Consider the following 230101-nt stretch of genomic DNA (forward strand, 5'->3'; position numbering starts at 1 on the left):
CCGGGCTCCGTCAGGGGCTGAACGACAGGAACACGAAGGCGGCGAAGATCGAGAGATGGACGCTGCCCTGAAGGAGGGTGGCCCGCCCGGGCACCACCGTCAGGGCGCTCACCACGGCCGTGAGCACGAGCAGCACCATGTGGAGGGGCCCCAGGCCGAGGATGAGGGGCCCGTCCAGCCAGACGGACGCGAGGGCGATCGAGGGGATCGTCAGGCCGATGCTCGCGATGGCGGAGCCGTAGGCCAGGTTCATGCTGGTCTGCATGCGGTCCCGGCTCGCGGCGCGCACGGCGGCGAGGGTCTCGGGAAGCAGCACCATGAGGGCGATGACGACGCCCACGACCGCCTTGGGCAGGCCCGCGTCCGCGACGGCGTCCTCGATGGTGGGCGAGACGAGCTTGGCGTTGCCGACGACGGCGACGAGCGCGACCACGAGCAGGCCCAGGCTGAACCAGGCCTCGCGGGAGGTCGGCGGATCGGCGTGCTCCTCCTCCGTCCCCCGGCCCGCCTGGCCCGGCCGCGGCACGGGCAGGAAGTAGTCGCGGTGCCGGACCGTCTGGACGGCGACGAACACCCCGTAGAGGAGGAGCGAGGAGACCGCGGCGAAGGCCAGCTGGCCGGCGGAGAACTCGGGGCCGGGGTGGGTGGTGGTGAAGGTCGGCAGGACCAGGGTCATGGTCGCCAGCGTGCAGACGATGGCGAGCTCGCCGCCGGAGCCCTCGGCGTTGAAGACGGCGATCCGGTTGCGCAGCGCGCCGACGAGCAGGGAGAGTCCGACGATGCCGTTGCAGGTGATCATGACGGCGGCGAAGACCGTGTCCCGGGCGTAGCTGGTGGCCTTGTCGCCGCCGCCGATCATCAGCATGACGATCAGTCCGACCTCGATGACGGTGACGGCGACGGCGAGCACGAGGGAGCCGTAGGGTTCGCCGACGCGGTGAGCGATGACCTCGGCGTGATGGACGGCCGAGAGGACGGCGGCGAAGAGGCAGAGCACGATGAGCGCCACCGCGAAGCCCGGTAGGTCGCGTCCCCAGCCGAGGGCCAGGCCCACGGCCGCGACGACCGGCCCCCAGGTGGTCCACTGTCGTGTCAGTCCTGCGGTACTCGAACTCATGCCCTGAATCCTGCCATAAGCGGCATGAGCGGCTTTTGCGCGCCGCGTAAGGTGCCCTCATGACAGAGTCTCAAGAAGCCGACAGGGCGCGGAAGGACGTGCCTCCCCCGCACGGTGGCACGGACGAGCGTTCGACGTTGCTGCCCTTCCTCGGTTACCTTCGGGAGGCGGTGGCGGCCAAGGCGGAGGGCGTCGACCCGCGGCTCGCACGGAGGCCGGGGGTGCCGTCGGGAACCAGTCTGCTCGGTCTGGTGAAGCACCTGACGGCGGTGGAGACGCACTGGTTCGTCCGCACCTTCGAGGGCGCGGACGTGCCGATGCCGGACTTCGGCATGGAGGTCGCCGAGGACGTCACCGCGGCCCGGGTCCTCGCCGACTACCGCGAGGCGTGCCGGCGCTCGGACGAGATCGTGGCCGGCTGCCCGGACCTGGAGACCGTCTCGGCCCGCCCGGCCGGGCAGGCGCACGTGCACCGCTCACTGCGCTGGATCCTCGTGCACATGATCGAGGAGACGGCCCGGCACGCCGGCCACGCCGACATCCTGCGCGAGCAGGCGGACGGGGCCGTGGGCCGCTGACCCGGCGCCGGCCCCTCCGCGTCACAGCGGGCGGTCGTGACCCTCCCAGTAGGGCTCGCGCAGGCGGCGCTTGTAGAGCTTGCCGTTGGGGTCGCGGGGCATGTGGGCGATGAAGTCGACGGACTTGGGGCGCTTGTAGCCGGCGAGGTGGGACGCGCAGTGCGCCAGGACGGCGGCGGCGAGTTCGGGGCCCGGGGTATGGCCCTCGGCGGCCTCGACGACGGCCTTGACCTCCTCGCCCCAGTCGGCGTGCGGGATGCCGAAGGCGGCCGCGTCGGCGACGGCGGGGTGGGCGAGCAGGGCGGCCTCGATCTCGGCGGGGTAGATGTTCACCCCGCCGGAGATGATCATGTCGATCTTGCGGTCGCGGAGGAAGAGGTAGCCGTCCTCGTCCAGGACGCCGAGGTCGCCCACCGTGAAGAAGTCGCCGATGCGGCTCGACGCGGTCTTGGCCTCGTCCTTGTGGTAGCGGAAGCCGCCGGTGCTCATCTTCATGTAGACGGTGCCGAGCCGGCCGGGCGGCAGCCGCTCGCCGTCGTCGTCGAACACGGCGAGCTCGCTGATGGGCCAGGCACGCCCGACGGTGCCCGGCTTCTTGAGCCAGTCCTCCGCGGTGGCGAAGGCGCCGCCGCCCTCGCTCGCCGCGTAGTACTCCTCGACGCAGTGCCCCCACCACTCGATCATCGCCCGCTTGACGTGGTCCGGGCAGGGCGCGGCGCCGTGGATGGCGTGGCGCATCGAGGAGACGTCGTAGCCGTTCCGCACCTCCTCGGGAAGGGCGAGGAGACGGTGGAACTGGGTGGGCACCATGTGGGTGTGGGTGCAGCGGTGGGTGTCGATGAGCCGCAGCATCTCCTCGGGCGTCCACTTGTCCATGAGGACGACCGGGTGGCCGATGTGCAGGGCTGCGCCCGCGAACTGGAGCACGGCCGTGTGGTACAGCGGCGAGCAGACCAGGTGGACGTTGCCGTCGAAGGGCTTGATGCCGAAGATGCCGAGGAAGCCGCCGAGGTAGGTCTCCTCGGGGGGCTTGCCGGGCAGGGGGCGGCGGATGCCGCGGGGGCGTCCGGTGGTGCCGGAGGTGTAGTTCATGACCCAGCCGAGGGTGCGGTCCCCGGGCGCGGACGCCGGCTGCCCGTCGAGGAGTTCCGCGTACGGGCGGAAGCCGGGGACGGTACCGACGGCGTAGCGGTGGCTCGGCGCCAGGCCCGCCTCGTCGGCGGCGGCCACGGCGGCCTCGGCGAAGCGTTCGTGCGCGACGAGGACCTTGGCGCCGGAGTCGGCGACGATCCAGGCGATCTCGGGGCCGACCAGGTGGTGGTTGACGGGCACGAGGTAGAACCCGGCCTGGGCGGCGGCGAGATAGGCGGTGAAGAACTCGATGCCGTTGGGGAGCACGACGGCGAAGGCGTCACCGCGTTCCAGGCCGGCCGCGCGCAGGCCGTGGACGAACTGGTTCACGGCCGCGTGGAGGCGGCCGGCGGACCACTGCTCTCCGTCCGGAGCGGTGATCACGGTGCGGTCCGGGTCCGCGGTGGCCTGTGCCCAGAAGCCGTTGGGCCCCTCGGTCATGACACGCTCCTTCCGGCGATGCGATTGATGCGGTCGACGGCCTTCTCGAAGCCGCGGGTCAGCTCGTCGAAGACCTGCTGGACGCTGCGCTCGGAGTTCATCCGACCGACGATCTGGCCGACCGGGGTGCCGAGCAGCGGAGCGACCTCGTACTTCTGGATGCGCGAGACGGCCTCGGCGACGAGCAGCCCCTGCAGCGGCATGGGCAGCGTGCCCGGTCCGGCCGGATCGTCCCAGGCGTCGGTCCACTCGGTGCGCAGCTGGCGGGCGGGCTTGCCGGTCAGGGCGCGGGAGCGGACGGTGTCGCCGGAGCCGGCGGCGAGCAGTTTCTCGGTCAGGGCGCGGGAGTGGAGTTCGGCCTCGGTGGTGGTGAGCCAGAGCGAGCCGAGCCAGACGCCCTGCGCGCCGAGGGCGAGCCCGGCGGCGATCTGCTCCCCGCTGCCGATACCGCCGGCGGCGAGCACGGGCAGCGGGGAGACGGCCTCGACGACCTCGGGGGTGAGGACCATGGAGGCGATCTCTCCGGTGTGGCCGCCGGCCTCGTAGCCCTGGGCGACGACGATGTCGATCCCGGCCTCGGCGTGGTGGCGGGCGTGCCGGGCACCGCCGGCCAGGGCGGCGACGAGGACGCCGTGGTCGTGGGCGCGGGCGACGACGTCGGCGGGCGGCGAGCCGAGGGCGTTGGCCAGCAGTTTGATGGGGTAGTCGAAGGCGACGTCGAGCTGGCCGCGCGCGACCTGCTCCATCCAGCCGGTGATGCGCCAGCCGGAGGCCTCGCCCGCGGCGAGCTCGGGGACGCCGTGCTTGGCGAGGGTGGCGCGGACGAACTCGCGGTGCCCCTCGGGGATCATCGCCTCGACGTCGGCCTCGGACACGCCCTCGACCTTCTTCGCGGGCATGACCACGTCGAGGCCGTAGGGCAGCCCGTCCGTGTGCTCCTGCATCCAGTCGAGATCCCGGGCGAGGTCGTCCGGGGCGGTGTAGCGGACCGCGCCGAGGACGCCGAATCCGCCGGCCCTGGTGAGGGCGGCGGCCACCGCGGGGAAGGGCGTGAAGCCGAAGATGGCGTGCTCGATCCCCAGTTTCCGACTCAGCTCCGTCTTCATGGGCGGCATGGTGCCGCAGCCGGTGTGCCGAGGGAAGAGATTTTCTGATGCAGTGTCAGATTGTTTCCGGACGGGGAGGGCGGTGGGAGAGGGTGGGCATGACGGAGACGACGAGGTTCAGGGGCCGGGGTCCGAGCCGCCGGGCGTTCGGTGGCGGGGTCCTCGCCCTGGGAGGTGCGCTGATGATCGGTACGGTGCCGGGCGCCGCGTCCGCCCCCGACCCGGGGCCCGGCGACGGGCGCCCCGGCGGCGCGCGGCGGACCACGCTACGGCGCGGCTCCGCCGAGCGGGCCGGGCTGCTGCCGGAGCATCTGGACCGGCTCGTCGCCGAGGCGGAGTCCTTCCTGCAGCCGTCCCCCGCGCACCCCTGGTACGCGGGCGCGGTACTGCTGGCGGGGCGCGGCGGCACGGTCGCGCTGCACCGGCCGATCGGCATGGCGGTGCGCTACGCGGCGTACGACGAGAAGACCGACACCGGCGTCGAACTCCCGCCGGAGGAGCGGATCCCGATGCGCGAGGACACCGTCTTCGACCTGGCGTCGGTCTCCAAGCTCTTCACGTCGATCCTGGCGGTGCAGCAGATCGAGCGCGGGACGCTGACACTGGAGGAGCGGGTCACGGCGTATCTGCCGGAGTTCGGCGGCGGCGGGAAGCAGGATGTCACGGTCCGTCAGCTGCTCACGCACACCTCGGGGTTCCGTGCCTGGATCCCGCTCTTCAAGGAGCCGAGCCGGGAGGGGCGGCTGCGGCTGCTGTGGAACGAGGTGCCCGCCGACCCGCCCGGCACGGTCTACCGCTACAGCGACCTCAATCTGATCACGCTGCAGCTGATCCTGGAGGAGATCACCGCACGCCCCCTGGACGAGCTGCTCCGCACCGAGATCACCGCTCCGCTCGGGATGCACCGCACGCGTTTCAACCCCCCGCTCTCCTGGCGGCCCGGCATCGCCGCCACGGAGGACGCCCGCCGGCCCTGGTCCGGCCTCGACCGCGGCATGGTGTGGGGCGAGGTGCACGACGAGAACGCCTACGGCATGGGCGGGGTGGCCGGCCACGCCGGCGTCTTCTCCCGCGCCTGGGACCTCGCCGTCCTCGCCCGCACCCTGCTCAACGGCGGCGCGTACGGGGACGCCCGGATCCTCTCCCCCGCCTCCGTCGCGCTGATGTTCACCGACTTCAACACCGGCTTCCCCGGCGACGAGCACGGCCTCGGCTTCGAGCTCTACCAGCACTGGTACATGGGCGCGATGAGCACCCCGCGCACGGCCGGGCACACCGGCTTCACCGGCACCAGCCTGGTCCTGGACCCGACGACCGACTCCTTCCTGATCGTCCTCGGCAACTCCGTCCATCCCGTACGGAACTGGCGCTCCGGCTCGGCGCCCCGGGTCGCCGCCGCGGACGCCCTCGCCCGCGCCGTCCCGGTACGCCCCGCCCGCGGCCGGCGCGCCTGGTTCTCCGGCATGACGAACGGGACCACCGCCGCGCTCACCCTCCCGGAGGTCCCGGGGGCCGCCCGCTTCGAGTGCGCCCTGTGGTGGGACACCGAACCGGGCGCGGACCAGGCCTTCCTGGAGGCCTCGACGGACGGCGGCGCGCACTGGGCGCCGGTCCCGTTCACCACCGTCGCGCACCGCCCGGGGCCGCCGCGCCCCCAGGAGCACCCGGCGGGCGCGGTCGGCGGCTGGTCGGGCCGGGAGTGGCACGGGCTCTCCGCCGACCTGACCCGGTGGGCACCGGCCCCGGTACGCCTGCGCTGGCGCTACGCCACGGACCGGCGCTACGCCGGCCGCGGGGTGTACGTGGACGCGCTCCGGCTCCTGGACGCGTCGGGCCGCCCGGTGTTCGACGAGGCCCGCCCCGCCGACGGGGCGCGGATCGAGGCGGTGGGCTGGACGGCGTCGGCGGACTGAGTCGCCCCGGGCCGCCCTCGACGACCGGGCGGCCGGCTCCTCGGGCAGCGCGGCGAGATCGTCGAGGTAGTCGTGCGCGCAGCCCGGGCCGCCGTTGTCGACCAGCAGCGGCACCTGTCCGGTGGGCCGCCGCGCGCCGACGACGCGGTACCAGGTGCGGTGGCCGCGGAACGGCACGGTTCCCTCGGTGACGGACATCATCCGCCTCCTCGCCTCGGCGGCACCCCTTCCCTCATGCGCCCGCCGGGACGGCCTCAGCCGCCCGGCTGCGCGGCTTCCCGCAGGGCGTCGAGGACGGGCTGGATCAGCGGGTGGTCCTCGGCTCCGCGGCGGACCGCGGCGAAGACGCGGCGGGTGGGGGCGACGCCGTCGACCGGGCGGACGACGACGCCGGTGAGATCGGTGCCGCGCAGCGCGGAGCGGGGCACCAGGGTCACGCCCGCGCCGGCCGCGGCGAGGGCGACGACGGCGCGGAAGTCGTCGGAGATGTGTTCCATGCTCGGCGCGAATCCCGCGTACTCGCAGGCCAGGACGGTCACGTCGTGGCAGGGGTTGCCGGCGGACTGGCCGATCCAGGAGTCCTTGGCGAGGTCGGCGAGCGCGACCCGCTCCGCCTGGCCGAGGCCGTGGTCCGACGGCAGGACCGCGTCGAAGGGCTCCGCGTAGAGCGGTACGCGGGTGAGCCGGGCGTCGTCCTCGCCGGGCGCGCCCCGGTACTCGACGGCGACCGCCACGTCGACCTGCCGGTCCAGCACCATGAGCAGGCTCTCGTCCCCCTCGGCGTCCCGCACGCGGACCCGGATGCCGGGCGCGCTGCGGGCGAGGGAGCCGATGGCGGGGGCGACGACGAGGCCGATCCCGGTGGCGAAGGCCGCCACGGTGACCGTGCCGGCCTCGCCCGAGCCGTACGCGGCGAGCTCGGCCTCGGCACGCTCCAGCTGGGCCAGGACGGCGTTGGCGTGGCTGAGCAGGATCTCGCCGGCCGGGGTGAGCCGGGCGCCCCGGGCGTTGCGTTCCACCAGACGGTGGCCGGTCTCCTGCTCCAGGGCGGCGAGCTGCTGGGAGACCGCGGAGGGCGTGAGATAGAGCGCGGCGGCAGCCGCCGTCACGGTGCGGTGGTCGGCCACCGCCCGGAGGATGTGCAGCCGCCGCGCTTCGATCATGCCCCTAGTTTCGCAGGGCGGCCCGCGCGTCGACGAACGCGTCCACAGCGCGGTTGACGTCGTCCACGGAGTGGGCCGCCGACAGCTGCACGCGGATGCGCGCCTGGCCCTGCGGGACGACCGGGTACGAGAACCCGATCACGTACACGCCGCGCTCCAGGAGCAGCTCGGCCATGCGGCCGGCCTCGGCGGCGTCGCCGATCATGACCGGGGCGATGGCGTGGTCGCCGGGGAGGATGTCGAAGCCCTCGTCGGTCATCCGGCGGCGGAACAGCTCGGTGTTGGTGGTGAGCCGCTCGCGCAGGTCGCCGGCCGACTCCAGCAGGTCGATGACCTTGAGGGAGGCGGCGGCGATGACGGGGGCGAGGGTGTTCGAGAACAGGTACGGGCGGGAGCGCTGGCGCAGCAGGGCGACGATCTCGGCACGGGCGGCGACGTAGCCGCCGGAGGCACCGCCGAGGGCCTTGCCGAGGGTGCCCGTGATGATGTCGACGCGGTCCATGACGCCGTGCAGCTCGGGGGTGCCACGGCCGCCGGGGCCGACGAAGCCGACGGCGTGCGAGTCGTCGACCATGACCATGGCGTCGTAGCGCTCGGCCAGGTCGCAGATCTCGTCGAGCGGCGCGACGTAGCCGTCCATGGAGAACACGCCGTCGGTGACGATCAGCTTGCGCCGGGCGCCGCCCTCGCCGGCCTCCTTGAGCTGCTGCTCCAGGTCGGCCATGTCGCGGTTGGCGTAGCGGAAGCGGCGGGCCTTGGAGAGGCGGATGCCGTCGATGATGGAGGCGTGGTTGAGGGCGTCGGAGATGACCGCGTCCTCGGGGCCGAGGAGGGTCTCGAAGACGCCGCCGTTGGCGTCGAAGCAGGAGGAGTAGAGGATCGTGTCCTCCTGGCCGAGGAAGTTCGAGAGGCGTGCCTCGAGCTCCTTGTGGACCTCCTGGGTGCCGCAGATGAAGCGGACGGACGCCATGCCGTAGCCCCAGCGGTCGAGGGCCGCGTGGGCTGCGGCGATGACGTCGGGGTGGTCGGCGAGACCGAGGTAGTTGTTGGCGCAGAAGTTCAGCACCTCTCCGGGGCGGCCGCCCGCCGTGACCTCGACGGTCGCGGACTGGGGGGTGCCGATGACCCGCTCCGGCTTGTGGAGGCCGGCCTGCTGGATCTCTTCGAGGGTGGTGCGGATGCCGTCGCGTACGGAATCGAACATGTGGGTGCAGCTCCTGAAGTTCGGACGATCCGGGGGGATCAGGCGGTCCAGTCGAGGATGATCTTGCCGCCCTTGCCGGACGCGGCGTCGTCGAAGGCGGCGTCGAAGTCGCGGTAGTCGTAGCGCCCGGTGATCACCGGGGCGAGGTCGAGGCCGCCCTCCAGGAGCACCGACATCGCGTACCAGGTCTCGAACATCTCGCGGCCGTAGATGCCCTTGATGGTGATCATCGACGTCACGATCTTCGCCCAGTCGACCGAGAAGTCCTCGCTCGGCAGGCCGAGCATGGCGATCTTGCCGCCATTGGTCATGTTGGCGACCATGTCGCGCATCGCCCGCGGGTTGCCGGACATCTCCAGACCGACGTCGAAGCCCTCCTTGAGGCCGAGGGTGCGCTGGCCGTCGGCGATGCTCTGCTCGGCGACGTTCAGGGCGAGCGAGACACCGGTCTTGCGGGCGAGCTCCAGGCGCTCCTCGCTGACGTCGGTGATGACGACGTGGCGGGCGCCGGCGTGCTTGGCGACGGCCGCGGCCATGATGCCGATCGGCCCGGCGCCGGTGACCAGGACGTCCTCGCCGACGAGCGGGAAGGACAGCGCGGTGTGCACGGCGTTGCCGAAGGGGTCGAAGATCGCGGCGACGTCGAGGTCGACCGGGACCCGGTGGACCCACACGTTGGAGGCGGGCAGCACGACGTACTCGGCGAAGGCGCCGTCGCGGCCGACGCCGAGGCCGACGGTGGCGCGGCACAGGTGGCGGCGGCCGGCCAGACAGTTGCGGCACTTGCCGCAGACCAGGTGGCCCTCGCCGCTGACCAGGTCGCCGACCTGGATGTCCGCGACGTCGCGGCCGGTCTCGACGACCTCGCCGACGAACTCGTGGCCGAGCGTCAGCGGGGTCGTGATGGTCTTCTGGGCCCAGCCGTCCCAGGAGCGGATGTGCAGGTCGGTGCCGCAGATACCGGTCCGCTTGACCTTGATCAGGACGTCACCGGGGCCCGCCTCGGGCATGGGCACGTCCATGAGCCACAGTCCGGGCTCCGCCTTGTGCTTGACCAGCGCCTTCAATGTCACGGCTCCCGACGTACGTGTCCTGTGATGTTCCGGGTCCGGGCGCGGTGAAGCGCCCAAGATCCCCGGAACAAAATCTCCCGTACGTCGGGCCCGTGGTCCATCGAGGTTTTCTTAAGCGCGCTCGCAGATCAGCTTCACGCCCCTGGCGGGAGCGCCGTCGGCGTCAACCTGCGGTGCCGTCGAGTACCGACATGGCCGCATTGTGACCGGGTACGCCGCTCACCCCGCCGCCCCGTACGGCGCCCGCACCGCAGAGAAGCACGTTGGGGTGCGCGGTCCCGACGCCCCAGCGGTCTCCCGGGCCTTCGGCGAAGGGGAAGGAGAGGTCGCGGTGGAAGATGTGGCCGCCGGGGAGCCGCAGCTCGCGTTCGAGGTCGAGCGGGGTCTTGGCCTCGATGCAGGGCCGTCCGTCGGCGTCGCGGGCCAGGCAGTCGGCGATCGGCTCGTCGAGCCGGGCGTCGAGCTGGTCGAGGGTGGCCTGGAGAAGCGCGTCGCGGGCGCCGTCGGGGTCGGCCTCGAAGAGCCGGGCGGGAGCGTGCAGACCGAAGAGGGTGAGGGTCTGGTAGCCGCGGGCGGCGGCCTCCGGGCCGAGGATGCTCGGGTCGGTGAGCGTGTGGCAGTAGATCTCGGAGGGCGGGGCGGCGGGCAGCCGGCCCGCCGCGGCCTCGGCGTACGCGGTGGCCAGCTCCCCGTACCCCTCGGCGATGTGGAAGGTGCCGGAGAAGGCCTCGTGCGGGTCGACGGCGCGGTCGCGGAGCCGCGGGAGGCGGGTGAGCACCATGTTGACCTTGAGCTGGGCTCCCTCCGCCGGCGGCGGGGCCGGCTCGCCGAGCAGGGCGGCGAGGGCCTGCGGGGAGGCGTTGACGAGTACGTGCTCCGCCCCGACGACGCCCTCGCCGTCGGCGGTCCGGTAGGCGACCTCGGCACGGTGGCCGTCGGTCTCGATCCGGACGGCCTCGTGGCCGGTGAGGATCGTGGCACCGGCGTCCCGGGCGGCGGTGGCGAGCGCGTCGGTGAGGGCCCCCATGCCGCCTACGGGCACGTCCCAGTCGCCGGTGCCGCCGCCGATGACGTGGTAGAGGAAGCAGCGGTTCTGCAGCAGTGAGGGGTCGTGGGCGTCCGCGAACGTGCCGATGAGGGCGTCGGTGAGGACGACCCCGCGGACCAGGTCGTTGGCGAAGTGCTTCTCGACGGCGACCCCGATGGGCTGCTCGAAGAGCAGGTCCCAGGTCTCCTCGTCGTCGACCCGGGCGCGCAGCGCGTCCCGGCTCGGCAGCGGCTCGGTGAGGGTGGGGAAGATCCGGCGCGCCGCCCTGGCCGTACGCCCGTAGAAGGCCTCCCAGGCCTCGTACTCGCGGTCGGATCCGGTGAGTGCGGCGAAGGAGGCTCGGGTGCGGTCCCGGTCGCCGCCGACGAGCAGTCCGGAGTCGCCGTACGGGGTGTAGGAGGAGACGGACCGTTTCCGCACGGCGAAGCGCAGTCCGAGGTCCCGGACGATCTTGTCGGGGAGGAGCGAGACGAGGTACGAGTAGCGGGAGAGCCGGACGTCGACCCCGGCGAAGGGCCGGGTGGAGACGGCGGCCCCGCCCGTGTGGTCGAGCCGTTCGAGGACGAGGACCCGGCGTCCGGCCCGGGCGAGGTAGGCGGCGGCGACGAGGCCGTTGTGTCCGCCGCCGACGATGACGGCGTCGTACGCGCTCTGGGGTGCGGTCATGTCTCTTGCTAACACCTCGCGGACGCTCCCACCAGGTGCCGTGCGCGCGGGCGTTGTGCGCAACGGTCCGCGGCCTGCCCGCGGCGGCTACGCGTCCGCGGCGAGGCGTTCGCGGCAGTGGGTCTCGTCCGCGCGGGCGGCACGGGTGTCGGGGTGGTCGGCGCCGAGCAGCCGGGTGCGGGCCTCGGTGACCTGGCGGTATTCCGCCAGGGCCTCCTGCCAGCGGCCCAGCCAGCCGAGGGCGATGGCGGTCTCGCGGCGACTGGCCAGGGTGTCGGCGTGGTCGGCGCCCAGGACCCGCGAGCGGGCGGCGCAGACCGCGCGTGCCTCCGTGAGGGCCTCGTCCCAGCGCCCGAGGCGGCCCAGGTTCACACCCAGGCCGTGGCGGGCGCGGAGGGTCTCCTGGTCCTCCGGCCCGCAGGTCCGGGTGCGGGCGTCCACGAGCTCGCGGTAGAGGGCGGCGGCCTCCTCGGCACGCCCGAGGCGGCCCAGGCAGATCCCGGTCTCGTAGCGCGCGGCGAGCGTGTCGGGGTGCTCCGGGCCGAGGACGGTGCGACGCGCCTCGGCGACCTCGCGGTACTGGTCGAGCGCGGCCGTCCAGCGGCCGAGCCGGCCCAGCGCGTGGCCGACCTCGTGGCGGGTGGCCAGGGTGTCGGGATGGTCGCCGCCGAGGAGCCGGGCACGGGCGTCGGCCACCTCGCGCGCGGTGGCGTAGGCCTCCGGGACGCGGCCGATCCGGACGAGGGTGAAGGCCAGGTTGTGGCGGCAGCGCAGGGTGTCCGGGTGCTCGGCGCCCATGGTGCGTTCGCGGGCGGCGAGCACCGTCTCGTACACCGCGTGGGCCTCGGTGTGCCGGCCGAGGCCGCCCAGGACGTAGGCGGTCTCCTGGCGGGCGGCGAGGGTGTCCGGGTGGTCGGGCCCCAGGGCCCTGGCCCGCCCCTCGGCGACGGCGCCGAAGTGGCGCAGGGCGTCGGCGGGCCGGCCCAGGCGGGCCAGGGCGAAGGCGAGTTCGTAGCCGCTGGCGAGGGTGTCGGGGTGGTCGGCGCCGAGGACGTGCGTACGGTCCCGGACGACCGTGCCGAGCAGCTCGGCGGCTTCCTCCCAGCGGCCGAGCCGGCCCAGGCCGAGGCCCGCCCGGTGCCGCCCGGCGAGCACCGCGGTGAGCTCGGCGGCCGTCGTCGGGGCCTGGGCCGCACCGGCGGGACGGGCGGCCCGGGTCCATGCGCCGGTCAGCGCGGTGGCCGGGTCGTGGACCGAGGTGGCCCGCCCGGCGGGGGTCGTCGTGGCGGGGCGGCCGGCGCCCATGGCCCGGGCCCACGCGGGCAGCGCGGGAAGCGCGGCCGGCCCGGGCGGCGGGATGGTCCAGGCGCCGCTCACGCCGAGGCGGCCGGTGGTGAGGCGGTCGCGGAGCTCGGCCGCGTCGGAGGGCCTGCCCTCGGGCGTCTTGGCGAGCAGGTCGAGGACGACGACGTCGAGGTAGTCCGGGAGTTCGGCGCGGTGGCTGCGCAGCGGAGCGGGCTGGGTGTCGCGGTGTCCGATGAGGATGGCCCAGGTGTCGTCCATGTCGAAGGGCGGGACGCCGGTGGCCAGTTCGTAGAGGACGCAGCCGAGGGAGTACAGGTCGCTGCGGTGGTCGATCTCGCCGCCGCCGATCTGCTCCGGGCTCATGTAGTGCGGGGTGCCCATGGCGATGCCGGTGCCGGTGAGCCGGGAGGTGAAGCCGATGTCGGCGCCGAGTCGCGCTATCCCGAAGTCGCAGATCTTCACGGTGCCGTCGACGAGCCGCACGATGTTCGCGGGCTTGAGGTCGCGGTGCACCACGCCCTGGCGGTGCGTGTAGGCGAGGGCGTCGGCGACCTGCTCGGCGATGTCGACGACCTGGGTGACGGGGAGCGGTCGTCTGCGGTTGTCACCGAGGAGCTGGCTCAGATTGCGCCCGTCGAGGAGCTCCATGACGAGGAACAGCACGCCGTCGGACTCGCCGAAGTCGTGCACGACGGTGATGCCGCGGTGCTGGAGCGAAGCGGCGACCCGCGCCTCGCGCCGGAAGCGCTCGCGCAGGACGGCGAGGTTGTCCGGGCTGCGCTGCTGGCCGAGCGGCCGCAGGCACTTGACGGCGACGCGCCGGCCGAGCGACTCGTCGGTCGCCCGCCACACCTCGCCCATGCCGCCGCGGCCGATCACCTCCTGCAGCCGGTACCGGCCCTGGATCAGCCTGGTGTCCGTTTCCGCCATCGCGTGCTGTCGCCCCCGTTTGCCCCGTTGTCGTGCCGCTCCTCCCCCGGCCCGTCCAGTATGGCGGCCGTGGTCCGCAGACTGTACGGCACGGGTCGGGTCTCCGGGCCGAGCCGGTCCATGGCACGCAGGATGTGCCGCGGGGGCAGCCGCCAGCGGAGCCGGTCGGGCACGCGGCGGAGCAAGTCGGCCAGGGCGGTGAGCCGGTACGTGACGCGTTCGGGCGGCGGTGCGGGCCGGCCGTACAGCTCGTGGGCGTACGGGGGCAGGGTGTCGTACGTGAGGGCGCACACGCGCCGCCAGATCACCTCGCGCGCGGGGCGCAGCGCCGGGGCGACCGGGGGGCTGCGCAGGAACGCGTCCACGGCGAGCGCGTCGGCGCCGCCGGCCAGCCTCGGGCGGATCTCCTCGAAGTAGCGGGCGAGCGCGGCGGTGGTGGCGGGCACCTCGTCGGGGTCGAGGCCCACGAGCCGGGCGGAGGTGCGCTGTTCGTCGACGTACCAGTCGGCCTGGGCGTCCGTGAGCGGGATGCCGGAGCGGCGGACCACGTGGAGGTACGAGTCGATCTCCGCGCAGTGCACCCACAGCAGGAGCTCCGGGTCGTCGACGCCGAGCAGCCGGTGGATCTTGCGCACCCGTGCGCCGGCGGCCTCGGCCGCCTCGGTGGTGCCGTAGCTGAGCGTGCCCACGAAGCTCGCCGTCCGCATGAGCCGGCCCCAGGGGTCCCGGCGGAAGTCGCTGTTGATCATGACTCCGCGGACGGCGACGGGGTGCAGCGCCTGGAGGTACAGGGCGCGCACGCCGCCGATCCACATCACGGGGTCGCCGTGGAGGTGCCAGGTCACGGACCCGGGGCCGAAGAGCCCCGGGTCGGCGTCGTGCTTCGTCGCGTCCGACCGCATGGGTTCAGGCTAGGCGTGCCCTCCGGATCGGGCCAGAACCGCGAGCCCGAACAGTCCGGCGGACCCGCCCGGGGCCGGCGTCCCCATGGGTCGAGGGCTCAGCGCCAGATCGTTTGCACGGAGTCGAACTGGACCCAGGTGATCGCGTTCGCGGTGTTGCCGCCGAAGACGCTCACCGAGCCGGCCGGGTTGATCTCCAGTCGGCAGGCGTTGATGCCCTGGCTGTTGTTGCGCGGCACCGCGGCCCGCACGTAGCCGGTCGGGAGGGCGAAGCCGTCCGGCAGCCGGCCGATCCTGGCGTCGCCGGTGAGGTTGCAGGTGACCAGGCCGCGGGCCTGGAGGAAGGCGGTGCCGGCGATGGTGACGAGCCGGACCTCGGGCGCGGCGGCGGCGTTCGGGGTGATGCCGGGCTCCAGGACGAGCGGCGTCCAGGCTCCGGCGTCGACCGCGCCGGGGGCGGCGGCGGCCGGGGTGGCGGCGGCGAGGCCGCCGACGGTGAGGGCGGTGGGCAGGGCGAGGGCCGCGCCGAGGATGCTGCGGCGGTTCTGCGACATGGGTGGTGCGCTCCTTGGGACCGAGAGAGGTGGGGGGTCAGCGCCAGACGGCGCTGACGCTGTCGAGCTGCGCCCAGGCGATGGGGTTGGCGGTGCGTCCGCCGTAGAGCCGGACCGCGCGGTCGGTGCCGACCTCGACGCGGGCGACGGCGGGGCCGCCGAGCGCGTTGTCGCGGGGCACGGTGGCGCGGGCGACGACGCTGGGGGTGAGGGCGTCGGGCAGGGTGCCGAGGACGGTGTCGGCGCCGAAGGGGCCCCGGACCCCGCCGCTCAGCTGCAGGGTCGTGGTGCCGGCGAGGCTGATCAGCCGCGCCCTGGGGGCGTCCTGATCGACGCTCACCCCGGCGGCGAGGGTGATCGGCTGCCAGTCCGTGAGGACCTTCACGCCGTCGGTCTCCGGGGCCGCGGAGAAGGACATGATCGTGCAGGTCCGCGGGCCGGGGTCCTCGCAGGCGAAGCCGAAGTGCAGGTGCGGGACGCCGTCGCGGACGGAGACGGCCATGCCCTCCGCCTCGCGCCACTCCAGGCCGGGGCCGGCCGTGATGTGCCGGTGGTCGAGCAGGGCGCCGGTGGCCCACTCGAAGGCGGCGATGTGGGTGTTGCCGGGCAGCGGGGCGGCGTCGAGGCTCTGGCCCTTGAGCGTGTACAGCACACCGTCGTGGGACGCGTACCCCTGGAAGTCGACGCCGTCGGCGGGCACGTTCGGGGTGAGCCGCTGGAGCGGCTCCCAGACCCCGGCCGCCGCCTTGGCCAGGTCGTACCGCTCGAAGGTCATCACGCCGCCGAGGTTGAACCGGACGACGAGCTCATTGGCGCTGCGGTCGATCGTGGGAGTGATGCCGCGGCACGCCGGGTCGGGCCGGTAGGGCGGGGTGTGCGCCGGGGAGCCGTGGTCGATGGTCGTCCCGGTGCCGAACGGGAAGCTGGTGACGGCGGTGCCGTAGCCCTCGTTCTTGCTGTTGGGCGAGGACGCGGTCTCGGTCCAGAGCCAGATCGTCCCGTCGCGGTTCTCCACGCCCAGGCTGACGCCGTGTCCGAACCCGCGCAGGTACATGTATCCGGTGATCGCGCCGGCCTGGTCGAGCCGGGTCAGGCACAGGTCGCCGTTCGTCTTGCGGGTCGCGTAGTCGACGGCCGCCGGCTCGTCGGGCAGCCGGACGTCGCCCTGCATGATCTGCAGCACGAAGATGTCGCCGGACACCGGGTCGATGCCGAAGCCCTGCATGACCGTGCTGTGGTGGAGCGGACGCCGGTGGAGCAGTTTGCCCACCGGGCCCGCGATGTCTATCTGTCCTTCGATGGTGACGCTCAACGGCGCGGCTCCTCAGACGGATCGGTGACGACTCATGATCGAACCGCGCCAGTCTGCCAAACGCACGCGCTCCGCCGCGGCCCGCGGTGGGCGGACCGCGGCCGTCCGCTATTGCGGCCCGCCGCCGGGACCGGACCAGTACCGGGCGAGGGCCCCCTCCTTGTACGGCGTCGGGCTCACGCTGAGGTCCCCGGCGAAGGGGCGGTCGAGAACGAACACGAGCAGCAGGCTGAAGCCGATGAGGGCGGCGACCGACGAGACGAACAGGAGCTGGATCCGCATCCTGCGCATGCCGTAAAGGAAGGTGAGCGGGATGAGGACGAGCGCGCCACCGAAGGCCAGGACCTGGAGCAGCGGGGGCAGTTGCTGCTCGGCCATGGTCAGGCGCGCCCTGCGCTGGGCGGCGACGTCGTTGAGGTGACCGACGGCCGACTCGTAGAAGACCTCCTCGCGGGTGCTCGTCGGCTCGTAGGTCTGCAGCGCGTCGTAGACGGCCTGCAGCTTGCCGCCGGTGGTCCCGTAGTCGGGCGCTCCGGCGCGCATCCGGGGCCACTGGTCCTCCACCACGGTGTGGACGTAGCCGCTGAGCGCCTCGTCGACGCGGGCGCGGACCGGCGGCGGGAAGGCGGCGGCGTCGCGGGCGATGAGCGCGGCGTCGGTTGCCTCGGTGGCGACGATGGTCTGTGTGCTGTCCAGCTGCGTCCAGAGGGTGACGATGACGAAGGCCAGGATGATCCCGTAGATCGCGCCGAACATCCCCAGCGTCACCCCGACCATGTCGTTGTGCTCGCCCTCGGCCAGCGACGGGTACCTGCGACGGAAGAGCACGCTGCCGAGCACGGCCAGGAGGACCGTTCCGCCGACGGTGACGACGGTGAGCGTGAAGGTGCTGACGTTGTTGAGCAGCCAAAGCAACATGTACCGGCATACTAGGGATCGATCACCCGTCGCCGCCTGTCCGGAGGCCCCCGGGAGGGGCTTGATCACCCGCGCGTGTGAGCGGGGAACCCGCGGTTGCCTCGCTGTTCGGACATGACCCCTTCCGTCCGACACCACCCGGCCCGCGAGGGCCGCATGTAGGGTGACAGTGCAGCTGGTTCGCCCCCGCCATCCAGGCGGGCGCGTCGTAAGAGGGAACCCGGTGGGAATCCGGGACTGCCCCGCAGCGGTGAGCGGGAACGACCGCCGTCACACAGCACTGGACCGCACGGTCCGGGAAGCGACGGCCAGTAGGAGTCCTCCGTCAGGAGGGCGTGCCCGCGAGTCCGAAGACCTGCCCGTTGCCCGCACGCGGACGGCTCCGCGCGCGGAATCCCCGGTGACCTCGAGGGCGGGTCGGAGCGGAACGAGACGGACGACGGCGCCGGGCGCCTCCTCGCCTCCGTCGCGTCCGTCACCCCTTCGCGCCCCCGTCCCGCCGGGATCTCAGGGATGCAGATCGCGAAGGAGATCTCCGTGACCACGAGGACCGCACCCGCGGCGGCACAGGCCACCGTGTACGGCTACCCCCGTCAGGGCCAGGGCCGAGAGCTGAAGAAGGCCGTCGAGGGGTACTGGAAGGGACGGGTCGACGCCACGGCACTCCGGTCCGTCGCCGCCGGGCTGCGCGCCGCGAACGGGCGGCGCCTGGCCGAGGCCGGAATCGATGAAGTCCCCACCGGCGACTTCTCGTTGTACGACCACGTGCTCGACACCACCGTGATGGTGGGCGCGATCCCGGAGCGCCACCGGGAGGCCGTCGCCGCGGACCCGCTCGCCGGCTACTTCGCCATGGCGCGGGGCACACAGGAGGTCGCGCCGCTGGAGATGACGAAGTGGTTCGATACCAACTACCACTATCTCGTACCCGAGTTGGGACCGGGCACGGTGTTCTCGGCGCACTCCGCCCGGCAGGTCGCCGAACTGCGCGAGGCCCTCGCGCTCGGCCTGACCGCCCGGCCGGTCCTGGTCGGGCCCGTCACCTATCTGCTGCTCGCGAAGCCGGCGCCGGGCGTGGCCGCCGGCTTCGACCCGCTGACGCTGCTCGACCGGATCCTTCCCGTCTACGCGGAGGTGCTCGCCGACCTGCGGGCAGCCGGCGCGGAGTGGGTGCAACTGGACGAGCCCGCGCTCGTGCAGGACCGCACGCCGGCCGAGCTGAACGCCGCCGCACGCGCCTACCGGGATCTGGGCGCGCTCACCGACCGGCCGAAGCTCCTCGTCGCCTCCTACTTCGACCGCCTCGGCGACGCCCTGCCCGTCCTCGCCAAGGCGCCCGTCGAAGGACTCGCCCTCGACTTCACCGGCCCCGCCGCCGCCAACCTCGACGACCTGGCCGCAGTCGGCGGCCTCCCCGGCAAGCGTCTGGTCGCCGGCGTCGTCGACGGCCGCAACGTCTGGGTCGCCGACCTGGAGAAGGCCCTCGCCACCCTCGGCACGCTGCTCGGACTCGCCGGCCGCGTGGACGTCGCCGCCTCCTGCTCGCTCCTCCACGTGCCCCTCGACGCGTCCGCCGAGAAGGACGTCGACCCGCAGATCCTGCGCTGGCTCTCCTTCGCCCGGCAGAAGACGGCGGAGGTCGTGACCCTGGCGAAGGGCCTGTCGGCCGGCGCGGCCGCCGTGGCCGGGGAGCTGTCGGCGAACCGCGCCGCCCTCGCCTCCCGCGCGCACTCCCCCCTCACGCGGAACCCCGACGTGCGCGCCCGCGCGGCGGCCGTCACACCGGCCGACGCGCGCCGCTCGGAGGCGTACGCCGAGCGGGCAGCGGCGCAGCGGGCCCGTCTGCGCCTGCCGCTGCTCCCGACCACCACGATCGGCTCCTTCCCGCAGACCGCCGAACTGCGCGGCGCCCGCGCGGACCTGCGGGCCGGCCGGATCGACGCCGACGGCTACGAGGAGCGCATCCGCGCCGAGATCGAGGAGGTGGTCGCCTACCAGGAGGAGGCCGGTCTCGATGTCCTCGTCCACGGCGAACCCGAGCGCAACGACATGGTGCAGTACTTCGCCGAGCGGCTCGACGGCTACCTGGCCACCCGGCACGGCTGGGTCCAGTCGTACGGCACCCGCTACGTACGCCCGCCGATCCTGGCTGGGGACATCTCCCGCCCCGCGCCGATGACGGTCCGCTGGACCTCGTACGCCCAGTCCCTCACGGACCGGCCGGTCAAGGGCATGCTCACCGGGCCCGTCACCATGCTGGCCTGGTCCTTCGTCCGCGACGACCAGCCGCTCGCCGACACCGCCCGGCAGGTGGCGCTCGCCCTGCGCGACGAGGTGACCGACCTGGAGGCCGTGGGCACGTCTGTGATCCAGGTCGACGAGCCCGCGCTGCGCGAGACCCTGCCGTTGCGCGCCGCCGACCGTCCGGGCTATCTGGCCTGGGCGACGGAGGCGTTCCGCCTCAGCACCTGCGGGGTGCGGCCGGACACCCAGATCCACACCCACATGTGCTACGCCGAGTTCGGAGACATCGTCCAGGCCATCGACGACCTCGACGCCGACGTCATCAGCCTGGAGGCGGCCCGCTCCCACATGCAGGTCGCCCGCGAACTCGCCGCCCACGACTACCCGCGCGAAGCCGGACCGGGCGTCTGGGACATCCACTCCCCGCGCGTCCCGAGCCCGGAGGAGGCGGCCGCTTTGCTGCGCGCCGGTCTGCGTGCCATCCCGGCCGAGCGGCTGTGGGTCAACCCGGACTGCGGGCTGAAGACGCGCGGCTGGCCCGAGACCCGGGCCTCCCTGGACCACCTCGTGGCGGCGGCGCGGACGGTGCGCGCCGAGCTGTCCCCGTCCTGATCCCACCACCGCCGGGGGCGGGGCGCCGCGCTCCGCCCCCGGCGGGGGGCGGCCGACCCGGCCCCCGGTAACCGGTCCCGGCCGCCTGTCCGGGCCGCCCCCTTCCCCTCCGTCCGCCGATCCTTGCGGTCCCCGCGAACTTTCCCTTCTCTGCGGCCGCTGCGAAGGCTGCGTCCTCCGGTCTCCCCGATTCCTCGGTCCTCCGGGGCGGTCCCGGCGGCCCGATTCCTCGGTCCTGCGGGGCGGACCCGGCGCCGCCGGTCCCCTCCCCGTCGAGGGCGGCGCTCTCGCTCGTGGACGAGTTCGTCCACCTGCGGCGGCTCGCCACGCGCGGCCCCGTCCCGGCACAGGACGACCGGCCGGCCCTGGAGTTCCGGGAGCGGCTCGCCGAGGAGGCGCGGACGCCGGGCTTCCTGGCGGTGACCGCGCGGGCGGACAGTCTGCTGTGCGGGTTCGGAACGGCGACCCGCACCCCCGTCCCGTATGCCGGCGAACCGCTGTCCGGCGACGGCCGCGCGCAGGAGTGGTTGGCCGGGGCCGTGCGCATAGGGGACCTGGTGGTCGCGCCGGTGGCGCGCGGGCGGGGTGTCGCGACGCGGATCCTGGACACGCTCACGGTGCCGGCCGTCGACGACCGGGTCTGGGTGGCGCCGGATCACCGGGACACCGCGGCCCTGTCCTTCTTCCGGCACCAGGGCCGGCGGCAGACGGTGTTCCCCCGACCGGGCGCGGGACCGACGCGCGCGGTGTTCCTCGCACCCCGTCACCCGGCGCTCGCCGGACTGCCAATGGTGGGTTGCTGAGGCCTGCCTGCGCGGCGAGAGCGGATCCAGCACGGAAGGTGTTGCCTGATCAAGGCCGATCCGGGGAGGTCAAGGTCACAGCTGATCACCCTGCTGCTCCGTTGTGCATCTGGCCTAGCATCCGGGCATGACTGTGCTGCCTGACGACGGCCTTTCCCTGGCCGCCGAGTTCTCCGCAGCGACCCATGCACAGTGGCGGCGCCTCGTGGCGGGCGTGCTGAGCAGGTCGGGCAAGGACATCCCTGACACCGAGGCCGAGGACGCGCTCTCCACCGCGCTGGAGGACGGCCTGCGCGCCCGTCCTCTCTACACGTCCGACGACGACGCGCCCGATCCCGGACTTCCCGGTTTCGCCCCGTTCGTCCGGTCCGGCCGGGCCGAGGGCAACACGGCGGGCGGCTGGGACGTGCGTCAGCGGCACGTGACGGCCGACCCGGAGGCGGTCCTGACCGACCTCGAGAACGGCGTCACGTCGCTGTGGCTGGTCGTCGGGCCGGACGCCGTTCCGGTGGCCGAGCTCGACCGGACCCTCCAGGACGTGTACCTGGACCTGGCCCCGATCGTGCTGGAGGCCGGCGCCGAGACCGCGGCCGCGGCCACCGAACTCCTCGACATCCTCACGCGTCGCGGCATCGCCCCCGAGGTCGTCCGCGGCAACCTCGGCGCCGACCCGCTCGGCACCGAGGCGCGCACCGGTGCGGCGTACGACGGTGACGGCTTCCCCGCCACGGTCGCCCTCGCCCGGCTGTGCGCCGAGGCGTACCCGGGACTGCGCGCCCTCACCGTGGACGCGCTGCCCTACCACGGGGCCGGCGGTTCGGCCGCGCAGGAGCTGGGCGCCTCGCTCGCGACCGGCGTCGCCTATCTGCGCGCGCTCACCGACGGCGGACTCACCGTCGAACAGGCCCTGGGGCAGCTGGAGTTCCGTTACGCGGCGACCGCCGACCAGTTCCTGACGACCGCCAAGTTCCGCGCGGCCCGGCGCCTCTGGGCGCGGATCGCGGAGGCCTGTGGCGCCCCGGCGGCCGGGGCGCAGCTCCAGCACGCGGTGACGTCGCCGGTGATGATGACGGGCCGCGACCCGTGGGTGAACATGCTGCGCACGACCATCGCCACCCTGGCGGCCGGCGTCGGCGGCGCCGAGTCGGTCACGGTCCACCCCTTCGACCACGCACTCGGACTGCCGGACGCCTTCGCGCGCCGGATCGCCCGCAACACGTCGACGATCCTCATCGAGGAGTCGCACCTGTCCCGGGTCATCGACCCGGCCGGCGGCTCCTGGTACGTGGAGTCGCTGACCGACGAACTCGCGCGGGCAGCCTGGGAGTTCTTCCAGGAGATCGAGCAGGCGGGCGGCCAGGCGGCCGCACTGCGCTCGGACCTGCTGCGCGAGCGGATCGCCGCCACCTGGGCGGAGCGCTCCGAGAACCTCGCCAAGCGCCGTGAACCCGTCACGGGCGTCAGCGAGTTCCCGCACCTCGCGGAGAAGCCGGTGGTGCGCGAGCCGGGGCCCGCCGCGCCGGAGGGCGGCCTCCCCCGCGTACGGCGCGACGAGGCGTTCGAGGCGCTGCGCGCCCGCTCCGACGCCCACCTCGCGGCGACCGGCGCACGGCCGCGCGTGTACCTGGCGGCCCTCGGGCCCGCCGCCGCGCACACGGCCCGCCTCACCTTCGCGGCCAACCTGTTCCAGGCCGGCGGCATCGAGCCCGTCACCGAGGGCTCCTTCGAGGACAGCGGGGCCGCCGAGGCCTGCCTGTGCTCCAGTGACGCGCTCTACGAGGAGCAGGCCGAGTCCACCGCCGCCGCGCTGCGCGAGGCCGGGGCCGGCCATGTGTCCCTGGCCGGCCGGGGCACGTACGCCGGTGTCGACAGTCATGTCTTCGCGGGGTGCGACGCCGTCGCCGTGCTCTCCGCCACCCTCGACCGTATGGGAGTGTCCTGATGGGAATCCCCGACTTCACCGGGATCGACCTGGGATCCCCGACCCCGGCGGGCAGCGCCGACGAGTGGCGCGCCGCCGTCAAGGGCGCCGCCGGCGGGGACGACCTGCTGTGGGAGACGCCGGAGGGCATCGCGGTCAAGCCGCTGTACACCGGCCGTGACCTGACGGACGTCGACTTCCTGGGGACGTACCCGGGCATGGCGCCGTACCTGCGCGGCCCGTACCCGACGATGTACGTCAACCAGCCCTGGACGATCCGGCAGTACGCCGGCTTCTCGACGGCCGAGGAGTCGAACGCCTTCTACCGGCGCAACCTGGCGGCCGGCCAGAAGGGCCTTTCGGTCGCCTTCGACCTGCCCACGCACCGCGGCTACGACAGCGACCACCCGCGCGTCACCGGCGACGTCGGCATGGCGGGCGTCGCCATCGACTCGATCTACGACATGCGGCAGCTCTTCGACGGCATCCCGCTGGACAAGATGTCGGTGTCGATGACGATGAACGGCGCGGTGCTGCCCGTCCTCGCGCTGTACATCGTCGCGGCCGAGGAGCAGGGGGTGCCGGCTTCGATGCTCACGGGGACCATCCAGAACGACATCCTCAAGGAGTTCATGGTCCGCAACACCTACATCTACCCGCCGAAGCCGTCGATGCGGATCATCTCCGACATCTTCGCCTTCACCTCGCAGCACATGCCGCGCTACAACTCCATCTCCATCTCGGGCTACCACATCCAGGAGGCCGGGGCGACGGCCGACCTGGAGCTGGCGTACACGCTGGCGGACGGCGTCGAGTACATCCGGGCGGGCCGGGAGGCCGGACTGGACGTGGACGCCTTCGCACCGCGCCTGTCGTTCTTCTGGGCGATCGGCATGAACTTCTTCATGGAGGTCGCCAAGCTGCGCGCGGCGCGCCTGCTCTGGGCCAAGCTGGTCCGGGAGTTCGACCCGAAGAACGCCAAGTCCCTGTCGCTGCGCACCCATTCGCAGACCTCGGGCTGGTCGCTGACCGCGCAGGACGTCTTCAACAACGTCACGCGCACCTGCGTGGAGGCGATGGCGGCCACCCAGGGGCACACCCAGTCGCTGCACACCAACGCGCTCGACGAGGCGCTGGCCCTGCCGACCGACTTCTCGGCCCGCATCGCCCGCAACACTCAGCTCCTCATCCAGCAGGAGTCGGGCACCACCCGGGTCATCGACCCGTGGGGCGGCAGCGCCTACGTGGAGCGTCTCACCTACGACCTGGCGCGCCGGGCCTGGCAACACATCCAGGAGGTCGAGGCGGCCGGCGGCATGGCGCAGGCCATCGACGCGGGCATCCCGAAGCTGCGCGTCGAGGAGGCCGCGGCCCGTACCCAGGCGCGGATCGACTCCGGCCGGCAGCCGGTCATCGGCGTGAACAAGTACCGCGTCGACGGCGACGAGCAGATCGAGGTCCTGAAGGTCGACAACTCCTCGGTGCGCGCCCAGCAGATCGACAAGCTGCGGCGGCTGCGCGAGGAGCGCGACGAGCGGGCCTGCCGGGACGCGCTCGACGACCTCACCCGGGCCGCCGGCGGCGAGGGCAACCTGCTCGAACTGGCCGTCCGCGCCGCCCGCGCGAAGGCGACCGTCGGCGAGATCTCGGACGCCCTGGAGAAGGTGTACGGACGGCACGCCGGCCAGATCCGTACGATCTCCGGCGTGTACCGCAACGAAGCAGGCGAGTCCCCGTCCGTCGACAGCACCCGCGCGCTCGTCGACTCCTTCGAGGAGGCCGAGGGCCGCCGTCCCCGCATCCTGGTCGCCAAGATGGGCCAGGACGGCCACGACCGCGGCCAGAAGGTGATCGCGACCGCCTTCGCCGACCTGGGCTTCGACGTCGACGTCGGCCCGCTCTTCCAGACCCCGGCCGAGGTGGCCCGGCAGGCCGTCGAGGCGGACGTCCACATCGTGGGTGTCTCGTCCCTCGCGGCCGGTCACCTCACGCTCGTCCCGGCGCTGCGGGACGAGCTGGCGGCGGAGGGCCGCGAGGACATCATGATCGTCGTGGGCGGGGTCATCCCGCCCCAGGACGTGCCCACCCTCCTGGAGATGGGAGCCGCGGCCGTCTTCCCGCCGGGCACGGTGATCCCGGACGCGGCGGCGGATCTGGTGCGACGTCTGTCGGCCGGCCTGGGGCACGAACTCTGACCCCCATGGCGATCGACATCGACACGTACGAGAAGGGTGTACGGGACGGGAAGCGCGCGCTCGTGGCGCGCGCCATCACCCTCGTCGAGTCCACCCGGCCCGCCCACCGGGCACTGGCCCAGGAGCTGCTGACCCGGCTGCTGCCGCACAGCGGCCGGGCCCGGCGGATCGGGATCAGCGGGGTCCCCGGGGTGGGCAAGTCCACCTTCATCGACGCCTTCGGCACGATGCTCACCGGCCTCGGGTACCGGGTGGCGGTGCTCGCCGTCGACCCTTCCTCGACGCGCACGGGCGGCTCGATCCTGGGCGACAAGACGCGGATGGAGCGGCTCGCGGTGGACCCCGCGGCCTTCGTCCGCCCCTCCCCCAGCGCGGGCACGCTCGGCGGCGTCGCCAAGGCGACCCGCGAGTCCATGGTGGTGATGGAGGCCGCCGGATACGACGTGATCCTCGTGGAGACGGTCGGGGTCGGGCAGTCGGAGACGGCCGTGGCCGACATGGTCGACAGCTTCCTGCTGCTCACCCTCGCGCGCACCGGCGACCAGCTCCAGGGCATCAAGAAGGGCGTCCTGGAACTCGCCGACGTCGTGGCGGTCAACAAGGCGGACGGGCCCCACGTGACCGACGCGCGCGCCGCCGCCCGTGAACTCGCGGGCGCGCTGCGGCTGATGCACGGTCGCGAGGCGGTCTGGACCCCGCCGGTCCTGAGCTGCAGCGCCCGCGAGTCGACCGGCCTCGACGAGGTGTGGGAGCGCCTGGAGAAGCACCGCTCGCTCCTGGACGCGACCGGCCGGCTCTCCGCCCGGCGCCGGGACCAGCAGGTCGGCTGGGCCTGGGCGATGGTGCGCGACGAGCTCCTCGACCGACTCCACTCGGACCCGGCCGTCCGGGCGCTCACCCCGGAGGTCGAGCGTCAGGTCAGGGACGGGGAACTGACGGCGACGCTGGCGGCGGAGCGCATTCTCGGCGCCTTCGGGAGCCGACAGGACTGAGGCACGCGGGTCCCTGTGCGGCAGGCGGGTCCCTGTGCGGCACGTGGGTCCCCGTGCGGCACGGGGAACCGCGTGCGTGCGTCATGGCCACTGGGCCGTGGGGTGCCCGGCCGGGTCGGTCAGGAGCCCGCTCCGCCCATCAGGCCCGGCCCGTCAGGCATACGCGGCACCCACCCGGCCCGGCCCGTCAGACGTCCGGGCCACTCACCCGGCCGGGCCCATCAGGCATTCGCGGCACCCACCCGGCCGGGCCCGTCAGACGTCCGGGCCACTCACCCGGCCGGGCCCATCAGACCGCCGGGCCACCCCCCGGCCCGGCCCATCAGGCATTCGCGCCACCCACCCGGCCGGGCCCGTCAGGCGTCCGCGCCGCCGCCGAAGCGCGTGCGGAAGGCCTCCAGGTCCTCCTCCGTGATCTTCGCGAAGAGCACCGGCGGCACCGTGAAGGCCGTGCCGGCCGGGACGGCGTCCAGGGCCGCGGCCTGCTCCGCCGTCACCCAGGTCGCCGTGTCGTCGGCCGTCGCGAACGCGCCCCGCATGGCGGCGGCCGCGGACGGGATGAACGGCTCGGAGACGACGGCGTACAGGTGGATGAGGTTCATCGCGGTGCGCAGCGTCAGCGCGGCGCCCTCGGCGTCGGTCTTGATCTCCAGCCAGGGCGCCTTCTCCTCCAGGTAGGAGTTGCCCGCGGACCACAGCGCGCGCAGGGCGGCCGCGGCCTTGCGGAACTGGAGGGCCTCCATCTGCTCCTCGTACTCGCCGAGCAGGCGCGCGATCTCCCGGCCGAGCTTCGCCTCGGCCTCGCCGGCCGGGCGACCGGCCGGGACCTCGTCGCCGAAGCGCTTGCGGGAGAAGGACAGCACACGGTTGACGAAGTTGCCGAGGGTGTCGGCGAGGTCCTTGTTCACCGTGGCGGTGAAGTGCTCCCAGGTGAAGGAGGAGTCGTCGGACTCGGGCGCGTTGGCGAGGAGGAAGTAGCGCCAGTAATCGCCGGGGAGGACCTCGAGGGCCGCGTCGGTGAAGACGCCGCGCTTCTGGGAGGTGGAGAACTTGCCGCCGTAGTACGTGAGCCAGTTGAAGCCCTTGACGAGGTCGACCTTCTTCCACGGCTCGCGCACGCCGAGCTCGGTGGCCGGGAACATCACCGTGTGGAAGGGGACGTTGTCCTTCGCCATGAACTGCGTGTAGCGGACGGTGTCGTCGGCCTCGTACCACCACGACTTCCAGTCGCGGACCTCGCCGTCGGGGGCGGCGTCCGCCCACTCCTTCGTCGCGGCGATGTACTCGATCGGGGCGTCGAACCAGACGTAGAACACCTTGCCCTCGGCGGCCAGCTCCGGCCAGGTGTCGGCCGGGACGGGCACGCCCCAGTCGAGGTCGCGGGTGATGGAGCGGTCGTTGAGTCCCTCGGTGAGCCACTTGCGGGCGATGGAGGTGGACAGGTGCGGCCACTCGGCACCGACGGCCGCGATCCACTCCTCCACCTCGTGCTGGAGCTTGGACTGCAGCAGGAAGAGGTGCTTGGTCTCGCGGACCTCCAGGTCCGTGGAGCCGCTGATCGCCGAGCGCGGGTCGATCAGGTCGGTCGGGTCGAGGACGCGGGTGCAGTTCTCGCACTGGTCGCCGCGGGCCTTGTCGTAACCGCAGTGCGGGCAGGTGCCCTCGACGTAGCGGTCGGGCAGGAAGCGCCCGTCGACCGGCGAGTACACCTGCCGGATCGCCCGCTCCTCGATGAACCCGTTCTCGTTCAGTCTCCGCGCGAAGTGCTGCGTGATCTCGGCGTTCTGCGGCGAGGAGCTGCGCCCGAAGTGGTCGAAGGCGAGCTCGAAGCCGTCGTACACGGCCTTCTGGGCGTCGTGCGCCCGCGCGCAGAACTCGGCGACCGAGAGCCCGGCCTCCTTGGCGGCCAGCTCGGCCGGCGTGCCGTGCTCGTCGGTGGCGCAGATGTAGAGCACGTCGTGACCACGCTGGCGGAGGTACCGGGAGTACACGTCCGCCGGGAGCATCGACCCCACCATGTTGCCCAGGTGCTTGATCCCGTTGATGTAGGGAAGCGCGCTGGTTACCAGGTGTCGAGCCATCCTCGGATGCTCCATTTCGTACGTACGGCGCCGATGCGGGTGCCCCGGCGGTCCCCAGGTCGGGAGGCCGCAACCCCGCGACCCTCCGGGTCGCGGCGACGTCACCGCAGGTGACGGAGGGTGTTGCGGGCCGTCGGCATGGTATCGAAGGCGGGCCCTGCGCTTCGCGGGGATTTCACCTGGTGGAGCGGGGAGGCGGGCGGGGCGACGGGGCCGGCGGGAGGGATGCCCGGCGGCGCGGGAGGCGGGCGGGGCGATTGGGCTGGCGCTAGGGAGGCCGGGCGGCGGACGGGGTGGGCGTGGGGCCGCCGCGCCGGGGGCGGAGCCGCGCGGGGTGGCCTCGGCGTCACCCGACCGGGGGCGCACCGCCGGGGGGTGGCCTCGGGGCCGCCACCGGGGTCGTGCGTCAGGTGGGCAGCTCCCGGGTCGCGTAGTAGGCCTGCAGCGCGGCCTCGCTGCCGGAGCCGAGGGCGGTCATGATCCGCTGGAACCGGGCGGACCGCAGGTCGCCGGCCACGATGACGCGGGGGTGCTGGGCGCCCGGCGGGCAGTAGCCGTCCGCGCTCCGGACCAGGTCGCCGGGCGGGGCCGTCGGCGCGTTGCCGATGCTCAGGTATGCGACGTCCGCCGTGACGGCCCGGCGTTCGCCGCGCGGCCCCACCGCTTCGGCGGTCACGGCCGCGGCCCCGTCCGCACGTCGCAGCGTCAGGTGCTCCACGGGGAGCAACGTGACGCGGGAGTCGTCGCGGATCTCCTCGGTCTTGTACGCGTCGCCGGCCGGATGCGCCACGAGCAGCCGGGTCACGAGGGCCGGGTGGGCGCGCAGAAAGGTGCCGATGGGGCGGTCGCCGCCCAGGACGAGGAGGGTACGGCCTTCGGCGTCGCCCGCGTCCGCCTGCCAGAGCGGGGGGAGAGCGAGGCCACTCGGGGCGGTGATCCAGGGCACGTCGTCGGGCTGGAGCGGGCCGACGCCGGTGGCGACGACGGCGTACGGGGCGGTGAGGCGGGCGCCGGTGTCGAGGGTGACGGTGACGTGGCCGTCGCTGGTTCGGGGGCCGGGCGCGGGGGGTGCGTCGGCGCCGAGTCCGGTGGCCGGCGCGTCGGTGACGCGGAGTTCGGTGACGCGGCGGCCGAGTTCGATGCGGCACAGGCCGGTGCTCGTGAGCTCCGCGGTCACGGCGTCGGCGAACTCGGGTCCGCTCGTGTATCCGCCGAGCACGTTGTTCAGGGTGGGGATGCGGTAGAGGTTGCGGCACAGGGCGTCCGGCTCGATCAGGATGGAGCGCATGCCGACGCCGGCGGCCATGCGGGCGGCGGCGCAGCCGGCCGGGCCTCCGCCGATGACGAGCAGGTCGGTGTGGGACGGGGTGGCTGGCATGGAGCCATTCCAGCATCACCGGGCCTTGTGAGGGCAGTGGGTCCTCCTGCTCTCCCTTCTCCGCCCCATCCCCCTCTCTCCCGCTCCCCCCTCCCTGCCTCTCCCCCTACCTCTCCCTCTCCCCGCTCGATGGTCGCTTTCCGCCGCCACGCGGGAACCCGACGCCCGGTCCGTCCGACTCCTTCACCGCACAGGCAGCACAGGGAGCAGAGGCTGACCGGCAGCGGCAGCGGCGGCGAGAGGCGGACGATGGGCGGGCTCGACATACGCATGCGCGGAGTCGTCTGTCGACACGGCCGCACCGAGGCGGTCGCCGGCGTCGATCTGGAGATCGCCGCCGGAGAGCGGGTCGCCCTCACCGGGACGAACGGTTCGGGGAAGACCACGCTGCTCCGGGCCGTGCTCGGGTTGCACCGCACGTCCGGGGGTGCCGTCGAGGTCGGCGGACGGGTGGCCCGTTCGGCTGCCGAGTGGGCGTGGCGCCGCGGGTCCTGCGCGTGGATTCCGCAGCGGCCGGCCGCCGGACGGTTCCCGCTGCGCGGCGGTGAGCTCCTGGCGAGCAGCGGCGCCCCGGCGGAGGCGGCGGAAGCCGCGGAACGCCTCGGGGTGGGCGTGCTGGCCGACCGCCCCGTGGACTCGCTGTCGGGTGGACAGTTGCAGCGGATGTACCTGGCGCGGGCCATCGGCTGCGTCGCGGCCGGGGCGCAGGTCCTGCTGGCCGACGAACCGACCGCCGCGCTCGACTTCGACGGCCAGGCGGAGGCGGCCGACGTCCTGACCGCGCTGCCGGTCACGCTCGTCGTCGTCACGCATGACCGGGCGCTCGCCGAACGCTGCGACCGGGTACTGGAGATGGCCGCCGGCCGGCTGCGGGAGGTGCGGTGAACGCGCTCGCGGCCGCCGATCTCGGCGCGATGCTCCAGCTCGTGCCCGTGCAGCGGGCGGGTCTCGCGCTGCTCCTCGCGGCGATCGCGCTGCCGGTGGTCGGCGTCGTCATCGTCGGACTCGACATCATGCCGGTGCGGTTCGCGATGATGCACGTGGCGCTGTTCGGCATCGCCGTCGGGCTCCTCACCGGGCTCGACCCGATGCTGTGCGCGCTGGTGGCGTGCGCGCTGTCCGGGGCCGGGGTGGCTCCGCTCGCCCGTACCCCCGCCGGACTGTCCGGGGCCATGGGCCTGCTGATGAGCCTGGCGATCGCCGCGGCCCTGCTGCTCCTGGCCGTGTCCGGCGTCAACGCGTCCGGGGCGTTCGCGCTGTTGTGGGGGTCCATCCTCTCGGTCGGCACCGCCGACATCGTCGTTCTCGGCGTCCTCGCCGTGGCCGTGCCGTTCCTGTTCCTGTGGCGGCGCCGGGACCTGGCCCTGCTCCTGTACGACCGGGAGCTCGCCCAGTGTTCGGGCGTCCCCGTACGGCTCCTGACCACGGCGCTGCTCGTTCTCGTCGCGGTCGCGGTCGCCGGGGCCATCAAGCTGACGGGGGCGCTGCTCGTCGACGCCCTCACCCTGCTGCCGGCCCTCGCCGCGCGGCGTCTCGGCCGCTCGCTGTGGTCGATCACCCTGTGGGCGGTCGGCATCGGTCTCGCGGTCGACGTCACGGGCTTCCTGACGGCCCTGTGGCTGGACTGGCCGCCCGGCCCGGTCCTCGTCCTGACGGCGGGGGCGGTCGTCCTCGTCGCGCACCTCGTTCCCGAACGGAGAACCACCTCATGGCGCGCACCCGCGTCCGTATCGCCGCCCGTATCACTTCCCTCGTCGCACTGAGCGCGAGCCTCCCGCTCCTCGCCGCGTGCGGCGGCGAGGACACCTCTGCGTCCGGCGACGCCCCCGGCAGCGCGGGGCGCAAGCCGGTGGTGGTCGTGACGACCACCTGGGAGGGCGCCTTCGCCGAGGCCGCCGGGGCCGAGGACATCACGGTGATCGTGCCACGCTCCGTCCACCATGCCCCCGACTACGACCCCAAGCCCTCGGACCTCGCCGCCGTCGCGAAGGCGGACTTCGTGCTGTACGCGCCGTTCGAGCCGTACGCGGCCAAGATCAAGGAGGCGGCCGGGTCCCGGGCGAAGCTGGTGGAGGTGAACCTCGACAACGATCCGGCCAAGGCCGGCGCCGAAGTCGCCCGGCTCGGTACCCTGTTCGGCACCAAGGAGGCCGCCGCCCGCTGGAAGACCCGGCTCGACGGCGAGGTCACACGGCTCAACGGCGAGCTCAGGGCGGCCTGGCCGGGCGGCAGGAGCCCCGTCGTCGTCACCCAGGTCTTCACGGGCTGGGCCGCGGGACTCGCGGGCGCCACCACGGTCGGCACGTACGGGCCCGAGCCTGTCACCCCGGCCCAACTCGCCTCGCTGTCCGCGAAGAAGCCGACCCTGGTCCTCGACAACGCCCATATGTCCACGGGCACGGTGCTGCCCGACTCGGGGGCACGGCAGGTCGAGATCGCCAACTATCCGGGCGAGGACCTGGACCTGCTCACGGTGTACCGCGACGCCGCCACCGAACTGAAGAAGGCCATGGGCGGCGGGACGGCTTGAGGCGTCGGGCGGGGCATCGGCGGGGGCGTCGGGGGAGCCCCCGGGGGCCTGCAATCCGCAGACCCCTAGGGAACCCCGCCCCCTGACGTCCCCGCGGGGGCAACCCCCCTGTGCTGGGCTCCCGTCAAAAAGCCGGACCCCGGATCACGCCGGGGCCGGTGCGGGCGTGAGCGGGCGGGTGTCCGTGAGTCTGCGGCGGAGGGCCGCGCGGTCCGGTTTGCCTGCGGCGGTCAGGGGCAGCTCGGTCACGAGCAGGACGTGCTCCGGGTGCTTGTACCGACCGACGCCGCGTGCGGTGAGGAAGTCGCCGAGCTCGTCCCGGGTCGGGCTCAGCCCGCCCCGCGCGACGACGCAGGCGGCGAGGCGCTCGCCCATCAGCGGGTCCGGGACGCCCACGCAGACGACATCACGGACCGAGGGGTGCATGGCGAGTTCGCGTTCCACCTCGGCCGGGCTGATGTTGGCGCCGCCGCGGATCACCACGTCCTTGAGTCGGCCCACGACGTGCAGGACGCCCTCGTCGTCGAGGTAGCCGAGGTCGCCGGTGCGGACCCAGCCCTCGGGGGTGCGGTAGCGGGCGTCGAGTTCGGGCGAGGCCACATAGCGGAGTGGGGTCATGGGTCCGCGCGAGACGATCTCGCCGATGTGCCCGTCGGGGAGCGGTGCGTGGCTGTCGGGGTCGGCGATGCGGATCTCGGCGACGCGGGGGTCGGGCCGGCCGACGACGACACCGGTGCCGTGGGTGGGAGGCACGGTGTGTCCGAGTCCGGTGTGGCAGTTGACGCCGTCGGCCGACCCGTAGAGGTTGACGACGGAGCAGCCGAAGGCGTCGGCGGCCGCCGTGGCCGTGGCGGTGTCGAGGGGGGCGCCGCCGAGGACGAGCGCGGTCGGGGCCGGCAGCGGGTCGCCGGCCTGCTGCGGGTCCGCCGCGCCGGTCGGCGCGCCCTCCATGGCCTCCAGCATCATGCGGATCATGGTGGGCACGCCCAGGACGTGGCTCGGGGCGTGGGCGCGTACGGCGGCCAGCGCGGCCTCGGGCGTGAAGTGGTCGATGAGGACGAGGGTGCCGCCGTGCCGGGCGAGGGTGACGGGCGTTCCGTTCGAGCCGAAGGCCGATCCGAGCGGGACGAGGAAGAGACAGCGGGGCGGGGCCGCGTCGGGGATGAGGGAGGCGAGGAAGTTGCCGCGTCCGCCGGCCAGGGCGTTGTGGGAGTAGGCCACCATCTTCGGCTCCGCCTCCGATCCGGAGGAGACGAGAATGCGTGCGGCGCTGTCGGGGTCGGGGCGGGCAGGGGTGAATCCGACGGGATCGGCGCGCAGCAGCGCCTTAAGCGGAATCGTTCCTTCGGGCGGGGTCCCGGGGCCGGCCGCGATCACGTGCCGCAGGGTCGGCAACGCGGGCACCAGGGCGGCGAGGTCCGCCGCGTGCGGGCGTCCCCGGTGCTCGGTGGCGGCGACGACCGCGACGGCCTCCGCCCGGCGCAGCAGACACTCGGCCTCCGATGCGCCCCGCCCGACCGGGAACGGTAGAGCCACCGCGCCCAGGGCGGCGAGCGCCAGGTCCGTCGCGACGGCGTCCCGGTCGTTGGGCAGTTGGACGGCGACGACGTCCCCGACCTCGATGCCGAGCCCGCGCAGACCTTCGGCGAGGCGTCTGACCTTGCGGTCGAGCGCCGTGTAACAGAGCTTGCCCTTGGCGTCGAGGACGGCGGTCCGGTGCGGGTCGGCGATCTGCCGGGCCCGGAAGAGGCTGTAGAGGTCGAGGTCCGGGCAGGTGCCGTCCACCGCCCATGAACGGCGCAGACGTGCGGGCAGGAGGTCGGTCAGGGTCACGGTCACGCGAAGCTCCAGGGGTCGGGAACGGCGAGGGCACCGTGCGCGTCCCGGCCGATCTGGCCGGACAGGCGCGGGTCGTGGCGGAGACCGGGCAGGTCCGTGGTGACGGCGGTCGCCGTCAGACCCTGGGAGCGCAGTCGGTGCAGCGCCTCCTCGGTGCACAGGCCCCGCAGGTCGTGGGCGGCCGCCGCCGCGGCGGAGGCGTCGCTGGGCGCGATCCAGCCGTCGGCCGTCCGCAGCGGGTGCCGGAAGCCGGCGGCCGGCCGCGGGTCGAGCCCCTGGCGGACCCGCCGCAGCGCAGGGGCGAGGAGGGTGTCGGCGGCGCCGAGCAGCGAGGAGTCGACACGTACGCCGCGGCCACCGGTGCGCTCCCGCAGGAGCAGTCCGGCGAGGACGGCCTCGGTGCCGTGGAGGCCGCCGAGCACGTCGAGCAGCGTCATGAGGGAGGGCACGGGCGGCTCGCCCGCGGGGTGCACCGCCTCGCCCACGCCGGTACGGGCCTGCACCATGAAGTCCGTGCCCATGGGGGCGTCGGCGATACGGTCGGCCCAGCCCCCGGTGTAGGCGTAGACGAGGGAGCGGTTGGCGGCGGCCAGGTGCTCGGCGTCGAGTTCCAGTGCGGCCGCCTTGCCCGGGGCCCAGTTGTGCAGGAACACGTCGGCCTCGGCGGCGAGTTCGCGCAGTCTGCGGCGGTCGGCGGCTGCCTTGATGTCGATCTCGACCGCCTCTTTGCCCCGGTTGAGGGCGAGCCAGCGCGCGGAGACCCCGGAGCAGGCCGGCGGCATGCCGCGCAGGGGGTCGCCGCCCGGTGGTTCGACCCGGATGACCCGGGCGCCGAGGCGGCCGAGCAGGTGGGCGGCGAGCGGCGCCTGGATGCGGCGACCTGCTTCGAGGACGGTGATGCCCTCCAGCGGGCGGTCGCCGCCGGGCCCTCCCCCCGGGGTGCTGGTCGGCGTGCCGGGGGGCGTGGCCGTTGGCGAGTTGGTGGGGGTGCCGCCGCGCCGCAGCGGCCGTAGGGACCAGGGGTCCGCACCGCCTGCGTCCTCGCGGGCGCGCTCCGCGAGCGTGCGCAGTCGGCACACCTCGGCACCGGCGGCTTCGGCGGCCTGCCCGATCCGCCCCATGGGGTGCGTGCGGGTCGCCCGGTGCAGTTCCGGCGGGAGCGGGGCGCAGGCGGTGGCGTAGCGGAACTGGAACGGGCGCCAGCCGGCCCGGATCGCCTCGGCCGGTGCGTCGAGGGCGCGCCAGAAGGCGGCCCATGCGCCAGGATCGAGCGTCTCCAGCTCGAACACGACGTCGTCCGCCGAGAGGAAGGGCGGTCCTCCGGGGGCGAGTTCGACGGCCTCGGGCTCGTCGGCGCCGGCGGCCGCCAGGTACTGCGAGACGGTGAGCAGGCCCGCCCGGTCCACCGCCGTGGTCACGTGGCGGGCCCCGCCGCCGCGTGCCCGGCCGACGAGGGCGGCGAGCAGGCCCTGGGCGGTGAGCACGCCGGTGGCGCAGGCCAGATAGTCGATGCCGAGGCCGCGCGGGGCTCCATGACGGCGCCCGTGGACACCCATCACGCCGGTGACCGCCTGGGCGGTGGCCTCGTCCTCGACGCCGGTACCGGCCGCGCCCCAGACGATCCGGCCCGTGAGGCGCGCGAGACCGGCACCTTCGAGCACGATCTCCCCGGCGTCCGCGCCCGAGTTCCTGCCGGAGGATGTGCCCGCCCCGGCGTCTCCGCCGCGGGGCCGGGCGCCGAGGCGGCGCAGGTGGTCGGCGACCACGTCGGTCAGTACCGGGGGGCCGGCCAGGTCGCAGCTCAGCCCGTCGAGCGGGCGGCGGACCTCGGCGGGTGAGCCGTCGCTGCGGCGGGTGTCGTCGCCGGGGCGCGTGCCGTGCCTGGTCGCTGGTGACGCCATGCCTCTCCTCTCCTGGCGCGGCGGTGGCCGACGCGCGGGGTGTCACGGTGACGGGAACCGACGGGCCGGTGCGCCCGACCACTTCCTCGGGCAGGCAGTCGGACGCGTGTTCTGCCGAGTTCCCGGGACGGAGGAAAAACGGTGACGGATCCTGACGTAACGGATGTGGATCTGCTGCGGAAGCGGGTGTCCGCGTTCGTACGCGAGCACGTCTTCCCGTGCGAGCCACGGCTCGACGCGGGCGGACCGGAGGCCCGGAAGCTGCGGACGCGCCTGCGCGCGGAAGCCCGCGAGGCCGGCCTGTGGGCGCTGCCGTTGCCGGTCGAACTCGGCGGTGGTGGACTGCCGTTACCTGCTTACGCCTCACTCGCGGAGGCCGAGGGCGCCAGCGATCACGGCCCGGCGGCGCTCGGATCGGCGTCCCTCCTGGACGTGACGATGCTGTCCCGGCACGGCACCGGGCAGATCCGCTCCGCGTACCTCCCCCGCCTGGTGAGCGGGGACCTCCACACCTGCTACGCCATGACGGAGCCGGACGCCCCCGGCACCGAGCCCTGGCTCGCCGCCACCCGGGCGGAACGGCGGTCCGGCGGCGGGTGGCGCGTCACGGGCCGCAAGTGGTTCGTGTCGAACGCGGCGGACGCGGACCTGGTGACCGTGCTCGCCCGCACCGGCGGGACGCCCGGGGAACGAACCGGCCTGTCCCTCCTTCTCGTGCCCACCGACTCCCCCGGCTTCCGGGTCGTCCGCGAGCTGCCGGTGCTGGGCACGACCGGGCAGTACGAGATCGCGTTCGACCAGGTCGACGTCGCCGAGGACCATCTCGTCGGCGAGCCCGGCCGTGCCCTGACGATGGCGGGCGAGCGCCTCCAACTGGGCCGCACCCTGCGGGCGTTGCGCTGGCTCGGCCAGGCCCAGCGGGCCTTCGACCTCATGTGCGGGCGCGCAACCGCCCGGCAGGGCGCGCGGGGACCGCTGGCGGACCGGCAACTCGTGCAACAGCACGTCTTCGAGGGGCTGTTGGCCCTGCGCACGACACGTCCGCTCGTGTACGAGGCGATGGCCCTGGTCGCGGAGGGGCGCGATGCCCACGTGGAGGTGGGCCTGGCGAAGACGGCGGCCGCGCGCACCCTGCAAGAGGTCGCCGATCGGGCCGTACAGGTCTTCGGAGCCGCCGGTCTCGGCCCGGACACCCCGCTGCCCGCCTTGTTCCGCACGGGCCGGACGGCGCGGATCCTCGACGGACCGGACGAGCAGCACGTCTCCTCGGTCGCCCGCCGGGTGCTGCGGGAACGGCAGGACGGGTCGGCCGTCACACCCGGGTGAGATCGACCCCGCCGAGGAGTGCCGACAGGGCGAGGGCCAGGAAGAAGGTCCCCCAGACGAGTTCGTGCCGGACGCCAGTGCCGCGGTCGGCGTCGTAGCAGCCGTCCAGCAGCATCCCGGCCGGCCGCGGGCCGTCGGGGCGGGTGAGGTGGGTGGGCGACGTGAGGCGGCGCAGAATCGCCTCGGCACGCGCTTCGCACACGGCCGCGCGCGGGGCCTCGACCGATCGGGCGAGCTTCAGGAGGGCCACAGCCGTGATGGCGGCCGCGGAGGTGTCCAGGGGCCCGTCCGGCCGACCCGTGTCGGCGGGCGGAACGAGCGGGCCGGTGAGGAACCCACAGCGATCGAGGAGCAGTTCCACCGCGTCAGCGGCCCAGTCCGCCCCTCCCGCACGGGCATGCGCGGGCCGGGAGCGGGACGTCACTTCCGTCATCGCGTCGGCGGCGGCCAGGAGCAGCCACGCCTCCCCCCGGCTCCAGCCCGGCGCCGGTTCGGCGTCGGGCTCCCAGCCCCGTACCGCGTCCCAGCTCCAGGCCGGGCAGGGGCGCGAGGCTCCCGCTCGGGGCAGGCACAGGTCGAGATGGCGCCGCAGGTGCGCGGCGGCCGCCGCCTCCCCCGCCGGTCCGGCGCGGGCCAGCAGCGGTACGAGGCCGGGAACGCCGTCGGCACGCGCCCGGAGCCGCGCGCCCCCGAACGCCGCGCCCCACGGGACCACGCCGAGCGCCGGATCCCAGGAGGCGAGTGCGGCCTCGGCCGCCCGGCGGCGTAGCTCGTCGGCCGCCGGATCCCCGGTGGCCAGGGCCGTGCCGTACCAGAGGATGAGGCCGCGCGTCGCGGTGTCGGCCTCGGCCCACGGCGCGAGCCGGGCGGTGACGGCGGACGCCGAAGCACGGTCCTCGGCGCGGCCCGTGCGGCGGGCGCGCAACCACAGCAGCCCGGCCCAGAAGCCACCGGCCCACGAGCCGCGCCCGGTGGTCGTCCACCGTCCGTCGGCCGGATCCGCGTGGAGCGGGAAGCGGTCGCCGACCTGTCCGGCGGTCCGCCCGACGCGTCGCAGCAGCAGCTCGAACGCTTCCTCCGCCCACGCTCGGTCGGGCGTCATGCCGCGGCCCCCGCGCCCGTACGCCGGTCCCGCCGCGCCCAGACCCAGGCCACCGCCCCCGCGACGCCGAACTCCACCGCGACCAGCAGCCAGCCGTGGTCGTAGCGGCCGCTCTCGGCCAGCAGTCCGAACAGCGGTGGACCCACGGCGAATCCGGCGAAGAAGCCAGCGGCGACCAGCGCCGAGTCCTGACCGGCACGGCCGGGCGCGGAACGCTGGAGCACGAGCACCATCGAGACGGCGTTGCCGGACACGGCGAACACCCCCACCGCCACCGCCGCCACCCACACCAGCGGCTCGACGCGGACGGCGAGCGCGAGGAGCAGGGCCGCCGCGACGGCACCGCCCGCCAGCAGGCCCGGGAACCACGGCGCCCGGCCGGGCGTGGCGGCCCGGGACCAGCCGACGCGGCCGGCGATCCCCGCGACGCCGAGGACCGCGACCAGCGCGCCCGCCACCGCGGGCCCCATACCGAGGCGCTGGACGCCGAAGAGGGCCAGATAGGTGTTGACGGAGGCGATCCCGGCCCCCAGGAAGAGCGAGAAGGCCGCGAGCCAGGGCACGAGGCCGCCTGCCCGGTCCGCCCGTGTGCGCGGTGCCCGGATGTCCTTGGTCCGCGCGTCGGCGTTCGGCGGCACCGCGGGCGGGGCGTCGGCCGGCAGCGCCCGCCATGCCCATGCGGCGGCGAGCAGCGCCGTGCCGGCCGCCACCCACACCGCGCCCCGCCAGCCGAGCAGGCCCGCCGCGCTCGCCAGCGGCAACCCGGCTGCGAAAGCCCCCAGTTGGACCCCGGACTGTTTGGCACCGGTGACCGCGCCCCGCCTCGGTGCCGCGACCGCCGCCAGGATCGCCTTGTTCGTCGCCGGGTTGGCGAGTGCCTGGGGGAGGCCGCCCAGTGCGACCGCCACGAGGAGCAGGGCGGGGCCGGGGGCCGCGCCGATCAGGCCGAGCGCCAGCGCGGAGAGCGCGAGCAGCCCCACGAGCGCCCGCCGCGGCCCGAACCGGTCGACGATCCGGCCGCCGAGGGGCGACAGGACCGCCGCCGTCCCGAACCCCACCGTGGTGGTCAGGCCCAACAGTGTCTCCGAGACCCCGAGCCGGTCGACGAGCCGCGGACCGAGCGCCCCGATCAGGAAGAGCTGCATCATCGAGAAGGCCATGGCGGTCGTGAGCAGCGCGGTGAGCCCGCGTGGCACGCCCCGGCCGGCCTCGGTCTGCGACGTGGGCGTCGTCCGGTGGACGGTCCTCACCTGATGTCCCCTCTCCCGGCACCGCCCGGGCCGTCCGTCGGCGCGTGGGAGTAGTCGTGCCACGGGAGCCGGAAGTTCCCGGGGTTCCCCACCCTCCCGGGAGTCCCAGGGTTCCCCACGTTCCCGAGGTCGGCCCAGGGAACTGCTCGCGCACGAGGCGCTCTTGTGGGACGGGCCGCCGTCACGTAGTCATGACCCGAGAGGTCGAGGGGGCGACCTCGGGACAGCCGTACCCGCCCCCGTGCCTCCGGAGAGGGGTGCAAGGATGGGCGCGCCATGACGCCAGGCCGATGTTCGCGAGGAGGGCGGGCCGCGATGTTCGCGGCCGTCTGTGTGCTGCTCGCGGCCACCGGTCACATCCTGATGTCGGGACAGGCCGTTCCGGGCGGGACGCTGGTCCTCGCGTCAGCGGGCACGGGCGGCGCCGCCTGGCTCCTCGCGGGCCGGGAACGTGGGCTGCTCGCCGTCACGACGGCGGCCGTCGCCGTCCAGAGTGCGCTGCACGCGGTGTTCACCTGGTCCCAGCCGCCCGCCCCTGCCTCCGCGATGCCCGCCGTGCCCGCGACGCCGATGATGCCCGGCATGCCGTCCATGACCAGCCTGCCGGGGGGCGACAGCCACCTGACGGCGGATCACGCACACCTCGCCCACATGGCGATGGGACACGTCGATCTCGTACCTCCCTCCCCGCACGACATGACAGAGATGTCCTCGACCTTGGGCATGCTGTCGGCGCACCTGCTCGCCGCGCTCCTGAGCGGTCTGTGGCTCGCTCAGGGCGAGCGGGCCGCCTTCCGCCTCCTGCGCGCCCGACCTCTCCCCCTCTTCCGGCCGCTGCTCCTGCTGCTCGCCGCCTCCGTCGTCGTCACCGGACCGCCCACCCGGCGGCTCCTCCTGCCCGCGCGCGCCGCTGACGAACCCGCTCCACCGCTGCTCCTCCTCGCCCATTCGGTCATCTCCAGGGGTCCCCCACCGGCACTCGCTGTCCTCTGACAGCCGGCTCCCCGGGTCCGACGGCACAGGCCGTCCGCCCGGGCATCGGCCACGCCCTGCCGGCGGGCCGTACCCCTCACCGGCGCCGCCGTTCGCGCGCCGCCGGGTTCCCTTTGCCTCCTAAGGACTTGTGGCGATGACTCCTGCCCACGGCACCCTCCACCAGGGACCGACGAGACCGTCCTCCCGTTCCCCGTACGCACCCGACGCCGAGACCGACGCGGCGACGACCCTGCTCGCACTGGCGGCCCGGGACGGCGATCCGGCCAAGGCCGACCTCTTCGTGCGCGCCCTGCACCGTGACGTGCGGCGGTACGTGGCGTACCTCAGCGCCGACCGCCAGGCGGCCGACGACCTCACCCAGGAGGTCTTCCTGCGCGCGCTCGCCGCGCTGCCCCGCTTCCAGGGGCGTTCCTCGGCCCGCACGTGGCTGCTGTCCATAGCCCGCCGGACCGTCGTCGACAGCCTCCGCCACGCGGCTGCCCGTCCCCGGCTGTCCGACCGCGACGACTGGCAGGCGGAGGCGGAACACACCCAGCCCCGGGGGCTGCCCGGCTTCGAGGACGGCATCGCCCTCGCCGAACTCCTGGCCGCGATCCCCGCCGAGCGGAGGGACGCCTTCGTCCTCACCCAGCTGATCGGCCTGCCCTACGCCGAGGCCGCGGAGACCATCGGCTGCCCGGTCGGCACGGTCCGCTCTCGCGTCGCCCGGGCCCGCGCCTCGCTCATCGCCCTCCTCCGGGGCGAGGAGGACACCGCCCCCGCCCCGGCCACGGGCAGGACCACGGCACCGCGCGGTCGGTTCACGCGAGCCCCGGCCCTCGCCTGACCGAAGCGCGCACGGGAGGCGGACGGACGGGACCGGAAGGGGCCGGCACGCACCGCGCCGGCCCCCCGGGATCCGCCCGGAGGGGAGACGCCGAACGAAACATCCACTTTCCTATGGTTCGTCCAGGGAGGCTCTTCGTCCTGCCGGTCCGGGCACGTAGGGTCCGGTGCAGCACAGAAGGCGCCCGGGGCGGGCGGGAGCTCCTTGCCCGGCCCGGACCCGGTGAAGGAGTGGCGGCATGTCGATGGTCGGAGGGCTGCGCAAGATGGCGCGGCTGGCACGGCGGGTGCGCCGGGTGGATCTGAGTCATCCGGCGCGTTCCCCGCTCGGCACCACCGTCGTGAACTGCGTCGCCTACCGCGACGGCCGGCGCCTCCGGGCCGCGGACGGTATCGAGGAGTCCCTGCGACAGGTCCGCAAGTACGGCGACGGCTTCGTCTGGATCGGTCTGCACGAACCGTCGGAGGAGGAGTTCGAGGGCGTGGCCGAACTCTTCGGGCTCCACCCGCTGGCCGTGGAGGACGCCGTCCACGCCCATCAGCGGCCCAAGCTCGAGAGGTACGACGACGTCCTGTTCACGGTGTTCAAGACGGTCACGTACGTCGAGCACGAGCGCCTCACCGCCACCAGCGAGGTCGTCGACACGGGCGAACTCATGGTCTTCACCGGCCCCGACTTCGTGGTCACCGTGCGGCACGGCCGGCACGGCTCCCTCGGGCCGCTGCGGGAGGCACTGGAGGCCGACGTGGAGCAGCTGGCGAAGGGCCCTTCCGCCGTGCTGCACGCGATCGCCGACCACGTCGTCGACGACTGTCTCGCGGTCGTCGACGCCGTGCAGGCGGACATCGAGCAGGTCGAGACCGACGTGTTCGCGCCGCGCGGTGCCGAGTCCGCCGACGCCGGCCGCATCTACCAGCTCAAGCGCGAACTCCTCGAACTGAAAAGGGCCGTGGTACCGCTCGCCCGCCCTGTCGCGACGCTCGCCACCGAGCCGTGCCCCTCGGTCGACCCCGCGATACAGCCGTACTTCCGCGACGTCGCCGACCATCTCGCCCGCGCCGGCGAGCAGATCAGCGCCTTCGACGGACTCGTCGACTCCATCCTGCAGGCGCACCTGGCCCAGGTGACCGTGGCCCAGAACGAGGACATGCGCAAGATCACGGCGTGGGCCGCCATCATCGCCGTGCCCACCATGGTCTGCGGCGTGTACGGCATGAACTTCGAGCACATGCCCGAGCTGCGCTGGGCCTACGGTTACCCCTTCGCCCTCGGCGTCATCGCGGTGGCCTGCTTCTTCATTTATCGCGGCTTCAAGCGCAACGGCTGGCTGTGACCTCCCTGCCGGCCCGGGCTCGGACCTCCTGGACGTGGGCTCTGACGTCGGCCCCGGCCTCACGCCCCGACTCCAGCCTCGGCCCGGCCTCGCCCCCGCCTCCGGCCCCGGCCTCGACCCCGGCCCCGGCGTCGCTCGGGAATCGGGTCTCCGCCGCGGCCTCGCTCTAGGCTCCGACCTCCGTCTCCGCCGCGACCGCGGTCTCGCTCTCGGCCGCGGCCGCGAGTATCAGCTGGAGGCGGGCCGCGTAGGCCCGCGGGTGGCTGGTGTTGCCGTTGTGACCACCGGGCAGGAACTGGCACTCGCTGCCCGTCAGTTCCGCGAGCGCCTTGGCACAGCGGTAGTCGAAGACCGTCCGGGGTGTCGTGAGACCGGCGGCCGGCACGACCCGGGTGCCGGCCGGGCCGAGTGACGCGATCCGCCCGGGGTCGAGGGTGTCGTCCAGGATCGTGGCGAAGTCGTGCCGGATGAAGCGGTCGAAGTTGGCGATGCGCCCCGCGTCGAGCGGCTGGGGCGTCAGGCCCCGTTCGGCGTCCTTGCCCGACGGGTCGATGCCGACGGAACGCGCGATCTCCGGCAGCGCGGCCCGCAGCCCCTCCGCCTTGTAGAGCTCCACGATCTCGTTCAACTCGCGCTCGTGAGCGCGGCGTTCCGCGTCCGGAAGGAGGCGGGGGGCGACCGGCTCGTGGGCGACCAGGGTGCGGATCAGGCCCGGATGCCGCAGCGCCGCGTGCAGGCCGACGACGGCCCCGAAGCTGCAACCGAGCATGAGGGCGGGCTCGTCGGTGACGGCGGCCAGGATGTGCCGGACGTCGTCGGCGTGCTCGGCGAGCGTCGCGGTGCGCTGCGGTTCGTCGAGACGGCTGCGGGACAGGCCGCGCCGGTCGTAGGTGACGACGGTGTACGCCTCGGCGAGGTACGGCACCAGGTCGACGGTGCGGTCGGCATCGCCCTCGCCGCTCTGCGAGAGAAGCAGGACGGGACCGATCCCCTGGACCTGGTAGTGCAGGACGGCACCCGGGACCTTCAGGGTCGTGGACAGCGGCGTCGCGTATCGCGTCGTGGACATGGTGCTCCCCCTCGTCGAGGCTGACGGGCCCTCCGTCGCGCCTTCTTCATCCACCATAACCCATCAAGTTCGATACATCTAGATGGATTCATCTTTCTCGATAGATCCAATTCGATGTACGCTGCACGTGTGAACGGAGTCCAGCTGTTTCTGCTGGGGCGCACGCTGATGAAGATCGGCGAGGACGCCCTCCCCGAGCCGCCCGCCGGCGCCGACCGGCACGCCGGCAGCGCCCGCCTGGTGCTGATCGTCGCCAGCGACATCGCCGCGCACCCCGACAGCGCCATCAGCGAGATCGTCGCCCGCACCGGTCTGCCGCAGAGCCAGGTGTCCGCGGCCGTCGCCCGCCTGAAGGAAGCCGGGTCGGTGGTGACCGCCCCGGACCCCGCCGACCGGCGGCGCGTGCTGGTCCGGCCGGCCGGCGAAGTGTCCGACCGCGTGGCCCAGGTGCGGGCCACCGGCATCGAGTCGGCCCTCATGGCCGCCCTCGGCACCGACGCGCCACGGCACCTGCCCGAGATCCAGGCGGCCCTGGACCTGCTCGCCCGCCACTTCCTGGACGCCGGCCCACAGGAGGGTGCCGACGGGCAGGAACACCAAGACCCCGCCCCGCACGAGCCTTCCGCGCACGCGTGAGATGGCCCGGGTCCGCGTGACGTGGCCTCGGTCCGGTTGAGGTGGCCCGGGTCCAGGTGAGGTGGGCCCGGGTCCGCGTGTCGTGGCCCCGATCCGGGTGAGGTGGCCCGAGTCCGCGTGACGTGGCCCCGATCCGGGTGAGGTGGCCCGAGTCCGCATGCCGTGACCCCGTCCGCGTGCCGTGACCCCGGTCCGGTTGAGGTGGCCCGAGTTCGCGTGAAGTGGCCCCGGTCTGCAGGGGCGCGAATGATGGTGGGCACGGAGGTGACCCGTCATGACGGCGAGCATCGTGGTGGGCCTGGACGGCACGGAGCAGGCGAACGCGGCGGCGGAGTGGGCGGCGGACGAGGCCGCGCTGCGGGGCACGCGCGTCCACCTGGTGCACGTACAGGAGCCGTCGCCGGAGGTCCTCCTGCCGCTCGTGCCTCGGGAGCACCCCGAGGCGTGGGCGGAGGAACTCCTCGCGCGCACGGCGGCCGCACTGCGCGAACGCCGCCCCGGCCTCGGGGTCACCACCCGGCTGCTGCCCTCGCAGCCGGTGCCGAGCCTCGTCGCCGCGGCCGAGGACGCCGAGCTGCTGGTCCTCGGCTCTCGCGCCATGAGCGGCGTGGCCGGCTATCTCGTCGGCTCGGTCGGGATGACCGTCGCCGGCCGGACCGAGTGCCCCGTCGTCCTCGTCCGGTCCCTCGGCACGCCAGACCCCCAGGGCACGGTGGCGGTCGGAGTCGACCTGCGGGAGCCCGTCGACGACATCCTGGACTTCGCCTTCGCGGAGGCGGTCAGGCGGCGGGCCCCGCTGGAAGCGGTCTACGCCCAGCAACTGCCGCTCTACGCACGCATCGGTCCCTCCGTCACGCCCGACTTCCGCGTCACCGTGGCCCCGGAGATCCAGCGTTCGCTCGACGACCTCCTCGCATCGTGGCGCGGGGCCTTTCCCGACGTCAGCACCACCGGACGTGTGGCCATCGGCTCGGCCGCACTGGAGCTGGTGCAGACCTCCGAGGGCGCTGCCCTCCTGGTCGTGGGCCGGCGCAGCCGGCGTTCGACGCTCGGCTCCCACCTCGGCAGCGTGGCCCACGCCGTCCTGCACCACAGCCGCGCGCCCGTCGCCCTGGTCCCCCACGACTGAACCACCGCCGCCCCCCGCCGGTGCCGAGAGCGGGGTCCCCCGCCCCACCGTCCTCACCCCCGCTGCCGCCCCACCGTCCTCACCGGTCGCCGTACCGCCCCGGCCGGCCGTACAGCCCCGGCCGGCCGGCCCGCGACACCGTTCCCCCACCCGGCAGGCAGCGCCCCGCCGGGACTCCCCCGCAGACCGCCTGCACGTCCCGTCCCCGTGCGGGACCCGGGCGCGCCGCGCATGCTCGAAGCATGTCCCAGGTCACGACCACCGACTTGTACGAGGTCACGATGGCGCTCTCGTACCTGCGGGAGGACATGCGGGCCCCGGCCACCTTCAGCCTCTTCGTCCGCGACCTCCCGCCGGGCCGCGGGTTCCTCGTCGCCGCCGGGCTCGAAGCGGCGCTGGACTACCTCGGCCGCTTCCGCGTGGGCCGATCCGACGTCCAGGACTTCGCCGCGGCCCTCCGGCGGCCCGTCGAGGATCTCGAACCGCTGCACGGCCTGTCCTTCGACGGCGAGGTCCGCGCCGTGCCCGAGGGGCGGCTGGTACTGGCCGGCGAGCCGCTCCTGGAGGTCACCGCCCCCCTGCCGCAGGCGCAGCTCGTGGAGACGTACCTCCTGGCGCTCCTCTGCCACCAGACGGCGGTCGCGTCCAAGGCCGCGCGCTGCGTGGTCGCCGCCGCCGGGCGGCCGCTGATCGACTTCTCGTTGCGCCGTGCCCACGGGCCCGAGGCCGGTCTTCAGGCGGCGCGCCTCGGCGCTCTCGTCGGCTTCGCCGGCACCAGCAACATCGCGGCCGCCCGCCGGTACGGCATCGCGGCCGCGGGCACGATGGCGCACTCGTACGTCGAGAGCTTCCCTTCGGAGGAGGCCGCGTTCCGGGCCTTCGCGCGCACCCATCCGGGTCCGGTGACCTTCCTCGTCGACACCTACGACACCGAGCGCGGCGTCGCGACCGCCGCGCGCGTCCTCGCCGATCTCGGGCTCGGCCCCGAGTGCGCGGTCCGCCTGGACAGCGGCGATCTCGGCGCCCTCGCCCGCCGGGCCCGCACCACTCTGGACGCGGCGGGGCCCGCAGGCGTACGGATCATCGCGAGCGGCGGCCTGGACGAGTACGAGGTCGACCGGCTGGTACGGGACGGGGCGCCGATCGACGCCTACGCCGTGGGGTCGAAGGTCGGCACGGCCGCCGACGCCCCGTACCTCGACATGGCGTACAAGCTCGTCGAGTACGACGGGCGGCCCGTCATGAAGCTCTCGTCGGCGAAGGTGACGGCCCCGGGGCGCAAACAGGTCTTCCGGGGACCCGGGCTGCACGACGTCGTCGGACTCGCGAACGAGCCGCCTCCCGAGGGCACGGAGCCCCTGCTGAACACCGTGATGCGCGGCGGGCTGCGCACGGGTCCGCCCGACACCCTGGCCGCGGCCCGCGCCCGCTTCGAGACCGATCTGGCCGCGCTTCCCGAGGAGGCCCGGCGCATCGAGGATCCGGTGGCGCCGGTGCCGGCCGCGTCGACGCGGCTCACGACCCTGACCACCGTCGTACGCCATCGGATCGAGGCACGGACGGGGGCCGGGCGGTGGACGTCGTAACGACCTGGTTCCCGACCTTCGTCGGTGCCGCCCTGGTCCTGTTCATCCTCCGCGACGTCTTCCACACCCTCTGGCATCCCACCCGCCACGGCGGGCTCAGCAGGCTGGTCATGAGGTCCGCGTGGCGGTTCTCGGGCCTCCGTAGGGTGCCGTGGCGGCCGGCCGGGCTCTCGGGTCCGGTGGGCATGATGGGCGTCGTGGCCTTCTGGTCGCTGACCATGGCCGTCGGATGGGCCCTCGTCTACTGGCCGCACATGCCCGAAGACTTCTCGTACGCCTCCGGGCTCACCCCCGCCGAGCACGCGGGCCCCGGCGACGCCCTCTACTACTCCCTGGTCACCCTCGCCACGCTCGGCCTGGGCGACATCGCGCCGACCTCCGGCTGGTTGCGGGTGCTCGCCCCCATGGAGGCCCTGATCGGCTTCGCCCTCCTCTCCGCGACCGTCGCCTGGATGCTCGGGATCTACCCGGCCCTGGCCCGCCGCCGGGCCCTCGCCCTGCGCCTGTCCCACGTGCGCCGCAGCAGGGCCGGCGCCCAGGCGTTCGACTCCGCCGGGGGCGCCGCGCTCCTCGATTCCCTGGCCTCGGGCATCGCCACGATCACGGTGGACTTCCTGCAGTACGCGGAGTCGTACTACTTCTTCGACGGCGACGAGAACACGTCCCTGCCCCGGCAGCTCGGCCACGCCGCCGAGCTGGCGGACCGGGCGGCCCAGGCCGCCCACCCGGACGTCCGGCTCTCCGCGACGGTGCTGCACACGGCGCTCGAGGACCTGGCCACCGTGCTCGACGAACGCTTCCTGCGCACCGGCGGGCCACCCCGGCAGGTCTTCGCCGCCTACGCCACCGATCACGGGCGCCCTTGAGGACCCGGAAAGCCCCCGTGGGGCAGCCCCTCGTGGGGCAGTCCCTCGTGGGTCAACCCTCGTGAGGACGCGGTGGCCGGTCACGAGGGCATGGCAGCCGCCCGTGAGGACGCGGCGACCGGTCGCGAGGGGCTGGCGACCGGTCGCGAGGGCCCGGCGGATGGGCGTGAGGGGCTGGCGGATGGGCGTGAGTGCCTGGCGGACGGGCGTGAGGGGCTGGCGGATGGGCGCGAGGGCCTGCCTGCTGCTCGTGAGGACCAGGCGGGAAATCCGGGTCATCCTGAGAGAGGGGAGTCGGGGCCGACGTCGACCGACCCGGCGAGGAAGTGACGCCCATGGACACGCAGCCCGCCGTCTACCCGCCCGTGGTGGTGGTGACCGCCCGACTCGACAGCCCACTGTCCCGTTGGCTCTGGCTGATCAAGTGGATCCTGGTCATCCCGCACTGGATCGTGTTGCTCTTCCTCTGGATCGCGTTCTTCGTCGTGACCGTGATCGCCTTCTTCGCCATCCTGTTCACGGAACGCTTCCCACGGGCCCTGTTCGACTTCAACCTCGGCGTGCTCCGCTGGTCGTGGCGCGTGTCGTACTACGCGTACGGCGCACTCGGCACCGACCGCTACCCGCCCTTCAGCCTGGGGCCCGAGCCCGACTACCCGGCCCGGCTCGACATCGTCTACCCGGAGCGGCTCTCCCGCTCCCTGGTCCTGGTCAAGTGGTGGCTGCTCGCCATCCCCCAGTACCTCGTGATCGCCTTCTTCACCGGCGGCATGCGCGCGCACTGGCCGGGGGGCGGCCTGATCGCGCTGCTCACCCTCATCGCGGGCTTCGCCGTCGCGTTCGCCGACCGCTATCCGCGCGACCTGTTCGCCCTGATCGTCGGCCTGAACCGCTGGGTCGTCCGCGTCGCGGCCTACGCGACCCTCATGACGGACGCCTACCCGCCCTTCCGTCTCGACCAGGGCGGCGAGGACCCGGCCCGGCCCGGTCCCCTCCGGTGACGGCGTCCCTCACGGCTCACGGTCCCTCGTCCGAGTCCGTGTCGGGCCCCTCGTGCGTCGCGTTCCTGGCCACGAAGGCGGGCGGCACGATCTCGACCGGGCAGTGCGCGTGGTGGATGAGGGCGTGGGCGACGCGCCCCAGCGAGGGCCCGATGCCCAGGGGACGGCGGCCGCGGCCCATGACGATCAGGTCGGTGTGACTGCTGGCGTCTATCAGGATGCCGGGAGTGCTCGTGCCCGTCTCCACGTGGTGCCCGACGATCAGGTCGGGATAGATCTCGCGCACCCGGTCGGCGAGCTCCTTCGCGCCTCGCACCCGGCGCCGCGCGACCACGTCCAAATCGTCGAGCATGGTCGTTATGCTCCCGACGTGGGTGAGCACGTTCCACACGCTGACGAGACGCAGCGCGGCCTTACGGGCCTGCGCCTCGGCCGCCGCGACGAGCAGCCACTCCAGGTCGGCGCTGTTGTGCACGGCCGCGGTCACCGAACCCGTCTCCGGGCGCTCGGCCTCCCCGCGGACGACGATCACGGGCACGTCGGCCCGGGCCGCCACTCCCAGGCCGACAGAGCCGAGCATGAGGGTGGCGAAACCGCCGAGCCCCCGGTGTCCCACCACGATCGTGCCCCGGTGCCCGGCGGCCGCCCGCAGGCCGGCGATCGGCTCCCGCCGGCTGAGTTCCCTGGTGACGGTGAGATCCGGGAAGCGCTCGCGGACCGCCTCCGCCGTCTCCGCGAGCAGGTCGCGGCCCGCTTCGCGTACGGCCTGGATCGTGTCGGCGTCGGCGAAAAGGGCCCGGCGGTCGGTGTCCCCTCCGTGCACCAGGTGCAACGACCTCCCCCGGCGGTCCGCCTCGGCGGCTGCCCACAGCGCGGCCGTCCGCGCGGAGGGCGATCCGTCGACCCCCACGGCGACGGCGCCGAGCTCCGGCCGGGCGGGGATCTCTCTGTCCATGGCTCCTCCTCGGCGCTGCGAAACCGGGGGCGACGGGGCGGTTGCCCGGGAAGAGCACCCCTCACACGCCTCCACCACGATGGCGATCGGCCGTGACGCTCCCTACAAGGAAATTGTCGCCCTGACGGACCGGTAGCGAGTGGGTGTGGTGCTCGGGCCTCGCGCTGCGCGGATCACGGGCCGCCGGGGCCGTGGAAGGCGTCGCCGGGGTACCGACGCAGCCCGGCACCCGTCGTCCCGACGCCCCGGACGCCGCCGCTTGACGGACAATCCTTGTAGGGGCGGGCACGAACCCACCGGGCACGAACCCACCGAGCACAGGGGTCGCCATGACCGATCTTCCGGCAGCCGAGGGGCCCACGCGGGTCTTCCTCGTGGACGACCACGAGGTCGTCCGCAGGGGGCTGCGTGATCTGATCGACGACGAGCCCGACATGGAGGTGGTCGGGGAGGCGGCGACGGCGGACCAGGCGCTGGCCCGGGGGCCCGCGCTGCGGCCGGACGTGGCCGTGCTCGACGTACGGCTGCCCGACGGGGACGGGATCTCGGTGTGCCGGGAGCTGCGCTCGCGGATGCCGGGGCTCGCGTGTCTGATGCTGACGTCGTTCGACGACGAGGACGCCCTGATCGACGCGATCATGGCGGGGGCCGCCGGTTATGTACTCAAACAGATCAAGGGCTCCGACCTGGTGTCGGCGGTACGGACCGTCGCCACGGGGCAGTCGATGCTCGATCCGGCCACCACCGCACGGCTGATGCACTCGTTGCGGGACCCCGAGGCGGCCAGGCCGCCGGAGGACGAGCGGCTCGCGGGACTGTCCGAGCGCGAGCGCTCCGTGCTCGACCTGATCGGCGAGGGGCTCACCAACCGCCAGATCGCCAAGCAGCTGTACCTGTCGGAGAAGACGGTCAAGAACCACATCTCGCGGCTGCTCGGGAAGCTGGGCGTGGAACGGCGGGTCCAGGCTGCCGTCATCGCCGCGCAGGCCCACGAGCACGAGGCCGGGGAGAGGTAGTCCGCTGTCCGACGGTCGGCAGGGGCTCACCGGTGGGGTCGGGAGGGACTCGGCGGTCGGCACGGGCTCACCGGTGGGGTCGGGAGGGACTCGGCGGTCGGCACGGGCTCACCAGTGGGGACGCGAGGGACTCGGCGGTCGGCACGGGCTCACCAGTGGGGACGCGAGGGACTCGGCGGTCGGCACGGGCTCCCCTGTGGGGTCGGGAGGGACTCGGCGGGGTGAGGCTGGGAGGGGACTCGGCGGTCGCCGCACGGACCTCGCCCCACGTCGGGCGGACCTCGCCAGGCGTTGGACGGAAGGCGTCGGACGGAGCCCGCCTCTCGTCGGACGCGCCCGGCCGCAGGCGTACGGACCTCACCGCGGGTCCGGCGGAAGCGGGACCCGCCATTCGAGCACTGTCCCACCCGATGCTCCCGGCGCTCCGGGAGTCCTCGACCCGCCCGGCGCTCCACGCGCCCCGGGAGTCCTCGACCCGCCCGGCGCTCCACGCGCCCCGGGAGTCCTCGACCCGCCCGGCGCTCCCGGCCGTGCGCGCACCGACAGCTCGCCGTCCAGTCGTTCGGCCCGCTCGGCCAGGTTGCGCAGACCGCTGCGGGGCACGCCCGCCGGGATGCCGACGCCGTCGTCGCCCACCGTCACCGCCAGAGCGCCGTCCTCGACGACGACCGCCACCTCCACGTGGCGGGCCCGGGCATGACGGGCCACGTTGGTGAGGGCCTCGCCGACGACAGCGATCACCTCGTCGGCCACCTCGGCCGGCACATCGGTGTCGAGCAGGCCCTCCATGCGCAGGGCAGGGGCGAATCCGAGTGTCGACGCCGCCTCGTCCACAGCTTTGACGATGCGGTTCCTGAGCTTCGGGGCCGCTCCGGGGGACTCGTGTTCCCGGAGCCCGAAGATGCTCGACCGAATGATCTTGATGGTGGCGTCGAGGTCGTCGATCGCCCGGGTCAGCCGTTCCGTCGCCTCCGGGTGTTCGACGAAGCGGCGCGCGCTCTGCAGGGTGATGCCGGTGGCGAACAGCCGCTGGATGGCCAGATCGTGCAGGTCACGGGCGATCCGGTCGCGGTCCTCCAGAAGGCTCACCTGCTCGGCGTCGCGACGCCGGTCGGCCAGTTCCAGGGCGAGGGCCGCCTGGCCGGCGAATCCCGGGAGGGCGGCGATCTCGGCTCCCGCGAAGGGCGGTCGGCCCCGGCGGCGGGCGAGGATCAGGACACCGCTCAGCCTCTCCTTCGTGCCGACCGCGACGGCCACAGCCGGCCCGAAGCCCTTCCACCGCTCGGGCTGGACGGTGACCCGCTGGTCGTGCTCCACGTCCGCCACCGCGACCAGGCCGTCCTGGAGCAGGGCGGCCGCGGCGAGGGTTCCCTCGATGCTCGACAGGACCACGCCCTGGTGGGCGTCGGCCCCCTCGCCGCGGGCCAGCGAGCCCCTGAGCTCGTCGCCCGGGCCGACCAGGTAGAAGACGCCCATGTCGGCACCGGCGATGTCCACGGACTGTTCGAGCATCCCGTCGAGGACCTCGGACTCCTCCGCCCCGGAGAGGAGGGCGCGGGTGAAGTCGTAGCTCGCAGCCAGCCAGCGCTGCCGGAGCCGCCCCTCCTCGTACAGGCGGGCGTTCTCGATGGCGATGCCGGCCGCGATCGCGAGGGTCGTCACCACGGCTTCGTCCTCGGCCTCGAAGTCGGCGCCGCCGCGCTTCTCGGTGAGGTAGAGGTTGCCGAACACCTCGTCGTGGACACGGATCGGCACGCCGAGGAACGAGTGCATCGGCGGGTGGTGGGGCGGGAAGCCGTACGAGGCGGGGTGCTCCGACAGCTCGGTGAGGCGCAAGGGGTGCGGGTTGCGGATCAGCTCGCCGAGGATGCCGTGTCCGGAGGGCAGGGCGCCGATCCGGCCCCGCAGTTCGTCGTCGATCCCCACGGGGACGAACTCGGAGAGCGTCCTGTCGTCGCCGATGACGCCGAGGGCCCCGTACTCCGCGTCCACCAGGGTGACCGCGGCCTCCACGATGCCCCGCAGCACCTGCGGCAGGTCGAGTTCCCGGCCGACCGCCATGACGGCTTCGAGGAGCCCGTTGAGCCGGTCCCTCGTGCCCCGGACCTCGTCGATGCGCGCCTGGAGCTCGTCCAGCAGCTCGTCCAGCCGCAGCCGCGGAAGTCGTGAGTCCACGGACCCGGAGTCCTGCAGGCCCTCCCGCCCCTCCCGCCCCTCCCGGCCCTCCTGACTCGCACGGTCGTCCCGCTCCTCACGGTCGTCCCGCGCCTCCCCGTCCATCGCACCCTCCGCCGGCAAGTCGACGGCGGCCGCTGGAAGATCCCGCCGTCAGGTGGGCGCGGATCCCGCCGTCACGTCGGGCGCGCGGACGGCATCCGCCACGCCCGCTTTCACGGTAGTCCGGATGCCTCCGCCGCACCCGCCGAGCCGCTCCGACCGAGGGGCACCGCCGTTCGGGGCGCCGGTCAGGACGTACTGCCGTGGCCGGCTCCCTGCCGCGGGATGAGCTGCACCGGGCAGTGGGCGTGCTGGAGCAGACCGAGGGTGGTCCTGCCGAGCGTCGGTCCGAGGTACCCGGGGGCGCGCCGCCCGCCGGTGACCAGGAGGTCGGCGTGGCGCGACGCCTCGACGAGCGCACCGGCGACGCTGTGGTCCTTCTCGCCCTCGGCGTCCAGGGCGAGTTCCGGGAACTCCTCCCGGAGGCGTTCGGTGACCTCGGACAGCGCGCGCACGTGCGCGTGGGCGGCCTCCTCGGGTCCGCCCGGCAGCAGTGCCCTGACGCCGCCGGCCGGGATGGTGCCCCACACGTGCAGAAGCCGCAGGGGCACCTTGCGCAGCATCGCCTCGCGGGCCGCGGCGCGGGCGCAGCCGAGGTCGTCGGCGTCCCGGACGGCCGCGAGCACGGCGCCGGCCTCGGCGGGCTCGGCGGCCTCGCGCACGACGACGACCGGGGTGGTGGCACCGGCCGCGAGTTCGAGGCCGACCGATCCGAGCAGCAGCGAGGAGAATCCGCCGAGCCCCCGGTGTCCCACGACGATCGTGCCGCTCAGGGCGGCGGCGGCGCGCAGGGCGCGGGGGGCCGTTCCGGTGTCGAGTTCCGTGACGACGGTCAGTTCGGGGTGGAGTGCCGCGACGGTGGCGGCCGCCGTGTCCAGGAGCTCCAGGCCCGCCCGCTGGATCCGGTCGCCCTCCGCCTCGGAGAGGTACAGGGCGGAGGTGTCCGTCGCGTGGACGACGCAGAGACCGCTGCCCCGCAGTACCGCCTCCCGCGCGGCCCACGTCAGCGCCGCACGGGCGGAGGGGGATCCGTCCACGCCGACGACGACCCTGCCCAGGCCGGTGCGGTTCCTGGTCGTGTCCATGGCTCCTCCTCACGCGTCCCCGGGACTGGTCTCGGTCCCGTTCCCGCACTGGTCCCACCGTGGCATCCGGCGTCCGCCCGGCCGGAGGGCCGCAGAGGCCAAGCGTGGACCCTGTCGGTCCGTGCGAAGGGGACCGTTCGGCCCTCCCGGGCCGCCGGCGGGCGTTGGACCGTGGTGGAACGGAAAGCAGGCCCAGCAGGCCCCACGTTCGGGACGCGCGCAGAGGAGGTGTGGCGATGAGGCACCTGAAGGTCGCCGACCTGATGACCGACGACGTCGTCTCCGCCGTCTCCTCGACGGGGTTCAGGGAGGTCGCGAAGCTGCTCGCGGAGCACGACATCAGCGGACTGCCCGTCGTCGACGAGGACGACCGCGTGGTCGGAGTCGTCTCCGCGAGCGATCTGCTGGCCCGCCGTGAGCCGACCGTTCAGGACCTGATGTCCGCCCCTGCCGTGACCGTCCACGCCGAGGAGACCGCCGGGGACACGGCGCGGCTGATGGTCCGCCGGGGCGTGGAGCGCCTTCCGGTCGTGGACGAGGAGGAGCGTCTGGTGGGGATCGTGACCCGGCGCGACCTGCTGCGGGTCTTCCTCCGCCCCGACGCGGAGATACGCAGACGCATCTGCGAGGAGATCGTGGCGGACGCCCTGGGCATGCCCGAGGACGCGGTGGAGGTGCACGTCCTGGACGGTGTGGTGACGGTCGGGGGGCGGGTCCGTCGCCGCAGCCGGGCCAGGATGCTCGTCGGCCTCGCCGCCCGCGTGGACGGCGTTGTCGCGGTCGTGGACCGCCTGTCCTTCCAGGAGGACGACACCCGCCTCACGCTTCCCGCCCGCACCGCTCACGCGCCCTTGTGACGACCCCCGCGGTCACGCTCCGGAAGGGAGAAGGCACCGTGTCCGACACCGCTCCGACCCGCACGCTGGTGACGTCGCTCGTCGAGGACGCCGTCACCGCCCCGTCGATGCACAACGCGCAGCCGTGGAGGTTCGTGCACCGGACGGACACCGGCACCGTCGAGCTGTGCGGCGACCCCGCGCGGGCCCTGCCGCACGAGGACCCGGATCACCGCGCCCTCCATCTGGGCTGCGGGGCAGCCCTGTTCGGCCTGCGGGTGGCCGCCGCGCACCGGGGCCGGCACGCCGCGGTCCGTCTGCTGCCCGACCCCGGCGACCCCTGGCACCTGGCCGACGTCCGGCTTCCCCCGGCCGTCGGCACGTACGACGACGAGCTGGCGGTGCTGCACCCGGCGCTCCGGGAGCGGCACACCAGCCGCTTCCCGTTCACCGACGAGCGGGTCCCGGCGGAGATCCTCGACGGGCTGCGTTCCGCCGCGTTCCTGGAGGACTGCCGACTGGTCGTACCCGGTGCCTGGCACGCGGACACGGTGCTGGACCTGGTGCACGACTCGGAGCGGCTCGAGTCCGCCGACGCGTCCGTGCGCGAGGAGATCGACGCCTGGATCCGTACCGGGGCGGCCGACGAGGGTCCCGGGACCGAGGGGATCCCCTCGTACGCCTTCGGACCGCGCCAGTACGACGTCACCGCCCCGGTCCGGGACTTCGCCTCCCACCGACCGGTGCCCGGCCGTGTCTCGGCCCGCTTCGAGAGGAGCCCCCAGTTCGTGCTGCTCGGCACGGTCGGCGACACTCCGGCGGAGTGGCTGAAGGCCGGCCAGGCGCTGCAGCGGGTCCTGCTCCGTGCCACCCTCGACGGGCTCTCCACCTCGCTGATCTCCCAGCCGCTGGAATGGCCGGAGCTCCGCTCCGTGGCCCGGGACCCCGGGTCGACGACGGGCTACGTGCACATGGTGGTCCGACTGGGGTACGGGCCCCGCGGCAGGGCCACGCCCCGCCGGCCCGTCGCCGAGGTGCTCACCTTCGTCTGACCGCCGGGCACCGCGCCGCACGGTGAAGGCGGAGGCCCTCGGCCGTGGGATCGCAGGGGCCCACAGCGGTCGGGAGGGCCGCGAGCCCTGCACAGCCGTGACCCGGAAGGGTCGGCTCACAGGCGGAACCAGCGCTCCCGCCCCGGTGCGACGGTGTACGTCCGGTCCCCCGGGAGGACCACGGTGAGGGGGTCCTGGGAGCCGGGCGAGGCCGGGACACGGACGGCGAGCCGTCCGGGCAGCACCCGCACCCGCACGCCTCGATGGGCGCCGAAGCAGAGGGTGAAGCGGAAGCGCGGGATCTCGGCCAGCGGCACCGGGGCCACCCGGAGCCCTTCCGGTCCGGCCTCCAGGCCGGTGATCCCGCGTTCGACGAGGTCGATCGTGCCCGCCATCGCGCCGAGGTGGATGCCCTCGCCGGTCGTCCCGCCCTGGATGTCGGCCACGTCGGCGAGCAGCGCCTCCGCGCAGTAGCGCCAGGCGTCGGCCCCCTTCTGCCGGGCGAGCACCCAGCCGTGGACGAGGCTGCTGAGCGTGGAGCCGTGGCTGGTGCGGCGCAGGTGGTAGGCGACGGTGGCGCGCCACACGTCGTCGTCGAGCCGATAGCCGAGCCGGGCGAACAACTCGTACAGCTCCTCGGGCCGGAAGAGGTAGCCGAGCATCAGCGTGTCGGCCTGCTTCGACGCCTGGTAGCGGTTGACCGTGTCACCCTCCGCCTCCAGGATGCGGTCGAGGCGACGGATGTCGCCGTAGCGGCCGCGGTACCCCTCCCAGTCGAGCTCCGCCAGTTCGCCGTAGCCCTCGAACTGGCTCACCACGCCCCGGTGGAAGGGCACGTACAGGCGGCGGGAGACGTCCTCCCAGCGGGCGAGCTCGGCATCGTCGAGCGACAGGCGTTCGCGCAGCTCCGCCCGCCGGGCGTCCGGCAGTTCGCCGAGCAGATCGAGGCCACGGGCCAGCACCCAGGCCGCGGTGGCGTTCGTGTAGGCGTTGTCGTCGATGCCCGGGGCCGTGGCGCCGGGATAGGCGTCGTGGTACTCGTCCGGACCGACGACCCCGCGGATCCGGTAGCGCCCGCGCTCCGGGTCGTAGTGGGCGGCGCCGGCCCAGAAGCGGGCGACCTCCAGCAGCGTCTCGGCCCCTTCGGCGTGCAGGAAGCCGCGGTCGCCGGTGGTCCGTGCGTACCGCCACACGTTGTAGGCGACGGCCGAGCCCACATGGCACTGGAGCCGGGAGTGGTCGGGCAGCCAGCGTCCGGAGCGCGGGTTGAGGTGCAGTGCCTGGGTCTCCTCGCGGCCCGAACTCGCGCTCTGCCAGGGGTACCTGGCCCCCACGCCGCCGGCCGCGCGGGCGACGGCGCGGGCGGCCGGGAGGCGGCGGTGCCGGTACAGGAGCAGGGACCGGGCCACCTCGGGGAAGTGGAGGTCGAGGTACGGGAGCACGAACAGCTCGTCCCAGAAGACGTGCCCGCGGTACGCCTCGCCGTGCAGGCCTCTGGCGGGAGCGCCGACGTCGAGTTCAGCGGTGTGCGGGGAGAGCGTCTGCAGCAGGTGGAAGAGGTGCAGCCGCAGAATGCGGCCCGCCTCCCCGGGGACGTCGATCTCTCCCTGTTCCCAGAGGCGTCGCCAGGACGCCGTGTGCGTGAGCACCTGCCGGTCGAAGGCCGGGGCCCGGGCGGCCGCCTCGCATGCCGTGGCGAGCGGGTCGGCGGCGGGGCGGTCCGCCGAGGTGTGCAGCGCCAGGGTCTTCACGACGGTCGCCGAGCGGCGGCCGGCCGGCAGGAGGAAGGTCTGGACGGTGCCGGTCCGCGTGGCGGTCTCGTAAGCCGGGCGCGCGGGGCGGGTGGCGGTACGGACGGCCAGGGCGATCAGGAGGCCGGGGTCGGTCGTACGGCAGGTCAGCCGGGCGACCCCGCCGGGTGTGAACCCGCTCCGGTGGTCGACGAGATGACGCCCCTCCAGGTTCCGGTAGCGCTCGACCCCGGCGTTGGTGACCGCCCCGTCGAGGACGGACCGCACCTCGACGGCTCCGCTCCAGCCGTAGGCGGTGAACCGGGTGCGCTGGGCCGCGAGGCGGGCGTCCCCCATGTGCACGATCCGGGTGTGGACGACACGCAGTCCGCGGCCGCGGGCGTCCTGGTAGTAGAGGCGGCGGCTCAGCACTCCGGCGCGCAGGTCGAGCCGCACGTCGTAGTGGCGCAGGTCCGGCGCGTCGGGGGTGAGCCAGGCGCCGGGCGGTCCGTCGTCGGGGAGGCAGCGGTAGCGCAGCAGCGTCCAGTCGGGGAGGTTGACCAGGTCCTCGTTCTCGACCCGCGCGCCGGCCACCACCGAGGTGAGGCGGTCGTAGCAGCCCGCCAGGTAGGTGCCCGGGTAGTGGGTGGCGTCGGCGGCGCACTCGGGAGCGGATCCCCGGGTGGCGAAGCGGCCGTTGCCGAGCGTGCAGAGCGCTTCGACCAGGCGTTCCCGCCGCGGCTCGTAGCGGTCGTAGCCCCAGGTCCATCCATCGCTCACCGGCGCTCACCCCACAGGCTCCGGACCAGTGTCGCGAGGTCGGGGACGACGAGGTCGGCGCCGTGCTCCCGGAGTGCGGCGGTCCCGTGTGCGTCCGGGGTGCGGTCCACGCCGACGACGGTGCCGAAGCCGCCGCGGCGCCCGGCGCGGACTCCGGCGAGTGCGTCCTCGACCACCGCGGTGTCGCCGGGGCGGGTGCCGAGGAGTCCGGCCGCGTACAGGAAGAGGGCGGGGTCCGGCTTGCCGGCCAGGCCGAGCCGGGCGGCGTCCTCGCCGTCCACGACGGCGGCGAGGAAGGCGGTGAGCCCGGCGGAGCCGAGCAGCACCCGAGCGTGCCGGGACGCGGACACGGCGGCACAGGGCACGTGGAGGTCACGCAGGATGCCGAGCGCCGCCTGGGCGTCCGCGAAGGGAACGACCGGCTCGGCGGCGAGGGCATCCCGGAAGGCGGCCTCCTTGCGTGCCGCCACCGCCCATACGCTGTCGCGTCCGGGAGGGTCGTCGGGTGCGCCCCGGGGCAGGTGGACTCCGCGGGCGGTCAGGAACGCGGCGGCGCCGTCGTAGCGGGACCTCCCGTCGACATACCGGCGGTAGTCGGCGTCCGGGTCGAACGGCGCCTGCCCGCCCGCCCCGGGCCCGAACGGACCGAGGCAGGCGTCGAACGCGGTCTTCCACGCCGCCGCGTGAACGGCGGCGGAGTCCAGCAGCACTCCGTCGGTGTCGAGGACGACCCCGCGGGGCGGCGGGGAGCGCCGGGGTCCCGCGGGCGTTCCGGTCATCCGGCCTCCGGGGACCCGGCCGCCGCGACGGCCGTGTGCTGCGGGCCGCCGAGCGCGACCTTCAGGGCGCCGGTGTCGGCCGCGCGGCCGAACACGTCGTACGCCTCTTCCATCTGCGCGAGTTCGAAGCGGTGGGTGACCAGGTCCGCCGCCGGCAGCCGGCCGGCCGCCATCATGCGCAGCAGCATGGGGGTGGACGAGGTGTCCACGAGGCCGGTGGTGATGGTGACGTCCTTGATCCACAGGTCTTCGAGGTGCAGCACCGCGGGCTTGCCATGGACGCCGATGTTGGCGACCCGGCCGTCGGGCCTGACCATGCGCGTGCACATCTCGAAGGCCTCGGGCACGCCGACCGCCTCCATGACGACATCGGCGCCCAGCCCCTCCGTCAGGTCCTCGACGAGTTGCTCTGGCCCCTCGCCGACGGTGGCCGTGGCGTCGGCGCCGAGCGTGCGGGCGGCGGCGAGCCGGGACGCGGCGACATCGACGGCGATGATCCGGCCGGGGCTGTAGAGGCGGGCCGTGACGACGGCGGCGAGGCCGACCGGGCCCGCACCGACCACGACGACGGTGTCGGCCGGCCGCACTCCGCCGTTCAGGACGCCCACCTCGTACGAGGTGGGGAAGATGTCGGCGAGCAGGACGGCGTCGAAACCGTCCACCGCGCTCGGCAGCGGGTGCACGGACAGGTCGGCGAACGGCACCCGTACGTACTCCGCCTGCGTGCCGTCGACGGTGTGGCCCAGCACCCAGCCCCCGCCGCCGCGGCACTGGCCGTAGCGGCCCTCGCGGCAGAAGCGGCAGCGGCCGCAGGCCGAGATGCAGGAGATCAGGACCCGGTCCCCGGGCCGTACGGTACGGACGTCCCGGCCGGTCTCGACCACCGTGCCCACGGCCTCGTGGCCGAGCACCCGGCCCGGTGTCACCTCCGGCACGTCGCCCTTGAGGATGTGCAGATCGGTCCCGCAGATCGTGACGACGTCGACGCGCACGATCGCGTCGCCGGGGTCCTTGAGGCCCGGGTCGGGCACGTCCCGCCAGGCGATCGGGCCCGGTCCCTGGAAGACGGCTGCCTTCATGGCACCCACCCACTTTCCTTCGGTGCGTTCGGGTGTCCTCCTCGATCAGGCTCGGCCGCCGACCGGCGGCGGCGCATGTGCCGGTCGGGCCACAGGACGGGGCCGATCGGGCCCTGCGGCCCGGGCCGGTGCCGGTTCCGGTGCGAGCCTGGAGGCGGGAGCGGACTCCGAAGGAGGGCCGGCTCAGGTCCGGGACAGCCCGCACTCCCGTTCCCGTCGCGTACGCGTTCCCCGCCGCGCCGCGACCGGCCCTGCCCACCTTCCCGGGCGGTGCGGGGACGGTCACCGGCAGCAGTTTGCTGGTCGAGAGCGATCATGCGCGCTTCCTCGTCGACTGCCGTCTCTTCCAGGGTTTCGCGGACCTGCGACGGCGCAACCGGGAACGGTTCGCCCGGGACGCCGCCGACGTCACGCCGTGGTCGTCCCCCCTACCCACCTGGACCACTGCGGCTGTCTGCCCCCGCTCCGGCGAGGCCGTCCTGGTCCGCTGATCAGGGCCCTTCGGCCCCCGGAGGTGCCCTGCGCGGCCCTTCCGGCTTCGGCCGTCCAGGGCGAACCTGAGGGCGAAGGTTCACTCGGAACGTCGCCACCGCGGCACTGCCTCGGCACTTCGGCATCTCGGCCTCTCGGCCTCTCGGCCTCTCGGCAAGGAGCCAGCCATGACCGCCCAGCCGTTCACCGTCGCCGACGTGATGACCAGGAAGGTCGTCGCGGTGCAGCCCGACGCGGAGTTCAAGGAGATCGTCACCGCCATGGACCGGTGGCGGGTGACCGCGGTCCCCGTCGTGGCCGGCGAGGGGCGGGTGGTCGGCGTGGTCTCCGAGGCCGACCTGCTCCTCAAGGAGGAGTTCCACGACCACCGCCTCGGCCTCGTCGAGCAGCTCCGGAGGCTCGACGCCACCGCCAAGGCGGGTTCACGGCGGGCCCAGGACCTGATGACCTCGCCCGCCGTCACCGTCGCCCCCGACGCGACCCTCCCCCAGGCTGCCCGGCTCATGGCCGCCCGCCGCGTCAAGCGCCTGCCGGTCGTCGACGCCGACGGCGTGATCCAGGGCGTCGTCAGCCGGTCCGACCTCCTCAAGGTCTTCCTCCGCCCGGACGAGGACCTCGCCGCAGAGGTACGGCACGATGTCGTCGACCACCTGTTCCCGCTCTCCCGCGACCGGGTCGACGTCCAGGTCTCCGCCGGCGTCGTGACCCTCTGCGGTGAGGTCCGCGACCGCACGCTCGTCCCGGTGGCGGCGCGCCTGGCCCGGGCCGTGGAGGGCGTGGTGGACGTACGGTGCGAACTGAGTGCGGGCACGGACGGCGAACTGCGTGCGGGCACGGACCCTTAGACGGTCTTGCCGTTCGGATCGCGCCTCATCCGTCTCGTGGCGCCTCATCCGTCTCGTTCGGATCGCGCCTCATCCGTCGCCGGTGCCGGTGCCGCCACGCCGCAGGCGGCCGGACCAGACCGGCTCCACCCGCTGCCATTCGCGTTCCAGGTCCGCCAACCCGCCCGCCCGCGAACGGCGGCGCAGCAGGACGAGTCCTGCGCCCGCACCCGTCGCGATGCCCGCCGTCGCCATGCCACCCGCGAGGGCGGTGACGGCACGGTCCGCCGTGCCGCCGGGCGGCCGCGCCGGGGCGCCGGCGTCGTCCACCCAGATCGTCACCGCCCTTCCCCGGGGCGTCCGGGCGGGGACGTCGACGGTCCCGGAACGGGGGACGCCCTTCGGGTAGGACCAGACCGCCTTCGCCGAGAACAGGGGCTCCGCTCCGTAGCGCGCGCCGGCGGCCGGCTGCGCGGCCGGCCCGGTCGTCGTCGCCGTCACCTGGTGGCGGTGCCCGGCGAGTTCGCGGTCGGCCGCGGCCCCGGCCCGCCACAGCACCGCGGCCGCGACCGCGCCGCAGACGACGGCGATCGCCAGGACGACGACGAGGGCGGTGCGCCGGGCGGGCCCCGCCGGAGACGACGACGGTCCGGGGCCCGACGCCTGGTGGCTGTTCATGTCGCACCTCCGGGCGACGTCGCTTGCCGGGACCCGTCGGCGGCCCCTTTCAGTCCGTGGCGCCGAGTTCGGCCCCGATGTGGTGCGCCCACGCCTGGATCCGTTCCGGGTTGCGGAAGTCTCCGCCCTTGCCGTGACGCACCATCGTCCGGGTGACGGGATCCGTGCTGTCCGCGGTCAGGGCGCCGCCGAAGGTGATGTGCTCCCGTGCCCCGAGCTTCCTCATCCGGCGGGCGACCCCGCGGACGGGAGGGATGTCGTGCTGCTCGGCGGAGCTGTCCACCGGTCCGCTGCTGAACAGCCACAGGGGCCGGTCGCGGAGCTGTTCGGCGTTGCGCCGGGCGCACCGACGTGCGGTGGCGGTCCAGTGACCGGCGTAGAGGGCACCGCCGAGGACGACTCCGTCGTAGCCGCCGACGTCGTCGACGCGGTCGGCCGGCAGGACGACCGCGTCGATGCCGTCGGACCGGAGCGTCCTGCCGATCTCGTCGGCGATGCCCTCGGTCGCGCCGTGCTTGCTTCCGTACGCGACCAGAACGCGTCGGGCGTTCATGACGCGGCCCTCCCGGCCGCGCGCTTCACCGGGATGGTGCGTGCGGCCTCGCCCGCGGCGTCGGGCATCGGGACCCGGACGGTCAGGATGCCGTCGGCGTACGAGGCCTCGACGTCGTCGGCGGGGATCGTGGCCGGGAGGCGCACGGTCCGGCGGAACGATCCGTAACGGAACTCCGAGTGCTCCTTGTCCTCCCTGCTCTCGCTGTGCTCCGCACGCACGGTGAGGAGGTCGTCGGCGGCGGTGAGGGTGATGTCGTCGGGGTCCATGCCGGGGAGCTCGGCCCGCAGCACGTACGCGCCGTCACCTGTGGTCATCTCCATCGGGATGGAGTGGGCCGCCGTGGCCGGGCGCCATCCGGGCAGCCCGGGGAACTCCCGGTTGAACATGTCGTCGAAGTCGGGGAAGAGGCGGCGCCTCCGTTCCACCTTGTTTCCGGTCATCGTTCTCTCCTGGTGCGTGGCCCGTGAGCCGAGGGAGGGGTCGCTTCCGCATCGGCTCCTGTCTTCACTGTCCCGCTGTACGGGCCTGCTGCTCAGTGCCCGACGGGGCCGCGTGCAGGGCCGAATGGGCCTCTGTACAGGAGGGCCGACCGGCCCGCCGGTCCGAGGGCTGCACAGGTCAGGGGCCCGCCGCTTCAGGGGCAGCGCTGCCTCCACGCCCACCACCGGTCCGTACGACCTGGACAACCGGTTCGGCTCGACGGCGTGCGTCTCGCCCATGGGAACAGTCCGTCCCCGTCAGAGGAAGGCCGCCGACACCTGGACGGTGTGCACGGGGCGCCGGGGAGGCCCGTTCATCCAGTGCGCGGGAAAGGGAGGGGCCACAGCGCGTTCCGGCAGCTCGTCCGCGCCGGGGGCGTTCTGCCGCGTCGGCCGGATCCCTGGCCGGGCCTGCGGCTGTGACCGCGACGTCGACCGTGGCTGCGACTTCGGCTGCTGCGATCGCCGGGCGCTGCGGCCGCGGGACTTCCTGGACATGGTCACTTCCTCGGGTCGCCGACGAGGACCTGTTCACGGTACGGCACTCAGGAGTCGGGCGCGTCGGCGCTCGCGAAGGCGGGCGGGACGATCTCGACCGGGCAGTGCGCGTGGTGGATCAGGGCATGGGCCACGCGTCCCAGGGACGGTCCGATGCCGAGCGGGCGCCGGCTCCGGCCGGTCACGAGCAGGTCGGTGCGGCCGCTCGCCTCGGTCAGAAGGCCGGGGACGCTGGTGCCGGTCTCGACGTGGTGGCCGACGATCAGGCCGGGGTAGACCTCGCGCACCCGGTCGGCGAGCTCCTTGGTCTCGAGCACGCGCTGTCGGGCGATCCCGTCGAGGTCGTCGAGCATGGTGGCGACGCTGCCGACGTGGGCGAGGACGTTCCACACGCTCACCAGGCGGAGTGCGGCCTTGCGGGCATCCGCCTCGGCGGCGGCGAGGAGCAGCCAGCCGAGGTCGGCGGCGTCCCGCACGGCCGCGGTGACGGAGCCGGTCTCGGGGCGCTCGCCCTCGCCGCGAACGACGATCACCGGCACCTCGGCGCGGGCCGCCACGCCCAGGCCGACGGAGCCGAGCATCAGCGTGCCGAAGCCACCGAGGCCCCGGTGGCCCACGACGATCGTGCCCCGGTGACCGGCCGCCGCCCGCAGGCAGGCCACCGCCTCCTGGCGGCCGAGCTCCCTGGTCACGGGAAGCTCGGGAAAGCGCTCGTGGACCGCTTGCGCGGTGTCGGTGAGCAGATCGCGGCCCGCCTCGCGTACCGCCCGAAGGCTGTCGGCGCCGGCGAAGACGGCGCGGCGGTCGATGTCGGCGGCGTGGACGAGGTGCAGGGGGCGGCCTCTGCGGTCCGCCTCTGCGGCGGCCCACAGCGCGGCCGTCCTCGCGGAGGGTGACCCGTCGACCCCCACGACGACGTTGCCGAGCTCCGGCCGCGCGGGGATATCGCTGTCCATGGCACCTCCTCGACCGTGTGCCCCGGGAGGACATCTCTCACGGTCGCATCACGGCGGGACCGCCGGGGATGGGCCGTTCGGCCCCGATTCGAGACCTGCCCGGCCCCTGCTGTCGTCGTCCTCGCGGGCGGGAGCCTGGGGCTGTGGGGGCGTCGGCCGAGGAGGTGGCCCATGACACCGCAGGTCACCGTCGGGGTGGACGGCTCCGAGGAGAGCCTCGCCGCCGCGCACTGGGCGGCGCGGGAGGCGGTACTGCGCGAAGTGCCGCTCCGGCTGCTGCACGTCTCCGCGTGGCCGGACGCTCCCGAGGTCCCCGCCGCGCACGCCGGTGCGGTCACCGAGGGGGACGAGGCCCTGTTGCGGGAGGTGGCGGAGCGGGCGGAGAAGGACCACCGCGGTCTCGAGGTGCGCGCCGAGCGGGTACGGGGCCCTGCGGCAGAGACGCTGACGGCCGCCGCGAACGAGGCCGACCTGCTCGTCCTCGGTTCCCGCGGGCTCGGCGCGCTGGCCGGCTTCGTCGCCGGCTCGGTGTCCCTCGCCGTCGTCGGCGCGGCCCGGCAGCCGGTCGTCCTGGTGCGCGCGGAGGCGCCCCGCGATCTGGGGTCCGACGGGGACGACGGGTCGGACGGGTCGGACGAGAACGTCGGGTCCGGCGGGATCGTGGTGGGGGTCGACATCTACCACCCGTGCGAGCCCCTGCTCGGCTTCGCGTTCACGGAGGCCGCCCGCCGTGGCCTGCCGCTCCGCCTCCTGCACAGCTGGACGCTGCCCGCCTCGTACGGCTACGCCTCCCTCGTCGACCCGGGCGCGGGCGAGGAGCTGGGCGACCGGCTCGTCGGGGGCCTGGACGACCTGGTGGAGCCGTGGCGCCTGCGCTACCCGGAGGTGGGGGCCACCGCCGAGACGGTGGTGGGGTCCGCCGCGTACCGGATGGTGGAGGCGTCACGGGACGCCGAACTCGTCCTCGTGGGCCGGCGCAGGCCGCACCTCCCTCTCGGGCCGCACCTCGGCCACGTCGCCCACGCGGTCGTCCACCACAGCCCGGCACCGGTGGGCGTGATCCCCTTGGGGTGAGTCCCGGCACGTCGGAGTGAGCCCCCCTCGTCACACGTCGGAGTGAGCCCCCTCGTCAGAAGGCGCCACGGATCCATCAGATGGGTGCGGGCGGATGGCGCGGGATCATCGGGCTGCTGAGCCCTGGGCCCCCGTCCGCCACCGGGAACGGGCGTCCGGGAGCGGTCGTCACGGCTCGCCCGCCGTGGTCCGGACGCGCCGGTGGGGGATGACGGCGACCGGGCACGAGGCGTGGTGCAGGGCGCGGTGGGCGACTCTGCCGAGCTCCAGACCGACGAGCGCGTCCCGTCGACGGGCCCCGACGACGAGCAGGTCGGCGGCGGCGGAGCGTTCGGTGAGCACCTGGTGCGCGGAGCCTTCGACCGTGCTCCTGAGAAGCCGTACGCCGGGGTACTCGTCCACCACCGGGGCGAGTGCCTTGTCGAGCAGTTCGGACGCCCGCTGCTCGGCGTGCACCCGGGGCTCGCCGCTCAGGAGCGGGTGGGCGACCGGTTCGAGGGCGGGGCGTCGCCACGCCTGGACGACGTCGAGCTCCGCGCCCCGTACGGCGGCCTCGTGGAAGGCGAACCGGACGGCCGCGGAGTCCACGTCGTGCTCGCCGACGCCGAGCAGCACCCGCCCGTGGCGTGCCTCCAGACCCTGCCGGTCACCTCGGACGACGACCACCGGGCACTGGGCGCGGGCCGCCACGACAAGGGCCACCGAACCGAGCAGCAGGTCGCGGAAGTCACCTCGCCCCCGGGATCCGACGACCAGGAGCGCGGCCTCCCAGCCCGCCCGCAGCAGCGCACCGGCCGCGTCCTCCGCGAGGACGTCCGCGGTGATCTCGACCCCGGGCGCGCGGAGCCGGGCGCGTTCGGTCGCGGAAGCGACGATGTTCTCGGCGAGGACCTGGCCCGAGGGCCGGTTCGCGGTCGGGGACGGTGCGACCCCCTCGTACCGCTCCCACAGGGAGGCGTGGACGATGCGCAGCGGCAGACCGTGCCGTGCCGCTTCGTCGGCGGCCCAGTCCACGGCCGTGAGACTGGGGCCGGAGCCGTCGGCCCCCACCACCAGGGGACCTGTCACGAGCGGTCCCGTCACGAGGGGCGATTCCATCCTGCCCACCGCCTTCCGGTTCGCGGGGTGCCTTCTGCCACGCTCGCACCGCGCGGAGGGGGCGGGGTAGGGCCGGTCGGGCCCGTGCCCGGTCCGCAGGGGCCGGATCCGGCCGCCGGCGGACCGTCGCCCGGCGACGGTGCGTGACGGGCCGGTGCCCCGGCTTCCGTTCGTGGCCGGTCCCGGTCCAGACTCTATGAAGGTCTCCCCTGCCGTGGCGCGTCACCGAAGCGCCTTCCGGAGCGGTGACACAGGACGTCGCGGGTAGGAGAACGGCATGGACGGCACCCTCTGGCTCGTCGTGGTGGTGGTTCTCCTGCTCGGCGTGGCGGGATGCGCCGCCGTTCTGCTCGTGCGCGTCTTCAAGGCGCGCAGACTGCTGATGGACGCCGGTGTCCCGTTGCAGTCCAAGGCCCTCTTCTGGGCCGCCGTGGTCTACACGATCTCGCCGATCGATCTGATCCCGGACCCGGTCTACCTCGACGACGTCGGCGTGCTCCTGATCGCCCTGAAGGCGCTGCACGCGGCGGCAGCCAAGACCGGGGCCCGTCCTCCGGGGCGGTCCACGGGGTCGGAGGCCCCGGCCGGTCCCGAGAGGGTGCCGCCGTCTCCCTGACGGGTCCGGCGGCGTCGCACTCGGCGGCCGCCTGAGCGGCCTGCCCTCCTGAGCGGGGCCGGTCCGCCCGCGCGGCAGCTCCCCCGCGCGGCAGCCGCCTGCCGCCTTCCGCCCCTCCCGCGCCGCAGTCCCCCAAGGCCGCCCCGTCCGGTGCTGCCGCCCCTCCCGGGCGGGGCCGCGTTCCCCGCGCGCCGACGGCCGCCGTCGAGCCCCCGCCGACATGCGCCGGGGCGTCGACCGGGTTCAGATGGGAGGTGCCCGGACCGCCGGACGGAGACGCCTCGGCGACCAGGCCGGACGACAGGGAGGAGCCGGTCATGACGACTCACGCGGGTGCGGCCCGCCGGCGCGATGACGCGCTCACCGGTGCCGCCCGGTCCCCGTGCGCCGCCATGCCCCGGCCGACGCGCGACTGACCCGGGACCCGCGCACGTGGCACACGCACCAGCGGCGGGAGAGCCGCCGCGCCTGCTGCTCGTCGTCGGCGTCGCCGGTTCCGGCAAGTCGACGGTGGGACCTCTCCTCGCCGAGCGCCTGGGCTGGACGTACCGGGACGCGGACGCGTTCCACTCCGAGGCCGACCGCGCCAGGATGGCGGCCGGTCACGCGCTGACGGACGCCGACCGAGCACCGTGGCTCGCGGCGATCGCCCAGTGGATGGACGAGGCGATCGCGGCCGGCCGGAACGCCGTGGTGACCTGCTCCGCGCTCAAGCGTGCCTACCGGGACATTCTGCTGACGGGGCGCCCGGACGTTCTCCTGGTCTATCTGCACGGCTCGCCCGAGCTGCTGCGCTCCCGACTGGCCGGGCGGCACGGCCACTTCTTCCCGTCGGCCCTGCTGCAGAGCCAGCTCGCGGACCTGGAGGAGCCCGCGCCCGACGAACACGCTCTGGTCGTGGAGATCGACCAGCCTCCGGAGGCCGTCGCCACGGCTGTCCTGTCGCTGATGGGTCCGCGGTCCGGCTCCCGGGGCCGGCCGGCCGGCCCCGACCCGGCCCGGGCCACCCCGGCCGAGGCGGGCAGCGGTCCCGCCGCGGCAGCCGGGCCCACGGGCGAGTCGTGGCGGCTGGTCCACGGGGAGCAGAGTGCGGTGGTCGTCCAGTTGGGCGGCGCGCTGCGCGAGTACACCGTGAACGGCCGGCCGGTGCTCGACGGGTTCTCCGCCGGGTCCGCCGTCACGGACGGACGGGGTCAGCTGCTCGTCCCCTGGCCGAACCGCGTGGGCGACGGCCGCTACGAGTTCGAGGGCAGGAGCCTGCAGCTCCCCCTGACCGAGGTGGAACGGAACAACGCCATCCACGGCCTGCTGCGCTGGACCCTGTGGAAGCCGCTCGCCCGTACCGGCGACGCGGTGACGGTCGGTACGACGCTGTGTCCGCAGCCCGGGTACCCGTTCCTCCTGGACGTCCGGGTCGAGTACCGGCTCGGACCCGAAGGACTCGCCATCGCCGTTCACGCCACCAACGCGGGCACGAACCCGGCGCCGTACGGGGTGGGCCAGCATCCCTATCTGACGGTCGGCACCGAGCACGTCGACAGTGCCGTGCTGACCGTTCCCGCGCGTTACGTGCTGCGTACCGACGCCCGGGGCCTGCCGGCCGGCCTCGAGCCCGTCGACGGCACCCCGTACGACCTCCGCGCCGGCCGTCCCCTCGGCGATCTGCGCCTGGACACCGCATTCACCGGGCTCGACCGCCTCCCCGACGGCTGGGCGGTCGTCCGGCTGGCGCATCCCGACGGCACGCGGGGGGTCGACGTCCGGCTCGGCGAGGGGACCCGCTACGTGCAGGTGTACACGGGCGACACCCTCGGCGATCCCGACAGGCGCCGCCGGGGGATCGCCGTGGAGCCGATGTCCTGCCCGCCCGACGCCTTCCACAGCGGCACCGATCTCACCGTGCTGCGGCCCGGTGACACCCATGTCCTGCGGTGGGGCCTGAGCCCGTGGGGGTACGCGTGACAGGGCCCGGCGAGCCGTCGGCGGCGACCGACATGACCTCGGAGGCCTTCCGGGCGCTCTACGAACGCCTGCGGAACCGGGCGGCGCGGGCGGCGGTGGACGGCCGGAAGGGTGCGCTGTGCCGTCTGACCCCGGAGCGGGTGGCGGCGGCCGCCGCGGAAGTGCACCTGGGGCGCACGGTCTCACTGGCGGCTCCGATCGAGACCGTGCGTGGCCCGGACGATCCCGATCCCGCCGTGCACCGGATGACCGGGCCGGGCCCGGACGACGCCGGCTCCGAACTGCGCTTCGCCACGGACCGCTTCGCCATGAACGTGCACGGCGACGCGGACAGTCATCTCGACGCCCTCTGTCACGTGCTGTTCGACGGGGAGCTCTACGGCGGTGTGCCCGCGAGCACCGTGACGCCCGAGGGAGCCCGCGCACTGTCCGTGGATCTGCTCGCGGACGGCGTCGCCGGCCGGGGCGTCCTGCTGGACATCCCCCGGCTGCGTGGCGTGCGCTGGCTGGAACCGGGCGACCACGTGACGCTGCGCGACCTGACGGGCGCGGAGGCCGCGCAGGGGGTCCGGGCCGGACCGGGCGACCTGTTGTTCGTCAGGACGGGACACCGTCTCCGGCGCACCGAACTGGGGCCGTGGAACGCGGCCGAGGCGCGGGCCGGTCTGCACCCGACCGCCGTGGAGTTCCTCGCCGACCGCGAGATCGCGGTCCTGGGAGGGGACGGCAACAACGACACCGCGCCCGGCGCGGTCGAGGACGTGGCCTTCCCCGTACACGTCCTGGCCATCCAGGCGATGGGCGTGCACCTCATGGACTACCTGAGCTTCGAGGAACTCGTGCCGGCCTGCGCGGGGGCCGGGCGCTGGAGCTTCCTGTGCGTGGTCGCGCCCCTGCGGCTGACCGGGGCCACGGGATCGCCCGTGAACCCCATCGCGGTGCTGTGACCGTGGCGTGCTCCGGGTTCCGCTCCGGTCGCCTGCCCCGGGGGAGGCGGATACGTTCGAGGAGGGTGGGACCGCTGGACCCTCGCCCAGCGGGGTGCCAAACGCCTGACACCTGGTCGGGCCGTGATCCCAAGGACGGTGGCCGTCGTGGGCGACGCCTCTCATTACGACGTCATCATCATCGGCACCGGCGCGGGCGGAGGCACGCTCGCCCATCGGCTCGCACCGTCGGGCAAACGCGTCCTGCTCGTCGAACGCGGCGGTCACCTGCCGCGCGAGCGGGACAACTGGGACTCGACGGCCGTGTTCGTCGAGGGCAAGTACCGGGCCCCGGAGTTCTGGCTGGACAAGCACGGCACGGAGTTCCCGCCCGAGGTCAACTACTACGTCGGCGGGAACACGAAGTTCTACGGGGCCGCCCTCTTCCGGCTGCGTCCGGAGGACTTCGGCGAGATCCGGCACCACGGCGGTCTCTCGCCGGCGTGGCCCCTCCGCTACGAGGACCTGGAGCCGTACTACACGCAGGCCGAGCACCTGTACCTGGTGCACGGACGGCACGGCGAGGACCCCGGTGAGGGCCCGGTGAGCGCGCAGTACGCCTTTCCGCCGGTGGAGCACGAGCCGCGCATCCAGCGGTTGAGCGACGATCTCGAGAAGCGCGGCCTGCACCCGTTCCACCTGCCGATCGGAGTGAACCTCACGCAGGAGGACGGCGGGCGGGCCACCCATGCCAGCGTCTGCATCCGCTGCGACCGGGTCGACGGCTTCCCGTGTCTGGTGCGCGCCAAGTCCGACGCCGAAGTGATCTGCGTCGAGCCTGCCCTCGGGCATCCGAACGTGGAGATGGTCACGAACACCCACGTGGTCCGCCTGGAGACCGAGGCCCGGGGGCGCAGCGTCAGCGCGGTCGTCGGACGGCTTCCCGACGGCTCGGAGGTGCGCTACACGGCCGACGTGGTCGTCGTCTCCTGCGGGGCGGCCAACTCCGCCGCGCTGCTGCTGGCCTCGGCGAACGAGCACCATCCCCACGGCCTGGCGAACAGCTCCGACGTCGTCGGCCGGTTCTACATGCGGCACAACAACCTCGCGCTGATGGCGGTGTCCAAGGAGCCCAACGACACCCGGTTCCAGAAGACGCTCGCCCTCCACGACTGGTATCTGGGCGCGGACGACTGGGACTTCCCACTGGGCGGCATCCAGATGCTGGGCAAGTCGGACGCCGAACAGATCCACGGCGAGGCCCCTCGGTGGGCCGGTGCGGTGACCCCCGACATGCCGTTCGAGGTACTGGCCCATCACGCCGTCGACTTCTGGCTGTGCGGCGAGGACCTGCCGATGGCGGAGAACCGGATCACCCTCGACGGTGACGGGCGCATCCGGCTCGCCCTCGACGAGAAGAACAACATCGAAGGCCTGAAACGCCTACGTCACAAGCTGCAGGCGATGCTGGGGCACCTGGGCATGCACGAGCACCGTCTGCTGCCCCACAGCATCTATCTGCACAAGGGCATGCCGATCGGCGCGACGGCACACCAGGCGGGCACCGTACGCTTCGGCGCCGATCCGGCCGACTCCGCGCTGGACGTGAACTGCAAGGCCCACGATCTCGACAACTTGTACGTCGTCGACACGAGCTTCTTCCCGAGCATCGGGGCGGTCAACCCGTCCCTGACGGCGATCGCCAACGCCCTGCGGGTGGGCGACCACCTCGTGGCCCGGCTGGGCTGAGGCGGCCGCCCCGGCCCACTGACCCGTCGGGACGAAGATGCTGTACCCGACGGGCTAACGCCGGTTCCGGGGAGATGCCGAACGCCCCCTCCGGTGGTTGCGTGACCGTGCCCGGCCGAGCGGACGCCGGGCTCGGCGCAACCGCGCAGCGAGGAGGCGGTACGGCATGGATTCCACCACGGGAGCACCGCAGGACGTGATCCCGGCGCGATTGCTGCACGGCCAGAAGGCCCTGGTCACCGGTGCCAATTCGGGTATCGGCAAGGCCACGGCGATCGGCCTGGGCCGGGCCGGCGCCGACGTGGTCGTGAACTACGTGGCGGGGCGCGAGGCCGCCGAGGAGGTGGCCGAGGAGATCGCCTCGTTCGGGGTGCGCTCCGCGGCCTACGAGGCCGACGTGTCCCAGGAGGACCAGGTCGTCGCCATGATGGACCGCATGGTCCAGGAGTTCGGCACCATCGACATCCTGGTCGCCAACGCGGGACTCCAGCGGGACGCCAGGGTCGCGGACATGACCCTCGGCCAGTGGCAGAAGGTCATCGACGTCAATCTCACCGGCCAGTTCCTGTGCGCACGGGAGGCGACGAAGGAGTTCCGGCGCCGGGGCGTGGTCCCCGAGGTGTCCCGCTCCGCCGGGAAGATCGTCTGCATGAGTTCGGTGCACCAGGTCATCCCCTGGGCGGGCCATGTGAACTACGCGTCCTCCAAGGGCGGGGTCCAGATGATGATGCAGACCCTGGCCCAGGAGCTCGCGCCGGAGAAGATCCGGGTGAACGCCGTCGCCCCGGGGGCGATCAAGACGCCGATCAACCGGGATGCCTGGGAGACGCCCGAGGCCCAGAAGGACCTCCTCAGGCTCATCCCCTACGACCGGATCGGCGAGCCCGAGGACATCGCCCACGCCGTGGTGGCGCTCGCCTCCGACCTCATGGACTACGTGGTGGGAACCACCCTGTACGTCGACGGCGGCATGACGCTCTTCCCGGGCTTCGCCACCGGCGGGTGACCCCCTCCCGGCTCCACACGACCACGAACGACGCAGGTACGCATGCCCACCTCGCTCCATCTGCTGGCGGAGGCCCCGGCCCAACTCCTGCCGGCCCGGGAGCTCATGGCCTTCACCCTGGCCTCCCACATCATCCTGGTGCCCCTGGGCGTGGCCTTTCCCTTCATCACCCTGGTCATGCACTACCGCGGGCTGCGTCGCGACGACGCCACCGCCCTGCTGCTGGCACGGCGCTGGTCGGCCGTCATGGCGGTGCAGTTCGCGCTCGGCATCGTCACCGGCACCGTGCTGTCGCTCGAGTTCGGTCTGCTCTGGCCCGGCATGATGGGCCGGTGGGGCGACGTCTTCGGCATCGGATTCGGTGTCGAGGCCTGGGCCTTCTTCCTGGAGGCCGTGCTCATCGCCGTCTACCTGTACGGATGGCGGCGGCTGAAGCCCCGGACGCACTTCCTGCTCGGACTGCCGCTGCCGTTCGCCGCGCTGCTCGGAGCGTTCGGCATCCTGGCCGCCAACTCCTGGATGAACACGCCGCGGGGCTTCTCGCTCGACTCCGCGGGAAACCCGGTCGACGTGAACGTCTGGAAGGCGATCTTCACGCCGATGTTCGGGCCCCAGTACTGGCACTTCGTCGTGGCGATGGTCCTCACCGCGGGCTTCGTGGTGGCCGGTGTCTACGCCACGGGCTGGCTGCGCGGCCGCCGCGACCGCTACCACCGGCTCGGCTTCGCCGTCCCGTTCACCATCGCCTCGGTCGCCGCACCGGTGCAGTTCGTCCTCGGCGACTCCATCGCCCGGTCGGTGTTCCACAAGCAGCCGGTGAAGTTCGCGGCGATGGAGATCGTGTGGAAGACCGACACCCGGGTCCCGGAGTACCTCTTCGGGCGCCTGCAGGAAGACGGGACCGTCAAGGGGGGCATCAGGATCCCCCTGCTCGACTCGTTCCTGGCCGGGTTCAGTGCGGACACCGAGGTCGTGGGACTGACCTCCGTCCCGGCGGACCAGCGCCCCACGGCCGCTCAGGCGACCATCGCCCACTGGGCCTTCGACATCATGGTCCTGATCGGCTCCGTGCTGGTGCTGCTCGCCCTGTGGTACGGCTTCGTCTGGCTGCGGCACCGCCGGCTGCCCGCCTCCGCGTGGTTCTACCGCTCCGCGGCCTGCGCCGGCGTCGCCTCGGTCGTGGCGGTCGAGTGCGGCTGGATCGCCACCGAGGTGGGGCGCCAGCCCTGGATCGTCTACCAGAACATGCGGGTCGCCGAGGCCGTGACGGCGACCCGCTCCACCAGCCTGTGGATCATGCTGGGGGTGGTCGTGGTGGTGTACGTGCTCCTCTTCGGCTCCTTTCTCGTCCTCCTGCTGAAGATGCGTACGCGTTGGCGGCTCGCCGACGCGCAGCAGGCCGCCGGGGGAACGGGCCTGCCACCGGAACACGACCTCCCGTACGGCCCGCGAGCCCCGGTCTCGCCCGATGACGTGCCGGCCGCCCGGGGCGGAGCCGACCGGTCCGGGGGTGACCGCCCGTGACCGCCGACCTGATCGCCGTGGTGCTGCTCCTGGCCGTGACGGCGTACGCCTGCGCGGGCGGCACCGACTACGGCGCCGGCTTCTGGGACCTGACCGCCGGAGGGACGGAACGCGGCCGGCGCCCCCGATGGCTCGTCGACCACGCCATGGCGCCGGTGTGGGAGGTCAACAACGTCTGGCTGATCTTCGTTCTCGTCCTCATGTGGACCGGCTTCCCGGTCCTGTTCCAGACGGTGTTCTCCGCGATGTGGCTGCCGCTGGCCCTGGCGGCCGTGGGCCTGGTGCTGCGCGGCGCCGGTTTCGCGCTCCGCAAGCCCTCCCGACGGCTCGCCGGCCGACGGCTGTACGGTGCCGTCTTCGCCGTGGCATCGGTCGTCACGCCGTTCTTCCTGGGTGCCGCCGTCGGCGGGATCGCGTCCGAGCGCGTGGCTCCCGGGACCGAGGCCTCGGCGGACGTCTGGACCAGCCCCACCTCGCTGGTGTTCGGCCTCGTCGCCGTGGCGGCCACGGCGTTCCTCGGCGCGGTGTTCCTCACCGGGGACGCCCGCCGGTTCGACGCGCCCGACCTGGTCGGCTACTTCAGACGGCGGGCGCTGGGCAGTCTGGCCGTGCTGACCGCCCTGGCCGTGGTCACCGGGTTCGTCACCCACGAGGACTCCCCCTACGTGTGGCACGGACTGACCCGCGGACTGGGTCTGCTCTTCGTCGTCGTGGCGGGAGCGGCCGCCTTCGCCACGGCGTGGCTGCTGCTGCGGACCCCGGGGACGTGGGTGCGCGTCACGGCGGTCGGGGTGGTCGCGTCCGCCGTCGTCGCCTGGGGCATGGCCCAGCGGCCGTACCTGCTCCCCACCTCACTGACCGTGGCCGGCGCCGCGGGCGCGCCCGCCACCCTGACGTGGCTGGCGATCGTCTCCCTGGTGGCCCTGGTGCTCGTCGCGCCGGCCGTCGTCCTCCTCTACTGGCTCGACACGCACGGCGAGCTGGAGGAACTCACCGACGCGGAGCTGCGCGGGGGAGGCGGCACCCGTGGTGACGGTACGGCACCCGAGAGCTGACCACACGCCCGCGGCCGAGCCTGACACCGCCCTCGTGCCCGGGTCCCGACGGAGGAGGCCGCAGTGACCGACGACGACATCCTCCTCGGACTCGCCCTGACGGTGGTGCTCGCCGTCGGCTCGCAGATCCTGGCGCACAAACTGCGCGTCCCGTCCCTGATCGTCCTGCTTCCCGTGGGCTTCACGGCCGGTGCGATCACGGACATCGTCCACCCGAAGGAACTCTTCGGACCGGACGCCTCGGCCCTCGTGTCGCTGTTCGTCGCGGTGATCCTCTACGACGCCGGGCTCGGACTCGACCTGCGCAGACTCGTCCGCCCCACCCGGGGGATCGTGGGCAGGCTGCTCGTGTTCGGCGTGCTGCTCACCTTCCTCGTGGTCGGGGCGGTGGCGGTCCCGCTGTTCGACGTGCCGCTGAACGTCGCCGCGATGCTCGGCATGATCCTGGTCGTCTCGGGGCCCACGGTGGTGGGGCCGATCCTCGACTTCGTGCGCCCGAGCGACACGGTGCGCCGCATCCTGATCTGGGAAGGGACGCTGACCGACCCGATCGGCGCCATCCTCGGCGCACTCACCTTCCACGCGATCGCCTCGGCACAGCGGGTCGACATCGGTCGCGGATACCAACTGGGCCAGTTCGCCCTCAGCCTCGCCGTCGGGCTGGTGGGCGGAGCCGTGGGAACCGCGGTGCTGTGGTTCGCCCTGCGCACCCTGCGGCTCGGCGAGACCCTGGGAACGCTGGCGCAACTGGCCGTCGTGGTCGGCGTGTCGGCGGGCTGCGACATCGTGCGGGACGACACGGGGCTGATCGCCGCCATCGTGACGGGACTGGCCGTCGCCGGCATCCGGGGTTTCGACATGCCCGTACGCCGGCCCTTCCTGGAGACCCTGGTCCAGCTGATCATCGGGCTGCTGTTCATCTCCATCTCCGCCACCGTCACCCCGGCGTCCCTGGTCCCGGTGATGCTCCCCACGCTCGGCCTGGTCGCCCTCCTCGTCCTGCTGGTCCGGCCGGTCGTGGCCTACGGGGCCACAGCTCGCACGGATCTCTCCCGCGGGGAGCGCGCCTTCGTCGGCTGGATGGACCCCCGAGGCATCGTCGCGGCGGCGACGGCGTCCTCCTTCTCCGCCGGTCTGGTCGACCGGGGGGTGCGCGGGGCGGCGAAGATCCTTCCCATCACCTTCCTGGTGATCGTGGGAACCGTTGTGCTGTACGCGTTGACGGCGGCGCCCGTGGCCAGACGGCTGGGCGTCGTCAAGGCGACGGGCACGCGGGTGCTCCTGGTGGGGGGCGAGCCGTGGGTCGTCGACCTGGGACGGGCCCTGCGGTCCACCGGCCTCGACGTGCTGATGTGGGCGGGGGCCGACGAGCAGCGGGAGCAGATCAGGCGGGCGGGGCTCGTTCTGGCCAAGGGGGATCTGCTGGCCACGGCCATCAATCCCGGCGCCAGTCTGGAGGGGGTGACGGCCGTCTTCCTGGCCACCGACGACGACGACTTCAACGCGCTGGCGTCGATCGTGATGCAGGACAACGTCGAGGGTCCCGTCTACCGGGTGGGCCCGCCGCACGACAGCCACGGTGTGGTGGCCCCGTACACCGGCGGCGACGTCCTCTTCAGTCCCTCCCTGGTCCGGCAGGCCCTCGCGGAGCGGTACGGGCGGGGGGCCCGTTTCGTGGTGCAGCCGGCCCGGCTCCCCGTGCCACCGGAGCACGAGTTGCTCTTCGTGGTGCGGGCCGACGACCGGCTGGATCCCGTCACCGACAGGCAGGAGACCGTGGCCGAGGAGGGTGACACGGTCGTCCTGCTCGGCCCCGCGCCCACGGCCGCCCCCCGCTGACGCGCCCGGGCGCGTCAGCGCGCTCCCCTACTTCCGGGCGTCCCGGAGCATCGAGTCGAGGGTGATGGCCGCGTCGATCAGGGCCAGGTGCGTGAAGGCCTGGGGGAAGTTGCCGAGCTGGCGGCCCGTCAGGTCGATCTCCTCGGAATACAGGCCGAGGTGGTTGGCGTACGTGAGCATCTTCTCCAGCACGAGCCGGGCGGATTCGAGGCGGCCGGCCCGGGCCAGCGCGTCGACGTACATGAACGTGCACAGCGAGAAGGTTCCCTCGGAGCCGCGCAGCCCGTCGGGGGACGCCTCGGGGTTGTAGCGGTAGACGAGGCTGTCGCTCACCAGCTCGCGTTCCATCGCGTCCAGGGTGGTCTGCCACATCGGATCGTCGGGCGTGATGAAGCCGACCGTCGGCATGCGCAGCAGCGCCGAGTCGAGCACGTCTTCGCCGTAGTGCTGCACGAACGCCTGTTTCCGCGGGTCCCAGCCCCGGTCGAGCACCTGCCCGTAGATCTCGTCGCGCGCGTCCACCCAGCGCCCGCCGGCCGCGGGACGCCCGTCGTCGTAGGCGATCCGCAGGGCGCGGTCGAAGGCCACCCAGGACATCACCCGGCCGTAGGTGAAGTCCTTCCGGCCGCCACGGGTCTCCCAGAGCCCCTCGCCGGGCTGGTCCCAGTTGTCCACCAGCCAGTCGAGCAGGGTGTGCAGGGCCTTCCAGCCGCCGTGGTCGAGGTGCATGCCGTGCTCGTGCGCGAAGTAGATGCTGTCGAGTGCCTCCCCGTAGATGTCCAGCTGGAGCTGGTTCGCCGCGCCGTTGCCGATGCGGACCGGAGCGGAGCCGCGGTAGCCCTCCCAGTGGTCCAGGGTCTCCTCGACGAGGTCACTGGAGCCGTCGACCCGGTACATGATGCTCAGCGGCCCGGTGCCGTCGTCCCGACCGGCCTCCTGCTTCACACGGTCGTGCAGCCAGTTGATGAACGCGGACGCCTCCTCGGTGAATCCGAGGCCCAGCAGGGCGTAGACCGAGAAGGAGGCGTCACGGATCCAGGTGAACCGGTAGTCCCAGTTGCGCTCTCCGCCCAGCTGCTCGGGCAGCCCCGCCGTGGGGGCGGCGACCACGGCGCCGGTCGGCGCGTAGGTCATGAGCTTCAGCGTCAGGGCCGACCGCTCGACCGCCTCCCGCCAGCGGCCGGAGTAGGTGGACTGTCCCAGCCAGGAACGCCAGAAGCGGACCGTCTCGTCGAAGAGCTGCTGGAACTCCTCCGGACGGACCTCGTACGGTGGCCCGTCGGGCGCCGACTCGATGACCATGCCGCGCTGTTGCCCCGCCTGCAGGGTCAGGGAGAAGCGCAGGTCGTCGGCGTCGCCCGAGAGGCTCCTCATCAGGCGCTCGTCGTCCGGCTCGCGGACGGGATGGACGGCGAGGTCGAGGCCGTCGGAGGTGAACAGGGCGCCGTGCTCCGTGAGGTGCAGTTCGTGCGGCTTGCGCCCGTAGTCGAAGCGCGGAGCGATCTCCCCCTCGAACGTCATGCTCCCGCGGACGCAGCGGAGCATGCGGACGATACGGTGCCGGTCCGTCGCGGTGGTACCGGTCACCGGCATGAAGTCGACGACCTCCCCGGCCCCGGCCTCCGTCATGAAACGCGTCACCAGGACGGCCGTGTCCGGATGGTAGAGCTGTTTGGTCGTGAACGCTCCCGCGGCCGGCCGCACGGTGAAGTGGCCGCCCTCGCGCCGGTCCAGCAGGGAACCGAAGACGCTGGGCGAGTCGAACCGGGGACAGCAGAACCAGTCGATCGTCGCATCGGTCGTCACCAGGGCGGACGTCTGGAGATCGCCGATCAGACCGTGGTCCTCGATCAGGGGGTAGGCGTCCATCGGGGCCCCTTTCAGCCCGGGCCGGGTCCGCACCGGGCACCCGCACGCCACCGCCGGGGTGGACCGGGCGGCACCCGATCAGCTTAGGCCGACGGGTGCGGCCCGTCCTGGCGAGAGCGGGGCCCGCCGGGCGGCCGGCCGCGCAGCGGCTGCGCGCCGCCGGCCGCCCGGCGGGCTGCGCTGCCGCTGCGCGGCGGCGGCTGTCGCCCTACCGTGAGGCCGAGCGATCCCGTACGAGGAGGCGCCGTGCCTCCGGTCCCGTGGGCCCGGCTCCTCCGTGCGAGGAGTACGTGACAGGAGAAGGCGTGCCATGGGTGTCAAGACGTCCTGGGCGGCCCGCTTCAGGCTGCGGCAAGGCATCAAGGCCAGCCTGTGGTTCGTGCCGACGCTCGGTCTCGTCCTCGGTGTGCTGCTCGCCGAGCTCGCCCTCCTCACCGAGGGCACGAACTGGCCCGGCGGCTGGCACTATTCCGCCACGACGGCGAGCGGTGTGCTCACCGCCATCGTGGGCGCGATGGTGGCGCTGCTCGGTTTCGTCGTCACCATCGGCGTGCTCGTGGTGCAGCAGGCCACGGGCACCCTCTCCCCCCGTTACATGCGCCTCTGGTACCGGGACCGGCTCCAGAAGGCGGTCCTGGCGACCTTCACGGGGACGTTCGCGTTCGCCTTCTCGCTGCTGCGCCGGGTCGAGGCCGGGTCGATCCCGGACCTCGGGGTCACGCTGGCCGGTGCGGCGGTGGCCGTCAGCCTCGTGCTCCTGCTGGTCTATCTCAACCGGTTCACCCACAGTCTGCGGCCGGTGGCCATCGCGGAGCTGGTCACGCGCCTCGGCGAGAACGTCTTCGCCGAGGGCGCCGCGGCGATCCGCGGCGCCGCTCCCCGCGGCGACCGGCCGCTTCCGTCCGACGTCCCGGTGATGCGCGTCCGTACCGAAGGGGGCGGCGCCATCCAGGCCTTCCACGTGTCAGCCCTGGTGGCGGAGGCGGCCCGCCACGACTGCGTCTTCGTCGTGCCCCGGCTGATCGGCGACTCCGTGGTGCCCGGCGCGGTGCTCTTCGAGGTCCACGGGGGCGGGTCCCGGCCCGATCCGGAGCGTGTGCTCGGTCTCGTGGCCCTGGGCGCCGAGCGCACCATCGAACAGGACCCGGCCTTCGCGCTGCGCGTCCTCGTCGACATCGCCATCAGGGCGCTGTCGCCGGCGGTCAACGACCCCACGACCGCCGTGCAGGTGATCAACTACATCGAGCGCTTCCTGTACACGGTCGGCACGACGAGGCTCCCCGGGCGATACGTCCTGGCCGACGGCCAGGGGAAGGCCCGGCTGGTGCTTCCGGGGCGCACCTGGGACAACTACCTCCAGCTCGCCGTCTGCGAGATCCGCGAGTACGGAAGCTCGTCCGTGCAGATCTGCAGGAGGCTTCGCGGCCTGTTCGAAGGCCTGCTCGACACGCTGCCACCGGAACAACATCCTTCGATCCTGCGGGAGATGAGCCTGCTGCAGGATTCGGTGGAGCGTGCCTTCGCCGACCCGGCCCGCCGCGCCCTGGCCCAACAGCCCGACCTCCAGGGCATCGGCGGCCGGCCCGGGGGGTGAGGAGGGCGGGCGGACGGCGGGCGGCACGCGAACGGGGAGCGCGGTCCGCGCGGTCGCCACGGACCGGCTCTACCCGGGCGCGGCGCTTCCCCGGTCCGGCCTACCCGGTCCATCCGAGCGGCCCGGTCCCGCCCCGGGCGCCCGAGCCGCCCGGTCCACCCGCGGGCCGACGCCCCCCTTAGGCTCTGCCCATGAACGACACCACACTCCCCACCAAGCTGGGCAGGATCGTCACCGCCGCCTGGATCGGCAGGCATCCGGCGGACGGGGGCGACTTCCCCATGCTCATGGCTTACTCCCCCGGTGACGGCACCCTGGGAGGCGCGGCGACCGGGGCGGCCATGCGCGACCTGCTGGCCTCATGGGGCATGCGCCCGGGCCGGCTGGTCGAGAACCCGGAGATACACGGCACGCCGCTGGTGGCGGCGGTCGACGGGATCGACGTCCACGTCACCGGTTTCCCGGGGCTGGAGATCGCCCGGCCCACCTCGGCCGAGTGGACGGCCGTCGCCCGGGAGCGGCGCCAGGTCCTGCTCGTGGTGACGGCCCGCGTCTGGCCCGACGGCCCGGAGGCGGGCCCGAAGGAGACCTTCGCCTTCATCGAGGACGACCGCACCCTCGCCGCCGCCACGACGATGCTCCTCCCCCTGACCTGAACGGGCCGCGGCGGGACCTGCCGAGCGCGCGGCCCATGGGTGACGCCGGCAGGGGCCCGCCGGCGACGTCGGGCCGCCTCGCCTGCGGCGTCACCGACGGCGGCGGGGTGAGACCGAAGAGCGCCACGGCGCGGCGGCCCGCCGCGCGGGTGGTCCCGGCCCGCACGGCGGCAGGACCCGCCTTCACATCAGCAGCTGGGCCAGGACTCCGGCGACCGCGGAGGCCAGGGTGACGACCGCGGCGAAAGCGGCGGCGCACCGCGTGACCGCGGCAGGGACGGTGGCTCCGTCCGCCCGGGCCGGTACGCGCCGCCCGCCGGAGCGGCTGGTCACCGGTCGCGCGAAGAATCCGGCTACTCCATGCGGGAGAGCCAGGTGGTCAGAAGTACCTCCAAGGACGCGGACTCGGCGGGGGTCAGCAGATCCAGCAGGTCGCGTTCGTTGCGCATGTGGTCGGTGAAGGCCCGGTCGACCAGTTCGCGTCCCGGTTCGGTGAGCGCGACGATGCGGCCGCGCTGGTCGTCGTGGGAGCGGCGGCGGGTGACGAGTCCGGCTCGCTCCAGGCGGTCGATCCTCTTGGTCATCGCGCCGGTCGTGACCATGGTGTGGGCGGCGAGTTCGCCGGGCGCGCGCTCGTAGGGGGACCCGGCGCGGCGCAGCGCACACAGGACGTCGAACTCACCCTCGCTCAGGCCGTGGTGGGCGTAGACGAGGCAGAGTCGCTCGGTCAGCCGGTCGGCCAAACGGTGCAGCCGTCCGATCACACCTTGCGGGGTGACGTCGACGTCAGGGCGCTCGCGGCGCCAGTCCGCCTGGATGCGGGCCACGCGGTCCATCGGCTCTCCGTGCTCCATGGACCCCATAGTAGCTTCCCAGGAAGTTATATTAGCTTCCATGGAAGCTAATATCCGATGGGTGGCACTCACCGCAGTCGCACCGGTGGCCTGGGGAGCCAACTACTTCGTCACCCGCGAGTTCCTGCCGCCCGACCGCCCTCTCTACGGGGCCGCCCTGCGGGCGCTGCCCGCCGGCCTGCTCCTGCTCGCCCTCCGCAGGCAACGGCCGCGCGGCGCGTGGTGGTGGCGGGCCGCGGTGCTGGGGCTGCTCAACGTGAGCGTGTTCTTCGTGCTCGTGTACGCCGCCTCCCAACTGCTGCCGACGAGCATCGCCTCGACCGTCATGGCGGTGGCCCCGCTGTCGATGATGCTCATGGCGTGGCCCCTGGTGTCCGAACGACCCCGGGCCACCCACGTGACCGGCGCCGCGATCGGACTCGTCGGCGTCTGCCTCATGCTGCTCACCGGAACGCAGGGGGCGGGCGTGCCAGGAGTCCTCGCCGCGACCGCCGCCATGCTGGTGTCGTCCTTCGGGCACATCCTGACCAAACGGTGGAACGCCGACACCGATGTCCTGGTCTCGACCGCCTGGCAGCTCACCGCCGGAGGTCTGCTCCTGCTCCCGGTCGCCGCCGCCGTGGAGGGCGCCCCGCCGGCACCCTCCGCACCGACGCTCCTCGCGTTCGGCTATGTGACCCTGGTCGCCACCGCACTGGCCTTCGCCGCCTGGTTCACGGGGCTGCGGCACCTGCCGGCGGGGACCGTCGGGCTGATCGGACTGCTCAACCCCGTCACCGGCGTCCTGCTCGGCACCGTTGCCGCAGGAGAGACGCTGACCGGTCAGCAGCTGTGCGGACTGGCCCTGGTCCTGACCGGAGTCGTCGCGGGTCGGCCCCGGCCCACGAGCCGTCGCGCCACCGGCCGGACCCCTCCCCCTCCGGCGGCAGACGAGCGCCCGGCGCCGGCACCGGCACCGGCACCGGCACCGGCACCGGCTGAGCACACCGGCCCGTGAGGGCTCCGCGCCGACTGCGCGCCGGCCCTCCGCGCCGCCTGTTCCCGCGGCCCGCGCGACGCTAGCGTCACATCTCATGATCGTATGGCTCAACGGCACCCATGGCGCGGGCAAGACGACGACCAGCACGCTCGTGCAGCAGTCGCTTCCGGATGCGCGTGTGTTCGACGCCGAGAAGGTCGGCGAGACGCTCATGGACATCACGCCGGGGCTGCCCGAGACGGACAACTTCCAGCACTGGCCGCCGTGGCGGCCGCTCGTGGTCAGACCGCGCGCCGCGTGCTCGACTACGCCGGCGGCACCCTGGTGGTGCCCATGACCATCCTGGTCGAGCAGTACTGGCGCGAGATCAGCCAGGGCTTCGCCCACCACGGCATCCCGGTACGGCACTTCGTCCTCCACGCCGACCAGGACACCCTCCGCGCGCGCATCGCGGGCGACACCGTCCTCGGTCCCGACTCCCCGTTCCGCCTCCGCCACCTCGAGCCCTACGCCGAGGCGTCCCGCACGTGGCTGCACGCCGAGGCCGAGGTCGTCGACACCACGCACCTCACCCCCTCCGAGGCCGCCCTGCAGATCGCAGGGGCCGTCAAGGGCTGAGCCCATCGCATACCTCGCCGGAGCCTCCGGCCTCCCAAGTGTGAGCCGGCCGGGCGAGTGAGGAGTCGCGATCAGAAGTCCACGGGCATCCGTCGCGTCGGCGCCTGCGCCACCCGCTCCGCCCGCTTGGCCACCCCGACCGTCCTGACGACGGCCGCGGCCGTGACGACCAGGACGGCGGCGAGGGCTGCCACCGTCGCGGCGTCGGGGTGGGCGAAGGACTGGCCGCGGCCGGCCTGCCAGGTCACGACGGCGACGAGACCGGAGTACCCGAAGGCCGCGGACCCGACGAGGCGGGCCTGCACCTGCTCGCTGCGGAGCCAGGCATGGCGGGCGGCGAGAGCGGCCACGACGGCGGCGAGGACGAGGAGGACCTGGATGCCGTGCAGGGCGAAGAAGTGCGGGACCCGGAAGTCACCGCCGGTGACGCTCCAGTGGGTCAGCGGCATGCCGTTGCCGTCGGGGTCGCCGATTCCGTGGCCCTGGTACAGGGGGACGGCGTGGCCGTTGGCGTCGGTGACCGTGCGCTCGTTGATCTCGGTGACCATCCAGAAGACCGGGATGAGCATGCCCACGACGGCCAGGCCGATACCGGCGCGGACGGCCCGGTCGAGGGCCGGGCCGCCGGTGCGCTGGACCAGGACGGCGATGCCGATGACGAGCTGGGCGATCACGATGACCATCACACCGAAGGTGAGGACCGGGGTGAGGGCCAGGGTGACGGGGTCCGTCCGGTCGGCGTTGAAGTGGCTGACGGTGCCGCGCGCCGCCTGGGCCGTGACCGCGCCGACCTCGGCGACCGTCGTCACCGCGAAGACGGTGCCGAACCAGCGGGCCAGGCGCCTCCCCTTCACGAGCCGGGGCAGCAGCCAGGACAGGGTGGCGGCGTACAGGCCGAAGGCGAGGGCGAACTTCAGCGGCTTGTACCAGACCGACTCCCCCAGGAGCAGCCGGTCGTCGACGGCCAGGCCGACACCGCAGGCGAGGACGAGGGCGGCCATCAGGCCCGAGCAGACCAGCAGGGGCCGGTGCCAGGCGGGGACACGTGCGGGGGCGAGCGTGGACGTCATCGAAGGATCCCATTCCTGCGGCGTAGGACGGCCCCGGCACACGAGCCGCGACCGCAACCATCAACGTTTACGTATCAGCGAACGTAACTTGCGTTCACCATTTCGTCAACGACGAATGAACTCAAACTCGCTGCATAGAAGGGAAGTTGGGCCAGATATTGCAATGACGATGAGGATGAATGCAAGGCACCCCGATCTTCGCTTGCAATGACATGGGGACGAACGCAAGATTGTCCCGAACATCGTCCACCGACCCCGCCGCACCGGGCGGGCCAGGCCGCAGGAGGTGCCCGTGCCGGGAGGCCGGCTGACTTACCAGGACCGTGAGCGGATCGCCGAGGGGCTGGCCGACGGCCTGACCTACACGGAGATCGCCGCCCGGATCGACCGTCCCCTGTCCACCGTGACGCGCGAGGTCGGCCGCAACGGCGGTCCCGACTCCTATCGGGCGGACCGGGCGGAGCAGGCCACCAGGGACCGCGCCCGCCGGCAACGGCCCGTGCACCGGCCGGTCCCGGACGCCGACCCCGGTCGCCTACGGGAGGGCGGGACCGGCCCGGCAGGGGCGGGTGACTCCGGCCCGGTAGCGGCGGGTGATCCGGGCGCCGTAAGGGAGTTGGAGGACGGCTTCACCGCCGTCATGGTCGGCACCGGGCTCCCCCGCATGAGCGCCCGCGTCCTCGCGACGCTCTATCTCACCGACAGCGGCAGCCTCTCCGCCGCCGAGCTCGTCGAGCGCCTGGAGGTCAGCCCCGCCTCGGTGTCCAAGGCCATCGGGCAGCTCGAACAGCAGGAACTCATCCGCCGCGACCGCGATCCCCGGCGGCGGCGTGAACGCTATGTCATCGACGCGGACGCCTGGTTCCGGGGCTGGCTGGCAAGCGCCCGCCAGAACGGCACCCTGGCCGACTTCGCCCAGGCCGGAGCACGCACCCTCGGCCCCGGCTCACCCGCCGGAGCCCGCCTCCATGACATCGGCGACTTCTTCCGGCACGTCGGACAGGCCATGGTCCAGGCGGCCGAGCAATGGCAGCGGGACCGCGCCGGCGCGTCAGGCGCCCGCGACGTCCAGCTCCCCTGACGCCGGTGCGACGTCGGCGAGGCCGCCGTGCCGGGCCGCGGCCCCCGGACGTCGCCCCCTCTTCCGCGCGCCGTGCGACTCCCCGTCCCGCGCGGTCAGCGGCGGACGCGGGGCATGCCCAGACCGATCCAGGAGATGATCTCGCGCTGGATCTCGTTGTTGCCGCCGCCGAAGGTGAAGATGACGGCGGAGCGGTAGCCGCGTTCGAGGTCGCCGTGGAGCACGGCGCCGGCGGAGCCCTCCTTGAGGGCGCCGGCAGAGCCGGTGATCTCCATGAGCCAGGCGTAGGCGTCGCGGCGGGCCTCGGAGCCGTAGACCTTGACGGCGGAGGCGTCCTGCGGGGTGAGCGTGCCGTTCTGGACGGCGTTCACCATCTGCCAGTTGAGGAGTTTCATCGCGTCCAGACGGGCGTGGGTGCGGGCCAGGCTGCGGCGGACCCAGCCGAGGTCGATGACGCGTCGGCCGTCGGCGAGCTTGGTGTCGGCGGCCCAGCGCTGCACGTCGTGGAGGGCGCGGATCGCCATGGTGCCGTGGGCGGCGAGGGTCACGCGCTCGTGGTTGAGCTGATTGGTGATCAGTCGCCAGCCCTTGTTCTCGTCGCCGACCCGCCGGGAGCAGGGCACGCGGACGTTCTCGTAGTAGCTCGCGGTGGTGTCGTGGGAGGCGAGGGTGTTGATGAGCGTGCAGGAGTAGCCCGGGTCCGTCGTCGGTACCAGCAGCATCGTGATGCCCTTGTGCGGCGGGGCGGCCGGGTCGGTGCGGACCGCGAGCCAGACCCAGTCGGCGGTGTCGCCGTTGGTGGTCCAGATCTTCTGTCCGTCCACGACGTAGTGGCCGGTGGTCTCGTCGCCCTCGCGGACGGCGCGGGTCCTCAGGGCGGCCAGGTCCGTACCGGCGTCGGGCTCGCTGTAGCCGATGGCGAAGTCGATCTCGCCGGAGAGGATCTTCGGCAGGAAGTACGCCTTCTGCTCGTCGGTGCCGAACTGCATGATCGTCGGACCGACCGTGTTGAGCGCCATCAGCGGCAGCGGTACGCCGGCCTGGGCGGCCTCGTCGAAGAAGATGAACTGCTCCATGGGCGTGAGCCCGCGCCCCCCGTACTCCTGCGGCCAGCCGACCCCCAGCCAGCCGTCCGCGCCGAGGCGGCGCACGGTCTCGCGGTAGAAGCGTTTCTGGGCGGCGGGGTCGGCGTACCGGGCGTGGACGTCCTCGGGGACGAGCTCGGCGAAGTACGCACGCAGTTCGGCGCGCAGCCGGTGCTGGGCGGGCGTGTACTCGAGATGCATGGCGTCTCCCGTGGCTCGGTGCTCCGCGCGGTGCGGCGCCACGGTAGAACGTGTTCCATAAATGGGGAAGGCCCGTGCGCCGGCCGGTGGCGTACGGGCCCGTTCCACGCGCCCCTCAGGGAAGCAGCTCGTCCATGCAGGCGCGCCCCTTCTCCGCCATGCGTCGTTCGGCCCAGGCAAGGCTCTTCGGGTTCACATCACGGCCCGACGCGAGGACCACGTCCTCGGCCGTGTACTCGCCCTCGGAGCCGGCGTGCAGCAGCCGGTCGGGCGTCGGAATGTCCCCCCGGACCCCCCGGGACGTCTTGTCGCTGTCACCGTTCATGCCGCGGCCTCCTGTTTCTGCAATCTTCTGCAGGCACTCGCCATTCTCGTGGCCTGTTCCCGGTCCCGCATCCGGGCGCCGCCGCAGCCCCGGTCACGGCCTACGCGGCCCCGCCGACTGGTGGTGCACCGGCGCCCCGCCTGCCCCCCTACCCCTCTCCTGCCCTCCCCTGCGTCGAGTCCGGGCCTCCGCCCCGGCCGCTCACCGCACGCAACTTCCTCGTCACTCTGGGCGATACGATACGCCCGGCGTGAGCCTGCCTCGCCGGACCCGGTGGGCGCGGCCGCGCCGCCGGGCTCAGCCCCGTACGAGGGCCGCGGCCTCCCGCACCGTGAGGGCGCCGCCCTCGGCGTGCCGGGCGGCGAGGACGTCCGGGGCGAGGGCGGCGCGCAGGGCCCGCTCGGCCCGGGCGCGCAGCCCGGCCTCGGTGCGGGAGGTCAGGGGTCGGATGCCGGCGCCGCCCGGGGTGCCGTGGTGTGCGTCGTAGGCGCCGAGAAGGCGGGCGCCCTCCTCGGGTGCCCCGGTCTCCGCGCGTACCCAGGCGGCAGCGGCGAACTGGGTGACGATCAGATAGGGGGCGACCAGATAGGCGAGGGCCTCCATCTCGCTCACGGCGCGGGCGAGTCGGGTGGCGGCCTCCTCGAAGGCCCCGTCCAGGCAGTCAAGCCAGCCGCCCAGACCGTCGAGCATGCCGTGGAAGAGGCCGGGGGTGAGGTCGCAGAATTCCCGCCGCATCAGGTCGAGTTGGGCCCGGGCAAGGGCGGTCCGGCCGGTGTTGCCGTAGTGCTGGGCGAGCAGCAGGCGCGGCGTGCTCACCGCCTCCAGGCCCGACTCGCCCGAGGCCTCGGCCGCCTCGACCAGCATGCGCTCCGCCTCGGCCCGCGCCTCCGGGTCGTCGGCCACGGTGGGGGTACGGAGCCGGACGGCGGCGAGCAGCGCCTCGAAGACGGGGACCTGGGAGCGGGCGCCGAGCCGCGCGACGGCGTCCACGGCCCGGGCGAAGTCCGCGGCGGCCTCGGCGGTGCGCCCGGCCCGTTCATAGGTCTCCCCGCGTGCGGCGAGCGACTCGGCGATCCCCCAGGAGTCCTGGGCCGCCTCGAACAGGGCCAGTGCCTCCTCGGCGTCCTGCGCCCGGGCGCCGAGGAGCTTGGCGCGCAGCAGCAGCCCGAAGGCCAGTTCCCAGCCCCCGCCGTGGGCGCGGGCGGCCGCCACCAGCGCGGCGAGGGTCTCGTCGAGGCTCCGGAACCGCCCGGTCATCAGCTGGGCGAAGAACCACATGGTGCCGGGGTGGCGCGCGACCTGCGGCAGTCCGGGGCGGTACGCGGCGATGATCGCGTCGAGGCGGGCGCGGGTCTCGGGGCGTTCGAGCGCGGTGGCGCCCTCGCCGCCCTCGGTGGCGAGGGCGAGCAGCCGTCCGCCGCGCCGGGCCTCCCGCAGCCGCTCGCCCGACCACGGCGGCGGCTCGTCGACGCACCGGCCCTGGAAGGGCTCGGCGGGCATCACGGGCTCCGCGAAGGGGTCGGTCCCGAGGGCGGTCGCCTCCCTCAGCCAGGAGCGGGCGTCGTGCTGGTGGTTGCGCAGCTGCCAGAACCAGCTCATCGCGTGGACGAGGCAGAGCATCTCCTGCTCGTCCCGGAGCCGTACGGCGGTCCGCATCGCGCCGCGCACGTTGTCGTGCTCGGTTTCGAGCCGCCACAGCGCGAACGACTGGCGGCCGGTGCGGAGTTCGGGGTCGGTGAGCCGCGCGAGCTCGCGGTAGTACGTCAGATGACGCCGCTCGGCGGCGTCCCGGTCCCCCGCCTCGTCGAGACGCTCGGCCGCGTACTCGGCCACCGTCTCCAGAAGCCGGTACCGCATCCCCGCCTCCGACTCCACCGCCACCACCAGCGACTTGTCCACCAGCGAACCCAGCAGCGACAACACCTCACCACCCGCAGCGCCCGGCACACCCTCACCGCACACCGCCTCGGCCGCCTCCAGATCACAACCGCCCGTGAACACCGCCAGCCTGCGCAGCACCGCCCGCTCCGAGGCGTCCAACAAGTCCCACGACCAGTCGACGACCGCACGCAGCGTCTGCTGCCGCGGCAACACCGTCCGCGCCCCCGAGGTCAGCAACCGGAAACGGTCGTCCAGCCGCTCCGCGATCTGACGGACACCCAACATCCGCAACCGCGCCGCCGCCAGCTCGATCGCCAACGGCAGACCGTCCAGCCGCCGCACGATCTCCGCCGCCGCCTCCGCGTCCTGCGCCACGTCGAAACCCGGCCGCACCGCGGCCCCCCGCTCACCGAACAGCCGCACCGCCGTCTCCTGCGGCAACGGCCCCAACGGCCGCAGCACCTCCCCCGGCACCCCCAACGGCTCACGACTCGTCGCCAGCACCGACACCCCCGGACAACGCGCCAGCAACACCTCCACCAACTCCGCCGCCGCACCCACCACATGCTCACAGTTGTCCAGCACCAGCAGCATCCGGCGCCGCGCGCAGTGCTCCACCAGGGCGGTGACGGCGTCACGGGCGGTGGGGTCGGCGAGGGCGGTGCCGCCCCAGACGTGGGTCTCGCGCGCGCCGAGGGCGGTGAGGACGGCGGCCGGGACGTCGGACTCGCCGCAGGGCCTGCAGCGGCTCGTCCAGCGGGTGCTCCGCGCACAGGGCGGCGAGCGGGTCGAGCGCCTCCTCGGCCCTGCCGAGAGCGACCGAGGCGGCGAGCCGGTCGCGCCGGGCACGCAGGCGGCGCTGCTCGGCCCGTACGGCGAGCGGGTCGGTGTCGTGCCCGGGGAGGTCGGCCAGGGCGGGGCCGCGCCACAGGGCGAGGGCCTCGTCGAGGAGGCCGGCGGCGCGCTCGGGACGACCGGCGTCCAGCTCCCGTGCGCCCTGGTCGGCGAGGTCCTCGAAGCGGAAGAGGTCGACGGCCTCGGGCGGGGCGGCCAGGCGATAGCCGCCGGGCTCGGAGGCGACCGCGTCGGGCCCGAGGGCGCGGCGGAGCCGGCCGACGAGGGCCTGGAGGGCCGCCCCGCGGGCGTCGGCGGTGTCCTCGGCCCACACCTGGGCGATGAGGGCGTCCGTGCGGACGGGGCGGCCGCCCGCGGCGGCGAGCGCGGTGAGCAGGGCCCGCAGCCGGGCGCCGTTCAGGACGGCCTCGCCGCGGTCGGCGCGGTGGGCCTGGACGGGTCCGAGGATGCGGTAGGGCGGCTGCACCGGCCCATTCTGCCGAATCGCCCGAGTGGCGGTGTCGTCGGCATGGCGTCCGGGGGGTGCCGGTTCGACAATGGGGAGGATGACCGATGACGAGCGGAGCACGCGCGGCGGCGAGATCGGGCCGACCGAGCGCCTCGCCATGAACCGCACCGGTAGCTTCGACTGGGATCTCGACAAAGGCACCATCGATGTCGACGACGCGGGGTTGCTGGTCTTCGGGCTTGCCCCGGGCGACTTCGACGGGCGCCCCGCGACGCTCGTGCGCGGTCTGGACCCCGGGGAGCGGACCCGGCTCGAGGGGGTCATCCGGCAGGCCATCACGAGCGGCGAGAGCTCGTACACGGCGCACGTCCGGCTCGAACGGATCGACGGCACACCCCAGTGGACGCACGTGCAGGCGCGGATCCTGCGCCGGGCGGGCGGCATGGCGCACCGGATCGTGGGGATCGTGCGGGACGCGACGACCGAGGTCACGCACTCGGCGTTCGTGCTCGACCTGGAGAAGCGCCGCGAGGTGCAGACCTCCATCGTGGAGCGGACGACGCACGCGCTGTCGCGGGCGGTGACCGTGGACGACGTGACGGCAGCGCTGACCGGTCCGGGCGGGCTGGCGCGGCTGGGCGCGGAGGGGCTCGCGCTCGGCCTGGTGGAGAACGGTTCCCTCAACATCATCGCGCTGAGCGGCGAGTCCATGGAGGCCTTCGACGACTTCCGCAGCCGGCGTCTGGAGCGCGGGCTGCCGCTCGCGGAGGCGGTGCTGAGCGGGCGGCCCCGCTTCGTGAACTCGTTCCCGACCCTCGGGCAGGACTTCCCCCAGCTCGCCGAGTACGTGCGCCGGATGCCCTTCAGGTCGGCCTGTTACCTGCCGCTCGTCGCGCAGGCCCGCGCGCTCGGCGGGATGGCCCTGTTCTACCGGCGCCCGAGCACCTTCAAGTCGGACGAGCGCAATCTGCTGCTCGGTCTGGCGGCGATCGTCGCGCAGTCGCTGCAGCGGGCGATCCTCTTCGACGAGGAGCGGGAGCTGGCCACCGGGCTGCAGGCCACGATGCTGCCGCGCCGGATCCCCGTGATCACCGGTGGCGAGATCGCCGTCCGGTACCACGCGGCGTGGAGCGGGCGGCAGGTCGGCGGCGACTGGTACGACGTGATCCCGCTGCCGCGCGGCCGGGTCGGGGTCGTGGTGGGCGACGTGCAGGGGCACGACACGCACGCCGCCGCGATCATGGGCCAGCTGCGGATCGCGCTGCGGGCGTACGCGGGCGAGGGCCACGCCCCGTCGACGGTGCTCGCCCGCGCCTCCCGTTTCCTGGCCGAGCTGGACACCAATCGCTTCGCGACCTGCACGTACGCCCAGGTGGATCTGGCCGGGGGGACGGTGCGCGGGGTACGGGCGGGCCATCTGGGGCCGCTGATCCGGCACACGGACGGGCGCGTGGGCCGGCCGAAACTGCGCGGCGGTCTGCCGCTGGGTCTGGCGACGGTCTTCGGGGAGGAGGAGTTCCCGGAGACCCGGCTCGACCTGGTGCCCGGCGAGACGCTCGTGCTCTGCACCGACGGCCTGGTCGAGCAGCCGGGCACGGACATCGAGACGGGGCTCGCCGCGCTCGCCGACGCGGTGAGCAGCGGCCCGCCGCAGGCGGAGGCGCTCGCGGACCATCTGTCCGAGACGCTGTGGGAGCGGTGGGGATCGGGCGACGACGTGGCCCTGCTCGTCCTGAGGCGCAGCCCCGACCCGGGCACTCCGCGGGCCCCGCGCATCCACCAGTACATCCACCAGGCCGATCCCCAGGGCCTGTCGGACGCGCGGGCGGCGGTGGGACAGGCGCTCGTGGACTGGGGGATGCCGGAACTGGCCGACGACGCCGAGCTGTTGACGGGCGAGCTGCTCGTGAACGTCCTGCTGCACACCGAGGGCGGCGCGGTGCTCACCCTGGAGGTGCTGCCGGAGCCGGTGCGGCGGGTACGGCTCTCGGTCCAGGACCGGTCGAGCGCCTGGCCCCGGCGCCGTACCCCGGGCGAGGCGGCCACCTCGGGGCGCGGACTGCTCCTGATGGACGCCATCGCCTCGCGGTGGGGCGTGGAGCCGCGCGGCGAGGGCAAGGCTGTGTGGTGCGAGATCGGGGCCGTCGAGTCGAACGGCTCGGTGAACGGCACGGGCGGCGCGTCGTCCTCCGACGGTGGCGCCGCTCCGGACACGGCGTCCCGCCGCGCCCCGGCCGCTCCCGGTTCGCCGTCCCGCGGCGGCGCCGCGTCCTCGGGCGGCTCGGCGGCCCCGGGCGGCTCGGCGGCCCCGGGCGGCCTGGGCGGTCCCGGTGACTTCGGCGACCTCGGCGACCTCGGTGGCTTCGGCGACCCGGGCGACCCGGCGGGCTGAGCGAAAGGCGGTACGGCGGATGGATCCGGTGGCGGCGCTGGAGCGGATCGCGTTCCTCCTGGAGCGCTCACAGGCGCCCACGTACCGGGTCCGAGCCTTCCGTACGGCCTCGGCCGCGGTGAGCGCGCTCGGCGCCGACGAGGTGGCCGAGCGGGCCGCGGGCGGGACCCTGGAGTCGGTGAAGGGGATCGGCCCGAAGACGGCGGCCGTGGTGAGCGAGGCCCTGGCCGGGCGGGTGCCGGAGTACCTGGAGCGCCTGGAGCGGGAGATCCCGGTGCCGCAGGCGCAGGGCGGCGACGCCTTGCGGGCCGCGCTGCGCGGCGACTGCCATCTCCACTCGGACTGGTCGGACGGCGGCAGCACCATCGAGGACATGGGCCGCACGGCGGCCCGGCTGGGCCACGCGTGGGCGGTCCTGACGGACCATTCACCGAGCCTGAAAGTGGCCCGCGGCCTGTCCCCCGACCGGCTTCGGGAGCAACTGGACGTGGTGGCGCGGCTGAACGAGGAATGGGCGCCCTTCCGGCTGCTCACCGGCATCGAGTGCGACATCCTGGAGGACGGCTCCCTCGACCAGGAGCCCGAACTCCTCGACCGGCTCGACCTCGTGGTGGGTTCGGTGCACTCGAAGCTGCGGATGGACGCGCGGGCGATGACCCGCCGCATGGAGCGGGCGGTCCGCAATCCCCTGATGGACGTGCTGGGTCACTGCACGGGGCGCCTGGTGAGCGGCGGACGGCTGCGTCCGGAGTCGGAGTTCGACGCGGAACGTGTGTTCGCCGCCTGTGCCGAGTCCGGCACGGCCGTCGAGATCAACAGCCGCCCGGAACGGCTCGACCCGCCGCGCCGGCTCCTCCGGCTCGCGGTGGAGGCAGGGGTGCACTTCGCGGTGGACACCGACGCGCACGCCCCGGGCCAGCTGGAGTGGCAGATCTTCGGCTGCGCGCGGGCGGAGGAGTGCGAGGTGCCGGCGGACCGCGTGATCAACACCTGGTCCGCCGAGGACCTGCTCGCCTGGACCCGGGCCTGACCCGCCCCGCGCGCGACCGGCCGCCTCGGCCGCCTCTGGGCTCGGCGCCGAGGACCGGGGCCCGCTGCTCGGGGCGCCTCACCCGGGGCTCGGTGCTCAGGCGCGCTGCCAGACCGTGGTGGCGTTGCAGAACTCGCGGATGCCGTGGCCCGAGAGCTCGCGTCCGTAGCCGGAGCGCTTCACGCCGCCGAAGGGGAGGGCGGGGTGGGAGGCGGTCATGCCGTTGACGAAGACGCCGCCGGCCTCCAGGTCCCGGACGAAGAAGGCGACGTCCTCGTCCTTGCGGGTCCAGACGTTCGCGCTCAGGCCGAAGGGCGAGTCGTTGGCGACGGCGACGGCCTCCTCGATGTCGGCCACCGGGTAGAGGGTGGCGACCGGGCCGAAGGTCTCCTCCTGGTGGATGCGCATGGCCGGGGTGATGCCGGTGAGGACGGTCGGCTGGTAGAACCAGCCGCGCGGGAACCCGGGCGGCCGGGCGCCGCCGCACAGGACGGTCGCGCCGGCGGCGACCGCGTCGTCGACCAGGGCCTCCAGGTCGGTGCGCCCCTGCTCGGTGGCGAGCGGACCCACGTCCGTGTCCTCGTCGAGGGGATCGCCGACGGCGAGGGCGTTCATGGCGGCGGTGAAACGCTCGGCGAAATCGTCGTAGACGTCCCGGTGGACGATGAAGCGCTTGGCCGCGATGCAGGACTGGCCGTTGTTCTGGACGCGTGCGGTGACGGCGGTCTTCACGGCCCTGGGCAGGTCGGCGGAGGGCATGACGATGTACGGGTCGCTGCCGCCAAGCTCCAGGACGGTCTTCTTGACCTCGTCCCCGGCGATCGAGGCCACCGAACGGCCCGCCGGCTCGCTGCCCGTGAGGGTGGCGGCGACGACCCGGGGGTCGCGCAGCACGCCCTCGACGGCGCGGGAGCCGATGAGGAGGGTCTGGAAACAGCCCTCGGGAAAGCCGGCGCGGCGGAACAGCTCGCCCAGGTACAGGGCGGTCTGGGGGACGTTGGAGGCGTGCTTGAGGAGCCCGGTGTTGCCGGCCATGAGCGCGGGCGCTGCGAAGCGGATCACCTGCCAGAGCGGGAAGTTCCACGGCATCACGGCGAGGACCGGGCCGAGCGGCCGGTAGTGGACGCGCGCGAGGTCGGCGCCCGCGTCGTGCACGTCGTGCTCGGCGGGGTGCTCGTCGGCGAGCAGGGCCTCGGCGTGCTCGGCGTACCAGCGCATCGTCTTGGCGCACTTGGCGGCCTCGGCACGGGCCGCCACGATCGGCTTGCCCATCTCCGTGGTCATGGTGCGGGCGATGTCCTCGGCGTCCTCGTCGAGGAGGGCCGCCGCCGCGCGCATCAGCCGGGCCCGGTCGGCGAAGGGGGTGGTGCGGTACTGGCGGTACGCCTCGTGGGCGGCGTCGATACGACGCTCCACCTCGTCGGGCCCGTGCGCCTCGTACGTGCGCAGTGTCTCGCCCGTCGTCGGGTTCACGGTGGCGATGCCCATGTCGTCTCCTCCTGGCGTCCGCCCCCACCGTTCAACCTTCCGCTGCCCGGGCCCGCCCGCAAATCGGGGCGGGGCGGTGGGGTGACCCCGCCGGGCTCATCCGCCCGTCACCCAGCGGAGCGCACCGGCCAGGTGGGCGCGGAAGACGGGGTGAGTGTATGCCTCGGCGGCGTGGCCGAGCGCGGTGAACAGGACGCGGCCCCGGTCGGGAGCGGCGTCGCGGCACCAGACCAGGGGGTGGTCGGCGCCCAGGGTGCCGCCGCGGTAACTGGTCTCGTCGGCGCGGGCCAGGACCCGGACGCCGGCGGCCCGGGGATGGGCGGTGAAGTTGTACCACTCGTCGGTCCACTCCCAGCGCCCCGGCAAGGGTGCGGTCGCCGGGTGGTCGGGCGCGTCGACGCACACGGCGCCGGGCTGGAGCTCGGGGTGCCCGTCGAAGCGTGTGCCGAGGAGCTCGCCGTAGAAGGGCCAGTCGGGCTCGGCGTTGGCCGCCGCGTGGACGGCGAGGAGGCCCCCGCCGCCCCGGACGTACGCCTCGAAGGCGGTGCGGCCCGCGTCGGAAAGGACGGTGCCGGTGGTCGAGAGCAGGACGACGGCGGCGCAACGGGCGAGCCGGTGCGGCGAGAAGACGGCGGGGTCCTCGGTCGCCTCGGCCGCGAATCCGGCCTCGGCCGCGAGCTCGGCCAGGGCGGCGGCGCCTGCGGGGATGGACTCGTGGCGGTAGCCGCTGGTACGGGTGTAGACGAGGACGTCCCTCGCCGTGCTGCTCGCCACGTGACGTACGCCCCTGCTCTTCCCGGGTCCGGCTCGCGCCGACCCCCGCGGAGCAAGCGCTTTCCGTGCTGACCGTAGCCAGCGAAATCCGGCTGCCGCAAGCCCCTTGCCTGCGCCAGACTGCGCCGATGGACCTCCTGACCAGAGCGCGTCGCGCCCTCGCCCACGTCTCCGCCCGGTCCGCGGGCGGCCCGCTGGATCCCGCCCTGCGGGTAACCCTGAACTTCCATCCCACCTTCCTCGGCCGACTCACCGAGGACGGCGTCTACCGCTCGCAGTTCGTCACCGGAACCAGCAACGGCGGGCTCACCGCCCACCCCGGTGGCGACCGGTGGCGCTGGGAGAGCCGGATCTTCGGGGGCGCGTACGACGACGCCCCGGCGCACGAGCGGCCGGTGTACGGCGCACTCGACCACCGCCGCCGCCCGTACGGAGCCGCGCCCCGCTTCGGCTCCGCGCACTTCCGCCTCGCCGCACCCACCCTGTCGCGTACGACCTTCTGCTACCCGGACAGCGTCCTGGAGCCGACCGACTTCGGGGTCGCGGAGCGGGCGGCCCTGATAGCGCTCGCGTCCGCCGACGACAAGGACGCGCTCGACGACTACGTCGAGGCACAGGTCCACGGCGCCGTCGAGATCGGCCGGGACGTGGAGGCGCTGGTCCTCGACCCGTCGTTCCGCGGCACGGAAGTGGAGAGCGCGGCCCGCGCGCTCCCGTGCCCGGTGGAGTGGCACGCCGGTTTCCGGCTGTCGGTCGCGGAGCTGAGACGCCGGCCGGACTTCCGGGGGCCGGAGTTCGTGGAGCTGGGCGCCGGGATCGCCGTGGACGGGTGGCTGGATCCGCGGATCGTGCAGGAGGCGGCCGAGTCGGGCCGGTACGACCGGCAGGACGTGAAGCGGGTGTGGCACCTGCTGGCCCGGTTCGGGGCGCCCGGAGCCTGAGCGGAAGGGTCGTTGTCGCATCGGATACACCGCTGTATCTTTTTGCCCGCACCGCGCCCGGCGGTGGTTTCCGGCCGCCCGGGTGTCCGCCGCGCACCCCCCGGAGGACCCATGAGCACCCTGCCGCCCGCCCTGGCCGCCGCCGTCGGCCCCCTGCCGGACGGAGTCACGCTGCCGCTGCCGCCGTCCTTCGACTCCGTCGAGGAGGAGCGCCGCTACCGTAAGGAGCAACTGGCCGCCGGCTTCCGCATCTTCGGCCGGTTCGGCTTCTTGGAGGGTGTCGCCGGGCACATCACCGTGCGGGACCCCGAGGACCCGGACACCTTCTGGGTCAACCCGTTCGGGATGAGCTTCTCCCAGATCAAGGCCTCCGACCTCGTCCGCGTCGACCACGAGGGCCGGGTGCTCGACGGGCGCCGTCCGGTCAACCGGGCCGCGTTCGTCATCCACTCCCAGGTGCACGCGGCCCGGCCGGACGCGACGGCGGCCGCGCACTCCCACTCTCTGCACGGCAAGGCCTTCTCCAGCCTCGGCGTTCCGCTCGACCCGATCACGCAGGACGCCTGCGCGTTCTTCGAGGACCACGGGATCTACGACGACTACCGGGGCGTCGTCAACGAGCTGGACGAGGGCGCGCGGGTCGCGAAGGCCCTCGGCACGTACAAGGCGGTCGTGCTGAAGAACCACGGACTGCTCACGGTCGGCCGGTCGGTGGCCGAGGCGGTGTGGTGGTTCGTCACGATGGAACGCTCGTGCCAGGCGCAGCTGTTGGCGATGGCGGCGGGCACCCCGCAGCTGATCGACCGGGAGACGGCGCTGCTCACCCGGGGCCAGATCGGGACGTCCCTGGCCGGCTGGTTCCAGGCCAGGCCGCTGTGGGACCAGATCACGGCCTCGGACCCGGACCTCTTCGACTGAGAGGCGGAGCGGGGTGAGGGCCGAACCTCCACGGGAGGCCGAGCCCGGGCCTGCGGGAGGCGGAGTCGGCGGCTACGCGGGAGGTGGGCTCCAAGGCTGCGCCCGCGGCAGGGGCGCCCGCTGCGCCGGCCGCGTGGAGGCCGCCAACAGCGGTGCGAGGAAGTCGCGTTCGAGACTCCCCGGAGGCAGGGCATCCGGCTCGACGTAGCTCTGCCCGAGTCCGCCCTCGCGCAGGGCGACGATCAACCGGGCGAACCGGTCGGCGTCCACGGTGAGTTCGAGGCCCGCCCGTTCCAGGACCAGCTCCAGGCCGCGGGCGATCTCGGCGCGCAGCCGGGCGTCGTGCCGGGCGAGCACCCACGCCGCCTGCCGGTCACGGATGGCGTGCAGGGTGAACTCGGTGCTGACCAGGTACCAGTCGCGCTCGTCCGGCTCGACGCGCGAGGCGAGCCCGGCCAGCCGCTCCAGGGTGCACTCCTCGGGGGCGAGCGCGTCGATCGACTCGGCGAGGCGGCTCACGATCCGCTCGCCGTGCTCGTCGAAGAGGGCGAGGAAGAGTTCCTCCTTGCTCGCGAAGTTCGAGTAGTACGCGCCGCGCGTGAATCCGGCGCGCTCGCAGATCTGCTCGATCGACGCGGCGTGGAAGCCGTGCTCGGCGAAGGTCTCCAGGGCCGCCTTCAGGAGGGCCGCACGGGTGCGGGGGCGGCGCTTGGTGACACCTTTCGGCACGGTCGGCTCCTCCTTCGCGTCCCCTCCAGGGGGTGGGTCCCGCTCCCCTCGGGGAGCGGCCGGGTCACCCCTTCGGGGGCGGGTCGGCGCCCACGATACCGGCGGCTCGCCCGGGCACGGAGCCGCCGACGACGTTAAGATTCACGCATGGGAGAGCGGCCCGTTGCGCCCGCCGCGCCCGCACTGGTCCTCGAGATCGACGGGGACGCGACCCTCGTGAACCCGGGCCGCGTCTATCGCATCGGGCGCGACCCCACCAGCGACTTCGTCCTCGCCGACGCCCGGACGTCCTGGCACCACGCGGTGCTGCGGGCGGTCGGCGACCACTGGACCCTCGAGGACGAGGGCAGTACGAACGGCACCTATGCCGACGACCGCCGGGTGCACCTCAGCATGGTCGGCGTCGGCACCGTCATGCGCTTCGGCCACCCGTCGGAAGGGCCGAGGGCGGTGCTCCTGCCGTCCCCGGACGCCGCGCCGGCCGGATCGGCGCCCCCGGCACCCGTACGTCCGGAGCCGGCCCGGCCGCCGGATCCGGTACGGGAGGAGCCGACGCCGCCCCCGGACGCCGGACGAGCGGAGCCGGCGGGGCCCCGGCCGCACGCCGCGCCCGAACCCGTCCGGCCCGAACCGGCGGCGCACGAGCCCTCGCCGCCTCCCGCGCCCGTCGCTCCCGAGCCTCCGGCTCCCGCGCCTCCGGCCGCCGAGCCCGTGGCCCTCGACCGTCGGGGCGCACGGCCGCCTGCACCGGAGCCCGTGCCCCCTGAGCCCGCGGCACCCGCACGGCCCGCAGGCCCTGCTCCGACGCCTGCCGACCTCGGCTCCCCCGCACCGCCGGTCCACGGCTCCGCGGGCCCGGCCGACTCCGGCTCTCCCGTCCCCCCGGACCCCGGCTCCCCCCTCTCCCCGGACCTCGGCTCCCCCCTTCCGCCGGACCTCGGCCCTCCCGCACCCCCGGCGCCGCCTCCCCGCCCGTCCTCCGTCGCGTACCCCGCGCTGACCGGGACGTTCCGGCAGCCGACCTCCGTGCGGCCGCTGCCCGCGCACACGGTACGGATCGGCCGTGCCACGGACAACGACCTGGTCGTCGACGACCTGACCGTCTCGCGCCGGCACGCCGAGCTGCGGGCCGCGCCGGACGGCACGTACTGGATCCACGACCTCGGCAGCCACAACGGCACCTTCCTCAACGGGCATCCCGTCGCGGAGGCGCGCGTGACACCCGAGGACATCGTGGGCATCGGCCACGCCGCGTTCTGTCTCATCGGCGGCAACCTGGTCGAGTTCACCGACACCGGCGAGGTCTCCCTCGACGTGCAGGAACTGGCCGTCACCGTCGACCACGGCCACAAGACGCTCCTGGACGGCGTCTCCTTCCCGGTCGGGCAGAAGTGCCTGCTCGCCGTCGTGGGACCGTCCGGCGCGGGCAAGTCGACGCTCCTCGGCGCGCTGACGGGGCAGCGGCCCGCCGACCGGGGCACGGTCCTCTACGACGGCCGCGACCTCTACCGGGACTACGCCGAGCTGCGCCAGCGCATCGGCCTCGTCCCGCAGGACGACATCCTGCATCTCCAGCTCACCGTCCGCCGGGCCCTCGGCTACGCCGCCGAACTGCGCTTCCCCGAGGACACCGCCCCGGAGGAGCGGCGTGCCCGGGTGGACGAGGTGATCCGCGAACTCGGTCTGGGAGAACGGGCCGGGCAGCCGATCCACAGCCTCTCCGGCGGCCAGCGCAAACGGGTGAGCGTGGCCCTGGAACTGCTCACCAAACCGTCGCTGCTCTTCCTCGACGAGCCCACCTCCGGGCTCGACCCGGGCATGGACCGCTCGGTGATGCACATGCTGCGCGGGCTGGCCGACGACGGGCGCACCGTCATCGTCGTCACCCACAGTGTGCTGAGCCTGGACGTGTGCGACCGACTGCTCGTCCTCGCGCCGGGCGGCCGGGTGGCCTATTACGGTCCGCCGGGCGAGACGCTGGACTTCTTCGGCTTCCCGCAGTGGCCGGAGGCGTTCGAGGCCTTCGAGAACGACCGCGACCGCGACTGGGCGGGCCAGTACCGCGACTCGCGCTTCCACCGGCAGTACATCGAGGAGGCGACGGAGCGCCCGAGCCTGCCGCGGACGGGGACGCCGCCGGAGCCGGCACCGCCGCCCAAGGCGCAGAGCTGGTGGGCCCAGCTGCGGACGCTCGTCCGGCGGTACGCGGCGGCCCTGTCCGCCGACCGGACCTTCCTGGCGATCATGGTGGCGCTGCCGTTCGTCATGGGCGCGATGGCCCGCGCCCTGTCGGAAGGGAAGCTCAATCCCGAGTCGACCCTGAACGTCCTGCTCATCCTCTGCGTCGGCGGGGTGCTGACGGGAGCCGCGAACGCGGTGCGCGAGCTGGTGAAGGAACGGACCATCTACCGCCGGGAGAGAGCCGTCGGCCTGTCCCGTTCGGCGTATCTGATGTCCAAGGTGGTCGTCCTGGGCCTGATCACGGTCGTGCAGGCGGTGGTCCTCACGCTGGTCGCGCTGATCGGCGTCCCGCTCGGGGCGCCCGACGGCAAGGGCGTGCTGATGCCGCCGCTGCTGGAGATCACCCTGGCCGTCGCCCTGCTCGCGTTCACGGCCATGATGCTCGGCCTGTTCGTCTCCGCCCTGGTGCGCAAGGAGGAGGTGACGATGCCGCTGCTCGTCCTCCTCGCCATCGTCCAGGTGGTGTTCTGCGGTGCCCTGCTCAACGTGCGCGGCACTCCGGTCCTGGAACAGCTGGCCTGGCTGGTGCCCTCGCGGTGGGCGTTCGCGGCGATGGGCGCGACCATCGACATCGGGGCGACGGTGCCGGGCGAGAAGACCGCCGACCCGCTGATGGACCACACGGTGAGCGCGTGGCTCCTCGACATGGGGATGCTGGTGCTGCTGAGTGTCGTCCTCGGGCTCGTGGTGGCCCGGCTGCTGCGCCGGCACGAGCCGGTCGTGATGCGGAGGTAGGAACCCTTGGTGTCCAGCGATTACGTGCCGGACTTCGCTCCGGACTTCCGGCCCACGCACGTCGTGCCGCGCGAGGGCCTGCCCGCGTGGGAGGCACCCGACCCCGCGCTGCCGACCGAGCCGCTGGACGCGTTCCTGCCGGTTCAGCTGCTCGAGCGGGTCGGCGACTGGGGGCAGGTGCTCTGCTCGAACGGCTGGTCCGCGTGGGTCGACGCACGCCTGCTGGTGACCGTACCGGCCGACCCGCCCGGTGCGGGGCGCGCGCTGGCGCGTACCGCCGACCCGCGCCCGCTGATCGCCCGCGCGGAGGACGCCCTGGGCCGCTACCGGCGAGCCGCCGAGGAGCTCTCGGCGGGACGGGCGGACGGCGAGACGTTCCGGCGGCGCACGCGGGGACTGCGGGTCGGGATGGTCGTCGACGGCGAGTCGGTGTGGCTGTACGACGCGGAGCACGAGCGGTGGGTCTACTGCGACGGGACCGGCCTGAGCACCTACGCCGCCTCGGCCCGCCCGTCGGCGGCCTCGGCCGTGCCCGCCGCCGGGGAACCGGTGCACGAGCCGACGCAGGTGGTGCCCCAGCTGCTCCGCGAGGAGGGGCCCGGGGCCACGCAGGTCGTGGACGGGCCGGTGGGGCCCCCGGGACGGGGCGGGCGCGGCGACGAGTCGGGTGAGGGCGCATGACCGAGGGCCCGGGCACCTCCGGCGCGCACTCCGGACTTCCCGCGGGCCGGGACTCGGGGCTCCTGGGCACGCGGATCGCCGGATACCTCGTCGAGGACGAGATCGGGCGGGGCGGCATGGCGGTGGTCTACCGGGCGCGTGACCTGCGGCTCGACCGGATCGTGGCGCTGAAGCTGCTCGCCCCCGAGCTGGCCCGCAACGACACCTTCCGCAAGCGCTTCGCGCACGAGTCGCGGGTCGCGGCGGCCATCGACCACCCGCACATCGTGCCGGTCTTCGAGGCGGGCGAGACGGAGGGCGTGCTGTACATCGCGATGCGCTTCGTGCCGGGCCAGGACCTGCGGGCGCTGCTGGACCGGGAGGGGGCCCTCGACCCGGTCACGGCGGGGCGGATCGCGGTGCAGGTGGCGTCGGCCCTGGACGCGGCGCACGCGCACGACCTGGTGCACCGGGACGTGAAGCCCGGCAACATCCTGGTGGCCGAGGGCACCGACCGGGACCATCCCGAGCACGTCTATCTGACCGACTTCGGCCTGACGAAGAAGTCCCTGTCGCTGACCGGTTTCACGACGGTGGGCCAGTTCGTGGGGACCCTCGACTACGTGGCGCCCGAGCAGATCTCCGGGAAGCCGGTGGACGGCCGCTGCGACGTCTACAGCCTGGCGTGCGTGGTCTTCGAGACGCTGGCCGGGGTGCCGCCGTTCCGCCGGGACGACGACATGGCCCTGCTGTGGGCGCACCAGTACGATCCGCCGCCCCCGCTGTCGGAGGAGCGGGCCGGCCTGCCGGAGGCGGCGGACGCGGTGTTCGCGCGGGCCCTGGCGAAGGCTCCGGAGGAGCGGTACGGGACCTGCCTGGAGTTCGTGGCGGAACTGCGGGCGGTCCTGGAGCGGGGCGCCCGGGTCGGGAGGCATCCGCGCGAGGAGACCGGCCGGTGGCCGGAGGGCCCGCCGCCGGAACCGCCGGCGTGGGCGCGGCCGGTGTTCAGGGAGCTTTGACGTCGGCGGGCGGGGTCTCGATCTCGCCGCGGCGACGGACGCGGGTGGCGAGGAGCCCGCCGAGGAAGCCGGCCACCAGGCCCCAGAGGAGGGCGAGTCCGACGGTCTGCCAGATGTGGGGCCGGAGCACGACCTCGGCGCCGAGCGCCTCCAGGTCGCCGATGCCGAGGACGGACAGGCCGAAGCGGGCCTCGACGAGGGTGAGCGGGGTGATCACCAGCATGGTGACGGCGAAGCCGGTCCCGAGGTGGAGGGCGTGCCGCCAGGGCCGGATCCGGGCGGGTGAGCGGACGGCCATGACGAAGGCGGCGCCGAGGACGAGCACGGCGGCGATGGGCAGCAGCCACCAGGCGCGCCCGTCGTAGGCGGCGAGCGAGGACAGGTCGACGGTCTTCAGTTCCTTGCCGTCGCCGCCGCGCAGCACCGCGTCGAGGATCTCCGGCATGGGCAGCCCGAACGGGCCGTCGACCCGGCCGTCGTAGGAGCCGCCGATGCCGACGACGAGGGCGAGCCAGCTCACGTTGGGCAGCCCGAGCAGCAGGACGGCGAAGGTCTCGGCCGCGTGCCCCTTGACGGCGGCGACGACCAGTCCGATGACGAGGCCGACGGCCACGTACGCGAGGACCAGGAGCAGCAGCGCGGAGGCGGCGGGGCGGACCGCCTGGTGGTGGCGGACCAGGCGGGCGGGCAGCGGGGCGCGGCGGGAGACGAGCAGGGCCACGACGAGGACGCCGAGGATCCACAGCAGCCCGTAGAAGAGCGTGGGGCCGACGTCGGTGGTGAAGCCGACGCTGGGGTTCGTGGCGTCGAGGAGGTCCTTGAAGAGGTCGCCCAGGTCGCCGGTCTCCTCGGTGGTGCCGCCGCCGAGGCTGATGGGGAAGTCGTGGCGGGCGAGCGCGCTGAGTCCGCCGAGCGCGGCCATCCAGAGCACGACCGTGGGTACGGCGAGCGCGAGGAGGTCGCGGACCCGGGCGACGGCATGGTGGCGCAGTGGGCGCAGGAAGAGGCTTCCGGTGACGAGCGCGCCCACCAGGGTGACGCTGAGGGGCATGGCGGTCACGTCGGCCTGGGTGCCCGCGAGGGCTCCGGCGTCGCCGGAGAGTCCGACCTGCCCGCCGGTGGCCATGACGACGACCGCGGCGAGGACGGCGACGAAGGCGCCGGATCCGCCCGGCAGGTCGGCCGCGCCCGCGGCCCACAGGCCGAGGGCGGCGGTGACGCCCATCGCGAGGTAGCCGGCGACGACGGCGACGAGACCGGCCGCGACGCCGCGGGCGAGGTGCCCGGTGGCGTCGGTGGGCGCGGTCCGGCCGGGTGGGGTGGGGAGCCGAGTGCTCACCCTGCCCACGCTAGTACCGGCGGGTGCTGTCCGCTTGCGGACGGCACCCGTTCCGCGCACACAATGGGCGCGGAACGGAAGAAAGGGAAAAACGTGACTTCCCACCCGCCGTCCGATCGGCCCTCGGTACCTCCCACCGGCCCGCCCTCGGGTCCCCTCTCGGGTCCCAACACGCGCCCGGGCCAGGCCGCGCCCCCACCGCCCTCCGGCCCTCCGCACGACAGTTCGGGCGGGGGCGGCCGTGGTGGCGGCAGTGGCGGTGGCGGGAGCGGAGGCTCCGGCGGCCGTTCGGGTGGCGGCGCGACCGGCGGCGGTGGCGGTCAGGGCCCGTGGTGGCGTTCCGTCCCCAAGGTGGCCTCCCTGACCGCGGTCCTGGTGGCGGCCGTCGCACTCGTCGTCGTGCTCACCCAGCGGGACAGCGGCGACGGTTCGAACCAGGCCGGCTCCGGAGGCGGTGAGGTGTTCCTGCAGAACGCCTCCGCGAGCGGCCCCGCCCCCTTCACCCGCTCGACTGCGCGGACGAGCGGCGCGGGCGTCTCGCCCCCGGCACTGCCCAGTGCGACCGGCACGGACGCGAACGCCACGCGCAGCGTGTCGGGTTCGGCACCCGGCCTGTACGGCGGCACGCACCGCGTCGCGAGCTGCGACGTCGAGGCCCAGGTCCGCTTCCTCGCCGAAGAGCCCGCCAAGAACGCGGCCTTCGCCTCGGTGATCGGCATCAGGTCCGCCGAAGTGCCGGGCTACCTGCGCTCCCTGACGCCGGTCCAGCTCCGGGTGGACACGCGGGTGACCAACCACGGCTTCCGGGGCGGCTCCCCCGCCCCGTTCCAGTCGGTCCTCCAGGCCGGCACGGCGGTCCTGGTCGACGACCACGGGGTGCCACGGGTGCGCTGCGCCTGCGGCAACCCGCTGACCCCGCCGGTCGCCCAGAAGGCACCGAAGCAGGTCGGCGCCGCGTGGCCGGGCTACCGGAGCAGCAACGTCGTGGTCGTGAAGCCGTCCGTCACGGTGATCAACGTCTTCGTGATCTACGACGTGCACAGCGACACCTGGATCGCCCGCCCGTCGGGCGACACGGGCCGCCACGACAAGCACACGACGCCTCCGCCGCAGCCCTCGAAGTCCCCTTCGACGTCGCCTTCCTCGTCCTCGTCGTCCCCGTCCACGTCGCCGTCGTCACCGGTGCCGTGCGTCACGGTCACGGGTACGCAGACCCCGACGCCCAGCAACGGCGTGACGCCCTCGCCGTGCCCCCTGCCGGTCACCTCCACGACCACGCCGCCGCCCTCGACGTCGAGTTCCCCCGTGACCCCGTCCTCGTCGGCGCCGTCCACCGTGTCCTCGGGCCCGGAGTCGCCGGCCACGGACCAGACCACGGTGACGGAGTCCGCGAGCGAGTCGGCCGACCAGCCGGCGAACCAGTCCGCCGGCTCGACGTCGTCGCACCCCGGCCTCGTCGGATCACCGCCCGCTCCGGGCGCGTCCGGAGCTCAGCCGGCGGCCTGAGCTCCCCGCCAGGGCACGCCCGGCAGGCACCCGCCCCCGAGATCCACCGCCGCCGCCGTACTCCCCCGTCCGGGTACGGAGGCGGCGGCATGGCGGGGCGGGCGCGGGGTCGGGCTCGGGATCCGATGCCCGGCGTCCCGGGTCCGGACCACGGGAGTCGGGGTCCGGCGCCCGGCGTCCTGGAGCCGATGCCCCGGAGCGGGCATCGGGTCGCGCGGCGCCCGGATCCGACAGCGCAACGCCCGGATCCCCGCCCGCAGGACCCGCAGCCGGCGCCCGAGGTCCCACGGCGGCGCGATCCGCTCCTCCGCGCGCCGCTGCCACGCTCGTTCCTCGCGATCGGTGACGTCACCTGGCATGCTCCCCGCTCCTCTCCCCTGGGCCTTCCAGGCCACTGACGGGGAGTCTGTAGGCTTATTGGCCCGGACAGCAGAGCCAATGAGGAGTGATTGGCATGGCAGAGGGTCGAGGGGTCCGTACCGTGGTCGCCGTGTCGGACCGCACGGTGAGCGGCCGCCAGCTGGCGGCCCTGCTCACCCCGCCGGAGCAGGGTCGCTTCGGCTATCGCGAGCTGGCCCGGGCGGTACGGGAGACGCTGCTCGACGGGCGGGTCGCGCTGCGGATGCGGCTGCCCGCCGAACGCGAGCTGGCCGGGGCGCTCGGAGTGAGCCGGACGACGGTCACCGCCGCGTACGACCTGCTGCGGGAGAGCGGATACGCGCACAGCCGGCAGGGCGCCGGGACCTGGACCACGCTGCCCGAAGGGCAGACACCGATCGGTCCCGCCGCGATCCACGGGGACGGCGAGTCCGTGATCGACCTGGCGCTCGCCGCACCCGAGGCGCCCGCGGGGGTGCTCGCCGAGGCGCTCGCGACCGCGTCCGCCGAGCTGCCCCGGTACGCGGCGTCGCAGGGCTACCACCCGTACGGGCTGCCCGAGCTGCGTGCGGCCGTCGCCGACCGGTACACCGCGCGCGGCCTGCCCACCCGGCCCGAGCAGATCCTCGTCACCACGGGCGCCCAGCAGGCACTCGCCCTCGCCCTCGCCCTGCTCGGCGGGCCCGGCGACCGGGTGCTGGCCGAGAACCCCTCGTACACCAACGCCCTGGACGCCATGCGCGGACACCGGATGCGCATCACGCCCGTCCCGGTGACCGAGGCCGGCTGGGACAGCGGGCTGATCGACGCGGCGCTGCGCCAGACCGCGCCGCGGCTCGCGTACCTGATCCCCGACTTCCACAATCCGACCGGCCGGCTCATGCCGGACGAGCAGCGCCGGGAGATCGCCCGGGCGGCGCGGGCCACCGGGACCTGGCTGCTGGTGGACGAGACGCTCTCCGACATCGCCCTGGACGTGCCGGCGCCCCGGCCCTTCGCGGCCTCGGCCGGTCCCGGCGCCGGTGAGCAGATCATCAGCGTCGGCTCGCTCAGCAAGAGCTGCTGGGGCGGGCTGCGGGTCGGCTGGGCACGGGCCTCGTCGCGGGTGGTGACGGAGCTGGCGCGGGTGCGGATCACCCACGACCTCGCGGGCTCGGTCCTCGACCAGCTGCTGGCCGTCGCCCTGATGGACCGGATCGACCCGCTGCTGCCGGGCCGGGCGGCGGAGCTGCGGCGGCGCCGGGAGGCCCTGGTGGCGGCGCTCGCCCGGCACGTGCCGGAGTGGCACTGGACGCTGCCGCCGGGCGGGCTGTGCCTCTGGATCGACCTCGGCCGGCCCATCGCCTCGCAGCTCGCGGCGCGCGCCCTGCGGCACGGCGTGCGGGTCGAGGGCGGGGCCCGGTTCGGGGTGGACCCGGGCACCCATGAGCACCGGCTGCGGATCCCCTTCGCGCTGCCCGGCGAGGTGTACGGGCCGGCGGCCGAACGGCTCGCGGCGGCCCTGGAGGGCGCGCCGGCCCGGATCGCGGACCCCGGTCTGCCGGACTGGGTGGCCTGAGCGCCGCCGCGCCGCCGGGCGCCCGCCGGGCCCGGGCCCCCGCCCGGGTACCGACAGCCCCGCCCCGCCCGCACCGATAATCGGATGCCCGGGGCAACGGCCCTTGTGTACGGTCGATCGGGTGGAACCACTGACCGACAAAGAGATCCGCTCGTCCTTCGTGAACTGCACGAAGGGTGAGGCGGCCCGGATGAAGCTCCCGCTCGACTTCGCCGAACTGCCCTGGGAGGACCTGGACTTCCTCGGCTGGGTCGATCCGGGCGCGCCGCTGCGCGCCCATCTCGTCGTGCCGCGCCCCGGGGGCCCGGTCGGCATCACGCTGCGCGTGCCCGCCGTCGGCCGCACGAGCGCGATGAAGTCCAGCATGTGCCAGCTCTGTCTGACCGCGCACGCCTCCTCGGGCGTGACCCTGCTGGTCGCGCCCCTGGCGGGCGCGCGCGGACGCGAGGGCAACACGGTGGGGACGTACATCTGCGCCGACCTCGCCTGCCCGCTCTACGCACGGGGCAAGCTGCAGCCGAAGCTGCGCGGCCGCCGCCACGAGGAGTCCCTGACCGTGGACGAGCAGGTCGACCGGATGATGGGCAACCTGGACGCCTTCGTGAACCGGGTGACGGCCGGCTGACGACGGCGGAAGGTGCCGGCGCTCACGCGGGTGCCGCGGCCGAGCCGGCCGTGGGAGCACCGCACGGGGTCCCGCGGACCGCGGCCCGGCGGTGAGGGCCTTCCGCCGGGGCCCTCACCGCATCGGCGGGAGCCGGTCAGCGCCCGAGCGCCGCGAGGCCCTTGCGCAGGTCCTCGCGGTCCATGACCGGTGTGTAGTCGATCTTCGCGTGGAGCTGCATGAAGAACGGCTCCGAGATCTTCGGCATCAGCGAGGCGTCGTCCATGTCGAAGAACACGTACGCCGTCCGACAGCCGTCGCCGACCGTGAAGTAGGCGGCTTCGGGCCGGAGCTCCGCCAGGGCGTTCTCGACCGTCTTCTCCAGGGTCCCCTGCTGGATGGCCTCGTTCGAAGCGGCGGTCTCCATCTGGATTCTCAGCATCATGCGCATGATGGGGCCTTTCCCGGCCGGGCAGGCACGCCGTTCGATGCGCCCTCGGTGCCCGGACGCGCTCCCCTCCAGCGTCCTCCCTGCCCCGCTCCCGCTCCACTCGGCGTGCCGCCGCCGCACGGCGGGGGCGGCACGCCATCGAGTCGCCGACGATCGGTCGGCGGTCAGCGGAAGGCCTGCTCGCCGGTGAGGGCCTTGCCGATGACCAGGGAGTGCACCTCGCTGGTGCCCTCGTAGGTGAGGACCGACTCCAGGTTGTTGGCGTGGCGCAGCACCGGGTACTCCAGGGTGATGCCGTTGGCGCCGAGGATCGTGCGGCACTCGCGGGCGATGGCGATGGCCTCGCGCACGTTGTTCAGCTTGCCGACGCTGATCTGCTCGGGGGTCAGCGTGCCCGCGTCCTTGAGGCGCCCGAGGTGAAGGGCGAGCAGCATGCCCTTGCCGAGCTCCACGGACATGTCGGCGAGCTTCTGCTGGGTCAGCTGGTAGGACGAGAGGGGCCGGGCGAAGACCGTGCGGTCGCCGGCGTAGGAGATGGCCGCCTCCAGGCAGTCGCGGGCGGCGCCGAGGGCGCCGAAGACGATGCCGAAGCGGGCCTCGTTGAGGCAGCCGAGCGGGCCGGACAGGCCGCGGGCCCCGGGGAGCATCGCGTCGGCGGGCAGGCGCACGTCCTCCAGGACGAGTTCGCTGGTGACGCTGGCGCGCAGGGACAGCTTCCGCTTGATCTCGGGGGCGCTGAAGCCGGGGGTGTCGGTGGGCACGACGAAACCACGGACGCCGTCCTCGGTGCGGGCCCAGACGACGGCGACGTCGGCGACGGATCCGTTGGTGATCCACATCTTGGTGCCGTTGAGCACCCAGTCGGCGCCGTCCCGCTTGGCGTTGGTCCGCATGGCGCCCGGGTCGGAGCCGGCGTCGGGCTCGGTGAGGCCGAAGCAGCCGATGTACTCGCCGGCCGCCATCCCCGGCAGCCAGCGCTGCTTCTGCTCCTCGGAGCCGAACTTCCGGATCGCGTACATGGCGAGCGAGCCCTGGACGGAGACGAGCGAGCGCAGGCCGGAGTCGACGGCCTCCAGCTCCATGCACGCGAGGCCGTACGCGACGGAGCCGGTGCCCGCGCAGCCGTAGCCCTCCAGGTGCATGCCGAGGACGCCGAGGCCGCCGAGGGTGCGGGCGAGTTCACGGGCCGGGATCTCCCCGGTCTCGAACCATTCGGCGACGTGCGGGCGCAGTTCGCGGTCGGCGAGCGCCCGTACGGTGCGGCGGATCTCCCGCTCCTCGTCGGTGAGCAGTCCGTCGACCGCGAGCAGGTCGAGCGGGTGGACGGGCGCGGACTGCGGCGAACGCGACGGCTGCGGCGACGACTTCACGGACGGCCTCCTGGCGACTGTGGCAACTCGGCGAGCCGAAGCGTAGCCCCAGATTGGATATTGGATCCAGTATTGAATATCCGATCTCGGGTGCGTACGGTCCGCTGGGATCCGGTCGCCGACGCAGCGCCGACGCAAGGAGAGCCGCATGCACACGGAACAGTCCGAGGTCCGGCCCGGGGCGGCCACGGCCGGCGCCCTGTCCGGGATCGTGGTCGCCGACTTCGGCCGGGTGCTGGCCGGCCCGTACATGACGATGCTCCTGGCGGACCTCGGCGCCGAGGTCGTGAAGATCGAACGCCCCGGCTCGGGGGACGACACCCGCGCCTGGGGCCCGCCGTTCGCCGACGGCCAGGCCACCTACTTCCTCGGGGTGAACCGCAACAAGCGTTCCGTGGCGCTCGACCTGACCGATCCGGCCGACCTGGCGACGGCCCGGGCGCTCGTGGACCGCGCCGACGTGCTCGTCGAGAACTTCCGCCCCGGCACCATGGACAAGCTCGGCCTCGGCTACGAACAGGTCCGGACGGCCAATCCCGGCCTGGTCTACTGCTCCGTCACCGGCTTCGGCTCCGCCGAGGGCGCCGCACTGCCCGGCTACGACCTGCTGGTGCAGGCCATGGGCGGGCTGATGAGCGTCACCGGCGAACCCGGCGGCCCCGGCACCAAGGCGGGCGTCGCGCTCGTCGACGTGATCACCGGTCTGCACGCCGGCATGGGCGTGCTCGCCGCCCTCCGCCACCGCGAGCGCACCGGCGAGGGCCAGCGGCTGGAGGTGTCCCTGCTGGGCTCCCTGCTCTCGGCGCTCACCAACCAGGCCGCGGCCCATCTCGCCGCGGGCGTCGTTCCGCGCGCCCTGGGCAACCGGCACCCCAGCATCACCCCGTACGAGGTCTTCGAGGCGAGCGACCGCCCACTCGTCCTGGCCGTCGGCAACGACCGCCAGTTCCGGACCCTGTGCGCCCGGATCGGCAGCCCGGGGCTCGCCGACGACCCGCGCTTCGCCACCAACGCGGCCCGGGTCGCGCACCGCGAGGAGCTGGCGGCGGCGCTGTCCGGGCCGCTCGCGCGGCGCACCGCCGACGCCTGGTTCGAGGAGCTGACGGCCGCAGGGGTGCCCTGCGGCCCGATCAACGACCTCGCCGGCGCCTTCGCGCTCGCCGACCGGCTCGGCCTGCGGCCGCGAGTCCCCCACGAGGCGGCGGGGCCCGGTCAGGTCGCCCATCCGATCGCCTTCGACGCCACCCCCGCCGTCTACCGCTCCGCTCCTCCGCGCCTCGGCGAGCACACCGCCGAGGTCCTGGCCGAACTCGGGCGTCACGCAGGCCGTGGCGAGCACCGGCGGGGCGGGGGCACCGGCACCTGAGCAGCCCGGCCCGCGGTCGTCCACAGGCCCGGACGGCCTGTCGGCGACCCGTAGGAAGATGAACGCCACGCATTCGAGGGAAAGGGCACAGCGATGAGCAGCGCCGTGGAGAGGAGGCGGCCGCCGACCGCCCAGCAGTTCGTCCTGGAGGAGCTGCGACGCGCCATCACGACCGGCGAGTTGCGGCCCGGCGGCCCGATCCGGCAGGACACCCTCGCGGCGCGGCTCGACGTGAGCCGGGTCCCGCTGCGCGAGGCGCTGAAGACGCTGGAGGCCGAGGGCCTGGTGGTGCACCACGTCCACCGGGGCTATTTCGTCGCCGAGTTGTCCCTCGACGACCTCGAGGAGATCTACCGGATCCGCCGACTCCTGGAGACGGAGGCGGTCCGCGCGGCCCTCGGGCGCATGCCGGACGACCTGATCGGGTCGCTGGAGCAGATCCAGGAGGAGGTGGAGCGGGCCTCTCTCTCAGGAGACGTGACCGCGACGGCGGAGGCCAACCGGCGCTTCCACTTCACCCTGATCGAGGCCTGCGGGATGCCGCGCCTGGTGCGCCTGATCGCCACCCTGTGGGACGCCACCGACGCGTACCGCTCGCTCTATTACACGGACACCACGCACCGGGAACTCGCGGTCCACGAGCACCGGGCGGTCATCGCGGCCCTCGGCGAGGCCGACGAGGCCGCGGCGGTCCGCCGGCTCGACGAGCACCGGGACCACGCCGTCGCCGCGCTGCGCGAGGTGCTCGACCTGAGGTGACCCCCGGTCCCGGCGGATCGCGGGCGGCCCGCCCAGGGCCGCGGGCGCACCGGCGGGAGCGAGGGCGTACCGCCGGGAGCACGGGCGTGGCGCCGGGGGCGCGGGTCCACCGCCGGGAGCACGGGCGTGGCGCCGGGGGCGCGGGCGTGGCGCCGGGGGCACGGGTCCACCGCCGGAGGCGCGGGTGGGCGTGGTCGCGGGTGCGGGTCCGCGCGGTCGCGGGTGCGGGTCCGCGCGGTCGCGGGTGCGGGTCCGCGCGGTCGCGGGTGCGGGTCCGCGCGGTCGCGGGTGCGGGTGCGGGGTCGGGGCGGTCGGCCGACCATGGTGAAGACGTTCCCTTCCGGAAGGCGCCGACGATGTGCAGCAGCCGTGACACCCTTCGTGGCAGCCCCTCCTCCGTCCTTGACGTCCTGGTCGTCGGCGCGGGGCCCGTCGGGCTCACCGCCGCGGCCGAGCTGCGCCGGCACGGCACCGCGGTGCGGATCGTCGACCGGCTGCCGGAGCGACTGCCGTACGCCAAGGCGGTCGGCATCCAGCCGCGCACCCTGGAGGTCTGGGACCGGATGGGCTGTGTGCGGGCGGCGCTGGAGGCCGCCGTGCCGATGCGCGGGCAGCTGCTCTACCGCGACGGCAGGGAAGAGGCACGGATCGAGCTGGCACTGCCTGACGACGTGCCGTACCGCTTCGCCGCGCTGCCGCAGTACGAGACGGAGCGGATCCTGGAGGAGTTGCTCGCCCGCCTCGGGTCCCGGATCGAACGCCGCACGGAGCTGGTCGGGTTCGAGCAGGACGAGGACGGGGTGACCGCCCGGCTCGTCCGCACCGGCGACGGCGGGCAGCCGGCCGAGGAGGAGGTCCGCTGCCGCTATCTGGTGGGCTGCGACGGCGCGCACAGCGCCGTGCGCAAGGGACTCGGGCTCTCCTTCGAGGGCGGGGCGTTCCCCGAGGAGTACATGCTGGGCGACGTGGAGGTGGACTGGGACCTGCCGGCCGGGTACGGCGTACGGTCCACGCGCCACGGCCCGGACGGCGCACCGGACGACATCCTCGTGTGCATCCCGCTGCCGGGCCGCGGCCGGTACCGCGTGTCGATGCGGGTGCCGCCCGAACTGTCCGCCGCGCAACGGGTCGAGAGCGCCGCCGATGGCGTGGCGCACGGCCTGGAGACCGGCCGGGGGCCGCAACTCGCGGACATCCAGGCGGTGCTGGACCGGCTCTCCCCACAGCCCGTCACGGCCTCCGCGCTGCGCTGGTCCTCGGTGTTCCGGATCAGCCATCGACTTGTCGACCGGTACGGGGAGGGGCGGGTGTTCGTCGCCGGGGACGCGGCGCACATCCATCCGCCGACCGGCGCCCAGGGCATGAACACCGGTATCCAGGACGCCTACAACCTGGCCTGGAAGCTGTCCCTCGCCGTCGCGGGCGCGGCGAGCCCGGAGCTGCTCGCCAGTTACGACGCGGAGCGCCGCCCCGTGGGCGAGGAGGTCGTCGGCCGGACCGTGCGGCACGCGACGGCCGGCGGCGTGCAGACCGACCCCGAGGAGCCGGTCACCCTGATGCTGCGCGAGGCCCAACTGCTCGTCGGCTACCGCGGCAGTCCCGCCGTGGGTCCGCCCGATCCCTCCCTCGGCGGCGCCGGGCCGCAGCCTGGCGACCGGGCGCCCGACTGCGGGGGCCTCGCCGACGCCCTGACCTCCTATCCGCTGCGCCTGTACGACCTGTTGCGGGACCGCGGACACGTGCTGCTGCTGTACGGGGACGGATCCGTGGACGGTGCCGCGGCCGACGGCCTCGCCGAACTCGCGCGGCAGGCCGCCGAGTCCACCGGAGGCGCGGTGACGACCTGTCTCCTGCTCCCGGGCGACGGGGAGAGCGTGCCGTCCGCCGCCGCCGCGCCTCCCCCGGCGCCCGTGTACCGCGACGCCCGCGGGGAGTTCGCCCTGCGGTACGCCGTGCAGGAGCCGACGGCCTTCCTCGTACGGCCGGACGGCTATCTCGGCGCACGGCTGCGGCCGCCCGGTACGGCGGCACTCGACGCCTACCTGGCGGGCGTGTTCCGTGCCTGAGGTCCCCCCGGGGCCATGGCCCCCGACCCGTCGGACGACGCCCCGGACGCCCGGCCGACGGGGCGCGCGGGACCGGCCACGACGACGCGCCGCGCGGTCACGGGAACCCGGTCACGGACTCCCGTCCTTCGCCCGACATCCATGAGGGATCATGGACAAAGGAGCCGAGAAGGGACGGGACGAACGATGAGGCACCGCAGTGTCGCCGATCTGATGACACCGACCGCGGTCGCGGTGCAGCCGGGCACTCCCTTCAAGGAGATCGCCCGGCTGCTCGACGAGTACGGCATCACCGCCGTGCCCGTGGTCGACGAGGCGAACCGGCCGGTGGGAGTGGTCTCGGAGGCGGACCTGCTCAGACGTCACACCGCCAAGGACGGCCCCAGCACCGCCGAGGCCATGATGTCCAGCCCGGTGGTCGTCGCCCGCCCGTCCTGGACGGCGGTGGAGGCGGCGCGGCTCATGGAGCGGCACCGGGTGAAGCGGCTGCCGGTGGTGGACGCGGACGGAACGCTGATCGGCGTGCTGAGCCGCAGCGATCTGCTCCAGCTCTTCCTGCGGCGCGACCGCGCGATCCAGGAGGAGATCCTCGAGGACGTCGTCACGCGCATCCTCGGTCTCTCCCCCGCGTCCCTGCACATCGACGTGGCCGAGGGCAGGGTGACGCTCAGCGGCACCCTGCCGCGCCGGAGCATCGCACCGATCTTCCTCCGGCTCTGCGAGGACGTGGACGGGGTGGTGGAGGTGGTCGACCGGCTCTCCTACGAGGACGAGACGGCGGCCGCGGCGGGGGCGAAGGCGCCCGGGGCGGGGCCGAAGGTGGCCGGGGCGGGGGCGAACGAGGCGAGGGGCGCGCGGGAGGGGACGCCGGGGCACGGGAACCAGACGGCACACGGGGACCAGGCGGCACTCTGAGAAGGCGCGGACCCGGCTCCCCGGGGCCTACGGCCCCGGCCCGCCGGCGCGCGTGCGCCGGCGGGCCGGGTACCGGTCGGCGGTCGTCACTCGACCGCCTCCGGCCAGCCGTATCCGGGGCCGGTGCGCCGCGGCACGGTGCCGGCGCCGACGGCCTCCATCTCCCGGTTGGCCTCCCTCATCAGCTGTCCGGCCAGATCCTTCATGGCCCGGCCGACGGCGAGGTCGTCCCCGATCGCGGGTACGTCCACGTCCGTCGGGTTGCAGCGGGCGGAGCCGTGACCGATGAGCCTCGACGTGCCCGTGTCCAGGTGCGCCTCGGCCTTCGTCCTGCCGCCCTCCTCGACCAGGTCCACGCCGACCTTCCACTCCAGGTGCCGTGTCATGGTCTGCCTCCTCGTGCCCGCGGCCACGCGGAAACGCCGCGCGGCCCTTCTCCTTTCAGCATCCCGCTACGCGCCCCTCGGCGCCACGGATGCCACCGGGGCGGCGGGGCACTCATGCTCCGAGGTCGCCCGCTCCGCGGACGTCGACCGGAACCCGTGGGTCCGCGGGGTCCGGGACCTCCGCGGGGGCGGGGGTGTCCGGACTGCGAGCTTCCCTTCGCTTCGCTCGGGAAGGTCGCCGCCACGTCCGGACACCCCCGCCCCCGCTCCGGCCCCGGACCCCTTCCCGCCGTCGTCGGCGTCAGCCGTCGGGCGCGAGGTCATCGGCCCGACGGGGCCCGCGTCAGGCCTCCGGTCCCGGGAGGAGGGCTTCGAGCGGGGGCACCCGCGGCGGGCCATGTCGGGGACTAGGACGACTGGGGCCGACGGGGCTGACGGGGCTGACGGGATCAGAACCAGTGCAGGCAGTGCGGGATGCGGTCGGCGCGGAAGAGGAGGTCCGCGAGGGCGGCCGCGCCCGGGCGATGGGCGCGGACGTGTCCGGCACGCACGAGGGTGCTGGGGGTGGTGCCGCCGAGGTAGACCGATCCGAGGTCGCTCACGTCCAGGGACAGGTCGGGCTCGCGGTCGGTCGGCGCGCAGTCGGCCTTGCCGTCGCGGACCGTGAGCAGATAGCGGCCGCGCTCGCCGAGGAACGGGTCGTCCACGTCGAGCACGAGCTCCCCGTCCGCGAACCAGCCACGCGCGGTGAGTGCCCGTGGGACGTCCAGGAGGCGCACCCAGAGCCAGTCGGTGTGGTGGCCCACCTGTCCGGCACGGAAGTCCGCGAGCTGCCAGCGCAGCGGGTGCTCGGGCGGGACGTGCTTGAACACGACCTGACCGACCAGGTCGTGGCCGAGGACGAACCGGGCCAGGGCGGTGATGACCGCGTCGTCGCGGGCGATGATCTCGTCCACCGTCAGGGTGTCGGGCTCTCCGAGCGAGTAGCTCGCGTACCCGTCCGGGACGCCGTGCGCGTCGCGGTGGACGGCGACGTAGCGCGGTGCCGGGGAGATCGGGGGCTGCCCGGCGCCCGAGGCCCACCAGGCGTGCGGCCGGGACAGTGCGCCGGGCTGGGCGCGGCGGTAGCGGTCGTAGACCTCTTCCAGGATCTCGCCGCATTCGGCGCGCCGGAGCAGTTCGACCGTGCCGGCCTTCGCGTCGTCCGCATCCGCGCCCGGGCCGCCGGACGGCCCGTCGGCCGCTCGGCGCACCCTGGGCAGCGCGAGGGCGGCCTGGTGACGCGGGACCGTCAGCCGGCCGGTGTACGTCGCCGGGCCGTAGCCGAACCTGCGGTAGATCAAGGCCTCGGAGGCCAGCAGCACGGAGAGGAACTCCCCTCGCTCGCGCAGCTCGACGAGCTGATGCCGCATCATCGCGGACAGCACGCCCCGGCGTCGGTGCGAGGGCAGCACGCCGACGGCGGTGACCCCGGCGGCCGGGGCGAGGATCTCGCCGGGCAGGGTGAGTTCGAAGGAGTAGGCGCCGGCTGTGCCTACGGACCGCCCGTCGTCCGTCGTGGCGAGCAGGTTGCGGTCCATTTCGAGCGCGGCCCACCAGACACCTCCCCCTGCCTCGTCCGGGGTCTCCGGGAAACGTCCGAAGGCGGCGTGGAGCGTGTCGACGAAGGCGTCGTGGTCCTGGTCGGTCGTGGAACGGATCCGCATGACTGGCTCTGCCTCCCCAAGCTCGCCGGGCGCCGCGCCCCGTGGCGCCCGGCCCCAGTGGAGCGGTGCCCCGTACCCGGGGTCAACCGAATTGCGCCGCGTGCCGGCGTTCCCGCCCGCACCCCGCCGCGTGGTGGCAGCGCGTCAGGTCCCCCCGGGCCCCTGCAGACCCCGTACGAAGTCGGCGATGTCGGGCGCCACCCGCTCCGGGCGCTCCCAGTACGGCACGTGGCCGACCCCCTCGTAGACGATCAGCCGGGAGCCGGGGACGGCGTCGAGGATCACCTGCTGCTCCTCCCGCGTCAGCAAGGGGTCCTGGTCCCCCCAGACCACCAGCGTGGGCACGAGGATCCCGGCCAGGGTGGCCCTCAGATCGGTCTCCAGCAGGCCGCGCAGCGTCTCCCGCCACACATGGGCCGGAGCCTTCAGGCTCTCGTCGACCACGGTCTCCAGGAAGCCGCGTCCGACGGGCTCCGCCGTCATGCCCGCACTGAAGTTCTCGGCGAAGGCACGGTCCACCGGGTCCTGCAGGCCGCGGACGGTCTCCCACAGCTCCGTGACGGCCGGCTTGCCGGCGAGTTCGGCCGGCACCCCGAGGAGCACGAGCCCCACCACCCGGTCGGGGTAGCGCCCGGCCACGATCCGCGCCTGGATCCCGCCGCTGGAGCCGCCGACGAGCACGGCGCGGCCGATCCCCACGGCGTCCATGAAGGCCACGAGATCGAGGGCGAGGTCCTCGGGGAGATAGCCGTCGGGCGGCTTGTCGGCCTCGCCGTGGCCGCGCTGGGTGGGGGCGTACACGTGCAGCGACGGCGGGAGGCCACGCAGCAGCGGTTCGAAGGTCCACCACGAGTCGGCGTAGCCGTGGACGAGGACGACCTTCGCGCCGTCGGGGCTGCCCGTCTCGGCGTACGGGAGCACGAGCCCGTCCCGCAGCTCCGCTCGGTGTACGGCGATGCCGGACGCCATGGCGCCCCTCCTCGTCTCCGCCCCTGGCCTCTTCGCCCTCGCCTCCCAGCGTAAGGAGGGACGGTGGCCTGCGCGCGACGGTCGGAATGTGGCACGGTGGGGCCATGCCGGTTCCCGTGATCCTCGACTGCGATCCCGGTCACGACGACGCCTTCAACATCCTGCTGGCCGCCGCGCACCCCGCGATCGAGCTGCTCGCGATCACGACCGTCGCGGGGAACCAGACGGTCGGGAAGACCACGCTCAACGCCCGCCGGGTCTGTTCCGCGGCCGGCATCCGGGGGGTGCCGGTCGCGGCGGGCCGCGACCGGCCCCTGCACGGACCCCGCCGGGTCGCCGAGGACATCCACGGCGGCTCGGGCCTGGACGGTCCCCGCTTCGGACAGGAGGAACCGGACGTCCCGCTGGACCCGCGCGGCGCGCTCACCCTGCTGAGGGACATCCTGCTCACGCATCCCACGCCGGTGACGCTCGTGCCGACCGGCCCGCTCACCAACGTCGCGGCCTTCCTGCTCGCGTACCCCGAGCTCGCCGGGCGGATCGAGCGGATCGTGCTCATGGGCGGCTCGACCGGACGCGGCAACACGACTCCCGCGGCGGAGTTCAACATCCTGTGCGACCCGGAGGCGGCGGACATCGTCTTCCGCAGCGGACGGCCGGTCACGATGTTCGGCCTCAACGCCACCCATCAGGTGCGGGCCACCCCCGAGGTCGTCGCCCGGATCGCCGCGCTCGGCACCCCGCTCAGCGCGCTCTGCGTCGACCTGCTGACCTACTTCGCGTCCACCTACCGCGAGGTGTTCGGTTTCGACGCGCCCCCGCTGCACGACCCGCTCACCGTCGCGCACCTGATCGACCCGTCCCTGACGGAGCTGGTGCGGGCGGCGGTGACGGTGGAGCTGGCGGGCACCTACACGCGCGGCGCGACGATCGTGGACCTCCACGGTGTCACGGGCCGGCCCGCCGACACCGAGGTCGCGGTGCACGTCGACGCCGAGGGGTTCTGGCGGCTGATCGTGGAGGCCGTGCGGGTGCTCGGCGACGGCGCCGGAGCACTCTGAACCGGCGCCGCGAGGGGCGTTTCCCGCCGCCGGACCGCCCGGCGCCGCGAGGGGCGTTTCCCGCCGCCGGACCGCCCGGCGCCGCGAGGGGCGTTTCCCGCCGCCGGGCCGCCTCCCACTCGGTGGGAGGCGGCCCGGGGCGGGCGGGACCGGCGCGGGTGATGCGCCGCTCCCGCCTGCTACCTCGTGAAGCCGTAGTCGAGCAGCTTCTTCACGTCGGTCGCCCGGTTCGCCTCGTTCGGCGAGCCGAGCACCGCGCCGATGACCGTCTTGTTGCCACGGGTGGCCGCGAAGACGAGGCAGTACCTGGCCTGCGGACCCGAACCCGTCTTGACGCCGATCGCGCCGCTGTACGTGCTCAGCAGCTTGTTCGTGTTGGTCCACGACATGTTCCGGTAACCGCCGGTCCTGGTGGTCACCCGCTGGGTCGTGCTCTTCGTCTTGACGATGGTGCGGAACGTGGAGTTCTTCATCGCACTGCTCGCGATCTTCGTCAGGTCGCGCGGGGTCGAGTAGTTCGACCCGTTGCTTATCCCGTCGAACGAGTCGAAGTGCGTGTTCCTCAGGCCCAGCTTCCGGGCCTCGTCGTTCATCTTCCCGATGAACGACTTCACCCGGGCCGCCCGCGTGGAGCCGGTGCCGAACTTGTCGGCCAGCGCGTAGGCGGCGTCACACCCCGACGGCAGCATGAGCCCGTAGAGGAGCTGCCGGACCGTCACCTTGTCCCCGACGATGAGCCGGGCCGAGGAGGCGTTCCTGGAGACGATGTAGTCGCTGTAGGCCTTGTCTATCGTGACCTTCGCGTCGAGGTTGAGGTGCGGCTGGGCCAGCACCACCTTCGCCGTCATGATCTTCGTGGTGGAGCCGGTCGACCGGCGGGTGTCCGCGGCCTTGCCGAAGAGCGTCGCGCCCGTCATGTTGTTCATGACGAAGCCGCCCGGGGCGGTGATGGACGGGGCGGGCGCCGTCGCGGCCTGCGCCTGGCCGGCGAAGAGGCCGCCGCCCAGGACGGCCGAGGTCGTGATCGCGACGATCACGGCACGGCGCCGCACGCCTGCTGTCTTGTCTGTCAAAGTGTTCTGCCCTTGGTCGAGTCGTGTGTGCGCCGGGCCGCACAGGCCCGGCGCACACACGATTCGCGAGGGGACCGAAGGGTTGTACGCCCCGGGCCGTGATGTTGCTCGCAGTCCGGCGGCGCCCCGGGGTCCGCGGCCGAACGCACAGGTCGGGCGTGGTGCGGCGGCGGAACCGTCAACAGGGGTACTTGTCCTGGCCGGTACCGCAGACCGGGCCGGGGTCCTCGTCGATCCAGATCATGAAGAGGGCCAGCAGCACGAGGGTGATCGTGGCGCCGATCGCCCAATACCTGTTCTGCCGGCGCACGGCATCCGGGTCGCGTGTGTCGTCGCCTTCGCGGCCCTCGTCGGCGTCCATCCGGTCCCCTCCACGACGTGCCCCCCACGACGTGCCTCGCGACGGCGCGTCCTGCCGCGGCCGACCTGTGACGTCTTGCCGCTCCTGGAGGGAGCGGAGGCGTTCACCCGGGGTGACGCGCCTGGGCCACGGCGGGGTTCCCGCCCCTCGCGGCGGCGTACCCCTCGCCCCGGCGCCCGTCGGGTCCACGGAGGCAGCGGGTGGGCTACGAGTGGACGGTCGGCAAGCGCGAACACGGCTGGGACGCGGGCTGACCGAGGCCGTCTGCGAGAGTCGGGCTGCTCGTGCCGCGACCGCAGCCGAGGTCCAGAGCCAGACCGAGACGTCCTCCATCGGGTGGAGCAGCAGAAGGTTCATGGGACGCGGGCCCTCGCAGACGGTCTTCGGCCCCCCCTGGCCGGTCGACCCAGGACCGTTCGGCCCCAGCGAGATGCCTCTCCTGTGGGCCAGACTGGTGGTGTCGGATCCGGGAGGTCTCCATGGATACCCAGCCGAGCGCTACCGCGACAGCCGAGCCTCTCCTGCTCGACGCGGCTCTGCCCGTGTTCCGGTTCTCCCGCCTGGAGTGCGCCGTGATGGCGGCCGCGCCGGACGTCGTGTACCGCGCGGCCCGCGATCTGGACATGCTGTCCATCCACGCGCCGCTGTTCGACGTGGTCATGTGGGCGCGTGGAGTGCCGGACCGAGTGCGCCGTCGGCCCGTGGCCACGCCACCTTCGATGCGGGTGTCCGACCTGTTCGACTCCACCGCAACCGACACCACCGCGACCGGTGATCAGGGGGGCCCGGAGGTCAGACCCTGGGTTGCCCTCGGGGAGCGCGCGGGGCGCGAGATCGTCTTCGGGGCGGTCGGCAAGGTGTGGAAGCCCACCATCGAGTGGCGCCGAGTCGAACCGGGTGACTACGTGGACTTCGAGGAGCCCGGCTGGGCCAAGCTGGCCGCCGCTTTCGTCGTCCACCCCTACGGGGCACGCCGGTCCCTCCTGACTTACGAAGCGCGTACCGCTTGCACCGACCCGGCTTCCACCGCGCGGTTCGGCCGCTACTGGACGCTGGTTTCCCCGGGCGTCGGCATCGTGCTGCGCGGAGCGCTGCGGGCGATCGAAGCGGCAGCGGAAACCGGCGCAGGAAGCGCCTGAGGAGATGAGTCCTGATGCGTACTGTGATCGTGTACGAGAGTCTGTTCGGCAACACGCGCGAGATCGCTGACGCGATCGGAGAGGGCCTGAAGGAAGCGCACCCGGACGCCGAGGTCGAGTGCGTGCCAGTGGCCGACGCGCTGCCGGAGCGCATCGGCCCCACCGACCTGCTGGTCGTCGGCGGGCCGACCCATATGCGGGGCATGACCACCGGGATGAGCCGGAAGATGGGGTTGAAGGCCGAGCAGCAGGAGGCCGGGAAGGAGGAGCGCCCCTTCACCCCCGAGGAGGGCGCCGAAGGCCCCGGAGTCCGCAACTGGTTCCACGACACGCTCCCGAAGGCCCACACCGGCACCCATGCCGCCGCCGCCTTCGACACCAGGGCGGACATGCGCCTGGCCGGCGCCGCCGCCGGCGGCATCGCACGCCGGCTGCGCAGCCATGGCTACGAACTCGTCGCGGAACCCGAGGGGTTCATCATCGAGGACACCGAAGGGCCGCTGCGCGCAGGCGAACGGGATCGCGCAAAGGCGTGGGGCGCGGCCCTCCAGGTCGCTTGACCGGCCCACGCAGGAACGCCACTGGCAAGCACGGGGGTGGTCACGGGCCGTGATCGTCGGCCAGGGCACGACACGGCCGTTCCACGCCACCCGGCCCGTGCGGCAGGCCTCCTGGCGGAGTGAATGCCGGTCCGGTGAGTTCGGGGAGCGGTGAAGGGCTGGAGCTGGTCGGCTGTCCTTCGCGGGGAGGCCGATGTGCTGAGTGAGGGCGGGCGCGAGGTCGAGGAGGCGAAGGGTGCTGATGGTGGCGCCCTTGAGGGCCTCGGCGCCGGAGGCGACGAGAGTCACCGAGAACAGGGCGCACTCGTTGAAGCGCGTCGTGCCGCCGTCGGCGTCATCGCGGGAGCCTTCGTGGACGTCGTCGCGGACCTCCCAGCGGACCGACACGCTTCACACGGGCCGAACAGAGCCGTAAGGGGGCCATCCGGCCCTCCTCTCTCCTCGCGGAACGAGGCCAGACTGGAGTGGACACCGACGCGGAGGCCCCCGATGAACACTCGGAAGCGGCCTGGAGATCTTCACCTCTCTGGGAGAACGTGATGCCCGCCTCGCGCTACACCGTCAGCGACGTCATGACCCACACCACCATAGCCATCGGGCGTGACGCGCCGTACAAGGAGATCGTCGCGCTCATGGACCAGTGGAAGGTGAGTGCCCTGCCCGTTCTTGAGGGGGAGGGACGGGTGATCGGGGTCGTGTCGGAGGCCGATCTGCTGCCGAAGGAGGAGTTCCGCACGGATGAGCCCCGCCCGGACGAGTTCGCCGCGGCGTCCAAGGCCGGAGCCGTACGGGCCGGGGAACTCATGTCCAGCCCGGCCGTGAGCGTCCATCCTGACGCGACGCTCGCCGAAGCGGCACGGATCATGGCGACCCGGAAGGTGAAGCGTCTGCCCGTGGTCAACGGCGTCGGCATGTTGGAGGGCGTGGTCAGCCGGAGCGATCTGCTGAAGGTGTTCCTCCGGACGGACGCCGAGATCGAGGAGGACATCCGCCACTCCGTCCTCGGCGAGCCGGCCGCCCCCGTGGGACTCGAGGTGACGGTCGCGGACGGTGTGGCCACGATCCGTGGGTCGCTCTCCGACCGGTCGCTGGTGCCGCTGGTCGCCCGCGCCGTGCGGGCTGTGGAGGGCGTCGTCGACGTCCGCATGGAACTCGGTGCCCCTTGAGACGCTCCGTGACGGACAATCCTCGTGGGGGCGGGCACGTACCGACGTACCGACCGACCACGGGGGTCGCCATGACCGATCTGCCGGCAGCCACCGCACCCACGCGGGTCTTCCTCGTCGACGCCGCCGGGCCGAAGCCCCGAGGCCGTTCCGCGGCGTGGTCCAGTGAGCGGAAGAGCATCACCGCGACGGTGATGAGCAGCCCCCAGAACAGCACCATCCCGGCCGACATGGCGAACCAGCCCCATCCGCTCAGGCCGTCGCCGTACCAGAACATCATCGCCACTCACGCTCCCGACGGCGGACCGGCAGGAGCCGGACACTCCTGCCCGCGCCCAGTCCGTCACCCCCACCGTGCCCGGCCCGGGACTCCCCGCACAGGGCCGACCGGCCCATGCCGTGGGGCCGCACGGTCACGGAAGGGAACGAGTGGCCCCTGGGGACGGGATCCAGGCAGCCGGAGTGTGGGAACAGCGGGGTTGACGCCGCCGCACGGATCAGCGCCGGGAGGTCACCATGGTCCGGAAAGCGGGAGGCCGGCCGGTCGCGGATACACCGCAGCCGTGGCAGATGCTGATCCTCGCCACCACCGGGTTCACGCTCAGCTTCTGGGCCTGGGCGCTGCTGGCCCCCTCGGCCCACGGCTCCGGGACGACCTCGCGCTCAGCTCCTTCCAGCAGTCGCTGGTGGTCGCCGTGCCCGTGGTGGTCGGCGCGCTCGGCCGGATCCCGGCCGGGGCGCTGACGGACCGCTGGGGGGCACGCCGCGTCTTCCCCCTCATCGCGGGGCTGACGATCCTCCCCGTTCTGTACCTGGGGCACCTGGCCGACTCGCTGGCCGAGGTGCTCGCCGGCGGCTTCCTCCTCGGGCTCGGGGGCACGGCCTTCGCCGTCGGCGTGCCGTTCGTCAATGCCTGGTACCCACCCGCGCGGCGGGGCGTCGCCCTCGGAATCTTCGGTATCGGCACCGGTGGAACGGCCCTGTCGGCGTTCACCACCGTCCAGCTCGCCGACGCCGTCGGACGGGCCTTCCCGTTCGACCTCGTGGCCGCCTGCCTCGCCGTGTACGCCGGCGTGGCCCGGCTCCTGCTCCGCGACAAGCCAGGGCGCGCGACGGCGGCAGGTTCCCTGTTCTCGCGCACGGCGCTGGCCGTGCGTACAACAGCCACCTGGCAGCTGGCCTTCCTCTACGCCGTCTCCTTCGGCGGGTTCGTCGCCTTCAGCGTCTACCTGCCGACCTATCTCACCCGGGCCTACGAGCTCGGCCGCTCCGACGCGGCACTGAGAACCGCGGGGTTCGTCCTCCTCGCCGTGGCGATGCGGCCCGTGGGCGGCTGGCTGTCGGACCGCACCCACCCCGTCCCCGTACTGACGGCCTCGTACGGGCTCGTTTCGGTGTGCGCCCTGGTCGCGGCGTTCGAGGCGGACCTGGTCCCGGTGGGAACGGCGGCCTTCTTCGGCATGGCCGCCGGCCTGGGAGCCGGGTCCGGGGCCGTCTTCGCGCTCGTCGCACGTCTGGTCCCGGCCGAGCGGGTCGGCTCGGTGACCGGAGTGGTCGGTGCGGCGGGTGGTCTCGGAGGCTTCTTCCCGCCTCTCGTGATGGGAGCGGTCGACAGCGTCGCTCACGACTACACGTGGGGGTTCGTCCTCCTCTCCATCACCGCGACGGCCGCGGGTGCCCTGGCCGCCACCACTGTCCGCAGACGCGGGCGCGCCGCCGCGGACGTCTGACGACGGCGGACACCTGCCCGCGCCGACGGGCAGCGCTGAACATCCACGTCGGCTGTCCGCCCAGGCGATCAGCGTTGATCCTGACGAAGTGCTCCGCCGCGGGCAGCCAGGCGCCGTCATGGACCGCGCTGCCCAGCACAAGCCCTTCGCCCGGCGAAGGCCACTGCCTGTCGGAGGTCGCGGGCAGCGCCTGCGTCTCCACGTGGTGTCCGTTCAGGCGCAATCGCCGGCCGATGCGGTCGGCGATCTCCTGCGGGGAGTGGTGCTCGGACGCGCGGAGGACCCAAACGAAGACCATGGCAACTCACCGCTCCGCGCCGGGAGACCGGTACCGGACCTGACCGGCTCTGGCCAGGGCATCCAGTGTTTCCTCGACGGTCAGGAGAACCGTCGTCTCGAACGAGCTGAGCGCGCCGCCTCCGGTGATCGCCAGCGCAACGGCCGTCATGGACACGTTGTCCGGAGCCTCCCACAGGTTGTAGCCGTCGTGAGTGCCGAAGGCATACCAGAAGCCGTGGAGCTGTCCGCCGACAGACTCGATATACGATCGAGCCGCCTCTGCGCGGTCCTCGGGGTGCCCGATCAGCCTCGCCCAGGTCTCCGGCGTGTAGCTGAACCTCGAAAGATAAAGCGGCATCGGGTCTCTCCTTCGTTTCCCCCACGGATGCCCGCGCTGGGGCGGAGAGCCGCCGGACAGGCCCCCAGATCCCCCGAACAGCGGGCACGATGACCGGCACAACCGACCCTTGACAGCGGGTGTGCGGCCTGAGCCGTGCGCCCTGGCCACCGCGCCTTCCTCAGCGGGCGCCGCCCGCGCCCCCCGTCAGCTGGTGGAGCAGCCGTGACGGGCTGCAGAGGCTGCGGCGAAGGACGTGAGGAGCTCGTTCAGCGCCTCGCGCTTCGGGCCGTCGAGCGAGGCGGGCCTGCCGTCGGCCCCCTTGGGCGGTGTGACCTTGACGTACGCGGTGCCGAGGGCGCCCGGGCAGACGCGGGAGCGGGTGCCGATGCCGACGACACTGCCGGAGTAGCGGGTGTCGAGGTACGTCTCCCCCGGCACCCCGCAACGGACCGTACACGTTCCCTCTGCGCTGTTGACAGGTCCTTGACGCGCACCCGATCGCTCTCTTTCCTGCCGACATCCGGCAACCCCGCCTCGCGACTGACCTCGCCGCGAGCCCGGTGGTGGTGCGCTTGAAAGGGGACCCTGACGCATCGTCCGTGCGGCGCATGGACCGCTCCTCCGCGCGTCGCTGGGCGAGACACCCAAGGCACTGGAGAGCGGCCTCTCCAGCGTCACGCGCGTGGGATAGCCGCACGCGGCCAGGTGGCGCGGCACGACCTCCTGCAAGGCCCGGTCTCCGTCACGGCCTGGACGAAAGGCGCGCGACGAGGAGCGCGGCGAGGCCCGCCCACGGCAGGTGCGCCGGTCCGGAGATGCTCCAGCTGACCGCGGCCAGCACCGAGACCGTCACCAGAAAGGTGAGCAGACCTCGCCGCTCCCGCAAGAACGCCCCCTCATGCCGAGCGCTGCCCGGAGCCCTGAGCTCGCGCACCGCCGTACGGATGACGAGGAGCGCGATGACTAGGTCGCGCCGAGCAGGGCCGCCCCCAGGCCGTCACCGGTCAACGCGGTCGGCCTCCGGGGGCGCCGGTCTGGTAGATGTCGGGGATGCCGTCGGCGTCCTCGTCGAGTTCCTCCTCTTCCCACAGCCGCTTGTAGATGCGGTTGCGGCGGCGCAGGAGGACCGCTGCGAGCGTCGCGGCGATGAGGGAGCCGACGAGGACGGCGGCCTTGACGTGTTCGGCCTCGGCCGGGTCGGGGAAGGCGAGTTCGCCGATGAGGAGGGCGACGGTGAAGCCGATGCCGGCCAGGGTGGCGAGACCGAAGACGTCGGCCCAGGCGAGGTCGGGGTTGAGCTGGGCGCGGGTGAAGCGAGCCGCGAGGTATGTGCCCAGGAAGATGCCGAGGATCTTGCCGACGACGAGGCCGATCAACACGGCGAGGGGTTCGGGATCGGTGAAGACGTGGCCGAGGGCCTCGCCCGAGACACTCACGCCCGCGGCGAAGAGGGCGAAGAGCGGAACGGCGACGCCGGCGGAGAAGGGGTGGACGAGGTGGGAGACGCGTCCGCCCGGTGACGCTTCCTCGCCCTTGTCGCGGGTGGTGCGCAGGATGAGGCCCATGGCGACGCCGGCGACGGTGGCATGGACGCCGGAGTCGTACATCAGTGCCCAGATGGCGATGCCGAGGGGCACGTACCAGTACCAGCCGCGGACGCGGAAGCGCTGGAGGACGTAGAAGAGGACCAGGCCGGCGAACGCCCCTCCGAGGGCCCAGAAGTTGAGGTCGCTGGTGAAGAAGATCGCGATGATGAGGATGGCACCGAGGTCGTCGACGACGGCGAGGGTGAGCAGGAACGCCCGTAGGGCGGAGGGCAGATGGGTGCTGATGACCGCGAGGACGGCGAGGGCGAAGGCGATGTCGGTGGCCATGGGCACGGCCCAGCCGTCGAGGCTGCCGCCGCCCGCCGTGGCGGTGAGCGTGTAGAGGGCCGCCGGCACGGCCATGCCGCACAGTGCTGCGACCACAGGCAGGGCCGCGGTGGCGGGGGTGCGCAGCTCGCCGACGACGAGTTCGCGTTTCAGCTCGATGCCGGCCACCAGGAAGAAGACGGCCAGAAGCCCGTCCGCGGTCCAGTGCCCGACGGAGAGGTCGAGGCCGAGGGCGGGTATCCCGAAGTGGAAGTCCCGTATCGAATCGTAGGCAGCGCTCCACGGGCTGTTCGACCAGACGAGCGCGACGATCGCGGCTGCGAGCAGGACGAGACCGCCCACGGTCTCGGTGCGCAGGGCCTCGGCGATCGCCTGGCGCTCGGGCCAGGGGAGGATTCCGAAGACGGTCCTGCGGGGCGGGCGTGCCTGAGTCATGGGGAGGAATCCTCCGGGGCATGTCGACAGGTGGGCACGCAGGCCCCACGGACGCCGACCAGACTTCCCGGCACACCAGCATCGTTTTCTTGATGCGTTCTTCACACCCTATCGGGCGACCGGGCGTCCGGCCAGGCGTCTCTCACCTGGGAGAACAGGGTGAGGGCGAGAGTTCGGCTCCCGCTTGACGACGGGGCGAGGAGGTACCGACCAGGAATGCCGATGACGGCGAGCAGCAAGGCCCGCCCGGGCCAAGGTGAAGACGGGCCCGGGGACGACCGGCTGGGCGACGGTCCGTGTCTGGCCGGTCCCGCCCCTTGATGCCGAAACCGCGCCCCTGCGTGGGGTCGGCGACGGAGCGGTGGAGCGCTCAGAGGGCCGTCCCGGGCCAGCCGAGGAGGCGGGCGCCGATGACAGCGGTCTGGAGGGTGTAGCGACTGGCCGGATCGGCGGCGTCGACGCCTGTGAGGCGGTGGATGCGGTCCAGACGATAGGTTACGGCCCGCACCGACAGGTTGAGGTGGCGGGCGGCCTGGGTGGTGACACATCCGGAGTCGAAGAACGCGGTCAACGTGTCGAGCAGGGGCTCCGCGCCGCCGCGCGCCGACGTCAGGGGCCCGAGGACGCTGCTGACGAGGTCCTCCATGGCCTGCCGGTCCCGCGTGAGGACCGGGTAGACGAGAAGGTCGGCGGCGTGCAGAACGGGGGCGTCGAGGTCGAGGCGGTCGGCGAGGTCGAGGGCGCCGAGAGCTTCCTCGTAGGAGTGGACGACACCGCGCGGGCCGGGCTGGGGCCGGCCGACCGCCACCTGGCCACCGCCCGTGGCGGCGAACGCCTGCTTGGCGAAGTAGGTCAGGACGTCGGCCTGGTCGCCCGGGGCGACGCACACGATCCGGCCGCCTTTGGTCGTGAGCAGAATGTGCCGGTCGTCGAACCTCCCGATCAGCGACCGTTCGACCTGCTGCGGTATGGGATCGGCCTCGCTGTACGCCTGCGGGCCGCGAGCGACGGCGACCGCGTGCGCCTGCGACAGACGCAGTCCGAACCGTTCCGCGCGCTCGGCTATGCGTCCGATGTCGCTGCGCCCGTACAGCAGATCGTCGATGAACTCCCGGCGTTCCGCCTCCTCCTGCCGCACCGCCAGGCGTTGGGCACGCTCGAAGCCGCCGGCGTAGGCGTCGACGGACTGCTCGACGACGGTGAGCAGGTCGAGGGCCGTCCGTCGGGCCAGCGGCTGCTCGGGCCAGGCGGCGCGGACCGCCTCCAGGTGCCGTCCGATGAGGGCGCGAAGAGGAAGTCCCTCGCGCGCGGCCCGCTCCCCGGCTTCCCTGCGACGTTCGAGCTCTTCCCGGTTCAGCCGCCGCCCGCTCGCCGCGACGTCAGCGAACAGCTCTTCGTACTCCTCCATGTTTCCGTCCTTCATCCGCCCGTCCCGGGCGGTTGCTGTCGGCCTCGCCGCCGGGCGAGCTCGAACATCCCGAGGAGCGCGGTGGCCGCGTTCAGAGGGAAGGCGACGGCTTCGGCGCCGGCGGTGATACCCCAGGCGCGGCTCATGCTCGCCGCCAGGGCCAGGCACAGCAGCAGCGTGGGGAGGGTCCGGCGCCACAGGGGCAGCTCGGCCATCCACCACACGCGTACGCACAGCACGATGGTGAAGAGCAGGAAGCCGAGCGCGAAGAAGGCGATCAGGATCAGGGAAAGAGGCATGACCGGTCCTTCGGGGCAGGCGGAAGACTGTGCCGACCAGACTTCCCGGCTCACCGGCGCACGATCTTACTGGTCAGGGCAGTTGTGTGAAGGCCTCGACGGCGCGGGTCTTGCCCGTGACGAGGATGTCGTCGCCCTTCTCGACGACCGTCTCAGCGGTCGCGTGCCGGGCGATGGCCGCTCCCGCCTCCGTACTCCCGCCGGCCGTGCGACCACGGCATTAAGAGAGCGTAAAGACTGCCGAAGTCCGGCAGTGAACGCATGCGCGGTTCCCTGCCACGATGGCCCGGACGGCAGAACAAGCCCGGCAGCCGAAGGAGCGGGGACATGGTGTGGTTTCTCGGTCTCGGCATCGGGGGGCTGGTGCTGCTGGTCCTGTCCCTGGTCTTCGACGGGGTGTTGGAGGGGGTCCTCGACGGGCTCGGCGGGGGGCTGGACGGAGTTCTGTCGTTGCCGGTGATCGCCGGGTTCGTGTCGGCTCTCGGTTTCACGGGGGCGATCGTGCTCGGCACCACCGGTACGGGGGCGGGGGCCGCCGCCGGTGCGGGCGTGGTCACGGGGGTCGGCGTGGCCTGGCTGACATGGAGGTTCAGCCGGGCGTTGATGCGCGACGGTTCCGCGCCCGCACCGCGGGGCGAGGACCTGACGGGGACGTCGGGTGCGGTGGTGACGGGGATCCCCGCCGGCGGTTACGGCGAGGTGCTGCTGCATCTCGCGGGCCAGCCGGTGAAGTACGCGGCGAAGGCCGACGTGCCCGTCGCACGCGGCACCGACGTGTGGGTCGAGTCGGTGCTCTCGCCGACGTCGGTGACCGTCCGTCCCGTCGAACGCTGACCACTCGTCGGCTGCTGTTCTTCATCGTTCGTTTCTGATCGAAGGGGGTTTCGTCATGAGCCCTGTCCTCACCTCTGTGGTGGGCATCGTCGTCCTGGTCGTCCTGCTCGGCCTCGTCGTCATCACGCGGTACAAGGTCGCCGGCCCCAGCGAGGCGTTCATCATCACTGGTCGGCGCGGAAAGAAGACCACCGACCCGGCCACCGGTCGGGAGTACACCGACAACAGCGGCCAGAAGGTCGTGGTCGGCGGCGGGGTCTTCGTCGTGCCGTTCGTGCAGCAGAAGTTCAGCCTCGACCTGTCGAGCCGGCACATCCCCGTGGCGGTGCGCGGTGCCGTCACCCTGCGGGGCGTCAAGGCGAATCTGGAGGGTGTGGCGATCGTCAAGGTCGGGGGTACCGAGGACTCGATCCGGGCCGCCGCCCAGCGGTTCCTGATGCAGCAGGACGGCATCGTGGGCTTCACCCAGGAGGTGCTGTCCGGCGCGCTGCGGTCGATCGTCGGCCGGATGTCGGTGGAGGACATCATCCGCGACCGCGCCGCCTTCGCGGGTCAGGTCGCCGAGGAGGCCGAGGCGAGCCTCTCCGGCCAGGGCCTGGTGCTCGACGCCTTCCAGATCCAGGACATCACCACCGAAGGCTCCTACCTCGAGGACCTCGGCCGCCCCGAGGCCGCCCGCGCCAAGCAGGAGGCCGACATCGCCGAGGCCGTCGCCCGGCGGGCCGCCGAGCAGGCACGGCTGAAGGCCGAGGAGGAAATCGCCGTCGCGCAGCGGACCCTCTACCTGAAGCAGGCCGAGATCAAGGCCCAGACGGACGAGGCCTCCGCCCAGGCCAACGCGGCCGGTCCGATGGCCGAGGCCGCCCGGCAGCAGGACATCCTCTCCGAGCAGGAGAAGGTCGCCGCCCGCCAGGCCGCGCTGACGGACCGGCAGCTGGACACCCAGGTCCGCAAGCCCGCCGACGCCGCCCGCTACCAGGCCGAGCAGGAGGCGGAGGCCCGTCGCATCGCCCTGGTGAAGGAGGCGGAGGCCGCCGCCGAGCGGGCCCGGCTGACCGGTGAGGGCGAGAAGGCCCAGCGCGCCGCCCTCGCCGACGCCGTACGCATCGAGGGTGAGGCCGAGGCCGCCGCCATCGGTGCCAAGGGCGCAGCGGAAGCCGAGGCCATGCGCAAGAAGGCCGACGCCTTCGGCCAGTACGGCGACGCCGCCGTCCTGCAGATGCTCGTCGAGGTCCTCCCGCAGGTCGTCGCCAAGGCCGCCGAACCCCTCGCCGCCGTCGACAAGATGACCGTCATCTCCACCGACGGCGCCAGCCAGTTGACCCGCACCGTCACCGACAACGTCGCCCAGGGCATGGAACTGCTCTCCTCCGCCACCGGCGTCGACCTCGCCTCGCTCCTCCAGGGCATCGCCCAGAAGAAGTCCACGCCCGAAGCCGCTGTGGCTCCCACATCGCCCAGCGCGCCGGTCGAGATCACCGACTGAGATACCGGTCCGACGGGGGACGGCATGCGCAAGAGCTTCACGTTGTCCACGTGTCGCAGTGGTCGCTCCGGAAGACCTCTGCGTGGCGGCGCTCCGCTGCACTCTGCAGAAGCACACGGGCTGGGGTTCCGCTGAGTGCCTGGTCGTTCTTCCTGCCCGCGCTCCTGCGGAGTCGGAGCGCGGACCTCGATGTCCACTTTCGTGCTGTGGGCGCCCCGCGGTCGTGGCTGCGGCGACGACCCTGGCCCCTGGGCGCCCCGGCCTTCATACGGCGGCGCACCGGAGTGGATGATCAGGCAGTCACGCATCGAGTCACGGGGGGGACGTGATCACAGTACCGAGTCAGGGGTGGACGGCGCCGGGTGCCGCCGGGCAGATGGTGGTCTGTGGTGACGACGGGCTGGCCCGCCGGCTCGCGGTCGAGCTGCGCGAGGTGTACGGCCGAAGGGTGATCCTCGTGGTCCCCGCCGACGAAGCGGAGGGGGGACGGCCGACCGGAACACAGCCGAGCCCGACACCTCGAGCGGTGCCATGGTCCTTCCCGTACACGTGGTGGCCGCACCGGCTCCCACGACGGCGGCACTTCTCCGTGCCGGCGTGGACCGGGCGGCAGCTCTGGCGCTGCTGTACGAGGACGACGAGACGAACCTGCGGGCCGCCCTCGCCGCACGCCGGCTCAACCCCGGGCTGCGGCTGGTCGTCCGCATGTACAACCGCAAGCTCGGCCACCACCTGGAAGAACTCCTCGACCAGGCCGCCCTCGTGGCAGCGCCCGGCGGCGACCGCAGCGTCCTCGACGCGTCGACGACCGTGCTCTCCGACGCGGACACCGCCGCCCCTGCGCTCGTGGCCACGGCGATCGCCGACACCAACAGGGTCATTCAGGCGGACGGTCTCCTGCTGCGGGCTGCCGAGCGCCCAGCGCCCGGCAGGGGCGAGGTTCCCGACCCGGGCCTGTGCACCCTGGCGTTGCTCTCGTCCACCGCTACCGACCCGGTCGGCAGCGAGGGCTCGGAGGCGAGCGGCGCGCAGGGTCCGGAGCTGCTGCCCGACGACCGGGCCGCCCGGGGCTCGGCGGGCCGCGGCACCGTCGTCCTCGAAGCCGTCCGGCGCGCGGGGCCCGCACTGCCGCCGCGCCGACTCGCCCGACGCGGCGCCCCGCTCGGGGAAGTGTTCTCCGCCCGCCTGCGCTGGTCACTCGCCGGCATCGTCGCCGCGGTCCTCGCCCTCACCGCCACCACCGCGGTGCTGACCGACGCCGACCCCGTCCACGCGGCCTACCTGACCCTGCTCGACCTGTTCTCGATCAATGACCCCGCCCTGGAGGAATCGTCCACACGACAGATCCTCCAGCTGCTTTCCGGCCTGGTCGGTCTCGCCCTTCTCCCCCTGCTCGTCGCCGGCGCCCTGGAAGCACTCGGCGTCTTCCGCACCACCGGCGCGCTGCGGCGCCCACCGCGCGGCCTCTCCGGCCACATCGTGCTCCTCGGCCTGGGTAAGGTCGGCGCCCGCGTCCTCGCCCGGCTGCGAGAACTGGACATCCCCGTCGTCTGCGTGGAGCAGGACCCGGACGCCCGCGGCATTCCCCTCGCGCGCGACCTCGGCGTCCCCGTGGTCCTCGGGGACGTCACCGAGAGCGGCGTCCTTGACGCGGCCCGCGTCCACCGTGCCGACGCCCTGCTCGCCCTGACCAGCTCCGACACCACCAATCTGGAAGCGACACTCGCCGCCCGATCGCTGAGGAACGACCTCCGCGTCGCGCTCCGGCTGTACGACGACGACTTCGCCGCCGCCGTCTACCGCACCCTGCGCTCCGCCCATCCGGCGGCCGTCACCCGCAGCCGCAGCGTCACCCACCTCGCCGCGCCCGCCTTCGCCGGCGCCATGATGGGCCGCCAGGTCCTCGGCGCCATATCCGTCGAACGCAAGGTCCTCCTCTTCGCCGCCCTTCTCGTCGCCGGGCACCCCCAGCTCGAAGGCCGAACCGTCGCCGAAGCCTTCCGGCCCGGCGCCTGGCGCGTCCTCGCCCTCGACACCGCCCGGCCTGAATCCCGCTCTCCGGACCTCGCCAACACCGGCCACGACGGTGACCACCAGTCCCTCCTCTGGGATCTCCACCCGGGCCACGTCCTGCACCCCGCAGACCGCGTCGTCGTCGCCACCACGCGCCGCGGACTGGCCGAACTCCTCGCGAATTCACCGGACAGTCGTACGGCGGGCACCGGAAACCGATAGCGGCGTCTGCAGACGCCGACGCGACCATCGGTATCCCCCCAGCCGGGACACCCGTCGTCGCCACGCGCATGCGGGTCGCCCGCTCCTGGTGCTGCTGGGTGAAGAGAACGAGTCGCACTTTCCTGCCGCTCGCAAGGTGGCCGGCAACAGCCTTGAGGAGCGCTGCCGCGGAACGCAGCGTCCAGGGCCCTTGCGGTAGGGAATCGGCCGCTACCGACGGTGACGCACCCGTGCGCGACCCCACCCCCCACGCCGATAATTGCGCCATCATGCACACATACAGAGAGCACGCAGCAGAAGCCGACCTTGACAGGAGGTCAGGAAAGTCGGCAACAGGTCGGCATCCGTACCGCGCGAAACCGCCCCTGGGCGCTGCGAACCGCGAAGACCAATAGCCCCCTCCCCCTTTCTGACCTGCGAAAAGCCTGTTCAGTCACATGCCTGCCAGTCTCACCAGGAGGTATCCGTGAGGATGCTGATCAACGTGCCCTAGTTTGGTGCGGCCGCAGGTCAGGGCCATGCTGTGGAGCCGTTGGTCAGCAAACTCCCAGCATGAGTCAGGAGCGGTGTCCGTGGCGACCAAACTCATCCGTGGGATGGGCAGTTTCTTCAAAACCTGCAGCTGCAAACGGCAGGGCGGATGCGCACACCCCTACGCTATCCGGTTCCGCGACGGAACGGGGCGGCAGTGCGAGGAGTCGGGCTATCCGACGCAGGACGACGCCCTCGACCGACTCACGCAGGTCTACAGGGAGAAGCGCAGCACTCCTGTGCAGCAGTCCGAGATGAAGCGCACGCTGGGAAAGCAGCGTTTCGGGGAGTACGCAGGCGCCTGGTTGCCGCGCCAGCGACATTACGCGCCCGGCACGGTACGCACGGTCAAGCAATTGCTCGATCGTCAGATACTCCCGACCCTCGAGTCCCGCCGGATCCACAGCTTCTCGTCGACCGTCGTCGACGACTTCATCATGTCGATGGAGGAGCGCAAGGTCGGCCTGGCCACCCAGCAGAACGCCTTCGACACCCTCAAGAAGATCCTCCGGGACGCCCACCACAGGGGCGGGATAGCCGACGATCCCCTCCGGGGTGTTGTCCCGCCGGAGTACATCCCCACTCGGATCACCATCCCCACCGTGGAGGAGATCCACTCCCTCAAGGAGGTCGCCTCCAAGGCCCTTGTCGTTGTCATCGACCTGATGTCCGGGTGTGGGCACCGGAACGGCGAAGCGTTCGCAGCCAACCTCGAAGGGATGGTCGCTGATGACGTGTACCGCATCACCGAGCAGATCGAAGGGAGGACCCGCCAGCGGGCGCCACTCAAGCACCGCAAGGCTGGCGACTTCCGCGAGGTCCCCATGCCGACGACGGCCCGGGAATCCCTCCTCAGGTATGCACACGACGTCGGCACGGACCAGAACGGGTTCTTGCTGCGCACTCAGCGCAGCCCCTACTGGGCATACTCGACGCTCGACTACCAGTGGAGCGCAGCCAGGAAGCGAGCAGGCATCACACGGAAGCTGAACCCGTACTCCCTACGCCACTTCTTCGCTTCGAACTGCCTGTCCAGGGGAATCCCCATCACCGACGTGGCCGAGTGGATGGGGCACTCGAACATCAACATGACGTATCGCATCTACCGTCACCTGATGCCAGCATCCATCGGCCGTGCGGCCAAGGTTCTTGAGGCCGGACTCTAACGGAAAGCCAGAAGGGGCCGGGCTTTCCACCCGGCCCCTCCTTCACGAGACCTTCTGTTGCTGCGCCCACCGTTCAAGGTCCTCGATCTTGAACTTGAGCCGCCCTCCGAAGTAGTAGCGAGGGATGCCGTACCTCCGTGAATCGCGGTACATCCAACGCTGAGACATGTCCAAATATTCGGCCGCTTCAGCGATCCCAAGGAACCGGCAACCCATAGGGCACCTCATCTCTCACCAGTGATTCGGCCTCGATGGTAAGGAGCTAAAGCGGCCGCCCCTAATAAGGGAAGACAGTCGCAACGTGCCGTTCGTGTTACTTTCGGCGCTCTGCCCCGCGGTAAGCGAGCAAATGCGGGACAGAATCGTCGTGGCTGGCTACAGGGGGAGAAACGGGCTGGGCTTGCCGTGCCAGGAGATGCGCAATGCATCGCGGGCTCGGGTGGTGGCGACGAAGAGCTGGTTGCGGCTCTTCTTGAGCTCACGTTCGTACCGCGTGGGGTCGGTCTTCTCGTACTGCTCAACGAGGGCGGTGCGCGGAAGAATGCCGTCGCTCGCGCCGATGATCGCGAGCTTCTGGTATTCAAGCCCCTTGAACCGGTGCATCGTGCCGATGTGGACCTCACCGCCGCCCTGCGGGCCGTCCTTGGTGAGGGTGGCGGTGGTGATGCCGTGCTTCATCTCCAGGTCGGTGGCGACTCGGCCGGCCATCTCGCCGTCGGCGACGCAGACGGCCATGGTGCCGCTCGGGTCGCGTACGGTGCCGTCCGCGGCAGGCTGGGTGATGTCCGCGCGCCATTGCTTGAGGGCCTCGGCGAGCTGGGTAATCTCGTCGGTCCAGTCGGCGCAGGCGACGTACTCGGGGGCCGGGCCGTGCAGCAGGGAGTGGTAGCCGTCGAGGGTGTCGGTTCCGTCGTCGAGGTCGTCGTAAGTCGCCCCGCTGACGACCTTGGCGGCCTGGTCGAGGATCTCCTGGGTGGTGCGGTAGCTGAGCGTCAGCTTCGACGCGCGGCCGCGGATGTGGATTCCGACGGTGGAGAGGGTGACCTGCCGGTCGTAGATCCGCTGGTGGGTGTCGCTGGCGATGAAGAGGTCGCCCTCGCCGGAGGCCACCATGGCGCGCAGCATCTTCCAGTGGGCGGGGCTGAGGTCCTGGGCCTCGTCGATGACGATGTGCTGGTAGCGATGGCGCAGGTAGCGCATCGCGGAGCTGTTGTCGTCGAGGTGGACCAGGTCGCCGCCGCCGATGTCCGCCTTGCGCTCGGCACGGGCCTTGATCTTGTGGGCCCGTTCCATCTCGTAGCGGGCTGCCCGTTCGGCAGCCTGGGCCCAGGTCTCCCGGCCCATGCCGTTGAGACGCAGGGTGAACTGGTCGAGCAGCTTCCAGATGGCGGCACGCTCGGGGCGGCTCAGCGCGCGCCCCATGCCGGCGCGACGGGCCTTGAAGTAGTCCTGGCGGGTCGCGAGGGACTGGCCGAGGACGATCTGCTCCCATTCGTCGAAGAGGAACTCGGCGCCCCAGCGCTGCTCGTCGTGCTCGAAGAGGACTTCGCGCAGGACGTCCAGGGCCCTGTCGTCGGTGATCAGGCTGCGTTGCGAGCCGGGCGCGGTGTTCTCGTTGAGGACGCTCTGCGCGAGCTGGTCTATGTGCTTGATGTCGACGCGGCCGAGCAGTGCCGGGTCCATGAGCGAGGTGAGCCGGGAGCGCAGGTCGGCCGTGAGGTTCTTGGTGTAGGTGGTCAGCAGGATCGGCTTGTTGTGGCCGGGCGGCAGAGCGGCGGCGAGGCGGGCCACGCGGTGCAGCGCGACGATGGTCTTGCCGGTGCCGGGGCCGCCGCTGACGCGGGCGGCGCCGCCGTAGTTCCGCTCGACGATCTTGCGCTGGGTGGGGTGGAGGTAGACCTTCCAGGCGCGGAAGTCGCCCTCGGCGAGGACGTTGCGGATGTCGTCGTCGACCGTGGTGACCGCGGTACGGGTGAGGGCCGCCGCCATGTCGTCCTCGAAGCCCGGTTCGAGTTCGGTGGCTGCGGGCTGGGTGATCTCACGCTCGACCTCGTCCACGGACATGCCGGAGCCGAGGCCGGTGAGGACCTCGGCGGTCAGGCGCGGGGCGCCGGCGATGAGCTGGTCAAGTTCCTCGTCGGTCGTGACGGTGAGGGCGAGGTCGATGAGCGCGTCGGCGACACCGAGTCGGCGCAGGTCTTCGGGGGCGCAGCCGACGAGGAGCGGTTCCGCGGGGACGGCAGGTTCCGGCGTCACGACGAGTGCTGGCGTGGGCTCGACCGGCACGTCCTGCACGGTCTGCTCGTCCGGAGCCGGAGTGAGCTGGAGTCCCGCACGCTGCAGGACGCTCTGGCCGACGACGCCGAGGTCGACGAACTCGATCTCACCGGTGATCCGGTTGATGGCGACGGTGAGTTCCTCGTAGACGTCCTTGCGGTGGCGGACGGCGACGATCAGCCACTGCGGGATGTCATCGGCGCCGACACCGGCCCGGGCGAGAAGCGCCCGGTACGAACGGTCGATCTTGGCGCGGAAGATCCGGCCGTCGCCCTTGAGGGGCTTGAGGTCGAGGCTGGGGTGGTCGGGGTCGAGGCGGAACTGGTGACAGAAGTCGTAGAACTTCGTCTTAACCGACGACTCCATCTTGTAGAGCTCATTTTCGGCCTTCTGGTAGAGGCTGAGGCGTGCGGTCATCGTGCGGCACCCTGTTCTTCGGAGTCGGGGCGGGTGGTGGCGTCGGGGAGCTCGGTCAGCAGGGCGTCGAGATCGGCGAGCCATTCGTCGGCCGAGCGGATGGTGAACCCGGCGTCGCGGTAAGCGCGCCAGGTCTTGTCGCTCTCCTCGTCCTCGTGGTCGTACGGCTCGGCCATGACGGCGATCCGCTGGTCGTCGTGGTCCCAGGCGAAGTCGGCGAGCCAGCCGCGTTCACCGAGTTCGTAGCCGTAGGCGGGTGCTGCCTTGCCGCCGTCGGCCAGGACGTGGGCGAGGCGGGTGAGGGGGGCGTCGGGTTCGTCCTCGTCGAGGTACTGGAGGATCTCCCGGTCCCACAGCAGGTCCCGCAGCTTCGCTTCGAGCGGGGTGGCGTCGGGTGCCTCCACTGCAGGGGTCTGCGGCGCGGGTGTGCCGGTGCCGTACTGCACGACCAGGGATTCGAGTTCACCGAGGCCGCCGAAGGCTTTGAGGACCGAGGTGTCGCACTTCGCCGCAGTGGCCGTGGTCAGCTGAACACCGTCGCCGCCGTCGTGGGCGAGGAACTGCAGGATGTTGGACCACTGGAGCCAAGAGCGCCAGCGTGCCTTGTGTTCGGGCGTGCCGAGCTGGTCGGTTGCCGTGTCGTCGAGGCAGACCAAGGCGGACCAGTGGCCGGTGGCGCCGTCGACGAGGAAGGCGACGGGAAGGCCGGACTGTTCGCTGGTCTGGAACAGATTGAGCGTGCCGGTGCCCTGGACGGGGGCCGGGTCGATGCCGTCGGTGCGACCCCAGGCGTCGAGAAGACAGTCGAGCGACTGACGGGTCTGGTCGGGGGTGCCGTTGCCGACCAGGATCTCCTGGCCGGTTCCGAGGAGTCCGCCGACCACAGCCGATGCCCGCCTGCCCCAGGCTGCGTCGTCCGGACTGCGCAGGTAGGAGAGGAGCATGGTCATCGGGTCGGCGAAGGCGGTGGTGACGAGATCGTCGCCGCCACGATCGGCGTAGAGCTGCTTGGCGATGTCCTGGGCACTGTGCGGGTAGGGCGGCCATACCGGCTCGGCCGCCTCCCGTCCCGAGGAAGCCTGTGCCGTGCCGGTCTGCCGCTCGAAGGCGTCGAGGTCGTCCCAGGTGAGCTGGAAGACGATGCGCCCGTCGGCCCGGAGCCGGTTGCGTTTGTCTGCATCGCCGGCGAGCCGGTTGTGCTGGCGGGTGGCGTGGTAGCGGTGCCCGTCGAGGTAGACGGTGATCTTCTGCTTGGGGCCCTCGGTGCGTTCGAAGGTGAAGTCGGTACGGGTGAACCCCTCGTTGCGCTGGGCGGTCAGACGCCAGCCGTGAACGGTGCCGACCTCGTCGAGACGCAGGTAGGCACTGTTGTCGCCGCTCTCCTCCAGGACGGCGTCGCCGCGCGGGCCGGCCCACCTGCGCAGGGCGTTGAGGAAGCGTGCCTCGAGGTCGGACTCAACCTGTCCGTCGAGGCCGATCTGGTCGGTGTTGCCGACCGGCTTGGTGCTCCAGGCGTCGGTGTCGGTGCCAAGGAGTTCGTCGAGGATCTCCCGGGCGGCCTGGCGGGAGACCCGGTCGATGTACTGCTCGTCGGCGTAGCGGTACAGGCAGCGGTGGCAGGCCGGCACGGCCTCCCCGTTGCAGGGGCACTCGTCGAGCAGCTGGCGCGCGCCCTCGAGCACCTGCCGGAAGGCTGCCGGGTCGGTGAGCCGGTCGAGGTAGCCGGTGCCGTGCGGGAGGCGGTCGTACAGGACTAGGAAGTGCCGCTTCTCCGCGGTCTCACGGTCCGGCATGGTGGCGAGGGTGGTGTCGAGGTGCTGGGGGTCGCCGCCGAAGGCTTCGTCCACGCCAAGGCGCAGGGCCGCCTGGAAGGAGTGGACCCGCTCCTCGACGAGGACGGTCGCGGCAGGCAGCAGGATCCGCAGCGCTTCGGTCTCCAGTTCGTGGGCGAGCAGGACGGGTTCCTGGGCCACGCCCTGCTTGCCGCGCCGCAGCGGGCACCAAGGGGTGTGGTGCTTGACTTCGCGCTGACGGTTGGCGGAGTTGTCGACGGCGTCGCGGTCGTCGTCGAAGACCGGCCGGCCGTCGGCGGTCGCGGCTCCACAGGCGGTGCACACGTGGAACGGGGCGATGCGCACGGGCCGCCCGGCGAGCTGGTCGTTCTCCTGGGCTCCGATGCTGAGCGGTCCGGCGTTGACGCGGCGGATGACGGCGTGGCGGGTGTAGTCGACGCCGAAGATCTCCTTGGTGTGCCGCCAGGACTTGCCCGGGGCGAAGTCCTTGGGGGCGATGTCGACCATATCCACGACGGTGTAGAAGCGGCGGTCGCGGTCGTCGCTCTCGTCTCCGATCCTGGCGTCCTCGCGCTTGTCGCGGGCGGTGACGACGCTGGGCTGGACGATCTGCCACAGGCTGCCGGAGTCGGCGATGCCCGCCTCCCCGCAGCGCGGGCAGGGAGTGATGTCGTGCTCGGCGTTCTCGGTGCGGACGTAGCCGCAGGAGGGGCAGAAGCGCCAGTGGCGCCAGTCCTGGTCCCGGCCGGTGACGATGTCGATGCCGGTGATCCGGTGCTTGTAGCCCTCGGCATAGAAGGTGTTGCCGGGGGCGAGTTCGGACAGGGCGAAGCTGCGCGGCCGTCCGTAGGAGAACGGCTTCGACTTGTAGCTGTCCCGCCCCTCGGGTGTCGTGCCCTCGGGCCAGTAGACGGTGGCCTCCAGGGTGGTCGTGGCGTCGATGAGGGCGTAGTTGGGCAGCAGGCCAAGGTCGCACAGCACGGTCTGGGCCGGCTGACGCTGACGCGTGGCTCCCTGCTTCGAGAGGGCGCCCAGCTCGGCCTCCAGCTCCGCCTTCGTACGTGCCTGCTCGTCGTCGCCTTCCTTGAGCTCGTCGATGGCCGAGCGGATCGTACGGATACGGGTGCGCAGTTTCTGGTTCTCGCGCTCCCACTTCCGCTCGGCCTTCTCGATCGCGCTGCGAATGCCCCGGACCGCGTACTGCTTCAGCTCCTCCTGAGCGGTCTCGCTCACGCCGGTCGGGAACAGCGCGAGGAAGTCCGCGACGAGCTCCTCGCCGTGGGCGAGTGCGGCGTCGGTGAAGTCGGCGAGATAGCCGGAGGGGCCGAAGAGTTCGTCGACACGGCGCGACAGGGCGGCCAGCGGCTTGCCGTCCTCGCGCAGCAGTCGGCCGCGTGCGGCGAGATCGAGGAGGTGGGCGGTGTACTGGCGGCGCAGGATCTCGATGGCCGACAGGTAGGAGCCCGGCGGCACGATCCGCCCGTCGATCATGTCCCGCGGCCGGTCGAGGAAGTACAGGTCGCGGCGGGAACGGTCGGGGATGGTGAGGAGGAAGGCGTTGCCGGTACGGCGCCCCGCCCGGCCTGCCTGCTGGGCATAGTTCGCCGGCCGGCGCGGCAGGGCGCCGAGGACGACGGCGGACAGGTCGCCGATGTCGATGCCCATCTCCAAGGTGGGCGTGCAGGACAGCACGTTGGGGTCGTTGAACCCCTCCCCCTTGCGGAAGGCCTCCTCGACACGCTCGCGCTTGGCACGGGAGAGCAGGCCGGTGTGTTCGGCGGTGATGACCTGGTAGGTGCCGGCTCTCCGGTACAGGCTTCGGTAGTAGTCGTGGCGGTAGTCGCGGTCCCGGTCGTGCCGGTCCACGGTCTCCAGCCACCGGTCGCCCGCGACGAGGCGTCCGGACGAGCAGCGGTACGACTGGCAGGGCTGCCCGTGGTACTGCGCCAGCAGCGAGGGGTGAACGGTCTGCTCCCAGAAGCACTTAGGGCAGCGCACATACGACACGTTGACCTGGGCCTCGGACAACAGCTGCAGGCGGACGGCGCCCGGCTGGAGGCCGTAGACGCGGACGGCCGTGTCACGTGGGGTGCGCACCGAGAGCAGCCCGGCGTCGGTGAGCTGGGGCAGCAACCGCACCCAGAACTCGTCGGCCTGCTCACGGGTCATGCTGAAGCAGCGCTGAGCCCATGACTGATACCAGGACAGACGCCCGGCGGCGAAGTCGAACTCGCTCTTCTGCTTGGGCCGGGCGAGCAGGAAACTCGGCGCAGAGACGCCCCGGGGAAAGGCCTTCATACCGCGCGGACGGCCACCCCAGATGTAGTAGCGGCTCGTGCCCGCCTCATCGAGGAACTTGTCCAGCCAGCGGTGCCCGACGGCTCCCCGCGTACGAAGCCGCTCCAGAAGGCCGCGCAGGAACGCCAGGTACCTGGCGTCGTCGTGCGCCGTGAGGGCGAGCCCATGGTGGGTGGACTCCTCATGGACGGCACGTACGATCGCGACGGCCGCCCGCTCGTCGGGGATGCCCACCCAGGCGGCAGCCGTGCGGGTCAGTTCGAGGGTACGGCCGTTGCGGGAACGGTGGCCGAACTCCATCACGGCCTCGAACGCGAACCGCTCACCGATCAGGTCCCAGGTCCTCTTGTCCCCACCGCGTCCCTTGCCCGACAGCAGCCGCGCGACACCCGCGTCGTCGTGCAGGTCCGGCGGGACGACGGCGGCGAGCGTTTCACGGTCCGTGGTGGACACGACGACATCGGCGACGAGGTCGTTCAGCGCGGTGGAGCGCTGCTCGCTCAGATGCTTGGTGAACAGGGCCCGCAAAGAGAAGGTGTACGAACGGGAGGCAACAAAACCGGCCCGGTGCGCGGCGTCCTGCACCGAGTCGTTGAACATCAGCGTCTTCGTCTCACGCTGCTCCTTGTCCATCTCCCCGCCGGTGAAGAGCTGGGTGATGGACGCGGCCGCGAGCGCGGCGGCTCCCGTACCGAGGAAGCGGATGGCGTTGTGCGTGCCACACGCCGGGCACCAGTCGTCCTTGGCGGCCCTTTCCGCGGTGTCCCCAAGCTGGACGAGAACGAAGACCGAATCGGGACCTGCGGGCTGCGGGTTTCCCTCGTCGTCGTAATCGTCCTGGGGGTCGGGCAGGCGCAGGCGGCGGGAAGAACCGTCGAGCACCATGAGCACGCCCGCCCCGCCGGTGGTCAGCGACCTCTGCTCCGCCCGGTCCATGGCGGTACGGCCGTTTCCTTCGCGAGCCTCGTTGTCCGTGGCCGCCACCAGGGTGCGCACCTTGGACTTGTTGGCCGTGACGGAGGCCCGGCGAATCTTGTGGGCCTCGAAGCTCAGCTCCTCCAGGTCCGACTCGGGAGCGAGGGCCGACCAGCCGGAGCGCCCGCACTCGCGGCAGTACACCGCGGGCAGGAAGACCTTCGTGTCGCGGGAGGTGGTCGTATCGGGTGTCGTACGCAGCCGACTCTCCGCCCCGACCGTGTCCCAGGCGAACTCGGCCTTCGGCCAAGGCAGTACACCCCGGAGCATGCGCGTGACGGACCGCGCCCACTGATGCACCTCGACCTGGATGAGGGGGCGGCTGATCCCGGCCGGCGCGTCCGGGTCGCGCGCCACGGACAGCAGGGCGACGAGGCGGGCGAGCGCCGCCGCCGCTACCTGTGGCCGCGTCGTGATCGCCTCGTCCCAGCTCTTCGCCCCACTGCGGCGCATCACGTCGAGCACCTCGTCGTAGGTGCACGCCGTGCCGTCGAAGGCCTTCAGGACCGCATACGTCAGACGGTTGCGCTTGAGCTCGGCACCGAGGACCACCGGATCGGCGGTACGGCGTCCGGTGACGGCCTCGGCGAGATCCGCGAGCGCCTTCGGGCCGGATGCCGGATCCGGCAGGGCGGTCAGCGCCTCCGGGGGTGCGGCCTGTCCGGGAAGGAACTTCGCGTCCGTGATCGACTCGTCGAGCATGAACTCGTCGACCGTCAGCCGGTTCTCGCCGACGATCGCGTCTTCGGTGAACTCGGTGCCGAAGACGTTGCCGGCTACGGAAAGGAGCTGCAGCACTCCGTCGGCGTCGGAGCCGGAGGCGAGGGTCGCGGAGGTGGCGACGGGAGTGATCGTACCCAGCGGCTTGTCGGGCTGGTTCGCGCCGACGGCGATGGCGAGGCGGCGCAGCAGCATGGCGACGTCAGTGCCCTGGGCGCCGTCGTACGTGTGGAACTCGTCGACGACCACGTAGCGGATGTCGCTGCCGTCCCACAGCGGCGCGTCGGCGGCACGCTGCAGGAGCAGGTCGAGCATCTTGTAATTGGTGATCAGGATGTCCGGCGGCGACAGCCGCATGTCCTGTCGGCGCGTGTAGACCCGGTCGTAGTGCGTCGCAGCCTTGTCCCCGATGTACAGGCCGGCACGTACGCCGCTCAACTCGTCGTAATCGGTGAGCAGTCCGTTGATACGCGCTGCCTGGTCGGTGGCCAGGGCGTTCATCGGGTAGAGGAAGATCGCCTTGACCCCGCTGTTCCCGGCCGCGCGCTCCCGGGCGCAGTGGTCGAGCACGGGGTAGAGGAACGACTCAGTCTTGCCGGAGCCCGTACCCGTCGTGACCAGCGTGGGCTCAGGTACATGCCCATCCTTCGAGGTGAGCCGGGCGAAGGCACGCGCCTGATGCGCGTACGGCGTCCAGCCGTCCGTACGCACCCAGTCCAGGTGCTGCTCCCAGCCGTCGTCGGCCGGGGTGAAGGGGGTGCGGAGCCGAAGGTACGGGCCGCGGAACATGCCCGTCGTCTCGTCCCCGAGGAAAGCGTGCAGCGCCTTGCGGACACCCTCGTCGGCAAGGCCGTACGTCGTGGACAGGTACTGGAGCAGGCTCTCCTTGAGTCCCTGTGCTTCGAGGGTCGGCCTCACCGGGTCGGAACCTCCATCTTCTCCGGGTCCCAAAGCCCCTTTCTCACGGCTTCGTCGAGACGCTGCTTGAAGTAGGCGTGGGCTTCACGCATCTCGCGCTCGCGGTCGGCCTTGTAGAAGGGGGCGGTGTAGCCGTCGGGGACGGGACTGGCGTCGGGTGCGACCAGATGCTCCACTAGGGCTTTCCAATGCTCGCCGGTCTGCCCAGTGCCGAAAACCCACCTGTCTGAAGCAAGTTGCCGCCCGTTCGCGTCGAAGTACATCTGCTCTTCACGGGCGGATAGCACGTCGAGGCGTGCTTGGTACGCCGCGATCAGTGCGTCTGCGGGGAGCCCCATCCACACAGCGGCCAGCGCGTCGAGCTCAACGAGCGCGGCGCGGCGTTCGAACTCCGTGCGCAGTGGTGTGCTCCACGACCAGCGGGGCTCCATCGCGTTCAGTGGGCGCAGCCCCGTCCACGGAATTGCCCACTCCTCGCAAAGCCATGAGAAACGGAACTCCGACTCCCACAGGTCAGCGTAGGCACTTGATAGACAGTTCAGGCGGGCCGACCTGATGGCTAGGGCCCTCGCCAGCGGGTGGTCCGGAGACGGAGCGGGAAGCCGCTGGGCACCGGCCTCGTAGAGGTCCTTCATTCCGAAGGCACGCAGCATATAGTCCAGAGGAATCGCCGACCAGAAACCGGAGACCAGCAGCAGATGCTGGCGATTTCGAAAGGCAAGACTGTGGACACCGTGAACATGGGTGGGACCTGGAGGAATGATCCCGGCTTGCAGAACCCTCTCCGTCTTCCCGTCGTTCCGGCGCCGGAAGGCCAAGCGGTAGTGGCGGGCATGCGGCTGCCCCTGCCACTCCTTCCATACCATAGCCATGGACTCGAACCTGTCCCGATCGCATGACCTGGCCATCTTGGTGGCGGGAATGAAGTCGGCCGGGATTGTGGTCAGGTCGATCCGCACCCCCTCTGATTTCAGTTCGGGGTCTTCCTTGCAGAAGGGTGTTCCAGGACCGATGTGTGGGCCGTGCAGGATCGCTTCATCCCAGGAAGCTGGACGCTGGCTTCGGTAGTTGACGTATCCCGCAGTGCGGTCGCGCTCTTCGTCGTAGCCACGGCTCATACTGATCTCGTCACGGGAAAGCCGGATGGGGTACTTCGCCATCAGAGCGACCGCATTCTGCTCACTTTGCGTCAGCGGATACATCATCTCCGCCTCCGCCGCCGGGAACTCGCCGCCTTGCTGCTCACTCCACAGGGCGAGAGTATCTGCGTTCACGTTGATGATCCGCGCCCGGTGGGGCCGGGTGTCGTACTGCCCGTCCAGCCTTAGACCCGGTTCCGGACCAGATCCATCGTGCCGTAGGGAATCTGTGAGCACATCGGCCCTGTAGAGGAAGCTCAGGTGCTTGAAGTTGACCTCATGACGAGGGCCGTAAATGTTGACTGCAAAGTCCTTCTTATCTCCAACAGGTCGCGGGAAGGCCCAATTCGAGACGTTCACAAAGGCTCCGTGCACACGCAGCCGGCGATACGCTTCCGCACGGGTGCGACGGTTCTGCTTCCCTTTCAGATGACCATCGGGGTGTACGAGCCCGATGGCACCTGTCGCGGCCGCATGGTCCCAGCATTGGCTCATGAAGCGCGTGTGCAGGTGCGCCGGTGTTCCCGCGAGAGTCGGGTACACGACCGCACTGGAGTAGAAGCTCGCCAGTGCCGTGTCCGTGGCCGCGTCTCGGAGTACCCGGATGCGCCACTCGGGCACCTGCAAGACACGATCGCGCAACTCTGCCTCACGCTCCTTGGTAAGGCTCTCCTGCAGCGTCAGGTCGGGTTCGAACTCGGAGAAACTGGCTGTACGGTTGAACTTGATCTCCACCCAAGGCGGGTTCCCGACCTGGAGGTCGAAACCCCCCGCCTCACTCGCGAATACAGCCGCAAAGTCCAGCTCCCAGTGCAGGAACCCCTGTTCCTTCGCAATATCCCGCACCACCCGCATCCACGGATACCGCGTCTCCACGGCCTTTCGAGCATCGTCCATGCCCATCTCGCCCTGGATGGCCCCTTCTAGGACCTTCAGCTCCTCCAGGGAGTCAACGGACGTGGCGAATGTTTCCTCCGGGACCGACCCCGTACCAACCATGGATTCCAGGAAGTCAAGCCAGTCGTCCAGGTCCTTCAGAGCGATGACGGGGCGGCGCTGCGCCTTCCCACCCCCCTTCTTCGGCGCCGACGGCTTGCGACGCATCTTGACCAGCCTCTTCTCGACCAGTTCCCTCTCGTCCGCGCGCTCTCCGAAGGTCAACTGGTCCCCGTTCAGCGCGAACAGCAACCCACTCTCGACGTACTGAGGTTCAGGCGCAGGTTCCACTTCGCCCACCTGCGGCACCCCCGACGACAACAGCGCATCAACTGTCACCACCGGCAGCGTCTCGTACTCCGCGTCCGTCCCATCAAGCAGACCCACGCGGTCCAGCGGCCAGAAACACAGCGCACACCACGCGTCCATGACCTGCTTGAGTCGCCAGTACGGAGAACCTTCTGCCTCGAACAAGTCCTGGAAGACCTGCTCCTTGGTCAGCGGCAAGAAGCCCCCGCCCGCGTTCCCCTCGTCACGGCGTAGGAACGCGTACTCCTCCGCATCCTCCTCCCGCCCAGCCCCCCACACGTCAATAGTGCGGGCAATCTCGCGCTCACTCAGTTCCATCCGCTTGGCGACGAGCTGCCACAGGAACTCCACCCGCTTGGCCGCCTCCTGTAGCCGCGCAAGCTGGCTCCCTTTGCCGCCCGTCGCCTTCGGTTTGGCGCCTACCGCTTTTCGCCACTCAATAAGTCTGTCGAGTTCCGGCTTGGCCGACTGCCCGATGAGCTGGCCCGCAGGATTTCCTGGTTTGGCCAAGGTGACCGCGCCCCACCCCGGCGTGGGCAGCAAGAACTGGTGCACCGCCCCTTCGGGCAGCGCCTGCTCTGCGCCGTCACCCTCCGTATCGCGGAACGGCAGCCTGACCGGCGTCGTACCGCCGACGATCGGCTCCTTCTTGATGCGGTCCGCCTCGTACACCCAACGCCGCGCCCCGATCAGCGAGTTGCCGCGCCGCAGGTGCAGTCCGAACCATGGTGCGCGCATCCCGGGGTGCATGGTGTTCAGCCACAGCGACACCTCGGCGAGCTCGACGCCCGTCGCGTTCAGGTCGATGCCGTACGCGTTGTGCAGCGCGATGTACGCCTTGACCTTCTGCTTCACGTCCAGCGCCTTCGACGTGTCCAGGCTGACGCCGAGCTCCTCCTGCCGCCGCTTGAGGTACTCGTCGGCGACCTGGTTGATCGCCTCGTTGAGGAACGCACCCGAGCCGAGCGCGGGCTCGCAGATCGTGTACTTCAGGAGGTCGCTCGCCCGCGTCTCGTCCGTGAGTCGGTGCTTGAGAGCCAGTTCGACGGTGACCTTCGTCAACGACTCCGGCGTGTAGTACGAGGCAGACGTCTCGCGGTCACGTCCGGCCAGCCGGTAGACGTACTCGCCCACCGCGTACTTCTTCGGCCCGCGAAGGCCGTGCTGTTCCGCGTCCTGGGTGGAGTAGACGACCCAGGTGTTCTCCTGGTAGTCGCCCAGCCGGTCCGCGGGAACCAGCCACGAGCCCTTCTCCGGATCGCCGTACTGCTTGCCGCCCCGTTTCTCTCCCGGCTTGGCAACCTCGGCAAGTTCCTCCTCGGCGATGATGCCGGTGTAGGACATCAGGCCCTCGTAGACGGCGCCGAGCTGGTTGATGCCGAGGTTGCGGTAGGAGATGAAGCCGCCCTGCCTGCCCTTCTGGCCGGCCTCCTTCATGGTCAGCAGGCGCAGCACCTGGTGCAGGGCCTCGTTACGCAGCCGCAGGTCCAGCCAGCGCGGCGGCTCGCCCCCATCCTCGTCCCAGCGGGGGTCCAGGACGCCGCTGCCGATGAGGGTAATCGCCTTGGGGTCGAACAGCTCGCTGCGCAACGGCTCGAAGCGCAGGCCGCGCTGTTCGCTGCGCTCGGCAGCAGGCTTGTCGTCGTCCGCTTCGGTGCCGTGCGGGTGGTGTCCGTAGTTGACCTTGTTGAAAAGGACGTCGAGGGAGGCATGGAGGTGGAAACCTCCGCGGCTGTCCTCGTCGACCAGCTTGCGCTCGCGCGCGACCAGCTCGCGCAGCCGGGCGATCGAGTAGCCGGCCTCGTAAGTGGAGTCGTCGGCGGGCAGGATGCCCAGTTCGGGGCGGGCCTCCGCGTACAGGAGGAAGAGGATGCGGTACAGGTAGCGCAGGGATTCGCGGGTGAGCTGCTTGGCGAACGGGCCTTTCTTGAGGTCCTCGATCTGCCGTGGCTTGACCTTCGCCTCTCGCAGGCGGGCGAGTACTTCGTTCGCGATGATCTCGACCGACTGCTGGAGTCCCTTGCGCAGCTCAGAGTTGACGCCGACGGCGTTGTCCCGGGACGCCTTCAGCAGCTCGTCAATGCGCCGGCCCTTGCCGTCGGTGCGGGGCGCGAGCATGTCGTGGGAGAAAAGGGCGGAGAGGAGGGAGAGTTCGCCCGCCTTGGCCGTGTCGTTGCGGGCGAGGGCCGCGTCCAGACTGGCGGCGAGGTAGCGGCCTTCGGCCCAGGCGTTGCGGTCGGCGAGGACGAGCACGCCGCCGCACAGCAACAGGACGAAGCGAGGCGCGTCGCCGCCGGGCTCGTGGAGTTCGCTCTGGAAGAGCCAGCCCGCCAGCTTCTCGCCGAGCTCGATTAGACCGTCGGTGGTCTTGAGGGAGCGGAGGACCCGCCCGGCCTCGTCGGGGTCGAGGGCGTCGTCGAGGGAGGCGGTCCAGCCGCAGTCTAGGGCGACGATGCCGTCTCCGTGCCAGGCGACCTGAAGCTCATACTCCTTGCCGGCGTTGTGCACAGTGATCGGCTCGGGCCGCTCGCCGTAGCCGAGGGCTTCGAGGACATTGGTGTGCCAGGTTGTGATGCGCTCGGCCCACTCCCCCGTCGGGTCGTCGTAGGTGCTGCCGGGCTCTTCCTGCTGGGCACGGGAGCTCAGGAAGGGGCGCACGGTGGCCAGGTAGTCGCCGCGGAGCCGGGGCAGGAGTTCACGCGGGGTGGACTGGGGATCGTGCGGGTCGGTCTCGCGGCCGGTCCACAGGGTGAACAGGCCCTCGTCGCCCGCCTTGCCCTTCTTGAGGGTGTTCTCCAGCTCCTCGCTGAAGTAGTGGGCGGAAAGGTATTCGCCTCGGTTGGCGAAGGAGTCGTAGGTGTAGCTCATCGTGCGGACTCCTCGGCGGGCGCGGTGGTGGTGGTGTGAAGGGGTTCGAGGACACAGAGAACCCGCAGCATTGGGTCGCCGTCGGTCCGCAGGCGGCGTACGAGGTCGCGGCGGCGGGCGGCCGTGTCGTACACCTGCTTGATGCGGTGCTGCTGGTTGCCGACGGCGATCAGGGCACCCTGTTCCCAGACCTGCACCCGGTCCTCGTACGGGGCGAGGTAGGAGTCGACCTGCTTGTCGTAGTCGGCGCGGCGCTCGCGCAGGTGGGCCTCGGCCGCGTCGACGGCCGCGGGGACGAGTTCCTGGAGGAGGTCGGGGGCGACAGGCTGGGCGCGGCCGGGCATGTCGGGGCCGACGCCGCAGGCGGCGAGGAACGCCGAGTCCATGCGCCAGACGCGAGGGCTGCCCGCGGCGAGCCCGGTGACGGCCATCCACTCCACGACCGTCGGCTTGCCCGCCACGTTGGAGTAGACGCCCTGAAGGAGGTAGACCGGGCCGCTGAGGGCTTCGGGCAGGGTGGCGTCGATCCGCTTGGCCTTGACCGGGTCGGGTCGGTAGGCGAGGACGAACGCCTCGTCGTACTTGAGCTTGGCGAGGACCTTGTCCGTCACCCAGTCGAGCACGGGGTGGATGTCGGAGACGTAGGAGACGTTGGGCCACTGAGAGGTGGGCTGGTCGGTCTTGCCCTGCTTGGCGTTGCGGGCGGCCTCCAGTCGGTCGGCGGCGTACTCCTTGTCGAAGGTGACGCTCAGCGTGCCGTCGTACTTGGACGTCGTGAGGATCTTCTCCTGCTCCAGGTACGACTTCGGCAACGCCCGGAAGCGGTACTGCAGGTCGTCGGGCGGAGTGAACTCGATTCGGCCATGGGTCGTCTCGGGCTTCCAGCCGAGGGCCGCGCGCTCGGCCTCCGGGTAGATGAGGTCAATCGCGGCGTGGAAGTACGCCTTGGTGTCGGTGAAGACGTGGGGTACGTCGGCCTCGGGCACCGGCGCCGTGCCGAGAGTGGCGGGAGCGGCCGTGGGGTCGGCGAGCCGGGCGTTGGCGCCGGCGAGGAGTCCCGCAAGGACCCCGCCGGACTCCTGCTGGGACTGCTTGATGGAGCGCTCGACGGTGCCGCCCTTGATGAGGTCGCGGGTGAGGCGGTCCTCTTCCTTCTTGTCGTTGTAGAGGCCGGTGACGGCTTCGGCGCTGCCCTCGCCGGTCTCGATCTCGTGTGCCTGGGCCTCGCGCCGCAGCAGGCGGGCGCCGACGAGCCGGTCGTCGAGCGTGAGCATCTCGCCGTTCTCCTCGTCGCGCCGCCAGGGCACGTCGGCGGTGAGGGTGAGGGCGCGGAACTCGGGGCTGATCGCCTGTCCGTAGCGGTCGATGCGACCGTTGCGCTGCTCGATGCGGATGAGGGACCAGGGCAGGTCGTAGTGGACGAGGTCGTGGCACTGGTGGTGCAGGTTGACGCCCTCGGAGGCGATGTCGCCGGTGAACAGCAGCCGTACCGGCTCTTCGAGCCGGCCGAAGCGGTCGACGATCTCCTGCTGTTGCTGGTCGTTGGTGGTGTCGCCGTGCATGACCTCGACGGCTCCGCCGTACGCTTTCCAGGGACGCGTCGCGTCGGCCTTCGCCTCGTTCTTCTTGAAGCCGAGCCGGGCCGGGACTTCCTGGGCCAGCCAGTCCAGGGTGTGGACCCGCTCGGAGAAGATCACGACGCGGCGCTCGGAGCGCGGACCGACGCCGAGTTCCCTCAGGGTGCGCACGAGCGCGTCGAGCTTGGCGGAGTCCTGGTCGGTGAAGTCCGCGACCAGCGCCTCCAGCTCCGCGAGCGCCTTGCTCTCGGCGGCGAGCGCGGCGCGGCGCTCGGGAGTGTCCGCCGCGGCCTTGACCTTGCCCTTCGTCGGGTCGTCCAGGTAGGCACGGCGGTTCGCAAGGGATTTCCGCAGGGCGACGTGAGAGGAGAGGAACGCCTTGAGGAAGTTGTAGCCGACCAGCGGATCGGCACAGACCGACGAACGGGCGAGGTCTCCCGGGGTCCACTCGCTCGCGAGCTTCTCCAGGACGGCGACCTCCTTCGGTGTCGCCGGGGCCGGTACCGGCAGGGAGTCGCCGCGCTCGGCCCAGGGCTTGCCCTTGAGGCTGTCGCGTACCTCGCGGTCGGTCTTGGTACGCCTGATGTAGAGGTGGTCGAGGTCGGCGACCTTGTAGTTCTTGGGGTCGGCGATGGCCGCCGGATCGAGCATCCGGATCAGCTCGGCGAATGATTCGGCGTCGCCGTTGTGGGGAGTGGCGGAGGCCAGGATCAGCGCATCGGTCTGCTCGGCGAGGCGGCGGGCGAGACGGTTGTTGCGGGTGCCCTTGTTCACGAGGTTGTGCGACTCGTCGATGACCACCGCGTCCCAGGTGATGCTCTCCAGGTGGTGGGCGTACGTCGCCGACTTGAGGGTGTCGACGGAGACGATGACACGCTTGAAGTGGGCGAACGGGTTCCGGCCTGCCGGAATCTCCTGCTGGATGCGCTGGATGCCGGTGGAGTCCAGGCGTACGAGCGGCAGGGAGAAGCGGGTCCACAGCTCGCGCTGGAACTGCTCCAGCACGTGGGCGGGTGTGACCACGAGGATGCGCTCGCCGCGCCCCCGCCGGATCAGCTCTGAGAGCGTGATGCCGATCTCCAGCGTCTTGCCCAGACCGACCACGTCGGCGATCAGCAGCCGGGGCTGCGGGTTGCGCATGGACAGCGCCAGCTCGGCGGGGCGCAGCTGGTGCTGCTGCCGGTCCATGAGGAAGGAGTCGGCGAGGGCGATGCCGTGCTCGGTCTGCGGCAGCGCGGTCTTGCGGATGACCGCCTCCAGGTGGAGGCGGGCTTTGGCGTGCTTGGAGGTGTCGTCGGGCCTGAGCTGCGTCTTGCGCGGGTCGAGCACCTCGATCACGTCAAGCCCGGAGTAGAAGATCGCATCCGTGCCACGGACGAACGAGGAAACGCCGCTGACCTCGACCATAAGTCCGTCGTGGGACTCCGAGACGGACTTCACGAGCCACTGCTCGTGGCGGATGCGCACCTGGGCGCCAGGGGCGAAGGCCGGCCTGGCACCGGCTGGGTATGCCGACTGCGCCGGAGCAGCGTCGCGCCCTTCAGGAACCTCGGACTGCATCGCCGTGGTCACGTGGTGCTCCTCTGTGGACTGTGTGCTCGTGATGTGCGGTGTGGTCGTGCGGGGCTGGCCTGAGGCGACCGAGGTGGTGAGTCAGGCGTCGGCAGATCCAGGGGCGGCGCCGCTCGCTGCTTCTATCGCCCCTGGACCGGCCTCGCCGGTAGAAGGGTGGAAAAGCGGTTCAGCGCTTCGGCCAGGCGAGCGCGGGCCCCACCGCGTAGCGCTGGCGCAGCTCCTCGGCGACCCTCCGGGAAGCGGGAGGACGGCCCCTCTGCGGAGTGGGCGCAGCCGGACTTCCGCTCGCGGGCTCGGGTACCTGCACGGACACAGGGGGGAGTGGGCTCACGGTGTCGCTCGCGGCTGGTGAGTCCTGACCGGGTTCACCGCCGGGTGGCGAGACAGAGATCTCTTCCACAGCAATCGCGGGCTCTTCGCGCAGCAGTTTCTCGAGCGAGTCGAGCCGGTCCAGCATCGGTCCGTCAGGCTGCGGCAGCACCATCGTGGAATGGTCCTTCGCCGTGGTCTCCTGGATCAGAGCGCGCCGTGCACGAGCTGGACTCGTACCCAGCTGACGCATGAGATCGGCGCACTGCCGGGTCACCTCCTCCAGGGAGGGACGGTCGTCCGCCTTGTGCGCCAGCATGCCCGCCACGATCGGGGCCAGCTCATCGGGCAGCCCGGACAGATCGGGGCCGATCTCGGGGTTGACCACCTGCGCGGCGACCGCCTCCCACCGGGCGCCGTCGTACGGGTAGTGCTCGGTCGCCGCGTACAGAAGTACGGTGCCCAGGCCATACACGTCAGCGGCCTGTGTCACGTCGACCTCGCCCAGTGCCTGCTCAGGCGGCATGCAGCGAACCGTACCGATGACCATGCCAGCCTGCGTGAGCGTTCCCTTGGACGCTCCGACGAAAGCGCCGAGGCCGAAGTCGATGATCACCGGACCGAAGTCGCCGAGGATGACGTTCTGCGCCTTCAGGTCGCGGTGCACCAAGCCAGCGGCGTGCACAGCGGCAAGCCCCTCAGCCAGCAGCGCGCCGAGGCTCGCCACGAGCGGCGCGGACAGTGGACCCTGGTCCCGCACGACTTCGGAAAGCGGGCGGCCGGGGACATAGTCCATGGCCAGCCAGGGCTGCTCGGCAAACGGGTTTGCCTCGATGAAACGGGCCACACGGCCCGTACCCGAGATCGTGCGGGCGATCGCCGCCTCGCGTTCGAACCGGGCGCGTGTGTGCGGGTCCGTACGGTCAGGCCGGATCACCTTCACGGCGACCGGTTCACCAGCGACCGAGTAGGCGAGGTACACCTCCCCCATCCCACCCGCGCCGAGCCGGCGCTCGACGAGGTACGGACCGATACGCGACGGCAGAGGCGCGCTGCTCACCGCACACCCCCTGACTCCCGCAACCACAGCACAACCTCACCCGGCGCCTGACCCCACTCCGCCGCAGAAGGAGCAGAGCACAGGGGCAGGGACACCGACGAATTACGCCCTCAGCCTACCGATCGGCCTCCCACGGGAGAAAGTGATCACATCTGACTGGTCCGATCTTCCCGGCTCCGTGTCCGAAATCAGGCCACTACGGAGAGGTGACAAGGCTACTCGTCCTCGCCGCTCATCTCGCCGTCGAGGTCCTCAGCCGTAATGGTGCGCCGGTACTGCGGGTGGTCCTTGTCCATCTGAAGGGCCGCGTGAAGGGGGATCGGGTAGCGGGTGCGGTGCTTCCAGGCGAGGGCCTGGTGACAGAGCCTGGCGGTCACCATCATCAGTTCTCGGCGGTGGTCAGTGTTCACGGTGATCGGGAAGATCTCGGTCGCGGTCATGGCGTAGTAGTTCGCCTTGATCTCGTTCTTACCCTTGTTCCACGGCAGTGCGCCGTAGCGGGTCTTCTTCGAGCCCTGTCTGCCGGCACCGTTCCCGTCGAACTGGTGGGTGGTGTTGACCAGCAGCCAGGTGCACTGCTCTCCGAGATCAGGGTCGATCCGGAAGACTTGGGTCGTGCGTTCCTTGGTCTTGATCTCGCTGTCGTCCTCGTCGGTGATGGTCACCTGCACCGGACGGGGGACCTCCTCGTCGGTGGTGTTGAGGCGAATCACGGCGATCGGCCGGTACCTGGGGGCGATGGTGGAACCCGGGAGCCAGGTGGTGTTGGGCTCGGGCGGCTGGCCCTGGGTCCTGTTGTTCAGGCCCTTCCACAGCCGCCGGCAGGCGACGCCGTCCACGGTGACCGTGTACGGGTTGCTGCCCAGGTAGTCGGCAAGGTCTTCCAGCGCCTGGTCGATGACTTTGGCGGTGCTGGAGTAGCCGGCGAAGTTGTCCATGAATTCCGTCATCTTCCCAGCCGGGTAATCGGCGGCGTGGAAGGCGGCTTCGGCCAGGTGGTACGGCCTCCAAGTGCGGTCGGTGTAGGACCATCCGTGGAGCGTCCACGCACCATCCGACACGGTAGGTGGCTTAAGGACACTCGCGGAGACAGAGATCCTGGCGTCCCTCTCGCCCGGCCTGCGCGACTGCCTGCGGACATGAACGCCGCAGTGCGCTACCCCGTCGGCGGGCAGCTCGCCGATGGGCTTGATCAGAACGCGGGAGATCCGCCGGTCGATGAACCCGAGATTGCGGTAGAGATCCATGAGGCAGGACAGACTCTGGTGGTCCATGCCGGTGGACTTGTCGATGCCGGTCTGGACAGCACTGTCGATGTACTGGACCACCAGACCCATCTTGGCGAGGATCCGGTGCGTCTGGTGCTTCGCGTCTTCGCTGTCCTTCGGCCTCGGCGGAGAGCCCTTCTTCCCGTCGCCGTACTCGGTTTCCGCCCAGACACCGACGATCTCTCCTGACGCCGCCTTCAAGGAGACCAGGTCGGCCGTGTGCGCGGTCCTGCCGGCCGCGGATCCGTGCTGGAGGAATTCGGGAACGTGGTGGAAGACGACGCTGACCCGGGTGCCGTGCAGGGTGACGCTCTTGCCTTCGGCGGGGTTGAGGCTGGCGGGGTCGAGTCCGTAGGCGCGAGCGAGTGCGTTGATCATCCGCTGACGGATTTCGTCGGTCGCCCACAGGCAGACGATGCGCAGGCGTTCGAGGCCCATGGCGTCCAGGGAGCGGGTGACGTCAAGCGGGTCCATGAGGACTTCGTCCTTCTTGGCCTGCTTGAAGTTGCCGCCCTCAAAGAAGCCATACAAGGGTTGGCAGTTGTCGCCGAGGGTGGTCTGGATGTGGTCGTACAGCCCCCGGTAGTAGTCCATCCCGACACCCGAGCCGACGGGGAAGTAGAAGTTCTTGGCCATGATGGGCCGCACTGTGCCCAGTGGCCGAGGGGCGGGTCTGTCCTCACCGTTCTCCTGGGCCTGCTGGCGGGCCAGCCTGTCGGCCTGGATCTGCCGGTCGACCTCGTGGAGGACGGAGCGGCCCATGCCGAGTCGGGAGAGAGCTTGCAGGGCAAGCCGGTTGACGTTGCGCAGGCGTCCCCGGCCGTCGAGTTCGACCTCGACCAGGGGCCGGTCCGCGCGGTCTTGCTGGGCGAGGACGGTGCGGGCGAAGTCCATGGAGCTGCTGATACGGGTCGCCGAAGCGGAGACGAGGATCAGGGGGTCCTTCACGTTGGGCCCGGTCTTCATCCGCAGCCGCACCCGCGGCAGGGAGAATCGAGTTCCGGTCTCATCCGGCCATGGGTCGTCCCATGCGACGAGGCCACCCGCCGTGTCGGGGCGAAGCCCGACAAACAGGCCGTCGACTGCCCAGGGTTCGCTCGCGATCCGGCGGGCGAGGTCCCAGGCGACCGTCTCGTAGACCCAGCCGGGGGCGTCGGGCTGCCCACTGGGCGAGTGCAGCAGGTAATCGGCGAGCGAGCGCTGCTCCTGGGGGGTTGAGGCGAACTTCTCCGCGATGCTGACCGGCTGGTTCAGGTCGATGTCATCGACGTCTTCGCCCGTCGCCAGCCCGTACAGCAGGGTGAATACGTCACGGACCGTGTCCTCGTCGATGGGGTCGCGGCTGGCCAGGACGGCTCGTTTGGCGTCGAGCCAGACGTACCCGCCGGTGAGTGCGCGAAGGGCCGTCGTCGCGACGGAGTGCGGGGCCTGGACCTCGTCCCGCCCGGCCCGTCGGCGGTAGGCGTTGTCGAAGACACCCCACAGCTTGACGCCGGCCGGGCCGCAGTCGCGGATGTGGACGGTGGTGTCCTTGAGAAGACTGGGCGTGGCCCGGACGGCGAGGAGGTCGAGACGCTGGGTCGCCTTGGGCGGTCGGGAGGACATGCGGACGAGTTCTCCTTCGGAGGTCATGCGGCCGGGTCGATTCCGGCGTAGGCGAGGAAGGCGGCGAGGGCTTCGCGGTAGATGTCGTTCATGCGGCGGCGTTCGTCCTCGTCCCAGTTGGTGTGCATCCGCTGGAGGATGCTGGCGAGGTCGGCCTGCCACGAGTCGCGGTGGAAGGCGTAGTCCACGAGGTGCAGGGTCATGTCCGTTCCGCCGCGCCGTGCTCGTCCAGCGAGCTGGATCATGTCCACGACCATGCCTGCGACGATCTCCTCCTGAATGACCTTGTGGGTCGACCCGAAACCGGGCGCGGAGCGCATGATCAGGCTGAGGCGTCTCCACGCCTCGGTGCGTGCTGCTGTGAGAGCGGCGACGGGGTCGTCACTCGGCTCTTTCGGCAAGCTGTTGAGGCCGGCGGCGTTGACCGAGGCGTACATTTCCGGAGGATCGCTCAAGAGTGCTAGCGGGCGGGTGCACAGGTAGACGGGGGTGATCGCCGACTTGGTGCCGATGACGATGTTCAGGCCGCGGGCGATGCGTGCCATGGGGACGATGAGGATCTTCCCCTTGCTGGGGAAGGTCTCGAACTCCTCGGGTGTCAGTTCGACGATGCCGGCGGGCAGCGGCGGCAGGTCGCTGCGGCGTTCCTTGTCCGGTGGGACGGCGACGCACAAGCCGCCGGTGTAGTTGCCGGAGTTGTAGATGCCCAGGGCGATGTAGCGGCAGTGCAGGTAGGAGTTGACCACCACGGCGGCGTGGGCGCGGTCCTTGTCCTCCTTCTCCAAGCGTTCAAGCTCGGGGTGGATGCGGGTGTCGTACAGGCTCTCGCCAAGCACTTTGAGGGCGGCGGCCTTGAGGTTCTGGGGGAGCCCGGAGATCTGGATGGGGTTGTTGAGGGAGTCGGTGATGGTGTGCTTCTTCGCGCGGATACTGTCCGGCGCGGCGTCGGTCATCCACCACTTCACGGTGCTGTGGATGTGCTCACGGACGGCCTGCGGGAAGTACGCGGTCGCTGACAGGCCCATAACGGGCCGCTCCACGCCGGCGAGAGCGAGGGAGACAATGCTGCCCAGCTGGGCGGTGTAGGTGTGCGGGTCTCCGGTGATGCTCTGGGAGGTGAGCTCGCCGGTCTTGGCCGGGTCGTCCAGGCCGGTGACGCGGTAGCCGAACAGAGCTCGGCCGAGCATGCCGAACGGAAGGATGTTGGCTCCGATGCCTCGTTCGAGGCGTTCGGCGAGGGCACGGGCCGAGGCCAGGCCGCTGGAGCGAAGTTGGGCCGTCTTGCCCGTGAGGTCGTTGAGGGTGTCGTCGAGCTCGGACAGCCAGGTACGGACGATAAGCAGTTCGACGGCTTCGGCGCGGTCGTGCTCGTTCTTGACGATGTCGCTGAGGAGTTCGTCAAGGCGGTGCTGGGCGTGGGTGAGCAGATCGGTACCGCGGTGGCCGAGAAGCTCGCCAAGGACGCCGCGAGCTTCCTGGTAGTGGTCTTCCAGCTCCACGGTGCTGAGCGGGTCGGCGAGCGGGTCCTGGCCGGGCTTGGGCGGCCTGAGCGCGTTGAGCTTGTCGAACAGCTCCTGCGGGATCTCGTGTTCGCTGGTGATGCCTGATTCGGGGAACAGCAGGTGGATCAGGCGGCGGTCCCGGCCTCCGGAGATGTGCCATCCGGTGCTGTTCATACCCACCCGGTCACCGACGGGGCCACCGTCGCCCTCGTAGTGCCGCAGGTGGAGCTGGCCCTCACAGACGGCGGCCAGCAGAAACTCGGTGAGGTAGCGGGCGTAGGTGACTGGCGGGACGAGTTCCTTGACTGTGGCGGGCGGCTGTTTGCCCAGCTCGTCGTGGAGCTGCTGGAGCGGGATCTTCTTGTCAAGGCGGGAGTCCAGGACCAGCTCGCTGGAGCACTTCCCGATGGCCGTGGACTGGAACTGGTCGATCTCGTCGATGAGGGTGGCATGGCAGCGGCGCAGCAGGAATTCGGCCACGCTCAGGCCATCGGTGGGCCGATCGTCGAGGGTGATGCCAATGGGCATCCGTCCCATCATGAAGTTGTGGTGGTTGGTCACCACCACGAAGGCGGTACACGCGTTGTGGTGCTGTTGGTACTTCCCGCACACCGGCACGAACGGGCAGCGTCGAGTTCCCTTGGCCGGAGGCAGAGGGTAGAGACTCATGCACGATTCCGAGCCGGCCGGGTAGGGGTGTGTGGACTCGGTGAAGCGGTTCAGCGAGCAGCCGTAGGAGAGTTGGCTGATCTTCCACCGGATCTTGGCCGACTGCTCGGCGATCGAGCCCTCAATGCGGGAGGCGACCTTCATGGCTCGCTCGTGCAGTCCGTAGGGAGACATCAGGGGCGTACACGTCTCGGGGTGGCCAAGGAATGCGAGGTCCTGGCTGATGTCCCACGCTGCCGCGAGGGTCGCCTCGACAGTGGGCAGGACGATCGCGAGGGTCAGCCTGTTGATGGCGAACCACGAGGCCATGACGCGGACCAGGACGCTCTTCCCGGTACCGGTGGGGGCGTTGAAAATCTCGGTGGCACCGGCGCAGAGCCGGATCACCTCCTTGGGAGAGATCGTGTCCGTGGTGTTGAGCTGGCCAAAGAGCGCTTTGAGCACCTGGTGCAGGTGCCGGCCTTCGGGCTTGAGCCGCTGATCCAGCTGCCTGGCGAGGTCGAGAAGGTCGCTGGCAGGGATCTCGACGTTTGGCGTGTGGGCGGCGGTGTACACCTGCGTCGGGCTCTGGCACGGGTCAGTTTCGGAGCTACCCGCGAACGTGGGAAGAACAGCACGGCCCTGAATCTCTCCAATGCCCCCGGCGTAGAGCTTGCGGGTCATCCACACCCCGGATGTGGCGGGTGGCGCGGGCTTGGGGCGGGGGTGATCCCTGTGTACCCGCTTCAGGGTGCGGTCCACATAGCCCAGGAGATCGTCGCCCACCCGGGATGAGGCAGCTTCGGTCACGGCCGGTTCACCGACTGGAACGAACTGGGGGGCTTGCCCGGCAGGGGGCGCGGCCAGGCGTTTACGAGCGGCCTGCACAAAGGCTGGAGCGCTGGCGAACTCACTCGGAGCGTTGACAAGAACGTCGGCGATGCGTTGCTTCTCCTCGTGTGGGAGGCCCGCCCAGGCCGACCACTTGTCGTACTGGCCGGACAGAAGGAACGCGGCGTACCTGAACCTCGCGGTGGGCTGCCCGTGCTCGTCGGGCGGATCGGGGAAGTAGTGGGCGGCGAGCGCCAGCGCACAGAAGACGGCTGCGTCGTCCTTACGGAGCTTGCTCGTCAGGCCCATCGGACTCCTGCCTTCCTGCAGATCTTCTCGCCCATGTCACCCGCGGTGGCCACGCTCAGGCGGAACTCCTCGCACACCCCGCGCAGCAGAGGTAGGGAGGCTTCGCGGTGGTCGGGGACGACAATCCACTCCGCTCCCCCGGCATCGCCGCCATCAGCCTGGATCTTCTTCGCCAGCAGCTTCTCCGACGTGAAGTCCTTGATGTCGAGCAGGAAGGACTCCGTCTCGCCGTTGTGGTGCCACACATCCACGTGCAGGTCATAGGCATCCTGGTAGGGCCACACGGTGACCGCGCCGGGGCAATCGGCCCCGACACCCAAGGCGGCGGGACTCATGTAGGGCTCCGGGGCGGCGGTAAAGCCGCGCGAGCGTAGCGCGTCGTACAAGGCGATCTCGACGAGGCCAGGGACGGTGGTGTAGCGCCACGGCCCGCGCGTCAGCGCGAGATACCCGGCGGCTGGCAGTGGCTGCGGCACTGGCCCTCGCAGGTCGGGGGCGAGGACAGACGCCGCTCCGGTGGGGGCCGGGGGCGGGGCGCCGGGGATCAGCGACGGTGGCTTCCCAGCATCCGGGATCTTGAAGGTGTAGGAGGCTCCCATGAGTTCCGCGTGCGGCCTGTAGAAGCAGCGGACCCTGCCGGTGACAGATTTGCGGGAACGGTGCTGGGTGACCTTCATCGGCCAGCGGCACACGGGGCAGGCGAACCACCACTGCTCGTAGAGCGCGGCGAAGCTGATGGGCCGGTAGAACTGGCCGACAATGCTGGGCAGGTTCAGCCGCCGCACCTCCGCCTCGGTCCCGGCCGGCATCCGAGACAGGTCGGAACGGCCCTTGGTGTACGCCTCTTGGGTCCCGCGCTTCCGCAGCCCCGAGTAGACGGTGACCTGGTCCATCTCCTGTTCAAGTTCTGCGATGGATGTGGACCTGCCGTCCCGGGTGGCCTTGTGGACGGCTCGCGTGACCTCCCGCTGTTCTTGGTCCAGGTCGTACAGGTCCTCTTCGAACAGGCCGTCGTCATTGATGAGGTGAACGCCGGCCATCTCCTCCGGTGGAACCCCGTCGGGGAGGAGACGGGCGAGGTCGCCAGTCAGCATCTGCAGGAAGGCGTCGAAGGGGAGCGGCTGGCCGGGACCACGGGCGGCGAGAACTTCCCCGTGGCCTTCCATCAGAGTGCGCAGACGGCCTTCGGGGGACTGGTCGGCGCTCGTGAGGGCCTTGGCTGACATGGCCGCCGCCCGCATCACCATCTGCCGGATTGCGTCATGGCTGATCGACTCGGACATCGAGATGGGCATCACGCGCAGCACGATAGACCTGGGGTACGACAGTCGGGCGGCGATCTGGGGAGTTACAGTGGATCTGGGGCGTTGATCTGGACATCGGGGTACACGCTCTGATAATCAGCGCGGTATGCGTTGATGTGCTGTCTTCCGGCTTCGGTGATCCGCCACCGGTACTCGAGGACGAACGTCCCGCGCCCTTTCTCAGTGCGAATGGCGAAAGAGTCGATGTAGCCCCGGCTCGGTTTGCCGTTGGGGCGATAGCCGGTACCGAGGTAGTACTTGGACTTGCCTCCCATCACGTCCTCGGGCAGCCCGCCGGGGCCGGCGGCGGCGACCCTTGCCAGATTTCCCCACAGCCACTCCGAGAGCAGATGCTTGGGACGGCACGGCGCGGGAGAAATACCAAGCCCGGCACGGGCGCATGCGCGGCCCGCACGAGTCAGTTCCACCAGGACGCGGGCAACGAGACCGACCTCCGGAACCTCGATCCGGTCTTCAGTGATCTTCAGAAGTCCTCTGCGGGCAAGGGCATGCAGGGTGGCTCCGGCTCCAGCGTCGAGGCAGCCCTCCTCGCGGAGGCGTCTCTGAATCGTGGTGTACTCGGCAAACGGAAGCTCGGCCTTGATCGAAAACGGCAACTTGCGCCATGCGGACGCTGGCCCTGGGTCCTGATAGGTGGACCGGGCGGCCCTGGCTCGGCGCTCCGCTTCCTGGTCTTCACGAAAGCAGGCAAGCAAGTAGCTACGCTGACGGCTATTCAGACCATCCCACATCGCCTCGGCCTTCTTCCGCAGGGTGAATCACACGCAGAGCCATCGTCGCGACCACGCCAGCGGCTGGCGCGCCCAGACGATGTTCCTACGCCTCAGAGCCATGCCGAAATGTGCCGCCTCCGCGCCGCCGTTCGGGCCGCGCGGGTCTGGCGTTAGTGGCACGCCAGCCAGGCTACGGCAGCCCAGTGACAGCCCTCGGGCAACACGACTTGGCTCTCCGGCTGGGGCTCAGCCACCGCGGTCGCCTCCTTGCGCGCTCGTCAGTCGCTCCCGTCGGCGTGCGACAGCACACCTTCCGTTCTCGGGATGGGAACGTAGCCGCCGTCGACTGGAATCTTCGCAATGATCTTCCCGAGTTCGGCCAGGGGGTCCTTGCCGAGCAGCGCAGGGTTAGCCTCGAGCATCAACTCGACGCATTCCCCAATGCGCTGAGGCGTAAGCTCGTCCGTCGCCCTCAGCTCCACCGGACCGTCCTCCCCCTCGTCCACGACCCGGGCGTTGCGCACCAGCCGTAGCTGCTCGTCGCTGTAAAGCCTGGCCATCACTGCCTCAGCGAGCCGCTTCCGCGCATCCGAGGCGCTCATGGTCGTCCGCTGATCGCCTGAAACAGCGACAACTTCCTGCAGGTCCTCCGCGGTCTCAGCCCGGCGGTCACTCGTGCGGCTTCGTACCACGCTGCTCCACTTCGCTTTCACGGACGGGAGCGCCTGGTCGGTCCACTTCGCCTTCACTACCGGAAGCGCTTGTTCGTTCCACCACTTCCTGACGTGCGGCGCGGCCTTCTCCGCCAATCTGAGGCCAATCTGGACGAGCACCTCGGCGAGGACTTCCGCGTTCTCTCGACGCTGCTGCGCTCGGGCCTCCGACTCGTGCCGGTCAGAGTCGAGCCAACCCTGCGGGTACATCGCCAACGGATCCGGCTCGTCTTCCTTCAAGAAGATCTCGGCTTGACCCACCTGATTGGTGTCGGGGTCACGTGTCATGCCGCGATGAGCGCCTTCGGTCTTCCTCGACTGCGTGAAACGCGCGCCCTTCCGGACTCTGACAATGGCCTCGTACTCGTCGTACTCGCTGCTGTCCATGCCCCACCGTCGACCTGCGGGATGCCCTGCGTCCACCACCCGCAGAGTGTGACTGTCCGAGTGCATCGCTAGGCTCCCGCCATGACCAGCGATCTCGGATTCACCTGTACGTGCTGCGGCAGCCACCACGGCGAGCTGCCGATGAACTACTCCGCCGCCGCCCCCTACGTCTGGGACCCGAGTTTCGCCGACGCCCCCGACTGCCTGCTCTCCTCGGATCAGTGCGTCATCAAGGCGCAGCACTACTTCGTCAAGGGCCTGATCGAGATACCGGTCATCGGCAGCGACGAGGTGTTCTCCTGGGGTGTCTGGGTCTCCCTCAGCAGTGAGAACTTCTCCCGGGCAGCCGACCTGTGGGACACGCCCGGGCGCGAGTCGGAGAAGCCGTACTTCGGCTGGCTCACCACCGAGCTGCCGTTCTACTCCCCCAGCACCATCAACCTGAAGACCCACGTGCACACCCGCCCGATCGGCGAGCGGCCCCTGGTCGAGCTCGAACCGACCGAGCACCCGCTCGCTGTCGAGCAGCGCACCGGCATCACCGGCGACCGCGTCCGCGAAATCGCCGAAGCCCTGTTGCACGGCACCGGCCACGAATCCGGATGACGGCCGAGGCAGCGCTGACCTAGCGTTCCGTGCATGACATCCCCGGACGGCGACATCGACGGCAAGCCCTGCGTGACCATCCGCTGCCAGGACAACTCGTCCGTGGGCGTGACGTTCTGCGACCGGTTCAGCTTCGACCAGGACTCCGTTCACTTCGCCATCGAAGCCTGGGCGCCCGGTCTGACCGCCCGTGTCAACGAGGTGGTCGCCTGGATCTGGGACAACGACCTCACCACGTTCCTGGAGGAGCTGGCAGCGGGCTACCGGGGCTGGGATGGCGAACGGACCTGGCACACCATGGACCGCGACCTCGCCGTCTCAGCCGTCTTCCGCTCCGGCGGATACATCGGCCTGACTTGGACCATTCGCCCCTGGCGGAGCGCGGCGGGCGACTGGAGCACTTCGGTCACCACGTGGCTGGAGGCCGGCGAGCAGATGTCATCCCTCGCATCCGATGTCCGGCACTTCCTCGCCGGGGAGCGCACCGTCCCACCGCCAGGTCAATGACGTCCGGGTCTGCCACCTGAAACGCGACACGGCAGCGATCACGACGACGAGGAAGGCGGGTTCAGCAACATGGTCGGCTCTTGGGACGTAGCTCATGCTCTGCGTGGCGGGATACGCGACAGACGGCAGGCCTGGGACTTTGTCCGAAGCTTCGCTGCAGCTTGGTCGGCGCCGCTGGGTGAGGACTCCGGCGCCCAAGGACCGGAGTTGGAGCAGGCTGAGGCAGCCCTCGGGCTCCGCTTGCCAGTGGCGCTGCGCGAGGGCTACTCGCTTCTCGGCGCGACACGGCACGACCTCACGGGCAACCAGGATCCGCTGCTGCCACCCTCCGAGCTCTTCGTGCACGACGAATTCGGAGGAGTCCTGGTCTTCCGTAGCGAGAACCAAGGATGTGCCTTCTGGGGCGTCCGTCTTCGGGACCTCGATCAGGACGATCCGCCGGTGTTCGTGCAGTCGCGGGATGGCTGGATCCCCTTCTTGGAGCGGGTCTCCCTCGCCTGGGTCGAGCTTGTCCTCAGCGAGACGCTGTTCAGCGACGGCCGGCTCTACAACGCGTGTGAACTGCCCGCGGAGCTGATCCGTGAGCTACCGCGGCTGTTCACGCACGCCGAGCTGCCCGACTACCCGATGTGGACAGGGGTCGAGGAAGCACCCGTGCGCTGGTTCTCTGCACCTGGAAAGCTCCTGCGGTTGGACGGGCAGGGTGACCACAGCTGGCTGCACGTTCGGGGAAGGACAGCCGCCGACCTGGAGTCGATCTACGCGACCGTCCCCGGGCAATGGGCATGCGGGTACTCCCCGCTCCCCGAACCCGACGAGCTGCCCTTCTGAGTGAGTGATCGCAGGGGAAACATCGTGCTCAGTCTCGGCAGCCTGCGCGCTGCCTCGTCCTCGCAGCGCACGTCCCACCGCTCACCAAGCGGCCCGGAGCTTCCCTCGTCGTCGCTCTGCTCGGCGTCGACGGCCTCGTAGAAGGCTTCGCCGCACTCGTCGTCGACGCCGGTCAGGATCCCGTACGCCTCCATGGCGACATAGTCGAGAGACTCCCAGTCCGGCCAATCGTCGTTCCACATCTCCCGCGGACGGCCCACCAGGCGCTGGACCTCCGGGGTGTCGGCCAGGGCATCGGGGTTTGCCACTGCTTGAGAGAATGCTTCCCGGCCGAGACTCACTATCCACAGGCCGAAGTAGCAGAACCCGTCGTCCGAACACCAGCCGCCGAAGATCCGGTCCGCGGCTGCCCACAGGTCCCACGTGAACGCTTCGTGCGTCACCTCGTCCAAGCGCACCTGGAACTGCACGACCTCTGCCGGCGACCTTCGCGACAGTTCGCCACGCAGCCACACAAGCCGTTCGTCCGGTCCCCGCTCCTGCCGCCGGCACTCTTCGATGAGCTCCCAGAATGAATCGATGTCCACGGCGGCACTGTGCCAGGCACCTCTGACAACACCCGGCCCAGGGACTATGTTCGAGCGGTGGAGAACCCGGAGATCATCATCAAGCTCACCCCGGACGAGGCGCTGGTCCTGTCGGACTGGCTGGAGCAGGTGCAGATGACGGACCTCAGCCATCTCGTCGACGATGCGGCGGTCTGGGCGCCCCTTCACCGTATTGCCGGAGCACTCGACAAGTCGCTGCCCGGGATCTTTGCGATGGACTACGCCGAACGTCTGGACGCGGCCCGCCGCAGGCTTCGCCCCGCTCCGGACGACGACACCGATGATCACGAGGGGGCGGACGCATGAGCCCGCTCGCGGAAATGACCGAGCGCGAATACTTCGCCAGCGTCGGCCAACGTCCCGGCATGTTCGTCGGCAAGCCCTCCCTCCACATGCCGACCGCGTTCCTGACCGGCTATGACCAGCATGCGCTGCGGCACGGGGGCACGGGCTCACCGGCTGGCACGACTGGCTCGTCGCCTGTCGGGGACATGACTGCAGCCACGCCTGGCCCGGCCAGGTTCTCCATGACGCCTTCCCGAACGGCTGGGACGACGCCTTGAACCTCCCCCTGAGGGTGAGCAACACGCGATCAAGCCCCTGCGCGAGCTCCTAGACGAGTTCGCAGTCGAGCGCGAAGCACCCAGGACGCGCAGTTCTCAGATTGGCTGACCCTTAGGCTGCACCGCGTCTCACTCAAGATGGCCCACCGCTGACCACGACCTCGCCATGATCACCTTCACTGAGACGGGACACGAGCTCCTCGTCGCCGAACCGCGCGTCCACAATGAGATCAAGAACGGGTATGGCCAGGTGTCGATGGTCCGCCAGAAGATCGAAACCCGCGTGGCCCCCTCGCTCGACCGGTGGCAGCAGTCTCCAGGACCTCATCAGTGTGAGCGTCGAACTACGCGAGCGGTATCGGCTTCACTTCGCTCCGCAGGAGGCTCGACACTGCCCTCGGCGGCCGGCTCGTATTCCACGCCTTCGCCGCACTCGCGGGTGACATCCGCGAACTCGTCGTCGGGGGAACCCGTCCGCTGGCCTTGCCCGCCCCGGGCAGGGCCAGCGGGCGCCCCGTCGCCGAGGCAGTCATCCGAGCCGCCTGCTACTTCCTGTCAGACCCCGGCCGCTCTATCACCTCGATCGCCAACCTGCTCGGTGTCTCTCCGGGAACTGTGCGGGTCATCCCGGACTACGATCAACGCATGACCGCGACGCCCACCCACGTCTACGTGGTGACGCACAGCGCCACTCAGGTCGGGAAGGTCGGGATTGCTGACTTGGACTCGTCGCGGATCGCTCAACACCGGAGCCAGGGTTGGCACCTGTACCGCGCAGTGCTGCTCCCCTCCCGGGAGGCCGCACGGCAAGTGGAACGGTCCGTCTTTCGGCAGTTGAAAATCGACGGAGTGAGCGCACGCATGCCGGCAGACCGCATGCCGCAGGGCGGCCAGAGTGAAACCGTGAACCTCGACGACGTGTCTGCGGCGGACCTGTGGGACCGGGTGGTTGCGGCAGCCAGCGACGTGCAAGCCCAAGCGGACATGTCCCGCGTGGTTCTGTTCCTCGCCCGCATGGACGGCGTCCGCGTCCTAGTCGTCGGGACAGACCAGCCGCTCGGGCCCTCCAAGCGGAGCCCCGAGTGCGCTATCGGGGAGGAACTCGCCGCCAACGGATGGCTGGTGTACGCAGCGAACATGACCGCCGCCGCGTCGGACGCCGCCTTGCGCGGCCTTAGGGAATGGGCAACCACGGCCGGTATATCCGAGGCCGAGGCGATGCGCACGGCCAACTGGCCCGTGCCGCTGCTCCGCAAAACCTACCTGCTGAAGGGGTCAGCAGACGAGGAGTTCAAGCAAGCACGCATAGCGGTAGGGGTGCCGCTGCACCCGATCTTCGACGACGCTCCGGAGGCGGACAGGGCCTGACCGAGGTGGTGGCGCGGATCCAGTAACGACCTTGACCAAGGCCACCTGCCCACCTCCACCACACGGTCGGCAGTGTCGATACAGGGGGACTACTGCCTCCGCGGCTGTGATCTCCGCACTCTCCGCCCAAGGGTTGTCAGATACGCGTGGCACGATGCCTGGCATGAGCCCGACACCCCAGCTGACGCAGATGGCCCTGGCCGAGCGCGGCTTCCGCGGCTTCGTGCCGTTCCGTGAACTGCCCGACAGCAACGTCCCCACCGGGCACGGAATCTACGTGGTGATCCGCACGGACACCGCACCCCCGTCGTTCCTCCCCACCAGCCCTGCCGGACGCCTCAAAGGCCGCGACCCGTCCGTGTCGACCGACAAGCTCGGCGATGCCTGGGTGGACGGGGCAACGGTCGTGTACATAGGCAAGGCCGCGGGGCAGAACGGGCTGAATCAGCGGCTTAGCGACTACCAGCGCCACGGCGACGGTCTGCTGGCCGGCCATTGGGGCGGTCGCTACATCTGGCAGCTGGTCGACTCGGCTGCGCTACTCGTCGCTTGGCGGCCGACGACCGAGGACGACGCGGGTGAGGCTGAGCAGGACCTGATCGACGAGTTCAAAGAACTTCACGGAGGAGCTCTGCCCTTCGCTAACCTCAGGAACAACGGCCGAAAGGCACCGGAGACGGACACCGACATCGACTAGTCGGGATTTTAGTGACCTCGCCGCGGCGGCCGTCGTTCACAACGGCGGCCTCGGCGGCGACGCGGCGGGCCCGGTGGGCCCGGTGGTGGCCCAAGTCCTCAAGGCCGTCCGCTGACCCGTCTGCCGATGTCGTGGAAGTCGTTTCGCCCTCGGGCGGCATGCATCAGCCGTCGGTCCTCGCCGCCGTGCGCAGCACCCGTTGCTCCGCAGCGTCCACGTCGAAACGTCCCGCCAGGTCACCGCCGCGGCTGCGTACGGCGGCACGGACCAAGGCCAGGTAGTACACGGCAGTGGCACACGGCGTCCATTGGCCGGCGGGCTTGCTCAGCAGGAACGAGAATACGGAATCGGGGTCGGCAGACACGAAGGCGTACTCTTCGTGCACCCACTTGTCCTTGACTCCGCGGCTCCATCGCCGACGCAGCGCCTCCTCGTCCAGGTCGTGGACTTCCGCACTGAAGAAGGCCGCCCACTGATTGTTGCGGAGATCCAGGCCGAAGCCGAGAAGTTCGAGGTCGAGGCTGTCCTTAGCCTCAATCGCCAGTTGATCGCGCAGAGCGCGCCGCGCCACTGCATGCAAGCTGAGCTGCCCGTCCGGACCCAGGTCATCTTTGACCCCCATGCCCACGTTCGCCGAGGAGTTCCAGCGCGAGCCGTTCGGTCCGGCCACGTGGCGGCTGCGGCGCGAGAACAACATCCTGCCGTCCACGCCGGTCCGCACGGCTACGTGGACCCCGAAGCCGCAGGACAGGAACGACGGGGCACCGACGGGGTCCTGACTCTCCAGGTACTGCCGGCGCAGAGTCAGCCCGTTCTCCTGCGGGCGGTCGAGGTTGAGGGCCGTGGCCAGGAAGTCGAAGTAGTCCGCGTCCAGAAGCGAGAGCGTGACGATCGGCGACTCGCCGATGTCCGAGCGGGTCGTGGTCAGGGCTTCGACGGCGAAGCGGCGGGAATTCCATCTGTGCGCCAGGCCCTCCGCCTGCTTGCGCCGCTCTTCGCCCTCGATCGCCCGCCGCCAACCGGCGATCTCCTCGGGCAACGTCACGCGCACCGGCGCATAACGGATGCGGACGTTCTCCTCTTCGATGGCACGGGTTCCATCACCTTCGTAGATATGGCAGTCCGTCGGATGGCCGAACAGCAGGAAGGAGTCACGCCGCCCCGGGCGGATCCCGCTGTCGTGCCTCGGCCCGGTGAGCCATGACGACACGGCGGGCGACGCTGCTGTGGGCGCGGAAGCAGGCCGGGTCAGGATCGTGTGCACCAGCTGCCGCAGGCCCTGCTCGTACTCATCCGGCGTCATCTCTCTACGGAAGTCCAAGTACTTCCGTTCGCCGATAAAGGTGGGGATCCACGTCATCTCCCCCCAGAGAACGGGAATGACCCGCGTGTGGCCGTCCGCAGTGGCCGCCTCGAACTCCCTGCGCGCCCACTCGGAAGCGAGCCACCCTGGACTGACCACAGCCACCATCACGTCGGCCTTCGCTAGCCCGTCCCGCAAGCCTGTGGTGACATCCTGCCCAGCGGACAGCTCCCAGCGGTCGAGCCATACCCGAAGTCCTCGCCGGCGAAGGTCTTCTGCCAACGTGATCGCCCACTGCCCGTCCTCATGCGCGTACGAGATGAACACGTCATAGTGCTCCGGGTTCGGGAAGAACGGCTGCTCGGCCGCGTCTGACGTGGTGAGGGTGACCTCGCCGTCGCTTCCGCCGAGCCGCGCGCTGAGGTACTCGGACATCCTCTGCCGCACCTGGGCCAGGTCGATGAAGCGACCACCGCCGACGGTCCCGAGAACCGACACCGCGTGCGTCAGCGCCTCGGTGAACTGGCTTCCCTCCTGCGATTCGTAGCTCATGGATACGCTGAGCACTGCCAGCTCGCTCCCGGGCCGAGAAGAGCTGACGAGCTGCCATGAGGGGTCATGGCCGACGTTCGGATGGCCGGCGCACGTGTCCAAGAGGAGCAGCAGATGCCCGACGTCGCTAAGGAGCACGCCGCTCAATGCCTCCTCGGCGAGCAAGGTGGTGCCCGCGTCCTCCGACCGACTGTCCGAAGCGAGCAAACGCAGTCGCCCGCCCGCGCGCTCGGCTGTTCCGGCGAAGTACACGACGACCACGTCCGCGGAGCTCAGTGAGGCTTCGGCACTCCAGGAGCGCAGGCCTTGTACCAGCTCGGCGCGTTGAGGATCTTCGGCTAGTTCGAGCAGTACGTGGGTGTAGCCAAGGCCCTCGAAGAGGTCGTGCATGCGCACGATGGCCCGCCGTACGCCAGGCAGGTCGGGCAGCGACGGGTCCTCATGGCGCGAAACGCCGATGGTGACGAGGAAGCGGCGCCCCACCGTGGCCGGGCCGGGCGGGGCCGGGTTCCGCGCCGTGGACTGCGTCGAAGGCTTCGGAGCCAGGTCGTCCACCGGCGGCCGTGCGTGTGGTGTGGCCAGGGCCCTTCGCCTGCCCTGCCGCCGGCGTACGAGGTTGTGCACCTCCGCCCAGTGACCTGCTCCGGTCGGCAGGGCGAGCGTTCCGTCGGGGTCCCGCACAGCGGCAGCGAAGCGGGCGCCGCTCGCCGGGACGTTGCGGTCCACGTATGCCGAAACCGTGGCGATGATCTCGTCGGCCTCGTCCCGCCGGATGGTGCTCAGCAGGCGCTCCCGTACGCCCGGAAGGAACTCGTAGGCCTGGTTCAGCGCCTCGTCCGGGTGGACACCGCCGACTTTGCGCAGCAGGCCGCTGTAGACGATCTCCGCCAGGTCAGACATGGGACTCGACGGCAGCATCGCGGACTGAACGGTCCGCATCACCCCGAGATTGAGCGGGGCGGCGGCGAGATAGGCGGCGAGGCGCAGGACATCCGGCTGTGCCTGGGCCTGGAAGTCTTCGAGCAGGATGCTCCGGTCGGATGCGTCGAGGCCCCTCGGTGCGTAGACGCGGTGGTCCGATGATCGGGGCATGGAGGGCAGCAGGAGGGCCGCTCCGTCGAACGCGGCGGGTTGTGCGATCGCGTGTGCCCAGGGCCCCAGCCATTCTGGGGTGACGCCCAGTACCGGTACCGGGATGTGGTGCCCTGCGACGGGCGGGCGCAGTCCGTAGCCCGTGAAGAGCAAACGGGAAGTGGGGCTGCCCGCCTCGGTGGTGCGAAACCGCCCCGGCTCGGTTGCCAGGGCGGTCCGTGCCCACACGTTCTCGGGGAGGGTCTGGAGCACGGCTGTCGGGCCGTGGTCCGCCCATGTCCGCAGCGCCCTGAGCATCGGGCCGGTGTGCCAGGCAGGTGCCACGCCGTCCGTGAGGACCAGGATCACCGTGCGACCGGTCGGATCGACGAGCGACCTCGTCGAGCGCAGCGGCTGCGGCGACGTCAGTGAACCGGTTCCCGTTCCGATTCCTGGGCAACCGTCGCCGCTGGGAGCCAGATGGTGCAGCCGGACATCGCGGAACGCGCCGAGCTGGAGGAGCAACGTGCACAGCTCACGGGCGAGGGGCTCCCAGAGGACGGCGCCCTCACCGTAGGAGTCCAGGACGATCCGAACATCGAGCCATCGGTCCGCGGCCGGTGCGAGCACCGGGACCCAGTGATCGTGGTCGGCGATCCTGCTGACGGTGGCGTTCTCGTCCAGGACGGTCCGGATCCTTGAGGGGACGCGCCGTTTGAGCGGGCGCAGGGCACGCGCCAGCTCACGACGGCCCGGCAGCGCCGGCGGCCCTGTGACGCGGACCGGCGAAGCCCATTCGATCTGCGGTTCCTCCTCTTCGGCCTGGGAGGAGCGCCTGGGTACGTACAACCGCGTCGACTCGGAATCGGAGCGGTCGCCGTGACCGGCCTCCGATGACTCCTGTTCGGGGCCGTCTCGTAGGGCGGACGGCGTCGAACCTTTTCCGGATGGCACGACGGTCGATCCGGTTCGATCCGACTCCTCGGGCAAGTGCGCTGCCAGCCAGATGAGTTCGGCTACCTCGCGAGGCGTGGGAGGCTGCTCTGCGGGACACAAATCGGCGAGCAACGCGCCGAGCCGCTCGATCACGGTTGCGCCGGAACCGTCGTATCGAGGTGTTGGAAGACCAGTTCGCTGAGCCGATCGAGGCTCGGCGCACCGTCACCCGCCGTACGGCTCACCAGGTAGACGGCGTTCAGGAGCTGGTCGGTGGCCAGCTCGCCCGAGGCGGCGTGGCTGAGGAACCGGTCGATGACTGCATCGACGTCCTCCGCTGCGGTGGGGAGATGCGCCTTCACGATCGTCCGCAGCCGTTCGCCGCTGTCAACAGCGGGCAGATTGAGCCGGACACAGCGGCGAAGGAAGGCGGGTGGGAACTCGCGTTCGCCGTTGCTCGTCAGGATGACGACGGGGAAGGTACGGCAGCGCACCTGCCCGCTCTCCACCGTGACGGGTTCGCCGTCGTCCGCCGGGCGGACCCGGACCGTGGGAAGTCTGTCGGCCACCCGGGAGAGCTCCGGGATCTCGAACATGCCTTCCTCAAAGACGTCGAGGAGGTCGTTCGGCAGATCGATGTCGCTCTTGTCGATCTCGTCGATGAGCAGGACGCGCGGCAACGCGTACGGCGCCAGCGCCGTCCCGAGGGGCCCGAGCCGCAGGTAGCGCCCGATGTCCGTGGAGCGCTCCTCGTTCCCCTCGGACCCCGGTGGAGCGTCGCCAGTCGCGCGAGTGACGCCGGCGTCCTCGAGACGGCCCAGGGAGTCGTACTGGTAGAGACCGTCGCGCAGCCCTGACTTACTGTTGATCGGCCAGCGAAGCACCGTGCCCAGTCTCAGTTCACGGGCGATCGCGTAGGCCAGCGTGGACTTGCCCACGCCGGGATCGCCCGTCACCAGCAGCGGGCGGCGCAGGTAGAGGGCCGTGTTCACCGCCTCGACCGTATGCTCCTCGGCCTTGTACGCGTCGGCCCTCGGCAGTCGCCGGTCCCCGTGGGCCTCGACGCTCCGGTCGAAAGGCGTCACCTCACCTGTGTGCTCGAAGTCCCGCCACGGCGGTGGGGCAGGCAGGCGGTCGATGCCGTCGTGCGGCTCGCGGACACCTTGATAGATCCGCCACTCGCTCATCGGGAGGGTCCTTCCTGGGCCGGGGCCAAAGGCGATCGGGGAAGTTGGCGCCGCGGGTCGTCCCACAGCAGAACGATGTCGCCACCGAGGTGCCCCTCCCGCTTCGGGGGCTTCTCCGCATCGACACGCAACCGGCGGATCCGCTCGGGCAGATCGTCCCGTCGCACGTCGTCCAAGGAGGCGCACAGCTCGGTGAAGAATCCGCTGCCGGGGCAGGACCCGAGGCCGGGCGCCCCGCACGTGCCGCCGTCGGCTCGCTCGCAGGCCACGCTGCCCCGTCGCCACATCATCATCGGTACTCCGGACGCGACGGCCACCTGGTAGGCGTCCGAGACGGGTGGGGACTGCGGCGTACCCGCGAGCGCGAGCACACCCAACGCCAGGTCGTCGTCGAACGAGGCGTCAAGCGCGGCCTGATGCTGGTCGCCGCGGCCGCACACGCACACCACCATGTCGCCGACCGCCTTGCCGTCCAGTTCCCGCCAGCGCTCCGCCCACACCGCGTGCAACGACGGCGCCTCGTGTCGCTCCAGCGGCCGGACGACCACCCGCTGCTTGCGACCGAGCGAGAACCATGGCAACTGCGGCCACAGCTCAAGATCGGCGAAGCCCTCGTCGATCGCCTCCACCGGCAGGATCAACTCGATCAGACCCGGGCTGGTCGCCCCACCCATGATCTCGATCTGCTCGGGCAGCAGCTCCGCCAGATGCTTCACCGCATGGTCCAGGGCGAGCGCCTCCGACTCCGGGGCGGCCGGGCGGATGTCGTGCGCCGAGCGGTATCGCCACACCATGACGTGGTACAACCGTCGATCCCGCAGGGAGTGCCGAATCCTGCCGATGATCGAAGGCTCGCCTTCCGGCCCACTCTGCTCGGCCAGACGTCGTTGCATGGCGTCCCCGAGTCCCAGCCTGCCCGCCGTGATCAGCACTCGGTCGCGCAGCTGCTGGGCGACGCCTGTCCAGGCCTGCCCCGCGGCAGCGCCCCGGCGGGCGAGGTCCGCGGTGAAAGCCAGCTCGTAGGGAAGCCCTCTGTCCTCAGGAGGCATCAGGGCGGTCAGCTCGGTGAAGACGTCACGATGGTCCAGCAGCGGGTATCGCGTAGGCGGGAGGGTGCCTTCGACCGCCGCTGCGAAGAACGCCGCGAGATGGCCGGTCGTGGCGGAGTGGGTCCTTTCCACCGGCTCCTTTGGCAACTGGGATATAAGCGCCAGGATTTGTCGCTCTTCCGTGGCGTTGAGCTCAAGGTCGAAGCCCTCGTCGTGCCCGACCGCGTCATGCGCGATGACGCGGTCGGACAGACGGGACCATCGGTCGTCCTGGCCGTGAAAGGTGTCGTGTGCCCGGATGAGGTCGCGGTAGACGTCCGGGTCCAGCAGCCTCAGGGCGCTCGTGGGGGTTCCCAGACCCCCCATGGACGTGTTCTGCAGCCTGGTCGCCTTGACGATCGCGCAGACACCACCAGACTCGTGGTTCAGCACCGGGCCACCGGACAGCCCCTTGTTGATCTCGCCGCCCACCAGCTCCAGCATCTTGCCGCCCGCCGGTTTCGTGCTGCCCCCGCTGAGGAGGGCGGCGGAACGCTCGGACGCGCTGCCGCGCTCGTAGATGTCGGAGAAGCCGGCCGCGGTCAGGCTGGCGTCACGCGAGGGCGTCATGGTGTCGAGCCAGACGCACGGGTGACCCGAAGGAGCGTCGAGCAGCCGTACGACAGCCAGATCCGGATATGGCCACAGCTCCCTGCCCCTGGGCGGGGCCGAAGCGGTCAGCACGATGCCCTCGAACTCCGTGTCCATCCAGAAGACGGGCACCCGAGCCCCTGGCTGGGCCCCCGCCACATGGGCGCAGGTCACGACGTAACTCGGGGCGACGAAGAAACCCGCGCCCTGCGTCACACCGTGAACGCGCACGCGACAGGAGCCCAGGTGCTCCTGAAGCCGGGACAGGGGGGTGGGCCTGCGCACCGCGGACGGCCTCAGCCCTGGACCGGCGGCACCGGTGGCATGGCCGGCGGCTGAACCGGCTGCGGCGGCACGACCGGTGTCGCGGGCAGCCCCTGGCCGCTCCAGGTCAACGTCACCTTGAACGCCGCCTTGCCGCTGCCGCCGACCACCGCAGCGACGATGCCGCTCTCACCGACAGCCAACTCCAGACCGAACTCGACACTGATCTCGTCGGGGCGGGCCGAAGCCACGGCATTGCGCACATTGGAGGCAACGGTCTGGAGCGCCTCCTGGAAGCCGTCGAGCTTCTCCGCGATCTGCTCTCCGAGGCCCGAGTCGCTCGGTCCCTCCTCCTCGTCGACCGTTGCCCAGATGACCCTCTCGTCCGGCATCTGCAAGCGCACGAGCTGTGACATGACTCCCCTTCAACTGCACTGCTCAACGCGTCACATCGTACGAGCCGTGTGTGGAATCCGAAGACCGATTACCGAATCACTCGTCGGGCCCTGAAGTGAGGTTCCTGGCAGGTGTCCGCTGCACGAGCGTCCCCATGTCCAGGGCGCCGATCATGACCATTGCCCTGGCCTATAACCAAGTGCACGCCGATGCCGCCGGATGTTCCTCCGGCCAGGGCTATCGGGCGAGCGTGACTATCTGCTCCCCGCTCCTGCGGGGGTCCTTGCGCAGCCCGTCGGGCAGCCAGTCCAGGACCAGCAGGACGCACAGCGGGAGGGCCTGGAATGCCGGCTGCTGTGCAGCGAGGCGCGGTGCCGGCTCGAGGCTGAGGGCGCCGACATCCTTCCCGTGCCGCGCACCGGTGTCGAGCAAGCTGTCAATCTGCGCCGTGAGTCCTGCTGTCCTGTGCGGCCGGAGTCGTGAGCGTACCGATGCAGGTAGGAGGATCGGGCGCGTGGATCAGTACGACAGCTCTCAGCCTCACCAAAAGACGGGATCCAGATCGCCTTACGACAGCCAGGTCATGATCGTAGGAAATGGCCACGTCCAGGGGAGTGCGACCGTCTGAATCAGCGAGTTGAGGATCCGCGCCGAACGCCAGCAGCACGGCAACGGTGTGCACCGTCAACGGCTGGCCGCCCTGCAGGGCACCATACCCCTCGGTATCGATTGCGGCGGTCAGCAGCGTCATGTTGCTGAAGACCTCATCAGGGTCGGCGCCGTTGGCGAGCAGGCGGGCCAGGGTTTCCGCATCCTCATGCTCGACCGCATGGTGCGTCGGTGTCCAGTAGTCGCTCATCGAGGCACTCACAGCGATCGAGACGCCCCTATCAGCAATATTCCCCACTGTCGGCAGCCAAATGAGATGACCTCTAACCCCGGTCACCGCCCAGGGGCCGCGTTCCGGTGCCGACTGTGACCCTTGAGTGTTCACAAGCGCGTACGTGCAAGATCAATCCAGTGTCGCATTGGCCCGTATCTCAGTCGGGCCGCGGGCTGCCTCGTCAACACCATGGCCCCTTCTGGGCTTACCTCGACGACACCTCAGGACGACGACTGGCACCTGGCGACGCACGGCCTCGGTCGGAATCCCGGTGGCAGCACGGGGATCGTCTCACTACTTTGCGGCTGACGTCTGAGGCTAGTCTGCCCGCGCCCGTGCGCCACCAGATCCAAAACGGTTCAGTCGGCGGCATGCGGCGCGCCGCAACAGCTAACCTCTCTGCTACAGGCGTCACACTCAGTCGGCTGAGCAAGCGCACGAAATGGCGCCTCGACGATGTCGTGGTGCGGATCGCAAGGACGAGCCAGGGACGGGCAGCGGTCGGCTCCTACAGCGATCGACGCATCAAACAGCACGTCTCATCAGGCGGTCACCGCACGGAAGGCTCCGTCCCATTCACCATGACCACCTCGACACTCGCCCCCCACGACTCCCGGCCCCAGGGCACCCCGGGTTCGAGATCGTCCGGATCCAACTGGTGGCGCATCGGTGCGCACTCGCATCCTTGCGTCGATAATTGCTCCGCAATGCGCGCTTGCAAAGCTCGCTCTCGCGATCCAAACATGACACATCATCAGGAAAGTCAGCATTAGGTCAGCATCAGTACCGCACGGAACCGCTCACAAGCGCCACGGACCGCCAAGATCGACAAACCGGCACACCTGCCATGACCTGCGAAAATGCAGGTGAGCAACCTGCCTGCTAATCTCACCTGGAGGTATCCATGAGGATGCTGATCAATGTTCCGGAGACCGTGGTCGCGGACGCCCTGCGCGGCATCGCCGCAGCGCATCCCGAGCTGACCGTGGACGTGGAGAACCGGGTCGTGCTCCGGCGGGACGCACCGACGGCCGGGCAGGTGGCCCTCGTGTCCGGCGGTGGTTCGGGCCACGAGCCCCTGCACGCCGGTTTCGTGGGTCCGGGGATGCTCGCCGCGGCCTGTCCGGGCGAGGTGTTCACCTCCCCCGTGCCGGACCAGATGGTACGGGCGGCCGCGGCGGTCGACAGCGGCGCCGGCGTGCTGTTCGTGGTGAAGAACTACACCGGCGACGTGCTCAACTTCGAGATGGCCGCCGAGCTGGCCGAGGACGAGGGCGTGCAGATCGCCAAGGTCCTCGTCGACGACGACGTGGCGGTGACCGACAGCCTGTACACCGCCGGGCGGCGCGGCACCGGGGCCACCCTCTTCGTGGAGAAGATCGCGGGCGCGGCCGCCCAAGAGGGCGCACCGCTGGAGCGGGTCGAGGCGGTGGCCCGTCGGGTGAACGAGCGGTCGCGGAGCTTCGGAGTGGCGCTGAGCGCCTGCACGACCCCGGCGAAGGGCTCGCCGACCTTCGATCTGCCGGACGGCGAGCTGGAGTTGGGCATCGGGATCCACGGGGAGCCGGGGCGGGAGCGGCGCCCGATGATGACCTCGCGGGAGATCGCGGACTTCGCGGTGGACGCCGTCCTCGACGATCTGCGCCCGAAGGGACCGGTCCTCGCCCTGGTGAACGGCATGGGGGCGACGCCCCTGCTGGAGCTGTACGGCTTCAACGCCGAGGTGCACCGGGTGCTCGGCGAGCGCGGGGTGCCGGTGGCCCGCACCCTGGTCGGCAACTACGTGACCTCCCTCGACATGGCCGGCTGCTCGGTGACGTTGTGCGAGGCGGACGAGGAACTGCTGCGCCTGTGGGACGCGCCGGTGAGCACCGCGGCGCTGCGCTGGGGACGGTGAGGCGGCGATGAGCGCGCAGAAGGGGACGACGTACGGGGCCGGGTTCTTCCATGACTGGATGACGGCGGCGGCCGCCGCCGTGGACCGGGAGGCCGACCGGCTCACCGAGCTGGACTCGGCGATCGGCGACGCGGATCACGGGGCGAACCTGAAGCGCGGCTTCGCGGCGGTGACCGCGCTCCTGGAGAAGGAGCCGCCGGCCACGCCGGGGGCCGTGCTCGTCACCTCGGGGCGGCAGCTGATCTCCACGGTGGGCGGGGCGTCGGGGCCGCTGTACGGGACGCTGCTGCGGCGCACCGGCAAGGCGCTGGGCGACGCGGAGCGGGTCTCCCGGGCCGAGCTCGCCGAGGCGCTGACGGCCGGGGTGGCGGCGGTGGCCCAGCTGGGCGGCGCGCAGGCGGGCGACAAGACCATGCTGGACGCGCTGCTGCCTGCCGCCGAGGCGCTCGGCAGCTCCTTCGCGGCGGCGCGCGAGGCGGCGGAGGCGGGCGCGCTGGCGACCGTGCCCCTGCGGGCGCGCAAGGGCAGGGCGAGCTACCTCGGCGAGCGGTCCGTGGGGCACCAGGACCCGGGAGCCACCTCGTCGGCGCTGCTGATCGCCGCGCTCGCGGAGGCGGCGGGATGACGGCGCGGGTGGGGATCGTCCTGGTCTCGCACAGCGCTGCCGTCGCGGCGTCGGTGGCCGAGCTGGCCCGGGGTCTGGCGGGCGGCGGTGACACCGCGCAGGTCCGGCCGGCCGGCGGGACGCCGGACGGCGGTCTGGGCACGAGCGCCGAGCTGATCACGGAGGCGGCGAAGGCCGTGGACGAGGGCGTCGGGGTGGCGCTCCTGGTGGACCTCGGCAGCGCGGTCCTGACCGTGAAGGCCCTCCTCGCGGAGGGCGACGAACTCCCCGAGGGCGCACGCCTCGTGGACGCGCCCTTCGTGGAGGGGGCGGTGGCGGCGCTGGTGACGGCGTCGGCGGGCGGTGACCTGGAGGCGGTGACGCAGGCGGCCGGCGAGGCGTACACGTACCGCAAGACCTGACCGTCGCGCCCGCGCGCTCCTCGTCCCGCGTGCCTCCCGGCCCCGCGAACGGCCCTCCGGGGGGCCTCCACCCGGTGGGGGCCTGCGCCCGCGAGGGCCCCACCCCGCGGGGCCCTCCGGCGCGGGGGGCGCTGCGGCCCGGGAGGTCCTCGGGCGCCTGGGCTGTGGTGTCCGGCACATCTGCGGCCGGCGTTTATGCAACTTGTTGCAGAAGGCGGGACCTGTCGTCTACAACAGTTCGTGACGACCCCGCGCGAGGAGACGCCCTATGGCCCCGAAGACCCCGTACCCGCACCTGCTGAGCCCCCTGGACCTCGGGTTCACCACCCTGCCCAACCGGGTGCTCATGGGATCCATGCACGTCGGCCTGGAGGAGGCCGAGCATGGCTTCGAGCGGATGGCCGCCTTCTACGCCGAGCGCGCCCGTGGCGGCGTCGGCCTCATCGTCACCGGCGGCATCGCCCCCAACGAGGCCGGCCGGCCCTGGGACGGCGGCGCCAAGCTGACCACCGCGGAGGAGGTGGCCGAACACCGGCTGATCACCGACGCCGTGCACGCCGAGGGCGGCCGGATCGCGATGCAGATCCTGCACTTCGGCCGGTACGCGTACCACCCCGCCCTGGTCGCTCCGAGCGCGATCCAGGCCCCGATCAGCCCCTTCGTGCCGAACGAGCTCACCGAGGCGGAGGTCGAGCAGACCGTCGAGGACTACGCCCGCTGCGCCGAGCTCGCCAAGGAGGCCGGTTACGACGGCGTCGAGGTGATGGGCTCCGAGGGCTACCTCATCAACGAGTTCATCGCCGCCGCCACCAACCGGCGGACCGACCGCTGGGGCGGCTCGTACGAGAACCGGGTCCGCTTCCCGCTGGAGATCGTGCGCCGCATCCGCGAGCGGGTCGGCGAGGACTTCATCCTGGTCTACCGCCTGTCCATGCTCGACCTGGTCCCCGGCGGCTCCACCCTCGACGAGGTGGTCTCCCTCGCCAAGGAGATCGAGGCGGCGGGCGCCACCATCATCAACACCGGCATCGGCTGGCACGAGGCGCGCATCCCGACGATCGCCACCTCCGTGCCCCGCGGCGCCTACACGTGGGTGACGAAGAAGCTGATGGGCGCGGTCTCCGTTCCCCTCGTCACCAGCAACCGCATCAACACCCCCGAGGTCGCCGAGCAGATCCTCGCCGAGGGCCGCGCCGACCTCGTCTCCATGGCCCGCCCGTTCCTCGCCGACCCGGACTTCGTCGCGAAGGCGGCCGCGGACCGCGCCGAGACCATCAACACCTGCATCGGCTGCAACCAGGCCTGTCTGGACCACACCTTCAGCCTGAAGATCACCTCCTGCCTGGTGAACCCGCGGGCCTGCCACGAGACCGAGCTGGTCCTCTCCCCCACCCGCCTCGCCAAGCGGATCGCCGTCGTCGGCGCGGGCCCGGCCGGCCTCGCCTGCGCGGTCTCGGCGGCCGAACGCGGCCACGCGGTCACGCTGTTCGACGCCGCGTCCGAGGTGGGCGGCCAGCTGAACGTCGCCCGGCAGGTGCCGGGCAAGGAGGAGTTCGACGAGACCCTGCGCTACTTCCGGGTCCAGCTCGCCGAGCGCGGGGTGGAGGTGCGCCTGAACACCCTCGTCACCGCGGCCGACCTGGACGCCTACGACGAGGTCGTGGTCGCCACCGGCGTGACCCCCCGCACCCCCGAGATCGAGGGCGTCGACCACCCGAGCGTGGTCGGCTACCTGGACGTGCTGCGCGACCGCGTGCCCGTCGGCGAGCGGGTCGCGATCCTCGGCGCGGGCGGCATCGGCTTCGACGTCGCCGAGTTCCTCACGGACGGCGGCGAGGGCGCGAGCCAGGACCCCGAGACGTACTTCCGCCAGTGGGGCGTCGACACCTCGTACGAGACGCGCGGCGGTCTGCGCACCCCCGAGCGGCCCCGGCCGCCGCGCCAGGTGCACCTGCTCCAGCGCAAGACCACCAAGGTCGGCGCCGGCCTCGGCAAGACGACCGGCTGGATCCACCGCACCGAGCTGAAGCACCGCGGCGTCACGATGGTCGCGGGCGCGTCGTACGAGCGGATCGACGACGAGGGCCTGCACATCACGATCGACGGCGAGCCGCAGCTGGTCCCGGTCGACACGGTCGTCCTGTGCACCGGCCAGGAGCCGCGCCGCGGTCTGTACGAGGAGCTGATCGGCGCCGGCCGCGCGGCGCACCTGATCGGCGGCGCCGACGTCGCCGCCGAGCTGGACGCCAAGCGGGCCATCGACCAGGGCACGCGGCTCGCCGCGTCCCTTTGAGCGAAGCGGCCGGCCGACCACCCCGTCCCGATGACCATGCGGGTGGTCGGCCCCGCCGAATCTAGGATGCGTCCATGTCCCTCCCGCACGCGATCCTCACGGCGCTGCTCGAGAAGCCGTCCTCCGGCCTCGAACTGACCCGCCGCTTCGACCGGTCGATCGGCTACTTCTGGTCCTCCACGCACCAGCAGATCTACCGGGAGCTCGGGAAACTGGAGCAGGCGGGGCACATCCGTGCCCTGCCCTCCGCCGTGCCCGCGCGGGGGCAGAAGAAGGAGTACGAGGTGCTGCCCGCCGGCCGCGAGGAGCTCGCGGCCTGGGTGGACACCGCCGAGGACCCCAAGCCGCTCCGCTCGGCGCTGCTGCTGCGGATGCGCGCGGCGGCCGTGGTGGGCGGCAGGGGTCTGCGGGAGGAGCTGGAGCGCCATCTGGCTCTGCATCGGCGCCAGTTGGACGAGTACCTGGAGATCGAGTCCCGGGACTTCCCGCCGGAGCGCCGCTCGGCGGAACCGGACCGGCTGCGGCACCTGGTCCTGCGCGGCGGGATCGACCTGGAGCGGTTCTGGGTGCAGTGGCTGACCCATGCGATCGGAGAGCTCGCCGAACTCGGCGAGCTCTCGGAGGGGTGACGCCGGTGCTTCCGGCCGACGGCGCCTGACGCCTCGCCCGGAAGCGCCCACGCGACGCGCACCACCCCGGGCCACCTCACCCACGCACGCGCACCACCCCGGGCCACCTCACCCACGCCACGCGCACCACCACGGGCCACCTCACCCACGCCACGCGCACCACCACGGGCCACCTCACGCGCGGACCACGGACGACGCCCCACGCGACGTCCCAGGTGACGTCACCGCCGCGGGCCGGTTCGCCGCGTCGCGTCGCGTCAGGACGCCGCCGCCTTCCGCCAGGCCGCGTCCCGCAGGAGCCGCAGGCCGTTGAGGCCGACCAGCACGGTGGAGCCCTCGTGGCCCACGACGCCGAGCGGGAGCGGAAGGCGGCCCGCCAGGTCCCAGACGACGAGGACGCCGATGCACACGGCTGCGATGACGAGGTTCTGCACGACCAGGCGGCGGGCCCGGCGGGAGAGTGCCACCACGGCCGGCAGGGCGGCGAGTTCGTCCCGGACGACGACCGCGTCGGCGGTCTCCAGGGCGAGGTCGGAACCGGCCCGGCCCATGGCCACGCCGCTGTGGGCCGCGGCGAGGGCAGGGGCGTCGTTGACGCCGTCGCCGACCATCAGGACCCGGGCGCCGGCCGCCTCCCATTCCCGTACGGCGGCGGCCTTGTCCTGCGGCAGCAGCCCGGACCGCACGTCGGCGAGTCCGGCGTCCCGCGCGACGCGGGCGGCCGCGCCCGCGTTGTCGCCGGTCAGGAGGGTGGGAGCGGCGCCGGTGAGCCGGGTGAGGGCGGCGACGGCCTCGGGGGCGCCGTCGCGCAGCCGGTCGGTGAGTTCCAGGACGGCGGCCCGCTCCCCGTCGACGACGATCTCGACGGCGGTGTCGGCGTGGTCGCCCGCCGCCCGGCGGACGGTCACGTCCCGCCCCCGGACCCGGGCCCGTATTTCCTTCCCCGGCACCGAGGAGAACGCGGTGGCCTCCGGGACGGCGAGGCCGCGGGCGCGGGCCTCGGCCACGACGGCGCGGGCGAGCGGGTGTTCGCTGGGGAGTTCGGCCGCGGCCGCGAGCGCGAGGGCGCCGGGGTCGCCGTGCAGGGCGGTGACGCGGGGCGCGCCTTCGGTGAGCGTGCCGGTCTTGTCGAGGGCGACGCGGTCGACGGCGCCGAGCCGTTCCATGACGACGGCCGACTTCACGAGGACGCCGTGCCGGCCGGCGGTGGCGATGGCGGAGAGCAGCGGTGGCATGGTGGCGAGGACGACCGCGCAGGGCGAGGCCACGATCATGAAGGTCATGGCCCGCAGCAGGGTCTCGGTGAGGGCGGCGCCGAGCACGAGCGGGACGGCGAGGAGCAGGAGGGTGGCGCCCACCACGCCCACGGAGTAACGCTGTTCGATCTTCTCGACGAAGAGCTGCGTGGGTGCCTTCGTGGCGCTCGCCTCCTCGACGAGGGCGACGATCCGGGCGAGGACGGTGGCGCCGGCCTCTTTGTCGACGCGGATCCGCAACGCCCCGGCCCCGTTGAGGGTGCCGGCGTAGACCTCGTCGCCGGGGCCCTTGGCGGCGGGGAGGGGTTCGCCGGTGATGGTGGCCTGGTCGACGTCGCCGGCGCCGGCGAGGACCGTTCCGTCGGCGGGCAGGCGTTCCCCGGGCCGTACGAGGACGGTGTCGCCGACCACGAGGGCGGTGGCCTCGATCGTCTCCTCGCCCGTCGCCGTGAGCCGTACGGCGGTGGTGGGGGCGAGGTCGAGCAGGCCGCGTACGGAGTCGGCGGTGCGGCGGGCGGCGAGGGCTTCGAGGGCGCCGGAGACGGCGAAGACGACGATGAGGAGCCCGCCGTCGAGGAACTGCCCGAGGGCGGCGGCGCCGATCGCCGCGACCACCATCAAGAGGTCGACGTCGAGGGTGCGTGCGCGCAGCGCCCGGAGTCCGGCGAGGCCGGGTTCCCAGCCGCCGGCGGCGTAGCAGAGTGCGTAGAGCGGTGCCCAGGCCCAGGCGGGTGCCCCGGCCAGGTCGAGCGGCAGGGCGCAGAGGAAGGCGAGGGCGGCGAGGGCGGCCCAGCGGACCTCGGGGAGCTCGGTGACGCGGGCCTTGCGGCCGGCGGGCGGCGGAGCGGGGCGCGCCGGTGCGGCGGGGGTGTCGAGGGCCGGGAATGCCATGGGGCACAGCCTTTCGGGAACCGGGGAGAGGGCACGGGGTGCGGACCGTGCCGGCCTCGCCACCATACCCGAATACATGAAGAGCTCTTCATTTATTGACCTGAAATCGCCGCTACGATGAGCCCATGGGACACGGAGTGACAGGCCAGACGACCGCGGCGACCCAGCTCGACGCGGAGTCCGCGGCCACCATCGCCGAGACCCTCCAGGCCCTCGCCACCCCGTCCCGGCTGATGATCCTCACCAAGCTGCGCCAGGGCCCCTGCGGCGTCACCGAACTCGCCGCCGCCGTCGAGATGGAGCAGTCGGCCGTCTCCCACCAGCTGCGCCTGCTGCGCGCGCTCGGCCTGGTGACCGGGGTCCGTCAGGGCCGCCGGATCGAGTACAGCCTCTACGACAACCACGTCGCCCAACTCCTCGACGAGGCCGTCTATCACATCGAGCATCTGCGGCTCGGCACCCGCGACGTGCCCCGCGCGAGCGTGGATACTGGTCAGTCATAGACCGAAGGGATCCACGGGGGTGTGGGTCCACCACGCGAAAGGGCGAGGATGGCCGACGAGTTGGGGCCCCGCAGGACACGTCACGCGGTGGTCGTCGGGGGGAGTCTCGCGGGCCTGCTGGCCGCGCGGGTGCTGAGCGAGCACGCCGAGCGGGTCACGGTCGTCGAACGCGACCGCTACCCCGTGGAGGCTGACGCCCGCCCCGGCGTCCCGCAGGGCCGGCACCTTCACGTACTGATCGAGGGCGGACAGCGCGCCCTCGACGAACTCCTCCCGGGGTTCATGTCCGAGCTCCACGCCCTGGGCGCGCCGAAGGTCGGCGTCCCCGAGGACATGGTCCAGTGGCAGAACGGGCAGTGGTTCGTCCGCACCCCGGCCACGGCGCACTTCTTCACCGGCCCGCGCGACCAGCTCGAATGGCTCGTGAGGCAGCGGGTGTTCGCCGACCCCCGCATCGAGCGCGTCGAGGGCACCGAGGCCGTGGGCCTGATCGGCGACTCCTCCCGGGTGCGGGGCGTGCTGCTGCGCGAGCGCGGCGCCGGCACGTCCAAGGAGCCGTATCCGCTGGAGGCCGATCTGGTCGTGGACGCTTCCGGGCGCTCGACCCGCGCGGCCGACTGGCTGGCCGGGATCGGCGCGGAGGCCCCGCACGAGGAGACCCTGGACACCGGTCTGGCGTACGCCACCCGGATGTACCGCTCCCCCGCCGAGGACCCGTCGGTCGACGCCCGCGGCTACTATCTGGTGCCCAACCCCTCGCACGTGTACAGCGGCGTGGTGCTGCCCCTCGGCGACGGCCGGCACCTGGTCACCCTGTCCGGTCTGCGGGGTGACGAACCGCCCACGGACGAGAAGCTGTTCGAGGAGTACGCGCGCAAGCTGCCGCACCCGGTGATCAGCGAGTGGATGGCCAAGGCCGAGCCGATGTCCCCGGTCTACGGCTTCCGCAAGACCGCCAACATCCGGCGCCGGTACGACCGTCCGGGCCGCCGCCCGGCCGGCTTCCTCGCCACCGGCGACGCGCTGTGCTCCTTCAACCCGATCTACGGGCAGGGCATGGCGGTCGCCGCGCTGAGCGCTCTCGCGCTGCGCAAGGCGCTCGGGGACCCGAAGCGTGCCGCCACCACCCGGCGGGTGCAGCGTGCGCTGCTCGACGCCTCGCAGCAGGCCTGGGACATCTCGGCCGGCGCCGACAAGAAGATGCCGGGCGCGGTCGGCGACGCGGCCCGCCCGGGCGCCGCGGACCGCTTCAAGGGCTGGTACCTGCGCCGGGTGCAGGAACGCGCGGCGGGCAATCCGGCGGTCGGCGCGCCGTTCCGCGCGGCGCTGACCCTGACCGCACCCCTGACGGCCCTCTTCGCGCCGGCGGTCCTCCGCGAGGTGCTGTTCGGCCCGGTGCCCCGGACCCCGGCCGAGCCGCCGCTGCTCCGCGGCGAGGGCCGGGACACGCTCTAGGTGTACTGACCAGCAGCGTTGTCGACACGGCCTCGCGCGGCGAGGGGCGGCGGTGGTCCTGCCACCGCCGCCCCTCGCCCGGGCGGGCGTCCGCCCGTCGGCTTCCGTCAGGTGCCGATCTCGAACGTGGGCGGCTGGAGGCCCGCGAGACAGCCGGTGTCCGGCGCTTCCGGCCTCTCGAAGAACGAGACGGTCATCGTCTGCGCGCACGTCGACTCCGCGAAGACCACGTGGGCGACGTACGGCACCGTGACGACGGTGGACCGGCTGAGCGTGCGTCCGGCGTACGCCCCGTTGCTCGGCGCGGTCTGGGAGTCGAAGCCGCCGGACAGGACGAGGGTCGGGATGTCGCTGTAGGTCCTGGCCCGGATCGAGGGGGCGGCAGGGGGCACGTCCCAGGCCCGGCAGTCCGCGTGCATCCAGCTGAGAAGGGGGGCGTTGGCCAGGACCGAGCGGGGGAACGAGGGGAAGAGACGCCGCCCCGCCCTGATCACGTCGGCCTCGCTCTCGAACGGTGTCCACTCCCTGCAGAACACCCCGAAGACAAGCCCGTGGGAGACCCTCCCGATGGCCTGCGGGCTCAGCTTTCCGCCCGCGTACTGCTCGGCGATCCGCTGCGGGTTGCCGTGGGCCAGCTCGTCGATGGAGCGGGGCACTCCGGCTGCGAGATGGCTGGCGAAGGTCAGCCAGTTCACCAGGAGGCCGCCGTCCAGCGTGACCTTCACGGGCTGCGGTTGGCCCGGCACCGTGACCGTGGTGGTGATCGGTCGGGCCTCCAGCTCGCTGACGAGCCGCTCGAAGGTGGCCTTCAGGTGCGGATAACGGGTGTTGCAGGCGGGCTGGTCCTCGCAGGCCTTGAAGATGCCGTCGAAGCCCTCCCGCGCGGCCTTCCAGGTCACGGCCCCGCCCGCCAGGGACGGGGGCAGGACGCCGTCGATGCCGACCGACCGGATGCCCCGCGGGTGCAGGCGCATGTACTGGAGCGCCAGGTCGGTGCCGTAGGAGATCCCGAACACGTTCCACTGCTCGATGCCCAGCGCCTTGCGCAGGTCGTCGTAGTCGGCGGCGCTCTCGGTGCCGTTGTAGGCGCTGAGATCGGCTCCGCGGCGCACCAGCCGGTCGCGGCACTTCCGCGTCTCCTCGACGTGCAGGCGCCCGGTGGACGGGGCGCCGAAGACGAGATCGAGGGAGTTCGCGACGAACTCGTCGACGTTCGGGCACGTGAGCTCCGGGTCGGCCGAGTAGGTCCCGCGCTGGGACATGAAGATCAGGTCCCGGTCGCGGTTCAGGCCGCCGGCGAGCGCCATGGGGATCTCCGACACCGCGTCGTCGCCGGGTCCGCCGGCGAGCCACACGATCGGGTCGCCCGCGGGCCGCTTCGCGGCCGCCGGGATGATCGCGACGGCGAGGGTGATCTTTCGCCCGCGGCCCCGGTGCCGGTCGCGGATCTCGGGGACGGTGAGCGTTCCGCAGTGCGCGTCCTTCAGGGCGGGGATCGGGTCCGCCGTCCTCGGGCAGGGTCCGGGGACGAAGCGGGAGTGACCCGCCGTCCGGGCGACCGTGCCGAGCGACCCCGCGGGGCCGGATCCGGCGTGGGCGGGTGCCGCGACGAGGCCGGCGGCGAGGAGACCGGCGGTGACCCCGGCCAGCGCGGCCGGGAGCCGTCGCGCGTCGCGCCGGTGGTGGGGAGCCCGGAGGGACGTCCGGTGCGGTCGAAGGGGTGTCATGCGGTCTCCGCGTCAGGGGTGATGGTGAACGGTGCGGGCCGGAGTGCTGCCACGCAGCCGGTGTCGGGCGCGCTCGGACGATCGAGGAAGGAGGCGAGGACGCTCGCCGCGCAGGGCGACTGGGGGACCACCCAGTGGCCGATTCCGGGGATCACGACCGAGGTCGAGCGGGGCAGGGTACGGGCCGCGACCTGGGCCCAGCTCGCGCCCGTCTTCATGTCGAAGCTTCCGGCGAGGACGAGCGCCGGCACCGTGCTGAAGGTGGCCACCCGCTGGATCGCCGTGCGGTCCGGGACGTTCCAGGCCCGGCACAGGTCGTGCTCGAAGGGCAGCTGCGGGGGCTGGGCGAGGACCGAGTCCGGCCACCCCGGGAAGTTCCGGCGCCCCGCCTTCAGGACGTCGCGCTCCGAGAAGCCGGGAGCCCACTCGGCGCACGCGATCGACTGCGTCATGCCGTGGGCGAACCCGCCGATGACGGTCCCCACGTCCACGGCCCGGGCCCGCGCGAAGCGCTCCGGGTTGCCGTGGGCGAGTTCGTCGAGTGCCGCGGGGACGTCGACGGCCTTGACGGTGTTGGCCACGAGGATGTTGACCAGAGCGCCGCCGTCGAGGTCGACCTTGACCGGGTCCCCGCCCGCCGGCGGCTGGGCCATCAGTGTCAGAGGGTGCGCCTCGAGGCGCCGGACCTGCTCGTCCAGCGTGCGCCGGAGGTGCGGATAACGGCTCTTGCACCGAGGCTGGGCCTCGCACGCCGCGAAGATCGCTCCGATCCCCTCCGCGGCGCTGTCCCAGGTCCAGGGCAGGTTCACGACCTTGGGAGGCGCGACCGAGTCGATCGCCACCGAGCGGATGCCCTGGGGGTGGAGCCGCAGGTAGGTGAGGGCCAGGTTGGTGCCGTACGAGTAGCCGTAGACGTTCCACCGGTCGATGCCGAGGGCCGTGCGCAGATCGGCGAAGTCGGCCGCGTTCTCCGTGGTGTTGTAGGAGCTCAGCCGGATTCCGTCGCGCGTGAGGCGGTCACGGCACTCCTCGGCCGCGCGCACGAGGAGCCGCCCGGTCGCCGGGGAGTCGTAGCGCAGCCCCACGGCCGCCACGTTGAAGCGGTCGATCTCCGGGCAGGCGAGGTTCGGCTCCGAGTACCGCGTGCCGCGCTGGGCCATCACGATCAGGTCGTGGTCCCGGTTCACCCCGGAGGAGACGAGGAAGGGGATGCTGTCGAACGCGTCGCCGCCGGGCCCGCCTTCCATGAAGACCACCGGCTCGCCGGCCGGTTCGCCCGAGGCGGCCGGGATGATCGCGACGGCCAGCCGCAGCGTCCGGCCGCCGCCGCGGTGGGACCGGCTCTCGGGCACCTCCAGGAATCCGCACCGCCCGGGAACCGGCTCGGGGGTCTGCGGGCACGGAGCGGGCACGAACCGCGCCGGACCTCCTGGATGGGGCCCGCGGACGGGCGGTGACACCGTGGTGACCGGCGTCGGAGGACTTCCTGCGGCCGGGGAACTTGCCGCCGTCGGACCGGCCGCACCCAGAAGGGTGAGTCCGGCCGCGACGAGCGCGAGGCCGGTGCGCGCGCCTCGGGAACGTCGTCGACCGTACGGGCGCCGGGCGCGCGCTCGTACGGTGGCTTCTTCCGTCATGTATCGGGTCTCTCTGTGGACCACGGCCGCCCCTGCCGGGGCGACACCGCGTGGCTCGGCCCGCCACGGCGTGGTCCGGGCGGGCACTGTGCTCGTCAGCCTGCGGTCGTGGTGGGGCTCCCACCACTCGTGGGATCCACTCGGAGCAGTCAGACCCCCGGGGCGGCCGTCAGTACTCCGGCGGCGATGCCGGCGCTCAGGGCGGCGTAGTCGTCGGCGTTCTGTGCCGCGTAGCGCAGGGCGAAGTCGGCGATGGCCTTGTCGAAGACGTCGGAGGAGCCGAGGTAGACCGCGATCGCGATCCGGTCGCCGGTGCGGGCGTGCGCGCGGGCGAGGGCCCGTCCGCACAGTCGCGCGTAGTCGCGGAGCAGCCCCGGCGACATGGTCTCGACCTCCGCGGAACCTTTCATGTCGCGCAACTGGCGCCAGTAGAAATGGCGTTGTTCCGGCCCGGTCATCCAGCCGAGGAAGATGTCGCTGGCGGCCTGGGTGAGCCGCTGGCCGGAGACCACCCGGCGGCCCTGGTGGGTGAAGTGACTGGGGGCCAGGTACTGCTCCAGGACCGACGGGCCCGCCTCCTTGATCTGCAGGAACAGCGGGTCGGCGTCGTCCCGCCCCTCCAGGAGGAGGATGAAGCAGCGGGTGCCGACGCTGCCGACGCCGACCACCTTGCGGGCGGCGTCGACGAAGTGGAAGCGGTCGAGGAGCAGCCGGCGCTCCTCGGAGAGCGAGCTGCGGTAGTCGCTGAAGATCTTGCCGATGCCGACCCGGTCGAGGTCGGTGACCCGTTCGAGGAGCGGCGGGTCCTCGACGATGTGGCGGCCGGTCCCGTCCTTCTCGGTGAGCTTGCCGAAGGCCTGGAGGCTGGTGCGGCGGCGGGCGCGGGCGATCCGGTCCTTGACGCGCGCCCGGTCCGTCCCGCGGAGCAGGGAGGCGAGGTCCTCGACGGCGATCCGCTCGTACCAGACCTGGAGCTCGCCGAGTCCGGCGAGACGGCGCATGGCCGTGCGGTAGGCCTCGGTGGCGACGAGGGCGGCGCGGTGCGCCTTGGCCTTCGTGGAGCCGTTCTGGAGGGCCGCGACAGCTATGGAGGCGGCGAGCCGCTTGACGTCCCATTCGAAGGGCCCCGGCAGCGTCTCGTCGAAGTCGTTGACGTCGAACAGGAGCGTCCGTTCGGGTGAGGCGTACACACCGAAGTTCAGCAGATGGGCGTCGCCGCAGAGCTGCACGGTGAGCCCGGTGCTCCGGGTGGCGGCGAGGTCGGCCGCCATCACGCCGGCCGCGCCGCGCAGGAAGGAGAAGGGCGAGACGGCCATCCGGCCGTAGCGAATGGGGACGAGTTCGGTCAGGCGGTCGACGGACTCGCGCTCCAGCACGGCGAGCGGGTCGGGGCGCTGGGAGGAGGGTATCCAGCGGCCGTGCGAGGACCGGGGGACGCGCTTGCGTGCGGCCCTGCCCCTCTCGGCCCGTTCCGACGCAGTCGTCATCCGGCCTCACCCGCCTCTTCCAGGGCTGCTGCCACCACTGTTCCCGTGCGATCCATTACAAATCGCCCCGCCCGTTTCGGCCACTCTCACCGTCAGGACTTCCCGAATGGTTTAGACCAATGATAGGAATTGATCACCCATACGGGTCGGGCGATCACACCCCGCGACGGTGGAGACACGCATGTTCCTCCGGCCCGCCCGACCCTGGCGGCACCCGTACGACCACGCACGACAGAGAGGGTCCGAGACATGGCCGAGCCCGTTCCCGAGCACGGACCTGGGGCGGAGTTTCCGCTCTACCTCCGGGTCGCCCACGCCCTGCGGGACGACCTCACCCAGCACCGCATCTCCCCCGGCACCCGGCTCCCGTCCGAGCGCCATCTGGCGCACCGCTATCACGTGAACCGGCAGACCGTCCGCAGCGCGCTCCAACTCCTGCGCGAGGAACGCCTCGTGGTGACCGACCGGCGCGGCACCTTCGCCGCGTGCGCCGGGCCCGAGGCCCGGGTCGCCGCGCCCACCCCGCGGGTACGGACCTTCCCGGGCGGCCCCCGGGCCGCCGACGCCCTGGTCCGCGCCGCGCTGTCCTGGGAGACACCGCCGGCGGCCCTGGCCGGCCGGCTCTCCCTGGCGCCCGGGGAGCCGACCCTGGTGCACCGTCATGCGGTGCTGACCCCGGCCGGCGTCTCGCTGCAGCGCTCGGTCAGCTGGTTCTCCCGGCCGGCCCTCGTGGAGATCCCGCAACTGGGCCGCTACCGGCCGAGCGGCGAGCGCTACCGGCAGCCGGACCTGCGCCTGCTCTACCACTGGATGCACCAGGCGGGTCTGCGGACCGTCCACCGCGAGTCGATCGGCGTCCCGGCCGCGCCCCCGGAGCGCACCGGGGGTGGAGCGAGCGGCCGCGGACCGGCCGGCGACCCGGCGCGGCTGAGCGTCCACCGCGTCGTGAGCGACCACCACGGGCACGCCCTGGAGGTCACGGACATCGACGTGGCCGCCCGGACCGGAGCCTGGACCTACGAGTTCGGCGGCTGAGCCCCGGACCCGGCGCGAGGGCCTCCGCCAGGGCCCCCGCCGTCCGGCCTGATCCGAAAGAACCGGCCTAGACGATGCCCTCCGCGATCTCCGCCTCCTCGCGGGCGCTGCCGTAGGCCTGCGGTGTGCCGTAGGAGCGGCGGGCGACGTACCACCAGACGCTGGCGAGGATCAGCACGACGGCCAGGGCGATCACGGCGTAGTTCATGGTGTCGACCGTGACGGGGGAACGCTGCGGCAGGCAGAACAGCACGGTCACGACGGCCACCCAGATCACCGCGATCCAGCCGATCGGCCGGCTCCAGCGGCCCAGGTTCCACGGCCCGGGGACGAAGGAACGGCCCGCGCGCAGCCGCAGCAGGATCGGGATGGCGTAGGCGGGGGTGATGCCGATGACGTTGATGGCGGTCACGGCCCCGTAGGCGGTGGCCGAGTACAGCGACGGCAGGGCGAGCAGCGCGGCGACCACGACGGACAGCCAGACGGCCGGGACCGGGGTGTGGGTGCGGCTGCTGACGCGGCGCCAGAGCGAGGAGCCCGGCAGCGCGTTGTCGCGGCTGAAGGCGAAGACCATGCGGCTGGCGGCGGCCACCTCCGCGTTGCCGCAGAAGAGCTGGGCCACGATGACCACGAGCAGCAGGGCCTTGGCTCCGCCCTCGCCGAGCGCGTCCAGCAGGATCTGGGCGGGCGGCACCCCGGTGGCGCTGTTCTGGGTGCCCGCGTAGTCCTGGATCGCGAAGGTCAGGCCGGCGAGCAGCGCGAAACCGGCGATCCAGGAGGCCCAGATGGAGCGGACGATGCCCTTGGCGGCGGCCACGGAGGCGTTGGCGGTCTCCTCCGAGAGGTGGGCGGAGGCGTCGTAGCCGGAGAAGGTGTACTGCGCCAGCAGCAGGCCGACCGCCGCCACGTAGACGGGGTTGGACCAGCCCGTGTCGTTGACGAACTCGGTGAAGACGAACTTCGCCGACTGGTGGTGGTCGGGGACGACGGCGAGCGCGCCGACGATGACGGCGACGCCGGCCAGGTGCCACCAGACGCTCACGGAGTTGAGGACGCTGACCAGGCGCACGCCGTAGAGGTTGAGCACGGCGTGCACGAGCAGGATCGCGAGGAAGATCAGGAAGGTGGACTCCGGCGTGGGGGTGAAGCCCCACTGGAGGTTGAGGAAGGCGCCGGTGAAGAGGGCGGCGCCGTAGTCGATGCCCGCGATGGCGCCGAGCAGGCCGAGCAGGTTGAGCCAGCCCGTGTACCAGCCCCAGCGGCGGCCGCCGAGCCGGTCGGCCATGTAGTAGAGCGCCCCGGAGGTCGGGTAGGCGCTGGTCACCTCGGCGAGGGCGAGGCCCACGCACAGCACGAAGAGGCCGACGCCCGCCCAGCCCCAGAGCATGACGGCCGGGCCGCCGGTGCCGAGCCCGAAGCCGTAGAGCGTCATGCAGCCGGAGAGGATCGAGATGACCGAGAAGCTGATGGCGAAGTTGCCGAAGCCGCCCATCCGGCGGGCCAGGACGGGCTGGTAGCCGAGCTCTCTGAGCCGGGCCTCCTCGTCCCGGGGCGCCGGTGGCGGCTTGCGTATCGCGTCGGTGGGAGCGGTGCGGGACATGCGTTCCTCCGGGGGAAGGGGGGACGGGTAGGTCCGTACGGGGGTCACGGACCGGGAGTGACGTACGGGGGTACGTGCGGGAGCCGGCGCACGGGCTCGGGAACAGGAGGCGGCGGGGCCGCGGCAGCCGTCAGGGGCCGGTGCGGTCCTCGCCGACGCCCAGGCACCGGGCCCGGGCCCGCAGGAAGACCTCCTCGGCGGGGCCGCGCTCGTCGGGGTGGGCGGTGCGGTACGACCAGGGCTGCGGGGTCCAGTAGGGGCCGAGCGCGTCGAACACCCGGGCCGCGTCGGCGAACCCGAGGGACCCGTAGAGGGCGTGGGCCAGGTGGTTGAGGTCCAGCAGGCTGGCCTCGTCCGTGGCGCAGAACAGGAACCAGGAGTCCATCGCGCCGCGGGCGTCGCGCACCGCGTCCTCGGCCACCCAGTGCAGGTCGAGGGCGCGTTCGTGGCCGCGTTCGCGCCGGTAGCGCTCGACGCGCACGTAGAGGGGCAGCGCGTGCAGGGCGGAGCCGACGGGTGCCGAGGAGGCGGCCCACTGGGCGTAGTTGACGGCTTCGGAGAGCGGTCCGGGTCGCCGGGCGTACACGAACTGCAGCATCCGGTGGTGCGCCTCGCGGTTGTACGGGTCGCGCTTCTCGGCCTCGGCGAGCAGCCCCCAGGGCGCGGGCGGCAGCATGGGCGCGGGTGGCACGGCCCGGTGCTCCTCCATGCGCTGCTGGGCGTCGAGGACGGAGAGGGCGAGGCGGCAGACCCAGGGCACGGGGTCGGCGGGGGCGCGCTCGGCGGCCTCCAGGCAGGCGGTCCACGCCTCCTGCCAGAGCTCGCGGGTGCGCGCGTGGGCGGTACGGTGGGCGCGCACCGCGCGTTCGACGACGACCCGCGCGTGCATCACGGCGGCCGCGGCCGAGTCGGGCTCCTCGCCGCGCCAGGCGTCGACGACGTCGGTGCCGGCGGCCACGGCGGCGAGCACCTGGGTACGCCGGGTCCAGGCCGGCCAGTCGATCGTCTCGTCGAGTAATCGGGCCATGGCCACCCAGCGGCCCGTGCGCAGGTCCTGTACGGCACCGCGCAGGGCGTGGTCGTGCCCCGCCGGGTGGTAGACGGGCCGGAAGCCGTGCCCGGCCATCAGGCGGCGGGGTGATGGGTGGACGACATGGTTCCTCGGTGAGTCGGTGACACGGGGGTGGTCAGTCCCCTGGGACGGTGTGGTGCCGACCCGGCCGTTGATCGGCGATCACTATAGAGGTCGCCGGACGTGACCGATCCACTTTTCTCCGTGACCGTAACTATCAAGACAGCGACCGAATTTGATTTCAGGTCCGTGCGAGCTCAGGACCTGACGGCTTCGCCTGGACAGCCTTGACGGGCGGCCCCGGCTGCATCAGGCTGACCGGTTCCACGGTCGGGTACCCGATCAAGGACCGCCAGGAACCACGAACCGCAGGGAGTCGCAGACATGACGGGCCCGGTACTCGCCGTCGACCAGGGCACGTCGGGCACCAAGGCCCTCGTGGTCTGCCCCGAACGCGGGGTGATCGGCGGCGGTTTCGCGCCGGTGCACCCCCGCGCGCTGCCCGGCGGCCTCGTCGAGGTCGACCCCCGTGAGCTGTACGGCTCCGTCGTCACCGCCGGTCGCGCGGCCCTCGCCGAGGCCGGGGAACCCGTGGTCGCCGTGGGCCTGGCCAACCAGGGCGAGACCGTGCTCGCCTGGGACCCCGCGACGGGCGAGCCGCTCACCGACGCGCTCGTCTGGCAGGACCGCAGGGCCGCCCCTCTGTGCGAGGAACTCGGCGCGCACGCCGCCGAGTTGACACGGATCACCGGTCTGCCGCTCGACCCCTACTTCGCCGCTCCCAAGATGGCCTGGATCCGCCGCAGCCTCACCGGCGCGGGGGTCGTCACGACCAGCGACTCCTGGCTCGTGCACCGGCTCACGGGCGCGTTCGTCACCGACGCCGCCACCGCGGGCCGCACCGGACTGCTGGATCTGGACACCGTCGCCTGGTCCGGCACGGCCCTCGACGCCTACGGTCTGGGCGGCGAGCCCCTGCCCGAGGTGGTGGACTGCGACACTCCGGTCGGCACGACCACCGCCTTCGGGCCGCCGATCCCCCTCACCGGTCTCCTGGTCGACCAGCAGGCCGCCCTGCTCGCCCAGGACGTCACCGAACCCGGGGCCGCCAAGTGCACCTACGGCACCGGGGCCTTCCTGCTCGCCCAGACCGGGTCCGCGCCGCGCCGGAGCGACTCCGGCCTGGTCGCCTGCCCCGCCTGGCGGCTCGCCGGCCGCACCAGCTACTGCCTGGACGGGCAGGTGTACACCGCCGCGTCCGCCGTCCGCTGGCTCACCGAGCTCGGGGTGATCGCGGACGCCACCGAACTCGACACGGTGGGCGGGGCCGTACCCGACGCGGGCGGCGTCACCTTCGTCCCCGCGCTCGCCGGTCTCGCCGCTCCCTGGTGGCGCGGCGACGTGCGCGGCGCGCTCACCGGGCTCGGCCTCGACACCGGCCCAGGGCAGCTGGTCCGGGCCCTGTGCGAGGGCATCGCCGCGCAGGTCGTGGAGCTCGCCGGGGCCGCGGCGGCCGACCTGGGCGCCCCGCTCACCACCCTGCGGGTGGACGGTGGGCTGACCCGCTCGGCGCTGCTCATGCAGACGCAGGCCGATCTGCTACAGCGCCCGGTCGAGGTGTCCGCCCTGCCCGACGCCACGGCCCTCGGCGTCGCCGCCGTCGCCCGGCTCGGAAAGGAGCCGGGGCTGGCCGTCCGCGAGGCCGTCCCGGAGTGGAAGCCTTCGGCGGTGTACGAGCCCCGGATCACGGCGGACGAGGCCGCGGAGCGCCTGGACCGGTTCCGAACGGCGGTGGCCGGGCTGCTCTCCGACGGCCGGGGCGCGGCCACGGGCACCGGGGGCTCCGCCGCGTGAGCGTGACCCGACGCGGGCCCCTGCCGGACACCGAGGCACCGGACGGCGCGTACGACGTGACCGTGGTGGGGGCGGGCGTGGTCGGCTGCGCCGTCGCGCGCGAACTGGCCCGCCACTCGCTGCGCGTCGCGCTCGTGGAGGCCGGAGGCGACATCGGCGAGGGCAGCTCCAAGGCCAACACGGCCATCCTGCACACCGGCTTCGACGCCGTACCCGGCTCGCTTGAGGCCCGGCTGGTCCGCGAGGGCAGCCGGCTGCTCGGCGCCTACGCGGCGGAGACCGGCATCCCGGTCGAGCCCGTCGGCGCCCTGCTGGTCGCCTGGGACGAGGAGCAGCTCGCCGCGCTCCCCCGCCTCGCCGACAAGGCCGCGCGCAACGGCCACCACGGCACCCGCCCCCTCTCGGCCGCCGAGCTCTACGCGCGGGAGCCGCACCTGGGCCCCGGGGCGCTCGGTGCCCTCGACGTGCCGGGCGAGTCGATCGTCTGCCCCTGGTCGACCCCGCTCGCGTACGCCACCCAGGCCGTCCGCTCGGGCGTCGACCTGCATCTGGACTGCCCCGTGGAGAAGGTCCGGCTCGGCGGACCCGGCGCCCCGCACCGGCTGGTCACCCCGCGCGGGGTGCTGCACACCCGCTTCCTCGTCAACGCGTGCGGGCTGTACGCGGACGCCTTCGACGCCCTCGTCGGCCGCCACGACTTCACGGTCACCCCGCGCCGCGGACAGCTCGTCGTCTTCGACAAGTTCGCACGCGGGCTGGTCCGGCACATCCTGCTGCCGGTGCCAGGAGCGCTCGGCAAGGGAGTCCTGATCGCCCCGACGGTGTACGGCAACGTGCTGCTCGGGCCGACCGCCGAGGACCTCGACGACAGGACCGCGACCGGATCGACGGCCGAGGGACTCGCCGGGCTGCGCGCGCAGGGCGGCCGGATCCTCCCTCCACTCCTCGACGAGGAGGTGACCGCCGTGTACGCGGGCCTGCGCGCCGCGACCGGCGCCGAGGACTACCGCGTCACCGCCCACCCCGAGCTGCGCTACGTCACCGTCGGAGGCATCCGCTCCACCGGCCTCACCGCCTCGCTCGCGCTGGGCCGGCACACCGTGGAACTCCTCGCCGACGCGGGCCTTGAGCCGGGGGCCGAGCGACCGCTGGCCCCCGTGCGGATGCCGAACCTCGGCGAGGCGTTCCCCCGCCCGTACCGTGACGCCGAGCGGATCGCGCGCGACCCCGCGTACGGCACGATCGTCTGTCACTGCGAACGCGTCACGCTGGGCGAGATCCGGGACGCGCTCGCCTCCCCCGTGCCGCCCGCGTCCCTGGACGGACTGCGCCGCAGGACCCGGGCCAGGGCGGGGCGCTGCCAGGGCTTCTCCTGCGGCGCGACGGTGCGGGCGCTGTTCGAGGAGGGCGCGCGGTGAACCGTACGGTCGACGTCCTGGTGGTCGGGGGCGGTCCCGCGGGCCTGGCCGCGGCCGCCCGGCTCGCCGCGGCGGGCGCGGGCCACGTAGAGGTCCTGGAACGCGAGCGGGCCGCGGGGGGTGTGCCGCGGCACTGCGGGCGGGCGGGCTTCGGCGCGTACACGGGGCCCGGGTACGCCCGGCGGGCCGTGGACGCCGCCGTACGGTCCGGGGCGCGCGTCCGTACCGGGGTGAGCGCGACCGGCTGGGCCGGACCGCTCACGCTGGAGGTCACGGCTCCCACCGGGCTCGAGCTGATCACGGCGCGCGCCGTGCTCCTCGCCACCGGGGCGCGCGAACGCCCGCGCAGCGCGCGCCTGGTGCCGGGCAGCCGACCCGCCGGGGTCCTGAGCACCGGCGAACTCCAGCAGTCGGTGGAGCTGTTCGGGCTGCGCGGGGAGCGGATCGGGCGTCGCGCGGTCGTCGTCGGCGCCGATCCGGTCGCCGGGCACGCGGTCCGCACCCTGCGCCGGGCCGGGATCGACGTGGCGGCGGTCGTCACCGACCGGCCGCGCGGCCCGCGTCTGCCCGCGCCCGTCCTGCGGGGCGCGACCGTGGTCGAACTCGTGGGCCGGGGGCGCCTCTCGGGCGTCGTGGTGCGCGGCGCGGACGGGCGCACCGGCCTGCTGCGCTGCGACACCGTCGTCTTCACCGGAGACTGGCTGCCCGATCACGAACTGGCCCGCGCGGGCCGCGTCCTGCTCGACCCGGGCACCCACGGCCCGTCCGTCGATCCGGAGTACCGCACCTCCGTGCCCGGGGTCTTCGCCGCGGGCAATCTGCTGCGCGGCATCGAGCCCGCCCCGGCGGCCGCGGCGGAGGGCCGACGGGCCGCCGACGCCGCCCTGGCCCATCTGTCGGGGGCCCCTTGGCCCGCGCCCGGCCTCCCTCTGCTCACGGCGGGCGCGCTGCACTGGCTGTGCCCGGGCCGCCTGACCGCACCGGCCCCCACCCTGCTGCTCCGCCCGACGGCCCGCCTGGTCCGGCCGACGCTCACGGTGCGCCAGGACGCCCGGCTCCTCATCGAACGGCGCATCCCGGCCCTGCTGGAACCGCACCGCTCGCTGCGTCACACGGCCACGTGGGCGGGTGAGGCGGATCCCGCGGGAGGGCCCGTGGTGGTCGGCCTCGACGGGCGCGAGCCCGGGCGCGGCGCAGAGCCCGCCGGGACCTGACGGGCGGGGGGCGGCCGGAGGCCCCGTACACGGAGCCGCGTTCTACCGGGGCTGTGGCGAGCCGGGGCGGGCCGGGCGGTGGGGGCAGGACCACGGGCCGGGGGGCCGCCGGCACGGGTCGCCCGACGGTGACAACCCTCGGATAATGAGCCGTATGGCCCAGAGAAGCGCGAAACAGCACCAGCCGCCGACCGTCACGGTCAAGGGGCGGGACATGCGGCTGCGCACCCTGGGGTTCCTGCTGCTGGTCGGCCTGGCCATCTGGTTCATCGCCGTCAACACCGGATCGGTCACCATCCGGCTCTGGGTCCCCACCGTCACGCTGCCGCTCTGGAGCGTCCTGACCGTCACCCTGCTCTTCGGGGTCCTGCTCGGTCTGATCATCGCCCGGCGGCGCGCCCGTCGGTAGCGGGCGGGCGCTACTCGTCGAGCAGCCGGGCGAGGCGGTCCAGGACGCCGGGCCAGCCACGCCCCATGCCGTCGAAGGCCTGGCGCCCCAGGGGCGAGTCGATGTCGAAGCCGGCGTGCGTGAGGAAGAGCCGGGTGCCCCTGCCCTCCGGCTCGAGCCGCCAGGTGACGGTCGTGTCGAGCGAGCCCTCGGCGAAGCGGTAGGCGAACAGGCGCTCGGGGTCCACCTCGGTCACCTCGCAGGGCTGGCTGCCGAAGTTGCCCATGTCGAGTGTGAAGCGGTGCCCCACGACCGGCTTGACGTCGCCGGCGGCCCACCAGCGGGCGTGCAGGACGGGGTCCGTGAGGGCGGCCCAGACGGCGGCCGGCGGATGGGGCAGGAACTTCGCGAGGTCGATCGCGTCGGTCCCGGGGGTGTTGTCGGTCATGTCTCGTTCTCCTCGTCCAGCAGGTCGGCCAGCGCGTCCAGGCGCTGCTTCCAGAAGTGCTCGAAGGGATGCAGCCACTCGCTCACCTCGGCCAGCGGTGCCGGTCGCAGGTGGTAGAAGCGGTGCCGTCCGCGAGGTTCCTCGCGGACGAGGCCGGCGGCCTTGAGCACGGCCAGGTGCTCGGAGACCGCGGGTCTGCCGAGCTCGAACAGTCCGGCCAGCTCCCCGGTGGAGCGCGGGCCGTCCCGCAGGCTTTCCAGCAGTCTGCGGCGCACCGGATTGGCCAGCACGCCGAACACGTCAGTGGGCATACCCTCACGATACGTCGGACATCCCCGACGCGTCAAAGATTTCCGACGCGTTGTGGCGAGCGCACGCGTCAGGGGTGTGCCGCCGCCCGGCGTCCGCCACACTGGCGCCATGCCCGCCAAGCGCAGTGCCGGACTCCTGCTCTTCCGCCGGACCGCGGAGGACCACGTCGAAGTGCTCATCGGCCACATGGGCGGGCCCTTCTGGGCCGCGCACGACGAGGCCGCGTGGTCCATCCCCAAGGGCGAGTACGCGGCCGACGAGCCGCCCGCGGACGCGGCGCGGCGCGAGTTCGAGGAGGAACTCGGAGTGCCCGCCCCGCAGGGCGAATGGATCGACCTCGGCGAAGCCCGGCAGGGAAACGGAAAGCTCGTCACCATCTGGGCGGTGGAGGCGGACCTGGACCCGGAGCGGACGGTGCCGGGCACCTTCAGCATGGAGTGGCCACGGGGCTCGGGCGTGATCCGGGAGTTCCCGGAGATCGACCGGGTGGGCTGGTTCGGCCTCGACGCGGCACGCCCGCTGCTGGTGGCGGGGCAACGGGTGTTCCTGGCACGGCTGGCCGAACGGGTGGGCGCGGACGGGGGCTGACGGGACAGCCGCTCCTGCCGGACATCGCTCTGGCAACCGGCGCCCGACGACAGGCGCCCCGCGCCCGGCGACCGACGACCGACGACCGACCGACGGATCGTCACCGGTCCCAGCGGAGGGGCCGGTACCGCGTGCGTCACAGGTCCCGCGGAAGGTCCGGTTCCCCCTCATTGTCAGACCCGTGCGAGAGGGTGGGGCGAGACCACCTCAAACCAGCCAGAGGGAGCCCGACATGAGGACCGTCACCAGCCGCGAGCGCGCCGCCGCCCAGGCCTACCTGCGTCTTCTCGAGTCCACCCAGGCGGTGCTGTCGGATCCGCGCCTCGAACCCTACGCGGCGGCGATGCTGACGCATCCGATGGCCGAGGCGGACGAGGCGCTACGCGCGGCGGGACTCTCGGGGAACGAGGCCCGGCTGCTGCGCCTGGTGGCGACCCTTCGGGCCTCCCCCACCGCGGAACGGAGCAGGCCCGTGTGACGGCGGGTCCGGGACGCGGGTGAGGGGGCGTACGTGCCGGACGCGGGACGACGACTGCACACCTCCCGCACGCGGGACGAGGGGGGGTATGCATCCCGGACCCGGGACGGCAAGGACACCCCTCCCGGAACCGGGCGACGGCGGCACACCTCCCGCCCGCGGGACGACGGCGGCACCCCTCCCGGACCCGCGCGACGGCGACACACCTCCCGCACCCGACACAAGGCGGTCGCCGTCCGCGTGCGTGGCCGGCGCCACCCGCGGCCGCCCGAAGCGGCGTCGGCGCCCGGGGCTCAGCCCAGCGGCTCCGGGACCGGGTCGTCCAGCCCGGCCGGGGCCAACGGGCCGGGGCGGCGGCCGTGGAGGACGGCGAGGCCGCGCCGGGTGGCCGCGACCACGACCCGGTCGCCGGGGCCCAGGGCGCGGTCGGGCGGGAGCTCCCCGACGGGGACGTATCCGGAGCGGTCGAGCGGGACGCCCGCGTCGCCGCGGGCGATCACGCGCCAGGCCCCGGGGCGGAAGGCCTCGGCCACCGTGCGGCCGTCCAGCAGCGGATGGTCCGCGACGTCGAGCGCCGCGAAGAGCAGCACCCTGCGCTCCACGGGGAGGGCGCCCAGGACCTGACGGCCCATCATGGCCCCGGCGAAGGCGGGCGCCGCGAGGTGCGAGACGCTGCGGCTGCGCGTGAGGGCGCCCGGGTGCACCGTGCGCAGGGTGCGGTAGACCGCGGTGGCGAAGTCGTCGTCGTACAGGCGCAGCGCCACCCGCAGCCCGGGGCTGATCGAGCGGGCGTGCAGCGCGGCCTCCAGGTTGGTGATGTCGACGCTGGTCAGGGCGAGCAGGGCACGGGCGCGATGGATGCGGGCGGCCTCCAGGACGCCCTCCTCCGTGACATCGCCGATGACGGTCGGTACCCGCAGCCGGCGGGCGAGCGCGAGGCCGCGGGCCTCGGGGTCGGCCTCGACGCAGACCACCGGGATGTTCATCTTCCGCAGCCGGGCGAGGACCCGGGTGCCGACCTTGCCCAGGCCGAGGAGCACCACGTGGCCGGAGAGACCGCGCGGCGGCCGGCGCAGCGCCGTCGCGCTGCGGAAGGTGCCGAAGGCCTCCAGGAGCGCCGCGATGACCACGGGGAGCAGGAGCAGTCCGACGAATCCGGCCAGGATCTGCAGCAGTTGACGGCTGGTCGGCTCTCCGACGGCCGGGTCCCCGATCGCGAAGATGTCGAGCAGGATCAGATAGGCGGCGTGCAGCGGGTGGTCGCCCGTGGTGAAGGTGGAGGCAAGGGTCAGCGCCAGGACCGCGGCGAGGACACCGGCGAGGGACCAGCGCAGGCGCCGCGAGAACAGCGAACCGACCGGCAGCCCGGAGGCGCCGAGCCAGCCGGAGGCCTGCGTCGGCCCCTCGTAGGAGACGGTTTCGAGCGCGACGATGCCACGCCCGGTCGCGGCGGCGACCTCCGCGTCGCCCGGCAGCAGGCGCGGGCGCTGGTCGCCGCTCGTCTCGGAGCCCTCGCAGCCGCCCGGGTCGCCGGTGGTGGAGGAGAGCAGGGCGAGCGGACACAGACCCGGGTCGGCGACCTCACCCGGTGCGGGAGGGGTGCGGTCGACCGCGTGCAGCAGCAGTCCGCCGGCCTGGATGACCTTCCGGCCGCCCGCGACGGCAGTGGCCGCGAGGGCCGGAGCGGCGGTGTCGGCGTCGGAGAGGACGGTCGTGCCGGCCTCCGGCTTGTCGGGGTCGAGGCCCGGTTCGACGACGGCCGAGGCCTCGTCCAGGAGTGTGGCCAGGTGCTGGCCGAGCTTGCGGTTGTAGAGCCGGATGACCAGGCGCAGGCGCGGGTTGAGCCGCCGGGCGGTCAGCGCGGCGCGGATGTTGCGCTCGTCGTCCTCGTGGACGAGGGCGAGCGCGGCGGCCCGCTCGACCCCCGCGTCGAGCAGCACGGTGTCGTCGACCTCGGCCGTCTCGACCATCCGGATCCTCCGGCCCTGCTCCGGGCCGCGCCCGTCGCCCGGGCCGGGCGCGCCGGTGCCGCCCGAGCCCGTGGTGCGCGTGACGGCCGCGGTCACCCGGCCGAAGAGCGCCATGGCCCGCCCTGGCCGGTCGGCGGGCCGGTCGGGCGCGCCGCCGGGCGAGGGGACGAGCAGGGTGACGCGCTCCCCGTACATCTCGTTCAGTTCGGCCGCGAGACGATGGGCGAGCACGTCGTCACCACAGACGATCATGTGCTCGATCGAGCCCGCGGGGGCCTCCGAGGTGGCAACGGGCCTGCTCTGGTACGGAAATGAGGACACGTCACCAGGATGCCCTGCCCCACCGACAGACCCGGGACGGGGTATGCCGGGACCGGGACGGGGGGCGCCACGGCGTCGGGCGTCCGCGTCCGTGGATCGCCGGGACCCCGCACGGGAGGGGTGGCACGGCGTCAGGTGTCCGCGTCCGGGATCGCCGGGACCGGGCACACGGGGACACTGGGGGGGGTGGCACGGCGTCAGGTGTCCGCTTCCGGGACCGGGCACATGGGGGACACGGGGGGGGCGGCACGGCGTCAGGGGTCCCGCGTCCGGCGGCTCCCGGCCGCCCGACACGCCGCCGTTCGCCACGGCCGCTACCCCGGTCGGCGCACTTCGATCTGCGGGGCCGGCACCGGCTTCCTACGGTGGCTGAATGATCGTCACGCCAGCTGTCCGTCTTGCCGCCGCAGGCGCCGCGGCGCTGCTGCTCGCGCTTCCGGTCCCGGCGGCCGCCGCCTCCCCCCTGGAGCCGACTCCGCCCTCGCGGTCCTTCGTCGACCCCGCCCGGCTCGACCGGTCCGGCACCCAGGTGCAGCCGCTGCGGGGCGCTCCGGAGGTGCCGTCCCTCTCGGCGTTGTCCTGGGTGGTGGCGGACGCGGTCACGGGCGAGGTGCTCGCCGCGCGCAACGCGCACAAGCCGCTGCCGCCCGCCAGCACGCTGAAGACCTTGTTCGCCCTGACAGCGCTGCCCCACCACGAGGCGGACGAACGCCACACCGTCGCCGACGCCGAACTGACCGGCATCGGCGAGGGCAGCAGCCTGGTCGGCGTGAAGGAGGGCTACACCTACAAGGTGTCGGACCTCTGGAACGGCGTCTTCCTCAGTTCGGGCAACGACGCGGTGCACGTGCTCGCCTCGATGAGCGGCGGCTGGGAGTCGATGACCAAGCAGATGCAGGAGAAGGCCGTGTCGCTCGGGGCCCGCGACACCCACGTGGTCTCGCCCGACGGCTACGACGCGCCGGGCCAGGTCTCGTCCGCGTACGACCTGGCGGTCTTCGGGCGGGCAGGGCTTCAGGACCCGGACTTCGTCCGCTACTGCTCGACCCGGTACGCCGACTTCCCGGCCGGCTCGTGGTCGTACGGCATCGCCAACACCAACCGGCTGCTCACCGGCTCCAACGGGGTGGCGCGCTATCCCGGGCTCATCGGGGTGAAGAACGGCTACACGAGCAACGCCGGCAACACCCTGGTCGCGGCCGCCAGACGTGGCGGGCGGACACTGGTGATCTCGGTGATGAACCCGCAGGCGGGCGGCGGTCTCGCGGTGTACGAGGAGGCCCGGGAGCTGCTCGACTGGGGCTTCGAGGCCTCCGGGCAGGTGCGGCCGGTGGGCTCGCTGCTGCCCGGGAAGGACCCGCGGAAGGCGGCCGGCACCGCACAGGTGCGGGCCGCGGGGAAGACGCAGAGCGCCGGGGAGACGCGCGGCGCGGACCGGACGGAGGGCCCGCTGAAGGCCAAGGCCGGCCCGGAGGTCGGCGCGCCGGCGCGGGCGGTCACGGAGCGGAAGCCGCACGACATGCCGCAGAAGGCCGCCCCCTCGGGCACGGCGGCGGGGCTGCCGCTCGCCCTGGTCGGCGCGGCGCTCGGCGCGGCCCTCTCGCTGTGGCTCTGGCGCCGGTTCGGCGCGAGCGGGAACTGAGTCCCGGGCAGGCCGCGATGCCCGGGCGGCATCGTTCGGCGGGCGCCGTACGGTCCCGCGCCTAGGCTGCCCGGACACCGCGCGGGACAGGCCCGGCGGTCCTCGGGGAGGAGCGGCATGCGGACGAGCACCTGTGCGGCGGAGGTCGCGCGGCGGTTCCGGGAGGTCAACGGCGACCACCCGATGACGGTGGCCGACGACGCCTACGTCAGCGCGCGGTTCACGCCCCTCGAGGTCCTGTGCGCGGAGTCGGGGCGGGACGTGGAGGAGGCGCGGCGGCAGATGCTGGACGGGCTGCTGCCGCTGCCGGGCTATCTGCGGTCTGACGGGGCGGAGATGGTCCCCCGCGATCTGTTCGACCTGGCCGCCCGGGCGGGCGGTCCGGAGCGGCTGCGCGGGTGGTTCGTCGCGCACTGGCCGGACCCGGCCGACGGCGCGGCGGAGTGGGAGGCGTATCTGAGCGGCCGGTACGTCTGTCTGCACCGGGTCGCCCCGGACACGATCCGGCGCAAGGACGAACTGACCGCGGCGATCACCGACGCGCTCGGCGCGCCGCGTCCCGACTCGCCGTTGTGGGCGGCCGCCCTGCACGCCCTGGTGGACGAGCTCGACGCGCTGGAACCGGAGTTCGCGCCCTACGACCGGCTGCGCTTCGGCGGTCCGACCTCGCGGGACACCTGCATCGACGCCGTACGGAACCGCTTCCCGCGCCCGGCGGAGGCGTCCCCGGGCGGCGACGCGCTCAGCTGACGTCGCCGTCGTCGGGGCGCGGACGTTCGTCGCCGGTGAGATGGCGGTGGGACCAGCGCAGCACCAGGCGCATGACACAGGTCAGAGTGAGCACCCAGACGACGGCGAAGGCCCAGATGAGGGCCGCGGACCCGGTGGCGACGGCGCTCACGAAGAGGACGACCGCCACGAGGCCGAGCAGGGCGGCCGCGGGGCCCGTGAGCCGGCCGGACCCGACGGTCCGGCGCTTGCCGAAGCCTGTCGCCGAGGCGCGCCGCCCGGTCCGCAGCCGGGTCCGGTGGCCGGTGGCGAAGGTGTGGGCGAGGGCGGCGTCCTCGTCGAGATCGTGCTCGATCTGCTCGAGGATCCGCCGCTCGCGCGGCGAGAGCTGTGCCCCGTCCATGTCCGGCACCTCCCACCCGTGGGCCCTGGTCGTGCGGCCCCGTCCGTGGCGCTATTCGGCGGTCATCCCGCCGGTGCGCGTCGAACCGCACACCTTCAGTGTGGACTCCCGCAGCGGCGACGGCTCGGCGACGTAGCGCTCCGCGGCCCTGGCCGCCTCGCGGCCGGTGCGCTCCCCCATGAGGACGCACAGCGTGTACACGGTGTCCTCGAACCGCCTGCGGGCCGCCGGGTCGTGCGGCCTGGCCAGGACCAGCCGTTCCTGGCTGCGGTAGCACCGAAGCAGGCGGTCGATCGTGTTGCGGTCGGGGAGCAGCATCCGGTCCTCCTGTACGGCCCTGGCCCCCCGGCTCCACCATCGTGGGGTCACACGCTCACCCGCGCGACCCGCAGCGCCACGCTGGGTGATCGGCGGGATCCCCGCGTGCGCGTCGAGCCGTGATGGCGGAAGGTCGAGACATGAACACCAGTGACCGACTGCACGTGGTCGTCACCGGTGCCACGGGGAACGTGGGGACGAGCCTGGTGCGGGCTCTGGAGCGGGAGCCCCGGGTGGCGTCGGTGCTCGGCCTGTCCCGGCGCCGGCCGGGACTGACCCTGACGAAGACCGAGTGGGCCGAGGTGGACCTCTCGCTGGAGGGGGACGAGCCGCGGCTCGCGCAGTACCTGGCGGACGCGGACGCGGTGGTGCACCTGGCCTGGCGCTTCCAGCCGACGCACGACCCGCTGGCGACGTGGCGGACCAATGTGCTCGGCTCGGTGCGGGTCTTCGACGCGGTGGCCGCGGCGCGCGTCCCGGTCCTGGTGCACGCCTCCTCGGTCGGCGCCTACTCCCCCGGGCCGGGCAACGGCGCGCCGGTGTCGGAGTCCTGGCCGACGCACGGCTGGCCGGGCGCCGCGTACACCCGCGAGAAGGCCTATCTGGAACGGGTCCTGGACACCTTCGAGCGCGACCATCCGCAGACGCGGGTGGTGCGGCTGCGGCCCGGGTTCCTGTTCAAGGAGGAGGCGGCGAGCGAGCAGCGGCGGATCTTCGCGGGCCGCTGGTTCCCGGGCCAGCTGTTCCGTCCCGAACTGCTCCCGCTGCTGCCGGAGCTGGACGGTCTGCGCTTCCAGGTGCTCCACACCGACGACGCGGCCGAGGCGTACCGGCTGGCGCTGCTGCACGACGTCCGGGGCGCGTTCAACGTGGCGGCCGATCCGCCGGTCGACGTGGGCACGCTGGCCGCGCTGTTCGACGCCCGGCCGGTGAAGGTGCCGAACGCGGCGGTCCGGGGCGCGCTCGCGGCGGCCTGGCGGATGCGGGTGGTGCCCGCCTCGCCCGACCTGTTCGACGCGGTCCTCCACCTGCCGGTGATGGCGACGGAGCGGGCGCGGCGCGAGCTGGGCTGGGAGCCGGCCAGGACCTCGGTGGAGGCCCTGGAGGCGTTCCTGCGCGGAGTCAGGGCGGGTGGCGGCGACGCGACGGAGCCCCTGGCCGGGCGCCGCTTCGGCTGAGCCGGAACGCGCCGCACCAAGAGCCGCTCAGGCCCGCGCCGCACCAAGAGCCGCTCAGGCCCGCGCCGCACCAAGAGCCGCTCAGGCCCGCGCCGCACCAAGAGCCGCTCAGGCCCGCGCCGCGCCAAGAGCCGCTCAGGCCCGCGCCGCCGCCCAGTCCACGATGCGCATGGCGGCGCCGGCCGCCTCGCGGCCGCGGCAGTGGGCGCGGTGCCGGTCGAGCAGGGCGTCGATGTCGAGGTGACGGCCGAAGGCGGGGTGGGCGGCGAGCCGGGCGGCGTAGGCCCACAGGGCGGGGTGGGCGGCGACCCGGTCCATGGCGGCGGCGTCGAGGTGCCAGCGGTGGACGGTGTCCAGCTGGACGAGGGTGCCCCAGACGGTCACGTCGGCGGCGGTGAGCGCGTCGCCGAGGACGTACGGGCCGCGGGCGAGGCGCCGCTCCAGCGAGCCGAGCGCGGCGAACAGCACGGTGAGCGGGTCGTGGTGGGCGGCGGTGTCGTCGAGGCCGAGTTCGCCGGCGCGCTGGGCGGCGGCGTTGACGCTGCGCTCGCACAGGTCGGCGACGGCACGGATCTCGTCCTGCCGGTCCTCGGGGAGCAGTTCGGGTCCGTCGCCGCGGAAGCGGAGGGCGAGGTCCCGCAGGATGTCGGGCACGTGGGTGGAGACGATCCGGCCGGTCCAGCCGTCGCTGAGCACGGGGGCGGCGGCCGGCCCCCGGTAGAGGTGGGCGCTGGCCTCGTACAGGGGGCGCAGTGCGGCGTACCCGCCGTCGGGCGTGTCGGCGAGGGCGGGCAGCACGGTCAGCGGCAGGGTGTCGTCGAGACCGAGCAGTCCGTGGGTCACGGCGACGCCGAGACAGCCGGGGTCGGCCGGGGCCAGGTGGAGGCGGTAGCGGTGCGGTACGGCGTAGTGGCCGCTGTGCTCGTCGCGGCCGATGCGGCCACGGAAGACGGGGGCGGTGGCGGCGGGGACGACGGAGGGTACGACGGACATGGTTCTCCCTGGGTGCTCGGTGCTGGGTCGCGATGGCGCGCGACGGCACGACGGCGTCGGCGCGCTCCCGGAGGCAGCAGAGGTACGGGAAGGAACGGACACGGGCAGGCCGGGGGCCGGGCCGCGCGGCGTTCGGGCGGATACGCGGGCGCAGGTCCGGCCGGGCTCGGGGGGCGACGGATTCCGGAGCCCCTCGAAGGCCTGTCGTCAGGCCGCGCTGCAGACCCGCAGCAGGTCGATGTGGCGGCGGGAGGTGAGCGGCAGGGTGCGCGGCAGCCGGCCGGCGTGGGCCGTGTCCGGTGCGGCGGCGGCTCTCATGATTCCCTACCTGTTCACTCGGCTTCTCGTTCACGAGTGTGGGAGCGCCGCCGCCCCTCGTCAAGGGTGCGGACCGGGCGCCTATGCATAATGCGCGTATGCGCATTTCAGCCAGGGCCGACTACGCGGTGCGGGCCGCCCTCCAGCTCGCGGCGGCCCGGGACGCCGGGCCGGTGAAGGCCGAGGCCATCGCCGAGCACCAGGGAATTTCGCACAAGTTCCTGGAGGGAATCCTGGGCGACATGCGCAAGGGCGGTCTGGTGCAGAGCCAGCGGGGCGGCAACGGTGGCTACTGGCTCGCGAAGCCGGCCGAGGACATCTCGGTCGCCGACGTGATCCGCTGCGTCGAGGGTCCGCTGGTGTCGGTACGCGGGGTGCGGCCGCCGGAGCTGTCGTACACGGGGCCGGCCGAGTCGCTGCTCACGCTGTGGGTGGCGCTGCGGGCGAACGTGCGCCAGGTCCTCGACGGGGTGTCGCTGGCCCAGTTGGCCACCGCCGCGCTGCCGCCGGAGATCGTGGCGCTGGCGGAGGACCCGGAGTCCTGGACCAACCCCTGACGGTCCGGCCCCGGTCCACCCGTCTCGCTTTACGAGAATCCAAGGTCCGCGATGTGGACGCCTGTTGGGGCCCGGCCGACCCCTCTGCCACTATCCCTACTATTCCAGTGGGAATACTAGGGATCATGTGAGGTGCCGTGAGAACGCCGAAGAAGTCAGCGATACGCACCGCCTCCGCAGCGGCCCACCGCCCGGCCGACGACGAGATCTGGCCCCGCGTCACCCGGGAGCTCGCCGACGATCTCGCCGTGGACGCCGTGGCCAGGGACCGGGCCGGGAAGGCGCCGTTCGACGAGGTGGCCCGGCTCCAGGAGGCGGGTCTGCCCGCACTGCTCACCGCGCCCGGGACCAGCGGGCGCGGGGCCGACTGGCGGACCGCCTGCGGGGTGATCCGCGAGATCTCCGCCGCCGACGGCTCCGTCGGCGAACTCCTCGCCCACCACTGCGTGCTGTCCTGGACCTCGCGCTTCCTCGGCCCGGCGGCCGGACCGCTCGACCTCGCCGGGCGCGCCGCCGAGGAGCGGTGGCTGCTCGGCGGAGCGGTCGAGCCACCACGCACCGGAACCGGGACCACGGGGCTCACCCTCACCCCGGCCGGCGGCGGCTCGTACGTCCTCGACGGACGGCGCGCCTTCGCCAGTGGCGTGACGGTCGCCGACCGGCTGGTCGTCGGGGCCCGCTGTACGGAGACGGGCGACCTGCTGCTCGTCCTCGTGGACCCGGCGCATCCGGCCGTCCTCACCGACCCGGGCCCCGAGCGGATGGGCCAGCGTCTCGCGGGCGCGGGCACCGTCACGTTCGACCGGGTGACCGTCGATCCCGGGCAGGTCCTCGGTGCGCTCCCCCACGACGAGCACGCCGTCGCCCCGTACTCGACCCTGGCGCCGCTCGCCCTGCGGCTGCTCCTGGTCCACGTCGGGCTCGGCATCGCCGAGGGCGCGCTCGCCGAGGCCCGGGACGTGAGCCGGGCCACCCAGGCCGCCCCGCCGCGCCCGGCCGGCGGCGCCGCCCCCGCCGGAGACGACCCGTACCTGCTGCTGGCCTACGGGGAGTTGGCGACCTCCGCGCACACCGCCGCCGCCGTGGCGGAGCGGGCGACGGACGCCCTGGCGCACGGGCTGCTCGCCGAACGGGCCCTCGACGTCGAGGAACGGGCCGACATCGCCGTCCTCGTCGCCGCGGCCGAGACCGTGGCCAACCGGGCCGCGGTCGACATCACCACCCGCATCCTGCAGCTCGTGGACCCGGCCGCGGCCGCCGACCCGCACGGCGCGGGGTCAGGGTTCGACCGCTTCTGGCGCAACGTCCGGGCGCTCACCGCCCCGGTCTCGCCGGACCACCGGCTGCGGGACATCGGCGACCACTATCTGCACGGCACCCACGCCCGGCTCACCCTCCTGGCGTAACCGGGCACCCCGGCCCGGTCGGCGCAACGGGGCCCGCTCTGCCCGGTTCGGGCCGGACGGCACGGCAGGCCGGGACGTCCGGCCCTGTCCCCGGACGGTCCAAGGGCCCAAGCTTGACGCATCGGCCCGTCGTCCGGCGGGACCGACGACCGGCCGAGGGAGACAGCCTGATGAGTCGTGAGATCGTCGCGGGAGTGGACGGTTCGCCGGAGAGCCTGGCCGCGGCGGACTGGGCCGCCCGCGAGGCGCTGCACCGCGGGCTGCCGCTGCGGCTCGTGCACGCCTGGCGGTGGGAGCCCCTCGACCTGCCGCTGCTCCAGGACCCGACGGAGCAGCAGCAGGCGGCCCGGGGCGTGCTCCGCGAGGCGGAGAGCGCCGTCGCGGAGCGGCACCCGGAGCTCCCCCTGAGCGCCGAGGTGCTCGGCGACACTCCGGTGGCGGCCCTGCTGGGCACCACGAAGCACGCCGAGCTGCTCGTCATCGGCTCGCGCGGGCACGGAGCGGTGGCGGGCTTCCTGCTCGGCTCGTACGGGCAGCAGATCATCGCGGACGCCGAGGTGCCGGTCGTCGCGGTCCGCTCGCGCGACGGCGAGGCGGCCGAACCGCCCGCCGGGCAGATCCTGGTGGGCCAGCACGGCACTCCGGAGGACAGTGCGGCCGCGCTGGGCTTCGCCTTCGGGGCGGCCGCGGCGCGCGGGGCCGGGGTCCAGGCCGTGCGTGCCTGGAGCCTGCCGCCGCTCTTCGCCTACAGCCCGGGCTCGCTGCGGCTCGCCGACGAGGCGGGCGGTCTCGTGCCGTACGAGGAGAAGGCGCTGCGCGAGGCCGTCGCGCCGTGGCGGGAGCGCTACCCGGACGTCCCGGTGACGGAGCACGTGGAGCTGGGCAGCGCCGGGCAGGTGCTGCTCTCGCGGTCCGGGGCGGCGCAGCTGCTCGTGGTGGGGCGGCGGGCCCGGCGCGGGGCGCTCGGGGCGCGCATCGGTTCGGTGGCGCACGCCGCCCTGCACCTCGCGCCGTGCCCGGTGGCAGTGGTGCCGCAGGAGGTTGACGCGCAGGATTGACGAGGAGTGTCGCCTTCTCCGGGGCCGGACAGTAATACCGCCGTCTCTTCCCACCGTCGTCCCGGTGACGCTCCGGAAGCCGGGCGGCCCGGTGGCCCCGTAACGAGAGCGGAGCTCCATGCAGCACGACGCGCACGACGCAGCCGACGCCCGGGACCGCCGCGGTCGGGCCCTTGCCGGCGCCCGCGGCGGCCGGCACCGGCGCGGACCGGGCCGGCCGGGGCCGGCCTTCCGTACGGCGGCGATGGCCACGGGCACGCTGGCGGTGGCCCTCACGGTGGCGACCGGGCTGTACGCGACGGCTCCGGGCGCTCCGTCCGGCCGGGGCGGGCCGTCGGCCGCACCGTCCCTGGCACGGGCGGAGCCGGTCACCGCCGCCCGGGCCGCCGCCCGGCCCGCCACGCTGCCCGAGCAGGCCGCCGGGACCGACGGGCAGTACGTGACGCAGGTGGTGCTGCTGGCCAACGCCGAGCGGAAGAAAGCCGGTTGCGCCCCCCTGCGGTCGGACGCCCGGCTCCAGGAGGCGGCCCAGGGGCACGCCGACGACATGGCGGCCCGGGCCTCCTACGCCCATATCGGCAAGGACGGGCGGGACGCGGGCGACCGGATGGCCGCGGCCGGCTACACCTGGACGTCCTGGGGCGAGAACATCCACCGCGGGCCGGAGTCGCCCGCCCAGGCGGTGGAGGACTGGATGAACAGCCCGGGCCACCGCAAGAACATCCTCAACTGCGCGTTCGAGGACATCGGCGTCGGCGTGAACCTCCGGGCCAACGGCCCGTGGTGGGTGCAGGACTTCGCCACGGGCCGTTGAGCGCCGGCCCAGGCCCTGTCGTCGAACTCCCGTCTGCCCCGCGACGCCGGGAGTTCGACGACCGGACCTAGAGCGGGGTGGCCAGCTCCTGGATCCAGACCGTGCCGTCGGGGCCGGACACCGCGGCGACGCCGGTGTCCCGGTAGCGGCAGTCGAGCATGTTGGCCCGGTGCGGGGCGTCGGCCATCCAGTCGGCGACGACGGAGGAGGGGTCGGACTGCCCGCGGGCGAGGTTCTCGGCCCAGGCGCTCCAGGAGTACCCGCCCGCCGTCATCCGGGTACCGGGATCCGTGCCGTCGGGGCCGCTGTGGCCGTACGAACGGCTCGCCACCATGTCCTTGCCGTACGCGCGGGCCACGGCGGCCAGCTCCGGATCGGCGCGCAGCGGGCCGCAGCCCGCCTCGGCCCGGTGCCGGTTGACCAGTCGGGTCACCCGCTCCTCGGGGCTCGGCTCGGGCGCCCGGGTCCGGGTGGGCGAGGGAGTGGGGGACGGAGGGGGCGTGGTCGGCGTGGGGCGGCTCACCGGGGTCACCTCGGCGGTCGGGGTCACGGCCACCCGCGCGCGTACCTCGGCCTCCGCGTCCCGCTCGCCCGGCAGCAGCAGGATCACGCCGCCGAGCACGGCGACGGCGGCCGCCCCGGCGCCCCAGGCCCGCCAGGCGGGGGCCGCCGGGCCTCCGAAGCCAGGCCCGGCGGCGGGAGCCGGGTCCGCCGGGGCGAGCGGCACCTCCTGCCCCGCCCACGCGACCGTGTCCAGGGCGACGTCCCCGCCACGGCCCGCCCAGACGAGCAGCGGGGGCACCAGGCCGAGCCCGACGAGGAGGCCCTCGGCGGGGGCGAGGCCGCTGCGGGTGGGGGCGCAGCGGCGGCAGCTGTCGAGGTGGCGGGCGAGACGCTTGCGCCACAGCGGGGAGGGGCCGCCGTCCCAGGTGGCGGTCGTCTCGGCCAGATCCGGACAGGGCGGGACCGCGGCGAGGGCACGGACGACCGCGCGGCCGGTCTCCAGGCGGGCCTTCATGCGCTGGACGCGCACGGCGGCGTGCCGCGGCGGGATGTCGAGGGCGGCGGCCAGTTCGGCGCGGGTCAGTTCGCCCGCGGCCTCCAGCCACCACAGGGAGAGGACCTCGCGGTCGTCCTCGTCGAGCCAGCGGGTGGCCTCGGCGACCTCGCGGCGCTGGCCGGTGAGGCCGAGCCGCAGGATGGCGAGGTCGGTGAAGTCGCCGGCCGGATCGGCGAGCTCGGTGGCCTGGTCGAGGCCGGACAACGGCGCCTGCCGGCGTTCCCGCCAGCGGCGCCGTATCCGGTTCATCGCGATGGCGACCAGCCAGGAACGGAACCGGGCGGGGTCGCGCAGGGAGGGCAGCCCGTCGAGGGCGCGGACCATCGTCTCCTGGACGAGGTCGTCCGCGTCGGCGTGCCCGTCGAGGGCGCGGCCGACGATGTTGTAGACGAGCGGCAGGAAGGCCCGTACGAGTTCGTCCCCGGCGCGTGCGTCACCGGCCCGCGCCGCCTCGACCAGCGCGGCGGTGCGGAGCTCCTCGTTCTGCATGTTCTCTGCTTCCCTCGGGTGCTGTCCTGGGTTCTTCCTGGGAGACCCTCGGGAGCAGGGGGGACAACACTTTTTCGCGCGCTACCCCGACAGGTGCGGCAGGATCGGCACGGTCGCCCCGCCTCCTTCGCGTACGGCCGCGACGACGGCGTCGTGCAGGTCGCGGCTCTCCTCCTCCGATCCGCAGGGAACCGGACTGCCCGACATGGTGAACCAGTCGGATGCGCCGCTGTACTGCACGGCCACACGTGCCTCGGCGTCGATGAAGGTGGTGTGCACGGTCAGGTCGCCCGTGAGCACACCGGCCTCGACGGTCAGCACCCCGCCCCGCCCGGTGTAGACACCGGCGGTCGTCCATGATGCCCAGCTCATCCATCCAGATTCACACCCGGACGGCGGATGCGCCACCGACGCGACCGCCCCGGCCGGACGGGTGTCCGGCCGGGGCGGTGCCGCGTCGGTCCGCGATCAGGCGAGGGTGGAGATGGCCTCGTTGAAGGTGGCGGAGGGGCGCATCACGGCCGCGGCCTTGGCCGGGTCGGGCTGGAAGTAGCCGCCGATGTCGGCGGGGGAGCCCTGGACGGCGATCAGCTCGTCGACGATCTTCTGCTCGTTGGCGGCGAGCGTCTCGGCGAGCGGGGCGAAGGCCTTGGCCAGCTCCGCGTCCTCGGTCTGCGCGGCCAGCTCCTGGGCCCAGTAGAAGGCCAGGTAGAAGTGGCTGCCGCGGTTGTCGATACCACCGACGCGACGGGTCGGCGACTTGTCCTCGTTGAGGAAGGTGCCGGTGGCGCGGTCGAGGGTGTCGGCGAGGACCTGGGCGCGGGCGTTGCCCGTGGTGGTGGCCAGGTGCTCGAAGGAGGCGGCCAGCGCGAAGAACTCGCCGAGCGAGTCCCAGCGCAGGTAGTTCTCCTTGACGAGCTGCTGGACGTGCTTCGGGGCGGAGCCGCCGGCGCCGGTCTCGAAGAGGCCGCCGCCCGCCATCAGCGGGACGATCGAGAGCATCTTGGCGCTGGTGCCCAGCTCCAGGATCGGGAAGAGGTCGGTCAGGTAGTCGCGGAGGACGTTGCCGGTGACCGAGATGGTGTCCTCGCCGCGGCGGATGCGCTCCAGGGAGAACTTGGTGGCCTCGACCGGGGAGAGGATCTTGATCTCGAGGCCCTCGGTGTCGTGCTCCGACAGGTACGCGTTGACCTTGGCGATCAGCTGCGCGTCGTGGGCGCGCGACTCGTCCAGCCAGAAGACGGCCGGGGCGCCGGTGGCGCGGGCGCGGGTGACGGCGAGCTTGACCCAGTCCTGGACCGGCAGGTCCTTGGTCTGGCAGGCGCGGAAGATGTCGCCCTCGGCGACCTCCTGCTCCAGGACCACGTTGCCGGCGTCGTCGACGAGGCGGACGGTGCCGGCCGCGGCGATCTCGAAGGTCTTGTCGTGGGAGCCGTACTCCTCGGCCTTCTGCGCCATGAGGCCGACGTTCGGGACGGAACCCATGGTCGACGGGTCGAAGGCGCCGTGGGCGCGGCAGTCCTCGATCACGGCCTGGTAGACGCCGGAGTAGGAGCTGTCCGGGAGGACGGCGAGGGTGTCGGCCTCCTGGCCGTCCGGGCCCCACATGTGGCCGGAGGTGCGGATCATGGCCGGCATCGAGGCGTCGACGATCACGTCGGACGGGACGTGGAGGTTGGTGATGCCCTTGTCGGAGTCGACCATCGCGAGGGCCGGGCCCTCGGCGAGCTCGGCGTCGAAGGAGGCCTTGATCTCGTCGCCGAGGCCGTGCGGGACGGACTCCAGGCCCTTGAGGATGGTGCCCAGGCCGTCGTTCGCGGACAGGCCGGCGGCGGCCAGGACCTCGCCGTACTCGGCGAAGGTCTTCGGGAAGAAGGCGCGCACGACGTGGCCGAAGACGATCGGGTCGGAGACCTTCATCATGGTGGCCTTGAGGTGCACGGAGAAGAGGACGCCCTCGGCCTTGGCCCGGGCGACCTGCTCCGAGAGGAAGGTGCGCAGGGCCGCCGCGCGCATGACGGAGGCGTCGACGACCTCGCCGGCGAGGACCGGGACGGACTCGCGGAGCACGGTGGTGGTGCCGTCGGCGGCCACGTGCTCGATGCGCAGGGAGCCGGGCTCGGAGACGACGGCGGACTTCTCGGTGGAGCGGAAGTCGTTCTGCCCCATGGTGGCGACGTTGGTCTTGGACTCGGAGGTCCAGGCGCCCATGCGGTGGGGGTGGGTCTTGGCGTAGTTCTTGACGGCGCCGGGGGCACGGCGGTCGGAGTTGCCCTCACGCAGGACCGGGTTGACGGCCGAGCCCTTGACCTTGTCGTAGCGGGCGCGGACGTCCTTGTCCTCGTCGGTCCGCGGGTCGTCCGGGTAGTCCGGGAGGGCGTAGCCCTGGGCCTGGAGCTCGGCGATCGCGGCCTTGAGCTGCGGGATCGAGGCCGAGATGTTCGGCAGCTTGATGATGTTGGCCGCGGGCGTCTTGGCCAGCTCGCCGAGCTCGGCGAGGGCGTCCGCGATGCGCTGGCCCTCTTCGAGACGCTCCGGGAAGCTGGCGATGATGCGCCCGGCCAGGGAGATGTCACGCGTCTCGACGTTGATGCCGGCGGTCGAGGCGTAGGCCTGGATCACGGGCAGGAACGAGTAGGTCGCCAGGGCGGGCGCCTCGTCAGTGTGCGTGTAGATGATGGTCGAGTCAGTCACCGGGTGTGCTCCGCTCCACGTCTGCGTCTGCGTCTCAAGATTGCTCGACATCAAGATATCTCGTGATCGGGCTCCTCGGAAAAGGGGTCCTCGGCAATGGTTGGCGCGATCCGGTACGGAGAGGGTCCCGGGTCGAGATCGACGTGGCGGAGCAGCCCCAGCAGGACGAGCGTCACGGCCGCGCCCGTACCGGCGGCGAGGGCCTGGCCGCAGCGGTGGGCGATCCGGGGCAGCTCGGCGGGGACGGCACCGGCGCCGGGCAGACAGTCGGCGAGGAGGTAGCCGCCCGCGGCCAGGCCGCCGACCGCGAGGACGGCGAGCGGCAGCAGGACGAGCAGCCGCTGGTGGGGCAGGCCGCGCCGGGGCGCGGGCCGGACCTTGCCCCGGCGGGCGAGGAGGGCGACGAGCGCGGCGAAGGCCGCGAGCACGAGGAGGTCGGCGGCGATCACGTCGCCGGGCCTTCGGTGGCCGGAGGCGATCCCGTACGCGCCGGCGGCGACGGCCGGCAGGGCCGCGAGGCCGACGGCGATGCCGCGCAGCCGGTGCGGGGCGACGAGGAGGAGGCCCAGGGCGCCGCCGGCGGCGATCACACCGGCTCCGCTGGGGAAGCCGCTCGGGACGGTGGCGCCGGAGGCGTCGACGAGGTGCGGGCCGGGGGCGTACCTCTGGAGGAGTGCCGCGACGACGAGGGTGACGGCGATGGTGCCGAGCGCGGCGCCGGTGAGCGCGTACCGCTTGCGCAGCACGCCGACGGCGACGAGCGCGAGGACCGTCGCGGCCGGGGTGACGGTGCTGAGCCCCTGGAGCGAGGGGTGCTCGCTCAGGAACCGGGCGACGGCGGGATCGGCGAGCCGTCCGGCGGTGACGGCGTCGCCCCAGCGCCGGCCGGTGGCGGTGAGCACGAGCCCGGCGTAGGCGACGGTGAGCAGGAGGACGGCGGCGAGGCAGGTTCGCCGCATGCGTATGCGGACACGGGCGCTGAACGATCCGGCGGCCTCACCGGCGACGGCGGCGTACCACCACGTGTCACCGGCGGCTATGCCCCGCGGGGAGCTGCCGGTACGGGGCCTGTCGAAGGGTGCCATGCATCGATTCGACCCCGGTGCGGGCGTGGACGCCCGCTGGAGACGCCCGAACGGCAGTGGCCGGCCGCGGGTCCAGGAGTGCGTCCGGGATCCGATCGTGAGCAGGATCGCGTCATCAGGGCGAAGCCGACCGTGCCGATCGGCTCGCCGGTGCCGCCGGGCCCCCTCAGGGAGTCGACGAACCGGGTGAGCAGCCCCGTGGCCGTCTCCGGCCGGGCCCGGCCGGAGAGTGCCGGGCGCCGCGCGTAACGGCGCTGGCAGGTGAACATCCAGCGGGTGCGGAGGGTGGCGCTGCCGGCGGTCACGAAGCCGATCCCGGCCACGGGGCTCGGGTACCTGGGGACGACCCCCTGGCCGCCCCCTGTACGGCTCGATGCCGGGGGCGTGATCACGCCACCGCGGTACGGCGGGCGGGGGTGCGTGCGCGACGGCGCGTCCCGTCCAGCACGAAGGCGGTGTCGACCAGGGCGACGTGGCTCAGCGCCTGGGGCATGTTGCCGAGCTGGCGGCCCTCCGCCGGGTCCCATTCCTCCGCGAGCAGACCGACGTCGTTGCGGACGTCCAGGACCCGTTCGAAGACCGTACGGGCCTCGGCCGGGCGGCCGGTGGCGGCGAGGGCGTCGGCGTACCAGAACGTGCAGGCGAGGAAGGCCCCTTCGGCGCCGGCCAGGCCGTCGATCTCGTGCACCTCGCCGTTGGACACCTCGTCGTACCGGCGCAGGAAGCCGCGGTCCTCCAGGCCCGCCATGGCGCGGACGGTGCCGAGCACCCGGGGGTCGTGGGCGGGCAGGAAGCCGAGGCGCGGGATCAGCAGCGCGGTGGCGTCGACGCGGCGGCTGCCGTAGTACTGCGCGAAGGACTGCCGCTCCTCACTCCACCCGAACCGGCATACCTCGTCGCGGAGTTCGGCGCGCAGCGCCTGCCAGCGGCGCACCGAGGTGCGCAGTCCCGCCACCCGGGCGAGGCGCAACGCGCGGTCGGCGGCGACCCAGGCCATCACCTTGGAGTGGACGAACTGGCGCCGGGGGCCGCGGACTTCCCAGATGCCCTCGTCGGGTTCGCGCCAGTGCTTGTCGACGTACTCCAGGAGCGCGGCCATCAGGCTCCACACCTGCCCGTCGATCGCGACACCCGCCCGGACGGCGGAGTAGAGGGTGTTCAGGACCTCGCCGTAGATGTCGAGCTGGAACTGCCCGACGGCCGCGTTGCCGAACCTGACGGGGCGTGAGTTCTCGTAGCCCGGGAGCCAGTCGGCGTAGGTCTCGGGCAGTCGGCGTTGCCCGGCCACCCCGTACAGCGGCTGGAGGTCGGCCGGGTCTCCGGCGACGGTGCGGACCAGCCAGTCGTGCCAGGCGAGGGCTTCCCGGCGATAGCCGCTGCGCAGCAGGCAGGAGAGGGTGAACGTGGAGTCGCGCAGCCAGCAGAAGCGGTAGTCCCAGTTGCGCCGGCCGCCGATGCACTCGGGCAGCGAGGCGGTGGCGGCGGCGATGACCCCGCCGGTCGGCTCGTACGTCAGGGCCTTGAGCACGACGAGCGAGCGGATGACGGCCTCACGGGCGGGGCCCTCGTAACGGAGCCCGGCGGCCCAGTCGTTCCAGAAGGCGAGCGTCCGGTCGAGGGCGGCGGGCGCGTCGGGTGCCGGGGGCGCGGGGGTGTGGGACGGATGCCAGCCGAGGGCGAACGTGACGCGCTGGCCGGCGGCGACGGGGAACGCGAAGGTGGTGCGGTCGGCGGTGACGACGGGTTCGCCCGCGCCCGGACCGCAGTGCAGCCGGGTCGCGTCGGGACCGGCGACCGAGGCGACGGTGCGCGCGTCGAGGGCGTGGGTCCAGGGCACGACGCTGCCGTGGTCGAAGCGGACCGTCAACTCGCCCCGCATGTCGACGCGTCCGGCGATTCCCTCGACGACCCGGACGATCCGGGGGCCGCCCTGACGGGGCGGCATGAAGTCGGTGACCCGGACGGTGCCGGTCAGGGACTCCCAGACGGTGTCGAGCACCAGGGTGTCGCCGCGGTAACCCCGCCGACTGCACGCCCGGTTGCCCACCGGCGCGAGTTTCCAGTGGCCGTGGCCGCCGTCACCGAGGAGGGAGGCGAAGCAGGCGGGCGAGTCGAATCGCGGCACGCACCACCAGTCGACCGAACCGTTCCGCCCGACGAGAGCCGCCGTCTCCAGATCGCCGATGAGGGCGTAGTCCTCAATTCGCCCTGCCATGACCGGATTGTAATCCCCCGAGTTCGCGGTCGCAGAAAATGCCGGGCGCTCCGTGATCGTGACGGGGACCGCGCCGACGGTTCGCGAACCAGATGGATTCACGGAACTCCGCATAACCTTTCCGCCGGAAATGCACGATCGATCGGCATTCCTTGACCGGGGGACGACGGCGGCCGATCATGAAAGGCGTCCGCGGATTTCCGGAGGACCAGCGATGAGCGGTACGAGTCCCACGAGCGGCGAGCCGCACCCGATGCGGCGCGCCACGGACCGCGAGCCGGCGAGCGTGGCCCGCACGGCGAGCCTGGTGGTCGCGGTGCGTCCGGGCGATCCCGACACGACCTGGCTGTTCCCACAGCTGCCCGCCGCCGTACGGGAGATCATCCTGGTCGGAGCGGGTGCGGCGGGCACCGGGCGGACCACGGACGGGGTCCGCGTCCGCCGGCTCGGCCCCTGGAACTGCGCGGCCGGCGACGTCCCGCACGCCGGGCTCCTGGCCGCGACCGGCGACCACATCGTCCTCATCGGCGGCGACGGCAGCATGTCGCCCCGGGAGATCCCGCACTACCTGCACTACCTCGACAGCGGATTCGACTTCGTCAAGGGATCGCGCTTCATCGCGGGCGGGGACACGGCCTCCTATCCGCTGGTCAGACGGCTTGGCCACCGGGCGCTGCTGAGGCTCGCCCGGCAGCTGTACGGGCAACGGCTGACCGATCTCTGGTACGGATTCTGCGCCTTCCGCAGGGAATTCCTCGACCTGCTCGACCTGCGCGAGGACGGGGTGGAACTCGGCGCCGAGATCGTCGCCCACGCCCTGCACTACGGGCTGCGCATCGCCGAGGTCCCGAGTCTCGAACTCCCGCGCCGCCACGGGCCGTCGCACCCCCGGACGATCCGTGACGGCACCCGCATCCTGGGCACCCTCGTCTCCCAGCGCCCGCGCAACGCGCTCCACCGCATCGTGGCGGGCAGCGGTTGACGGCGGGCAAAACGGGTGATAGGGCTGGAAGTCAGTGCATTGCACTTGGCAGTGCGTCCCAGACCCTCGGCAGGGTCGGTTGTCGGAAGAGGCGCGTCATGACCTCCCTCCCCATCAGCCGAGCGCCGGTGGCACCCGTTCCGCATCCGCTGCGACGAGTGACCGACTGGCCCTCCGCCGAGGCGCGCCGCCGTTCACCGTGTGAGCGCTCCCTCCCCGCCCCGGCGCATCCCGCCCGGCGCGCCTCCGACCGCGTACGCGAGGCGGACCGGCGCTGCCGCCGCCACACCGAGAGCCACCGACCCCGTACGGCCGCCCGCCGCAGGCGCTCCCGTGCCGTGCGCACCCGTACCGCGGGCGGCCGACGGCGCTCGACGAGCCCGTCAGGCCCATCGGGCCGAGGTTCGAGCGGGGAACGGGGCGGCGGAGGCCACCACGGGGCGGGTTCGCGAGGCGGCCCCTGCGCTGGATCACGTGAGGGTCCGCCCCCGCGTGGCGCCTGCAGCGGGAAGTCGCCCGAGCCCCGCGGTGCGGACGCCTTCGGCGACCTCACCGCACCCGGGAGCCGTCCCGCCCCGAGGAACCCGGCCACTGCCCCGCACGCCCCGCTGACGGCCGCGCCGCGGCACCGGGCGCTCGTGCCCGCACTGATCCCCGGCTTCCCCCGTACCCCCGCGCGAGCCGTGCGCCGCGCCTTCCCCCGAGGAGGCGAGGCGCGATGACCGACGTCGACGCGCATGCCCCGCTCCCCCGCTCGCTCACCCGGCCCCCGGTCGAGCTCGAGCTGATCATCCCGGCCTTCAACGAGCGCGAGAGGCTGCCGGCCACGGTGGCCACCACCTTGCGGTTCCTCGCCCGCCGCCCCTGGTCGTCCGCCGTGGTCGTGGTCGACAACAACAGCGTGGACGGCACCCCGGACTGCGTGGACCGGTTCGCCTCCTCCGCGATGGGGCGCTCGGTGGGCTTCCACGTGATCGGCTGCGGCGACCGGGGCAAGGGCGCCGCCGTGCGGCGCGGCATCGAGACCTCCGCCGCCCGTTTCATCGGCTTCGCCGACGCCGACAACGCGACCCCCATCGAAACCCTCGACCCGGTCATGGTGCTCCTGCAGGCCGGACACGGCGCCGTGATCGCCTCCCGGCACGCGCCCGGCGCGCACCTCGCCGTCGAGCAGCCGCGGCTGCGCCGCGGCGGCGGAGCGCTGTTCCGCGCCCTCGCGCACCTGACGCTGCCGGACATCGCCGACACCCAGTGCGGCTTCAAGTTCTTCCCCGGTCCGCTCGCCCGGGAGATCGTCCGCGACTGCCACGTCGACGGCTTCGCCTTCGACGTCGAACTCCTCGCCCATGTGGTCAAGGCCGGACACGACGTCGTGGAGGTGCCGGTGGAGTGGACGGACCAGGACGGGTCGACGTTCTCCGCGCGCCGCGACGGGCTGCGCTCCATGACCGATCTGCTGCGGCTCTCCCTGGCCAGGTGACGACGATGAGCGCACCGACCCCCGCCGCCTCCGCCCTCGACCGGCTCGCCCGCCTCGACCTCGCGTTCCTCAACTGGCGCGACCCGTGGCACCCGGACGCCGGCGGCGCGGAGGCGTACGCGCACGAGATCGCCCGCCGCTTCTCGGCGGCCGGCGCGCGCGTCACGTTCGTCTCCTCGCGCTACCCCGGCGCACGGGCCCGGGAGTACCGCGACGGGATGCGGATCGTACGGGGCGGCGGGACCTTCGGCGTGTACGCGTCGGCCGCCGCGCATCTGCTGCGCAACCGGCACGCGTACGACGCCGTCATCGACTTCCAGAACGGCATCCCGTTCTTCTCCCCGCTGTTCACCCCGCGCTGGACGGCCGACCTCTGCGTCATCCACCACGTCCACCAGCGCCAGTTCGACGTCCGCTTCCGCTGGCCGCTGAACTCCCTCGGCCGGCTCCTGGAGAAGCAGGTCAGCCGGCGGGTCTACCGAGGACGGCCGGTCGTCGTGGTCTCCCCCTCCACCCGGGAGGGCGCCCGCCGCGAACTCGGCTTCGGCAACCCGCTGCACATCGTCCCCAACGGACGCCCCACCGACCTTCCCCGCACGCCCGCCGGCACCCGCAGCGGCACCCCGGCGCTGACCGTGGTCAGCCGGCTGGTGCCGCAGAAGCGGGTGGACCTCCTCGTCCGGGCGATGCCCGCGCTGCTGCGCCGGATCCCCGAGCTGCGCCTCGACGTCTGCGGCGACGGCCCCGAACTGCCCGCCCTGCGCGCCCTCGTGCACACCCTCGGGGTGGGGCCCGCCGTCACCTTCCACGGACACGTGAGCAACGCCCGCAAGGAGGAGCTGTTCCACCACGCCTGGCTGACGGTCGTGCCCTCGGTGGCCGAGGGCTGGGGCCTCACCGTGATCGAGGCCAACGCCGTCGGCACCCCCGCCCTCGCCTTCGACGTACCGGGGCTGCGCGACGCCATCCAGCCCGGCGTCAACGGGTACCTGCTCGACCCGTCGGCCGACCTCGCCGACGGCGTCGCCGACGCCCTCGCCGAACTGGCCGACCCGGCCGCCCGCGAGCGGACCGCGGCCCGCTGCCGGGCCTGGGCGGCCGCGTTCTCCTGGGACGCGAGCGCCGAACGGCTCGCGCAGGTAGTCCTGGAGGAACTGCACCGCATCCACCGGCACCGACGGTCCCGGCGCGCGGCCAACGACCTCGCCGTGGTCACCCGCTTCACCGCGCGCGACACCGCCGCGACCGAGCGGGCGGTCCGCGAGGCACTCCGCCGGACCGACGCCTGGCACCGGGACGGAAACACCTTCCAGGTGCTCCTGCACGGCTGCGACGAGGTCCAGGCCCTGGGCGCGCTGGCGCGGCTCGGGGTCGACGACGCAACGGTCACCCTGGCCGGCGCCCGGGACGTCCTGGTGGGCGGGTCGTCCCGGCGCCTCGGGGCCCCTGATCCCCTGCCCGACACCGCGCCCCCGGCCGAGGAGTCCGCGCCCGCGACGAGTTCCGTGCGCTCTCCGGGCCGCCCGTCGCCGGCCGAGGAGCCCCGGCCCGCGCGGAGCGCCTCACGCTTCCCGGCCACCACGTCGGCCGCCGAGCCCGCCCCGCGCCCGGCGCCCGCGCCCCTCTCCCGGCCCGCACCCGCCGGCGAGGTCCGGCCATGAGTTCCGCCGAGTCGGTGACCCGGCGCACGCCCGTCCTGCCGGACGAGGTGACGGCCGTTCACGGCGCGCGGTGGATAGCGACCGCCGCGGTGGCGGTCGGCGTGCTCAACTACGCGTACGCGCTGGTCCTGACCCGGCTGCTGGACGTCGCCGACTACGCGGTCTTCGCCGCCGGGCAGGGGCTCCTGGTCTGCACGGCGGCGATCGCCGTCGTGACCGTGCCATGGATGCTGGCGCAGGCACTCGCGCGAGCCCGGTCCGAGGCCGAGCGAGCCGAGGCGGTCCGGTTCGCGGTCGTCACCGGCGTGGCCGGCGGCCTCCTCGCCGCGCTCGTGGTCGCGCTCGTCTCCGTGCAGTTCGCGAGCATGGAGACCGCCCTCGTCATCGCGGCCGGCACCTTCCTCATCTACGTGACCCGCGTCAGCGCGGGCTGGCTGCAGGGCACCGAGCGGCTGCGCACCCTGGGCGTCGTCACGACCGCCGAGGCGGTGCTCAAGACGGCGGTGGGGCTGCTGTTCGTCGCCGCCCTGGGCCTGGGCGAGACGGGTGCGCTCGCGGCGTTCGGCATCGGTGTGCTGCCGTTCCTGATCTACCGGCCGCGCGGCTTCCGCGGTGGCCGCGGGCGCCCGTGGCTGGAGACCACGGCCAACCGCGGGCTGTGGCGCCGGGCCGTCGGGGTGGCCTCGCTGCAGGGCGTGGTGGCGCTGATGGCGGCCGTGGACGTGATCCTCGTGGCGATGCTGCCCACCGACCGTGCGGAGGCCGCGAGTTATCAGGCCGCGGTGATGCTGGGCCGGGTGCCGCTGTTCCTCGCGGGCGCCGTCTCCATCGCCTTCCTGCCGGCGCTCTCGCGCCGCCGGGCGGACGCGCCGCTCGTGGGAGACGCGCTGCGGATGTACCTGACGGTGGCGGTGCCGCTGTCCGCGGTCGCCGCCACCGCGCCCGGATCGGTCCTCACGCGGGTCTTCCCGTCCGGATACGGCGAGGTCGGCGTGCTGCTCTCGCTCACGGCCGTGACCGGTCTCGCGCTCGGCGCGCTCGCCCTGCTCGTGACGTTCTGCCAGGCCGTCAACGACTACGCCTGTCTGAAGCCGCTGCTCGTCGGCCTGTCCGTGTACGTGGCGGGGCTGGCGTACGGCTGGACCGCGCACGGCGTGGTCGGCATGGCGGTCGGCGGCCTGGTCGGCACGCTGGTGGCGATGCTGCTCCTCGCGGTCCGGCATGCGCGCGTCCACGGTTTCGGGCTGCGGCGCGTGCTCCTCGGCCCCCGGCCGCTGCTGGTGCTCGCGCTGGCCGGCGGGCTCGTCCTGCTGCGGGCCTTCCCGGTGGCGTGGTTCTGCGTCGCCGTCGTGGTCACGGGACTCGCCCTGCGGTGGTTCTTCGGGCGGCACAGCGACCCCACCGGCCGTGACCCGGCCCCGGACGCCGGGGAGGCCCGTTCCTCGGGCGCGCCCGGCCGAGGTCCCGCCGGAGGAGCCGCCGCGGCCGTGCCGCCCGACGAGGAACGGTCCGTACGCCTGCTCGTGGACGCCGTCTGGCACGGCCGGACCCGCCCGGCCACCGACGCCGAACTGGCGGGCGCGCTCGCCGTGGCCCGGCGCAACCAGGTGGAGGGCGTCCTCGCGCGCACCTACCCCGACCGGCTCGCGGCCACCCGAGCCGAGGTGGCCGCGGCGACCGCGCTCTTCCGGCGCAATCTCTTCGAGTCGACGCGCCTGCTGCGGAGCAAGGGCATCCCCACGGTGCTCATCAAGGCGGATCTGTCGGGCGACTACGTGTACGGGAACTTCGACCTCGTCGTCCCGTACGGGCGCTGGGAGCAGGCGCAGGAGGCACTCGCGGGCTGGTACGTGCGCCGTGAACGCTACTGGCTGGAGCGCTCCTCGAAGGTGCTGCTCGACCCGGT

The 230101-nt window shown here is 72.6% G+C and carries 178 protein-coding genes, 5 pseudogenes and 1 riboswitch (1 of these 184 running past the window's edge); of the genes and pseudogenes, 93 read left to right on the forward strand and 90 right to left on the reverse strand.

Features of this window, described 5'->3' with window-relative positions; genetic code table 11:
- Positions 1-10 precede the first annotated feature (10 nt).
- Positions 11-1117: a calcium:proton antiporter gene (locus ACIRQF_RS09875; protein WP_382481931.1), complete on the reverse strand. Its 1107-nt coding sequence runs from the start codon at positions 1115-1117 to the stop codon at positions 11-13.
- A gap of 59 nt (positions 1118-1176) precedes the next feature.
- On the opposite strand from ACIRQF_RS09875, the gene ACIRQF_RS09880 reads away from it, so the two are divergent.
- Positions 1177-1695 carry a DinB family protein gene (locus ACIRQF_RS09880; protein WP_404090467.1) on the forward strand — a complete coding sequence of 173 codons (519 nt, stop codon included), beginning with the start codon at positions 1177-1179 and terminating at the stop codon, positions 1693-1695.
- A 21-nt stretch (positions 1696-1716) separates the two neighbouring features.
- On the opposite strand, the gene ACIRQF_RS09885 is transcribed toward ACIRQF_RS09880, so the two are convergent.
- Both ACIRQF_RS09885 and ACIRQF_RS09890 read right to left on the reverse strand, forming a co-directional pair.
- The gene (locus ACIRQF_RS09885) at positions 1717-3267 is read right to left on the reverse strand and encodes an acyl-CoA synthetase (protein WP_404090470.1); all 1551 of its coding nucleotides are present in this window, start codon (positions 3265-3267) and stop codon (positions 1717-1719) included.
- Positions 3264-4373: an NAD(P)H-dependent flavin oxidoreductase gene (locus ACIRQF_RS09890; protein WP_404090473.1), complete on the reverse strand. Its 1110-nt coding sequence runs from the start codon at positions 4371-4373 to the stop codon at positions 3264-3266. The genes ACIRQF_RS09885 and ACIRQF_RS09890 overlap by 4 nt, the downstream gene beginning before the upstream one ends.
- A 98-nt stretch (positions 4374-4471) precedes the next feature.
- On the opposite strand from ACIRQF_RS09890, the gene ACIRQF_RS09895 reads away from it, so the two are divergent.
- Positions 4472-6286: a serine hydrolase gene (locus tag ACIRQF_RS09895; RefSeq protein WP_404090476.1), complete on the forward strand. Its 1815-nt coding sequence runs from the start codon at positions 4472-4474 to the stop codon at positions 6284-6286.
- Between the two features lie 254 nt (positions 6287-6540).
- Here ACIRQF_RS09895 and ACIRQF_RS09900 read toward each other — a convergent pair whose 3' ends face one another.
- From ACIRQF_RS09900 to ACIRQF_RS09940, 9 genes are all read right to left on the reverse strand, one after another.
- On the reverse strand, positions 6541-7449 hold the full coding sequence (locus ACIRQF_RS09900) for a LysR family transcriptional regulator (protein WP_382481920.1): 909 nt from the start codon (positions 7447-7449) through the stop codon (positions 6541-6543).
- Between the two features lie 4 nt (positions 7450-7453).
- Positions 7454-8653: a glycine C-acetyltransferase gene (locus ACIRQF_RS09905; RefSeq protein WP_376635162.1), complete on the reverse strand. Its 1200-nt coding sequence runs from the start codon at positions 8651-8653 to the stop codon at positions 7454-7456.
- 38 nt (positions 8654-8691) lie between these two features.
- A complete protein-coding gene (gene tdh / locus ACIRQF_RS09910) occupies positions 8692-9720 on the reverse strand; it encodes an L-threonine 3-dehydrogenase (RefSeq protein ID WP_376635266.1) in 1029 nt (342 codons plus the stop codon).
- A gap of 169 nt (positions 9721-9889) precedes the next feature.
- Entirely contained in the window at positions 9890-11440 is a 1551-nt protein-coding gene (locus tag ACIRQF_RS09915) for a phytoene desaturase family protein (protein WP_404090480.1), read from the reverse strand.
- 87 nt (positions 11441-11527) lie between these two features.
- Positions 11528-13675: a tetratricopeptide repeat protein gene (locus ACIRQF_RS09920; RefSeq protein WP_404090483.1), complete on the reverse strand. Its 2148-nt coding sequence runs from the start codon at positions 13673-13675 to the stop codon at positions 11528-11530.
- Entirely contained in the window at positions 13651-14577 is a 927-nt protein-coding gene (locus ACIRQF_RS09925; protein WP_404090485.1) for an oxygenase MpaB family protein, read from the reverse strand. Before ACIRQF_RS09925 ends, ACIRQF_RS09920 begins: the two co-directional genes overlap by 25 nt.
- Positions 14578-14675: 98 nt before the next feature.
- Positions 14676-15131, reverse strand: coding sequence for a hypothetical protein (locus ACIRQF_RS09930; protein ID WP_404090487.1), 456 nt, complete (start codon positions 15129-15131; stop codon positions 14676-14678).
- 37 nt (positions 15132-15168) lie between these two features.
- The gene (locus ACIRQF_RS09935; RefSeq protein WP_382481909.1) at positions 15169-16443 is read right to left on the reverse strand and encodes a hypothetical protein; all 1275 of its coding nucleotides are present in this window, start codon (positions 16441-16443) and stop codon (positions 15169-15171) included.
- A gap of 108 nt (positions 16444-16551) precedes the next feature.
- On the reverse strand, positions 16552-17361 hold the full coding sequence (locus tag ACIRQF_RS09940) for a DUF4239 domain-containing protein (RefSeq protein ID WP_404090490.1): 810 nt from the start codon (positions 17359-17361) through the stop codon (positions 16552-16554).
- A 159-nt stretch (positions 17362-17520) separates the two neighbouring features.
- Positions 17521-17739, forward strand: a riboswitch (cobalamin riboswitch).
- A gap of 135 nt (positions 17740-17874) precedes the next feature.
- On the opposite strand from ACIRQF_RS09940, the gene metE reads away from it, so the two are divergent.
- The 5 genes from metE (at position 17875) to meaB (ending at position 26128) form a co-directional block, all read left to right on the forward strand.
- Entirely contained in the window at positions 17875-20217 is a 2343-nt protein-coding gene (gene metE, locus ACIRQF_RS09945) for a 5-methyltetrahydropteroyltriglutamate--homocysteine S-methyltransferase (RefSeq protein WP_404090492.1), read from the forward strand.
- 293 nt (positions 20218-20510) lie between these two features.
- On the forward strand, positions 20511-21020 hold the full coding sequence (locus ACIRQF_RS09950) for a GNAT family N-acetyltransferase (RefSeq protein WP_404090494.1): 510 nt from the start codon (positions 20511-20513) through the stop codon (positions 21018-21020).
- Positions 21021-21147: 127 nt separating this feature from the next.
- Positions 21148-22962 (forward strand): methylmalonyl-CoA mutase family protein, encoded by a 1815-nt coding sequence (locus tag ACIRQF_RS09955; RefSeq protein WP_404090497.1) that lies wholly within the window; start codon positions 21148-21150, stop codon positions 22960-22962.
- Positions 22962-25136: a methylmalonyl-CoA mutase gene (gene scpA / locus ACIRQF_RS09960; RefSeq protein ID WP_376635178.1), complete on the forward strand. Its 2175-nt coding sequence runs from the start codon at positions 22962-22964 to the stop codon at positions 25134-25136. Before ACIRQF_RS09955 ends, scpA begins: the two co-directional genes overlap by 1 nt.
- A 5-nt stretch (positions 25137-25141) precedes the next feature.
- The gene (meaB, locus tag ACIRQF_RS09965) at positions 25142-26128 is read left to right on the forward strand and encodes a methylmalonyl Co-A mutase-associated GTPase MeaB (protein WP_376635179.1); all 987 of its coding nucleotides are present in this window, start codon (positions 25142-25144) and stop codon (positions 26126-26128) included.
- Between the two features lie 356 nt (positions 26129-26484).
- Here meaB and metG read toward each other — a convergent pair whose 3' ends face one another.
- A complete protein-coding gene (gene metG, locus ACIRQF_RS09970) occupies positions 26485-28209 on the reverse strand; it encodes a methionine--tRNA ligase (protein WP_404090501.1) in 1725 nt (574 codons plus the stop codon).
- Between the two features lie 406 nt (positions 28210-28615).
- Positions 28616-29587, reverse strand: coding sequence for an FAD-dependent oxidoreductase (locus ACIRQF_RS09975; protein WP_404090504.1), 972 nt, complete (start codon positions 29585-29587; stop codon positions 28616-28618).
- 249 nt (positions 29588-29836) lie between these two features.
- Between ACIRQF_RS09975 and ACIRQF_RS09980 the strand changes: the two genes are divergently transcribed.
- Genes ACIRQF_RS09980 through ACIRQF_RS09990 form a run of 3 tightly spaced genes read left to right on the forward strand, consistent with a single transcriptional unit; the run spans position 29837 to position 32117 of the window.
- Positions 29837-30472 carry an ATP-binding cassette domain-containing protein gene (locus ACIRQF_RS09980; RefSeq protein WP_376635184.1) on the forward strand — a complete coding sequence of 212 codons (636 nt, stop codon included), beginning with the start codon at positions 29837-29839 and terminating at the stop codon, positions 30470-30472.
- The gene (locus tag ACIRQF_RS09985) at positions 30469-31350 is read left to right on the forward strand and encodes a metal ABC transporter permease (protein ID WP_404090508.1); all 882 of its coding nucleotides are present in this window, start codon (positions 30469-30471) and stop codon (positions 31348-31350) included. Before ACIRQF_RS09980 ends, ACIRQF_RS09985 begins: the two co-directional genes overlap by 4 nt.
- Positions 31296-32117, forward strand: coding sequence for an ABC transporter substrate-binding protein (locus tag ACIRQF_RS09990; protein ID WP_404090511.1), 822 nt, complete (start codon positions 31296-31298; stop codon positions 32115-32117). Before ACIRQF_RS09985 ends, ACIRQF_RS09990 begins: the two co-directional genes overlap by 55 nt.
- Before the next feature lie 144 nt (positions 32118-32261).
- On the opposite strand, the gene ACIRQF_RS09995 is transcribed toward ACIRQF_RS09990, so the two are convergent.
- Both ACIRQF_RS09995 and ACIRQF_RS10000 read right to left on the reverse strand, forming a co-directional pair.
- Positions 32262-33956 (reverse strand): class I adenylate-forming enzyme family protein, encoded by a 1695-nt coding sequence (locus ACIRQF_RS09995; RefSeq protein WP_404090513.1) that lies wholly within the window; start codon positions 33954-33956, stop codon positions 32262-32264.
- Complete coding sequence (locus ACIRQF_RS10000) at positions 33953-35857, reverse strand: CoA transferase (RefSeq protein WP_404090516.1); 1905 nt, start codon at positions 35855-35857, stop codon at positions 33953-33955. The genes ACIRQF_RS09995 and ACIRQF_RS10000 overlap by 4 nt, the downstream gene beginning before the upstream one ends.
- A gap of 141 nt (positions 35858-35998) precedes the next feature.
- Here ACIRQF_RS10000 and ACIRQF_RS10005 point away from each other — a divergent pair, with 141 nt between their 5' ends.
- Positions 35999-37183, forward strand: a complete 1185-nt coding sequence (locus ACIRQF_RS10005; protein ID WP_404090519.1) for an acyl-CoA dehydrogenase family protein — start codon at positions 35999-36001, stop codon at positions 37181-37183.
- On the opposite strand, the gene ACIRQF_RS10010 is transcribed toward ACIRQF_RS10005, so the two are convergent.
- Both ACIRQF_RS10010 and ACIRQF_RS10015 read right to left on the reverse strand, forming a co-directional pair.
- Complete coding sequence (locus ACIRQF_RS10010) at positions 37170-38285, reverse strand: sugar ABC transporter permease (RefSeq protein WP_404090522.1); 1116 nt, start codon at positions 38283-38285, stop codon at positions 37170-37172. The genes ACIRQF_RS10005 and ACIRQF_RS10010 overlap by 14 nt on opposite strands.
- Complete coding sequence (locus ACIRQF_RS10015; RefSeq protein WP_404091756.1) at positions 38282-39445, reverse strand: nitrate/nitrite transporter; 1164 nt, start codon at positions 39443-39445, stop codon at positions 38282-38284. Before ACIRQF_RS10015 ends, ACIRQF_RS10010 begins: the two co-directional genes overlap by 4 nt.
- Before the next feature lie 405 nt (positions 39446-39850).
- Between ACIRQF_RS10015 and ACIRQF_RS10020 the strand changes: the two genes are divergently transcribed.
- From ACIRQF_RS10020 to ACIRQF_RS10030, 3 genes are all read left to right on the forward strand, one after another.
- The gene (locus ACIRQF_RS10020; RefSeq protein WP_404090525.1) at positions 39851-40528 is read left to right on the forward strand and encodes a hypothetical protein; all 678 of its coding nucleotides are present in this window, start codon (positions 39851-39853) and stop codon (positions 40526-40528) included.
- Positions 40529-40664: 136 nt separating this feature from the next.
- Complete coding sequence (locus tag ACIRQF_RS10025; protein ID WP_404090528.1) at positions 40665-41357, forward strand: sigma-70 family RNA polymerase sigma factor; 693 nt, start codon at positions 40665-40667, stop codon at positions 41355-41357.
- Between the two features lie 238 nt (positions 41358-41595).
- Positions 41596-42690, forward strand: a complete 1095-nt coding sequence (locus ACIRQF_RS10030; protein WP_404090531.1) for a magnesium and cobalt transport protein CorA — start codon at positions 41596-41598, stop codon at positions 42688-42690.
- Between the two features lie 166 nt (positions 42691-42856).
- Here the strand turns inward: ACIRQF_RS10030 and ACIRQF_RS10035 are convergent, their stop codons facing one another.
- Entirely contained in the window at positions 42857-43759 is a 903-nt protein-coding gene (locus tag ACIRQF_RS10035; protein ID WP_404090534.1) for an alpha/beta fold hydrolase, read from the reverse strand.
- Between the two features lie 129 nt (positions 43760-43888).
- Between ACIRQF_RS10035 and ACIRQF_RS10040 the strand changes: the two genes are divergently transcribed.
- The 5 genes from ACIRQF_RS10040 (at position 43889) to ACIRQF_RS10060 (ending at position 48977) form a co-directional block, all read left to right on the forward strand.
- Positions 43889-44395, forward strand: coding sequence for a MarR family transcriptional regulator (locus ACIRQF_RS10040; protein WP_404090537.1), 507 nt, complete (start codon positions 43889-43891; stop codon positions 44393-44395).
- Between the two features lie 274 nt (positions 44396-44669).
- Positions 44670-45524 (forward strand): universal stress protein, encoded by an 855-nt coding sequence (locus ACIRQF_RS10045; RefSeq protein ID WP_404090540.1) that lies wholly within the window; start codon positions 44670-44672, stop codon positions 45522-45524.
- Between the two features lie 242 nt (positions 45525-45766).
- Positions 45767-47110, forward strand: a complete 1344-nt coding sequence (locus ACIRQF_RS10050; protein WP_389751689.1) for a nicotinate phosphoribosyltransferase — start codon at positions 45767-45769, stop codon at positions 47108-47110.
- The gene (locus tag ACIRQF_RS10055; protein ID WP_404090543.1) at positions 47098-47976 is read left to right on the forward strand and encodes a potassium channel family protein; all 879 of its coding nucleotides are present in this window, start codon (positions 47098-47100) and stop codon (positions 47974-47976) included. The genes ACIRQF_RS10050 and ACIRQF_RS10055 overlap by 13 nt, the downstream gene beginning before the upstream one ends.
- A 335-nt stretch (positions 47977-48311) precedes the next feature.
- Positions 48312-48977: a DUF4389 domain-containing protein gene (locus ACIRQF_RS10060; RefSeq protein WP_404090545.1), complete on the forward strand. Its 666-nt coding sequence runs from the start codon at positions 48312-48314 to the stop codon at positions 48975-48977.
- 16 nt (positions 48978-48993) lie between these two features.
- Here ACIRQF_RS10060 and ACIRQF_RS10065 read toward each other — a convergent pair whose 3' ends face one another.
- Positions 48994-49932: a universal stress protein gene (locus ACIRQF_RS10065; RefSeq protein ID WP_404090548.1), complete on the reverse strand. Its 939-nt coding sequence runs from the start codon at positions 49930-49932 to the stop codon at positions 48994-48996.
- Positions 49933-50261: 329 nt separating this feature from the next.
- Here ACIRQF_RS10065 and ACIRQF_RS10070 point away from each other — a divergent pair, with 329 nt between their 5' ends.
- Positions 50262-50948 carry a response regulator gene (locus tag ACIRQF_RS10070; protein WP_382481859.1) on the forward strand — a complete coding sequence of 229 codons (687 nt, stop codon included), beginning with the start codon at positions 50262-50264 and terminating at the stop codon, positions 50946-50948.
- Positions 50949-51305: 357 nt separating this feature from the next.
- Here the strand turns inward: ACIRQF_RS10070 and ACIRQF_RS10075 are convergent, their stop codons facing one another.
- The gene (locus ACIRQF_RS10075; RefSeq protein ID WP_404090551.1) at positions 51306-53228 is read right to left on the reverse strand and encodes a GAF domain-containing protein; all 1923 of its coding nucleotides are present in this window, start codon (positions 53226-53228) and stop codon (positions 51306-51308) included.
- A 185-nt stretch (positions 53229-53413) separates the two neighbouring features.
- Positions 53414-54310 carry a universal stress protein gene (locus ACIRQF_RS10080; RefSeq protein WP_404090554.1) on the reverse strand — a complete coding sequence of 299 codons (897 nt, stop codon included), beginning with the start codon at positions 54308-54310 and terminating at the stop codon, positions 53414-53416.
- Positions 54311-54546: 236 nt separating this feature from the next.
- On the opposite strand from ACIRQF_RS10080, the gene ACIRQF_RS10085 reads away from it, so the two are divergent.
- Both ACIRQF_RS10085 and ACIRQF_RS10090 read left to right on the forward strand, forming a co-directional pair.
- Complete coding sequence (locus ACIRQF_RS10085; RefSeq protein ID WP_376635221.1) at positions 54547-55167, forward strand: CBS domain-containing protein; 621 nt, start codon at positions 54547-54549, stop codon at positions 55165-55167.
- 38 nt (positions 55168-55205) lie between these two features.
- Positions 55206-56198 carry an Acg family FMN-binding oxidoreductase gene (locus tag ACIRQF_RS10090; RefSeq protein ID WP_404090559.1) on the forward strand — a complete coding sequence of 331 codons (993 nt, stop codon included), beginning with the start codon at positions 55206-55208 and terminating at the stop codon, positions 56196-56198.
- A 116-nt stretch (positions 56199-56314) separates the two neighbouring features.
- Here ACIRQF_RS10090 and ACIRQF_RS10095 read toward each other — a convergent pair whose 3' ends face one another.
- From ACIRQF_RS10095 to ACIRQF_RS10105, 3 genes are read right to left on the reverse strand one after another with little or no spacing between them, the layout of a single operon-like run.
- Positions 56315-58708, reverse strand: coding sequence for a glycoside hydrolase family 65 protein (locus ACIRQF_RS10095; protein ID WP_404090562.1), 2394 nt, complete (start codon positions 58706-58708; stop codon positions 56315-56317).
- Entirely contained in the window at positions 58705-59487 is a 783-nt protein-coding gene (locus ACIRQF_RS10100) for an HAD family hydrolase (protein WP_404090565.1), read from the reverse strand. The genes ACIRQF_RS10095 and ACIRQF_RS10100 overlap by 4 nt, the downstream gene beginning before the upstream one ends.
- Entirely contained in the window at positions 59484-60566 is a 1083-nt protein-coding gene (locus ACIRQF_RS10105; RefSeq protein WP_404091759.1) for an alcohol dehydrogenase catalytic domain-containing protein, read from the reverse strand. The genes ACIRQF_RS10100 and ACIRQF_RS10105 overlap by 4 nt, the downstream gene beginning before the upstream one ends.
- A 140-nt stretch (positions 60567-60706) precedes the next feature.
- On the opposite strand from ACIRQF_RS10105, the gene ACIRQF_RS10110 reads away from it, so the two are divergent.
- Both ACIRQF_RS10110 and ACIRQF_RS10115 read left to right on the forward strand, forming a co-directional pair.
- Positions 60707-61057 carry a hypothetical protein gene (locus tag ACIRQF_RS10110; protein ID WP_404090568.1) on the forward strand — a complete coding sequence of 117 codons (351 nt, stop codon included), beginning with the start codon at positions 60707-60709 and terminating at the stop codon, positions 61055-61057.
- 168 nt (positions 61058-61225) lie between these two features.
- Positions 61226-61903 (forward strand): CBS domain-containing protein, encoded by a 678-nt coding sequence (locus tag ACIRQF_RS10115; RefSeq protein WP_404090571.1) that lies wholly within the window; start codon positions 61226-61228, stop codon positions 61901-61903.
- 69 nt (positions 61904-61972) lie between these two features.
- On the opposite strand, the gene ACIRQF_RS10120 is transcribed toward ACIRQF_RS10115, so the two are convergent.
- The 4 genes from ACIRQF_RS10120 to ACIRQF_RS10135 form a co-directional block, all read right to left on the reverse strand.
- Positions 61973-62560, reverse strand: a complete 588-nt coding sequence (locus ACIRQF_RS10120; RefSeq protein WP_404090574.1) for a hypothetical protein — start codon at positions 62558-62560, stop codon at positions 61973-61975.
- 49 nt (positions 62561-62609) lie between these two features.
- On the reverse strand, positions 62610-63113 hold the full coding sequence (locus tag ACIRQF_RS10125) for a flavodoxin domain-containing protein (RefSeq protein ID WP_404090576.1): 504 nt from the start codon (positions 63111-63113) through the stop codon (positions 62610-62612).
- Positions 63110-63556, reverse strand: a complete 447-nt coding sequence (locus ACIRQF_RS10130; RefSeq protein ID WP_404090579.1) for an Hsp20/alpha crystallin family protein — start codon at positions 63554-63556, stop codon at positions 63110-63112. Before ACIRQF_RS10130 ends, ACIRQF_RS10125 begins: the two co-directional genes overlap by 4 nt.
- Before the next feature lie 584 nt (positions 63557-64140).
- Positions 64141-65049, reverse strand: coding sequence for a universal stress protein (locus ACIRQF_RS10135; RefSeq protein WP_404090582.1), 909 nt, complete (start codon positions 65047-65049; stop codon positions 64141-64143).
- 171 nt (positions 65050-65220) lie between these two features.
- On the opposite strand from ACIRQF_RS10135, the gene ACIRQF_RS10140 reads away from it, so the two are divergent.
- Positions 65221-66123 carry a universal stress protein gene (locus ACIRQF_RS10140; protein WP_404090585.1) on the forward strand — a complete coding sequence of 301 codons (903 nt, stop codon included), beginning with the start codon at positions 65221-65223 and terminating at the stop codon, positions 66121-66123.
- Positions 66124-66291: 168 nt separating this feature from the next.
- Here ACIRQF_RS10140 and ACIRQF_RS10145 read toward each other — a convergent pair whose 3' ends face one another.
- Entirely contained in the window at positions 66292-67221 is a 930-nt protein-coding gene (locus ACIRQF_RS10145; protein WP_404090588.1) for a universal stress protein, read from the reverse strand.
- A 277-nt stretch (positions 67222-67498) separates the two neighbouring features.
- On the opposite strand from ACIRQF_RS10145, the gene ACIRQF_RS10150 reads away from it, so the two are divergent.
- The 8 genes from ACIRQF_RS10150 to ACIRQF_RS10185 all read left to right on the forward strand — a co-directional run bounded on the left by ACIRQF_RS10150 (position 67499) and on the right by ACIRQF_RS10185 (position 77898).
- A complete protein-coding gene (locus ACIRQF_RS10150) occupies positions 67499-67837 on the forward strand; it encodes a YkvA family protein (RefSeq protein ID WP_376635241.1) in 339 nt (112 codons plus the stop codon).
- A 432-nt stretch (positions 67838-68269) separates the two neighbouring features.
- Complete coding sequence (locus ACIRQF_RS10155) at positions 68270-69799, forward strand: gluconokinase, GntK/IdnK-type (protein WP_404090591.1); 1530 nt, start codon at positions 68270-68272, stop codon at positions 69797-69799.
- Between the two features lie 32 nt (positions 69800-69831).
- On the forward strand, positions 69832-70746 hold the full coding sequence (locus ACIRQF_RS10160) for a cyclase family protein (protein ID WP_404091762.1): 915 nt from the start codon (positions 69832-69834) through the stop codon (positions 70744-70746).
- A 147-nt stretch (positions 70747-70893) separates the two neighbouring features.
- Entirely contained in the window at positions 70894-72474 is a 1581-nt protein-coding gene (locus ACIRQF_RS10165; protein WP_404090593.1) for a GMC oxidoreductase, read from the forward strand.
- 166 nt (positions 72475-72640) lie between these two features.
- Positions 72641-73480 carry an SDR family oxidoreductase gene (locus tag ACIRQF_RS10170; protein ID WP_404090596.1) on the forward strand — a complete coding sequence of 280 codons (840 nt, stop codon included), beginning with the start codon at positions 72641-72643 and terminating at the stop codon, positions 73478-73480.
- A 42-nt stretch (positions 73481-73522) separates the two neighbouring features.
- On the forward strand, positions 73523-75004 hold the full coding sequence (locus tag ACIRQF_RS10175) for a cytochrome ubiquinol oxidase subunit I (RefSeq protein ID WP_404090599.1): 1482 nt from the start codon (positions 73523-73525) through the stop codon (positions 75002-75004).
- Positions 75001-76059, forward strand: coding sequence for a cytochrome d ubiquinol oxidase subunit II (locus ACIRQF_RS10180; RefSeq protein ID WP_404090602.1), 1059 nt, complete (start codon positions 75001-75003; stop codon positions 76057-76059). Before ACIRQF_RS10175 ends, ACIRQF_RS10180 begins: the two co-directional genes overlap by 4 nt.
- A 63-nt stretch (positions 76060-76122) precedes the next feature.
- On the forward strand, positions 76123-77898 hold the full coding sequence (locus ACIRQF_RS10185) for a cation:proton antiporter (RefSeq protein WP_404090605.1): 1776 nt from the start codon (positions 76123-76125) through the stop codon (positions 77896-77898).
- 27 nt (positions 77899-77925) lie between these two features.
- Here the strand turns inward: ACIRQF_RS10185 and ACIRQF_RS10190 are convergent, their stop codons facing one another.
- Positions 77926-79767 (reverse strand): glycoside hydrolase family 15 protein, encoded by a 1842-nt coding sequence (locus ACIRQF_RS10190; RefSeq protein WP_404090608.1) that lies wholly within the window; start codon positions 79765-79767, stop codon positions 77926-77928.
- Between the two features lie 310 nt (positions 79768-80077).
- Between ACIRQF_RS10190 and ACIRQF_RS10195 the strand changes: the two genes are divergently transcribed.
- Together ACIRQF_RS10195 and ACIRQF_RS10200 are read left to right on the forward strand one after the other, a co-directional pair.
- Positions 80078-81361 (forward strand): DUF2254 domain-containing protein, encoded by a 1284-nt coding sequence (locus tag ACIRQF_RS10195; RefSeq protein WP_382481815.1) that lies wholly within the window; start codon positions 80078-80080, stop codon positions 81359-81361.
- A 191-nt stretch (positions 81362-81552) separates the two neighbouring features.
- Complete coding sequence (locus tag ACIRQF_RS10200) at positions 81553-82017, forward strand: DUF5949 family protein (protein ID WP_376638738.1); 465 nt, start codon at positions 81553-81555, stop codon at positions 82015-82017.
- A gap of 183 nt (positions 82018-82200) precedes the next feature.
- Here the strand turns inward: ACIRQF_RS10200 and ACIRQF_RS10205 are convergent, their stop codons facing one another.
- Together ACIRQF_RS10205 and ACIRQF_RS10210 are read right to left on the reverse strand one after the other, a co-directional pair.
- Complete coding sequence (locus tag ACIRQF_RS10205; protein WP_382481812.1) at positions 82201-82350, reverse strand: hypothetical protein; 150 nt, start codon at positions 82348-82350, stop codon at positions 82201-82203.
- A 20-nt stretch (positions 82351-82370) separates the two neighbouring features.
- Positions 82371-82871, reverse strand: coding sequence for a MarR family winged helix-turn-helix transcriptional regulator (locus ACIRQF_RS10210; RefSeq protein WP_376638737.1), 501 nt, complete (start codon positions 82869-82871; stop codon positions 82371-82373).
- Positions 82872-82923: 52 nt separating this feature from the next.
- On the opposite strand from ACIRQF_RS10210, the gene ACIRQF_RS10215 reads away from it, so the two are divergent.
- Together ACIRQF_RS10215 and ACIRQF_RS10220 are read left to right on the forward strand one after the other, a co-directional pair.
- Positions 82924-83868 carry a DMT family transporter gene (locus tag ACIRQF_RS10215; protein ID WP_404091765.1) on the forward strand — a complete coding sequence of 315 codons (945 nt, stop codon included), beginning with the start codon at positions 82924-82926 and terminating at the stop codon, positions 83866-83868.
- A gap of 76 nt (positions 83869-83944) precedes the next feature.
- Positions 83945-84468, forward strand: a pseudogene (locus ACIRQF_RS10220) (AAA family ATPase).
- 71 nt (positions 84469-84539) lie between these two features.
- On the opposite strand, the gene ACIRQF_RS10225 reads toward ACIRQF_RS10220, so the two are convergent.
- Complete coding sequence (locus tag ACIRQF_RS10225; RefSeq protein ID WP_404090612.1) at positions 84540-85538, reverse strand: hypothetical protein; 999 nt, start codon at positions 85536-85538, stop codon at positions 84540-84542.
- Between the two features lie 292 nt (positions 85539-85830).
- Here ACIRQF_RS10225 and ACIRQF_RS10230 point away from each other — a divergent pair, with 292 nt between their 5' ends.
- Entirely contained in the window at positions 85831-86619 is a 789-nt protein-coding gene (locus ACIRQF_RS10230; protein ID WP_404090615.1) for a MarR family transcriptional regulator, read from the forward strand.
- A 95-nt stretch (positions 86620-86714) separates the two neighbouring features.
- Here ACIRQF_RS10230 and ACIRQF_RS10235 read toward each other — a convergent pair whose 3' ends face one another.
- From ACIRQF_RS10235 to ACIRQF_RS10245, 3 genes and pseudogenes are all read right to left on the reverse strand, one after another.
- Positions 86715-87905 (reverse strand): acyl-CoA dehydrogenase family protein, encoded by a 1191-nt coding sequence (locus ACIRQF_RS10235; protein WP_404090618.1) that lies wholly within the window; start codon positions 87903-87905, stop codon positions 86715-86717.
- Between the two features lie 115 nt (positions 87906-88020).
- Positions 88021-88230 carry a hypothetical protein gene (locus ACIRQF_RS10240; protein ID WP_404090621.1) on the reverse strand — a complete coding sequence of 70 codons (210 nt, stop codon included), beginning with the start codon at positions 88228-88230 and terminating at the stop codon, positions 88021-88023.
- A gap of 297 nt (positions 88231-88527) precedes the next feature.
- Positions 88528-91366, reverse strand: a pseudogene (locus ACIRQF_RS10245) (ATP-binding protein).
- 145 nt (positions 91367-91511) lie between these two features.
- Between ACIRQF_RS10245 and ACIRQF_RS10250 the strand changes: the two are divergent.
- Positions 91512-93806, forward strand: coding sequence for a SpoIIE family protein phosphatase (locus tag ACIRQF_RS10250; RefSeq protein ID WP_404090624.1), 2295 nt, complete (start codon positions 91512-91514; stop codon positions 93804-93806).
- Between the two features lie 19 nt (positions 93807-93825).
- A complete protein-coding gene (locus ACIRQF_RS10255) occupies positions 93826-94836 on the forward strand; it encodes a PHP domain-containing protein (RefSeq protein ID WP_382486819.1) in 1011 nt (336 codons plus the stop codon).
- Between the two features lie 96 nt (positions 94837-94932).
- Here ACIRQF_RS10255 and ACIRQF_RS10260 read toward each other — a convergent pair whose 3' ends face one another.
- Both ACIRQF_RS10260 and ACIRQF_RS10265 read right to left on the reverse strand, forming a co-directional pair.
- Entirely contained in the window at positions 94933-96324 is a 1392-nt protein-coding gene (locus ACIRQF_RS10260) for an NADP-dependent succinic semialdehyde dehydrogenase (RefSeq protein WP_404090627.1), read from the reverse strand.
- Between the two features lie 96 nt (positions 96325-96420).
- Positions 96421-97098: a ThuA domain-containing protein gene (locus ACIRQF_RS10265; RefSeq protein ID WP_404090630.1), complete on the reverse strand. Its 678-nt coding sequence runs from the start codon at positions 97096-97098 to the stop codon at positions 96421-96423.
- Positions 97099-97226: 128 nt separating this feature from the next.
- Here ACIRQF_RS10265 and ACIRQF_RS10270 point away from each other — a divergent pair, with 128 nt between their 5' ends.
- Together ACIRQF_RS10270 and ACIRQF_RS10275 are read left to right on the forward strand one after the other, a co-directional pair.
- On the forward strand, positions 97227-98039 hold the full coding sequence (locus ACIRQF_RS10270; RefSeq protein ID WP_389759523.1) for a DUF3626 domain-containing protein: 813 nt from the start codon (positions 97227-97229) through the stop codon (positions 98037-98039).
- 111 nt (positions 98040-98150) lie between these two features.
- On the forward strand, positions 98151-98957 hold the full coding sequence (locus tag ACIRQF_RS10275; RefSeq protein ID WP_404090633.1) for a class II aldolase/adducin family protein: 807 nt from the start codon (positions 98151-98153) through the stop codon (positions 98955-98957).
- Positions 98958-99029: 72 nt separating this feature from the next.
- On the opposite strand, the gene ACIRQF_RS10280 is transcribed toward ACIRQF_RS10275, so the two are convergent.
- The gene (locus ACIRQF_RS10280; protein ID WP_404090636.1) at positions 99030-99686 is read right to left on the reverse strand and encodes a TetR/AcrR family transcriptional regulator; all 657 of its coding nucleotides are present in this window, start codon (positions 99684-99686) and stop codon (positions 99030-99032) included.
- A gap of 147 nt (positions 99687-99833) precedes the next feature.
- Between ACIRQF_RS10280 and ACIRQF_RS10285 the strand changes: the two genes are divergently transcribed.
- Genes ACIRQF_RS10285 through ACIRQF_RS10295 form a run of 3 tightly spaced genes read left to right on the forward strand, consistent with a single transcriptional unit; the run spans position 99834 to position 104341 of the window.
- Positions 99834-102662 (forward strand): FHA domain-containing protein, encoded by a 2829-nt coding sequence (locus tag ACIRQF_RS10285; protein ID WP_404090639.1) that lies wholly within the window; start codon positions 99834-99836, stop codon positions 102660-102662.
- 9 nt (positions 102663-102671) lie between these two features.
- Positions 102672-103343: a hypothetical protein gene (locus ACIRQF_RS10290; RefSeq protein ID WP_404090642.1), complete on the forward strand. Its 672-nt coding sequence runs from the start codon at positions 102672-102674 to the stop codon at positions 103341-103343.
- A complete protein-coding gene (locus ACIRQF_RS10295; RefSeq protein WP_382486802.1) occupies positions 103340-104341 on the forward strand; it encodes a serine/threonine-protein kinase in 1002 nt (333 codons plus the stop codon). Before ACIRQF_RS10290 ends, ACIRQF_RS10295 begins: the two co-directional genes overlap by 4 nt.
- Here the strand turns inward: ACIRQF_RS10295 and ACIRQF_RS10300 are convergent.
- Complete coding sequence (locus ACIRQF_RS10300) at positions 104328-105680, reverse strand: streptophobe family protein (RefSeq protein WP_404090646.1); 1353 nt, start codon at positions 105678-105680, stop codon at positions 104328-104330. The two genes, ACIRQF_RS10295 and ACIRQF_RS10300, sit on opposite strands and share 14 nt — an antisense overlap.
- Before the next feature lie 93 nt (positions 105681-105773).
- Here ACIRQF_RS10300 and ACIRQF_RS10305 point away from each other — a divergent pair, with 93 nt between their 5' ends.
- From ACIRQF_RS10305 to ACIRQF_RS10315, 3 genes are all read left to right on the forward strand, one after another.
- On the forward strand, positions 105774-107186 hold the full coding sequence (locus ACIRQF_RS10305; RefSeq protein WP_404090649.1) for a DUF6777 domain-containing protein: 1413 nt from the start codon (positions 105774-105776) through the stop codon (positions 107184-107186).
- 454 nt (positions 107187-107640) lie between these two features.
- On the forward strand, positions 107641-109122 hold the full coding sequence (locus tag ACIRQF_RS10310) for a PLP-dependent aminotransferase family protein (RefSeq protein WP_389759533.1): 1482 nt from the start codon (positions 107641-107643) through the stop codon (positions 109120-109122).
- A 121-nt stretch (positions 109123-109243) separates the two neighbouring features.
- Complete coding sequence (locus ACIRQF_RS10315; RefSeq protein WP_382486794.1) at positions 109244-109747, forward strand: FBP domain-containing protein; 504 nt, start codon at positions 109244-109246, stop codon at positions 109745-109747.
- Between the two features lie 136 nt (positions 109748-109883).
- On the opposite strand, the gene ACIRQF_RS10320 is transcribed toward ACIRQF_RS10315, so the two are convergent.
- Both ACIRQF_RS10320 and ACIRQF_RS10325 read right to left on the reverse strand, forming a co-directional pair.
- The gene (locus ACIRQF_RS10320; protein ID WP_376636193.1) at positions 109884-110171 is read right to left on the reverse strand and encodes a DUF3303 family protein; all 288 of its coding nucleotides are present in this window, start codon (positions 110169-110171) and stop codon (positions 109884-109886) included.
- A gap of 170 nt (positions 110172-110341) precedes the next feature.
- A complete protein-coding gene (locus ACIRQF_RS10325; RefSeq protein WP_404090653.1) occupies positions 110342-111547 on the reverse strand; it encodes an acyl-CoA dehydrogenase family protein in 1206 nt (401 codons plus the stop codon).
- Between the two features lie 148 nt (positions 111548-111695).
- On the opposite strand from ACIRQF_RS10325, the gene ACIRQF_RS10330 reads away from it, so the two are divergent.
- From ACIRQF_RS10330 to ACIRQF_RS10345, 4 genes are all read left to right on the forward strand, one after another.
- A complete protein-coding gene (locus ACIRQF_RS10330) occupies positions 111696-112913 on the forward strand; it encodes a CaiB/BaiF CoA transferase family protein (protein WP_404090656.1) in 1218 nt (405 codons plus the stop codon).
- A gap of 93 nt (positions 112914-113006) precedes the next feature.
- The gene (locus ACIRQF_RS10335; RefSeq protein WP_382486787.1) at positions 113007-113672 is read left to right on the forward strand and encodes a GntR family transcriptional regulator; all 666 of its coding nucleotides are present in this window, start codon (positions 113007-113009) and stop codon (positions 113670-113672) included.
- Positions 113673-114028: 356 nt separating this feature from the next.
- Entirely contained in the window at positions 114029-115738 is a 1710-nt protein-coding gene (locus ACIRQF_RS10340; protein ID WP_404090659.1) for an FAD-dependent monooxygenase, read from the forward strand.
- 186 nt (positions 115739-115924) lie between these two features.
- On the forward strand, positions 115925-116653 hold the full coding sequence (locus ACIRQF_RS10345; RefSeq protein WP_404090662.1) for a CBS domain-containing protein: 729 nt from the start codon (positions 115925-115927) through the stop codon (positions 116651-116653).
- 86 nt (positions 116654-116739) lie between these two features.
- Here ACIRQF_RS10345 and ACIRQF_RS10350 read toward each other — a convergent pair whose 3' ends face one another.
- The 3 genes from ACIRQF_RS10350 to ACIRQF_RS10360 all read right to left on the reverse strand — a co-directional run bounded on the left by ACIRQF_RS10350 (position 116740) and on the right by ACIRQF_RS10360 (position 119714).
- Positions 116740-117039 (reverse strand): DUF1876 domain-containing protein, encoded by a 300-nt coding sequence (locus ACIRQF_RS10350; RefSeq protein WP_376636204.1) that lies wholly within the window; start codon positions 117037-117039, stop codon positions 116740-116742.
- 449 nt (positions 117040-117488) lie between these two features.
- Positions 117489-118745, reverse strand: coding sequence for a GNAT family N-acetyltransferase (locus ACIRQF_RS10355; protein ID WP_404090666.1), 1257 nt, complete (start codon positions 118743-118745; stop codon positions 117489-117491).
- 144 nt (positions 118746-118889) lie between these two features.
- On the reverse strand, positions 118890-119714 hold the full coding sequence (locus tag ACIRQF_RS10360; protein ID WP_404090669.1) for an alpha/beta fold hydrolase: 825 nt from the start codon (positions 119712-119714) through the stop codon (positions 118890-118892).
- A 104-nt stretch (positions 119715-119818) separates the two neighbouring features.
- Between ACIRQF_RS10360 and ACIRQF_RS10365 the strand changes: the two genes are divergently transcribed.
- The gene (locus tag ACIRQF_RS10365; protein WP_404090672.1) at positions 119819-120775 is read left to right on the forward strand and encodes a nucleoside hydrolase; all 957 of its coding nucleotides are present in this window, start codon (positions 119819-119821) and stop codon (positions 120773-120775) included.
- A gap of 179 nt (positions 120776-120954) precedes the next feature.
- On the opposite strand, the gene ACIRQF_RS10370 is transcribed toward ACIRQF_RS10365, so the two are convergent.
- The gene (locus ACIRQF_RS10370; RefSeq protein WP_404090674.1) at positions 120955-121827 is read right to left on the reverse strand and encodes a D-alanyl-D-alanine carboxypeptidase family protein; all 873 of its coding nucleotides are present in this window, start codon (positions 121825-121827) and stop codon (positions 120955-120957) included.
- Positions 121828-122026: 199 nt separating this feature from the next.
- On the reverse strand, positions 122027-122209 hold the full coding sequence (locus ACIRQF_RS10375; RefSeq protein WP_382480329.1) for a hypothetical protein: 183 nt from the start codon (positions 122207-122209) through the stop codon (positions 122027-122029).
- A gap of 479 nt (positions 122210-122688) precedes the next feature.
- On the opposite strand from ACIRQF_RS10375, the gene ACIRQF_RS10380 reads away from it, so the two are divergent.
- The 4 genes and pseudogenes from ACIRQF_RS10380 to ACIRQF_RS10395 all read left to right on the forward strand — a co-directional run bounded on the left by ACIRQF_RS10380 (position 122689) and on the right by ACIRQF_RS10395 (position 126804).
- A complete protein-coding gene (locus ACIRQF_RS10380; RefSeq protein ID WP_404090676.1) occupies positions 122689-123348 on the forward strand; it encodes a hypothetical protein in 660 nt (219 codons plus the stop codon).
- Between the two features lie 14 nt (positions 123349-123362).
- On the forward strand, positions 123363-123908 hold the full coding sequence (locus tag ACIRQF_RS10385) for a flavodoxin family protein (RefSeq protein WP_404090679.1): 546 nt from the start codon (positions 123363-123365) through the stop codon (positions 123906-123908).
- Between the two features lie 539 nt (positions 123909-124447).
- The gene (locus ACIRQF_RS10390; RefSeq protein ID WP_404090681.1) at positions 124448-125074 is read left to right on the forward strand and encodes a CBS domain-containing protein; all 627 of its coding nucleotides are present in this window, start codon (positions 124448-124450) and stop codon (positions 125072-125074) included.
- A gap of 516 nt (positions 125075-125590) precedes the next feature.
- Positions 125591-126804, forward strand: a pseudogene (locus ACIRQF_RS10395) (nitrate/nitrite transporter).
- Here the strand turns inward: ACIRQF_RS10395 and ACIRQF_RS10400 are convergent.
- The 7 genes from ACIRQF_RS10400 to ACIRQF_RS10430 all read right to left on the reverse strand — a co-directional run bounded on the left by ACIRQF_RS10400 (position 126731) and on the right by ACIRQF_RS10430 (position 131439).
- Positions 126731-127102 carry a flavodoxin domain-containing protein gene (locus ACIRQF_RS10400; RefSeq protein WP_404090684.1) on the reverse strand — a complete coding sequence of 124 codons (372 nt, stop codon included), beginning with the start codon at positions 127100-127102 and terminating at the stop codon, positions 126731-126733. The pseudogene ACIRQF_RS10395 and the gene ACIRQF_RS10400 sit on opposite strands and share 74 nt — an antisense overlap.
- A gap of 6 nt (positions 127103-127108) precedes the next feature.
- Complete coding sequence (locus ACIRQF_RS10405) at positions 127109-127441, reverse strand: GYD domain-containing protein (RefSeq protein ID WP_404090687.1); 333 nt, start codon at positions 127439-127441, stop codon at positions 127109-127111.
- Between the two features lie 186 nt (positions 127442-127627).
- On the reverse strand, positions 127628-127861 hold the full coding sequence (locus ACIRQF_RS10410) for a hypothetical protein (protein WP_404090689.1): 234 nt from the start codon (positions 127859-127861) through the stop codon (positions 127628-127630).
- A gap of 304 nt (positions 127862-128165) precedes the next feature.
- Positions 128166-128309 carry a hypothetical protein gene (locus tag ACIRQF_RS10415; RefSeq protein ID WP_404090692.1) on the reverse strand — a complete coding sequence of 48 codons (144 nt, stop codon included), beginning with the start codon at positions 128307-128309 and terminating at the stop codon, positions 128166-128168.
- A gap of 118 nt (positions 128310-128427) precedes the next feature.
- Positions 128428-129732, reverse strand: coding sequence for a Na+/H+ antiporter NhaA (gene nhaA / locus ACIRQF_RS10420; protein WP_404090695.1), 1305 nt, complete (start codon positions 129730-129732; stop codon positions 128428-128430).
- Between the two features lie 370 nt (positions 129733-130102).
- Positions 130103-131140 carry a PucR family transcriptional regulator gene (locus ACIRQF_RS10425; RefSeq protein WP_404090698.1) on the reverse strand — a complete coding sequence of 346 codons (1038 nt, stop codon included), beginning with the start codon at positions 131138-131140 and terminating at the stop codon, positions 130103-130105.
- Positions 131141-131151: 11 nt separating this feature from the next.
- Positions 131152-131439 carry a hypothetical protein gene (locus ACIRQF_RS10430; RefSeq protein ID WP_404090700.1) on the reverse strand — a complete coding sequence of 96 codons (288 nt, stop codon included), beginning with the start codon at positions 131437-131439 and terminating at the stop codon, positions 131152-131154.
- Between the two features lie 327 nt (positions 131440-131766).
- Here ACIRQF_RS10430 and ACIRQF_RS10435 point away from each other — a divergent pair, with 327 nt between their 5' ends.
- The 4 genes and pseudogenes from ACIRQF_RS10435 (at position 131767) to ACIRQF_RS10450 (ending at position 137691) form a co-directional block, all read left to right on the forward strand.
- Positions 131767-132273, forward strand: a complete 507-nt coding sequence (locus ACIRQF_RS10435; protein WP_404090703.1) for a hypothetical protein — start codon at positions 131767-131769, stop codon at positions 132271-132273.
- A gap of 55 nt (positions 132274-132328) precedes the next feature.
- Positions 132329-133759, forward strand: a complete 1431-nt coding sequence (locus ACIRQF_RS10440; RefSeq protein WP_404090705.1) for a flotillin family protein — start codon at positions 132329-132331, stop codon at positions 133757-133759.
- A gap of 376 nt (positions 133760-134135) precedes the next feature.
- Positions 134136-135994, forward strand: a pseudogene (locus tag ACIRQF_RS10445) (potassium channel family protein).
- Between the two features lie 572 nt (positions 135995-136566).
- Positions 136567-137691, forward strand: coding sequence for a tyrosine-type recombinase/integrase (locus tag ACIRQF_RS10450; RefSeq protein ID WP_404090708.1), 1125 nt, complete (start codon positions 136567-136569; stop codon positions 137689-137691).
- A 42-nt stretch (positions 137692-137733) separates the two neighbouring features.
- Here ACIRQF_RS10450 and ACIRQF_RS10455 read toward each other — a convergent pair whose 3' ends face one another.
- From ACIRQF_RS10455 to ACIRQF_RS10505, 11 genes are all read right to left on the reverse strand, one after another.
- On the reverse strand, positions 137734-137919 hold the full coding sequence (locus tag ACIRQF_RS10455; protein ID WP_404090711.1) for a helix-turn-helix domain-containing protein: 186 nt from the start codon (positions 137917-137919) through the stop codon (positions 137734-137736).
- 147 nt (positions 137920-138066) lie between these two features.
- Positions 138067-140385 carry a UvrD-helicase domain-containing protein gene (locus ACIRQF_RS10460; RefSeq protein ID WP_404090714.1) on the reverse strand — a complete coding sequence of 773 codons (2319 nt, stop codon included), beginning with the start codon at positions 140383-140385 and terminating at the stop codon, positions 138067-138069.
- A complete protein-coding gene (locus ACIRQF_RS10465) occupies positions 140382-147089 on the reverse strand; it encodes a DEAD/DEAH box helicase (protein ID WP_404090717.1) in 6708 nt (2235 codons plus the stop codon). Before ACIRQF_RS10465 ends, ACIRQF_RS10460 begins: the two co-directional genes overlap by 4 nt.
- Positions 147086-152341: a hypothetical protein gene (locus ACIRQF_RS10470; protein ID WP_404090719.1), complete on the reverse strand. Its 5256-nt coding sequence runs from the start codon at positions 152339-152341 to the stop codon at positions 147086-147088. The genes ACIRQF_RS10465 and ACIRQF_RS10470 overlap by 4 nt, the downstream gene beginning before the upstream one ends.
- Complete coding sequence (locus ACIRQF_RS10475; RefSeq protein WP_404090722.1) at positions 152338-155490, reverse strand: DEAD/DEAH box helicase; 3153 nt, start codon at positions 155488-155490, stop codon at positions 152338-152340. The genes ACIRQF_RS10470 and ACIRQF_RS10475 overlap by 4 nt, the downstream gene beginning before the upstream one ends.
- A gap of 169 nt (positions 155491-155659) precedes the next feature.
- On the reverse strand, positions 155660-156862 hold the full coding sequence (locus ACIRQF_RS10480) for a serine/threonine-protein kinase (protein ID WP_404090725.1): 1203 nt from the start codon (positions 156860-156862) through the stop codon (positions 155660-155662).
- Between the two features lie 215 nt (positions 156863-157077).
- Complete coding sequence (locus ACIRQF_RS10485; protein ID WP_404090727.1) at positions 157078-159735, reverse strand: RNaseH domain-containing protein; 2658 nt, start codon at positions 159733-159735, stop codon at positions 157078-157080.
- Positions 159736-159758: 23 nt separating this feature from the next.
- On the reverse strand, positions 159759-163025 hold the full coding sequence (locus tag ACIRQF_RS10490; protein ID WP_404090730.1) for a hypothetical protein: 3267 nt from the start codon (positions 163023-163025) through the stop codon (positions 159759-159761).
- Positions 163016-164320 (reverse strand): hypothetical protein, encoded by a 1305-nt coding sequence (locus tag ACIRQF_RS10495; RefSeq protein WP_404091768.1) that lies wholly within the window; start codon positions 164318-164320, stop codon positions 163016-163018. The genes ACIRQF_RS10490 and ACIRQF_RS10495 overlap by 10 nt, the downstream gene beginning before the upstream one ends.
- Before the next feature lie 53 nt (positions 164321-164373).
- Positions 164374-165081 carry a hypothetical protein gene (locus ACIRQF_RS10500; protein WP_404090733.1) on the reverse strand — a complete coding sequence of 236 codons (708 nt, stop codon included), beginning with the start codon at positions 165079-165081 and terminating at the stop codon, positions 164374-164376.
- A gap of 260 nt (positions 165082-165341) precedes the next feature.
- On the reverse strand, positions 165342-166163 hold the full coding sequence (locus ACIRQF_RS10505; RefSeq protein WP_404090736.1) for a hypothetical protein: 822 nt from the start codon (positions 166161-166163) through the stop codon (positions 165342-165344).
- A 141-nt stretch (positions 166164-166304) separates the two neighbouring features.
- Between ACIRQF_RS10505 and ACIRQF_RS10510 the strand changes: the two genes are divergently transcribed.
- The 3 genes from ACIRQF_RS10510 to ACIRQF_RS10520 all read left to right on the forward strand — a co-directional run bounded on the left by ACIRQF_RS10510 (position 166305) and on the right by ACIRQF_RS10520 (position 168107).
- Positions 166305-166769: a DUF2199 domain-containing protein gene (locus tag ACIRQF_RS10510; RefSeq protein WP_404091771.1), complete on the forward strand. Its 465-nt coding sequence runs from the start codon at positions 166305-166307 to the stop codon at positions 166767-166769.
- A 33-nt stretch (positions 166770-166802) separates the two neighbouring features.
- Positions 166803-167276 carry a DUF6228 family protein gene (locus tag ACIRQF_RS10515; RefSeq protein WP_404090738.1) on the forward strand — a complete coding sequence of 158 codons (474 nt, stop codon included), beginning with the start codon at positions 166803-166805 and terminating at the stop codon, positions 167274-167276.
- 207 nt (positions 167277-167483) lie between these two features.
- On the forward strand, positions 167484-168107 hold the full coding sequence (locus tag ACIRQF_RS10520) for an SMI1/KNR4 family protein (protein ID WP_404090741.1): 624 nt from the start codon (positions 167484-167486) through the stop codon (positions 168105-168107).
- Here the strand turns inward: ACIRQF_RS10520 and ACIRQF_RS10525 are convergent.
- Positions 168035-168694 (reverse strand): DUF4240 domain-containing protein, encoded by a 660-nt coding sequence (locus ACIRQF_RS10525; protein WP_404090744.1) that lies wholly within the window; start codon positions 168692-168694, stop codon positions 168035-168037. The genes ACIRQF_RS10520 and ACIRQF_RS10525 overlap by 73 nt on opposite strands.
- A 57-nt stretch (positions 168695-168751) precedes the next feature.
- Between ACIRQF_RS10525 and ACIRQF_RS10530 the strand changes: the two genes are divergently transcribed.
- The 4 genes from ACIRQF_RS10530 (at position 168752) to ACIRQF_RS10545 (ending at position 171343) form a co-directional block, all read left to right on the forward strand.
- On the forward strand, positions 168752-169021 hold the full coding sequence (locus ACIRQF_RS10530; protein WP_404090747.1) for a hypothetical protein: 270 nt from the start codon (positions 168752-168754) through the stop codon (positions 169019-169021).
- Positions 169018-169278, forward strand: coding sequence for a hypothetical protein (locus ACIRQF_RS10535; protein ID WP_404090750.1), 261 nt, complete (start codon positions 169018-169020; stop codon positions 169276-169278). Before ACIRQF_RS10530 ends, ACIRQF_RS10535 begins: the two co-directional genes overlap by 4 nt.
- Positions 169279-169923: 645 nt before the next feature.
- Positions 169924-170646 (forward strand): hypothetical protein, encoded by a 723-nt coding sequence (locus ACIRQF_RS10540; protein WP_404090753.1) that lies wholly within the window; start codon positions 169924-169926, stop codon positions 170644-170646.
- Positions 170647-170809: 163 nt separating this feature from the next.
- On the forward strand, positions 170810-171343 hold the full coding sequence (locus ACIRQF_RS10545; protein ID WP_404090755.1) for a hypothetical protein: 534 nt from the start codon (positions 170810-170812) through the stop codon (positions 171341-171343).
- A gap of 163 nt (positions 171344-171506) precedes the next feature.
- On the opposite strand, the gene ACIRQF_RS10550 is transcribed toward ACIRQF_RS10545, so the two are convergent.
- From ACIRQF_RS10550 to ACIRQF_RS10575, 6 genes and pseudogenes are all read right to left on the reverse strand, one after another.
- Complete coding sequence (locus ACIRQF_RS10550) at positions 171507-175358, reverse strand: SAV_2336 N-terminal domain-related protein (RefSeq protein ID WP_404090758.1); 3852 nt, start codon at positions 175356-175358, stop codon at positions 171507-171509.
- Positions 175355-176392: an AAA family ATPase gene (locus tag ACIRQF_RS10555; RefSeq protein ID WP_404090760.1), complete on the reverse strand. Its 1038-nt coding sequence runs from the start codon at positions 176390-176392 to the stop codon at positions 175355-175357. Before ACIRQF_RS10555 ends, ACIRQF_RS10550 begins: the two co-directional genes overlap by 4 nt.
- Positions 176389-178356, reverse strand: a complete 1968-nt coding sequence (locus tag ACIRQF_RS10560) for a trypsin-like peptidase domain-containing protein (RefSeq protein WP_404090763.1) — start codon at positions 178354-178356, stop codon at positions 176389-176391. The genes ACIRQF_RS10555 and ACIRQF_RS10560 overlap by 4 nt, the downstream gene beginning before the upstream one ends.
- Positions 178357-178367: 11 nt before the next feature.
- Positions 178368-178751, reverse strand: coding sequence for a CU044_2847 family protein (locus ACIRQF_RS10565; RefSeq protein ID WP_404090766.1), 384 nt, complete (start codon positions 178749-178751; stop codon positions 178368-178370).
- Between the two features lie 217 nt (positions 178752-178968).
- A complete protein-coding gene (locus tag ACIRQF_RS10570; RefSeq protein WP_404090769.1) occupies positions 178969-179163 on the reverse strand; it encodes a hypothetical protein in 195 nt (64 codons plus the stop codon).
- Between the two features lie 139 nt (positions 179164-179302).
- Positions 179303-179590: pseudogene (locus ACIRQF_RS10575) on the reverse strand (ankyrin repeat domain-containing protein); the annotation flags it as partial.
- Positions 179591-180518: 928 nt separating this feature from the next.
- Between ACIRQF_RS10575 and dhaK the strand changes: the two are divergent.
- The 5 genes from dhaK (at position 180519) to ACIRQF_RS10600 (ending at position 185459) form a co-directional block, all read left to right on the forward strand.
- Positions 180519-181511, forward strand: a complete 993-nt coding sequence (gene dhaK, locus ACIRQF_RS10580) for a dihydroxyacetone kinase subunit DhaK (RefSeq protein WP_376636215.1) — start codon at positions 180519-180521, stop codon at positions 181509-181511.
- A gap of 7 nt (positions 181512-181518) precedes the next feature.
- The gene (dhaL, locus tag ACIRQF_RS10585) at positions 181519-182136 is read left to right on the forward strand and encodes a dihydroxyacetone kinase subunit DhaL (RefSeq protein ID WP_404090773.1); all 618 of its coding nucleotides are present in this window, start codon (positions 181519-181521) and stop codon (positions 182134-182136) included.
- Positions 182133-182537, forward strand: a complete 405-nt coding sequence (locus ACIRQF_RS10590; RefSeq protein ID WP_404090776.1) for a PTS-dependent dihydroxyacetone kinase phosphotransferase subunit DhaM — start codon at positions 182133-182135, stop codon at positions 182535-182537. The genes dhaL and ACIRQF_RS10590 overlap by 4 nt, the downstream gene beginning before the upstream one ends.
- A 268-nt stretch (positions 182538-182805) precedes the next feature.
- The gene (locus tag ACIRQF_RS10595) at positions 182806-184830 is read left to right on the forward strand and encodes an FAD-dependent oxidoreductase (protein ID WP_382480325.1); all 2025 of its coding nucleotides are present in this window, start codon (positions 182806-182808) and stop codon (positions 184828-184830) included.
- A 74-nt stretch (positions 184831-184904) separates the two neighbouring features.
- On the forward strand, positions 184905-185459 hold the full coding sequence (locus ACIRQF_RS10600) for a PadR family transcriptional regulator (protein WP_404090779.1): 555 nt from the start codon (positions 184905-184907) through the stop codon (positions 185457-185459).
- Between the two features lie 257 nt (positions 185460-185716).
- Here the strand turns inward: ACIRQF_RS10600 and ACIRQF_RS10605 are convergent, their stop codons facing one another.
- Positions 185717-187606, reverse strand: coding sequence for a heavy metal translocating P-type ATPase (locus ACIRQF_RS10605; protein ID WP_404090782.1), 1890 nt, complete (start codon positions 187604-187606; stop codon positions 185717-185719).
- Positions 187607-187731: 125 nt separating this feature from the next.
- Here ACIRQF_RS10605 and ACIRQF_RS10610 point away from each other — a divergent pair, with 125 nt between their 5' ends.
- Together ACIRQF_RS10610 and ACIRQF_RS10615 are read left to right on the forward strand one after the other, a co-directional pair.
- Complete coding sequence (locus ACIRQF_RS10610; RefSeq protein ID WP_376636225.1) at positions 187732-188109, forward strand: ArsR/SmtB family transcription factor; 378 nt, start codon at positions 187732-187734, stop codon at positions 188107-188109.
- Between the two features lie 48 nt (positions 188110-188157).
- Positions 188158-189564, forward strand: a complete 1407-nt coding sequence (locus tag ACIRQF_RS10615) for an FAD-dependent oxidoreductase (protein WP_404090786.1) — start codon at positions 188158-188160, stop codon at positions 189562-189564.
- Positions 189565-189671: 107 nt separating this feature from the next.
- Here the strand turns inward: ACIRQF_RS10615 and ACIRQF_RS10620 are convergent, their stop codons facing one another.
- From ACIRQF_RS10620 to ACIRQF_RS10630, 3 genes are all read right to left on the reverse strand, one after another.
- Entirely contained in the window at positions 189672-191291 is a 1620-nt protein-coding gene (locus tag ACIRQF_RS10620) for an alpha/beta fold hydrolase (RefSeq protein WP_404090789.1), read from the reverse strand.
- On the reverse strand, positions 191288-192643 hold the full coding sequence (locus ACIRQF_RS10625) for an alpha/beta fold hydrolase (protein ID WP_404090792.1): 1356 nt from the start codon (positions 192641-192643) through the stop codon (positions 191288-191290). The genes ACIRQF_RS10620 and ACIRQF_RS10625 overlap by 4 nt, the downstream gene beginning before the upstream one ends.
- 434 nt (positions 192644-193077) lie before the next feature.
- Positions 193078-194415, reverse strand: a complete 1338-nt coding sequence (locus ACIRQF_RS10630; RefSeq protein WP_389757982.1) for a DUF2252 domain-containing protein — start codon at positions 194413-194415, stop codon at positions 193078-193080.
- Positions 194416-194664: 249 nt separating this feature from the next.
- On the opposite strand from ACIRQF_RS10630, the gene ACIRQF_RS10635 reads away from it, so the two are divergent.
- Positions 194665-195450: a GntR family transcriptional regulator gene (locus ACIRQF_RS10635; protein WP_404090797.1), complete on the forward strand. Its 786-nt coding sequence runs from the start codon at positions 194665-194667 to the stop codon at positions 195448-195450.
- A 67-nt stretch (positions 195451-195517) separates the two neighbouring features.
- Here the strand turns inward: ACIRQF_RS10635 and ACIRQF_RS10640 are convergent, their stop codons facing one another.
- Positions 195518-197050, reverse strand: a complete 1533-nt coding sequence (locus ACIRQF_RS10640; protein WP_382480308.1) for an amino acid permease — start codon at positions 197048-197050, stop codon at positions 195518-195520.
- 130 nt (positions 197051-197180) lie between these two features.
- A complete protein-coding gene (locus ACIRQF_RS10645; protein ID WP_382480305.1) occupies positions 197181-198176 on the reverse strand; it encodes a hypothetical protein in 996 nt (331 codons plus the stop codon).
- 330 nt (positions 198177-198506) lie between these two features.
- Between ACIRQF_RS10645 and ACIRQF_RS10650 the strand changes: the two genes are divergently transcribed.
- The 4 genes from ACIRQF_RS10650 (at position 198507) to ACIRQF_RS10665 (ending at position 203017) form a co-directional block, all read left to right on the forward strand.
- Positions 198507-199976, forward strand: a complete 1470-nt coding sequence (locus ACIRQF_RS10650; protein WP_376636240.1) for an FGGY family carbohydrate kinase — start codon at positions 198507-198509, stop codon at positions 199974-199976.
- The gene (locus tag ACIRQF_RS10655) at positions 199973-201394 is read left to right on the forward strand and encodes an FAD-dependent oxidoreductase (protein WP_404090802.1); all 1422 of its coding nucleotides are present in this window, start codon (positions 199973-199975) and stop codon (positions 201392-201394) included. Before ACIRQF_RS10650 ends, ACIRQF_RS10655 begins: the two co-directional genes overlap by 4 nt.
- Complete coding sequence (locus ACIRQF_RS10660) at positions 201391-202608, forward strand: FAD-dependent oxidoreductase (protein ID WP_404090805.1); 1218 nt, start codon at positions 201391-201393, stop codon at positions 202606-202608. Before ACIRQF_RS10655 ends, ACIRQF_RS10660 begins: the two co-directional genes overlap by 4 nt.
- A 154-nt stretch (positions 202609-202762) precedes the next feature.
- Positions 202763-203017, forward strand: coding sequence for a LapA family protein (locus ACIRQF_RS10665; protein ID WP_376636246.1), 255 nt, complete (start codon positions 202763-202765; stop codon positions 203015-203017).
- A 10-nt stretch (positions 203018-203027) separates the two neighbouring features.
- On the opposite strand, the gene ACIRQF_RS10670 is transcribed toward ACIRQF_RS10665, so the two are convergent.
- Entirely contained in the window at positions 203028-203444 is a 417-nt protein-coding gene (locus ACIRQF_RS10670; RefSeq protein ID WP_404090808.1) for an SRPBCC domain-containing protein, read from the reverse strand.
- A complete protein-coding gene (locus ACIRQF_RS10675; RefSeq protein ID WP_376636249.1) occupies positions 203441-203755 on the reverse strand; it encodes an ArsR/SmtB family transcription factor in 315 nt (104 codons plus the stop codon). The genes ACIRQF_RS10670 and ACIRQF_RS10675 overlap by 4 nt, the downstream gene beginning before the upstream one ends.
- A gap of 109 nt (positions 203756-203864) precedes the next feature.
- Here ACIRQF_RS10675 and ACIRQF_RS10680 point away from each other — a divergent pair, with 109 nt between their 5' ends.
- Both ACIRQF_RS10680 and ACIRQF_RS10685 read left to right on the forward strand, forming a co-directional pair.
- Complete coding sequence (locus ACIRQF_RS10680) at positions 203865-204344, forward strand: NUDIX domain-containing protein (RefSeq protein ID WP_382480294.1); 480 nt, start codon at positions 203865-203867, stop codon at positions 204342-204344.
- A 232-nt stretch (positions 204345-204576) separates the two neighbouring features.
- Positions 204577-204822 carry a hypothetical protein gene (locus ACIRQF_RS10685; RefSeq protein WP_376636253.1) on the forward strand — a complete coding sequence of 82 codons (246 nt, stop codon included), beginning with the start codon at positions 204577-204579 and terminating at the stop codon, positions 204820-204822.
- A 293-nt stretch (positions 204823-205115) separates the two neighbouring features.
- Here the strand turns inward: ACIRQF_RS10685 and ACIRQF_RS10690 are convergent, their stop codons facing one another.
- Positions 205116-207044: an NAD-binding protein gene (locus tag ACIRQF_RS10690; RefSeq protein ID WP_376636502.1), complete on the reverse strand. Its 1929-nt coding sequence runs from the start codon at positions 207042-207044 to the stop codon at positions 205116-205118.
- Between the two features lie 442 nt (positions 207045-207486).
- Here ACIRQF_RS10690 and ACIRQF_RS10695 point away from each other — a divergent pair, with 442 nt between their 5' ends.
- Positions 207487-208755 carry a D-alanyl-D-alanine carboxypeptidase family protein gene (locus ACIRQF_RS10695; protein WP_404090812.1) on the forward strand — a complete coding sequence of 423 codons (1269 nt, stop codon included), beginning with the start codon at positions 207487-207489 and terminating at the stop codon, positions 208753-208755.
- A gap of 117 nt (positions 208756-208872) precedes the next feature.
- On the forward strand, positions 208873-209505 hold the full coding sequence (locus ACIRQF_RS10700; RefSeq protein ID WP_404090815.1) for a DUF6058 family natural product biosynthesis protein: 633 nt from the start codon (positions 208873-208875) through the stop codon (positions 209503-209505).
- Here the strand turns inward: ACIRQF_RS10700 and ACIRQF_RS10705 are convergent.
- Entirely contained in the window at positions 209498-209887 is a 390-nt protein-coding gene (locus ACIRQF_RS10705) for a hypothetical protein (protein WP_404090818.1), read from the reverse strand. The genes ACIRQF_RS10700 and ACIRQF_RS10705 overlap by 8 nt on opposite strands.
- A 51-nt stretch (positions 209888-209938) precedes the next feature.
- Positions 209939-210205, reverse strand: a complete 267-nt coding sequence (locus ACIRQF_RS10710; RefSeq protein ID WP_382480288.1) for a DUF5133 domain-containing protein — start codon at positions 210203-210205, stop codon at positions 209939-209941.
- Positions 210206-210345: 140 nt separating this feature from the next.
- Here ACIRQF_RS10710 and ACIRQF_RS10715 point away from each other — a divergent pair, with 140 nt between their 5' ends.
- Positions 210346-211383 (forward strand): NAD-dependent epimerase/dehydratase family protein, encoded by a 1038-nt coding sequence (locus ACIRQF_RS10715; RefSeq protein ID WP_389758001.1) that lies wholly within the window; start codon positions 210346-210348, stop codon positions 211381-211383.
- A 135-nt stretch (positions 211384-211518) separates the two neighbouring features.
- Here the strand turns inward: ACIRQF_RS10715 and ACIRQF_RS10720 are convergent, their stop codons facing one another.
- On the reverse strand, positions 211519-212376 hold the full coding sequence (locus ACIRQF_RS10720) for a glutathione S-transferase C-terminal domain-containing protein (RefSeq protein WP_404090821.1): 858 nt from the start codon (positions 212374-212376) through the stop codon (positions 211519-211521).
- Positions 212377-212792: 416 nt separating this feature from the next.
- On the opposite strand from ACIRQF_RS10720, the gene ACIRQF_RS10725 reads away from it, so the two are divergent.
- The 4 genes from ACIRQF_RS10725 (at position 212793) to ACIRQF_RS10740 (ending at position 216529) form a co-directional block, all read left to right on the forward strand.
- On the forward strand, positions 212793-213251 hold the full coding sequence (locus ACIRQF_RS10725) for an RrF2 family transcriptional regulator (protein ID WP_376636267.1): 459 nt from the start codon (positions 212793-212795) through the stop codon (positions 213249-213251).
- Positions 213252-213388: 137 nt separating this feature from the next.
- Positions 213389-214657: an acyl-CoA dehydrogenase family protein gene (locus ACIRQF_RS10730; RefSeq protein WP_376636269.1), complete on the forward strand. Its 1269-nt coding sequence runs from the start codon at positions 213389-213391 to the stop codon at positions 214655-214657.
- A 170-nt stretch (positions 214658-214827) separates the two neighbouring features.
- Positions 214828-215715, forward strand: coding sequence for a universal stress protein (locus ACIRQF_RS10735; RefSeq protein WP_404090825.1), 888 nt, complete (start codon positions 214828-214830; stop codon positions 215713-215715).
- Positions 215716-215833: 118 nt separating this feature from the next.
- Positions 215834-216529 (forward strand): CAP domain-containing protein, encoded by a 696-nt coding sequence (locus ACIRQF_RS10740; RefSeq protein ID WP_404090828.1) that lies wholly within the window; start codon positions 215834-215836, stop codon positions 216527-216529.
- A 67-nt stretch (positions 216530-216596) separates the two neighbouring features.
- Here the strand turns inward: ACIRQF_RS10740 and ACIRQF_RS10745 are convergent, their stop codons facing one another.
- From ACIRQF_RS10745 to ACIRQF_RS10765, 5 genes are all read right to left on the reverse strand, one after another.
- Positions 216597-218078: a sigma-70 family RNA polymerase sigma factor gene (locus ACIRQF_RS10745; protein WP_404090831.1), complete on the reverse strand. Its 1482-nt coding sequence runs from the start codon at positions 218076-218078 to the stop codon at positions 216597-216599.
- 81 nt (positions 218079-218159) lie between these two features.
- Complete coding sequence (locus ACIRQF_RS10750) at positions 218160-218450, reverse strand: hypothetical protein (RefSeq protein WP_376636277.1); 291 nt, start codon at positions 218448-218450, stop codon at positions 218160-218162.
- A 96-nt stretch (positions 218451-218546) separates the two neighbouring features.
- A complete protein-coding gene (locus tag ACIRQF_RS10755; protein ID WP_376636279.1) occupies positions 218547-220772 on the reverse strand; it encodes an NADP-dependent isocitrate dehydrogenase in 2226 nt (741 codons plus the stop codon).
- 50 nt (positions 220773-220822) lie between these two features.
- Positions 220823-221857: a phosphoesterase gene (locus ACIRQF_RS10760; protein ID WP_404090835.1), complete on the reverse strand. Its 1035-nt coding sequence runs from the start codon at positions 221855-221857 to the stop codon at positions 220823-220825.
- Positions 221858-222245: 388 nt separating this feature from the next.
- A complete protein-coding gene (locus ACIRQF_RS10765; RefSeq protein WP_382480269.1) occupies positions 222246-224072 on the reverse strand; it encodes a glycoside hydrolase family 15 protein in 1827 nt (608 codons plus the stop codon).
- A gap of 214 nt (positions 224073-224286) precedes the next feature.
- Between ACIRQF_RS10765 and ACIRQF_RS10770 the strand changes: the two genes are divergently transcribed.
- The 4 genes from ACIRQF_RS10770 to ACIRQF_RS10785 form a co-directional block, all read left to right on the forward strand.
- Complete coding sequence (locus ACIRQF_RS10770; protein ID WP_382480267.1) at positions 224287-225054, forward strand: glycosyltransferase family 2 protein; 768 nt, start codon at positions 224287-224289, stop codon at positions 225052-225054.
- A gap of 718 nt (positions 225055-225772) precedes the next feature.
- Complete coding sequence (locus ACIRQF_RS10775; RefSeq protein WP_376636287.1) at positions 225773-226534, forward strand: glycosyltransferase; 762 nt, start codon at positions 225773-225775, stop codon at positions 226532-226534.
- 5 nt (positions 226535-226539) lie between these two features.
- Positions 226540-228195: a glycosyltransferase family 4 protein gene (locus tag ACIRQF_RS10780; protein WP_404090839.1), complete on the forward strand. Its 1656-nt coding sequence runs from the start codon at positions 226540-226542 to the stop codon at positions 228193-228195.
- Positions 228192-230101: the 5' portion of a lipopolysaccharide biosynthesis protein gene (locus ACIRQF_RS10785; RefSeq protein WP_404090840.1), read on the forward strand. 538 nt of this gene lie beyond the right edge of the window; the window shows 1910 of its 2448 coding nt (coding positions 1-1910); the start codon lies at positions 228192-228194; its stop codon lies off the right edge, out of view. Before ACIRQF_RS10780 ends, ACIRQF_RS10785 begins: the two co-directional genes overlap by 4 nt.

It is taken from the genome of Streptomyces sp. NPDC101191, assembly GCF_044767915.1.
In the GTDB taxonomy this organism is placed as follows: domain Bacteria; phylum Actinomycetota; class Actinomycetes; order Streptomycetales; family Streptomycetaceae; genus Streptomyces.

Bases quoted from the DNA above. Each gene is read 5' to 3' on its own strand.
- ACIRQF_RS09875 (WP_382481931.1), bottom strand. From the start codon at position 1,117: ATGAGTTCGAGTACCGCAGGACTGACACGACAGTGGACCACCTGGGGG.
- ACIRQF_RS09880 (WP_404090467.1), top strand. From the start codon at position 1,177: ATGACAGAGTCTCAAGAAGCCGACAGGGCGCGGAAGGACGTGCCTCCC.
- ACIRQF_RS09885 (WP_404090470.1), bottom strand. From the start codon at position 3,267: ATGACCGAGGGGCCCAACGGCTTCTGGGCACAGGCCACCGCGGACCCG.
- ACIRQF_RS09890 (WP_404090473.1), bottom strand. From the start codon at position 4,373: ATGAAGACGGAGCTGAGTCGGAAACTGGGGATCGAGCACGCCATCTTC.
- ACIRQF_RS09895 (WP_404090476.1), top strand. From the start codon at position 4,472: ATGACGGAGACGACGAGGTTCAGGGGCCGGGGTCCGAGCCGCCGGGCG.
- ACIRQF_RS09900 (WP_382481920.1), bottom strand. From the start codon at position 7,449: ATGATCGAAGCGCGGCGGCTGCACATCCTCCGGGCGGTGGCCGACCAC.
- ACIRQF_RS09905 (WP_376635162.1), bottom strand. From the start codon at position 8,653: ATGTTCGATTCCGTACGCGACGGCATCCGCACCACCCTCGAAGAGATC.
- ACIRQF_RS09915 (WP_404090480.1), bottom strand. From the start codon at position 11,440: ATGACCGCACCCCAGAGCGCGTACGACGCCGTCATCGTCGGCGGCGGA.
- ACIRQF_RS09920 (WP_404090483.1), bottom strand. From the start codon at position 13,675: ATGGCGGAAACGGACACCAGGCTGATCCAGGGCCGGTACCGGCTGCAG.
- ACIRQF_RS09925 (WP_404090485.1), bottom strand. From the start codon at position 14,577: ATGCGGTCGGACGCGACGAAGCACGACGCCGACCCGGGGCTCTTCGGC.
- ACIRQF_RS09930 (WP_404090487.1), bottom strand. From the start codon at position 15,131: ATGTCGCAGAACCGCCGCAGCATCCTCGGCGCGGCCCTCGCCCTGCCC.
- ACIRQF_RS09940 (WP_404090490.1), bottom strand. From the start codon at position 17,361: ATGTTGCTTTGGCTGCTCAACAACGTCAGCACCTTCACGCTCACCGTC.
- metE (WP_404090492.1), top strand. From the start codon at position 17,875: ATGCAGATCGCGAAGGAGATCTCCGTGACCACGAGGACCGCACCCGCG.
- ACIRQF_RS09955 (WP_404090497.1), top strand. From the start codon at position 21,148: ATGACTGTGCTGCCTGACGACGGCCTTTCCCTGGCCGCCGAGTTCTCC.
- scpA (WP_376635178.1), top strand. From the start codon at position 22,962: ATGGGAATCCCCGACTTCACCGGGATCGACCTGGGATCCCCGACCCCG.
- meaB (WP_376635179.1), top strand. From the start codon at position 25,142: ATGGCGATCGACATCGACACGTACGAGAAGGGTGTACGGGACGGGAAG.
- metG (WP_404090501.1), bottom strand. From the start codon at position 28,209: ATGGCTCGACACCTGGTAACCAGCGCGCTTCCCTACATCAACGGGATC.
- ACIRQF_RS09975 (WP_404090504.1), bottom strand. From the start codon at position 29,587: ATGCCAGCCACCCCGTCCCACACCGACCTGCTCGTCATCGGCGGAGGC.
- ACIRQF_RS09980 (WP_376635184.1), top strand. From the start codon at position 29,837: ATGGGCGGGCTCGACATACGCATGCGCGGAGTCGTCTGTCGACACGGC.
- ACIRQF_RS09990 (WP_404090511.1), top strand. From the start codon at position 31,296: ATGGCGCGCACCCGCGTCCGTATCGCCGCCCGTATCACTTCCCTCGTC.
- ACIRQF_RS10000 (WP_404090516.1), bottom strand. From the start codon at position 35,857: ATGGCGTCACCAGCGACCAGGCACGGCACGCGCCCCGGCGACGACACC.
- ACIRQF_RS10010 (WP_404090522.1), bottom strand. From the start codon at position 38,285: ATGACGCCCGACCGAGCGTGGGCGGAGGAAGCGTTCGAGCTGCTGCTG.
- ACIRQF_RS10015 (WP_404091756.1), bottom strand. From the start codon at position 39,445: ATGGCCTTCTCGATGATGCAGCTCTTCCTGATCGGGGCGCTCGGTCCG.
- ACIRQF_RS10020 (WP_404090525.1), top strand. From the start codon at position 39,851: ATGTTCGCGGCCGTCTGTGTGCTGCTCGCGGCCACCGGTCACATCCTG.
- ACIRQF_RS10025 (WP_404090528.1), top strand. From the start codon at position 40,665: ATGACTCCTGCCCACGGCACCCTCCACCAGGGACCGACGAGACCGTCC.
- ACIRQF_RS10030 (WP_404090531.1), top strand. From the start codon at position 41,596: ATGTCGATGGTCGGAGGGCTGCGCAAGATGGCGCGGCTGGCACGGCGG.
- ACIRQF_RS10035 (WP_404090534.1), bottom strand. From the start codon at position 43,759: ATGTCCACGACGCGATACGCGACGCCGCTGTCCACGACCCTGAAGGTC.
- ACIRQF_RS10045 (WP_404090540.1), top strand. From the start codon at position 44,670: ATGACGGCGAGCATCGTGGTGGGCCTGGACGGCACGGAGCAGGCGAAC.
- ACIRQF_RS10050 (WP_389751689.1), top strand. From the start codon at position 45,767: ATGTCCCAGGTCACGACCACCGACTTGTACGAGGTCACGATGGCGCTC.
- ACIRQF_RS10060 (WP_404090545.1), top strand. From the start codon at position 48,312: ATGGACACGCAGCCCGCCGTCTACCCGCCCGTGGTGGTGGTGACCGCC.
- ACIRQF_RS10065 (WP_404090548.1), bottom strand. From the start codon at position 49,932: ATGGACAGAGAGATCCCCGCCCGGCCGGAGCTCGGCGCCGTCGCCGTG.
- ACIRQF_RS10070 (WP_382481859.1), top strand. From the start codon at position 50,262: ATGACCGATCTTCCGGCAGCCGAGGGGCCCACGCGGGTCTTCCTCGTG.
- ACIRQF_RS10075 (WP_404090551.1), bottom strand. From the start codon at position 53,228: ATGGACGGGGAGGCGCGGGACGACCGTGAGGAGCGGGACGACCGTGCG.
- ACIRQF_RS10080 (WP_404090554.1), bottom strand. From the start codon at position 54,310: ATGGACACGACCAGGAACCGCACCGGCCTGGGCAGGGTCGTCGTCGGC.
- ACIRQF_RS10085 (WP_376635221.1), top strand. From the start codon at position 54,547: ATGAGGCACCTGAAGGTCGCCGACCTGATGACCGACGACGTCGTCTCC.
- ACIRQF_RS10100 (WP_404090565.1), bottom strand. From the start codon at position 59,487: ATGACCGGAACGCCCGCGGGACCCCGGCGCTCCCCGCCGCCCCGCGGG.
- ACIRQF_RS10105 (WP_404091759.1), bottom strand. From the start codon at position 60,566: ATGAAGGCAGCCGTCTTCCAGGGACCGGGCCCGATCGCCTGGCGGGAC.
- ACIRQF_RS10115 (WP_404090571.1), top strand. From the start codon at position 61,226: ATGACCGCCCAGCCGTTCACCGTCGCCGACGTGATGACCAGGAAGGTC.
- ACIRQF_RS10120 (WP_404090574.1), bottom strand. From the start codon at position 62,560: ATGAACAGCCACCAGGCGTCGGGCCCCGGACCGTCGTCGTCTCCGGCG.
- ACIRQF_RS10125 (WP_404090576.1), bottom strand. From the start codon at position 63,113: ATGAACGCCCGACGCGTTCTGGTCGCGTACGGAAGCAAGCACGGCGCG.
- ACIRQF_RS10130 (WP_404090579.1), bottom strand. From the start codon at position 63,556: ATGACCGGAAACAAGGTGGAACGGAGGCGCCGCCTCTTCCCCGACTTC.
- ACIRQF_RS10135 (WP_404090582.1), bottom strand. From the start codon at position 65,049: ATGGACAGCGATATCCCCGCGCGGCCGGAGCTCGGCAACGTCGTCGTG.
- ACIRQF_RS10140 (WP_404090585.1), top strand. From the start codon at position 65,221: ATGACACCGCAGGTCACCGTCGGGGTGGACGGCTCCGAGGAGAGCCTC.
- ACIRQF_RS10145 (WP_404090588.1), bottom strand. From the start codon at position 67,221: ATGGAATCGCCCCTCGTGACGGGACCGCTCGTGACAGGTCCCCTGGTG.
- ACIRQF_RS10150 (WP_376635241.1), top strand. From the start codon at position 67,499: ATGGACGGCACCCTCTGGCTCGTCGTGGTGGTGGTTCTCCTGCTCGGC.
- ACIRQF_RS10160 (WP_404091762.1), top strand. From the start codon at position 69,832: ATGACCTCGGAGGCCTTCCGGGCGCTCTACGAACGCCTGCGGAACCGG.
- ACIRQF_RS10170 (WP_404090596.1), top strand. From the start codon at position 72,641: ATGGATTCCACCACGGGAGCACCGCAGGACGTGATCCCGGCGCGATTG.
- ACIRQF_RS10175 (WP_404090599.1), top strand. From the start codon at position 73,523: ATGCCCACCTCGCTCCATCTGCTGGCGGAGGCCCCGGCCCAACTCCTG.
- ACIRQF_RS10190 (WP_404090608.1), bottom strand. From the start codon at position 79,767: ATGGACGCCTACCCCCTGATCGAGGACCACGGTCTGATCGGCGATCTC.
- ACIRQF_RS10195 (WP_382481815.1), top strand. From the start codon at position 80,078: ATGGGTGTCAAGACGTCCTGGGCGGCCCGCTTCAGGCTGCGGCAAGGC.
- ACIRQF_RS10200 (WP_376638738.1), top strand. From the start codon at position 81,553: ATGAACGACACCACACTCCCCACCAAGCTGGGCAGGATCGTCACCGCC.
- ACIRQF_RS10210 (WP_376638737.1), bottom strand. From the start codon at position 82,871: ATGGAGCACGGAGAGCCGATGGACCGCGTGGCCCGCATCCAGGCGGAC.
- ACIRQF_RS10225 (WP_404090612.1), bottom strand. From the start codon at position 85,538: ATGACGTCCACGCTCGCCCCCGCACGTGTCCCCGCCTGGCACCGGCCC.
- ACIRQF_RS10235 (WP_404090618.1), bottom strand. From the start codon at position 87,905: ATGCATCTCGAGTACACGCCCGCCCAGCACCGGCTGCGCGCCGAACTG.
- ACIRQF_RS10240 (WP_404090621.1), bottom strand. From the start codon at position 88,230: ATGAACGGTGACAGCGACAAGACGTCCCGGGGGGTCCGGGGGGACATT.
- ACIRQF_RS10250 (WP_404090624.1), top strand. From the start codon at position 91,512: ATGACCGATGACGAGCGGAGCACGCGCGGCGGCGAGATCGGGCCGACC.
- ACIRQF_RS10255 (WP_382486819.1), top strand. From the start codon at position 93,826: ATGGATCCGGTGGCGGCGCTGGAGCGGATCGCGTTCCTCCTGGAGCGC.
- ACIRQF_RS10260 (WP_404090627.1), bottom strand. From the start codon at position 96,324: ATGGGCATCGCCACCGTGAACCCGACGACGGGCGAGACACTGCGCACG.
- ACIRQF_RS10270 (WP_389759523.1), top strand. From the start codon at position 97,227: ATGGACCTCCTGACCAGAGCGCGTCGCGCCCTCGCCCACGTCTCCGCC.
- ACIRQF_RS10275 (WP_404090633.1), top strand. From the start codon at position 98,151: ATGAGCACCCTGCCGCCCGCCCTGGCCGCCGCCGTCGGCCCCCTGCCG.
- ACIRQF_RS10285 (WP_404090639.1), top strand. From the start codon at position 99,834: ATGGGAGAGCGGCCCGTTGCGCCCGCCGCGCCCGCACTGGTCCTCGAG.
- ACIRQF_RS10295 (WP_382486802.1), top strand. From the start codon at position 103,340: ATGACCGAGGGCCCGGGCACCTCCGGCGCGCACTCCGGACTTCCCGCG.
- ACIRQF_RS10310 (WP_389759533.1), top strand. From the start codon at position 107,641: ATGGCAGAGGGTCGAGGGGTCCGTACCGTGGTCGCCGTGTCGGACCGC.
- ACIRQF_RS10320 (WP_376636193.1), bottom strand. From the start codon at position 110,171: ATGATGCTGAGAATCCAGATGGAGACCGCCGCTTCGAACGAGGCCATC.
- ACIRQF_RS10330 (WP_404090656.1), top strand. From the start codon at position 111,696: ATGCACACGGAACAGTCCGAGGTCCGGCCCGGGGCGGCCACGGCCGGC.
- ACIRQF_RS10335 (WP_382486787.1), top strand. From the start codon at position 113,007: ATGAGCAGCGCCGTGGAGAGGAGGCGGCCGCCGACCGCCCAGCAGTTC.
- ACIRQF_RS10340 (WP_404090659.1), top strand. From the start codon at position 114,029: ATGTGCAGCAGCCGTGACACCCTTCGTGGCAGCCCCTCCTCCGTCCTT.
- ACIRQF_RS10345 (WP_404090662.1), top strand. From the start codon at position 115,925: ATGAGGCACCGCAGTGTCGCCGATCTGATGACACCGACCGCGGTCGCG.
- ACIRQF_RS10350 (WP_376636204.1), bottom strand. From the start codon at position 117,039: ATGACACGGCACCTGGAGTGGAAGGTCGGCGTGGACCTGGTCGAGGAG.
- ACIRQF_RS10355 (WP_404090666.1), bottom strand. From the start codon at position 118,745: ATGCGGATCCGTTCCACGACCGACCAGGACCACGACGCCTTCGTCGAC.
- ACIRQF_RS10360 (WP_404090669.1), bottom strand. From the start codon at position 119,714: ATGGCGTCCGGCATCGCCGTACACCGAGCGGAGCTGCGGGACGGGCTC.
- ACIRQF_RS10365 (WP_404090672.1), top strand. From the start codon at position 119,819: ATGCCGGTTCCCGTGATCCTCGACTGCGATCCCGGTCACGACGACGCC.
- ACIRQF_RS10375 (WP_382480329.1), bottom strand. From the start codon at position 122,209: ATGGACGCCGACGAGGGCCGCGAAGGCGACGACACACGCGACCCGGAT.
- ACIRQF_RS10380 (WP_404090676.1), top strand. From the start codon at position 122,689: ATGGATACCCAGCCGAGCGCTACCGCGACAGCCGAGCCTCTCCTGCTC.
- ACIRQF_RS10385 (WP_404090679.1), top strand. From the start codon at position 123,363: ATGCGTACTGTGATCGTGTACGAGAGTCTGTTCGGCAACACGCGCGAG.
- ACIRQF_RS10390 (WP_404090681.1), top strand. From the start codon at position 124,448: ATGCCCGCCTCGCGCTACACCGTCAGCGACGTCATGACCCACACCACC.
- ACIRQF_RS10400 (WP_404090684.1), bottom strand. From the start codon at position 127,102: ATGGTCTTCGTTTGGGTCCTCCGCGCGTCCGAGCACCACTCCCCGCAG.
- ACIRQF_RS10405 (WP_404090687.1), bottom strand. From the start codon at position 127,441: ATGCCGCTTTATCTTTCGAGGTTCAGCTACACGCCGGAGACCTGGGCG.
- nhaA (WP_404090695.1), bottom strand. From the start codon at position 129,732: ATGACTCAGGCACGCCCGCCCCGCAGGACCGTCTTCGGAATCCTCCCC.
- ACIRQF_RS10425 (WP_404090698.1), bottom strand. From the start codon at position 131,140: ATGGAGGAGTACGAAGAGCTGTTCGCTGACGTCGCGGCGAGCGGGCGG.
- ACIRQF_RS10430 (WP_404090700.1), bottom strand. From the start codon at position 131,439: ATGCCTCTTTCCCTGATCCTGATCGCCTTCTTCGCGCTCGGCTTCCTG.
- ACIRQF_RS10435 (WP_404090703.1), top strand. From the start codon at position 131,767: ATGGTGTGGTTTCTCGGTCTCGGCATCGGGGGGCTGGTGCTGCTGGTC.
- ACIRQF_RS10440 (WP_404090705.1), top strand. From the start codon at position 132,329: ATGAGCCCTGTCCTCACCTCTGTGGTGGGCATCGTCGTCCTGGTCGTC.
- ACIRQF_RS10455 (WP_404090711.1), bottom strand. From the start codon at position 137,919: ATGAGGTGCCCTATGGGTTGCCGGTTCCTTGGGATCGCTGAAGCGGCC.
- ACIRQF_RS10460 (WP_404090714.1), bottom strand. From the start codon at position 140,385: ATGACCGCACGCCTCAGCCTCTACCAGAAGGCCGAAAATGAGCTCTAC.
- ACIRQF_RS10470 (WP_404090719.1), bottom strand. From the start codon at position 152,341: ATGAGCTACACCTACGACTCCTTCGCCAACCGAGGCGAATACCTTTCC.
- ACIRQF_RS10485 (WP_404090727.1), bottom strand. From the start codon at position 159,735: ATGTCCTCCCGACCGCCCAAGGCGACCCAGCGTCTCGACCTCCTCGCC.
- ACIRQF_RS10490 (WP_404090730.1), bottom strand. From the start codon at position 163,025: ATGGGCCTGACGAGCAAGCTCCGTAAGGACGACGCAGCCGTCTTCTGT.
- ACIRQF_RS10495 (WP_404091768.1), bottom strand. From the start codon at position 164,320: ATGCCCATCTCGATGTCCGAGTCGATCAGCCATGACGCAATCCGGCAG.
- ACIRQF_RS10500 (WP_404090733.1), bottom strand. From the start codon at position 165,081: ATGTGGGATGGTCTGAATAGCCGTCAGCGTAGCTACTTGCTTGCCTGC.
- ACIRQF_RS10505 (WP_404090736.1), bottom strand. From the start codon at position 166,163: ATGGACAGCAGCGAGTACGACGAGTACGAGGCCATTGTCAGAGTCCGG.
- ACIRQF_RS10510 (WP_404091771.1), top strand. From the start codon at position 166,305: ATGAACTACTCCGCCGCCGCCCCCTACGTCTGGGACCCGAGTTTCGCC.
- ACIRQF_RS10515 (WP_404090738.1), top strand. From the start codon at position 166,803: ATGACATCCCCGGACGGCGACATCGACGGCAAGCCCTGCGTGACCATC.
- ACIRQF_RS10535 (WP_404090750.1), top strand. From the start codon at position 169,018: ATGAGCCCGCTCGCGGAAATGACCGAGCGCGAATACTTCGCCAGCGTC.
- ACIRQF_RS10540 (WP_404090753.1), top strand. From the start codon at position 169,924: ATGACCGCGACGCCCACCCACGTCTACGTGGTGACGCACAGCGCCACT.
- ACIRQF_RS10545 (WP_404090755.1), top strand. From the start codon at position 170,810: ATGAGCCCGACACCCCAGCTGACGCAGATGGCCCTGGCCGAGCGCGGC.
- ACIRQF_RS10555 (WP_404090760.1), bottom strand. From the start codon at position 176,392: ATGAGCGAGTGGCGGATCTATCAAGGTGTCCGCGAGCCGCACGACGGC.
- ACIRQF_RS10565 (WP_404090766.1), bottom strand. From the start codon at position 178,751: ATGTCACAGCTCGTGCGCTTGCAGATGCCGGACGAGAGGGTCATCTGG.
- dhaK (WP_376636215.1), top strand. From the start codon at position 180,519: ATGAGGATGCTGATCAATGTTCCGGAGACCGTGGTCGCGGACGCCCTG.
- dhaL (WP_404090773.1), top strand. From the start codon at position 181,519: ATGAGCGCGCAGAAGGGGACGACGTACGGGGCCGGGTTCTTCCATGAC.
- ACIRQF_RS10590 (WP_404090776.1), top strand. From the start codon at position 182,133: ATGACGGCGCGGGTGGGGATCGTCCTGGTCTCGCACAGCGCTGCCGTC.
- ACIRQF_RS10595 (WP_382480325.1), top strand. From the start codon at position 182,806: ATGGCCCCGAAGACCCCGTACCCGCACCTGCTGAGCCCCCTGGACCTC.
- ACIRQF_RS10600 (WP_404090779.1), top strand. From the start codon at position 184,905: ATGTCCCTCCCGCACGCGATCCTCACGGCGCTGCTCGAGAAGCCGTCC.
- ACIRQF_RS10605 (WP_404090782.1), bottom strand. From the start codon at position 187,606: ATGGCATTCCCGGCCCTCGACACCCCCGCCGCACCGGCGCGCCCCGCT.
- ACIRQF_RS10610 (WP_376636225.1), top strand. From the start codon at position 187,732: ATGGGACACGGAGTGACAGGCCAGACGACCGCGGCGACCCAGCTCGAC.
- ACIRQF_RS10615 (WP_404090786.1), top strand. From the start codon at position 188,158: ATGGCCGACGAGTTGGGGCCCCGCAGGACACGTCACGCGGTGGTCGTC.
- ACIRQF_RS10620 (WP_404090789.1), bottom strand. From the start codon at position 191,291: ATGACACCCCTTCGACCGCACCGGACGTCCCTCCGGGCTCCCCACCAC.
- ACIRQF_RS10630 (WP_389757982.1), bottom strand. From the start codon at position 194,415: ATGACGACTGCGTCGGAACGGGCCGAGAGGGGCAGGGCCGCACGCAAG.
- ACIRQF_RS10635 (WP_404090797.1), top strand. From the start codon at position 194,665: ATGGCCGAGCCCGTTCCCGAGCACGGACCTGGGGCGGAGTTTCCGCTC.
- ACIRQF_RS10640 (WP_382480308.1), bottom strand. From the start codon at position 197,050: ATGTCCCGCACCGCTCCCACCGACGCGATACGCAAGCCGCCACCGGCG.
- ACIRQF_RS10645 (WP_382480305.1), bottom strand. From the start codon at position 198,176: ATGGCCGGGCACGGCTTCCGGCCCGTCTACCACCCGGCGGGGCACGAC.
- ACIRQF_RS10650 (WP_376636240.1), top strand. From the start codon at position 198,507: ATGACGGGCCCGGTACTCGCCGTCGACCAGGGCACGTCGGGCACCAAG.
- ACIRQF_RS10665 (WP_376636246.1), top strand. From the start codon at position 202,763: ATGGCCCAGAGAAGCGCGAAACAGCACCAGCCGCCGACCGTCACGGTC.
- ACIRQF_RS10670 (WP_404090808.1), bottom strand. From the start codon at position 203,444: ATGACCGACAACACCCCCGGGACCGACGCGATCGACCTCGCGAAGTTC.
- ACIRQF_RS10675 (WP_376636249.1), bottom strand. From the start codon at position 203,755: ATGCCCACTGACGTGTTCGGCGTGCTGGCCAATCCGGTGCGCCGCAGA.
- ACIRQF_RS10680 (WP_382480294.1), top strand. From the start codon at position 203,865: ATGCCCGCCAAGCGCAGTGCCGGACTCCTGCTCTTCCGCCGGACCGCG.
- ACIRQF_RS10685 (WP_376636253.1), top strand. From the start codon at position 204,577: ATGAGGACCGTCACCAGCCGCGAGCGCGCCGCCGCCCAGGCCTACCTG.
- ACIRQF_RS10690 (WP_376636502.1), bottom strand. From the start codon at position 207,044: ATGATCGTCTGTGGTGACGACGTGCTCGCCCATCGTCTCGCGGCCGAA.
- ACIRQF_RS10695 (WP_404090812.1), top strand. From the start codon at position 207,487: ATGATCGTCACGCCAGCTGTCCGTCTTGCCGCCGCAGGCGCCGCGGCG.
- ACIRQF_RS10700 (WP_404090815.1), top strand. From the start codon at position 208,873: ATGCGGACGAGCACCTGTGCGGCGGAGGTCGCGCGGCGGTTCCGGGAG.
- ACIRQF_RS10705 (WP_404090818.1), bottom strand. From the start codon at position 209,887: ATGGACGGGGCACAGCTCTCGCCGCGCGAGCGGCGGATCCTCGAGCAG.
- ACIRQF_RS10710 (WP_382480288.1), bottom strand. From the start codon at position 210,205: ATGCTGCTCCCCGACCGCAACACGATCGACCGCCTGCTTCGGTGCTAC.
- ACIRQF_RS10715 (WP_389758001.1), top strand. From the start codon at position 210,346: ATGAACACCAGTGACCGACTGCACGTGGTCGTCACCGGTGCCACGGGG.
- ACIRQF_RS10720 (WP_404090821.1), bottom strand. From the start codon at position 212,376: ATGTCCGTCGTACCCTCCGTCGTCCCCGCCGCCACCGCCCCCGTCTTC.
- ACIRQF_RS10725 (WP_376636267.1), top strand. From the start codon at position 212,793: ATGCGCATTTCAGCCAGGGCCGACTACGCGGTGCGGGCCGCCCTCCAG.
- ACIRQF_RS10735 (WP_404090825.1), top strand. From the start codon at position 214,828: ATGAGTCGTGAGATCGTCGCGGGAGTGGACGGTTCGCCGGAGAGCCTG.
- ACIRQF_RS10740 (WP_404090828.1), top strand. From the start codon at position 215,834: ATGCAGCACGACGCGCACGACGCAGCCGACGCCCGGGACCGCCGCGGT.
- ACIRQF_RS10745 (WP_404090831.1), bottom strand. From the start codon at position 218,078: ATGCAGAACGAGGAGCTCCGCACCGCCGCGCTGGTCGAGGCGGCGCGG.
- ACIRQF_RS10750 (WP_376636277.1), bottom strand. From the start codon at position 218,450: ATGAGCTGGGCATCATGGACGACCGCCGGTGTCTACACCGGGCGGGGC.
- ACIRQF_RS10760 (WP_404090835.1), bottom strand. From the start codon at position 221,857: ATGGCACCCTTCGACAGGCCCCGTACCGGCAGCTCCCCGCGGGGCATA.
- ACIRQF_RS10765 (WP_382480269.1), bottom strand. From the start codon at position 224,072: ATGGCAGGGCGAATTGAGGACTACGCCCTCATCGGCGATCTGGAGACG.
- ACIRQF_RS10770 (WP_382480267.1), top strand. From the start codon at position 224,287: ATGAGCGGTACGAGTCCCACGAGCGGCGAGCCGCACCCGATGCGGCGC.
- ACIRQF_RS10775 (WP_376636287.1), top strand. From the start codon at position 225,773: ATGACCGACGTCGACGCGCATGCCCCGCTCCCCCGCTCGCTCACCCGG.
- ACIRQF_RS10780 (WP_404090839.1), top strand. From the start codon at position 226,540: ATGAGCGCACCGACCCCCGCCGCCTCCGCCCTCGACCGGCTCGCCCGC.